We start from the raw sequence: 230,686 nt of genomic DNA on the forward strand, positions 1-230,686 counted from the left end.
AGCAGGAACTATTACCGCAGGCGCTACAACACTAACGCCAACTTATACCCCAACTGCTGCCGATGCAGGAAATTCTGTTACTTTGACAATGACGGTAACCAGCAACAATGCCTGCGCGCCACAAACTCAAACGGCAACATACACAGTAATTGTAAATCCGTTACCAACTGCAACTGCCGGAGGATCACAAACTATTTGTTCGAATGCAACGGCAACCGTAAGTGGTGCTTCCGCAACAAACGGAACAATCCTATGGACTGAAAACGGAGCAGGAACTATTACCGCAGGCGTTACAACACTAACGCCAACTTATACCCCAACTGCTGCCGATGCAGGAAATTCTGTTACTTTGACAATGACGGTAACCAGTAATAATGCCTGCGCGCCACAAATTCAAACGGCAACATATACAGTAATTGTAAACCCGTTACCAACTGTATCAATTGCAGTAAATCCGGGAAATAACATTTGCGCAGGCACCTCAGTTACTTTTACAGCTACTCCAGTTAATGGTGGAGCTACTCCTTCTTATCAATGGAAGGTAAATGGTATAAACGTTGGAACCAATATTCCAACATTTACTTCCACATCTCTTATGAATACCGATAAAGTAACTGTTGTGTTAACTTCAAGTACTGCTTGCACTTCTCCAGTTACCAGTAATTTAATTACAATGACTGTAAATGATGTTGTTGTACCATCTGTTAGCATATCAGCTTCCGCTACAACAATTTGCCCAAGCAACTCAGTAACTTTTTCTGCTTTGGCAACAAATGGAGGTACGACTCCTTCTTATCAATGGATGATTAATGGTATTAATACTGGCACAAATAGTCCTAGTTTTTCTACTTCATTACTTGCTGATGATGATATAGTAACTGTTAGACTAACATCAAATGCCATTTGCGTATCGCCAATAACTGATATAAGCAACAGTATTCCAATTACAGTTAATCCCGCTACACCAGCAACTCCTGGAGTAATCTCAGGAACATCAACGGTGTGTCCTGGCATTTCAGGATTAACGTATAGCGTTGTTGCAGTGACCAACGCAACAAGTTATACTTGGTCAATTCCAACTGGATGGTCAATAACTGCAGGTGCAGGAACAAATTCTATTACTGTGACATCTGGAAGCGCAGGACAGAATGGAAACATAAGTGTTACCGCTGGAAATAGTTGCGGTACAAGTGCTTCTGCCTCCTTTCCAGTTACTGTAAGTCCAGCAACGCCAGCAACGCCAGGAGCAATAACGGGAACTGCTACACAATGTCCCGCATTAACAGGACAAATATATAGTATAACAGCAGTTCCTAATACTTCAACTTATACTTGGACAGTTCCAACAGGATGGTCAATTACAGCAGGTGCAGGGACAAATTCAATAACAGTAACATCTGGTAATACAGGTCAAAACGGAAACATTAGCGTCACTGCAACAAATAGTTGCGGAACAAGTTCAGCAAGAACTTTAGCTGTAACTGTAAGTCCGGCAACACCAGCAACACCAGGAGTAATAACTGGAACTGGAACACAATGTCCGGCCTTAACAGGGCAAACTTATAGTATTGCTGCTGTTGCAAATGCTACAACGTATAACTGGACAGTACCAACTGGATGGTCTATAACTGCAGGTACAGGAACTAATTCTATTACTGTAACATCAGGAAGTACAGGCCAAAATGGAACTATTAGTGTTACTGCAACAAATAGCTGTGGAACGAGTTCAGTTAGTTCTCTTGGAGTAACCGTAAGTCCGGCAACACCAGTAACACCAGGATTAATTGCTGGAACACCGACTGTATGTCCGGCAATTATTGGATTAACATATAGTATAACAGCAGTTCCTAATGCTACAAGTTATACTTGGACAGTTCCAACTGGATGGTCAATTACTGCAGGCACAGGAACAAATTCAATCACTGTAACATCCGGTAATACGGGCCAGAATGGAACTATCAGCGTTACTGCAACAAATAGCTGTGGAACAAGTTCAGCAAGAACTTTGGCTGTAACCGTAAGTCCAGCAACACCGGCAACACCAGGAGCAATATCAGGAACTGTTACACAATGTCCGGCATTAACAGGACAAACATATAGTATTGCTGCTGTTGCAAATGCTTCATCGTATACTTGGACAGTACCAACCGGATGGACAATAACCGGAGGTGCAGCAACAAATACTATTACTGTAACATCTGGTACTGCGGGTCAAAATGGAACTATTAGTGTCACAGCAACAAATAGCTGCGGAACGAGTACAGCTAATACTCTTGGAGTAACCGTAAGTCCGGCAACACCAGTAACACCAGGATTAATTGCTGGAACACCTACTGTATGTCCGGCAATTATTGGATTAACGTATAGTATAACAGCCGTTCCTAATGCGACGACTTATACTTGGACAGTTCCAACTGGATGGTCAATAACTGCAGGTGCTGGAACAAATTCTATTACTGTAACATCCGGTAGTACAGGCCAAAATGGAACTATTAGTGTTACTGCAACAAATAGCTGCGGAACGAGTTTAGCAAGAACTCTGGCTGTAACCGTAAGTCCAGCAGCACCAGCAATGCCCGGAGCAATAAGTGGTTCTATAGAACAATGTATAAGCAGAACAGGGCTTGTTTATAGTATATCCGCTGTTGCAAATGCTTCATCGTATACATGGACTTTACCGTCAGGTTGGAATATTACATCAGGTACAAATACAAATACAATTACTGTTTCAACATCAGGAACTGCAGTTGCTGGAAATATTACTGTAACTGCTAATAATTCATGCGGAACAAGTGGTGCTCAAACTTTTGCAGTTTCTGTAAATACCGCAATCCCGGCTACACCAGGACTTATTAATGGAGTAACCGTAATTTGTCCAACTAAAACACTAACATACTCAATAGCGGCTGTTTCAAATACCAGCAATTATATTTGGACTGTACCAACAAATTGGTCTATAACAAGCGGCCAAGGAACGACTTCAATAATAGTACAAGTACCAAATAATGCATCAAGCGGTTTTGTCTCAGTAATTGCTACCAATGTTTGTGGAAATAGCCCTCCAAGTACATTGCAAGTCGATGTCAATAGTAATGGAGGAGTATCTGCAGGAGCTGATAGAACTGTTTGTTCAGGAACACCTTCAATAACTTTAGAGGGTGTAATTAGTGGTGTAATTAATAATCAAAATGAATGGGATTGGGTAGTTACTACCGGTACTATTAATTCGCCTAATTCATTGTCAAGTATTTATACTCTTCCTCCAGGTTTCACTTCTGGAAACATTACAATAAGAATTGTTAGTAATCAAACAACTGTTGATTGCCCGGTAGTATCAGATGAAATGATTATCACAGTTCTTCCTGCTCCTACAGCAAACATTAGTGTAACTGGAGCAAATCCAATTTGTAATGGATCTACCTCTACTATAACATTCACTGCAACTCCTAATACAACTCTAACTTATACCGTTTCGGGTGTTGCCGGTTCATCAACAATAAATATTGGAGCAAGTGGAACAGCTACATTGACAACAGCGGCATTGACTTCAAACACAATCTATACATTAACAAGTGTTTCCTATTCTTCAACTACAACATGTATCCAAACTGTTTCAGGAACTGCAACTGTCACTGTAAATACAGCTCCAACCGTAAATGCTGGTGGGACTAATGTGGTTTGTCAATCACCTTCTCCTTCATCCATTACATTATCCGGAGCAACCCTTGGCGGAGGAGCCACAACTGGAGCATGGTCTATAACCTCAGGTGGCGGATTATTAAGTAGTACAGCACAAACCGCAACTCCCACAACCGTTACCTATACTCCTGCTGCAAATTTCAGCGGAACAGTTATCTTAACTCTTACCACAAATGCACCAACAGCATGTTCTCCAGTAAGCGCAACAAGAACTATTACCGTGAATGCAACTCCAACGGTAAATGCTGGAGGAGCTGATATTGTTTGTCAATCAGCTACACCATCAGCCATTACATTAACTGGAGCAACTATTGGTGGCGGAGCTACAACCGGGGCATGGTCTATTACTTCAGGAGGTGGATCATTAAGTAGTACCCTCCAAACCGCAACTCCTGCAACAGTTACCTATACACCTGCCGCGAATTTCAGTGGGATTGTAACATTGACCCTTACCACAAATGCACCAACTGCATGTTCTCCAGTAAGTACAACTAGAACTATAACTATAAATGCTGCGCCAACGGTAAATGCTGGAGGCTCTGATATTGTTTGTCAATCTTCAACACCATCTGCAATTACATTAACTGGTGCAACTGTTGGCGGAGGTGCCACAACTGGAGCATGGTCTATTACTTCTGGTGGAGGAACTTTAAGCAGTACCCTTCAAACTGCGACTCCTGCAACAGTTACCTATACTCCTGCAGCAAATTTTAGCGGAACCGTTACCTTGACTCTTACCACAAATGCACTTACTGCATGTTCTGCTATAAGTACAACTAGAACTATAACTGTCAATGCTACGCCAACTGTGAACGCTGGAGGTCCTAATACTGTTTGCCAATCGGGAACACCATCAGCAATTACACTAATTGGTGCAACCGTTGGTGGTGGAGCTACAACCGGAGCATGGTCTATCACTTCGGGAGGTGGATTATTAAGTAGTACAGCCCAAACTGCGACTCCTGCGACTGTTACTTACACTCCTGCTGCAAATTTCAGCGGTACAGTCACGTTGACTCTTACTACAAATGCTCCAACTGGGTGTTCTGTAATAAGTGCAACCAGAATCATCACTATAAATACCGCTCCGACGGTAAATGCTGGAAGTCCTGATATTGTTTGTCAATCTCCAACACCGTCTGCGATTACATTATCGGGTGCAAGTATTGGTGGCGGAGCTACAACCGGAGCATGGTCTATTACTTCAGGAGGTGGGTCATTGAGCGATACAGCCCAAACTACTACTCCTGCGACTGTTACTTATACTCCCGCGGCAAATTTCAGTGGAACTGTCACTCTTACTCTTACTACAAATGCTTTAAGTGGCTGTTCAGCCATAAATGCTGTAAAAACCATTACTGTAAATGCTGCTCCAACTGTAAATGCTGGAGGAACTGTAACTGTTTGTCAATCAACAATACCGTCTGCAATTACACTTTCTGGTGCAAGTATCGGTGGTGGAGCTACAACCGGAGCATGGTCAATCACTTCCGGAGGAGGGACTTTAAGCAGTACAGCTCAAACGGCAAATCCTGTGGCAATTACTTATACTCCTGCTGCTAATTTCAGTGGAACTGTTACACTGACTCTTACCACAAATGCATTAAACTCCTGTACAACCGTAAGTGCTACTAGAACGATTACTGTGAATGAAGCTTCAACCGTAAATGCTGGAATAAATCAAACTATCTGCTCAAATACTACAGCTACAATGGCGGGTTCATTTGGAGGTGGTGCTTCTTCTGCTACTTGGAGTACAAGCGGAACTGGTACATTTAATAACAATACACCAACTGCAATTTATAGCCCAAGTGCAACTGATATTAATTCAGGCACAGTTACTTTAACGTATTCTACTAATGACCCGGCTGGTCCATGTACAGCAATAACCGCAAATATCATTTTAACTATTAAAAAAGTAGTTGCAATTACAAATCAACCTTCGAATACAAGTATATGTGCCAGTTTTCCTGCAAGTCTAAGTGTAGTTGCCATTGGTGATGGCTTAACGTATCAATGGTATAAAGGCGCTGCTCCTACTGGTACAGCAATAGTTAATTCAGCTAATATCTCGGGTGCGCAATCTGCTAATCTTAATTTCAACCAAGCAAGTTTGAGTGATGATGGTAGTTATTATGTAGTAATTAGCGGAGCATCACCTTGTGCTGCAGTTACTTCTGCACAAAGAACATTGAATGTAGATCAAGCGATTATAGTATCTTCTCAACCAGTTTCACAATCACTATGCAATGGTTCTAATGTTACATTTACCGTAGTTGCTGATGCAAACGGAGATCCTTTATCGTATCAATGGAGAAAAAATGGTTCAAATATTATTGGACAAACAGCTTCAACTTTAACAATCAATTCTATTGCATCAGGAGATGCTGCAAACTACGATGTAGTAATTTCAGGGCCAGTTGGTTATACATGCTCCTCTGTACAATCAGCAATAGCAACATTAATGGTAACACAAATTCCGACAGTATCAATTAGTTATACAGGAAATCCATTTTGTAAAAATAATACCGTTGCTCAACCTGTAACAAGAACAGGAACAAATGCCTTCACTGGGGGCACTTACTCCTACTCAGTTGTTTCTGGGGGACCAACATTAAGTTTAGATACCTCAACTGGAGCAATAACTCCTAGTACAAGTAGCGCAGGTACTTATACTATAACATACACAACCCCCGTTACTGGAATTTGTGCGCCTGTAACGGCGACTACAACAGTTACGATTACTCCAATTCCAACAGCATCTATCAGCTATACAGGAACTCCTTTTTGCAATTCGATAAATAGCGCACAAGCAGTAAATTTAACGGGAACAAATGCCTATACCGGAGGAACCTATTCTGCTCCAAGTGGACTAACAATTAATGCGACTACAGGAGCAATAACACCTAGTACTAGTACTCCAGGCACTTATACTGTAACCTATCGAATTCCAGCTTCTGGAGGTTGCGCTATCATAGCAGTTACAACATCGGTTACTATTAATCCGCTTCCTGTTGCTACTTTCAATTATGGTTCTGCAACTTTTTGCAAGAGTGCTACGAATCCATTGTTAACTTATACTGGAGGTGGAGTTGCAGGAGTATTTAGCGCGACACCTGCAGGATTGTCTATTAATTCCTCAACAGGAGCAATCAATTTGGCGGCAAGTACCGCAGGGACATATACAGTTACCAATACCATTGCAGCATCTGGTGGTTGTGTAGCGGTAACACATTCTCAAGTAATAACAATTCATCCGGTAACGATTGGTGGTTCAATAACGGGTTATTTTAGTGCTACTCCCACAATAATAAGTAATTTAATTACTGCCTGCCACTTAGGTAGTGGTACACTTACTTTAAGTGGTTTTGTTGGGAATATAGTACGATGGGAATACACTACTAATGGAGGCGTAACATGGGTGCCTATTGCAAACATAAGCGCTACAAATAATTTTACGAATATCAGCCAAACAACATTGTACAGAGCAGTACTTGATAGTGGAGCTTGTGGCCTGGCATATTCAGCTATAGCATATGTAAATGTCATTCCGCCAAATATCAAACCAGATCCTGTATCGGCATCACCTTCAACTTTATGCTTGGGAAGTTCTTCTTTATTTACATCCCAAAGTAGTTATGGTACAGGCCAATTTTTGCAAGGCGGAGATTTTCAAACAGGGCAATTGAATACGCAAGATCCTAGAGGCTGGTTAGTAGATGATTCTCCTGGAGGTTATACTGCATCTGCCAATAATACAAGTTCTAACCATTGGGCAGGTACAAATCCACATCCTTTTCCAGGCGGAATAATTTATGATTCTGGTGATCCAAAATTCGCAATTGCGAATGGTCCGTTAACAACAACCTTACAAACACCTATTTTTAATTCATTAGGCTTAACAACCTTTTCATTTGGATTTGACCAAGCCTATAAATTATTGGCTGGAGACCGCATACTCATTGAACTATCACTGAACGGTGGTGCAAGTTACACTGTTACATTACAAGATATTACCGGACCGGCTCAATCAGCCCTCTTTAATACCTTTGCGAATGACAATACTTCTTTTGATTTACAAAATTATATAGGTCAAACACAATTGAGAGTAAAATTCACTTTTATAGGGGCCAATACAAATAGTGCTTGGGCTTTAGATAATTTTAAATTTCCGGATGCACCTCCAAATCAAACAATTGAATGGACTGATGAAGACGGAAATATAATTTCAACAATTAATACGGCGAATATAACACCTGTTTCACCGGGAGTTCAAGTTTATGGTGTCACAACTTTAATTAATGGATGTAGAAGTACTGGAATAGACGGAACTGAATTTGTAACCGTTAATGTAAACTTTGCTTATGCTGGGAAAGATCTTGCAATTCCAGCTACAGATTGTGGAAATAATACGGTCACTCTTAATGCTTATGACAATAGACTTACCGCTGCACAAAATATAGCAAAAGGAGCTTGGGACAATAATTATGTAACCGATACTGCTATAGGTACTGGTGCCACTGGAAAATGGACCATTAAATCCAGTACAGCAATAAGCCCTTGTAATATAGCAACCTTTTTTCCAAATGATACCGATCCTAATGCTACGTTTACCGGTGATGCTGGAACTTATGTATTAACTTGGACAGCGGCTGGGTGTTCAGATGATGTTACTGTTATTTTAACTGATTGTTCTACAATCAATTTCGATGGTACAAATGACAATATAACCTTCAAAGATAATTATGATTTTACCGCTCCATTTAGTATCGAAGTTTGGGTAAAACCCAATTCAGTAACTGGAACACAAACCATCTTTTCTAAACGCGATTCTAATAATCTGGCTACAGGTTATGATTTGAAATTGATAGGAGACAAAATTTCATTTAATTGGAATGGAACAGGAACAGTTGCCTCTAATTATGGCATTAGTACAAGCAGATGGTATCATATTGCAGTTACTTTGAGTGGTACAACGTATCGATTATATATTGATGGTGTTGAAGTGAAAAATGCATCAGGATCATTACCAACAACTAATGACTTTGATTGTATTTTAGGAGCGATGAATAAATCTGGAAGTCAACCTATAAGCTATTTTAATGGATGGATGGATGAACTCCGAATTTGGAATAAAGCATTAACTCCAGAACAATTGCATCAAATTATGAATCAGGAAATTTCAAGCAACGGAACTGCCGTTACTGGAGTAATCGTTCCTGTAGATGTAAACGGATTGTCATGGACAAACGATTTATTGGGCTATTACCAAATGAGTTCCATCAGTTGTGGTTATCTCAATCCAACAAAAGGAACTGCCATAGGTAAGTTAAGAAATATTACTAGCATACAAGAACAAACTGCTCCAATACCATATACTTCAAGAGTTAATGGTCAAGATTGGGGTACGGATACTACTTGGACACATTTTAATGTTTGGGATGCACCAAATAGCTTAGGAGTTGATAATAGTACCCCAATTGATTGGAATATTGTACAAATATCACATAACATTAATTCTGGAAATAAAGACATTACAGTATTAGGTTTACTTTCAACTGCCGGAAAATTAACAATGGCTGATCCTGTTGTAACTAATCCAATTGAAAATAATGACGGTCAAGGCTTATGGATTACCCTATATTTATTATTGAATGGAAATGTTGATCTCGTAGGCCAATCACAACTGGTACAAAAGAGATATACAGCAACCCAATACGATGACAGTATATTAGATGAAGTCAGTTCTGGATATATTGAACGAGACCAACAAGGCCAACGAAACAGTTACAATTATAATTATTGGTCATCACCGGTAAGTATTCAAGGAGGTTTAAATAATTCGTCATATACAATTGCAAATATTTTAAAAGATGGAACGAATTCTTTAATTCCGAATAGTATCAATTTTGATGACGGTGCATTTTTTGCAGATGTAGTTTCAAGTCCTATAAAAATTAGTAACCGCTGGTTATGGTCTTACAATTCACAAACACTAAATTCGAATACCGATTTAAATGATTATCATCAATGGAAATATGTTGGCAGTACCGGTCTGATAAAAGCTGGAGAAGCGTATACTATGAAAGGAACCGGTGGTATTGCTCCAATCACAGCACTACAAAACTATGTATTTGTAGGAAAACCTAATTCAGGGACTATTACATTATCTTTACCTTATGACCAAACGTACTTAGTAGGAAATCCTTACCCATCAGCGCTTGATGCCGACGAATTCATAAGAGACAACTTAGCTGCTAGAAATGCACTAGGCAAAAATGTTTTTAATGGCGCACTTTATTTTTGGGATCATTTTGGCCTTTCAAACAATCACTATTTAGCTGAATATGAAGGTGGTTATGCTACCTATACCTTAATGGGAGGAGTTGCCGGTATTGCTGACAGTTCTTTGACTGGAACTGGAGCTGGTACAAAAGTACCGGAACGATACATCCCCGTAGCACAAGGATTTTTTGTTGATGCCTATTTAGACTCTGACCTATCAGGAACGATGATTCCAACAACAGTTGATGGTGGCAATTTGATTTTTAAAAATAGTCAACGAGTATTTGTCAAAGAAAGTGCAGGAAACTCGCTCTTTATGAAAACGATTGGAACAACAAAATCAAGTGCAAAAGATTCAGATGCAGAAACCGAAACGAGATCAAAAATCAGACTCGGTTTTGACTCTTCAATTGGTGCGCACCGACAACTATTACTTGGAGCCGATAGTAACACAACCGCAATGTTCGACATCGGTTATGATGCTCCAATGTTTGATTTGAGTGTAAATGATATGTTTTGGGAAATTAATAATATTGAATATGTGATTCAAGCCGTTACTGATTTTAATGAAAATCAAGTAATCCCTTTAGGACTTACTATAGGAACCGAAGGCAAAATCAAAATAAAAATTGATGCTCTTGAAAACATATCTGGTACAACTCAAATTTACATCCATGATAACATAACGGGTATTTATCATGACATTCGTACTAGTGATTTTACCATTTCATTAGCCGTTGGCGACTACAGAAACCGTTTCTCACTTCGATTTACAAACAAAACACTTGATGTTGATGAGAATAATTTAAATGACGGACTTATAGTTTTATATTCCAATAATTATAAAGTCTTAATTATTCAAAATAAAGCTCTTGATTCAAACGTGAACGAGGTGCGTCTCTTCAATATATTAGGACAAGCTGTAGCAAATTGGGATGTGAAAAATGAAAATCAAACCAAAATTCAAATTCCAATCAAAAATTTAAGTTCAGGTATATACATCGTAAAACTGAAAACTTCAAAAGGAGATTACAGTAAAAAAATCATAATCAAATAAAATGTATGTTTCCAGTACTAGAATACTATTCAATTAAGTAAATATTAATCTGAATTTTAATAAATTGATTAAAATTATTATTTATATTTGAATTATAATTTTGGATTTAGATCCAAATAAAAAATGAAAACCATTTAAATTTATACAAATGAAAAAGATAATAGCATGTATAGCAATCGCATTTCTAACTGTGAATCTTAGTGCGCAAGAAAGTAAAACCGCTACAAAAGAAAAAGCAAAAAAAGAATCTTGTTGTGCTAAAAAAGATTCTAAATCAAAAGCGATGAGTGCTGATGAAATAGAAAAATGCCAAGCAAAATGTAAGGCTGAAGGAAAAAAGTGTGATGCATCAGCAAAAGCAAGTGGCAAAAAATGCTAGTCTAAACAATATAAATTTTAATTTCCTATAAAAAACGCCTCTAAATTTAAAGGCGTTTTTTCTATTTTTAGAAACAACTACGTGCTTTTATTTGGCTCTTACACTCCATTCAAAATCCATTTCAGACACTTGAACTCCTTTTTCATCTGTTCCAACAGACTTCATCCAGAAGGTTTGTCCTTCTCCGATTGCAATTGTTTTTTCAATTGCTTCTTCAATTAAATGACCATCGGTACAGGTAAAAGTGATTCTACCAGTTGCCTTTTTGGTAAAATTTCCTTTATTGTTTGCAACAAGCATTGATATTTTTCTGCCGCTTTTTTGGATTTGAAACATCACCAAAGCTCCTGTAGAAAGCTCAGCAGCCATTGCTTGCACTGCAAAATACATGGAATTAAACGGATTTTGATTAATCCAACGATGTTTTACTGATACCACACATTTGTTTTCATCAATCTCTTTTACACGTACACCACAGATAAATGCCGACGGTAATTTAAATAAGAGAAATTTATTAAGTTTTGACGCTGTAAGTTTCATATGTAGCTACTATTTGTTTTTTCATCGGAATATGGTATCGCCATTCTTCTTTCATTTTTTCTGTCCCGAAGCTTCGGGATTGAATCATGGCGAGTTCATTATCACTAGGTTTTTTGCTAAAATACAAAAAAATACTATGCGTACATATTAAATTAATTTGTTAATTTTATGTTAATATTTTGTACTATGCGAAACAAGATACTGTCTTTTAGACATATATTTGCATAAGAAATTACTATATACTTTTAATCATGGAAACAACAACCGAAAAAAACACCGCAACATTTACTCATTTGAGTGCATTGACTCAATATTTTATTCCTTTTGGAAATTATATTTTTCCAATAATACTTTGGACTTCAAAAAAGGAAAGTTCAGAATTTGTGGATCACCACGGAAAACAAGTACTTAATTTTCAGTTAAGTTTATTATTGTATTCTTTAGTGTTGATACTAATTGCAGTTCCAACATTTTTAATTACACTGTTTAAAAATGTTCCTTTCGAAGCTGTAGTAAATGATCACGATTTTGTTTTTAGAAATTTTAACTTTGAAGGAAACATCGGAATGTTAACAGTAGGTTTAGTTGCTGTTTTAATTTTTGGACTTTTAAAAGTGGCTGAGTTCTTTTTAATCATTTATGCTTCCATCAAAACATCAAATGGTGAAAAATACAAATATCCAATAACGATTCCGTTTATTAAGTAGGAGAAATAAAATGGATTAAAAGCGAACAAACGTAATAAATAAAGCGAACCAAACAGCAAGAAACAATTGCTTCGTTCCTCGCAAAAACAAATCAATCATCAATCAAAAAATGAACCGTTTAATCAACACAAAATCAAAAAAAAGAAATTATGAACATTGAAAACACAAAAGCCCAGATGCGTAAAGGTGTTCTCGAGTTTTGCATCTTATCCGTATTAAAAGAAAAAGATGCATACACATCGGAAATATTGGACACATTAAAAAACGCAAAATTATTAGTTGTAGAGGGAACTATTTACCCGCTGCTAACCCGATTGAAAAATGATGGATTACTCAACTATCGTTGGGAAGAATCCACATCAGGACCACCAAGAAAATATTATGGTCTAACAGAAATAGGACAAACATTTTTAAAAGAACTTAGTGGCACATGGACTGAATTATCCGATGCCGTAAACCTTATAACCAACCAAAAACAATAGTCATGAACAAAACTGTAAATATAAATCTAGGCGGAATGTTCTTTCATATAGATGAAGATGCATACCAAAAATTAACTCGATATTTTGATGCCATAAAACGTTCTTTATCTAATTCATCTGGACATGATGAAATCATAAAAGATATCGAAATGCGTGTTTCAGAATTATTGAATGAGAAACAAATAAGCGACAAACATGTTGTGGGTTTAAAAGATGTAGATGAGGTTATTGCCGTAATGGGACAACCGGAAGATTACATTATTGAAGACGAGTTGAAAGGTTCTCAAACTTTTAGTGACAGTTCAAACAGAAGAACAAAAAAATTATACCGTGATAAAGAAAAAGGTATGATTGGCGGTGTTGCAGCTGGATTGGGTCATTATTTTGGAATTGATGCAGTATGGATCAGAATCGTTTTAATCCTATTAGTTTTTGCTGGATTTGGAACTGGAATTTTGGCTTATATTATTCTTTGGATTGTAACTCCTGAAGCCGTAACCACATCAGAAAAACTGGAAATGACTGGAGAACCGGTAAATATTTCGAATATCGAAAAAAAAGTACGTGAAGAGTTTGAAAGCGTTTCTGGTAAAATAAAAAATGTAGATTACGACAAATATGGCAATCAAATAAAAACGGGTGCCGGGAAAATAGGAAGCTCTTTTGGTGATTTTATCATGACAGTTTTCAAGATTTTCGCAAAGTTTTTGGGTGTAATTTTAATCATCACAGGAATTGCAACATTAGTTTCATTACTAATTGCTGTTTTCACTTTAGGTTCTTCAGATTTTATTGATGTGCCATGGCAGAGTTTCATTGAAGCAGGAAATTTCACGGATTACCCAATATGGTCTTTTGGATTGTTAATGTTCTTTGCAGTTGGAATTCCGTTCTTTTTCTTGACACTTTTAGGTTTCAAATTATTGTCACCAAGCATGAAATCAATTGGAAATATTGCTAAATACACATTATTGGCACTTTGGATTATTGCCATAGCGATATTAATTTCAATAGGAATAAAACAAGCGTCAGAAGTGGCTTACGAAGGGAAAACAGTTCAGAAAGAAACGATTAATGTATTGCCAAATGACACTTTGTTTGTAAAATTCAGATACAATGAGTATTACACTAAAGACATTGATGACAGAGAAAGCTTCAAGTTTGTTCAGGATTCAGCTAACACTCAATTGATTTATTCCAATAATGTAAGTTTAGAAATTTTACGTACAGACGAGAAATTACCTTTCATTCAAATTGAAAAAATAGCAAGAGGTAAATCATTTCAAGATGCAAAACAAAGAGCTGAAAAAATAAAATACGCTATCAAAATTGAAGGAAATCAGTTGATTCTAGATAATTATTTATTGACAGAAGTAGCTAATAAATTCCGTGACCAGGAAGTGGAAATATTTTTATACGTACCAGAAGGAATTCTATTGAAACCAGATACTTCAGTACAAAATTTCGACAGATCTGACGATTCATTCTTCAACTTACACTACAGTTCAGACAATTACATTTACAAAGTAGAAAATTCTCAAATAAAATGTTTAAATTGTCCTGCTGATGAAAATGAATATAATGATATTGATGTAAATGAAAATGGTGATAATGTAGAAGTAAACATTACTGGAAAAGTAACAGAAAATGACAGTATTACAACTACTACTGTAAAAGTAAACGGAGAAACGGTTACAGTAAATGAAGCTGGAACCAAAAAAGGCTTATCAGTAAGCAAAAACGGTGTAATCATTAAAAATTAAAGCTATGTTAAAAATCATCACATTAATTACAAAATTTATTCTGGTTGCCTTAACTGCATTACTATTCGCATCGTGTAACCATTCCATTAATTTAAATTCAATTGAAGGAAGCGGAAATGTCACCACCGAAAGAAGAAATGTGGAAGGTGATTTCAAAAGCATAGAAGTCAGTAATGCCATCGATCTTGTCATTGAACAATCAGACGTTACTGAAATAGTAGTTGAGGCTGATGATAATTTGCAGAAGCACATCTTTACCAAAGTTGAAAATGGCACACTCGTTATTTATTGCGATAAAAATTCTTTCATCAATACGAAATCTAAAAAAGTAACTGTAAAAATGCCTGTTATAGAACAATTAGAAGCCAATAGCAGTGCCTCAATCACAAGCACAAACACTATAAAAGGAGAAAATATAACACTAAACACATCTAGTGCCGGAACTATTGACCTGAATATAGAAGCAGATGATATTACTTGTGATTCAAGCAGTGGAAGCAGCATCACCATTAATGGAATGGGATTAAAAATGAAAGCAAATGCATCAAGTGGAAGCGGAATTGACGCCAAAAACTTATTAGCAAATGAAGTTAATGCTGAAGCTTCCAGTGGAGCTACCATCAACATTCATCCAATTGTCAGTTTAGACGCCGAAGCCTCAAGCGGAGGAAGTATAAGCTATAATAAAGTTCCGAAATCAATTCGAAAAGAAACCAATTCCGGAGGAAGTGTTCATCAAGAACAATAAAATCATTTTACTAAAAATCAAAAAATCATCCATCACAAGTGGATGATTTTTTTATATTTGTGTAGACTCTAATCCAAATGACTATGAAAAAACATACTGCTATACTCCTGTTCCTTTTATCGACTACATTGTTATTTGCACAGAAAAAAGAAAAAATAAAAGGCTCGAAAACAGTAACTGTGGAACAAAGAAAAGTTGGGAATTTTGAGTCGCTTACTGTTGAAGACAATCTCGAAGTATACTTGGAAAGAGGCGAGCGAACAGAACTAAAAATTGAAGCCGACGAAAACTTACACGATATTATTTCTTTGGATTTAAGTGATAATCTATTGCGCATTTATACCACAAAACAAGCCACCAATTATAAGAAACTGATTGTTAGAGTAACCTACACCAATGATTTGAATATGGTTACGTCAAAAAATGAAACGACTGTAAATGCAATTCAGGAAATTTTAGTGAATGACCTCACACTTAAAGCACACGATGCATCCAAACTATTTTTGAATGTGAATGCCAAAAACTTCGTATTACAATCTGATGATAAATCAAAAACAGAACTCAATTTAAAATCAGAAAATACTACGATCGAATTAAGTAAAAACGCCTCTCTAAAAGCCTTAGTCACCACTACTGATTTAAAAGTGGATATGTATCAAAAATCAGATGCTACTATCGAAGGAGACGCAGCGAATGCCATCATTCGGTTGGATAATAACTCGAGCTTGACAGGAAATAAATTAACTGTAAAAAATGTTGACGTAACGACAGAAAGCTATTCCAATTGTAGTGTTAATGCGGTAACAACCGTTATTATAGACGCTGCAAATAAATCAGAAATCCAACTTGTTGGTGCTCCAAAAATCGAAATCAGAAAATTTGCTGATGAGTCTAAATTGATAAAAAAGTTGAAATAGAAATCCTCTAACCAACAAAAAATCCCACTTGCTAAGGCAAATGGGACTTTTTTTATACTGAAATTTTATTACTGGTATTATTCTTTAGAAGCCAAATATCTTTCGGCATCAAGAGCGGCCATACAACCAGTTCCAGCTGCAGTTATCGCTTGACGATACACATGATCCGCAGCATCACCCGCTACAAAAACGCCTTCGACATTTGTTTTTGAAGTTCCAGGAGTATTGATAATATATCCCGTTTCGTCTAATGTGATATAATCTTTGAAAATATCAGTATTTGGTTTGTGACCAATAGCTACGAAGAAACCAGTTGCAGGAATATCAAAAACTTCATTTGTTGTTTTATTCAAAGCCTTCACCCCAGTAACAACTTGCTCATCTCCTAATACTTCAACAGTATCGTGATTCATTAATATGGTAATGTTCTCGGTTTTGCGAACGCGTTCTTCCATGATTTTAGAAGCTCTGAATTTTTCGCTACGCACTAACATGGTTACTTTTTTACAAAGTTTTGATAAATAGTGTGCTTCTTCACAAGCTGAATCTCCTGCTCCTACAATTACTACTTCTTGATTTCTATAGAAAAAACCGTCACAAACAGCACAAGCCGAAACTCCGCCACCCATTTTTAAATAGTGTTGTTCTGATGGCATCCCTAAATATTTAGCTGATGCTCCAGTAGAAATAATTACTGTTTCGCAATGCAATTCTATGGTATCATTGATCCAAACTTTATGAACATCTCCTGAGAAATCAACTTTAGTTGCCCAACCATCACGTACATCAGTACCAAAACGTTGTGCTTGTGCTTGCAATCCTACCATCATTTCGGGACCTGTAATTCCTTCAGGATTACCAGGCCAATTTTCTACTTCATTAGTAGTTGTCAGTTGACCACCAGGTTGCATTCCTTGGTATAAAACAGGGTTCATATTTGCTCTGGCGGCATATATTGCTGCAGTATAACCTGCTGGACCAGAACCTATAATAAGACATTTAATTTTTTCGATTGTATCAGACATAGTAAGGTATATTATAATTTTTTAACAGCACAAAAATAAGTCATAATTACTGTATTATAGAACCTGAATAATCAGTTTTTGTTATTATACAATAAAAAAATCCCTCCTGTAGAGACAGAAAGGATTTTTAGTCGGGGTGGCAGGATTCGAACCTGCGGCCTCCTGCTCCCAAAGCAGGCGCGATAACCGAGCTACGCTACACCCCGAAAGCGGGTGCAAATATAGTACTATTTTTGGCTTATGCAAAACTATTTCAGAAATAAGGACTAAATTTATTTGGTTCGAAAATTAGTCTAAAAATCTAAAATAAATTTGTATTTCCACAGCATCATTCATCCACAACTGCCCCAGCCCAGATGGTAGTTAAAAGCTTCTACGAGCTGCTCTTGATTTTTTCTTGGCAGAAAAGAGCGACCAAAGGAAGCTCCTTTTATGACTTTAGAAAAAACCGGGAGAAGCTCAAGTCCCGAACTATCGGGATTGAAGCGCACAGCTGGAATAGCTCCTGTAAAATGAAATCTGTTTTGAAAATGGGAATTGTCAAATAGCGACTAATCAAGCTTTAACAAATGTTAACAAAATAGATTTTTAGAAACCATAAATAATTGTATTTTTACGGTTCAAAATTTAGAAAAATAAATGGGCAAAATCATCGCGATTGCTAATCAAAAAGGAGGAGTTGGAAAGACGACAACGTCAGTTAATCTTGCTGCTTCACTGGGTGTTTTAGAAAAAAAAGTGTTACTTATTGATGCTGATCCACAGGCAAATGCCTCTTCAGGATTAGGAATTGATGTTGAATCTGTTGAGATAGGTACGTATCAAATTCTGGAACATAGTCATACGCCAAAAGAGGCCATCATACAATGTTCTGCTCCAAATGTGGACGTAATCCCATCACATATTGACCTTGTTGCTATTGAAATCGAATTAGTCGATAAAGAAAACAGGGAATATATGCTTAAAAAAGCATTGGAAAGCATAAAGGACGAGTACGATTATATCATCATTGATTGCGCGCCATCTCTTGGATTGCTTACGTTGAATGCTTTGACTGCTGCTGATTCTGTGATTATTCCTATTCAATGTGAGTATTTTGCACTGGAAGGTTTAGGAAAATTATTGAATACGATAAAAAGCATCCAAAAAATTCACAATCCGGATTTAGACATCGAAGGGTTATTATTGACCATGTTTGACTCGAGATTGCGTTTATCAAACCAAGTGGTTGAAGAGGTTCAAAAACATTTCAACGACATGGTTTTTGATACCATTATTCAAAGAAATGTAAAACTGAGCGAAGCGCCAAGCTTTGGAGAAAGTATAATAAACTACGATGCAACAAGCAAAGGAGCTACCAATTACTTACATCTTGCTCAAGAAGTTATAAAGAAAAACAGTAAATAGTTTTATGGCAAAAGCAATAAAAAAACAAGCCTTAGGAAGAGGATTATCTGCGTTATTGAAAGATCCGGAAAACGATATAAAATCCGTTGACGATAAAAATGCCGATAAAGTTGTAGGAAATATTATTGAGCTTGAAATTGAAGCAATTGAAATAAATCCGTTTCAGCCCAGAAGTAATTTCAATGAGGAATCATTGAGAGAATTAGCGACTTCTATTAAAGAATTAGGTGTTATTCAACCTATTACCGTACGTAAATTAGACTTCAATAAATATCAGTTGATTTCGGGTGAGCGTCGTCTTCGTGCGTCGACTCTTGTGGGATTAAAAACAGTTCCTGCTTACATTCGTATTGCAAATGACAACGAATCATTGGTTATGGCATTGGTGGAAAACATCCAGCGTCATGATTTAGATCCAATTGAGATTGCACTTTCGTACCAACGTTTGATTGACGAAATTCAATTGACTCAGGAACAAATGAGTGAGCGTGTAGGAAAAAAACGTTCTACTATCGCTAATTATTTGAGACTTTTAAAACTGGATCCGATTATCCAAACCGGAATTCGTGATGGTTTTATCAGTATGGGTCATGGTCGTGCAATAATCAATATTGAAGACCAAGACATTCAAGCCGATATTTATCAAAAAATCGTGAGCCAAAATTTATCGGTTCGTGATACGGAAACTTTGGTAAAAAACTATCAGGAAAGTTTAAAACCAAAACCTGCCGGTAAACCAAAAGCAGCCTCATTTGAAATTGCAGACGCCCATAAAAGCGCTTTTACAAATTATTTTGGAACCAAAGTCGATGTGAAAGTAGCCGGAAACGGCAAAGGAAAAATCACTATTCCATTTCATTCTGAAGAGGACTTCAACAGAATCATTAAACTAATAAACGAGTAGTGCATAAAATCATTTTCATAGGTCTATTCCTTTTTATTACAGGAAACACTACTGTTTTTGCCCAAACGAAAACAGAAGCGGTGCTTGTCGCAAAAGATACTTTGAAATCAAATGACATTGATCCGTTGACTCCTGCAAAAGCAGCTTTCTTTTCAGCAATTTTACCGGGTTTAGGTCAGGTTTACAATAAAAAATACTGGAAAATACCACTCGTTTACGGAGCACTGGGAACCAGCGTTTACTTCTATATTGACAACAACAGGAAATACCATCAATACAGAGATGCTTACAAAAGTAGATTAGAAGGATACACTACCGATGATTTGGCTTTCTTAGATAACAATCGATTGATTGCCGGACAAAAATTTTATCAACGAAATCGAGATTTATCAGCTTTGGTAACTTTGGCATTCTATGCATTAAACATCATAGATGCTAATGTCGATGCCGCTTTAATACAATTCAATGTGGATGAAAACTTATCAGTAAGACCAGTTCTTTATCCAAATGATGTAACATTAAAGACTAATGTAGGACTAACATTTAATTATAATTTTTAGATCGAAAACAGATTGCTCGATTCATCTTTAAATTTTAATTTATAAATATAAAAAACAAATGAAAATTGCGCTTTTAGGATACGGAAAAATGGGTCAGGTAATTGAAAGAATTGCACTGGAAAGAGGACATGAAATCGTTTTGAAAAAAGATGAAAACAATACTTTTGATGGTCTTTCAAATGCTGATGTGGCTATTGATTTCAGTGTTCCAACAGCAGCAGTCAGTAATATCTCCAGTTGCTTCCATGCTAATGTCCCTGTAATTTCAGGAACAACAGGCTGGTTAGAACATTATGATGAAATGGCGGCACTTTGCACAGCAAAAAACGGTGGTTTTATCTCCAGTTCTAACTTTAGTTTAGGTGTAAATATTTTCTTTGAACTCAATGAATATTTGGCAAAAATCATGTCAAAGTTTGACAGTTACTCGGTTGACATGGAAGAAATTCATCATACCCAGAAACTAGATGCGCCAAGTGGCACAGCTATTTCATTAGCCAAAGGAGTAATTGAAAACAGTTCGTACACCAACTGGACATTGGAAAAACCAGAAACCAATCAAATTCATATCGAAGCAAAAAGAATAGGAACTGTTCCGGGAACACACACGGTGACTTACAATTCTGTTGTTGATGCTATCGAAATAAAACACACAGCACACAATCGTGAAGGTTTTGCTCTAGGTGCTGTAATTGCTGCCGAATGGATTGTAGGGAAACAAGGAATTTTCACAATGAAGGATGTTTTAAATTTAAAATAAATGTTATCCAGTTTATGATTACTCTTTTGAAAATCATAAGCTCTAAACCTTAAACAAAAAATTATGTCAGTATATCAATGGTTTATATTTTTTCTACTTGTACAAATAGTTCATTTTTTGGGAACCTGGAAATTATATGAAAGTGCAGGAAGGAAACGTTGGGAAGCAGCTATTCCAGTATATAATGCTATTGTCTTGATGAAAATAATAGGACGACCTACCTGGTGGACTATTTTACTTTTCATTCCAATTATCAATTTGATTATGTTTCCTGTAATCTGGGTAGAAACATTGAGAAGTTTTGGAAAGCGATCTGGATTAGATACTTTTTTAGGAATTGTAACTCTTGGTTTTTATATCTATTATGTCAATTATACTCAAAAATTAAATTACATAGCTGACAGAAGTTTAAGTCCCGAAAACAAAGCTGCTGATACCGTTAGCTCATTGCTTTTTGCAGTTATAGTAGCTACTTTGGTCCACACCTATTTAATTCAACCGTACACGATTCCTACCTCTTCATTGGAAAAATCCTTATTGGTAGGTGACTTTTTATTTGTGAGTAAAATGAATTATGGAGCAAGAATCCCAATGACAACTGTAGCGTTGCCAATGGTTCACGATTCGATACCTTTACTTCAAAAAAAATCATACTTAACTTGGCCACAATTACCTTATTTAAGATTGCCGGGAATTCAAAACATAAACAGAACGGACATCGTTGTATTTAACTGGCCGGTTGATACCGTTCATTACTTTTTTGAACCAAAAGGAATCCCTGGTGTAATTAAACCGGTCGATAAAGAATCAAATTATGTCAAACGTTGTGTTGGCGTTCCTGGGGATAATCTATATATTAAAAATGGCATCGTTTATATTGATGGAAAAGAATTGAAATTGTCTGAAAGAGCCAAACCTCAATTTTCATATACTGCTAAGATTCGTGCTTCAGAAAAAATCGATTATCAATCTTTATTTTCAGAATTAAACGATTATAATAGGGATTCGGGAGGCTTTACGGATAAAGAAAGCTTGTACTTTCCTGCACTTACAGATGAGATGGCTTTAAAATTAAAAAATATTTCAGGAGTTTATGATGTACAGAAAATCGTTGATTCAATAAATACTCGTTTCACTTATGAATTTACATACAGTAATAAAATTGAAGATGAAGGTTTTCTAAATATGATTTCCAGACTTAAAGAATCGAAACAGTTTTATATAAGGGAAATGGCTGGAAATAAAATTCTTATTGCAAATCTGACTAAAGATATTGTTGAAATACTAAAAAAACAAAAATCTGTTACTAATATTAAGGAGACCTATGATATTTTCCCTCACAGTGGTGATAATCAAAAGAATTGGACAAGAGACAATTTTGGTCCAATTTATATTCCCGAAGAGGGAAAAACAGTTGCGTTAAACTTGAAATCACTTCCTTTTTACGAAAGAATTATTAAAACATATGAAAAAGACGACAATGGTAATGCTAATAATCTTACAGTAACTGGAAACGAAATAAGACTAAACGGAAAAGTAGTTAAAGATTACACTTTCAAACAAGATTACTATTGGATGATGGGTGACAACCGTCACAACTCCGAAGACAGCCGCTATTGGGGATTTGTTCCAGCTGACCATATTGTAGGGAAACCTATATTTATCTGGATGAGCATCAAAGGAATCAATGATGGAATTAAAAACTGGAGTATTCGTTGGGACAGGGTTTTTACAACTGTTAGCGGTGAAGGTCAACCTCAATCTTATTTTAAATATTTCCTAATTGCTTTAGCCGCATTTTTTATTGGAGATTATTTTTGGAAGAAAAGAAAAGAGGCGAAAAATTAGTCAAAAGTTTCAAGGTCAAAAGTCATAAAGTTGCTATTTAATCCAGCTTTATGACTTTCGACTTTATGACTTTAAAAACTTTAGACAATATGAACATTCTCATCCATCCTACCTATTTTCCATCGATTAGCCATTTTGCAGCGATGGTACAATCGGAAAATATTACCTTTGAAGTAGAAGATAATTTTCAGAAACAAACCAATCGCAACCGCGCTTATATTTATAGTCCAAACGGAATTCAGCTATTGAATATCCCTGTAAAACATTCGAAAGAAAGCCATCAAAAAACAAAAGACATCAAAATTGAAACGGATTTTGACTGGCAAAAACAACATTTCAAATCATTAGAAGCTGGATACCGAAGTTCTCCTTTTTTTGAATTTTTCGAAGATGATATCAGACCCATTTTCGAGAAAAAACACACCTTTTTATTGGATCTAAATTTTGAGGTTTTTGACATTCTATCAAAATGTTTCCGTCTGAAACTGGATTACACGACCACAACCGAATACTTTCACGAAGTGAATACAAATACAATTACAGATTTCAGGGGTTTAGTAAACGGAAAAAAAGACCTTTCTGTATTCGAAAGTTACACGCAGGTTTTTGATGATAAACATGGTTTTATCAACAATCTTAGCGTTCTGGATTTGCTGTTTAATGAAGGGAAATATGCCATGGATTATTTAAAAAAACAAGAACTGATTCTAAAATAAAATTCCAAATTAGATTTTATTCCAAAGACAATCTTGCCATAATAGGAAAATGATCTGAGTTAATAAATTTTGGAAAATTCTCAAATTTCTTTACTTTCATTTTTTCGTCAGCAAAAATATAATCAATTCTGGCGGGATAATACCTGAATTTATAGGTCTCTCCAAAACCTTTTCCTACTTCTTCAAAGCTATCTTTCAATTTCCCTTTAATGCTTCGGTACACATAAGAAAAAGCGCTATTATTCATATCTCCGCAAATGATAATTGGATACGTACATTTCATTTTATGCTCCTTAAAAATCTCCGCTTGCTGTTGTTGTTGCTTGAATGCTTTACTGATTCTAATAAATAACATTTGTGATTTCTGCTGATTAATCGCATCTATATTTTCATCAATTTCATTGACATCGGGAGAAATTTTGATGGACTGTATGTGCATATTGTAAACCCTGATGATGTCTTTTCCTTTTTTTACATCCGCAAAAACTACGTTGTTACTGGAATTTGGAAAAACAATATTTCCTTGGTCAATAATCGGGAATTTAGAAAAAATCGCCTGGCCGGTTTTAATTTGGTTTCCATCAGTGAAAATATATCGGTGCGGATACACTTTCAAATCTATGTTAGCAGAAGATGAGTATTCCTGGAGACACAATATATCTGGGTTTTTATCATTAATAAAGGTCAGAATATCCGAAGGAACATCGTCTCTGTCAATCCATTTAAAAACATTAAACAGACGAACATTATAACTCATTACGGTAAAATCTTTTTCTTCTATTGGAAACTCAGGAGAAGAGAATTTATAAAATTTATTTATAAAAGTAATCCCTATCAATAAAACCAAACCCGAAACTATCAATTGCTTTTTGAATTGCAAGGCCCAATACACAAAAAACAAGCCATTCAAGATAAAAAAAAGCGGCATAAAAAGTGTCAAAACGGACAGAAGAGGGAAAGATTTTGGCGCCAAAAAGGGCAAAACATAGGCTATAAAAGTCACAATAGTAAGGACTATATTCAAAAAAAACATTCCTTTATTAAACCATGAAAGATTTTTCATTTTCTATATTTTTTATTAAGACAATAGCTAAAATCTCTTTGATACTTATTTCCCAACTTTGAATAAGAATTCTTTTTCTTCTTTTGTCAAGCTATCATAACCTGACTGACTGATTTTATCTAAAATTTCATCTATCTGCTGCTGCGATTTATCTTTAGTAACTATTTTTGAAACGCTTTTTTCCAAAGGCTTACTGTAATTTTTATGCACTTTCTTGAATGGTGTTGATGTATTTTTTTTGAACAAATTTGCAAAAAAATCTATAATACGAGTAACAACAGTACTTAAATCGGTTCCATTTTGAAGCAATTTAATAAAAATAAAACCAAAAAAAGCTCCAGAAAGATGAGAAATATGTCCACCCATATTTTCTGAACGCAATTGCATTAAATCAACAATAACAATTACGGCGGTTATATGCCACAACTTGACATTCCCAATGATCAATAAACGAAGATCCATCAAAGGATGATACGTAGTTGTAGCAACCAAAATAGCCATAATAGCGGCAGAGGCACCTACAATTGGAGCATTAATATTTAAGACATAGAATACCAGAATATAACTAATTCCAGCAAAAATGGCACTCAACACATACAAACCCAGCAATTGCTTAGACGTAAAATACGTCATAAATAGTCTGCCTGCAAAGTTCAAAACAATCATATTAAAAATAATATGCATGATTCCACTGTGAAAAAAAGCATACGAAAGCAACGACCAAGGTTTCCAAAGCAAATGTGCCGGATTAGAAGATAAACTCACATAATGAATATAATCAATATTGATACCCAACAAAGATAAAAGTGCAAAAAGCAACCACGGAAGAACAAACAAAGCGGCATTCCAAAAAATTAGCCTGGTGACTATTCCCCCTATCTTGTATTGTAATTTCAGGTCGTCAATGATATTCATAATTTAATTGGGATTTAAGATCTGATGTTTAGGTCGTACTACTTAAAAGTATTGCGTTTTTAATTCCAACGGTTTTTATTGAACTGATTTTTTTTCCAATACCACATAATAATAAAACCGAACAAAGCACCACCAACGTGTGCAAAATGGGCAATTCCACCACCACCAAAAATTGATTTTCCAGAAATACCTAAATACAAGTCAACCAAAACTAAACCTGGTACAAAATATTTTGCTTTTATGGGCACAGGAATAAACATCAAAGCCAATTCAGCGTTAGGAAACATAAAAGCAAACGCCACTATCGTTCCGTAAATAGCCCCAGAAGCTCCAACTGCAGTACCAATATAAGCACCTGTGAAATTTTGAAAATCAGAAACAGATATAAATTGTTGCCATCTAGTATCTATTTTGCCTTCATTTAAAAGTTGTAAAATCTCTTGTTTAGGAAATCCATTAGCAATCAAAGTATTTAGACTATCTTGGAAGTAGTAATAATTAACTCCAGTATGCAACAACGCAGCGCCTAAGCCACAGGAAATATAGAAAAATAAGAATTTCTTGCTTCCCCACATTTGCTCTAAAGCAGACCCAAAAGAATACAACGCGAACATATTGAAAAAAATATGCATAAAGCCACCGTGCATAAACATGTGTGTCAATGGTTGCCACAATTGAAAATCAGGGTTTTCCGGAAAATATAAGGCTAATATTCTATACGCTGGATTTGTGGGATTAAAATCCCCTAAAGCAAGTGTACCTACAAAAAACAATATATTTATAATAATTAATTGTTTTACTGTCTCAGTTACGTTTCTCATAATGCAAATTTTTTATCTAAATCTTCCACACGCATCGTGATGAAAGTGGGTTTATGAAATGGGGAAACATTGGGGTCTTTACACGCAAAAAGTCCGTTGACCAAATTTTCCTGCTCTTTTTCTGTAAGGTGCGTTCCTGTTTTTACCGCTAAACTTTTGGCCATTGATTTGGCAATAGTATCATTCTGACTGAAACTGCTTTCAGGAATTCCATCCTGCAAATCACTCAATAATTGTTCTAAAACCAATGAAACTTCGCTTTCCGTTACATTTACCGGTATTCCCGAAATAACAATATGATCAGTGTTATTTTCTTCGAAAACAAATCCGGTATTCATCAACGAAAGTTGTAACTCAGCGATAAGATTCATTTCGCTTGACGAAAAAAACAAGTTCAAAGGAAATAATAACTGCTGGCTTGATGCCTGGTTCACTGTCATATTTACTAAAAACTGCTCATACAAAACACGTTGATGCGCACGTTGCTGATCGACAATTACCATTCCTGATTTAATTGACGAAACAATGTATTTTTTATGAATTTGATAGGTTTTATGAACAGAATGCTCTACTTCTTCATCATTAAATAAAGAGGAAGTCACTTCTTCATTTTCGAAAGTCATCTGCCCTATTTCATCCGTATCTTGTTTTAAACCTACGTATAAACTTTCCCAATTAGCCGTTGGTTCCGGTTTTCTGTAACTGGAAAATTGCTTGCTGGGTTTTTCTTCAGAGAAAGGATTAAAGTTGCCATCAACCTGAATCGTCGGCGTAGCACCTTCTAAATCTTTATAATGATACGGCGTATCTAAATTAGAATCCCGGTCAAAATCTAAAACTGGGGCTACATTAAATTGTCCCAAACTATGTTTTATGGAAGCTCTTAAAATAGCATATAAAGCATGTTCGTCATCAAACTTAATCTCCGTTTTAGTAGGATGAATATTGATATCAATAGTATTTGGCGGCACCGATAAATATAGAAAATAACTGGGTTGTGCACCATCTTTCAAGATTCCGTCATAGGCGGCCATAACCGCATGATGCAAATAACCGCTTTTTATAAAACGATCATTGACAAAGAAAAACTGTTCTCCACGATTTTTTTTGGCAAACTCAGGTTTGCTCACAAATCCTTGTATCGTCACAATTTCTGTTTCTTCCTGAACCGGAACTAATTTTTCATTGGTTTTACCTGAAAAAACATTGACAATTCGTTGTCGCAAAGTAGATGGCGGCAAATTAAACATTTCGCTGCCATTGTGATAAAAGGTAAAATGTATTTTTGGATGAGCCAAAGCAACACGTTGAAATTCATCAATAATATGGCGGTATTCCACCGTATCTGATTTCAGGAAATTACGTCGCGCCGGAATATTAAAAAATAAATTTTTGACAGCAAATGAAGTTCCTTTTGGTAAAACAGCAACATCTTGTGACACAAACTTACTGCCTTCAATGACAATGTGCGTTCCAAGTTCTTCTTGATCTTGCCTGGTTTTCATTTCCATATGGGCAATCGCCGCAATAGATGCTAGTGCTTCCCCACGAAATCCTTTAGTGTGCAAAGAAAATAAATCTTCTGCCTGACGGATTTTTGAAGTCGCGTGACGTTCAAAACACAAACGTGCATCGGTAACGCTCATTCCCAAACCATTATCAATCACTTGTACTAATGCCTTCCCTGCATCTTTAAGAATTAATTTTATATCTGTTGCTCTGGCATCAACTGCGTTTTCAAGCAACTCTTTGACAACTGAAGCTGGTCTTTGAACGACTTCTCCAGCAGCAATTTGATTGGCAACATGATCAGGAAGTAATTGAATTATACTCGACATTAAAAAAATGTTGTTTAAAGTTTAGCCCTTCGACTGCGCTCAGGGTGACAATAGTTTATTATAAAAACAAGAAATACAAATTTAATGAATTTCTATTGGGAATGGTAGCTTATTTAATCATAAAAAAAACAAAAAACCTATACTATTTATGAGACAGTATAGGTTTAATAATTTGTATTTTTTATTATTTATTCCTTCAACTCTAAAGGTGTCCCTTCTTCTAATTGAATAGCTCCGGCAGACAATAAATGTTGGTTATCGATTTGATGTGACAACGAAGCCTGTTGACGAATATAGGCCATTTTGATAGCCGCAATAGCAGCTTCAGTACCTTTGTTACCGTGAATCCCTCCACTTCTATCAATAGATTGCTGCATGGTATTATCAGTCAAAACACAAAAAATAACCGGAATATCCGTTTGAACATTCAGGTCTTTAATTCCTTGAGTTACTCCTTCACACACAAAATCAAAATGCTTGGTTTGCCCTTGAATTACACATCCAATAGCAATGACAGCATCAACATTTTGTGTTTGCAACATTTTCTTTGAACCATATATAAGTTCAAAGCTTCCAGGAACATTCCAGCGAATAATATGCTGAGCAGGAACTTGGTTTTCTAAAAGGGCTTCAATAGCACCTCTATAAAGTCCTTCAGTTATAGCATCATTCCATTCTGAAACAACAATCCCAAAGCGAAAATCTTTCGCGTTTGGGATTGAATTTTTATCGTACTCGGATAAGTTTTTATTTACGGTAGCCATTTGATTTTAGAATTTTGATTTTAAAATTTTGATTTCAGATATTAAAGATAGCATTTTGAAATCAAAATTCTACAATCTTAAATCACCAATCTTATATCATTTTTTACTATTGTGCTAATCCTATCAAAACGTCAACTGAAGCAGCCTCTGGAGTTCCTTCAAAATTGTCTTTAATGTCTGTAAAATATTTCAAAGCATCTGCTTTATTTCCTAATGCCAAAGCTGTTTTCCCAGCTTTCAATAAGAAACGTGGTGTAGTGAAATCATTTTTATTTGATCCAGCAGCTTTTATGTAATTTTCTAAAGCTTCTTTCGGTTGGTTCTTTTGAGAATAAGCATCTCCAATTGCTCCTTTTGCCAATGCTCCTAAAACAATATCATCTGATTTAAATTTACTTAAATAATCAATCGCCTCAGTATATTTTCCTGTGTTCAAATACGCAATTCCAGCATAATAATTAGCTAAATTTCCTGCATCAGTTCCAGAATATTCATCAGCAATTTTCAAGAATCCAAATTTACCTTCAGAACCATTCAAAGACAATTTATATAATGAGTCACTTGCTACTCCATCAGTTGCTTTTTGGAAATTTTGTTGTGCTAAAAACATTTCATTCGCTGCTTCCTCTTGTTGTGGTGCAGCAACGAATCTTTGGTATCCTAAATAACCAATTGTAAAAATAGCGGCAGCGGCAACTAAACCAATAATAACTTTTTGGTTTTTAGCTACCCAATCCTCAGTTTTTGAAGCTGTTTCGTCTAATGTTGAAAAAACACCAGCTGTTGTGCTGTCTTTTTCATCAATTTGTACTGCTTCAACCGCGTCATTTACTTCTTTTTCTTTTGGTGCTTTATATCCTCTTTTACTGTAAGTAGCCATTTATTTTTAATTTAGTGAATCGCAAAAATAAAATTTTTATTCAAACCGACATAAAAAATATGCTTTTATATTCAAAAAAAATATTATAGGAGGTTCTTTCTTTCCAAAGGAAAAATAATTTTCATAGAAAAAATCTAAAAGCCATTTTTATCGATATTTTTCAATAATTTGCACACACTTTGAAAAACCCGTTTAAAAACATCAAAGTTCTCAATACCAGCAAGCCTTACAGATGTATTTAAAAAAGATTTCATTATTCAATTATAAGAATTTTTCGGAAGCAAATTTCGATTTTGACAGCAAAATAAATTGTTTTGTAGGCAAGAATGGTATTGGAAAGACAAATGTGATTGATGCAATCTATCATTTATCGTACGGAAGAAGCTATTTCAATCCATTAGCGGTTCAGAATATTAAACACGGTGAAGAGTTCTTTGTGATTGATGCTGAATTTGAAAAAAACGAAAGAAATGAACAAATTCTTTGCAGCCTAAAAAAAGGGCAAAAAAAGATATTGAAACGCAACGGAAAAGCCTACGACAAATTCTCAGATCACATTGGTTTTATTCCTTTGGTCATCATTTCTCCTGCCGACAGGGATTTAATTGTGGAAGGCAGCGAAACCAGAAGAAAATTCATGGACAGCGTGATTTCGCAACTGGATTCCCATTATTTACAACAACTCATTCAATATCAAAAAGTAATGAGTCAGCGCAATGCATTGTTGAAATATTTTGCATTGAACCATGTTTTTGACAACGATACGCTATCTATATATAATGAGCAACTTAATGGTTTTGGAGATTATATTTTCAAAAAAAGAAAAGAATTTATAAGTGAGTTCATTCCTATTTTCAACACACATCATCAAGCCATAACCGGCTCACAAGAAACGGTTCAACTGGTATATGAAAGTCATTTATTCGAAAAAGACTTATTGACTTTGTTACAGGAAAATATCAACAAAGACAGAGCTTTACATTATACAAGTGTAGGAATTCACAAAGACGATTTAGCATTTGAAATAGACCAACATCCAATTAAGAAATTTGGGTCTCAAGGACAGCAAAAATCATTTCTAATCGCTTTAAAACTGGCTCAATTTGAGTTTCTAAAAAAGCAAAGCGGTGTGAAACCCATTTTACTTTTTGATGATATCTTTGATAAATTGGACGAAAGTCGCGTTTCCAAAATCATAGAAATGGTCAACAGTGATACTTTTGGTCAACTTTTTATTTCAGATACACATCCGGAACGTACTGAAGCCATTGTAAAATCGACACATCAGACGTATAAAATTTTCAACTTATAACTTTTATTTAGTAATTTATACGGTTCGAAAATTGAAAAATTACCTATTTTAGCGTATTCAATTTTAAACTCGATTACAATGAAATTTAATTCAATATTCTTGGCAATCATATGCTTTGTTGTTTTATCCTGCAACGGACAAAATTCCAAAGAAATCAAAACTATTGATTCAAAAGCGTTTGCCGAAAAGATAGCTGCAACTCAAAATCCACAAATTCTGGATGTAAGAACTCCTGAAGAATTCACATCTGACCATATTGACAATGCTAAAAATATAAATTGGCTTGGAACTACTTTTGTTTCCAATGTAGAAAAACTGGACAAATCACAACCCGTTTTTGTGTATTGCAAAAGTGGCGGAAGAAGTCAGAAAGCGGCTGAAAAACTAAATGAATTAGGTTTTAAAACTATTTATCAACTAGACGGAGGAATGTTAAAATGGGACACTGCCGGTCTTTCAAAACCAAGTGCTACAATTATAGGTCTATCCGTTCCGGAATACAACAAACTATTAAATTCAGATAAAAAGGTACTGATTAATTTTTATGCTGAATGGTGCGCTCCCTGCAAAAAAATGACTCCTTATGTTCTGCAAATGCAAAAAGATTTAGCAGACAAAGTGACTATCATTCGATTGGATGCCGATAAAAATAAAACCTTAATTTCTGAAATGAAAATCAGTGAACTTCCTACTTTATTATTGTATGACAAGGCAGCAGTAAAATGGAAACATTCTGGTTTTATAAGTGAGGCCGATTTAAAAAAACAACTACAATAGCTACAAGATGCTTTCAAAAGGTACACTACAATTTCTGGATGATTTAAAAGCCAACAATAATAGAGATTGGTTTTTGGAAAATAAAAAACGCTACGAAGCGGTCAAGAAAGACTACCAACAATTAGTTGGGAATTTTCTAGATGCCATGAAACCGCTCGATCCATCGCTGGAAATGTTGGAAGTAAAAAATTGCACTTTTAGAATCAATCGTGACATTCGGTTTTCTAAGGACAAAACTCCTTATAAATCGCACTTAGGCGTTTGGCTTTCTTCGGGAGCAAAAGGCATGAATCGCTCAGGTTATTACCTTCATTTAGAAAAAGGAGCCAGTTTTATTGCCGGTGGATTGTATTGCCCCGAAGCGGTAGATTTGAAAAAGATGCGTAAGGAAATTGCTTATTTCCATGATGATTTAGAAGCTATTCTTAACGAAAAAAATTTCAAAAGAGAATTTAAAGATTTTGATAGAAATGAAAAGGATACGCTGAAAAATCCACCACGAGGATACGAAAAAGAACATCCTGCTATTGAATTTTTAAAATTGAAAAGTTTCGAATGTTCTCAAAGAATTGATATCTCCGAAGTAACAAAAAAAGATTTTGTTGCTACAATGAGTAAAAAATTGATTGCGCTTAAACCATTGAACGATTTTATAAATCGAGCTTTAACTTCTGAGTAATTATAATTTTCACTGATGAAAAAAAAGAAAATACTTTTTCTGGGAGAATCCTACAGAGCCGATGCCATCACTTGGATGAACGGTCTGAAGGAATTTGGTAATTTTGAAATCATTACTTGGGAATTAAAAACACCTAGCAATTGTATTCATAACCGAATTTTAAGGATTTTCGAATTCGAATTGGCTATTTTTAAAATCAAGAAAATAATAAAAACCCAACAACCGGATATGGTAATTGCGGAAAGAACCACCAGTTATGGCTTTCTTGCTGCATTATCCGGCGTAAAACCTGTTGCAATTGCACAACAAGGCAAAACCGATTTATGGCCTGAAAAATCGATTTCATTACCCTTAAAAAGACTCATTCAGAATTACGCTTTCAAAAAAGCAGATTTAATTCATGCTTGGGGACCCGTGATGACTATTTCTATGCTGGAAGCCAATGTAGATATGAATAAAGTTTTGGTTTTACCAAAAGGAATTGATCTGACTAAATTTGGGAATCAAAACAACGCCAATCCAGAAAAAATTTGTGCCATAGTCACTCGTTCTTTATTACCGGAATACCGTCATGATATTATTTTAAAATCGTTTGCAATTTTAAACCAAAAGGGAATAGATTTCGTACTTACCATTATAGGAGATGGATCACAACTTTCGAAATTAAAAGATTTAGCAAAAGATTTAGGTATCGAAAACAAAGTCAACTTTACAGGAAGAATTCCAAATACTGAATTACCAAAATTACTGCAACAATCTAATATTTATATTAGTATGCCAATAACAGAAGGCGTTTCGGCTTCATTATTTGAGGCTATGGCTACGAATTGTTATCCAGTAGTAACCGATATTGCAGGAAACCAGAGTTGGATTAAACACCGCGAAAACGGACAATTAGTTACAGTTGATGATTACAAAATGCTATCAGAAGAATTAATCTGGGCATTTGAAAACAATGAACACCGAAACGAAGCCGTTTTAAAAAATAGAGTATTTTTAGAAAAAAATGCAGATTACAACATAAATATGAAAATCATTGCCAATAAATACCACGAATTAATTAACACAAATAGCTCCAATTAACTATGTGTGGAATTAATGGAATCTTGCATTTACAATCACAAAAAAAAATTGACGAACGCGTTCTTGTAAAAATGCGCGATTCGCTGGAACATCGAGGTCCTGACGACGAAGGATTGTTTATAGAAAACAATATTGGTTTTGGACACAGAAGACTTGCAATTCTAGATGTTTCACTAACTGGGCACCAACCTTTCCTATCAGAAGATGGAAGATATGTGCTCGTTTACAATGGCGAAATCTACAATTTCAAAGAATTTTATCCAGAGTTAAAAAGCAATGGATTTGACATCAGAACTACTTCGGATACAGAGGTTTTGATGAAATTATTTCAATTGCATGGTTTAAAAATGCTCAACCGCCTCAACGGTATGTTTGCATTTGCTATTTGGGATAAATTAGAAAAAAAGCTAACTCTTGTTCGCGATAGAATGGGCGTTAAACCGTTATATTATTCTTTTTACAACGAGACTTTCTATTTCGCATCCGAGCAAAAAGCACTTTTCACGGCTGGAATTCCAATCAAAATGGCTCAGGACGGACTAGAAGAATATATTTTTAACCGATTTGTTGCCGGTGAAAACACGCTATATCAAAACGTAAAAAAAGTATTGCCCGGACATATTATGACCATTTATGAAGGTGGAAGAAACACTACCTACAAGTGGTGGAATTTAAAAAAAGAAATTCAAAACCAACCTGAAATAAAGAATCCGGTAGAATGGTTTCGAGAAACGTTTGATGATTCTATAAAAATGCGAATGGTAAGCGACGTTCCTGTGGGAGTCATGCTAAGTGGCGGACTGGACTCCTCTTCTATTTTAGCTTCACTGCACCATCAAAAATACAAAGACATACAAACTTTTAATATTGGTTTTAAAGAGAAAGAACACAACGAAGCACATCTAGCTAAAATGATGGCAGAGAAGTTTGATTATGGGTTTCAAACCATGCAATTAGAGGATAAAAATCTTTACGATCAGTTAATCAGTTCTACTTATTTTCAGGACGAACCGATTATGCATTTAAGCGAACCACACCTTTTAGCGGTTTCACAAATGGCTAAGCCTTCCGTAAAAGTGTTACTTTCTGGCGAAGGCGCCGATGAGTTGATGGGTGGTTATGTGCGCTACAAAGCCTTACAATATCCATCTTTATTGAATTCCATTGCTTCCATTGGGAATCTGGATGTTTTTACAAAACAACCACGGTACGAAAAGTTAACGCGTTACGCTCAAATCAATAAAAAATCTGATTTAGTAATCTATAATGGCTCCAATATTTTTCCCAATGATATTGCGGAGACTTTTGGAATTAATTCATCCCCAAACAACGAATACAGAAAAAAAATTTATAAAGAAGCAAAGTCATTATATCCTGGTAATTTGCGCCGTCAAGCACTTTATTTTGACCAACATACTTATTTATGTTCACTTCTGGACAGAAACGATCGTTGTACAATGGGCTCTTCCATTGAATGTAGGGAACCCTTTTTGGACCCGAGATTAATTATTGGATTAGGATCATTAGAAGACAAATGGCTTTTTACAGGAAAAAAATGGAAATTCATTCTAAAAAAAGCAATGGAAGAGCGTTTACCTGATGAAATTCTAAAATTCAGAAAAGTAGGTTTAAGCGCGCCTTGGGGAGACTACATAACAAAAAGTCCCGCTTTTAAAGACGAATTAGAATCTTTTACAAAAAGTGATTTATTTCAAATACCTTATTTTGAACATATAAATGTTAAAAAACTTGTTCAGAATTTACAAAAAGGGGAAGCTACGATGACTCCGTACATTATGCCATTGTTTATGATGCATATCTGGATGAAAACGTATCCAACTAAATTTTAATCCTTACTTTTGGTGCAGAATAAAACAATTCAAAAAGCACTTTCTTTTATGGAAATAGTACCTAATTTCTCTTTAAAAAAACACAATACTTTTGGCATTGAAGCCAAAGCAAAACAGTTCGTTGCCGCTCATTCTGTACAAGATTTAAAAACTATTTTACAAGAAAATAAAACGCAGCAAAAATTTATTTTAGGTGGCGGAAGCAATATGCTTTTGACAAAAGACATTGATGCACTTGTCATTCACATCGATTTAAAAGGCAAGAAAATCATTGAAGAAAATGATGATTTTGTCTGGGTTGAAAGCCTGGCTGGTGAAAGCTGGCATGAATTTGTGCTTTGGACCATCGACCAAAATTTTGGTGGCTTGGAAAACATGTCACTGATTCCTGGAAACGTTGGAACTACGCCAGTCCAAAACATTGGAGCGTATGGTACGGAAATTAAAGACACTTTTGTTTCCTGTGAAGCGATGACGATAGAAAAACAGGAAATGAAAACGTTCACAAAGGATGAATGTCATTTTGGATACCGAGAAAGCGTTTTCAAAAACGAAGTTAAAAATCAATATATCATTACATCGGTTGTTTTTAAATTGACAAAAATCAATCATAAAATCAACACTTCTTACGGAGATATTTCGTCTGAATTAGAAAAAAACAATATCACAAATCCTACTTTGAAGGACGTCAGTAATGCTGTAATTGCCATTCGACAAAGCAAATTACCCGACCCAAAAGAATTGGGAAATAGCGGTAGTTTTTTTAAAAATCCAATTTTATTGAAATCAGATTTCGAAAAAATTCATCAGCAATTTCCTGATATGAAATATTTCGATATTTCTGAAACCGAAGTAAAAGTTCCCGCAGGCTGGTTGATTGAGCAAGCCGGCTTCAAAGGAAAACGTTTTGGTGATGCCGGAATCCATAAAAACCAAGCTTTGGTTTTAGTGAATTATGGTAATGCTACCGGACAAGAAATTTTGAATGTTTCAAAAAATATTCAGGAGACTATTTTTAAAACGTTTGGCATTAACATTGAAGCCGAAGTGAATGTGATTTAGATTTTAACTGGCAGTGTTCAGTAGCAGTTTTCAGTTTAAAAAAAAAATCGAAATTACATATTAATTTCAGATTGTCAACAACAAAATAGTATTTCAAAACTCCTAAATCCTAATTTTTAAATTAAAGATGTACACTCCAGAAATCTACAAAAACGAGAATCAAGAAGAAATCAAAAAGTTTCTTCAAGAGAATAGCTTTGGTCTTTTAATCAATCAAACGAATGGGAAATTATGCGCCACACATATTCCTTTGGAACTGGACACTAATAAAGAAGGCAAGGATATTTTATACGGGCACATTTCTAAAGAAAACCCACAATGGAATGGTTTCATAGACAATGACCAAATTTTAGCAGTATTTTCAGGACCTCACAGTTATATATCTTCCTCTTGGTACGATCATGAAAATGTACCAACATGGAATTACATTGCCGTTCATGTGTATGGAAAAATCAAAATTATCGAAGGAGAAGCCGTCATTCAATCCTTAAAAAAGCTAGTCGATAAGTACGAACAAAATTCTGAAAATCCGGTTCGCGTAGAAGATTTATCTAAGAAAACCATGATGCAAACTCGTGGCATTGTAGCATTTGAAATTGAAATCACTGAGATCCAAGCTACGAAAAAACTATCTCAAAACAGGGACGAAAAAAATTATCAAAACATCATTTCTGAGTTAGAAAAAACCAATACAAATCAGTCCGTCGCTATTGCGAATGAGATGAAGAAATGCCCAATATAAATTCTTTTGAAATTCACAGATTGTATTTAACAATTCCCAATTCTATTCATACCTTTGCACTCGATTTAAAAACTCATTAAACTCAGATGCTTATACTAATTCTTTACTTTTTTATTTTTATTGTTGTTGTTCAAATTTCGTACTATCTAGGTGTTTTTGGAAAGTTTGCTTTCGCCAAAGCGCAGAAAATAACCCCAAAAAGAATTCCGATTTCGGTGATTGTCTGCGCCAAAAATGAAGAAGAAAATGTAGCTAATTTTATTCCTCTGCTTGCGGAACAAAACTATCCTGATTTCGAAATTGTTCTGATTGACGATGCTTCAAGTGACGCTACTTTGGATATATTTGAAGATTTTGAAAAGCAATATCCTAATGTTCGCTTGGTAAAAGTCGAGAACAACGAAGCCTTTTGGGGAAACAAAAAATACGCACTGACTTTAGGAATAAAAGCTGCAAAAAAAGAGTATTTATTATTCACAGATGCTGATTGTTACCCAACTTCAAGAGAATGGATAACAGCAATGAGTTCTCAATTTACCATGCAAAAAACTATTGTTTTAGGCTATGGTAAGTATGAAAAAATTCCTAATTCATTGCTGAATAAAATAATTCGTTTTGAAACTTTATTGACAGCAATTCAATATTTTTCATGGACAAAAATTGGACATCCTTATATGGGCGTCGGTAGAAATTTAGCCTATAAAAAAGAAGAATTTTTTAATGTAAATGGATTCATCGAGCACATGCAGATTCGTTCTGGTGATGATGATTTATTTATAAACCAAGCCGCAAAAGCAAAAAACACAACTATTTCCTATACACCGGAAAGCTTTACACTTTCTAAACCAAAAACAACCTACAAAGACTGGTTGACCCAAAAAAGAAGGCATATTGCTACGGCAAATTATTACAAACCGCTTGACAAATTACAGTTAGGAGCATTCTATTGTTCACAATTACTATTTATTTTACTGCCTATTCTATTATTAGCTTTTCAATTTCAATGGATATTAGTTTTAAGCTTAATCGCGTTACGTTATCTTGTGGCATGGATTGTGGTAGGATTTTCGGCGGGTAAACTTAAAGAAAATGATATTAAATTCTGGTTTCCTATTGTTGAAATAGTACTTATCTTAACACAAATCAATATCTTTATAACAAATATATTCTCAAAACCAGTACATTGGAAATAAACAAACAAATAGAAAAAGCAAAACAAGGCGATCAGGTTGCCTTTACTTTTCTATTGGATTATTATTGGAATGAAGTGTATGGTTTTATGCTCAAACGCACCGAAAATGAAACTAATGCCGAGGATATTACCATTGAAACATTCTCTAAAGCGTTTGATAAAATAGCCACATACAACTCGGAATTCCAGTTTAATACTTGGCTTATCGCTATTGCAAAAAATGTTCACATCGATTTATTACGAAAAAAAAAATCAAGTCTTTTTGTTGAAATTACTGATGAACAAGATCAGCAAGCCTACAATATTGCTGACACTACTCCATCAGCAGAAGATGAATTGATTACCGAACAGAACCTATCCAGATTACTGCAATTCATCAAAGAATTGAAACCACATTATCAAGAAGTGATTCAGTTGCGCTATTTTCAGGAAATGAGTTACCAGGAAATTGCCAATAAAATTGATGAACCTTTGAGTAATGTGAAGATTAAATTGCTTCGCGCCAAAAAACTTCTGGCAGAAATCATTCAAAATAAAAGGTAGTTTTTATTTTAAACAACATAACAAATCCCTTAGTAGTCAATCATTATATGCTTTAGGCACACCAGCATCAGGAAATCCATTTCAAATACAAATTGGATTTAAATATGCTTTTTAAATCCTACTTAAAATAATTTAATACAAGAGCAAGGCGCATTCATTGATTTGGATGCGCTTTTTTTATGAATTAACCAAACTTTAAGGATTATCCAGATAAATTAATCAACGTTCACGTTAAATAAATAAACATAAAACTAAATAAATCAAAAATAATTATTAAATTCATATACTAAAATTCTTATTTTACACGTTATAAAAATAAAAACACCTCTGCTTATGATTTAATTACTACTTAACCACTAAATCCATAAATTATGTCAAAACTAAGCATTTACGAGACCGGTTGGATTAACCTTGTTTTCCAAGACCGAAACAAAGAATATGGAGCGTATCAATTGCGTCAGGAAAGTACTAAAACATCATTAACGGCACTTTTTATGGGTGTATTATTTTTATCGGGGGCTTTAAGTATTCCCGTAATCATTTCCTATTTGAATCCCAATAAAGGAATCACGATAGGTATTCCTGAATTTACGAATACTGTCGTTCAACTTACTGACATGATTCCGAATCAGCTTGAAGAAAAAAAGACTCTTCCTGAGATAAAAACTAAAGCTGTTGAAGTCCCAGTTAAAAGCGAAAAACTTGTTAATCCTGTAATTGTTCAGGCTTCACAAGCAAATCAGGACATTGCAAAAAACACCGACAATACTAGCGTAACAAATACAAGCACTGAAGGAACTGGAACTATTGGTATAAACCCAACTTCTTCTTCGGGAACTGGAAGCGTAACGCCCGTTGATTTGGGAAATACTATTGTAAACAGCGTTGCTCTGGATAAACTTCCTGAGTTCCCAGGCGGAATTAATAAGTTCTATACTTATGTGGGTAATAATTTTGAAAAACAAGAAATAGACGGTAGCGGTTCGATTCGGGTATATGTTTCTTTTGTAATTGAAAGAGACGGAAGCATGACTGACATTCAGGTAAAAAGAGATCCTGGTTATGGCTTGGGGAAAGAAGCCGTTCGTGTGTTGAAATCCTTAAAAACAAAATGGTCTCCTGGAATGATTGATGGAAAAGCAGTACGAACTGCCTATAACCTTCCCATTACGGTACAGATGAATTAAATATAAAAGAAAAGCTTCAAATAATTTTGAAGCTTTTCTTTTAAATATCTTTATATTTTTTGCATTTTCCTAAAACAACAAAAAGTCCTAATCTGGACCTGATTACTTCACAAAACCTTTATTTAATTTAGTAGTCTAGTGAATTACATTTACAGTGATATCCCATTCATTTTTTTGTATGAATATAATGGAAAGCAGGACGACTATTCACTAAAAACAAGAAAATAGTGTGCTCCTAAAACATCCGTTTCTCTTTCTTCAAATAAACAAATAAACGAATCCACAAATAAACAACATTCCTTATCTTTGCCTTTTGAAAATTGATATATGGAAACTGTTTTAGAAAATACTTTACCTGTGGGGAAACCAAAATGGTTGAAGGTAAAACTCCCAATAGGCCAAAAATATACAGAGCTTCGCGGCTTAGTTGATAAATATAGTTTGAACACGATTTGTACTTCGGGAAGCTGCCCAAATATGGGTGAATGCTGGGGCGAAGGAACGGCTACATTTATGATTTTAGGAAATGTATGTACGCGTTCTTGTGGTTTTTGTGGTGTAAAAACCGGAAGACCAGAAACGGTGGACTGGGATGAACCTGAAAAAGTGGCGCGTTCTATAAAAATCATGAACATCAAACATGCCGTAATCACCAGCGTTGACAGAGATGACTTGAAAGATGGAGGCTCCATTATTTGGATTGAAACCGTAAAAGCTATCCGAAGAATGAACCCAAACACAACACTGGAAACTCTGATTCCTGATTTTCAAGGTATCGAAAGAAATATTGATAGAATCGTGGAAGCGAATCCTGAAGTGGTTTCTCATAATGTGGAAACGGTTCGCAGATTGACACGTGAAGTGCGCATTCAGGCCAAATACGACCGAAGTCTGGAAGTGTTACGCTACTTGAAAGAAAAAGGAATCAACAGAACAAAGTCTGGAATCATGTTGGGTCTTGGCGAACAAGAAGAGGAAGTCTATCAAACGATGCGAGATTTGCGTGAAGCCAATGTTGATATTGTAACGATAGGCCAATACTTGCAACCGAGTAAAAAACACTTACCGGTAAAGGAATTTATAACACCGGAACAATTTGCAAAATACGAGCAATTTGGTTTGGAATTAGGTTTCCGCCATGTAGAAAGCGGACCGTTAGTTCGTTCATCTTACAAAGCACAAAAACATATTTTATAAATAGTTTATTCGTTTATTTGTTTAATCGGTTAACCAAATAAACGAATAAACGAATAAACGAATCCATTTGAAAACAAGAATTGCCATAAATGGTTTTGGAAGAATCGGCAGGAATTTATTCCGATTACTTTTAAACCATCCTTCCATAGAAGTTGTTGCCATAAATGATATTGCCGATAAAAAGACAATGGCGCATTTAGTAAAATATGACAGTATTCACGGTGTTTTACCATTTGCGGTCAGCGATGATGAAAAAGGGATTCTGGTCGATGGGAATCATTTTTTGTTTTTCCACAAAAAAAGCATTTCAAACCTGGATTGGAAAAGTTTAGATATTGATTACGTAGTTGAATCTACCGGTAAATACAAAACTTTTGAAGAATTGAATTCCCATATTATTGCTGGCGCCAAAAAAGTGATTCTTTCTGCACCTTCGGAAGTAGACACTATAAAAACAGTAGTGCTCGGTGTAAATGATTTTATTCTTGACGGCACTGAAACTATCATTTCGAATGCTAGTTGCACCACGAATAATGCAGCACCGATGATTAAAGTGATCAATGAGCTTTGCGGTATAGAACAAGCGTACATCACTACCATTCATTCCTACACGACAGACCAGAGTTTGCACGATCAACCTCATAAAGATTTACGTCGCGCTCGCGGGGCAAGTCAGTCCATCGTACCCACAACAACTGGAGCAGCAAAAGCATTGACAAAAATTTTTCCTGAGTTTGAAGGTAAAATTGGTGGTTGCGGTATACGAGTGCCCGTTCCCGATGGTTCTTTGACTGATATTACTTTCAATGTAAAACGAGCGGTGACTATAAATGAGATTAACAACGCGTTCAAAATTGCCGCACAAACAAATTTAAAAGGGATATTGGATTACACTGAAGACCCGATTGTTTCAGTTGATGTGATTGGCAATAAAAATTCATGTATATTTGATGCACAACTTACTTCCGTTATTGATAAAATGGTAAAAGTCGTTGGATGGTATGATAATGAAATAGGCTATTCGTCCAGGATTATTGATTTAATTCTTTTAACAAAAAAATAAAATAACCCCAAGAAAAAATTCAGTTGTAAATGAAGTGTTTTTTTGCTTTTATTGTTTTTTTTTACTCTTCATTGTATTCTCAACCCAATGAGGAAACAGACAGCACAGCGTATTACAGCAATTTAAGCAATTCCAATATTCAGACTAATAATTATAAAGAGGTGTTATTGTATACCCAAAAAGCAATAGATTACGCTAAAAAAAACAAAAATATTAAAGACCAAGCGCAGCAAACTTTTAATCTTGGAAAAATTTATTTTGATTTAAAAAAATACGATGATACAATAGAGACGTTACTTAAAAGTGCTGCATTATTTTCGGATTTTGAGCCCAGTTTAGAGCGTTCTGTAACCTACTATCATATTGGTTTGTGCTACATGCAAAAGCAAAATTATGACAGAGCTTCAATATATTTTGAGAGAGCAAAATCTATCAATGATAAATTACGAATTCCTGATGCTGCAGAATTATTTAACCTTCAAAAAGGACTCATTTACAAATCAAAGAATAAAATAGATTTAGCATTATCTTCTTTTAAAGTTATAATTGCAAAGCCTGACAACGCCGCTTTGACAAACACTAAAGCAGAGGCTAGTTATCAAATAGGAAAAATTGAAGCCAGCAGAAATAGAAATAACTTAGCTTTAAACTACCTAAATAAAGCATTAGAATTAAACAGTAAATCTGAAAATTTAGAACAGAAATCAAATATTTTGCTTGCCTTGAGTGATGTTTATGAAAAAACGTTAGATAAAAATAACGCCTATTTCTATTTAAAACAGCATCTCAATTTAAAAGAAAATATTACAATTTTGAACAATGAAAGACTTGGCATAGATGATTACCAAAAGTTCAAAGAAACTGAAAAATTAAAAGAAATTGCACAAGCCAATTATGAAAATAAGGAGCAGGAAAAGGCTAATAAATTTTCTAAACTAATCAGTATTTTCGCCATTGCCTTAATTTCAATTTTATCTTTATTAAGTCTATCCTTGTACAAAAATAACATCATTAGAAATCAGTCTAATTTATTGTTGCAAGAAAAAAATAAAGAATTAGAAATTGCTAAAGACAAAGCAGAAAAAGCATCCAAAGCGAGATCTGAATTTCTATCAACTGTAAGCCATGAGCTTCGAACTCCATTGAATGCCATCAACGGTATCACTCACTTATTATTGGAAGAAAACCCAAAGAAAAATCAATTGGACTACTTATCTTCCTTAAAATTTTCAGGAGATTATTTGACAAAATTCATCAATGAAATTTTAGAAATTAATAAAATTGATTCTCACAAATCAGAAATTGAATACACAAGTTTTAATCTGAAAAAATTATTGGAAGACATCAAACATTCTTTAAAAGAATTGGCCGTGGTGAACAACAACGATTTTAAACTTGAAGTTGATGCTGCTATTCCCGATTATTTAATTGGTGATCCCACAAAATTATCACAGATAATAATGAACTTGATCAACAATGCCCTAAAGTTTACAAAAAATGGAAACGTTACCGTTATCACCCATCTTGAAACATTAGAGGATAAAAAAGCTACTTTGTATTTTGAAATAACCGATACAGGAATAGGAATACCAGAAGACAAATTAGTAAGCGTTTTTGATAGTTTTTCTCAAGGCTCGATAGAAGTGAATCGCAAATATGGCGGAACCGGTTTAGGATTGACTATCGTAAAAAAATTAATCAAAATACTTGGCGGACATATCAAACTTAAAAGTGTGGTAGGCGAAGGTTCTACATTTTCATTTAATTTAGAATTCCAAATAAGTCCGCAACAGGAATCTCAAATTGAGAAAAAACCAATGATAAAATACGATGCCGCTAAATTAATAAATAAGAAAATCCTATTGGTTGAGGATAATAAAATCAACCAAATGATTACCAAGAAAATGCTGGATAATAAAGGAATTAACTGCGAAATAATTGACAACGGTGAGGAAGCAATCGATTTATTAAAAACTAATACATTCGATTTAGTTCTTATGGATGTTCACTTACCTGGCATAAACGGAACGATTGCAACAGAAACAATACGAACATTTGACAAGGTTACTCCTATCATTGCTCTTACTGCAATCTCATTACACGAAAACCGCGAAATGCTTTTATCGTTCGGAATGAATGAAGTAATCACTAAACCATTTGTGCCAGAGGAATTTTACAGTGTAATCGCTGAATACATTTAGATTTCTAATAGTTTAAAATCAATTCTTTAATAAGACTTCTTACTTTTGGCTCTGCATTTTTTGTTGCTTCCAATACTTCGTCATGTGAAATCGTTCCAATACTTTCTTCATTTCCCATGTCAGTAATTACTGAAATACCAAATGTTTCCAAATCCATATGTCGCGCCACAATCACTTCGGGAACAGTTGACATTCCTACACAATCTGCACCAAGAATTTTTACCATTTTATATTCAGCCAAGGTTTCAAAAGTTGGTCCTTGTAAACCCAGATAAATTCCTTCATGAACTTCGATGTTCAATACTTTACCCAGTTCAGTAGCTTTGGCAATCATTTTTCTCGAATAGGGTTCGCTCATATTTACAAAACGAGGACCAAAACGTTCGTCATTTTTTCCACGCAAAGGATGTTCAGGTGTCATATTGATATGATCTGTAATCATGACAATAGAACCCACTTTGTAACTTGGATTTACACCACCCGAAGCATTTGAAACTATTAATTTCTCAACTCCTAAAAATTTCATCACTCGCACCGGAAAAGTAACTTCAGTCATAGAATATCCTTCATAGAAATGAAATCGTCCTTGCATAGCAACAACTTTTTTATCTCCTATTGTTCCAAAAACCAATGCCCCTTTATGACCTTGCACTGTCGAAACAGGAAAGTTTAGAATTTCATGGTACGGCAACGTGTACTCTACTTTCATTTCATCTGTAAAACTCCCCAAACCTGAACCTAAAATCACACCATATTCTGGTGTAAAATTGATTTTTCCTTTAATCTGACTTACCGTTTCTTGTACTTGTTCCCACATAATCTATAATTGTTTTATCAAAATTTTCACTTCCCGAAACGAAAGAACTTTGTATTGGTAAATAAAAAAGTTGTTCGCTTGGCAAACTTCCTTTTAATCGTACATAATCTTTTTCGGTAGTGATAATAATATTGTTTTGAGCTAAATTTTTAATTTCCAAAATGTCTTTATCGGTAAAATTATGATGGTCCGGAAAAGACAAACAGACATCATTGGTATCTTGCAAATAGGCAAAAAACGGTTCCGGTTTTGCAATTCCTGCCACCAGTAATTTAGCCGCCGATTGAATTTCATTTACATTTATCTTCCTATTCTCTGAATAAATAAAATCTTCGTATGCAATAAAAGTAAAGTACAATTCCTGATCTTCAGAAACTTTTAATCTGTTCTTAATATCATACTGTTGTTCGAGCGAAAGATTAAAAGGACATTTGGTTACAATAATCACGTTCGCTCTTTTTGCTCCGCTTCGGCTTTCGCGCAAATTTCCAGTTGGCAACATAAAATCATCCGAATACAAATCACCGTAAGAAGTGAGTAAAATATAAAAACCCGCTTTTACTTTTCGATGTTGAAAAGCGTCATCGAGTAAAATCACTTCTGGTTTTTCTTGTTGCGAAAGCAATTGTTCTATTCCATTTTTCCTGTCGGCATCAACCGCAACTTGTATTGAAGGAAATTTTTGAAAAAACTGAAAAGGTTCATCGCCAATAATTTTTGCATTTGAACTGGCTTCCGCCAAAATAAAACCTTTAGATTGTCTTTTATATCCTCTACTTAATGTGGCAACCTTATATTTATCAGAAAGCAACCGAATCAAATATTCAATTTGAGGTGTTTTTCCGGTTCCGCCAACACTAAGATTTCCGACAGCAATAATGGGTAAATCAAAAGAATAGGATTTTAAAATCCCTTTATCGAAAAGAAAATTCCGAATACTCGTTATCAGACCATACAAAATGGCAAACGGAAACAGTAATTTTCGCAGTAAATTCATTATACGAAAGTAGAATATTTTATTTTAAAGTTGATTTGTTTATTCGTTAATTTGTTTATTCGAAATTCCAGAATTAAACAATCAAGAATCTGATGTTATGAAATCGAAGATTATTGCATCCATTCGCCTTTTAGGCTCGGGTCACAAATACTAAAAAACTAAACGATGAGTAAAATCAAAGAAATAATTTCCGTACTCGAAGAAATGGCACCACTCGCCTATGCTGAAGATTTTGACAATGTGGGATTATTGGTTGGAGACCAAGAATCTGAAGCAACTGGAATTTTGGTTTGCCATGATGCTTTAGAAAATATAATTGAAGAAGCGATTGCAAAAAACTGTAATATGGTGGTTTGTTTTCATCCCATTTTATTTTCTGGTTTAAAAAAAATAACGGGAAAAAACTACGTAGAACGAGCCGTAATTAAAGCCATAAAAAATGACATTGCCATTTATGCCGTTCACACCGCTTTGGACAATCATCAAGAAGGCGTGAATAAAATATTCAGTGACGCATTAGGATTGATAAATACTAAAATCTTGATTCCAAAGGAAAATTTCATTCGAAAATTAGTGACGTATACAATTCCTGAAAATGCAGAAGAGGTGCGAAATGCATTATTTGATGCCGGAGCCGGAACGATTGGAAATTATGAAAATTGCAGTTTTAATTCGAAAGGAGTTGGAACCTACATGGGAAACGAACATAGCAATCCACAAGTTGGCGAGCGATTTGAGTTTGTGCAAGGCGACGAAATTAAAATTGAAGTCACTTTCGAAAAACATTTGGAAAACAAAATCCTAAAAGCATTATTCAAAAGTCACGCGTATGAAGAAGTGGCGTATGAAGTTTATGAGTTGCAAAACAAGCATCAAAATATTGGTTTGGGAATGATTGGTGAATTAAAAAATCCCATGAGTGAAAAAGAATTTCTCTATTTTACGAAAGAAAAAATGGAATGCGGTGGCATTCGACATTCTAACTTTACGGGGAAGGAAATTAAAAAAGTCGCAGTTCTTGGCGGAGCAGGAAGTTTTGCAATAAAAAATGCGATTCAGGCTGGAGCAGATGCGTATTTGACTGCTGATTTAAAATATCATCAATTTTATGAAGCCGAAAATCAACTACTATTAGCTGATATTGGACATTTTGAAAGCGAACGCTATACAAAAAATTATATTGTTGAGTATCTTCGGAAAAAAATCCTTAATTTTGCAGTTATTTTATCAGAAGAAAATTCAAATCCAGTTAAGTACTTATAGAATATGGCGAATACGAAAGAATTAAGTGTTGAGGACAAGTTAAGAGCAATTTACGATTTACAACTTATTGACTCTAGAATTGACGAAATCAGAAACGTAAGAGGAGAACTTCCTTTAGAAGTGGAAGATTTAGAAGATGAAGTGGCTGGTTTAAGCACGCGTTCAGAAAAATTGAAAAGTGAACTTGAAGTTATCGAAGATCTTATCAAGGCAAAAAAGAATGCAATTGATGAGCACAAAGAGGCTATCAAAAAATACACGAAACAACAAGAAACAGTTCGTAACAATAGAGAATTTAATTCGTTGACTAAAGAGGTTGAATTTCAAGAATTAGAAATTCAATTGTCTGAAAAACAAATTAAAGAAATGAAAGCTTCTATCGAACACAAGAAAGAAGTAATTTCAAATTCAAAAGAAAGATTAGAAGCAAAATCTAATCACTTGAAGCATAAAAAATCAGAATTAGACGCTATCATGGCAGAAACTGCTAAAGAAGAAGCATTCTTATCTGAAAAATCAGCTGAATATCAAGGATTAATCGAAGAAAGATTATTAGCTGCTTACACTAGAATCAGAACTAGCGTTCGTAATGGTTTAGCAGTAGTTTCTATTGAAAGAGGTGCATCTGCAGGATCGTTCTTTACTATTCCTCCACAGACACAAGTAGAAATTGCTTCTAGAAAAAAAATCATTACTGATGAACATTCAGGAAGAATATTAGTAGACAGCGTATTAGCTGACGAAGAAAAAGAGAAAATGGAACAGTTGTTTTCTAAATTCTAATTACATTTAAGTCCCGATACACATCGGGACTTTTTTTTATGAAAAAAATATTATTTTTTATATTCACTAAATCTATTGGGATATACATTAACCTTTTGAGTTTTGTATTTCCAAAAAAAGCTTCGCAACTTGCGTATGCCTTTTTTAGTGAACCTCGAGAAGGCAAGTTATCAAAAACCAGTCTTCCGGAAATTCTACAAGAAGCACAATCTGAAACGTTTCAAAATGAAGAACATTCCTTTCACACTTATACCTGGAAAGGGAATGACACCGTAATACTTTTAGTTCACGGCTGGGAAAGCAATGCTTCTCGATGGGGAAACTTGCTTCCGTATCTAAAAAAATCAGGAAGTACCATTATTGCAATTGACGGTCCTGCTCATGGATTATCCAGCGGAAAAGAATTCAGCATTCCTAAATATGCGGAATTTATTCATATTGCTGTCGAAAAATTCAAACCTCAATATCTTATCGGTCATTCTATTGGCGGAAAAACCTGTTTGTATTACCAATCTGTTTATCAAAATGACTCCCTGAAAAAAATGGTGATTCTAGGATCTCCCAGTGATTTCAATATCATATTAAACAATTACATTACGTTATTGAGTTTAAATGCTAAAATTTCAAAATCCTTAGAAGATCATTATCTAAATAATTTCAAACTCAGTCTGGAACAATTTTCAGGTAAATTATTTGCTTCTAAAATAAGTATAAAAGGACTAATTGCTCATGATATTGACGACACGGTAGTTTTATTCGAAGAAGGAAAAAAAATTGCCGGAGCATGGGAAAATGCTGTTTTTATTGAAACCAAAGGTTTAGGACACAGTATGCATGACGCCGAATTGTATCAAAAAGTATCTGATTTTTTATTTGAATCGGATAACTAAATAAAACATCTGCGAAATTTTTTACAGATTTCCTGTTTTTTCAAATAAACAAATAACTGCATAAACGATTAAACAATTTAGTACTACTTTTGCAGTATGGAAGAAAATTTAAAACGCCTCAATAAATTCATAGGAGAAACTGGGTATTGTTCCCGTCGCGAAGCTGATAAAATCATTGAAGAAGGTCGTGTGACCATCAATGGAGTCGTTCCCGAATTAGGCACAAAAGTTTCCCCAAATGACGAAGTGCGTATTGACGGTAAACTAATCCGTGAGAAAAATGAGAAACCCGTTTATCTTGCTTTCTATAAACCTGTAGGAATCGAGTGTACCACAAACCTTGATGTTCGTAATAATATTGTGGATTACATCAATTATCCCAAACGTATTTTTCCTATCGGAAGATTGGACAAAGCCAGTGAAGGCTTGATTTTCATGACCAATGACGGTGATATCGTCAATAAAATATTACGCGCGAGAAACAATCACGAAAAAGAATATACGGTGACTGTAAACAAACCTATCACCGATCGTTTTATCGAAAGAATGGGAAATGGAGTTCCTATTTTGGACACCGTTACCAGAAAATGTAAAGTAGAACAAATTAGTAAATTCACTTTCAAAATTATCTTAACACAAGGTTTAAACCGTCAAATTCGTAGAATGACAGAATATTTAGGATATGATGTTACAGCTCTAAAACGCATCCGAATTATCAATATTTCACTTGATGTTCCTGTGGGACGTTACCGTGATTTGACCGATGCTGAAATCAAAGAATTAAACGAATTGATTGAACCTTCAAGCAAAACAGAAGAAGCCAGTTTACCTAAAACAGAAGCGCCAAAAAGAAGGACTGAATTCATAAAGAGAGATGATCCCAGATTTAAAAAAAGAGGCGATTATTAGAAAATATAAAAATCCCATCCGCCGCAGCTGATGGGATTTTTTTTTATTTATTAGTTTCTAAAAACTCAAAATAGAGCGATCTCGACAAAATCGTTTCATTTTGAACACGCGCTACTTGCCCTTCTTTATAATCATATTTATCTTCCACATTTTCCGGATGGAGTTTAAAATAATCATAATAGGCTTTATGATTAAAATTCAAACTTCTCAGAAAACGTTGTTCAACTCCTTTGTTTACCGAAATATTATAATTGGTAATCAGATTTCCCCAATTCACAAAACTGCATAGTAGGATTGTCCCGTAGAAATACCAAATCATTTGATTGAAAAGAAAAGCATTTGTTTTTTGCTTGGTGATTTTTATAAAAGAAATAACCAATCCAATTATAGCTAGAATCAAGAAAGTATAAACACCCAATCTTTTATAAGTCAATCCAAAAAACGAAACGTATTCTGAGTTTTTGATGATGGCACATATTATTAAAATTCCGTTTAAAAGAATCCAAATCTTAGCTAATTTTTTAAGATTTTTTGCTTTTTCATCAAAATTAAATCCTCCTTTAAAATAGAATAAAATAACACCAACTGCCATTATAATTGAAAGAATAACGGCAGTAACTCTTTCATGTGTATCAGAACTTAAGTTAGATTTTTTGACCACTTCAAAAAACTGTTCGTAATTATAAGTTGCAATGAAAACCAAAAGCAACGCATTTAAAAGAAACAACGTGATCTCTCCACTTCTTCTTTCAAAATCAATATCCAGAAATGAAAATGAATTTTGATTTTGTGTTTTGGCTTCTTCCTTAAAATCATTGTCCAGTAAATCATTCTTTTCATAACAAACCTCAGGAATCCAATAATTCCAGAAAGTGAACGAAATAAAAAATCCTAAAGTGGTAAGTACAAATGCTTGCCACGCATCAAGATCTAAATAATAACCGGTAAACAAAGACGAAAAATGATCGCTTCCAAAAGAATATACGATTAAAAACAACCCAAGAAATAGGATTGGAATAACAAAATAAGCAATCAGTTTTTTAGCAAAACCGTTATTGACTTTTCGCTTGGGAAGATATTGACTGAACATCAATATGCGACCTAACGAAGCGATTCCGTTGATAATCACCAAAGGAAAAGCCTGTAACAATTTAAGTTTGGGTTCCTGGGTTTTGAATTGTAAAAAGATAATCGACAAAGCCATAGCTAAAAACGATGGAAAATCAGCATACCAGGCAAACGCAAAACAAGACAGAACCGATGTAACCACTAAAACCAAATGCAACCTACTGGTAAATTTCTCTTGGAAGAAATAGCATATTAAGGCGGTTTGCATCATCCCGAAAATGGCCCAATTAAGACCCAAATCTTCGTTGTAAAAAAGCAGTGTAAAAACCAAACTGCTGGCTAAAATAAAGTGTAGTTTTTTCATAATAAAAAATTTAAAAGTACTTTGCATTTCAAAGTATTAAGTTAAAAAAAGGGTTATTTCGATTTGATTAATTTTTCTAGACTATTTAAGTGGGAAACAAAAGCTGCTCTACCCATATTGGTAACACGATACGAAGTTTTTGGTTTTTTACCAACAAACTCCTTTTTTACTTCTATATATCCTGATTTTTCCAATGAGGAAGAATGACTTGCTAAATTACCATCGGTAATGTTCAATAAAGATTTCATTTCAGTAAAATCAATCCAATCGTTAACCATCAAAACAGACATAATGCCTAATCTGACTCGACTTTCGAAATCTTTATTTAATTTATCAATGATTCCCATTTCTATTTGTATTTTTTGAATACAATTATTCCGTAAAGGATATGCAAAATTCCAAATCCAATTGCCCAAAAAACAAGTCCGAACCCAAGATAAAAAAGGGAAATACAACCTAAAATAATCTCACATGCACCTAAATATCTAATGTCCGAAAAAGTATATTTACCAGCATTAATAAGTGCTAAACCATAAAACAATAAAGTGACAGGAGCAATAAGAGCAAATAACTGGTGGTACAAAAGTGCCATACAAAACACGCCTCCAACCAATAAAGGAATCGCTAGATTCAGTAACATTTTTTTAGTAGTGTTAGTCCAAACCGGTAAATCAAACTTTTTACTTTTTCTCAAAGTAAAAAAAATACCCGATCCTAATGCTAAGACCAAAATTGCCAAAGCAATAAATGCCAGTTCGATTATTAAATCATAACTGTAGCTTTTTTGCTTACCATCAAAATATTCAATGCCATTATACTTAAACAGCTGATAGGCATAAATTGACCCAGCCAATGCAAATAACCCGGCAAATACTCCTGAAAGGCCACTTAACGAAATAAATCTTGAAGAGCGCTCCATCATGGAACGAATATGTGATAAATCTTCTTGAAGCTTTTGACTCATAAATAAAGTACTTTGAATTACAAAGTTATTTATTATTTTTGGATTTCAAAATAGAAATCGATTTAATTTTAATAAATTCTATAAAATGAATGTTTATCCAATGGAAATACCCTTTATTTAAAGGAAAAAGTAATTGTAAAGATTTCGTTTTCTCAAAATCTATTTTGAGCCTACAGAATCCCAACCTCTTTTAAAAGAACCAATAGTAGAATCCCAATCGTAGATTGACTCTATGATAAAAAGCGTAGCAAATCCTAAGAAAAATATTTTTACGTCTCTGTTTGAAATTTTCATTTTTATAATATTTAATTATTTGTCTAAATATATAAAAACTATTTCATGAAATGTCAAAAAAGTAAGATTATGAATGTTAATTATAAAATCAAAACCATCTTTTTCTTTTGAATAAAAACACACCAAAAGCAGATAACAAAACGGATACAGAAATCACAATCCATATTCCATAGCGGTTATCTTCTAAATCATTAGGGACATTCATTCCATACAAACTGGCAATCAATGTTGGAATCATCAGAATTATCGAGATTGAAGTCATCTGCTTCATAATCGTATTCATATTATTAGAAATTACAGAAGCATACGCATCCATTGTTCCGGTCAAGATGTCGCTGTAAATATTAGTGGTTTCTTGCGCCTGACGCAATTCAATTTCAACATCTTCCAACAAATCCATGTCAAAATGTTCCTTTTGAGATTTTATATTCTTGATGCGATGCAACAAAATATCATTACCTTTCAATGAAGTCATGAAGAATACCAAACATTTTTCTATTTGTAGTAAAGCCTGCAATTCTTCATTCTTAATTGACTTTTCTAAATTGTCCTCGGCTAATTTTATTTTTTGGTTGACTTGCTTTAAGTATTTCAAAAACCAAACACTGGAAGAAAGCAATAACTTCAACACTAAATCGAAGTTGTCTTTAATGTTGATATTCTTGCGTTTCGTATAAGTAACGAAATCCGTAAGCATTTCCGTTTTATGAAAACTGATAGTCATACAAACTTCTCCTTTAAAAACAACTCCGACAGGAATTGTATGAAAAGGTAATTTTACATCATTACTTTTCACAGGAATTCGCATGATTATCAAAGTCCAACCATTTTCAATTTCTATCCTTGGTCTTTCGTCAATATCTTCAATATCGTTATAAAATGCTTCGGGAATTTGTAAGTCTTCGAGTAAATATTTTTTTTCTGCTTCGGTAGGACATTCAATATTTATCCAGCAGTTAGGAGTCCATTCTGTAGTGGCAATTAATCCGTTATTGTTTTTGTAAAAAGTTCTCATTTCAAAATTCTATAGGTTTATGTACAGCATCTTGAAAATAGTTCAAGAGCTATATTAGTTCAACATTTCCGAATAATAATCGTCCATTTTAAAGGTCTTTTTTTTAAGTGGTGCAAAAGTATTCTTTAAATTCCGTTTTAACATCAATTATCAGAATTTTATACATTTTAAAATAAAAAAAGCCTTAAACGTATGTTTAAGGCTATCAATTAAAAACTATTTTTTTATTTATTTCTTTTCATTTCCCTTGCCAAAAGCGTGTTTTTCAACAACATTGCAATGGTCATAGGCCCTACTCCACCTGGAACTGGAGTGATAAAAGATGATTTTTTACTTACATTTTCAAAATCAACATCACCCGTGATTACATATCCTTTTGGGTGTGAGGCATCTTCTACTCTGGTAATACCAACGTCAATTACTACCACTCCCTCTTTTACCATATCAGCTTTCAAATAATTCGGAACACCAAGAGCGGTGATAATAATATCAGCATTTTTGGTGTATTCTTCAATATTTTTGGTTCTACTATGCGTAAGTGTTACCGTTGAATCACCAGGATATCCTTTGCGACTCATCAAGATACTCATGGGACGACCCACAATATGACTTCGTCCAATAACTACGGTATGTTTGCCAGCAGTTTCTACTTTGTAACGCTCTAACAATTCCATTATTCCATAAGGAGTTGCGGGCAAAAAGGTTTCCATTTCCAAAGCCATTTTTCCGAAATTGGCAGGATGAAAACCATCCACATCTTTATCAGGATCAATAGCCATCAGGATTTTCTGCTCGTCAATGTGTTTGGGCAACGGCAATTGAACGATATAACCATCTAAATCACTATCTTCATTTAGTTCTTTTATTTTTGAAAGCAACTCTGTTTCAGTAATCGTTTCTGGCAATGCCACTAAAGTAGATTCAAAACCAATTTGCTGACAAGACCGCACTTTACTGCCAACATAAGTTAAGCTGGCTCCATTAGTACCAACAATAACGGCTGCTAAATGAGGTACTTTATCCCCATTGTCTTTCATTTTTTGTACTTCTGCAGCGATTTCACTCTTAATATCTTCCGCTGTTTTTTTTCCGTCTAGTAGTTGCATTTTAATTTAATTTATAGTTTTAAAGTAGAAAGTCTTAAAGTCATTACAACCTTAAGACTTTCTACTTTTGACTCATTTTATCTCATTCCTGGCATTCCGCCTTTCATTCCGCCCATCATCTTCATGAGGTTTTTTCCTCCTGGGCCTTGCATCATTTTCATCATCTTGCTCATCTGTTCGAACTGCTTCATCAATTGATTTACCTGCTCAATTTTGGTTCCTGAACCTTTAGCAATTCGAGCTTTTCTTTTTACATCAATCAAAGCCGGCTTGCTTCTTTCTATTGGAGTCATCGAATGAATGATAGCTTCAATATGTTTGAAAGCATCGTCTTCAATCTCAACATCTTTCATGGCTTTAGAAGCACCTGGTATCATTCCAACCAAGTCTTTCATATTACCCATTTTCTTTACTTGCTGAATTTGAGAAAGGAAATCATCAAAACCGAATTCGTTTTTGGCAATTTTCTTTTGGATTTTTCTTGCTTCTTCTTCGTCAAATTGCTCTTGGGCTCTTTCTACCAAAGACACAACATCTCCCATCCCCAATATTCTTTCGGCCATACGAATTGGATAGAACACATCAATTGCATCCATCTTTTCCCCAGTACCTACAAACTTGATTGGTTTATTAACAACCGATTTAATCGAAATTGCTGCTCCACCACGCGTATCACCATCTAATTTGGTTAAAATAACACCATCAAAATTTAATCTTTCATTGAAGGCTTTTGCCGTATTTACAGCATCTTGACCTGTCATTGCATCAACAACAAACAAAGTTTCATTAGGTTGAATCGCTTTATGAACGCGTTCAATTTCGTTCATCATTTCCTCATCGACTGCTAAACGACCCGCAGTATCAACAATCACTACATTGAATCCATTTGCTTTAGCATGCTTGATTGCATTTTGAGCAATTTCTACTGGATTTTTATTTTCTGGTTCTGAATAAACCTCTACTCCTATTGAATCTCCAACAACATATAATTGTTGAATCGCCGCAGGACGGTAAATATCACACGCAACCAATAATGGTTTTTTATTCTTTTTTGTTAAAAGATAATTTGCCAATTTTCCTGAGAAAGTAGTTTTCCCAGAACCTTGCAAACCTGACATCAAAATAATCGATGGATTCCCTGAAAGATTGATTCCGGCAACATCACCACCCATTAATTCTGTCAATTCATCTTTTACTAACTTCACCAATAATTGTCCTGGTTGAAGGGTAGTCAATACATCCTGACCTATTGCTTTTTCTTTTACTTTAGTGGTAAAATCTTTGGCAATTTTAAAATTGACATCGGCGTCAAGCAAGGCACGACGAACTTCTTTTAGCGTTTCGGCTACATTTACTTCGGTGATTTTTCCATGACCTTTAAGTATATGAAAGGCTTTATCTAGTTTATCGCTTAAATTATCGAACATAGTATTGATTTATTTTGAGATGCAAATTTAAGCATTTGATTTTGAAGTTGTATTCATAATATTATAAAAAAAACAGCCTTTTTTGAGACTGTTTCTAAAGTTTTACTAAATCGTTAAACGATACAAATTTATTTTTTTTCGAAAGTCAAATAATTGATTCCATCAACATTGCCAGATTTACTTTTTAACCGAACCTTAGTTTCCGTAATTTCAGTAACATCCCAATGCTGCGTTAACTCAATTAATTTATCCGGACTTGAAAACGAAATGGCAAAATCCAAATCATTATCTGGATTATCATCAATACTATTCGATTTTACAATGGACCAATTTCCAGTGAAAATATTTTCACCATTGCTGGAAGTCAAAATTTCATTCGTTCCAAAAGTGAAATTATATCCTAAATATTCATTGGTCATATTACTATTTTTATCAAGAAAATAGCTCACTTTCCAATTTCCTTGACTTAGTATACTGTTTACCTGTGCCAGATTATTTTTTTCAATAGATACTACTTCGGGATCATCAGCACAACATGTTCCGGCTACATTCAGCAAAAACAGACCAAACAAAAGCGGGTAAAAAAATATCTTTTTCATGATCAAAATATTTATTTGATACTAAATGTACCAAAAAAATATTATGTTCACAACGAATGCCTTAAAAAAATATTACATTCTCTCTGGAACGTTAATTCCTAACAATCTAAATGAAGCTGCAATAGTATCTGCTACTTTTTTAGATAATTGAACTCTGAAAATTTTCTTCTCTAAATCCTCTTCTCCAAGAATAGGAACAGCTTGATAGAACGAATTGTATTCACGAACTAAATCATAAGTGAAATTTGCAAGCAAAGCAGGACTGTGATGCTGCGCTGCATTTTGAATAACTTCAGGGAACAATTCTAACTGTTTTACTAGTTCTTTTTCTTTTTCATGAAGCACAGTCATTTTTGATTTATTCGAAAAGTCAAAATTTGCTTTACGAATAATCGATTGAATTCTGGCGTACGTATATTGAATAAACGGCCCAGTATTTCCAGCAAAATCTACCGATTCTTCCGGATTAAAAAGGATTCGTTTTTTAGGATCCACTTTTAAAATATAATACTTCAAAGCGCCTAAACCAATCGTGTTGTATAATTTTGCTTTTTCTTCTGGAGAATAGGAGTCTAATTTCCCTAAATCTTCTGCAATTTTTTGTGCTGTATCTGCCATTTCCTGCATCAAATCATCGGCATCAACAACAGTTCCTTCACGACTTTTCATTTTCCCCGAAGGCAAATCTACCATTCCGTAAGACAAATGGAATAAATTTTTAGACCAGTCAAAACCTAATTTTTTCAAGATAAGAAACAACACTTTAAAGTGATAATCCTGCTCATTTCCTACCGTATAGACCATTCCGCCTACATCCGGATAATCCTTCACACGCTGAATTGCAGTTCCAATATCTTGCGTCATGTAAACCGCAGTTCCATCTGAACGCAAAACAATTTTACGGTCTAAACCTTCGTCCGTTAAATCAATCCAAACAGAACCGTCAGGATCTTTTTCGAAAACACCTCTGTCCAAACCAATCTGAACCACATCTTTCCCTAATAAATAGGTGTTACTTTCGTAATAATAACAATCGAAATTTACTCCTAAATTTTTATAAGTAGTAGCAAAACCATCGTAAACCCATTGATTCATTGTTTTCCAAAGTGTGATTACAGCATCATCTCCAGCTTCCCATTTCAACAACATTTCCTGTGCTTCCAGAATGATTGGCGCTTGTTTCTTAGCTTCTTCCTCTGTTTTGCCTGCGCTTATTAATTGCGCTATTTCTTCTTTGTATGCTTTATCAAAAGCTACGTAATAATTTCCAACTAATTTATCTCCTTTTAAACCTGTACTTTCCGGCGTTTGTCCGTTTCCAAATTTTTGCCAAGCCAACATCGATTTGCAAATATGGATTCCTCTATCATTAATGATTTGAGTTTTATACACTTTCTTACCCGAAGCTTTGATAATTTCCGCTACTGAATATCCCAAAAGATTATTACGTACGTGACCTAAATGCAAGGGTTTATTAGTGTTTGGCGAAGAATATTCCACCATTACCGCTTTATCTTCTGGATTTGGAGTAACGAAACCAAATTTAACATCATCTTTTATTTCTCCGAAGAAATCCAAATAGTAGTCATCTGAAATAACAATATTCAAAAACCCGGAAACTACATTAAAACGACTTACCTCAGCTACATTTTCGACTAAATAGTTTCCTATTTTATTTCCCAATTCTACTGGATTGCTTTTAACAACTTTTAACAATGGAAAAATAACCATTGTAATATCCCCTTCAAATTCCTTGCGTGTAGTTTGAAATTCAACTTTATCAATCGTAACGTCGAACAAGACTTTTACAGCTTTTTCAATAGAGGGCGTAAGAATTTGTGGTAATGTCATTTCGTGTATTGGTTTTAAGGCTGCAAAGATAGTCATATTGCAGTAATTTGAAAATTGGAAAACAAGATAATTTGCACCTAAAAATGAAGTGTTTAACCTTGTTTAAGGTATAAATCCATATTTTTTTCAAAAATCGATGTAACAAAATCTATGTTCAGAAGTCTATTAAGTAAATTTTAATATTTCGTATTTGTTAAAAAATGTTAAATATTATTAAAAAAGGTATTATGTTTAACATAGTATTATATAAAATAATATATTTGCATCATCAATCAATTAAATCAAACTCAATCATGAAACTTAAATTACTTTTAATCTGCTTTTTCGGAACGTTGTTTTCGATGCAGGCTCAAACTTCGGTCAAACCGACAATTCTGGAAAAATCTGGAATTATCTCTGGAAAAATCACTGACAAAAAGACTAACGAACCATTACCGTATGTAAATATTGTGGTAAAGGAAAATGATAAAGTCGTTACTGGCGGCATCACATCTGACAAGGGAACTTTTCAAATAAAAAATTTAGCTTTAAAAGATTACACAGTTGAAATCCAATTTATAGGTTACAAAACAATCTCAAAATCGGCAAAATTATCAGAAGACAATAGCATCAATTTTAATACAATTGCACTAGAAGAAGATGCCGTTCAATTAAAAGGTGTAGAAATAGTAGCGGAACGTTCTACTATTGAACAAAAAATTGACAGAAAAGTAATCAATGTTGGAAAAGACTTGACTACCGCTGGTGCAACTGCATCCGAAATCATGAACAATATTCCTTCTGTAAATGTAGATCAGGACGGAAAATTATCCTTACGCGGCAACGAAAACGTACGTGTTTTAGTAGATGGGCGTCCGAGCAATATTGAAGCTTCACAATTATTGAAACAAATTCCATCCACTTCTATTAAAAAAATTGAATTAATCACTAATCCAAGTGCCAAATACAATCCTGAAGGAATGTCAGGAATTATCAATATCGTTTTACATAAAAATGCAAATGACGGATTTAATGCCAGCGTTAATACGGGTCTAACTTTTGCACAAACACCAAAGATTAGCAACTCGATTAACATGAATTATAGAACCGGTAAAGTGAACTTTTTCTCCACTTATGGGAATAATTTTGGTAAAAGATTCAATGAAGGACAAATCTCAAGACTTGACGACAAATCTAATCAAATGTTTGATATTGTGAATGATAACAAATCTCATTTATTCAAAATTGGAATGGATTATTACATCAATGACAAAAACACTATTTCTGCCTATACTAATCAAAACATATTTGTTGGAGATGGTATTGTGGATGTGAACATTGTAAATCCTGATGCCTCACAAAATTTGCTACTGAATTCTAAATACTTTTCAGATAATACGGACGGTACATATAATTTAGTTTACAAACATTTAACCAAAAAAGAGGGAGAAACGCTGGATTTAGAGATAAACCACAGTATCTATTCTGAAAATCAAAATGCTGACTTCAGAACTACTTTTAACAATCCAAGTATTCCTACTAGCTCTTACACCGATAATCTTGACGAAAAAAGAAGAAATTCTACCATCAATTTAGATTATGTAAATCCGCTAAATGACAAGACTAAACTAGAATTAGGTGCCGAAAGCAGAATTGTAAGAACCGAAAACAATTACATCACCAACAACAGTTCTTTATCCAATTCTGATTACACCTATGATTTAGACATTTATTCGGCTTATGCTACTTTTGGACAGAAATTCAAAAAAATAGGATACCAATTGGGTGCCCGTTTTGAAAGTTACAAGGTAAGTGCAATGTTAAACGGCGCTACTGCTTACAAGGACGATTACTTCACTGTATATCCTTCGGCTTCGATGACTTATTCTCCAACCGACAAAAATCAGTTTCAAATCAGTTTCAGCCGCCGTGTAGACAGACCTAGCTTAGATCAAACTAAACCCATCAGAGAATTCAGCACACCAAGAGTAACCTCAATAGGAAATCCTGAATTAGATCCACAATTTACCAATTCGATTGAATTAAATTATACTAAAACAATTACTAAAGGATCATTCACCACAGGTCTTTTTGTACGAAGCATCAATAACGAAATCAACAGAATTCTCTATCCAGATCCACAAAATCAGGACCAACAAATTATGAGTTTTGATAACTTCGACAACAATACAGCCTATGGTTTTGAAGTTTCTTTAAACTACAAAATCAATAGTTGGTGGGACATCCAACCGGCAATAGATTTTTCTAGTATCAACCAAAAAGGATTGGTTTCAGTATTTAATTCAACAAGCAATTCATTTGATTTGGTTTCCAAAGAAGTTACTGCATCAGCTTTCAATGCCCGTTTCAACAGTAATTTCAAAGCAACTAAAAGCCTTCGTTTTCTTTTATTCGGATTCTACAGATCTGGGGTTGACGGTGTACAATTTAACGGTAAAGAAATGTATAAAATTGATGCTGGTGGAGGTTATTCATTCCTAAAAGACAAAGCCACGTTAAGTTTTCGTTTCAATGATGTTTTCGACACTATGAAAGCTGGTTTTGATGGACAAAACCCTTATCCGCAAGTAGGTCAATTTACTTGGGAAAGCCAATCGGTTTATGTTGGTTTCAACTACATCTTTGGTGCAGGAAAAAACAAAAGTTTACAACGCAAACAAAGAGACAACAACACCAAACAAGACGGTGGAGGATTGTTTTAAACGAGAAACATAATGCTTATAAAATTAGTTTTAATATTTTGTTGTAGCAAGAAAAACCCGGAGTATGCCAACTCCGGGTTTTTCGATTTAAAGAATTACTCTTTTACAATTATTACAAATTAGCTTTCAACGCTTTTACTTCATTACCATTTGCTATTTCACTTGAGTCCGTTATAGCAGAGGAATGATAAAAAACAGCTTTCGTTTTTTCTTTTAATACTCCAATATTCGTGGAACGCAAACCCCCACCCGGCATGATGGTAATCCTATCATTTGCCTTTTCTTTTAATGTTGCCAATACATCAATTCCTTCAGTCACATTTGTTTCTACTCCAGAAGTCAAAATGGTTTTAAAACCACATTCAATTAGAGATTCTAGAGCTTGAAATTTATTTTTAATTCCATCAAAAGCACGATGAAACGTACACGGAAGTGGATTTGCCAACGCTACTAATTCCGCATTTTGTTCTTTATTAAGACTACCGTCTTCTTTTAAAATTCCAAAAACAAAACCATCAACTTTTAGTTTTTTAAACTGCTGAATTTCAGTTTTCATTTGTTCAAATTCAAAATCAGAATAAACAAAATTTCCACCACGAGGCCGAATCATTACATTCAAATCGATAGACAGAATATCACGGACAGCTTTAGTTATTTCAAAATCTGGCGTCGTTCCTCCTTCTTTCATATTGGCACACAATTCTACTCTATCGGCACCATTTTCTTGAGCTATCCTAGCCGATTCAAGATTAAAACACGCTATCTCCAGTCTCCCTTTTTTCATTTATTTCAAAAAATAATCGGCATCAATTAATCGGTTTCCCGTTGCATCATTAACGGCGTAGTTAAAACCTCCTTGAATGCAATAGGAACCATATTCCCCTTTTTTATTCAAGGCGATGAAACCAACTTGAATGTCTTTTAGTTCTTTATTTCTATTCTTTGTTAATTTTACAATTCTGGCAACCGCTTCTTCACAAGCTTTTTGTGGCGATTTCCCCTGACGCATCAATTCGACAACCAAGTGGCAACCCGAAATACGTATCACTTCTTCTCCGTGACCAGTGGCAGTGGCAGCGCCAATTTCATTATCAACATACAAACCAGCTCCTATAATTGGTGAATCTCCTAAACGTCCATGCATCTTAAAAGCCATTCCACTTGTAGTACACGCACCGGAAAGATTTCCTTCAGCATCCAAAGCAATCATCCCGATAGTATCGTGATTTTCTATATTGGCAATCGGTTTATATTGACTAGTTTTCAACCATTCTTTCCATTCTTTTTCAGAATCTTCGACCAATAAATTTTCTTTTACAAAACCTTGGGATAATGCAAACTGTAGCGCTCCATCACCCACTAACATTACGTGCGGCGTCTTTTCCATCACCGCTCGAGCCACAGCAATAGGATGTTTTATAAATTCTAAACACCCGACTGATCCAATATTTGCATTTTCATCCATAATACATGCATCAAGTGTAACACGACCATCTCTATCCGGTCTTCCGCCATATCCTACACTTCGTTCTTTTGGATCACCTTCGGGAACTTTAACTCCTGCTTCTACAGCATCTAAAGCTCTTCCATTATTTTTTAAAACTTCCCAAGCGGCTGCATTGGCTTGTATTCCAAAATTCCATGTAGAAAGTACAATGGGTTTACTCCCCTTTTTTGATGAAAAATCATTTTCTTCTTCTGGTTTCCCTTTAAATGAATTTAATGCCACAGCTGCAGAAGCAATCGCCGCTGTTCGTATAAAATTTCTACGGTTGTTCATATCTTCGATTTTATATTAGTTCTTTCTACTTTAATTTGGTTCCTCAAATCTAAAACATCGTATTCAAATAAAAAAGTCTGCACAATGGATTGTGCAGACTTTGAATATTTTTATCAGAACAGTACTATTGAAATACTATTTAGTCACCGTTATTTACCATTTAATAATAGCGCTTCCCCATGTAAAACCACTTCCAAATGCTGCCAAAACAACAGTATCACCTGATTTTATTTTTCCTTTTTCCCAAGCTTCGGTTAAAGCAATTGGAATAGAAGCTGCAGTGGTATTTCCGTATTTTTGAATATTATTATACACTTGGTCGTCTGTCAAATTGAATTTCTTTTGGATAAACTGTGAAATTCTCAAATTTGCCTGATGCGGAATTAACATATCAATATCCGAAACCTCTAAATTATTCGCTTGCAATCCCTCATTAATAACTTCACTGAAACGAACTACTGCATTTTTAAATACAAATTGCCCATTCATATATGGAAAATAACTTTCGTCATCCGGATTATTGTCTGCCAAAATATCAGTCACCCAACGCCCTCCCATTCCTGGAGCTTTTACAATTAATTCTTCGGCATGTTGCCCTTCAGAATGTAAATGCGTAGATAAAATTCCCTTTGTCAAATCTTCTTCTCTGCTCAAAACAGCTGCTCCAGCCCCGTCTCCAAAAATTACTGAAACACCACGTCCACGAGTTGTCATATCCAATCCTGTAGAATGAACCTCAGACCCAATAACCAATATGTTTTTATACATTCCGGTCTTGATATATTGATCTGCAACAGATAAAGCATAAATAAATCCAGAACATTGATTTCTTACGTCTAATGCGCCAACGGTTCTTAATCCCAAATCACGTTGTACTAAAACTCCTGGCCCAGGGAAATAAAAATCAGGACTTAATGTTGCAAAAACTACAAAATCAATATCGGCCGTAGCAACACCTGAACGCTCAATCGCAATTTTAGCCGCTTTCACGCCCATAGAAGTTGTTGTATCTTCTCCTTTTATAATGTGTCTACGTTCTTGAATTCCTGTTCGCTCCTGAATCCATTCGTCATTGGTGTCAATGATTTTCGATAAATCATCATTAGTCACCACGTTTTCGGGAACATAATAACCTAATCCTGCTATTTTTGAATGATACATACTATTGTTATTTTATTAAAATAAAGTTGCAAATTTAAACATACTAAAAAATATGAGCCCACAAATTACTACTTTTTTGTCAATTTACAAGTTTTACAATGTTAACAGCTGTTTCAAGCTATTCATTAGAAATAAAACTAATCATAAAGTACCTTTTTCAACATTATAAGGAAGCAGAAAAGAATTTTTGTGAAAATTTTGGCCAGCCAGAAACGTTAAAAAGTAATTTTTGTTTTCAATTGTAACAACATTCAATTAATTTAGACCAACAATAAAACATATTTAAACTAACCCAAAATATTTCTATCCATGAAATTAAAAGTCACACTATTTGTGTTTCTATGTATCGGTTTCAATGCCTTTGCCCAAGAAAATTTAAACTATCAAAAACCTTCCAAATCAATCGCTGATTTAGCTGATTATGAAAGAGCGCCTTCGGTATCAATGGACACCAAAAAAGAATACATGCTGCTTACGTATAGAAACACGTATAAATCACTTGACGATTTAAACCAAGATGAATTGCGTTTAGGAGGATTGAGAATTAATCCAGTCACTAATATTTCGAGTACCGTTACTTATATCAACAACCTTAAATTACGTAAAATAAAAGAAAAAGAAGAAGTACAGGTTGCAGGTTTGCCAACAAATCCTCGTATCAGTAATATCTCTTGGTCGCCAAATGATAAAAAAATCTTGTTCTCACACACTACAGCTACTGGAGTTGAGCTTTGGTTTATCGACGTAGTTTCAGCGAAAGCTACCAAATTAACAGCCGCTACTGTAAACGCTAATCTTGGAAATCCATTCAGTTGGATGAATGACAACGAAACTATTTTGGTAAAAATGTTACCAAAAAACAGAGCAGCACTTTTGGATGCCAAAAAAGATTTGCCAACCGGTCCGATAATTTCGAATGCTGATGGTGCTAAATCTCAAAACAGAACGTATCCGGACATGTTGAAAAACAAAAACGATGAAATCAATTTTGAGAATATCATCACGTCTGAATTGTATAAAATAAACCTGAACGGAACGGCAACTTTATTCAAAAATGCAGATATGTATGCCGGAGAAAGCTTCTCTCCTGATGGAAATTACATCATGCTGACTACCATTCAAAAGCCATTTTCATACATCGTTCCATTGAACCGTTTTCCTTCAAAATCAGTAGTCTATGACAAAGCTGGAAACGAAGTAAAAGTTGTGAATGAAGTGCCACTGACTGAAATTATTCCTAAAGGTTTCATGGCTGTTCGCAAAGGAAAAAGAAACATGAGCTGGAGAGCAGACAAACCTGCAACATTAGTTTTTGCTGAAGCTTTAGACGCTGGAGACCCAGCAAATAAAGTAGAATTCAGAGACGAAGTTTTTCTTTGGAACGCTCCATTTGATGCAGCAGCAACTTCATTGGTGAAAACTCCGCAACGCTACAGCCGAATGATTTGGGGGAACGACAACGTTGCGATTGTTTCAGATGAATGGTATGATACACGTAATACTAAAACGTATTTAATCAATCCATCGAATCCAAGTCAGGCGCCAAAAGTAATTTCCGACAGAAATTCTCAGGATGTATATTCCGATCCAGGAAATTTTGAAACAAGAAAAAACCAATACAACAGATATGTTTTGGCTATCGAAAATGACAATGCGTATCTTATTGGGGATGGATTTACTAAAAACGGACAATTTCCTTTTATCAGTGAATTTAATTTGAAAACTTTACAGCCAAATCGTCTGTACACATCGACTTACACCGATAAAAAAGAAGATTTATTAGAGATTGAAGACTTCAAAAAAGGAACTGTTTTAGTACAAATCCAGTCTAAAAATGAGTACCCAAATTATTACCTTAGAAACATCAAACAAAAAAACAAGCTGACGCCAATTACCGCATTCAAAAATCCTTTTGAAAGTATCAAAAACGTGAGTAAAGAAGTGATTAAATACAAACGTAAAGATGGTGTTGAATTATCTGGAACGTTGTATTTACCGGTTGGTTACGACAAGGCTAAAAAAGAAAAAATGCCATTGTTGATTTGGGCGTATCCAGCAGAATACAAAGACAAAAATTCAGCGGGACAAAGTACACAAAACCCTAATGAATTCACATTTCCTAGTTATGGTTCTTTCGTATATTGGGTAACCAAAGGATATGTCGTTCTTGATGATGCTGCTTTTCCTATTATTGGTGAAGGAACAACGGAGCCAAATGATAATTTCATGACGCAATTAGTTGACAATGCAGAAGCCGCGATTAATGCGGTAGATGCTTTAGGATACATCAACAGAAAAAAAGTAGCCGTTGGCGGTCACTCTTATGGTGCTTTTATGACGGCAAATTTATTGACACATTCTAATCTTTTTGCTTGCGGAATTGCCCGAAGTGGTGCGTATAACAGAACGTTGACTCCTTTTGGTTTCCAAACGGAACAACGCAACTACTGGGAAACTCCTGAAGTATACAACACAATGTCGCCATTCATGAATGCTGATAAAATGAAAACACCAATGCTTTTGGTACACGGTGAAGCCGATAATAATCCAGGAACATTTACTTTGCAAACCGAACGATATTTTCAAGCTCTGAAAGGCTTAGGTGCTCCGGCAAGAATGGTGATTCTTCCAAAAGAAGCACACAGTTATGTAGCCAAAGAGAATATTTTGCATTTGCTTTGGGAACAAGATCAGTTCTTAGAAAACTATTTGAAAAATTAGCTCCGAAAGTAGTGATAAGTGATCCGAAAGCAGAACTTAGCACAAAACCCCGAAATCAATATGATTTCGGGGTTTTGTTTTTTTACGAGAATACTGTTATAAAAGTTATAAACAGATTCGAATTCAGATAGTTATAAGAAGTGGAAATGACTGAATACTGAGCACTGATTATTGAACACTTGTTCTCAGGATAACATCAAGTACACTTCCTGATTGAATTCTAATTCCGAATCATGTTCGAAGAAAATCGCTCGTCTCTCAAAAGCTGCTTTGACTAAATAATGACTTCCTTTGAAATAACATTGTTTCACAACTACTTTCATGATTGCGTTGTCCACTACTTTCAATTGATGCGGATATAATAAAAGTGCTGTATCTTCGTCATTCTCAAGGTCTATTAATTGAGATAATTTCAACTCATTTACTTCTCCAAAAAGAGAAGCTATGTATTTATTAGCGGGGTTTTCATACAAGGCTTTTGAGTCGCCTTTTGCCACTACTTTTCCGTTTTGAACCACAATCGTTTCATCAGAGAAAGACAAAGCATCGGTACTGTCATGCGTGGCAATAATACAGGTTACACCTTTGTCTTTTAAGTAACGAAATAAATTGCGGCGCAAAGAATTCTTCCGGAAAGAATCAATTTGACTGAACGGTTCATCCAGCAAGATAATTTGGGGTTCCAAAGCCAAAACTCTAGCCAAAGCCACTCGTTGTTGCTGTCCGCCACTTAGGAATTTCGCTTTTACTTTTGCGAAAGCGGTCATTTCGACCATATCCAATAACTCTTGAACACGGGCTTTCTTCTCCTCAGGATACATATTCGACAGGAACTTACCCACATTTTCTTCGACAGTTATGTAGGGCATCAAATCGAAATCCTGCGCTAAATATTTAATGTAATCTTCCCCTGGAACAAGATTGTATTTAGAACCCAAAATAGGTTTTTCATTATAGGTTATTGCTCCGCTATCCAAATCATATAATCCGTATATGAGTTTTAACAACGTACTTTTACCGCAACCGCTTTCGCCAATAATAGCGGTGTTTTGACCTTTGGCAATAGTAAAACTTACATTTTCAATAACGGGTTTGTCAATGTAAGTGAAGGAAATATCTTTTATCTCGAGCATCATCTGTATTTAAGAGTGCAAATTTACAATGTTTAATTCAAATTTAGGCACAAAAAAAGGCTGCTTCTTGACGAAACAGCCTTTGTTTATATAGTATTTTTTGCTTAGTTTTTCACTTCAGCTTCGGCATCTTTAATCATTTTCTCATTTGCTGTAATAGCAAATTCAACACGACGGTTTTGGCTTCTACCCTCAACTGTTTCATTTGAAGCAATTGGATCAGCAATTCCTAAACCAGTAACTTGAAATCTACTAGAAGACACCCCTTTACTAGCTAAATAATTTCTAACTGAGGCTGCTCTTTCTCCTGAAAGTTTTAAGTTATAATCCGCTGGACCAGTACTGTCTGTATATCCGTAAATTGTGATATTAGTATCTGGATATTCTCCAAAAACAGGAACCAATTTATCTAAGTTTGCTTTTGCAGTAGCAGTCAAAGAAGATTTATTAGTATCGAAACGCACAGCATTTTCATTCAAAACTAATTTAATTCCTTCTCCTACACGAACTACTTCTGCTCCAGGAAGTGCAGCATCGATTTCTCTTGCTTGTTTGTCCATTTTATTACCAATAACTCCACCGGCAACTCCACCTACAACTCCACCTAATACAGCTCCTAGTGCGCCGTTACCACCTTTACCAAGATTATTCCCAAGAACACCTCCAAGAACAGCTCCTGCAACAGCACCTATTCCTGCTCCTCTTTGTGTTTTATTCGTGTTTTTTACTGCTTCACAGCTGGTAAACATTGAACCTATAATCATTATTGTTGCCATTGCAACTATTGAAATCTTTTTCATATCTAAATTTTTTATTAATTAACTTTTTGAAATTGGTACACTACATTCGTCATTTTCCCTCCAACATCGATTTTATCAATCAATTGAAAAGAAGATTCTGTTTGATTAGCTACATATAAAATATAACCATCTCTCACTTTTCTTGCTTTTTCACCTGCATCAAGAATTTTTAGGATAAACTGACCATCATTATTAACAAACCAAGTAATTGGTGAGCTAAATGATACACAATTTGCTTTTGTCAAAGCCATATTTCCTTTATTGTTATTGGAAACAAATTTCCATGTACTTCCTACAAAACATTCTGAATCCGCAAGTTGAAAACTATTCACTTTAATATATTGTGAACCTGGATATGTTACAGAGCTGATTACCCAATTTCCTTTCATTGCAACTTGAGCCTTTCTATCTGTATTCGTACTTGTCACTGATGTTGACTTACATGCGAACATCAAAACAGCTAACGTGCATACTAAAATTATTTTTCTCATTTTTTTAAAATTTAATGAATTAATACTTACACAAAGATACGATGCAAGAAAAAGAAAATTGTTTCAAAATTAAAGTATTTTGTATCATAATTAACGCTTACGACAATTTGTCACTTCAATTGTAATTGGTATTCTATTTGAAAGAATCATATCCATTAAAATAAACTTAAAATTCAAAATATGACAACAGGTAAAATTAATGTTTCGGTAGAGAACATCTTTCCCTTAATCAAGAAATTCCTATACAGTGATCACGAAATTTTCTTGCGTGAATTAATTTCTAATGGAACGGATGCAACACTTAAATTAAAACATTTAACAAGCATTGGCGAAGCCAAAGTAGAATACGGAAACCCAATTATCGAAGTAAAAATTGATAAGGAAGGTAAAAAATTACACATCATTGACCAAGGTCTTGGAATGACTGCCGATGAAGTGGAGAAATACATCAACCAAGTGGCATTTTCTGGAGCTGAGGAGTTTTTGGACAAATACAAAGATTCAGCTAAAGATTCAGGAATTATTGGCCATTTTGGTCTTGGATTTTATTCTGCTTTTATGGTTGCCGAAAAAGTGGAAATCATCACTAAATCTTTCAAAGATGAACCAGCTGCACACTGGACTTGCGACGGAAGCCCGGAATTCACATTAGAACCAGCTGACAAAACTTCTCGTGGAACAGAAATCATTTTGCATATCGCCGAAGATTCTTTGGAATTCTTGGAAGAATACAAAATCAAGGAACTGTTGAATAAATACAATAAGTTCATGCCTATTCCAATTAAATTTGGAACCAAAACAGAAAAAATAGAGCAAAAAAAGGGTGAAGAAGTTGCTGAAGAAGATAAAGACAAAACTTTCACGGAAGTTGAAGTAGACAACATCATCAACAACCCAAATCCGGCTTGGACGAAACAACCAACTGAATTATCAGCGGAGGATTACAAGAATTTCTACCATGAATTGTATCCAATGCAGTTTGAAGAACCGTTATTCCACATTCATTTAAATGTAGATTATCCGTTTAACTTGACTGGTATTTTGTATTTCCCGAAATTAGGTTCTGATTTACAAATTCAGAAAGACAAAATCCAATTGTACCAAAATCAAGTGTACGTAACGGATAATGTGGAAGGAATTGTTCCTGAATTTTTAATGATGCTGAAAGGTGTTGTTGATTCTCCGGACATTCCGTTGAACGTTTCTCGTTCTGGATTGCAAGCGGATGCTGCAGTAAAGAAAATATCCAATTACATCACGCGTAAAGTAGCCGATAAATTAAAATCGTTATTCACTGAAAACCGTGAAGATTTTGAACAAAAATGGAACGACATCAAAATCGTTTTGGAGTACGGAATGCTTTCTGAAGATAAATTCTACGAAAAAGCAGGTGCGTTTGTTTTGTATCCAACAGTTGACGGTAAATTTTTCACATTAGAAGAATTAAAAGAAAATCTTGCTGCGAACCAAACCGATAAAGACGGAAAATTAGTGGTTTTATATGCTGGAAATAAAGAAGCACAACACTCTTATATCGAAATTGCAAAAGATAAAGGATATGAAGTATTATTGCTTGATTCTCCAATTATCTCACATTTAATTCAAAAAATTGAAGGCGATAATAGTAACATGACTTTTGTACGTGTCGATTCAGATCATATTGATAATTTAATCAAGAAAGAGGAAACTACCATTTCTAAATTATCAGAAGAAGAACAAACGAACTTAAAAACCGTTCTGGAAGCTATTGTTCCTAAACAAACGTATTCTGTACAACTGGAAGCTTTAGACAGTAACGCTTCACCATTTATCATCACGCAACCGGAATTTATGCGTAGAATGAAAGAAATGAGTCAATCTGGCGGCGGTGGAATGTTCGGAATGGGAAATATGCCGGAAATGTACAATTTAGTGGTAAACACTAATTCTGAATTGGCGACAAGCATTCTAAACAACAAAGATAAATCAGCTCAGGAAAGTTTGGTAAAACAAGCGCTTGACTTAGCTAAATTATCACAAAACCTATTAAAAGGAGAGGCATTAACGGCTTTCGTGAAAAGAAGTTTTGAGATGATTAAATAGATTATTAGACTTTTAGATCGTTCGATTATTAGACTAAACCTGCAAGCGTAAACTTGCAGGTTTTTTTGTTTAGGAGCAGAACGATGGTTTTCCACAATGTTTATCAAAATACTCAGACCAGCTCACTCGTTAAATAATCGGTTGTAACTATTTGTAATGAATTATCTATATATTTGAATTGAAATAAAGTCTGATGGTGTCAGGCCTATCTACCCAATTTAAGGGTGATATGCCTGATGGCGTCAGTACTATATACTAGTTAGCAGTTATTTTATAACAACAACTTTAAAATGTTTGATTTAGAATTATATATTTATGGAATATTACCAATGATTATTGGTTTGCTAATCCTATTGAAATCAATTCAAATTTCATTTGATAAGAAAACTATTTTCAATTGGATAATGTTATCGATTATAGTTTTGTCTTCCGTATTGGCAGAATATATTCTTGGAGTAATTACATTTACAAATGCTTGGCCAACATATACACCGCACATTTTATTGAGTTTGAATTTAATATTATTATCTGCTCAAATTTTAATAAAAAAGAAGACTCAAAGCGTTATCAAATAGAAAATTAATTCCCCCGCTATCGCGAGCGTCTCACTCGTGCCCATAAACAAAATCAGATTTTTTGTAATTTCATTTAGAAGGATCATCGATCCGATAGCGCAGTTTTGCAAACTGTGCCCACAACGGGAAGCAACTAAACTAAATAATCGAAAGGAATGAATTTACTTTTGTCCCAATAGGATTTATTATAACAGAGAACAATACAAATTACCTGCTATAAAATAAAGCCGTTTTTTCTAAACAAGAAAAAACGGCTTTTTGCAAACTTCAATATATTAAAAAAGGCCTAATCGTATGCTGGGAGCGCGCACGCCTATTTGTGTATTTACCGAAGTATTGCTTGGTCTTCTTTGATAATTTCTTTGATCATATTCATAATAATAAAATCCCGCGTGTCCATAAAAGGAATCGCTGTGGTGGCAATGGATATCGCAATGAGAATGATGCATTGTATAAACATCTTGCTTGCTGGCAATATAAGCCCGATACGCTTTTCTATTCTTTTTTTTCAAATCCTTTTCATACTCTTTTTGCTCTTTCCAAAAGGCTTTCTCTTCGGCTTTCGTTTTAGCCTTAAATGTTAATTCATAGTTGGCATCTTCACTGCCCCTTTGTTGATAATAAGTAATTTGATCTGAATTGACATTTATGTTTGTTTCACTTTTTACATTGCCTTCTTGTGCTTGTACAGTTACTATTGTTCCCGAAAAAAGCAGGATCATTAAATATTTAATTGCTTTCATAATTTTAATTTTTTGTTACAGTTATTATTGTTAGCATTTCTAACTTTAATAGTAAGACAATTATAGAGCACTTTACCCTACCTAAAAGCTGTATTATTTTAAAATATATTGATACAATGTAAATTGCCAATTAATCAATCCGCATTACTCTTGCTTTTTTTTAATAAAAAAAACCATGAACCGATATGTTGCGTGATTTTAAAAATATACATCTAAAAAAATTATTCAGACTATTATAGATGAACCGGAAAGCAGGAGAGAATGGATATTGGATTATTTTAAAAAAGCTTGTCAACATTTAAAACAAGAACAACAATACAAAGTTTGGCAAAACGGCTATCATAGGAAACATATTTACAGCAATAAATCTATAAAACAAAAAATGGATTAGATATACAACAATCCTGTAAATGAAAAAATTGTAACGATGCCGGAAGATTATTATTTCAGTTCTGCAAGAAATTATTTTACATTAGAAAATGAATTAGAAGTAGTATTAGATTTATTTTAGTTGCCAATTGAAATAGGCACAGTTTGCAAAACTGCGCTAACGAATCTCTATAAAGAAGAGTGATCGGATTCCAAACCATAAACAGTATTCCAAGTAAAAAAAACCTGCAAACGTCAACTTACAGGTTTTCTATTTTATTTCATTTCCATTGTCATAGATAGTTTAATCTACTATTTTGTATGCCTTAAGATATTCTACTGCCTCAATTTCAGCAGTTGTAATTTCTAAATTATCCGAATAATGATTCGTTTCGTAATGATCTAAAACTCCTTTTAGATCCAAAGCTTCAATTTGCAACTTAGCTTTTTGTCTAAATCGAGACAATTCCTTTTCAACAATTACTAATTTTTCCTTTGATATTTTTAGTTTTCCTTTTTTGTATTGTGACAAGTTATAAATTTCAAGTAAATCCATTTCTTCAACTTGCTGGATTAAAATTTTCAAATTGAAAGGGTTTTCAACTAATGGTAAAATAATCCGGATTGATCTAATAATTCTTTTCACAACGGTAGGATCTTCCTTGCCCCATTGAAAAATCTGATCGTAGCAAAAGTCAATGAATTCTTCAAAATTAAATTCATTTACCTGTATTTTTTTGGAACCCAAAGTCCTCGAATCCGTAGAAGGAAATTCTCTTATGGCTAATTCTTTTGCTATTTCCCCAATCTGATCAATACAATTCAAACAAGTCGTTGGATCATTCACCGCTGGAGAAATGGCTTTTATGGCAATATCAACCAGTTTTCTGACACCAAAATTCACATCTTGCGTATGGCTTCTGAACAACTTAACTTTAAAAGTAGTGCTGACAATTGCCCCTAATTCTTTCTTCAAACGAAGTATCTGATTCATTTGGAGTTCCTCGCTAAAAACTAAAACCATGAGCGTTGTGGTATCTTTCATAATAAATTCCCCTACAATTGGTTTTTGATAGGCATTTTCAAAAAAAACACCCATATCAGAACTATTGATATATTCTGTTATTTTTTCCAATCTTTTATAATTCACGCTGTCCAAATAGCCTGTTTCAAAAGAACTTACAATTTTCACTTGAAATTTATCAGGATTTATTTTGGAACGTTTGTAAAGTAGATTCTTTCCCACACTCCAATTTTCCTGATACAACACATTGATTTCTTCAACCATTTCCGATTTGATTCCATTTGTAATACTGGAAACATTCATGTTGATACTTAAATAGCTAATCATATTAGGATAAGACCATACCAGACAATAAAAAGCAAGAAGAGAACCTGTAGTCAGTGTTAAGAGAAAAGAAGTTTGGTAAAAAACGGATGCTAATTGAGGTAATACACACAACGAAATTGTGCCCACAAACAATCCGATAAATTGTTGCATTCTAAGATTATTTGATAAAAAATGTCTCAAAATTCGGGGTGAAAACTGAGAGGAAGCCAGCTGCATTACAACAAAAACAACAGAAAAAGTAGTTAATGAAATTCCAATAAGAATGGAGATTAGAATAGTAGAAACAGGAATCAACCGATTGTAAATTTCTAATTCATTGATTTTGAATTTCATTCCAAAATCAACATAATAATCAATCGTCAATAAAAAAGAACCAATAATAAACGCATAAAGACCACTGGTAAATGTGCCCATATATTTTACCTGATGTTCCAATATATTTTTGATCCGTAGTTTTAATTTTTGTTTCATAATTTAAATTTCAATAAGTAAATTTAGCCTAAATAAATCTTTATCCGAAAGATTTTGATCGCTTTGTATGTCAAACAGAAAAGTAGCCGACATAGCATCCATCGCATAAACACATCCGAACTTATAAAAAGAAGATGTATTGACAGCTTTCGCATAATGAAGTTTTCATTAAATTTTAAAACATAAAAAACCTGCAAGCGTAAACTTACAGGTCTTTGTGTTTAGAATTAAAGAAATAAATTACAACGCTATTGATTCAAGATATTTCCTTCTTCTTTTTTCTCTTTATTTAATAAATTAGGATCTTCTTTTGCTAATTTGTTTTTGGTTGGAATTTTGTAATTCACACTGAACCCAAAACGACGTGTATCGTTTTTATTTGCCAATAACAAAGGTGTACCGACAGAGCTGAAAACAAATCGGTTCGAATTAAGAACATCATCCGCACTTATGGAAACGGACAATTGGTCTTTGAAAAACTTTTTAGAAAATGTCAAATCAAGCGTATTATTAAAAGGCTTCTCAGCAATGAAATAAAAATAATTCCCCTTAGACATGATGTAATTAAAGTTAGCTACAAACTTGATTTCTTTTGGCAACACAATTTGAGACATCAAATTAAACATCCAGAAACCATTGGTCTTAATTTCGGGAATTTGATGAAACTGATATGCCGTATACATGTATAAAAAATTCATTTTATCCGGATTAATATTCATTTTCATGGTCTCTTTAAGTCCTTTTGTAAACAACATATACGGAATAGGCAATCCCACATTAAAATTGTGAATTTTGATTTGAGGTACATTGATATTGGTATTTACCACGACATCATCGGTAAGTAATACCCTGTTGATTACCTGATTTTGAGCAGAACTAACATTATATCCGATAAAAGCATAATCAAAAGCACTCAATTTCGCTTCGTAATTATCAAAAATAGTAGGTTGCAAATTCGGGTTTCCCGAGTAATCAATATTTGGATTCTGATAGTTGGTGTTGTTTGGATTTAAGGCAGATGTGCTTGGCAAACTTATTTTCTTGTTATAATTGACATTAAAGTAAACCGAATTACTGAAATTATATTGAGCACTGGCATTTGGAAAAAAACGGAATTGTTTAAACGGAATTAAATCAGCGGTATTTGTTTTTCCAGTAATATTATAATCCTCGGCTCTACCGCCCACAATAAAATTAAACTTATCAAATTTAGATTGTAGCTCACCGTAAGCTGCTGCCGTTTTTCGCTGATAATCCAAGTTCACAATTTCCATGTTTTGGGTTTCAAAAAGAAGCGCTTCATACAAACCACCGAAGCTTATTTTCCCTTCATCAGAAAATGCAATAGGTTGCGAATAATCAACTTTAGCATTGTACAAACGCTGTGTCGAAGCATTATCTAATATAGCAACATTATTCGTTCTGGAATTCAGTGTAAAATCGTTTTGATTGCTGTTATAATTGAACTTAAAGTCTAATTTTTTAGATTTATCTTCAAACTTTTTTTGAAAAGTAACCACAAAATCCTGACGTAAAGCATCCGTAAAGGAATCATCATTAGTACTAAAACCGGGACCATTTCCTAATGTATTGCTATTATTATTGCTGTAGTTTACATCGTAATTAAATAACAATCGGTCGTTGCCAATATCAAACGTCAGTGCAGATTTCACAAAATTAGTACGCCCGATACGATCCGCTTCAGTAGTTGAAAGTATCGAAGTCGTATTGTTTTCGTTTTTTGTCAGCGAAGTCCACACTGCAGATTCTCTGTAATTTTGTCCAACATTCAATTGCCATCCAAAATATTTATTCTTAGCACTCAACAATAAACTATTATTGATTCTCCATCGTAAATGGTCGTAACTCGTAAAATTAGTACTGTTAGTATACGTAGCGCTTAAATAATTTTTAGCTTTTTTATTCGTAATAATGTTCATAATCGCACCACCGGAAGTAGCAGGGAACTCAGCTCCTGGTTGTGTAATAATTTCAATTTTTTCAATAGCATTGGCAGGCATTCCTTCCAGAAAAGAATTCAATTCATTTGAGGTAATATTAAGCGGTCTTCCATCCATAAAAACATCCAACTGTTTGCCTTGATACATCATCCCGGCCACATCTGAAGCGATAAGTCCCGGCAGTTTTTTTATTCCTTCTAATACGGATCCGGAATTCAAACTGGGCTGACCGGAAAAATCAAATATGGTTCTATCCGCTTTTTGCTCAACTGCTTTTTTAGCTTTTACAATTGCAACTTCATTCAATTCTACTGCTTTTTTGGGTTCTTCCTGAGCCGAAAGTGTGAATATTGCTCCTAAAAAAAACATACTCAATAAATGATTCTTTTTCATCGTTTCTATTTGTGTTACTCCTTTAGTAGTACTAAGGTTCTAAACGTTACTAAAAAACGAGCTGATTATATAAAATTATTATATTTCACAAGACTAAAAGATCAATTTCAGCATAGAATAACGAACTTTGCAATTCGTTTTAAACTACAATTCTAAAACTAAATCCAAAATGATTTTACAAATAGAAACTCCGGCATTACTTTTTGGCGCAACTTCGTTGATTTTATTGGCATATACGAATCGATTTTTGACCCTTGCCACCATCGTAAGAGGATTAAAAAAAACCTACAAGGAAAAGCAAAACGATATGATTTTATTGGAAATCAAAAACTTGAACTTACGCTTGACACTGATTCGCAATATGCAAATGGCTGGCGTAATGAGTCTGTTTTTATCCGTTTTCGCCATGCTACTATTATTTTTGGAACAGCAAACCGCAGGAATTTATCTTTTTGGGCTGAGTTTATTAGGATTATTGATTTCACTAGGATTGTCATTTTGGGAAATCAGTATTTCCGTAAATGCGTTGCGATTGCATTTGAGCGATTTAGTCGACAAAGAAGCGAAATAAAATTAACTTTGAACATAACTATTCTTTAGATTTATCGATAATTCCCTCATTGCGAAGCATAATCAAACCAGAATAACTGTCTCAAATATTTACTCCTAATTTATACCTCATAACTAGGAACTAAACCCTATCTTTGCCCGCTTTTTAAAAATGAAAAAATGATAAAGAATAGTGTATTAAAAGGAGTTTTCTTGGTAGGTCTTGGCGCAACAAGTTATGGAATGTTGGCTACTTTTGTAAAAATAGCCTACGGCGAAGGGTTCACCACACCTGAAGTTACCATTGCACAATTTGTATATGGAATCACGGGAATGCTGCTGATTAATCTGTTTCAAAAAGCTAAAAAAGGAAATGACGTTGTAAAAGCAACTAAGAAAAACATCACTCAATTAATGCTTGCCGGAACTTCTCTGGGAATGACGAGTATTTTTTATTACTTGGCAGTAAAATACATTCCTGTTTCTATTGCTATCGTTTTATTGATGCAAACCGTTTGGATGGGCGTTTTATTCGAAATGATTTTAGAAAAGAAAATACCTTCCACTCAAAAAATAGTTTCCGTAGCCATTGTGTTAATCGGAACCGCACTTGCCACAAATCTTATTCAAAGCAAAGTAGAATTAGACTGGCGCGGTATCGTTTTAGGGCTTTTATCTGCTGCTTCCTTTACCACAACTATGTTTACCGCTAATCGTGTGGCAACACATGTTTCTTCGGCGCAACGAAGTTTGTATATGTTACTTGGTGGAGCAATAATCGTATTTGGATTTGCAATTGCGACACAAACAACCCCTTTTAATTTTGAGATTTTCATGAAATGGGGAATCATACTGGCTCTTTTTGGAACTATAATTCCACCTTTATTGTTCAATGCCGGTTTTCCACTTACAGGAATTGGGTTAGGAAGTATTGTATCTGCGCTGGAACTTCCCGTATCCGTACTGATGGCTTACTTTCTTTTGAATGAAAACGTGAATCTAATCCAATGGATTGGAATTATTTTAATCATCCTGGCAATTGTGATTATGAATGTCAACTTCAAGAAAAGGACTTAATTTCTATTTAAAAACATTTGTACTCATTTCATTAAAATTTTTATAAATTCGTGATAAATAACTTTATTATGAATTTACCTTGGCATTTATATGTGATGGCTTTTGTTTACTTTATTGCAGGATTAAACCATTTCAGAAACCCGAGACTGTATCTAAAAATCATTCCTCCTTATTTTCCGAATCCAAAATTATTAAACCACATCAGCGGTTTAGCAGAAATATTTCTGGGAATTGCGCTCTGTATTCCGCTACTTTCAAACTATGCTGCTTGGGGAGTTATTGCTTTATTGATGGCTATTTTCCCAACGCATCTCTATATGTATTTCGATGAAAAAGCAAGAATGGGTTTGCCAAAATGGGTTTTGCTTTTGCGAATGCCATTACAATTAGTTCTCATTTTCTGGGCCTACCAATACACATAAACCATTGAAATCACTGTTTCAATCTACATCCGACCCCATATTCCTTGACTTGCCAGACGCTGAAATCATCTATTATCCTCAGTTCTTTGACAAAGAGCAAGCCGATATTATTTTTGCAGAATTGGTAAAAGAAATTCCTTGGCAACAAGATGATATTCGGGTGTACGGAAAAACTCATCCGCAACCTCGCCTGACCGCTTTATTTGGAAACGAAGGAAAACCCTATTCGTATTCAAATATAACCATGCAACCACATCCTTGGAATTTACTTTTGCAAAAGCTAAAAATAGAAATTGAAAATGTTACAGATGTAAATTTCACAACCGTTTTACTCAATCAGTATCGTGACGGAAAAGACAGTAACGGCTGGCACGCAGATAACGAGAACGAATTAGGAATAAATCCTGTAATTGCTTCAGTGAGTTTTGGTGCGGAGCGTACGTTTCAACTGAAACATAATTTAGACAAAGACCTAAAAAAAAGTATCGTTCTGCAACACGGAAGTTTATTAATAATGAAAGGAACAACGCAGCACTATTGGAAACATCAAATTCCAAAAACTGCAAAACCCATTGGTGCCAGAATAAATGGTACCTTTCGGGTAATCAAATAATTATTTTCAATAAAAATTATTAAATTTGAAATAAATACTCCAATTATGAATGATATTATTGCTTATTTTTCTACCATTCCATCATCACACCGAAGCTTAATTCTTGTGGGTGGAATCACTTTTTTTTGGTTAATAGAAAATGCTTTTCCACTTTTTAACTTCACGTATAAAAAATGGCATCATGCGGGTATTAATATCTTTATGACGTTTACCACAATAGTAGTCAACTTTTGTTTGGCGTTTATTTTATTAAAATCAGCCGATTGGACAATTGCCAATAATTTTGGAATTTTACAATGGCTGCCAGAAATGCCTTTGTGGCTTTACGCATTAATTGGATTACTTTTATTGGATTTAATTGGTGCTTATCTAGTACATTTAGTGGAACATAAAACTAAATTTTTATGGCGTTTTCATTTGATACATCACACCGATACTTGGATTGACACCACAACTGCAAACAGGCATCATCCTGGAGAAAGTGTAATCCGTTTTACGTTTACAGCAATGGGTGTTTTAATTATTGGAAGTCCCATGTGGATGGTTTTCCTGTACCAAACGTTATCCGTTGTGGCAACGCAATTCAATCATGCTAATATTTCGCTTCCAAAAAGAGTAGATACTATTTTGAGTTATTTTATCGTTTCTCCAGATATGCATAAAGTACACCATCACTATATTTTGCCGTATACGGATAGTAATTATGGAAATATATTTTCAATTTGGGACAGGCTTTTTGGAACCTTCATGACGCTTCCAAAAGAAGAAATCATTTATGGAATCGACACGCATCCGAAACCTGAAGAGCACAATGAATTAAAAAATTTATTAAAAATACCCTTTCAAAAACAATCTTTGAAGGAAAACAGTTAAAAAGTGTAAAAAAAATGGCCTTTTGAGAAAAAGTAATTATTTTTTTTCTTAATATTGGATGTAATTAAAAATGCAATTTATTAATCATTAACAACTTATTTGAATTAATTTTCACGTGATGAAAAAGAGTAACCGTAAAGAATTGAACTGGGAGCAAACAGAAAAACTTGTTACATTGGCTTTAGAAGAAAAAAATCCTTTTGAAATCATCAAAAAAGAATTTGGTTTAGCCGAAAAAGAGGTTCTTGAAATCATGAAAAAGAAAATGCCCGCAGAAAAATTTGAAATGTGGAAAAAGAAAGCGACTGCAAACAAACCAAAACCAAAACCAGTTAAGATTGATGATTTTGATGAAGATTTGGATGGAAAATATTATATAAAAAACAAATTAGACTAGAAATAAAACTCCTGATGTTCGGGAGTTTTTGTTTTTATGCCTACTAACTTTTGCAAACTCAACAATGGTTTCAGTAACATCAAAAGACAATATTTTTATTTTTGAAATAAAAGGTTGGCACAAAATCTGGGCACTAGAAAGCAAAATTACAATCCCGAAAGAAAAAATTCTTGAAGCCTATCAAAACAAAAAAGAGTTTACTTTTTGGAAAGGTCTTAGGATGCCAGGTACTGAAATTCCTGGTTTTATAACCGCAGGAACATTTTATAAAAAAGGCAGGAATTTTTGGGATGTAATGAATAAAAAGAAAGCCATAATAGTCGCACTAGACAATCATTATTACAAAAAACTCATCATTGAAGTTGAAAATCCAGAAGTAGTAATGAATCAATTAAACACTAAATAAAATCTATTTTATTCCAAAATCTGTTTTAAACAACAAAAAATTTAAAAATAGTTTCTAGTCCCTATAAATTGTAACAATTCTACAATTTGAAAGACTAACATTAAAATAAAACAACACAAAATGAAAAGAATATTTTTTACACTCGCATTTGCATCGGTTCTTTTGAGCTGTAAAACTGCCAGTACTTCAACTAATGACTCGAAATCTGTTACCGATATAGTAAAAGTTGCTATTAATTTGAATGAAGTAAAAGAGGACAAAGTAATTGTCACGATTACTGCCCCGAAAATCAGCACGGATGAAGTAACATACAGCATTCCTAAAATTGTTCCCGGAACCTACTCTGTAGATGATTATGGAAAATACATCGAAGATTTTAAAGCATTTGACAGTAAAGGAAGTGTATTAGCAGTAACTAAAACAGATGATAACACTTGGAATATTAAAAATGCAAAAACGTTAGTAAAAATAACTTATTTGGTAAACGACACATTTGACACCGAAAAAGGCGGTGGTTTTGGTCAAAATGATATTTTTTCTCCAGCAGGAACAAACATTGATGCAGGAAAAAACTTTATGCTTAACATGCACGGTTTTGCAGGTTATTTTCAAGACAAAAAAGACCTTCCGTACACTGTAAGTATTTTGCATCCAGAAACGCTTTGGGGAGCAACCTCAATGACTGATCAAGATGCAAGCGCCACTAACGATGTGTTTACGACATCTCGTTATGCTGAATTAGTTGAAAATCCTATCATGTATGCTAAACCGGACTATACTACTTTTACGGTTGATGGTATGGAAATACTGATTGGCGTATATTCCCCTACTGGAAAAGTGACTGCAGAAAGCATCACTCCGGAGATGAAAACGATGATGACCGCTCAAAAAACATTTTTAGGAAAAATCAATGCTACAAAAAAATATAGCGTTTTATTGTATTTATCAAGTATGACACCTACTGATGCCAAAGGATTTGGAGCATTAGAACACCCTACCGCTACAACTGTTGTCTTACCGGAAATGATGCCAAAAGAAGAATTAGTTAAATCAATGAAAGATGTGGTTTCACATGAATTCTTTCATATTGTAACACCGCTTACGGTTCATTCTAAAGAGATTCATTATTTTGATTACAACACGCCTAAAATGTCAGAACATTTATGGATGTATGAAGGTGTGACGGAATATTTCGCCAATCTTTTTCAGATCAATCAAGGGTTAATTACTGAAGAAGAGTTTTATACGCGTATGTCAGAAAAAATTGAGCATGCAAATGCCATGAATGACACGATGCCTTTTACAACAATGAGTGCTAATGTATTGACAGAACCATACAAAGCACAATACTTGAACGTATATGAAAAAGGAGCACTTATTGGAATGTGTTTGGATATTATAATAAGAGAAAAAAGCAATGGCGAAAGAGGAATTCTTGATTTGATGCAAAAATTATCCAATGAATATGGTGCATCAAAACCATTTAATGACAATGAACTTTTTGCCAAAATAACTTCATTTACCTATCCTGAAGTGGGAACTTTTTTAAGCACGTACGTATCTGGTCCAACTCCAATTCCTTACGAAACTTATTTGGCTAAAGTTGGCGTTACTAAATCCATAGAGAAAGTACCCGGAAATGTGTTCATTAAAGGGCAATCACCATACATCACCGTGAATCAGCAAACTAAAGAAATCATTGTGATTCCAAACATGGAATTGAATGTTTTTTTTACAAATTTAGGGCTTAAAGGAGGAGATATTTTGGTATCGATTAATGAAAAACCATATTCATTGGATAACATTTATGACATGATTACCGAAAGTGACAACTGGAAAGAAAACGATGCTATTACCGTAAAAATAAAACGTGACGGTAAGGAACAAATAATCAAAGGAAAGGTGAAATTCCCTTATGAAGACAAAGAAGGTCTTAAGGTTACTGATCCATCTAAAACTGCTTTGAAAGAAGCTTGGTTGAAATCATAAATTCAAAAATAATTCCAAAAATCCCAATTTAGAAATAGATTGGGATTTTTTTTGTGAAATTTGAATGCGTTAGCAAAATCATTCCAACAATTTTCTTTATTTTGCGCAAAAATATAAACACCAATGAAATCGTTACGATTCAAATCCGATCCCGAAGTTTCGGGACGGGACAAATCATAAAAATGACGGTACCAAGTTCTAAAAAAACAAATTTTAACTTCACATGAAAAAATCAATTATTGCATTCGTTACGCTTATCCTATTGGCATCTTGTAACAAGAATGAGTCAAAAACTAATTTACACATTACCGGAAATATCAAAGGATTAAAAAAAGGAACTTTGTATATCCAAAGAGTTGTTGACACTACACTAGTAGCCATTGACACTATCAACATCGATGGAAGCTCTTCATTTGAAAGTAATTTGGACCTAAAGTCTCCTGAAATGCTTTATTTATTCTTAGACAGAGGCGTGAGCAATTCTTTAGACAATAATTTACCATTCTTTGCTGAGCCAGGAAACATAACTATTGAAACGAGTTTAGACCGTTATTTATCTGATGCCAAAATTAAAGGATCAAAAAATCAGGAAATATTTGAAGAATATAAAAAAATCAACACCCGTTTCACAGATGAAAATCTTTCTTTGATTGAGCAAAAATTTAATGCTATCAAAAGTCAAAACACACAAAAAATAGATAGTTTAAGTGCAAGACAGGATTCTAACATCAAAAGAAAATATTTGTTTGCTACTAATTTTGCATTAAACAACAGAAAATTTGAGGTTGCGCCTTATATCGCATTATCTGAAATCTATGATATTAATATCAAATATTTAGATACGATTCAAAAATCAATGTCTCCTAAAGTCGCACAATCGCTTTACGGCAAAAAATTAACGGAATACATTACCAGCATCAAGAACCAAAAATAAACAGTTCTAAAAGCTACATGCTGTTCCATAATTAGAATAAAAAAAATCATCTTGTTGTACAGCAAGATGATTTTTTTGTTTTATGAAGAAATATAATAACGATTAAGCCTAACTGAACGAAACCTCATCGTTACCTGATATAAAAGCTATTTAAGCATTATTAAAAGCCATTCCACCAACAATCATTCCTACAAACATTAAAAGATACAGAGAGAAAATAACCAGAGTCATAATCCCAATAAATTTGTAATGTGATTTCAGATATCTTAAAGAAGTAGTCAAAGTTTCAGAATCGTTGTTATTAAACGCTGCTTTGGCATTAGATGCAAATTTATTCAAGTAATATACCGGAAAGAAATAAAGTGCCGCAATAAGCAAATAAACGACTGCCATCACTATTCCAAAAGAGGAACCCATCATTCCCATTGCTGGATTCATTTTCCCCATAGTAGAAAATAATGTACCCGCAAATAAAGCTGCAAAAACGATAAAACCAATTCCTATGTAACCAAGAATTGATAAAAAATAAGCCCATTTTGCCGCTTCTTTCAAAAAGTCTTTTGCAGACTCATTTAATTTCATTTCAAAATTTTCAATAACTGAATGCTCTTCCATAATTTAATGTTTAGGTTAGATACCAAATTTAACAAAAAAATTATTACGTTCCATTAAAACGGAATTCAATTCGCATTTTTACCAAAAACAAAAAACCACTTAACAAAAGTTAAGTGGTTTTATTAAAGAGCCGGCGGAGGGACTCGAACCCACGACCTGCTGATTACAAATCAGCTGCTCTAGCCAACTGAGCTACGCTGGCGACTCATTACGGGTGCAAATATAAGTCTGAATTTCTATTTTCCAAAACAAATTCAAACTTTTTTCGCTTTTTTTTTGACTACAATTCGTTGATTTTAGCAATCAATTGATTTGCAGTTTGTTCCAATTCAACATTGATTTGTTTGAAGTGTGCTTTTTTATTTTCTACTTTTTTTGCATTCACTTTAGTGATTAAAGCGTCAAAAGCAGCGATAGCTTCATCAATTAAATCATTAGTTTCAGTTGTTGGTTTTCCTGTTGTAGAAATTTCGAACAAGTAAACTGCTTCAATAATATCTCCTAAAACGTAGTTGATGTCTTTTTTTAAATTCTTAACGTTTGCCATTTTTATTTTTTTAAAATTTGAATTTTAATTTGCGTCTGCAAAAGTACACATAATCTTTCTATTACCGACTATGAAATGTAAATTTCTAAAATTGAAGCTTTTCCATTGAGAATGAATGCATTCAAAGCGGCAGGAATCAAAACAGTATCTCCTTTTTTATATTGCAATTTTGAATTATTGTATTCCAGTTCAAATGTTCCCTCTGTACACATATATACAGTAAATGTTTTTCCTGATTTAGAAACCGAAATTTCTCCGTCTAACGGAATAAAATTAGTCGTAAAATAAGGACAGTCAACAATTTGGTTTGAATCGTTTATGTTCTTTGTGTACTCTTTTTTAGTTTCTACTTTGTTATAATTAATGGCGTCCAAAGCCAAATCAACATGCAATTCTCTTGTGTTACCATTAGCATCTACCCTGTCAAAATCATAGAGACGATACGTAATATCCGAAGTTTGTTGAATCTCAGCAACTACCAATCCGGCACCAATTGCGTGAACCGTTCCAGTTTCTAAAAAGAAAACATCACCTGATTTTACTTTTACATCATCAAGAATAGAAAGTAAGGTTTTGTTTTCTAGATTTTCTAAATACTCACTGGCATTCGATTTTTCTTTGAAACCTACAATAATTCTGGCATCATCATCTGCTTGCATGATGTACCACATTTCGGTTTTACCAAAAGAATTATGGCGTTTTTTAGCCAACTCATCATTAGGATGTACTTGTATGGACAAGTCTTCACGAGCATCTAAATACTTGAAAAGCAACGGAAATTGTTTTCCAAATCTGGCATGAACTTCCGTTCCTAATATTTCATCCGGAGAATCATTGATAATTTCAGTCAATGATTTCCCTTTCCATTCTCCGTTAGCAACAACACTTATATCTCCTTCAACTGTAGACAACTCCCAACTTTCCCCTGTAATTGTTGACGTAATTGGTTTGTTAAGTAATGTTTTAAGTTTTTCACCTCCCCAAATTCTTTCTTTTAAAATGGGTTCAAATTGTAATGGATAAAATTTCATTTAAATGTGCGATTTTGATTTACAAATGTATAAAATCAATATTTTTTTACAAAAGTACGCTATTGTTTAATCCTTAGGGAAGATTTATGACCGTAAAATAACTACTGAATACAAATTAAGATAAAACAAATGCATAATATAAAATCCTATCATACTAATTTCTTTATGGCTTGTAGTGCTTTTGGAATGTGTTTGGTTGCTAGTACACTATCAAATATCATTTGAATGACTCCATTTTTATCAGTTACATACGTAACTCGTCCTGGGAGTAGTCCAAACAATCCTGAAGGAACTCCAAAAAGGGTTTTGATTTTTTTATCATTGTCTGACAAAAGAATAAAAGGTAGTTTATACTGTTCACTGAACTGTTGATGTGAACTGACGCTATCACTACTAATTCCTATTACATCAGCGCCCAAGTCTTTGAAATCCTCGTATTGATCTCTAAAACTGCATGCCTCAGCAGTGCATCCCGGAGTATTATCTTTTGGATAAAAATAAATAACGAGAGGTTTTTTCCCAACAATGTTTTGACTGTCAAAATCATTGCCGTTTGCATCTTTTGCTTTGAAATTAGGGATAATATCACCTACTTTTAGTCCCATTTATTGACCTTTATAGGTTACAAAATTTCGTGGTGTTTCATAAAGAACAACTTCCAATTCAAATTCTGGCTTGATTCTTTTTCTGATTTTATTCCAAATTACTACAACAATATTTTCGGCTGTTGGATTCAAATCCTGAAATTCAGGCACGTCAATATTTAGGTTTTTGTGGTCAAATTGATCCTCAACATCCTCTTTAATAATATCACTCAAGAATTTCACATCCATCACATAACCTGTTTCCGGATCAATTTCGCCGGTTACACTCACTATCAATTCATAGTTATGGCCGTGAAAATTAGGATTATTGCACTTGCCGAAAATAGCATCGTTTTGCTCGAAAGTCCAATCTTTCCTGTATAATCTGTGTGCCGCATTAAAATGGGCTTTTCGTGAAATGGTAACTTTCATAATTTCAGATTTTAGTCCCGAAGCTTCGGGATCAGATTTCTCAAAGTGACGAAATCTAAAGTCTTTTAATGTTACTATATTTTTGAACTATTTTTTACAATTCTATATTTTGTGTTCCTCAAGAAAATGATAAAACTCGTCGAAAATAATCTTGAACCAAACGGTATATAACTCTGGATGCACTTCCATATCTTCTTTAACAGCGTCAATTTTCATCCACTTCCAGTCTTCTACTTCTTCCAAGTTGATTTTCGGCGCATCATTATAATAACCAATCATGACATGATCCAGCTCGTGCTCAGTCAAACCATTATCAAAAGGAGCCTTGTATATAAAATGAAAAAGTTCTTTGAGCTCTGTTTTGAAACCCATTTCTTCAAATAACCTGCGGCTTCCTGCTTGAATATTTGTTTCGCCCTCGCGCTGATGACTACAACAGGTATTGGTCCAAAGCAAAGGAGAATGGTATTTTTGATGTGCCCGCTGCTGCAACATGATTTCATTTTTACTGTTTAAAACAAAAACTGAAAAAGCACGGTGCAAAACCGCTTTTTCATGTGCTTCGAGCTTAGGCATCAATCCTATTTGCTCATCATTTTGGTTAACTAATATTACATTTTCTTCTAGCATATAAATCTATTACTGGTCAAAAATACAAAAAAGATAATTAGGGACGGGGGCTTTAACGTTCTGTTTCGATTTGTTGAAGCGGAATTATTTTAAGGCTGTCCAAATAAAATTGACGCTCTCCTTTTAAAGATTCTTTTGTATTTTTATGACAAATTATAAATAACATAATGCAAACTATAACCATCCGAAAAGCTCATCCAAACGATTTAGAAAAACTCCTTGAATTCGAACAGGGAATTATTACTGCCGAACGTCCATTTGACCCTACTTTAAAAGCAGAAAAAACACATTATTATGATATTGAAAAAATGATTTCAGCACCACATATAGAAGTATTAGTTGCTGAAATTGATTCGGAGCTTATAGGTTCCGGATATGCGCGAATAGAGACTGCAAAGCCTTATTTGAATCACCTGAACTACGCCTATTTAGGTTTCATGTACACTGATGCTAATCACAGAGGAAAAGGAGTAAACGCTAAAATTATCCAAGCGCTCAAAAACTGGTGCAACCTTCAGGACGTATTCGAAATCAGGTTGGATGTATACAATGACAATGCTTCCGCGATTAAGGCGTATGAGAAAGCAGGCTTCAAAAAACACCTTATCAATATGCGAATGATTTCATAATAATAAGGTTTTGTTAATTCTAAATCCAGAACTGTCTTTTACCCGTAAATAACGATAGTTAAATAACTATTAATTTGCAATGTAGACGACATTTTTTGATTCAAAAGCGCTTTACATTTGTACTATAAAAAGAAAATTATGAGAACAACAAGCCGTTTTTTAAGCATATTATTTTTGCTCCCTTTATTTATGTTCACTGCCTGTGGACAAACGACAAACAAAAAAGACAGCACAAAAAAATCTATAGCAATGGGCAATTTTATCAACAAACCCGGAAATCCGTATTATTCCAATACAGACACGACAAAACTTAATGTTAGTGATGCCGAATGGAAAAAGGTTTTACCGGAAGACGTCTATGAAGTAACCCGTAATGCTGACACGGAGAGACCTTTTACAGGGAAGTATTGGGACACGGATGAAAAAGGAACTTATTATTGTGCCGCCTGTGGCAATAAATTATTTCGTTCTGGCGCAAAATTTTCAAGCAATTGTGGCTGGCCAAGCTTTTTTGAACAAGACAACAAGAACAGTGTTATTTACAAAACCGACAATTCTCTTGGAATGGAAAGAATTGAAGCCCTTTGCGGAAGATGCAACGGTCATTTAGGACATCTTTTTGACGATGGACCTGCTCCAACGGGAAAAAGATACTGTATGAATTCTATCGCACTTGACTTTATTCCTGATACTAAATAAAAATAAATCTAATCTACATATGAAAAATATATTTTTAATAGTGCTATTGACTTCATTTGGCATGTTTGGACAAAACAGCGCAATTGATAAAACCAAAAAACAATCCAATTTTGAAACTATTACATTGGCCGGCGGTTGTTACTGGTGCGTTGAAGCCGTTTATGAAAATCTAATTGGAGTAAAATCGGCGGTATCAGGATACGCAGGCGGGAAAATCGCAAATCCTACTTATGAGGATGTTTCTACCGGAAGATCCGGTTATGCCGAAGTAGTTCAGATTACCTACGATAAAAAAGTAACAAATCTGGATGAGATTTTCAAAGTTTTCTTTACAGTTCATGACCCAACCACATTAAACCGACAAGGTGCTGATGTAGGAACACAGTATCGTTCGGCGATTTTTTATAAAAATGAAGCACAGAAAAAGGCGGCGCAAACGATCATCGCTGCAATGAAAAAAGCTGGAATTTATGACAGTCCGATAGTTACAACATTGGAACCGTTGACTAAATTTTACAAAGCCGAAGACTACCATCAGAATTATTATGCCAACAATAAAAGCCAACCGTATTGTCAAATGGTAATTCAACCCAAAATGGAAAAATTTGAAAAGCTTTTTAAAAGCCGATTAAAGAAGAAAAAATAAATTATCAAACTATCGCCTTGTTACTGCAAACAAGGCGATTTTTTTTTACATCTTACTTAAAGCAAGATACTTTGCACACTATTTTAAAATTACTGCAAGGCAAAATATTTTTGCTATATTTGTTTTGACTGACCGTATTTACCTCTAAAATAGCTTGAATTTCATTTGAAATAATTGCTGTTATGGAACCAAATTTTACACCACAACCAATGAAAAAAATTATTCTTTTTACAGGATTATTCACTTTTTCCCTTTTTACTTCTGCGCAAAATGCAGCACTAAAATCTAAGATTGCTCAAAAGGCAGCTTCTTTAGAATCCAAAGTTATTACGTGGCGTAGAGACTTTCACCAAAACCCGGAATTAGGAAACAGAGAATTCAAAACTGCCGAAAAAATAGCAGCACACCTGCGTTCTCTTGGAATTGAGGTACAAACCGGAGTAGGAAAAACTGGAGTTGTTGGCATTCTAAGAGGAGGAAAACCAGGTCCGGTTGTTGCCCTAAGAGCTGATATTGATGCATTACCTGTAAAAGAACGAGTAGACATTCCTTTTGCTTCCAAAGCAGAAGGCGAATACAATGGCAACATAGTTCCTATCATGCACGCTTGTGGGCACGATACGCATATTGCAATTTTAATGGGAACTGCCGAAATTCTAGCATCTGTAAAAGACGACTTAAAAGGAACCGTTAAATTCATTTTTCAGCCTGCCGAAGAAGGACCGCCTGAAGGTGAAGAAGGAGGAGCAGAATTGATGATAAAAGAAGGCGTTCTTACTAATCCCAAAGTAGATGTTATTTTCGGATTACATATTAATGCCCAGACAGAAGTTGGCACAATAAAGTACCGTCCAAAAGGTACAATGGCAGCATCCGATTGGTTTAAAATAAAAATAATGGGTAAACAAACGCATGGTGCTTATCCGTGGCTTGGTATTGACCCAATTGTTACCGCTTCTCAGATTATAATGGGATTACAAACCATTGTTAGCCGAAATGTAAACATAACAGAATCAGCTGCAGTTGTAAGCGTTGGACAAATAAATGCAGGGGTACGAAGTAATGTGATTCCGGAGGAACTTACAATGAATGGCACCATTCGTTCTCTGGACAGCAAAGTACAGCAAATGGTTCATTCCAGAATAAAACAAATTGCAACGGCAATAGCCGAAAGTGCAGGAGCCACTGCCGATGTGAGTATAACCAACAAAACGGCTATTACCTACAACGACCCATCATTGACCGAAAAAATGGTCCCTACATTAGAAGCCCTTGCTGGCAAAGAGAATGTTCTACTGACTCCTGCGGTTACAGGTGCCGAAGATTTTTCATTTTATCAGGAAAAAATACCGGGTCTTTATTTCTTTTTGGGAGGTGCTCCTAAAGGCAAGCCAACATCAGAAACTGCTCCACATCATACTCCTGATTTTTATATTGATGAAAGCGGTTTTATGTTAGGAATGAAAGCAATGTCTGACTTGACTATAGATTATATGGAAATGAATACTAAAAAAAATAAGTAATTATATCAGTAAATGCATTAACGAAGTAATGCCAATTGATAATCAATAACAAAACAAGAAAAATAGAAAAAACGCCTCACTACAATGAGGCGTTTTTTTAATGGAATTACTTGAATTACCGTGCTGAAATTCATATATTTATATTGATTTTCAACAACTTAAAAACAACACCATGTATAACGGACATCATTTCGGTGGAATGCATTTTTTCTGGTGGATTTTTTGGATCATCATCCTCATTTGGGTATTTGTATCTCCTTATAACTTTCTTGGTCAGCGAACAAAAAAGGAAACTTCATTGGATATTCTGAAAAAAAGATTTGCCAAAGGAGAAATTACAAAAGAAGAGTTTGAAGAAAAAAAGAAATTTCTTGAAGATAATTAAAACAAAAAACAAACTTCTTTATGCCTTTTTAAACACATCCATTGTTGCAAGTATCATCCCTTTTTATTCTAAAATAATATTTTATAAAAAATGAAAGCACTTAAAACATATTTTAGTAAACGAAAAAGTGCCATAAACCTTATTTTAGAAAAATATCCAAAATCCTATATTCCGGAGACCTTCCACAGCCTTCGAGTAGAAATCAAGAAAATGAATGCTTTATTTGATTTATTAAACTATTGCTCTAAAAAATTTAAACGCAAAAAAAACTACTCCTCTTTTAAACTTATTTTTAAACAGGCGGGAAGAATCAGAGAACTTCAAATAGAACAATCCTTACTTGCTGAACAGCCTAATTCTCATTTGCTGCAAGCATACTACAGTCATTTAAAAAAACTCGAAACTAAAGAACTGAAACGTTTCTTCGCAATTGCGAATAAGAGCTTCATAGTTAAATTTAGAAAAAAGTACCGCAAAATAATTCCCTTACTTACTCAAGCAAGTAAAAAAAAGGTTAACCGCTATATGGATAAAAAGAGAAGGGAAATTAAAAAATTAATATGCAAAACCAAGTTTAAAAAAACGCAAATGCACACTTTTCGCAAACGATTAAAAAGATACCAATACAATGAAAAAATCCTAAGCTGCGAATCACAAAACCAATCGTTGCAAAACAAAAATATTTTATCGGATTTACTTGGAGAATGGCATGATTACGAAGTGGTCATCAATCATTTAAAAAAAGGCATTAAGTCAAATGAGACAATTTCAAGCGAAACGAAACAACTTCAAGTAACTAAAGCACTATTAACTTCAAAAAGAGAATTGTTATTCGATAAAATAAATGCAACTTTACCCTATCAGACTCTTTTATAAATAATTGAGATCAATAAAAAATAAAAACCATACTTAATAACTGTAGGAATCGTGCGTTCCTCCTAAACTATTTTGAACATTATGAAACTAACCATTACGTTATTTTTCTTATTTATTCTAGTCGGATGCGGCAGTAATTCCACATATAAATCCGAAACAAAAAGCAAGGATTGGGCGATGCTCAACTTTGTAAAAGTAGACAGCCTTAACCCCATTTTAGAACCGCAATTAAATCAAGTTTTTCAATCTCCAATAAGTAACAAAGAAGTGCACTGGGAAGAACGAAATGTTCTTAATCCATCAGCGATTGTCAAAGACGGAAAAGTATATCTTATCTACAGAGCACAAGACAAAGACATGACGTCAAGATTAGGGCTGGCTATCAGCGAAGACGGATTGCACTTTAAAAAACAACCTGCACCTATATTCTATCCGGACAACGATACGATGAAACAGTATGAATGGAAAGGTGGTGTTGAGGATCCAAGAATCATAGAAAGTGAGAATGGAACTTATATCATGACTTATACCTCCTATGATGGTAAAACAGCAAGACTTTGTTTAGCCAGCTCAAAAGATTTAAAAACGTGGACAAAACACGGTCTAGTTTTAAAGGAAGAAAAACACAAAGATTTGTGGTCAAAATCTGGAGCTATCGTTTGTAAATTAGCCGGCGATAAAATCATAGCTACAAAAATCAAAGGCAAATACTGGATGTATTTTGGGGACACTGATTTGTATCTGGCAACTTCTGAAGATCTTATCCATTGGAAAGTAGCCGAAAATGAAGAAAGCAAAAAAATGATTACCGTTTTACATCCTCGAATGGGATATTTTGATAGTCGTTTAGTTGAACCCGGGCCTTTTGCTTTAGTCCAAAAAGAAGGTATTCTACTGATTTACAACGGAAGTAATGCGGCTAATTATAATGATTCGAGCTTACCTAAATTTACGTACGCAGCAAGTCAAGCGCTATTTGACAAAGAAAAGCCCTATAAATTAATAGACCGAATGGAAGATTATTTTATTCATCCGGACAAACCTTATGAAAAAACCGGTGAGGTAAATGAAGTTTGCTTTGTAGAAGGATTGGTTTATTTTAAAAAACAATGGTTTCTGTATTATGGAACTGCCGATTCAAAAATTGCTGTAGCGGTTAAAAAATAAAAACAAAACAAGCATTTGATATTCCAAAACCAATTAGAAACCTACCGACTCAAAATAAATTCTTATGAAACAAAACAGATTCAAATTTCATTTCTTTCTAAATCTAATTCTTGCTTTAGTTTTTTTAAATACTGCAACTGCTCAAGAAAAAAAAGTAGCACCAACATCCGCAGAACTATATAAGGAAATCGAACAAATGGACGAGATTATGTTCGAAGCGTTCAACAAAAAAGATTTCGAAAAATTCAAATCTTTATTTACTGAAGATTTAGAATGGTTTCAAGACAATGGCGGATTGCTTTCGCATGAAACCGTTTTTAAAAATTTTTCGAATATGTTTAAAAATGAAAATAAACTGACCCGAAAACTAGTCAAAGGAACGCTAGAAGTCCATCCTATCAAAGACTATGGAGCAATTGAAATTGGCGTACACGAATTCAGACATATGGAAAACGGAAAAGAAGAAATTGGAACGTTTAAATTTCTTATGATTTGGAAGAAAAAAGACAATCAATGGAAAATATCCAGAGTAATCAGTTACGATCATTAAGTCCAAATTATAAGCTTTGCTTTCTTTGTAATAAAAACCGACGCGATTCCTGTTGCATCAGGAACAAAATAAAAAAATAACACTTCGCTTTAATACCTGTAGAAAATCCGTTTTTAAAAATTTAAAAACGGATTTTTTTGTTTTTTTTAATACATAATCACTTAATTTTCAGTTGTTTAAATAAAAATAAAAACCCCAATTCAATATTTTATCTGTTTTATTTTTTAAATTAGTGGTTCCCCAAAAGCCATTTATCGCGCTTCGATAGTTCAAATGAATTGCTAAGCAAGAGTTTGCACCATCCTGAAAAATTGACATTACTTTTTTAGTCGAACTGCATAGAAAATAAATTAAAAAAACATTAGTTAAAGTGTCGCCAAATTCCTTATTTCTAATTAAAAATGGTGTGTTAGCAGAAGTCTATATGCATCCAGAATGAAGCTGAAATATTTTTTTTAATGGACAACAAAATAGTGTCCAACTTAGTCTAATCAATAAAAAATGAAATAAAATGAAAGCAATTAAAATGATTTCGATGTCTTTGCTCATTGGATTATTCCTAATAATGAGTTCAAATGTGTATGCACAAGACCCAATGAAAGCAGGTCCAAAAGTGTATAAAAAAATCCTCCTTGAGAATGATAAAGTGAGGGTTATGTCTGCAGAATTTGCCCCAGGCGCAACAATGCCGTGGCATAGCCATCCGCATCACACCGTGTATGCTTTGACTGGTGGTAAAATTAAAATAACAGAAAAAGGTAAACCTGCAACTAATGCAGATATCAAAGCGGGAGACGTATTATATTTCCCTCCCGTAACCCACATGGCAAAAAACACAGGAACTACCACATTCAAGATTGTGGTGACAGAAATAAAACCTGCCAAGAAAAAATAATGCAATCTTATTAAAAACACTAAAAAGCAGCCCTAATAAGGCTGCTTTTTTTTTAAAATAAAATTATATCACTTAAAAAATTAATTTCCTATAGACTCTTTTATCATCAATGCACATTTCTCACCATCAATAGCGGCAGATATAATTCCGCCGGCATAACCTGCGCCTTCTCCACAAGGATACAACCCTTTTATTTGAACATGCTCATAAGTCAATGGATCTCTGGGAATACGCACTGGCGAAGACGTTCTTGATTCTGGTGCATGAAGTATGGCTTCATTTGTTAAATATCCACGCATCGATTTTCCAAATTCAGTGAATCCTTCTCTCAATATTTGCGTTAAAAATCTAGGGAAAACCAGTCCCATTTCTACTGAAGTTGTTCCTGGAACATAAGACGTTTTAGGAATATCCGATGAAACTCTGTTTTGTGTAAAATCAATCATACGCTGTGCAGGAACTTTTTGGCTTTCTCCTGCCAAGTGCCAAGCACGTTGCTCGATGCTTTTTTGGAATTCCATTCCAGCCAAAGCACCAAATTTAGCAAAAGGCTTAAAATCTTCCAGTTGCAATTCGATTACAATTCCGGAATTGGCGGTAGCCTGATCCCTTTTGGATGGCGACCAACCATTTGTCACCACTTCACCAGGACTTGTAGCACAAGGTGCAATCACGCCACCGGGACACATACAAAAAGAATACATTCCCCTTCCTCCCACTTGTTTCACAATAGAATATGGAGCTGGAGGTAAAAATTCTCCACGATAATCACAACTGTATTGAATACTGTCAATCAAAGATTGAGGATGCTCTGCCCTTACGCCCAAGGCAAAAGGTTTCGCTTCGATAAAAATCTTTTTTCTATCCAATAATTCAAAAATATCACGAGCCGAATGTCCTGTGGCCAAAATAAGTTTATTAGCAAGAATCGTGTCCCCTTTTTGAGTAACGATACCCTGCACTTCATTGTTTTTTATTAAAATATCAGTCAGTCTGGTTTCAAACAAAACTTGTCCTCCACACTCTATGATTTTTTCTCGAATGTCCTGAATGATTTGAGGTAATTTATTGGTCCCAATATGTGGATGCGCTTCAATCAGAATATCTTCTGAAGCTCCAAAAGCGACAAACAATTCCAAAACGCGTGTTACATCACCTCTTTTTTTAGAACGCGTGTATAATTTCCCGTCTGAATAGGTTCCTGCACCGCCTTCGCCAAAACAATAATTAGAATCTTCATTTACAAAATGATCCACATTGATGGCTTTCAAATCTCTTCTTCTGCCTCTTACGTCTTTACCACGCTCAATAACTATAGGCTTCAAACCCAATTCTATCAATTGCAAGGCAGCAAAAAGTCCCGCAGGTCCTGCGCCAACAACGATTACTTCTTGAGCTGTAGCCACATTACCATAATCCGGAAGTTGTATTTTTTGCGCCTGAAAAGGCTCTCCTTTTAAATAGATTAAAACCTTAAGATTGATTTTTATAGCTTTTTGACGGGCATCAATAGATCTTTTTAGGATAGAAACGTGCTGAATTTCATTTACGGAAATCTTAATTTGTTTCGATAAATGATTTTTCAACAACAAATCATTTGCTGCAATTTCTGGAGATACTTGTAATAAGAGTTCTTGAGGCATTTTTTTAGATTATCGATTTTTAGATTATTTGACTTTTAAAAATGTCTAAAATAATCCAGGTACAAAAGTAGTATTTTGTATTGACTTCTTGTTATTGAAAGGAAAATGCATTTTTCAAATTTTCAAATTGCCTAATTTTCGAATTAGACTTTGTAACTTTGCAATTCAAAAATAGTAAAACGATAACTCCTCAACCGATTAAACAATTAAGAATAAAATTAATATTTGATTTTCGAGGAACACTGATTACTGAACACTGATTACTGAACTTTTGTACCTCATAAAAAATGTCTAGACAAATAAAACTGATATGGGATTTTCGTGGTCCGGCAGCTGCAAAGACAGCAGAACATCACGAAATTCATTTAAAAGAATACATCACAATTGAAAAATTACCATTGAATATAACTGGTTTTGAAATTCAAGATGAAATGCAAGCCATTGCTTTTATGGTAGTAACGGATGAAAACATGATTCAGGTTCGAGATGCTTTGAAACCGCATCGTGGGGAGCTTTTTTAGTTTGCAGTAATCAGTATTCAGATTGCAGAACACTGACCACTGACCACTTTTCTTAATTAGCAACCTCGCTGATGAATTTAATTCGCATCAAGCGCAATTCATCAATATCATAATCCCCATCAAATTCTTTGAGTGCGTTTTCTATATTATCGGATTCAGATTCCATAAAATAGTCATGAATTTCCTCTTGTTGATCATCATCAAGCATATCATCAATCCAATATTTTATATTCAGTTTAGTTCCGGAATACACAATTTGCTCCATTTCTTTAATCAATGCATCCATATTGATGCCTTTGGCAGAAGCAATATCATCAAGAGATAATTTTCTGTCGATATTTTGAATGATATAAAGTTTATTTACGGAGTTTACTCCTGTAGATTTCACCACTAAATCTTCTGGACGAATGATATCATTATCTTGTACATATCGACTGATTAATTCTAAGAATTCCTTTCCGTATTTCTTAGCTTTTCCTTCGCCTACACCATGAATATTAACTAATTCTTCTTGAGAAACAGGATATTTCAAAGCCATATCTTCCAATGATGGATCTTGAAAAACTACAAATGGAGGAACGCCTAATTTCTTAGCCACTTTTTTACGCAAATCACGCAACATACCCATCAATAATTCATCAGCAGTTCCAGTAGATTTAGAAGCAGTTACAATGGCTTCATCTTCAGATTCGTTGTATTCATGATCTTCAGACATCATAAAAGACTCTCGGTTTTTAATAAAATCCAATCCTTTATTTGTGATTTTTACAATGCCGTAGGTTTCAATATCTTTCGATAAAAAACCTGCAACAAGAACTTGTCGCAACAAAGCCATCCAGTATTTTTCATCATGATCTGAACCACATCCAAAAAAGGACTGCGCATCTGTTCTATGTGCTTTTATGACAGCATTGACACGGCCAATCAAGGTAAAAACAACTTCTTTTGATTTGTATAAATGCTTCGTATCGCGAACTACTTCCAGTAGTTTCACAACTTGATCTATGGCTTCGACTTTTGTTTTTGGATTTCGAACATTGTCATCCATATCAGCGCCTTCACCATTAACATCATCAAATTCCTCTCCGAAATAATGAAGCAGAAATCTTCTTCTGGACATAGAAGTTTCGGCGTAAGCCACAACTTCCTGCAACAAAGCAAATCCAATTTCTTGTTCTGCCACTGGTTTACCTGACATGAATTTTTCTAACTTCTCTACATCTTTATAGGAGTAATAGGCCAGACAATGGCCTTCTCCACCGTCACGACCTGCGCGACCGGTTTCCTGATAGTAACTTTCCAGTGATTTTGGAATATCGTGATGAATCACAAAACGCACATCCGGTTTGTCAATTCCCATCCCAAAAGCGATGGTTGCCACCACCACATCTACATCTTCCATCAGGAACATATCTTGGTGTTTGGCACGGGTTTTAGCATCTAATCCCGCATGATAAGGCACGGCACTTATTCCGTTTACTTGCAAAACTTCGGCAATAGCCTCTACTTTTTTGCGGCTTAAACAGTAAATAATTCCTGATTTGCCTTTATGTTGTTTTATAAAACGAATAATATCCGATTCTATATTTTTAGTTTTAGTACGTACTTCGTAATACAGATTGGGTCTGTTAAATGATGCTTTAAAAGTGGTAGCATCAGACATGTCTAAGTTTTTCAGAATATCTTCCTGTACTTTTGGCGTAGCTGTTGCAGTAAGCCCAATAATAGGAACATCGCCCAATTGCTTGATGATGTGCTTTAAATTCCTGTATTCCGGTCTAAAATCATGTCCCCACTCCGAAATACAATGCGCTTCATCGATAGCTACAAAAGATATGGTAACATTTTTCAGAAAGCTCACATATTCTTCCTTTGTTAAAGATTCAGGTGCAACATATAATAACTTCGTCAATCCTGAAGTAATATCTTTTTTTACCTGAGTAATTTCGGTTTTAGTAAGAGAGGAATTTAAAACATGGGCAACGCCATTTTCAGAAGATAAACTTCTGATGGCATCCACTTGATTTTTCATTAAAGCAATAAGGGGCGAGACTACGATAGCAGTTCCCTCTTGAATCAAAGCAGGTAATTGATAACAAAGTGATTTTCCTCCTCCTGTGGGCATTATCACAAATGTATTCTGTTGGTTTAGGATACTTTTTATGACTTGTTCCTGCAACCCCTTAAATTGGCTGAAGCCAAAATATTTCTTTAATTCTTTGTGTATGTCAATTTCGTTTGAATTCATTCTTTATTATGTGGTATTTTGTATAAATTTGCAACACCTAAAGGTACAAATTTCTTTTACACATACAAATTTTAATTATTCTGTTTTGATATCTAAAGAAAATATATTGGCTAGCGCCAAAAAAACTATTTTATCGGAAAGCCAATCTATTGCTAAACTAACTGATTTTCTTGATGAAAACTTCATTGAAGCGACACAAAATATCTATAATTCCAAAGGAAGACTAGTGGTTACAGGGATAGGAAAAAGTGCTATTATTGCCCAAAAAATGGTAGCCACTTTTAATTCTACCGGAACGCCATCGATATTTTTACATGCCTCAGAGGCTATTCATGGTGATTTAGGAATGATACAAAATGACGATAGTATCATTTGCATTTCTAAAAGTGGCAACAGTCCTGAGATAAAGGTTTTAGTGCCACTCTTAAAACGTTTTGGAAATACATTGATTGCAATAACTGGAAATACTGCTTCTTTTCTTGCTAAAGGTTCTGATTTTGTTTTGAACACCACTGTAGATTCAGAAGCTTGTCCCAATAATTTAGCACCTACAAACAGCACAACAGCTCAATTAGTCATGGGCGATGCGCTTGCCATTTGTCTTATGGAAATGCGTGATTTCAAACCCGAAGATTTTGCTGTTTATCATCCCGGAGGCGCATTGGGCAAGAAATTGCTATTGCGTGTAAAAGACATGCTAGAACACACCTTAAAACCTATGGTATCGCCTGATGCATCTATAAAAAAGGTAATTTTCGAGATTTCTGAAAAACGTCTTGGTGTAACTGCGGTTGTCGATGAAGATAAAGTTATCGGTATTATTACCGATGGTGATATTCGAAGAATGTTAAACGACAGAGATTCTTTCGTTGATTTGACTGCCAGAGACATTATGACAAAAAACCCCAAATTAATACCATCTACCGCTATGGTTGTAGATGCATTGAACATCTTGGAAGACTTCTCCATTACACAATTAGTTGTAGTTGACAATGGAGAATACAAAGGAGTATTACATTTACACGATATTTTAAAAGAAGGAATACTATAATGGCGAAAAAAAACTTAAACGAAATGTCGTTTTTAGATCATCTTGAAGAATTAAGATGGTTATTGGTTCGAAGCACAATTGCAATATTAATTTTGGCTACCATCACTTTTTTCATCAGTGATTATATTTTTGATGTCATCATTTTTGGCCCCACAAATGCTAATTTTATAACCTATCGTTTTTTTTGCGACCTCTCAAATCAATTGGGCTTTGCCGAAAGTATTTGCGTAACCGAAATGCCTTTCATCATCCAAAACACAAACATGGAAGGACAAATCAACGTTTTGATTTGGACCTGTATAACTGCCGGATTTATTCTTGGTTTTCCATTCATCCTGTGGGAAGTATGGAAATTCATCAGTCCTGCATTATATGATACTGAGAAAAAACATGCGAGACTTTTTATCGTGTCATCCTCATTACTTTTCTTTCTGGGTGTATTGTTTGGCTACTTTGTAATTGTACCTATGTCAGTAAACTTTTTTGCCACTTTCACCATCAGTGAAGTAGTAAAAAACCAGTTTAGCATTGATTCATATATTGGCTTGGTAAAAACAAGTGTTATTGCTTGTGGATTGTTTTTTGAATTACCTATAATCATTTATTTTCTGACCAAATTAGGTTTGGTTACACCAGTTTTCTTGAGAAAATATTGGAAATATGCCGTAATCATCATTCTTATTGTCGCAGCAATTGTAACCCCTCCAGATGTGGTGAGTCAAATAATTGTGACCATTCCGATGTTGTTAATCTATGAAGCGAGTATCTTAATTTCAAAAATAGTAGTGAAAAATCAAAAAAAATTAAATGGCTGATATAATCGAAGAATTCAACGAGTACCGTTCAAAAATGAACGAAAAATTATTGGCAGACAATAATAAAATTGTAAAACGAATTTTCAATCTAGACACCAATGCGTATGCTGCGGGAGCATTAGACGTGAAAACTAAAGAGCTTCTGGGATTGGTAGCTTCGGCAGTTTTACGTTGTGATGATTGTGTAAAATACCATTTGGAAACCAGCCATAAAGAAGGTGTAACCAAAGAGGAAATGATGGAAGCGATGGGAATTGCAACGCTTGTTGGCGGAACTATCGTGGTACCTCACTTAAGGAGAGCATACGAATTCTGGGAAGCACTGGAAGAAACTGCTGTGAAATAATTGTTAAGAAGCAAAATCGTTTAATTGTTTATTCGTTTATTTGAACGATTAAACAGTTAAACAATCCAACGATTAAACTAAAAAAATGAAATTAAGAGCCGAAAATCTAATTAAAACCTACAAAGGGCGAAGTGTTGTAAAAGGCATTTCGGTAGAAGTGAATCAAGGCGAAATCGTAGGGCTTTTGGGACCTAATGGTGCCGGAAAAACTACGTCTTTTTATATGATTGTAGGATTGGTTAAACCAAATTCGGGCAATATATTCCTTGATGATTTGAATATTACTGATTATCCTATGTACAAAAGAGCACAACAGGGAATTGGTTATTTAGCGCAGGAAGCTTCTGTTTTTAGAAAATTGAGCATTGAAGATAATATATTAAGCGTACTGCAATTGACAAAACTCTCCAGGGCTGAACAAGAGGCTAAGATGGAAAGTTTAATCGAAGAATTTAGCTTAGAACACATTCGTACGAATCGTGGCGACTTACTTTCCGGTGGGGAACGCCGTCGTACCGAAATTGCACGTTGTCTTGCCACAGATCCAAAATTCATTTTATTAGATGAGCCATTTGCGGGTGTCGATCCAGTTGCCGTTGAAGACATTCAGAGAATTGTAGCGCAGTTAAAAAATAAAAATATCGGTATTCTTATTACGGACCACAACGTACAGGAAACCTTAGCTATTACGGACAAAACCTACCTTATGTTTGAAGGTGGAATCCTAAAAGCAGGAATGCCGGAAGAATTAGTCGAAGATGAAATGGTACGTCGCGTGTATCTTGGTCAAAATTTCGAATTAAGAAAGAAAAAATTGGAGTTTTAAAGAAAGTGATCAGTATTCAGTAGCAGTGATCAGTTAAAAAAAAGAACAACATGAAATTCCAAGACTTATTAGCGTATCAGAAATCATTTTCATTAGCTATGAAAATCTTTGAAATAACAAAATCATTCCCAAAAGAAGAAATGTATTCTTTAACCGACCAAATCAGACGTTCTTCTAGAAGTGTACCAGCTAATATTGCAAAAGCTTATAGAAAAGAGTTTACCCTAAACATTTTCATAGTAAACTAACTGATTCCGATGCTGAAAACTCAGAAACTCAAGTTTGAATGGAGTTTTCACTTAAATACAACTATATAAATGAAAGTATTTACAACGAATTATTAAATGAAAGCAATGAAGTTGGTAAACTAATAAATTACATGATTTTAAATCCTCAAAAGTTCAGAGTATCCGTTTAGGAGTATCAACTGATCACTGAACACTGATAACTAAAAACTACTCCACAGTGATATACCGCAACTGCTGTAAATCTCCATTGTATATATTTATGTCTACATTACCTTTAATGCCAGGAACTGATGCCTTTTCGGTGAATTGCCAAAACAACCAATCTTCGGCTATTTCTTCTCTGTAAAAGTTATAATTAGCAATCCAAAAAAGATAATCACTGAATTCTTCTTTTAAAAAATCATCATAGTAGCGTTCGCCGGTATAGATAATAGGTTTTACTCCGTAATGTGATTCTACAGCATTTAACCATCTTTTCAAACCTAACTTAAGATTTTCAATCGACTGATTTTTAGGCAGTTTTTCAATGTCTAAAACGGGTGGTAAATCTCCTTTTTGAAGGGTTACTGTTTTTATAAAAAGTTCGGCTTGCTCCATTGAATTTTCGTTGGGACGATAGTAATGATAAGCACCGCGAATCATTTTATTTTCTTTGGCGCCAAGCCAATTCTTATTAAACTGGCGGTCTTTCCTGTCTTTTCCAACCGTAGCACGGATAAACACAAAATGCAGCGGATATTTATGTTCTAAAGTATCTACATAAGTCCATCGGATTTTTCCTTGATATTCCGAAACATCCAAACCAATGCTTTTTCCTTCGTGTTTTTCTAAAACCTGATAATTGCGAACGTCAGAAATGCGCTTGGCTTCTGTTTCTTCTCTTAGAATTTTATCTGATTTAAAACTAAAATAGTACGCTAAACCATCTCTATAATGATAGCCAACAGCAACAATCAGCAAAACAAAAAAAGCAACAATAGAATAACGCAAAACCTTCCCGGAGAAAACAGTTGCTTTCTTTTTGGGTTTACGAACTACCGTAGTTTTTCTTCTGACCGTTTTTCTTTTCATCCAAAAAAACTACTTTTTCAGCATTTTATTATTTATCACTGATAACAAAACATAGAAAAGAATGACCAAAGGAATTCCTAAATATTGGAGGAAAATTAATAACAAAAGGGAGCAAATCAAAAACACAATTTGAAGCGCATTATCCTTGAAATTGAACTTCTTGATTTTTAAGGAAAACAAAGGAATTTCAGCGTTCAAGATATAAGCGCTCAATACCGTTATTAACAGTAAAACCCATTGATTTGTCAAAATTTCGATAACAAATAAAGAGTCGGTGTATTTTAAAACCAAAGGCAGACTTAAAATAAACAGCGCATTGGCAGGAGTTGGCAAACCAATAAAAGAATCAGTTTGACGGGTATCAATATTAAAATTTGCCAATCGATAACAAGATCCTAAGGCAATCAAAAACCCTAAATAAGGAAAAATTTGCAAATGATCAACCGCCGCAGTTGACGAATTGTCGATCATCATTTGAGACATCACTAAACCCGGCACAACTCCACTGGTAACCATATCTGCCAAAGAATCCAACTGCAATCCAAGCGGGCTCGATACTTTGAATAATCGAGCAAAAAAACCATCAAAAAAGTCCAGGAATATACCCAAGCAAACAAAATAAAATGCCATTTCAAAATCTTGGTTAAAAGCAAAAACCAAAGCGATACAACCGCAAAAAAGATTTAGTAAAGTAATAATATTAGGGATATGCTTTTTAATAGTCATAGTTATAAAATTTAGTGAACCACAGTTGGCAAATTTAGCATAATAAGTCAAGGAGAAGTACGTTTTTTAATAGAGTTTTTTCAACCGTGATTTCTTGTTTGGATATATTTACAGAAAGGAAGAAATAAGCTCGGTAAAAAATTATATTTTTGATAAAAATTAAACAGACTTATCGTTTGTAAAAATGACCCCATTGAAAAAAAGCTTCCTATTAGCAGCGGTTTTGGTTAGTACGCTAAATTACAGTCAAGCCGTCAGAAAATACTCGAATGAGTTTATGAATATCGGCGTGGATGCGGCTGCATTAGGCATGTCTAATACTGTTGTGGCTACTACGAGTGATGTTAATTCGGGGTATTGGAATCCTGCAGGACTGATTCATCTGGAAGATCATCAGGTATCCTTAATGCATGCTAATTATTTTGCCAATATAGCCCAATACGATTACTTGGCCTACGCAAGCCCTATAGATGACCGGAGTGCTTGGGGAATTTCATTAATTCGTTTTGGTGTCGATGATATTTTAAACACTACTGAACTTATTGACAGCCAAGGAAATATTGACTACAACAGAATCAGTCTTTTCTCAACGGCCGATTATGGTTTCACTTTTTCTTATGCTCGAAAACTTCCCGTTCCCGGATTTCAATATGGCGTAAACGCAAAAGTTATCCGACGAATCATTGGCAAATTTGCCAATTCTTGGGGCTTTGGCTTTGATGTCGGATTACAATTCGAAAAAAATAACTGGCAATTTGGATTAATGCTCCGTGATATAACCACCACGTATAACGTATGGAATATTGATGAAGACGAATATCAGAAAATTGCCAATTCCATTCCCGGAGAAAACCAAGAATTACCGGAGAGTACTGAGATTACGGCTCCAAAAGCACAATTAGGAATCGCTAAAAAGTTCATCATTCGATACGATTACAGTATTTTGGCTGCTGCCAATATGAATATGCGATTTGCAAAAACGAATGATCTTATCTCGACCGATTTTGTCAGTATCGATCCGGCTTTAGGTCTTGAATTTGGCTATACTGATTTGGTATTTGTTCGTGCAGGCGTGGGTAATTTTCAGAATGTACAACAACTGGACAACTCCGAAAAAGTGGGTTTTCAGCCTAATATCGGTTTGGGGTTCAAATACAAAGGCATCCAGATTGATTATGCGTTGACTGATTTAGGCGATCAAAGTACAGCTTTGTATTCCAATATTTTTTCAGTTAAAGTAGATTTGGGAATGTTTAGAAATTAATTTAAAAACAACAATACCACAACAAATGAATATAGCTTCTTTAAAAAAAATAGTTCTTTTCATACTCTTGTTTTCAACTGCAAACTATAGTTTCGGACAAAGCATCCAATTATCAAAAAACACACAAGTCAGCGTACTTACTTGCGGAACGGGGAACGAATCCTATTCTCTTTTTGGACACACTGCAATTCGAGTACACGATACGGTCAACGGAATTGATGTGGTATACAATTATGGGGCTTTTGATTTTAACACCCCTAATTTTGTCATGAAATTCATAAAAGGGGACTTACAATATTTCGCCGTAGCGGACTCTTATCCTGATTTCATCAATCAATATCAATATGAAAAAAGGTCTGTTTATGAGCAGGAATTAAACATTCCATCCGCTTTAAAACAAAAACTATTTGACAATCTGAACACTTCCTTGGCCTCAGGCGAAAGTCATTACACATACAAGTTTATTGATAAAAACTGCACATCGATGGTTGTTGACATCATCAACAAAACATTAGATACCACCGCAATTGTAAAAAACGAAGATACCGACATCACATACAGAACGATCCTTTATCCGTATTTTGACAATCACTTTTACGAAAAATTAGGGACCAGTATCATCTTTGGTAAAAAAGTAGATGGTTTGGGAACGCAACTATTTTTGCCTTTTGAACTGCAAAAAAGCCTGAAGAAAGTTACTTTTCAGAATCATCCGCTGGTGCAGGAAAACAAGACACTACTAGAATTCGAGAATGAAGTTCCTGGCTCTTGGTGGAATAACATCTATACCTATATCCTTCTTCTTGGGTTTATGGTACTGATAAATAAGAAAAGTATTGATTTATTTTACCTCATCCTGATAGCGGTAATGGGCATGTTCTTTACGTTTGTCGGATTTTATTCGTCGCATCTGGAATTAGGATACAACTATAATATTTTACTTTTCAATCCAACTTTAGTAGGGTTGCTTTATTTTTATTGGACAAAAAACAAAAAAGGAATTTACAATCTGGCATTATTTAATATCCTGTCGTTAGGAATCTATTTCTTTGTAGTAATCAACAAAGCTCATTTTTTACTGGTATTACCATTAATAATTACCAACGGAATTATTTTGGTCAGAATGGCAATGCAGAATAAAAAACGGATTCCAATTATCATTTAATTTTTTTAAATAATAATAATAATACTATTGCCCCCTATAAAATAAAACGGTGGTAATTGTTTTAAAAGCAATGTTTAAATCCAGAAAAATACTTCTGTGTTTGATATAATACAAATCGTATTGAAGCTTTATCAAACTGTCATCAATTGTCGCTCCATAAGCATAGTTTACTTGCGCCCATCCAGTAAGACCCGGCTTTATAATATGTCTTGTTTCATAGAAAGGCATTACTTCAGCGATTTCCTTTACAAAAAAAGGACGTTCTGGACGAGGACCAATAACGGCCATATCCCCTTTTAGAATATTTATAAATTGCGGAAATTCATCAATCCTGGTTTTTCGTAAAAATTTACCAAATATAGTCACTCGAGAATCATTTGTAGTGGTAAAAACAGCCCCGTTAGATTCGGCATTACTAACCATAGTCCTGAATTTTAAAATTTCAAATACCACCCCGTCTTTACCAACACGTTCTTGGGTATAAAACAACTTTCCTCGGTTTCCTATTGCGTTTCCAAGTAGAATTAATGGGAATAACACCAAACCAATACACAATCCAAGTACCGAAGCACTAATTTCAAAAATCCGGGCTCCAATCAAATACAACTTATTGTGATTGCTTCTGCTAAAAGGGAAAAAGCGATAAAAGTCTCTTGACATATAATGCACTGGAATACGCTGTGTTTTACTTTCATATACCTGCGTATATTCTCGAATTATAGCTCCGGATTCCAGCAAATGAAGTAATTGCTGATACAACTCAGCCGTAATTCCATCTGTTTTTTGGGAAGCAATTACAATTTCGGATATAGAGTTTTGTTTTACAAAAGAAAATAACGAATCCCGCTTTATATTTTTAACGTAGGGGTATTCGACTAGTTCATCTTCGGCAGCATCGGCATTCACAAATGCAATTATTTTATAATGTGGATCGATATGCTCTAATCCGGATATTAACTCTTCTACTTGATCGTTATCACAGATTAAAACTGCATTTTGTAAAAATCGATTAGAGGCTAAAAACGAAACATAAAACATTCGCCATAAAAACAAAGCCAAAAACACAACGAGATAAAACAATACAATCTGAATTCTTTTCGATGGAAGTTCTGGAGAATAAATCGGCGTTAACAAGTACACCAAAACCGTCGTTGAAACGGTTAGAATTGAACTCTTTAGTACCTGAAATTGATTACTGGCAACCTGAAGATTATACATTTCGAAAATAGTTCCGAAAAGATTGATATAAACACCCAGAATTAGCATCCAATACAAATTATTCGTTGACAAAATAAAATAATCAAAATCAAATATATTCCCAATTAAAAATAAAGAACCAAAAACAAAAAATACATCAAAAACACGGAGAATCATCTTTCGTTCTGATATTTCAAAATGTATTTTATCGACTGAGAGCATAAGTGGTATTTACGTTTAGGACTGCAATTTAATACTTTTGCTTCGAAGTAAATTTAAGAAATGTTGATTTTTTTAACAAAATTTTAATAGGTAGCAATTTAATACAAAGGGATCCTGATAAGAGTTCTAAAAAAGTGATTAGAGTGTTTTTTCAAGTGCTAAAATGTATCCAAAACAGATACGGAACACATTTAATAAATAATAATAATAATAATAATAATAATAATAATAACTCAACTACCGCCGAACACTGATTACTGACGACTGATCACTGAATACTAAAAAGCTGAACACTGACGACTGATCACCAATCACTCTTCTTCATTCTTAACCTTCCTAGGACTCCCCAATTGCACATTCAATAAAGATAAAGAATACACAAAAGCAGGTGCCGCAGTTCGCATGGCAGCATGATTAATGGTTAACAGCCAGAATACAACAAAACACAACAAAAACATATTGAACTTATTTTCCAAATACAAAACCAAAGGGGTAAAAAATAGAATCAATAAAGCCAATATTCCTAAAGAGCCGTGCTCCGCCAGCATACGGGTAATTTCATCGTGTGACAAAGCTGCACCGGGACTGTCTATTTTCCTCACCTCGACCCCTTTCCCAACTCCAACTCCAAAAATAGGATTCTTTAAAAATATATTAATTTCATCCATTGCTATTTCCTCTCTTCCCGTCAATTGACTTTTTTTTACCCTTCCGGCGGCATCTTGATTTGCATACCGCTTATCAATAAGCCCACCAGTTTGAAACGATGTATAGGTCCAAGTAGCAAACATAGCAAATACCAACAAGACAATGATATAATTCAATTTTACCTTTCCTGCAAAATTAGATTTAAAATACAAAAAGAACAGTAATAAAACAATCATCAAAAATCCGGTAATCATACCTCCACGAGAAAATGTAATCATCCCCCTATACGTAATATTCAAGGCTATAAAAACATTGATTAAAATTTGAAATTTTGATTTCGAATCCAATATGATACGGGAGAAAAAAATAAACATCCCCAACCCTAATATTGTTGCTACCTGATTAGGTCCATAGCCACCGGAAGTTTCATAATTAGATTGTGTACTGGTGACAATATCTCGAACATTGGGTGTATAAAGAGTCAAATACACTATACAAGTTACAATTGGCAAACCCATGCTCAACAAAACACTATTAGTGTCTTCTAACGGAATTCTTCGTCTGTAGGTATATAGTGAAGCAATTCCAAGGCAAACGGGGCCAGATATATTAAAAGCAATTGCTTTACGAATATCAGTACCCAAATCCAATTCAAAAGTTGAAATGACGATGCTAGGAACCAATAAAAGTAAAAAAGTCCAATACGGCGCGGCACCTTTAGAAAATCCACTATAATACATTCCTATAAAAACGAAAATCATCACTCCGTATTTGGAAATTTCATACAAAGGATTACCATCGGTCATCCGCAAAAAAACTTCACTTCCTACAATGTATGCGGCTGCAACAAGTGCTTCATTATTTCTATTTTGACTTTTAATGACATAATAAATACCAAAAATAAAAATAGAATACCCATATATTTTAGAAACAAAGGGAATAGCATAAACCATTGCCCCAAGAACGACATGGAAAAGAATTAAAAACAAATAGGATTGATCCTCTTTTTTCATTTACAACTATTATTTAACCAATTTAAATACTGTACAACGACAGCTTTTTTTGAATAATGATCCTGTACCTTTTTATAAAGCAAATTGCCAAACTCCTGTTGCAGAACTTCGCTCTTTATTAATTCAACCAACGCTACATAAAACAAATGCTCTTCTTGAGCGGCAACTAGAAAACCGTTTTTACCATTGGCCACCAAAGAAGACACTTCCCCTACATCAGTCACCACAACAGGTTTTTTTAACCATCCATATTCTAATAGCGCTACCGGTAAACCCTCAGATTTCGACGTTAAAACGCCAATGGCAGATTGTTGTAAAATATTTTCAACATCTTGTTTCGTGCCGTAAAGAAACACATTTTTTTCTAAAGCAAAAGCAACTATTAAATCCTTAATTTTTTGGGAATAGGCATCATGAAAATCTTTTCCAACCAAATGAAAAGTCCATTCTGGATGAGATACTTTTAGTTTACATGCTACTTTCAATAATAAAAAGTGATCTTTCTGTATTCTCAAATTAGCCAAGCACACAATACGTTTTCCATCAATTCCCTTTAATAAAGTAAGGGCTGCGCTATTATTCCCTTCAGAAGGAAAATTAGGTAAATAAACGGTATTCTTGAAATTCATTTTTTGCTCAGCCCAAACTTTCAATTTTTGGTTTACGACTATAATTCCACTAAAAAAAGGCAAAGCCATTTTTAAAGCACGGATGGGTCTTTTGGATAAAAACTCACTGTCCCCGTAATGGTCATGCCAAATTAATTGTATGGAAGGATGCAGTAATTTTAATAAAAAAGCTAAAAAAAAAGAGGTGCTATGGGCATGAACAACAGTTACCTTATGTTGCTTTACATAGTTCCTTAACTTGTACAGTGCTTTTAAATCAACTGCTTTTTTTCTATTCAAAAACAAATACGATACTCCATCATCAACCTGACTTAAAAGAGCCCCTTCTTTACGGCTTACCACCAATCCGGAAAATTCAATTGTTTGGGCAAGCGCATTAGCATAGCTCACCGCCATACGCTCGGCCCCACCAGCCTCAAGAGAATCTATAATCTGAATAATCCTTATTTTATGATTGTCATGTTGCATCTTTCTTCTTGATTCTTTCTTCTTGATTCTTATTTCCTTAATCTAACTATTGCAGTTTACCGCTCCCAATTCTAACCCTTCAAACCCCTAAACAATTAACTCCTGTATCGCATCTTCAAAAACATCTAGTGTAAACCTTCTGGACCATTCCGCAGCTTTATTTCGTTTAGCATCATACTCGTTTTGATCATGTAAAACAACCGCTATTTGCGTACTATCTTTTTCTAAATCCTGCTGTAATAAAATCCCTCTATTCCCATAGTCCAACATATAGGGCACACATGAAATGGCAGTAGCTATAGGAACACAACCCCAAAACATACCTTCCGCGATTACTTTGGGCCAACCTTCACTGTCAGAGGGCAAAACCACAAAATGACTGTCCAGATAGGCTTTCTTAACAATATCCTGTGTCTGGTTTCCTTGTAATGAAACAATCTTTTCTAACGTATGAGTTGCAATATAATCCTCCAGTATTTCTCGTTCTGGACCTTCACCGTAGACACTTAGCCGTACTGAATATCCTTTAAGATGCAAATTTTCCATTAATTGTATCGCATATAACGGATGCTTTCCTTTCACTAAAGCACCCACAAAAATAAAATCAACTATTCCAATCAATTTTTTTTGAACAATAGGTACTATCTCGTTTAATGCATAAGAAGCCGTAAAAAAAGGTTTAATATTTGAGGTCATTCCTTCCCACTCCCCATAAACCAAAACCTGTATGTTTCGGGTTAAAAAAGTATTCTTCAAAATCCATTGCTGTAATTTATAAGTTAAAGGTTGCTTCGATTTTGGGTCCCAATTACCGGCGTATTTAGCGGTCTTTGGTGTATTGGGAAACAATATTTGAATAAAACAACCCAACAACCCTATATTACCAGGGCAACGCAAATGGATGTGATCAGCATTTTTCATTGCTTTAAAAAGAATCCAAACTAAGTTAGGAAGCTTCAATAAAGTGATAAAAATAGATTTAATAGACAAAACATCGAAACTTGGAACAGGCAAAAATTGTATGTTTTGATGACTGTAAGAAATGTCTATTAGTGTTTTATTCCCTGAGAACAAGGGCGCAACAATTATTAGTTCATTGACATTTTTACCCCAAATATTCATTTCTTTGACATACGGAGCATAAGCATAATACTGATTGCTTTCTTTAATATGTGGAACATGGGTAAATAGTACAAACTTCATCTTTCAACTACTATGTTTCAAATCTTCTTTTAAATTTGACTCGCCATTTAATATTGAATCAACCACATATTTTGCTTGCGCTCCAGGAGTACAATAGGTATCGAAATAAAATTTACCCCTTGCTGCTATAACTTCATGATAATCAGAATCATCTACTACTTTATCCAAAACAGGTTTAAATTGGGTTGTTTTTTCTATAAAATGGACTTCAGCACCATGCATGAAATTATGAGGCAGTTCAATTTTAAAAGGAAATGATAATACAAATAAACCTTGATTTAAATATTCAGCTAATCTCCAACTCACCGCACCACAAACGGCAGGATTATTTAAAGCAATTTTAGAGGTAGCGCTTAACTTTGAAAACATTTTCGGGGAATATCTCTCCTCATTAAGCTCATTATCAAATCCATAATTATTCCCATCAGAGCGGGGTATAAACCCTCCTTTAAATACTATTCTAGTATCTGTTTTACAGAATCGAATAAACTCAGCCCTAATATGGTTGGTTTCAGGTTCTTTTTTCCAAATATTAGAGGAAAAGAAAATAAAATTATCTTTTTTAAAACTTCTTTTATACTGTCCATATAAAGGTCTTCTTAATAGAATATATATTTGTTGTATTACATCTTTTAATTTCAAATAACGCAACAAATTTATCCCAAATACACGGCAATAAAGGGGCACAATATTAACGGGATAATGTGGATAAAGCGGTTTAACTTTGGGCTGTTTATACGAATCATGATCAAGAAGTTTATTAGTTACAAAATAAACACTGGCTATTTCATATAATTCTTGCTGTACTCCAGTAGGATCATCATTATCAATCACTGCAATTGCATCATCAACCTTAAAAATAAGAATTGGTTTATTGTTGAACTGAGTAAAATTACTGTCCATTTTAAATTTAACCTTAAATGCTTGATTCAATCCCAATAAATAGTAGGAAGAATAAAAATTAGGGATATTCAATAATTGAATTGTTTTCATAATATAATCTAGTCTATACCTATTTCGAACCGTATATTAAATACATTCCATTTAGTAAATATTTATTTAGGCTTGTTAAACCATAAACTCCACCAACCTACCGTTCTTCCTAAAGCTTCAGTCAAGGCCTCTTTTTTATTGTTAGTAGTAAGAACATTAGTGTATCGTATTCCCGTTAAAAGCAGAGTAATAGCATGCCATTTAAAACAGTCATTGAGTTCAGGACTGGGGTTTTTCGTACGCCACACATACCACCCATTACGCACTACCATTCTACCGTATTTATATTGATTAGGTCTTCCTGAGGCATCGTGATAATGATTTAATTTCGCTGAAGTATTCAAATATAACTTTCCCATTTTTGCTACTCTCAAAGTAAAATCAGCGTCTTCATACAATCCATATCCTTCAAAATAGGTCGAAAAATGTAAACTCTTAAATACTTCTTTTCTAAAAGAGGAGACGCCGCCCATTAGCATCTCTACTTCATAGGTTTTACCACTTGGAGGTAAAAATCCCACACTGCGGCCATGAGAGTACTGCGACGAATAACCCGGTGGACAATCACTATCCAATCCCAATTTTTTACGCAGGACAAAACGACTTCCGTCATTTTGCTTCCACCCGTCATAATAAAATTCTTTAATGGTTGGTTGATAATCATATCCAACAAATTGAAATTTATTCTCATTGTTAATATACCCTCCAACACCCAGAGCTTGTGGATAATCCGTGTAGGTTTTTAAAATTTGCTCAAAATACTCCTTTTCTAATACCGTATCATCGTCTAAAAAACAAACAATGTCAATTCCGTCACTTACTTTTCCTACGCCATAATTGCGTTGCTTGGTAAGACCTCTATGCTCAGGTACCACTAAATGATAGTGCACTTTTTTAAAAAAATTTTGATTTAAAACAGTAGCTGTGTCGGAATTTAGGGAACCATCCACAATTATAATTTCATCTGGATAAACCGTTTGCCCAACAACAGACTGCAACAATTGCAAAATAGGTTTCGGACGCATATAGGTGCAAATAATCAGAGCAAATTTCATTTATATTTTTTCTTTAAAAAGAGTAGACAGCGTTATAAAATAGGTTTCTCTGTTCAAAAATTGAAGCCACAAATTACGGTTATTAACTTGCATTTTTTCAAAATCTTCATCACTTATTTTTTTATGAAAATCAATTAATGCCTCACAAATGTTAGCATCGGCAGCAAGAACACAATGCTCTTTCCAATTGACAATCCCATCCAAAGGTAATCTAAAATCAGTAGCTATTACAAAAGGAATCCTTCCCATAGCTAGGGTTTCATAAAAGCGAACCGAATAATTTCCAGCACCCCTAAGGCAAAATGTATAGGGATTGGTAGCTAAATTTTCAAAAAAATCTTGTGTCGTTTTTTGTTTATCCTCAGTTGTTTTTGCTCCCGCACGATATTGGTTTCTAAAAACAAAATCAGTTTCAATGTGATTGTTTTTTTGCAATAAAGACAAGTACTTATAGCGTTTTATGCTGGAAGGATAAAAAGATTGGTAATCGGTAAAGAGTACTTTGACCAATCGCTTGTAATTGTGTAATAAAAAAACCAACACTTCTTTTACCCATTTAGACCCTGAATTGCTGGCATGACCTACAAATCCAATTTTAGGCAAGGCTTCTTTAGCAATGGGGTGAAATTTATTTTGAATAATGGCATAAGGATCTTCAATAAATGAAGGCAAAATAAAAGTATTAGTATCAAATTTTGAATTAAAACCGCTTAATCTGAAGGTATAAACTTCTTTCTTTAAAGTCAATCCATAATCTCCAGCGGTATAAACCCACACTTTTTTATGCAATGCAAGGGCTTTGTCTATATACTCAAAAAGCCATTTCTCCTGTTTTTTTTGAAAATATTCACTGATATCTAATGGCACAATTACAACAACAGCGTCCTCTATTTTAGTGACTAACTCATATTTACTTAACAATTGCTGGTTTTTTGTATAGCATAAGTCAAACAACAACGGAAAAACACAGCGTCGGTTTTTCGGTGTAATAAAATGTTGGTCTGTGTAAATTTTCAGCATTCGCTTTTAGAGTATTATTTCCTGAAATTTGTATACGTAATCAAGCCTCTTTTGTGGGTATTGTATAAAAATAATTCCAAATAGAGTCGGAATGCTCTGGCTATCTTAATCCATTTTTTATTTAAGGGATACACTTTATTTGCAGCTATACTTTCGTTCACTAAAACCGATTGGCTTCCTTCAATTGTTGACGCCAAACGTTGATTGGTTATCCCTATTTTAGCATTAGATTTAAGGATACGAATAGCATATTCAGTTTCACCATACCTTCCGGAAGTCCGTTCTAAATAAGTACCAAATCTATGATAAAAACTTTTTCTTGTTACAAAAGGATGATCGCTATATTGATAGTAATTCTGGAAAAAATTTTGGAATGAAAATTTTGGAATCAAGGAAATAGTAGCTGTCAAAGGAATTAATGTATTGAAAGGGGAATTTGAAGTAAACCGAATCATATCAACCTTTTCCTGTTTTAATAAATCCAAGCATTCCGGCAAAATACGGCTGATTTGAGGAGACAAAAGAAAATCTTCCTGACAATAAATAATATATTCTCCCTTACAAGCTTTGATACCCTTATTAATATTGGCAGCAAGTCCTTGATTCGTTTTAGAAACAACTAACCGGTCAATTTCGTAGTCTTGTATTGTTTTTAAATGTTCCTCTAGGCTCGCATCGTCACACACCACAATCTCAGAATCTGCTACTTTAAGGCTTTTTATAGCAGCTAAACATTTCAATAAATCCGAAGGTCTGTTGTAATGTGTGATGAGAAAACTAATTTGCTTTTTACTTATTTCCATACTTTATAATTTATTAGCCCAATAGTGACTCAGGTTCCATTTTTTTTCAAATTGGTTTAAAAACACAAGGTAATTCAAAACCGATTCTTTTTTTAGTAATTTAAAAAAGGAGACTAATTTGTAGCACAAAAGTTGTTGTTTTGTATAATGTTTCAAAAAAACATACATGATAGTAGGCGATGGTTTTGGTGGCATTTTTTCAGTATCCCACAATTGTTTCACTTTGATTCTAAACCCGCCCATAGGTGCTTTGAGGTGCAAAATACGTATTTCTGGGAAATAAATAATATCAAATCCACTGTTGCGCAATTGCATCCCAAAATCAATATCTTCTCCGTAACCAAACTCTAACGCCATATCAAAAGAGACGGTCGATAAACAACTTGCTTTTACGAAACTATTTCCGGATCCAAATATTCCCGACTGATTGGTAATACTATATCGTTGTGGTTCATTTTGTTGTAGATAAGCTGTTGTAATCACGGAAGCTCCAAATTGCTGTATTTTATTTAAGAATGTTTCCAACAACTTTTCGTCAAAACGATTATCATCATCATTCAAAAATACCCACTCACTTTCTATTTGGCTTAAAGCCAAATTACGGGCATTACACGCACCAGCTTGATGGGTAAAAGTATGTTTGACATTAAAAGGCCAAGTTTGATTCGTCAAAAAATCCAACTCAGAAACACTATCCGGAAGCGAATTTTGTTCTACGATAATTACATTTACAGGCAGATGTGTTTGTTGTGCCAAATCTTGCAGAACAGCATGCAAATACTGTTTCCTACCAATGGTGGGAATGATAACATCAATTGTTTTTTTATCAACAACAGTCAAAGTAGATTGAACAGAAATAGCATCTAAGTTGAGTACTGTTTTTTTTCTATTTTTAAAAAACAATGAATACAAGAAAGGGAATATTGGGAATCGTTTTTCGAAAATAAGCAAATTCAAAAACAACAAAACAATCCAGCGTTTTTTATAGTGCTGTTTTACAAATCGAAACAAAATAAATAAATTGGCTTTTGGGGAAATAGAGTTTGGTGCATTTTTTAACAGTAATTGAGGTTCTGAATAACACAGTAAACCCAAAATCATTCCAACCTTTGACACTGAGTTTAAAAAATAATCAAAATTAGCATCTGGTTTTAGGCTACCTCTAATCAATCGCAACGCTGAAGCGTGAATCATGCCAACCTCACTGCTCATCAACCAAGTAGGAAAGGTATTGTTTTTATTGACTTTAATAAAAGGAGATTCTTCTACAAAGCCAATTCCTGTTCCTAAAAAACTTGTAGGAGACACACGACAAGAAAGCATCATTTTATCATGATGAAAAAGAGTCGCAATACCATCGATATTCAAACTATTTTCCAACAATTGATGACACCATACAATAGGTTCCTCAGGAAATTGATGAGCCAATACCATAAGCACTTCTGCTATACTCGAGTGTAAATCGAATATAATCAATTCGTTATGAACCGAAATAACTTTGGTTACACGATTATTTTGATGATAAACAACAATCACGATTGATCAGTTATAGATTGATAAAAAAGAATGTTTTGTTGAACGATTTTTTCTATGTCAAAAATAGCTTCCACCCGTTTTCTAGAATTTCTTCCTATTGTCAGACAAAGGTTTGCATCCGCTAACAACTCCATAATTCTATTAGCATAAAGCAAATGATCTTGTGGATGAACCAGAAAACCACTTACACCATCAACCATTAATTCTTGTGCCCAACCAATATTGGTATTAACCACCGGCTTTTGTAATGCCATAGATTCTATAGTCACCATCCCTAAAGTCTCAGCAAAACTGGGAAAAACACACACTTGTGCTTGTTTTATGTATTTTTGAACTTCTTGGTAAGGTATTTTTCCAAGATAAGTTACTTTTTCAAAATCATTTGTATCAAATTTTTTTTGAAGCAGTTCCCAGGTCGAATGACTGCCTGTTTGTACATCCGAAGAATCACCACCAATCAAAACCAGTTTCGCCTCAGGAAATTTTACCCTGACTTTATTAAAAATTTCAGGCAATTCGAAAACGCCTTTTTTCCTTATTATAGTTCCAATATATAAAATTAAACCCCTTTCAAAAATTCCAGGATTTAGGTTTTCAAAACGTTCTAATGCTAATCCGTAATGAATAGTTTGTACCCGTTTATTTTGTATACTGAATAATTCCTTAGAGATATTTCCCGCATAAGCAGTAGGCGCAATAAAGGCCTTGGCTTTTTGAGTAGCTAATTTTTCGAACCAATAGTTTTTCAATTTCTGATGACGCTTTTCAATATGGCAAAAATAAGTATCACTGCCATGAAACCGAATTACCAAGGGGGCTTTCAAACGCATAAAAGCAGTAATACCCGTCCAGTCCGGTGCTTCGACAGCATCAATTTTTTCGGTAACGATTTGTGTATTGAGGTACTTTTGAAGGTATTTTCGATGCCAATACCAACCCATGAATCGGTAAGTTCTGTTTTTTATCAAATGAATGGTAATTCCATCCTCGACAAATATCTCATCTTCTTGCTGACCATACACAAATACCGAAACTTTTACTTTTTTTTGAGCCAGAGCAACCACTAAATTCCGGATACTAGTGCCTATACCGGCAGCATGAGCCACTCTTTCATGAGGATATTCAGGAGTTAAAAAGGCAATGTGCATAGTTTCTTTATTACAATTATTGATTAAATTTTACATAAACATCTCCAAATTGCGTATTTAAAAATGTATCAGTATTAACTAAAATAATCATTTCATTAAAATCTACCCATTGTGGCAAGACAAATTCTGTATTTTCCGTTATACAGTAATTGAACGAAACATTTGAACTAGACAAGTTATTTAAATAAAGTAAACAATCAATTAATGCATCTTTACGCTCAGGTACTGTATATTCCAAAGATAGTACATTTACATTCTGAGTAAGACCTTTTAGCACTTGCAATTCAAAACCCTCAACATCAATTTTGATAAAATCCGGCTTACCATAAGTCATGATTAAGTAATCTAAAGTTATCATCTCAATTTCCCGAGTTTTATTCCAGTTAATCTTTTTAAATCTTCCACTATTTTTAGTTGAATCAATCCAGTCCTTTGAGAATGAAGATAAAATATTTGCATTAGTTGAAATATACATCAGTTGAGTTTTAATTTCTTCACCAACACCATTTTGAAGTATTGTGATTTTTTTTCCGTATTTCTTTCTCAAATAACGAACACACTCTATCTGCGGTTCAATTGCAATAATTTTGACATTATCATTTATTAAAGGCTCAATTCTGTTGCCATAATTTGCACCAATATCAAAAAAGACACTACCTGGCTTAAGGAATTGACTATAAAAATCGCGTCTTTGCTCAATAAGAATCTTCTCATTTGAACTTATAAACCAAGACTTGACAAATTTTATATTATTAATACCAAATAGATTTTTAATTATATTCTTAATACTCATGCTATTTTATTATTACTTAAATTGTGGTTATATATTTTGAAATAATCAACGTCATTAGGAGATCTACCAAGTTTTCTAATTAATAAAATCGATACAAATGTTACATTTCCTTACCTAATACACATTTTACCTCAATTAAAAAAATCATTTAAAATTATACCGGTAAACTTTCGTGCCCCTATATCATTCATATGTCCGCAGGAGGAAAAATATCGATCCCCTTCCACCGCTTTTTCATAATTATGAATTTCAGGATAGAGTTCCTGTACTTTTGCAAAATAATCCAATCCCTTGGTATTGGTACACATGGGTGTCATTACTACAATCAATTTTATATTGTTAGTTCTACAAAGCTGTTTAATTTCTTCATAATATTTGTTACGCAAAGGTTTCAAATTAGTAATATCGTTTTTCATATTGGCATTTGGATTTTTACCCAAAGGGTAATACCCTAAATGATCCAAAAGCTTCGTTGGTTTATCAATAGCAACATTATAAATTTCCCTAAACCCAATCTTACTATCATATACAACATACCTGTAAAAAGGCAAAAAATACAATTGTTTGAAATCTGCCTCCTTTGAAAAATGATAACGAATGGCTTCAGAATCATGGATAAAAGGAAGAAAATGAGACGAAACACCATCATCACGCTTTTCATTTGATAAATTTAAATCAGCCTCCAATATTACATTCTTAATAGTATACTTTCGTTCCAACATTAGTTTTAATAGCAAAGAAGCTTCAAATAAATGACCTCCGCTCATCCCAAAATTAAAAGTCTTCAATCCCTTATCTTCAAACATCGGAGCAACAAAATGATTGTTAGCCCGGGAAGAACCTAAAATCACAACATCATAATTGCTCGCCTTTGAACTGTAAACATACTCAATTTTACTCCTGTTAGAAGATCGTAAATATACTTTTGTATAGGCAAAATCTAATACAACCAACACAAAAAAGGTCAGCAAAAGTATTTTGATTGTAAAAATTAAAAATCGTTTCATCTAAAATTCTAATATTATAATTATTTACGTTATTGAAAGCGCTCGCTTTTACAACTCGACTACATTGAATTTCACAACTCGACTTTTCTTGTCACGTCGAGCGCAGTCTAGACGCTTTTTATTCCACTGCGCTAGCTTTTACAACTCGACTACATTGAATTTCACAACTCGACTTTTCTTGTCACGTCGAGCGCAGTCGAGACGCTCTTTAATTCACAACCAATCTCGACTGCGCTCGATTTGACAAAAGCATTATAACACCACTTAGCTATCACATCGAAAGTTTATACTGTACTATGACAAAGTACAATCGAGCCACGTAGTCATATTATTCTTCAACATCTGGTTTATATTGATGATGCGTTGCATTTCTGCATTCCGATAAATCCTGTAATTTGTCAAAATTCCCATCAATTAATGCTTGCTTTTTAAACCTACTCCATTTTTTTAATTTCTTTTCATACTCAATAGCCTGATTAGGATCTGTAAAACCCTGATAAAAAACTAATGTAACCGGTCTTCTACTATGCGTGTAAGCTTTTGGATATTTACCTGCATTATGTTCCATAATCCTCCTATCAATATCAGAAGTTACTCCAACATAGAGCGAATCATCATTACAAAGAAGAATATATACATAATAGAATTTCATATACTTTTTTTATTATGCGAATCTCGACTGCGCTCGATTTGACAACTCGACTGGAGCTCGTCCTGAGCGAAGCCGAAGGACTCGATTTGACAACTCGACTGTTGCTCGTCCTAAGCGAAGCCGAAGGACTCGATTTCACATTGCACCCATCTTGTCACGTCGTGCGCAGTCGAGACGACTTCTATACCTAAACGAATCTCGACTGTTACTCGTCCTAAGCGAAGCCCAAGGACTCGATTTCACATCGCACCCATTCTTGTCACGTCGAGCGCAGTCGAGACGACTTCTATACCTAAACGAATCTCGACTGCAGCTCGTCCTGAACGAAGCCGAAGGACTCGATTTGACATCGCACCCATTCTTGTTATGTCGAAAGTTTGTACTAAGCGATGACGAAGTACAGTCGAGACGCTTTATTACTTCGAAAGTGTATAATAAGTAGAAACGAATTACAATCTAGATCTTCCTTACAATCAATCTCCTTACTAATATCAAAATTGAAAGTAAATAAATTCTTTATAATCAGAATAGGTTCCTAAAGCAACGATAGCTGCAATACATAATGCTAATTTAAGACTACTGTATCTTCCAGAAATGGGTTCCACCTGCGTTCGGCTATTCCACTCAACTACTACAAAAATGCCGATCAACAAAACAATTTCATAATTATAGCGCTCATTTTCTAAATATTGCGGTAAAAAACGCTGATTCGTAAAAATACGACCAATATAATCAAAAGCATCTCCTATCGATTTTGCCCTAAAAAACACCCAGGCCAAACAGGTTAATGAAAAGGTACTAATCATACTTAAAACTACTTTAAAAGAGTTCCAATTCCAATACAATGAAACCGTTTCCATATTAGACCGATTCTTTTTTAAAAGCAGCAACGGTAAAAAATACAGCGCATTAATAAATCCCCAGGCAATAAAAGTCCAATTCGCACCATGCCAAAACCCACTAACCAAAAAAATCACAAAGGTATTTCGAATTTTCATCGCCATACCACCACTACTTCCTCCCAAGGGAATGTACAAATAATCCCGAAACCAAGACGATAGCGAAATGTGCCATCGACGCCAAAACTCCGCTATATCTCTTGAAAAATAAGGGTAATTAAAATTACGTAACAAATCGATTCCAAATAATTTTGACATTCCCAAAGCCATATCCGAATAACCCGAAAAATCACCATATATCTGAAACGCAAAATAAACGGCTCCCAATAACAATGACAGCGAATTCATGGATTCGTAATTATCAAAAATAGCATTCGCATACGTAGCACAAGTATCAGCAATAACTACTTTTTTGACCAATCCCCAGATAAACTGATAGATTCCTTCTTTGGCTTTTTGATAGTCAAAGTTACGTTTCAATTTTACTTGTGGCAATAAATGCGTGGCTCTCTCTATGGGGCCGGCAACAAGCAATGGAAAATAACTGACAAACAAAGAATAGTCCACAAAGTTGTATTCAGCTTTTATACGCTTTAAATAAATATCAATAACATAGGATAATCCGTGAAAGGTATAGAACGAAATACCCACAGGTAAAACTACATTCAGCAACAAAGGACTTGTTTGTAATCCAAATCCATTCAATAACTCAGAAAAAGAATCAGCAAAAAAATTGTAATATTTAAAAACGCCAAGAAAACCAAGGTTGATACTGATGCTCAACCAAAACCAAAATTTACGTCCAGTCTCAGTTTTTGCTTTTTCGATTCGAATACCAGTGTAATAATCCAAAAAAGTAGAAAAAACCAATAGAAATAAAAAACGCCAATCCCAACAGGAATAAAAATAATAACTCGCTACAATAAGTAGGGCATTCTGGGTACTTTTAGTTTTATTAAAAACAAACCAATACAACACAAATACGATAGGTAGAAATATAGCGAAGGATAGAGAATTGAAAAACATGCTAAATTTTATTTTTATTATTTATTATTTTTTCCACTAAAATATCAGTGAATTTACTTGCCCCCATTTCATTCAAATGAAAACAATTAACAAACATAGAATCCTCTTCTATAGCATTAGAAAAATCATATAAATTTGGGATTTTAGTTTTTAATTTTTTTATGTAATCCAAATTTTTGGTATGTTTACAAAAAGGAGCACAAAAGAAGACAATTTTTATATTGTTTGCAGCACCATATTCTTTTATTTTTTCATAATAAGGACTATGTGATGCGATAGAAGCTGGTAAAGAAAAATGTTTCGTGTGTATACTTTCATTGATTCTTGGTGCCAAAGGACTATATCCTTTCTTTTCTACCACCGTTGTTTTCTTCCCAACCAAATTAGCAAAAACATCCCTGAATCCAATCTTTTGATCGCTTCCGCAATATCTTATAAAGGGAACATAGTACAGGCTAGGGTCTTTTCCTATATAATCAAGCAAATAATCTTTTGTTACTGGATTATCCTTGACAAAAGGGGTCATTTCATACGGTAAATTAATCGAGTGCCCATTAATGTCAAAGATATAATCAACTTGAATAAATACGGTGTCAGAGACAATAGCATACGACTTCAATAATTGCAAAACCGTAAAAATATCTCCTAGTTTAGCAGCTTCATACCCTAAATTAATGCATTTTTTTTTAGTTTTATTTTCTACAATAAAAGGATCAATTCCATTTTCAACTCTTGATGAACCTAAAAATATATAATTAACTTTTGTACTTTTTAGACTTCTTAAATACTGGAATTTAGTCCTTGGCTTAGCATTTTCATAAATAGTGGTATACGTAAAATCGAGTACTAACAGTAGCATTAGAGTTACAATTAAAACACCAATAATTTGAATTACAAATTTTTTCATAAAGGACTAAAAGTAATAACTCAAATTTTTATCTTTTTAAAATTGCATCAATACCATCCCATATCTTCTCTGAAGCTTGTGTTGGGGCTAGACCAGCCACAATTGCATACCATTTTTTCCCTTCTGAAACATTTGATAAATTTCCTTCCAAAATTTCATGGACTAAATTTTCCAACTCTTTTTTATCAGTACAAAACACTGCTGCTTCAGTACTGGGCATACTTCTAAAATGAACATAGTTATAATTTTGCCCGATATCGCGAATCCCTTTCTTTAATTGGGGTTGCTCGTAATTAAAATAAATACAGGGCTTATCATGCACAACAAAATCAAAAACTGTTGAGGAACATACATTGGTTACCAATTCAGAATGCGCGCAAACATTATACAAGAGCGCTAAATCTTCTTTAGTAGGCAAAATTTCGTTCCATTGTTTTCCCATAGGTTTCCAGATAGGATCTATTGCGACAATTACATCAGCATTAGCAGCAAGAACTGCATCATATCTACTGGTAGTGTCAACAGGGCATTTTCTGTAGATAATTCCCAGATTTTTACCTTTAGCATTTAAACTGCGTACTGCATGAGCCAAATCTTCTAAATAATATTGATCTAAAGGCGAAGTAGTTTCATCATCACCGGAATAACAAATGTATTTTTTATCAACATCCAAATGATGCTCGGCACAAAACGCAGCTCTTTCTTGAAGCAATCGGCTGTCGTAATGCGGCTCAAACTGAGGTGTTCCAGTTACAACAACTTGAGATTCCTTGACAAATGGGTAGTATTTTAAAACCTCCGATTTCATTAAAGCACTCCAAACAAAATAGTAATCCGTTTCAACCACTTGCATCGCCTTAGGTACATTGTCCCAAGAATAGACAAAAGCCACAGTAGGAATTCCTAAATCTTTAGCAGCCAATAAAGCACTTATGGATTGCGTAGCCCGTTGCGTAGTGCAAAACACCAAATCCGGTTGATGTTCTTCCAACTGTGCTTTACAATAGTGGTATTTTTCGGTCGAACGTTCTAAACTATTGATCCGTTTTCGGATACGGACTATCCCTTTTTCCGAGGAATTCAGTCCTATTAACAACTTTGTATAAAGCGTTATCAATGTATTTTTTAACCCAGTATAGCTAAAAGGAAATTTATAGGTAGGATACACGTCATCCATAAACTTCTTTTGAGAAACATTCAATTCAATGTGTTTCCTAATTCTAGAATAGATTGGAGTTAAGCGATTTATTCTATGGTTGTCAATTTTTACCTCATCATAACCCAACTCCTCTTTTAAAGAAAAAACGGTATTATTCCAATAGACAATCTGATGTCCTTTTTGCTCTCCTAATGCTTTGAATTGGGTAAACGCAAAATTACGCAACCCCACCCCATCGGGGAAAAAAACAAATATTTTTTTACTCATAAATTATCTTAGAAACGTATGTATAAAATGTGAAATACATTTTTTAAATAAACTTTACTCCCCTATACTTTCCTATTCTTCAACTTATCTCTTTGCACTTGTTCAATAGGCAAAATATCCTTTGATTTAAAGGATAAAGCGCTATGAACTGCGTTTAAATCTCGTGATAATTTCCGTAATCCCATAGGTTCTAATGACGCAGCATGATCGGTCCCTTTCCAGGTACGATCAATCGTGTAGTGTCTTTCAATAATGTTGGCGCCCAAGGTGTAGGCTGCTATATCTACCGCTATTCCTAAATGATGTCCGGAAAAACCAATATGTTTTACAGTGTTTCCATATTTTTGCTTTAGCAAATTAATATCTAACAAACACACATCCTCAAAAGGTACTGGATAGCCTGAAGTACAATTATACAACACCAAGTCTTTATTCCTGCCTTTTTCAACAAAATAATTGACTAGCGTATCCGCTTCGTCTTTAGTGGTCATTCCGGTCGAAATATGAATTTCTCCTTTATAATGATCACACAACCAACCCAACATTTCAAAATTATTATTACAGGCAGAAGGTATTTTTATAAATTCTGGTTCCAGTGAAGCTATTTCTTTGGCCGAAGTCGTGTCCCAAACTGAGGTGGAATAGGTAATCCCTATGGATTCACAATAATCCTTTAACTCCTGATGTTGATTCACATCAAACTCTAAGAATTCCCTGTGCGCACCATACGTATCTCCGTATGAATTACTGGCATTAGGATGCGGTGCGTTGTATTGCGCCTCTGTCAATAATTCGATATTGTTTCTTTTTTGAAATTTTACCGCATCAACATTACAAAATATCTTGGCAATCTTTATCAGTTCTTTTGCAATTGCCATATCGCCTTTATGATTACAGCCAATTTCAGCAATTACGTAAGGTTTTTTAAACTCAGTCATATCTTTTATTATACTTTAATACGATTTCACAAACTTCTCTAATAGCTCCGGCTCCGGAAGCAGTACCTAGTACAAAATCAGCGTTTAATTTCACAACAGCAGTCGCATTTACCGGAGCAAAAGACCAGCCAGAACTGCACATATTAGTCAAATCATTCACATCATCACCTACATAAGCAACCGCACCAAAACTACTGTTTTTAGTGGCCAGGAATTGCTTTAAAAAAGAATATTTATCCTTGACACCAAAAAACGCCTCTTTAATTTGGAGCTTCGCCATACGTTGTGCAACCAGTTTAGAATTTTCAGAAGTCAACGTGATCACTTCCACATTATTTTCTCTTAAAATTTCTAATCCCATACCATCACGCATATCAAACTTTTTGGCCATTTCTCCCGCTTCATTATAATAGACTCCTCCATCTGTAAAAACACCATCAACGTCCAGTACCAAGTATTGAATTCTTTGATTGGTTTTCATTGCTTTTTGTCGTTCCATCAGTAGATTTTCAACAATGTTCCAGTCAGAAAGACTGTCAATCTCCATCAACGTTTCCTCCGGCATCTCTACCAATCCAATAGTACCACTTACTCTATTTTTCGAATGTAGAAAAAGTTCTTTTTTAGTGGCATATACGGCACCATTTTCTATTAACAATCCTTCAAAATCTTGTCTTCTGGGCCTGTTGAATACATCATAATTTTGTGGGGTGCCCTCACTGTTCCAGGTAAAACGATGTGTTTTTACCACACTAAGTGCAGTATCAAATTTTTCTAAGATGATTTTATCCAATACTTTATTGATATCTACCGCCATTGTCAACGGGGAAGTCGCTTGAAGCAAACATAAAACAGCATAATCATGATTAATTTTCTCAGAAAACTCCATCATGGTACTCTCCGTAGAAGCAGTATCATTGGCGTTTTCTTCGTTACGAAGTAAAGCAAATACCTTACTGGTCCAGGAATATTCCCGTTCTACATAGCTAATGATTTCCGTATCGTTTGTAAACACATAAACAGCATCCAAATCAGAAAAAATAGCTTCAGTAAGTACCCAAGAAAACAAGGGACGTCCCAACATTTTCTTTTTATTTTTCCCCGGAATTCCTTTAGAATCTTTACGAAGTGGAATGATGCCTATTTTTTTCATTTTGTAATTTTTTATTGAAAAACCAAATATACAGATTTAGAAATTTAAAATAATCCATTGATATTAATTCGTACCATCAAAATTTAAAAAATCCTTTTAAACTAATTTTAAGGATTCCAATAAATTTTTGTGCTTTTCAATTCTTGATAATTAGTATATTCATTAATGGACAAGGAATCTCTATTTTTCAAAATTAAAGGCATAGACCAAACTAAATCAAACAGAGCCAAAACAATTGCTAGCAAGGCCTTAAAATCACCCTTTAAAACTTTCATCTTAAGTTGAATCCATAGTGAATATGCCATTTTCTTAGGAATAAGATGCAGTGGATCAAATAAAAAAAATAAAAACCAACCTGCTCGTAAAGAGCGTCTCAATCTAATCGTATAATCAGAATTATTTTTTCTTGATTTCAAGCTTACTCTATGGTGGACTAAAACGTCTGGCAAATAATGTACCTCCCAATTTTTTTTAAACAAATGGTAGGAAGCAAAATTTTCTTCTCCATAAAAAACAAACCAAGCAGGATAATTAGGAATGTTTTTCCATGTTGATATGCGCCACACATGACCACAACCTACAAATCCCTGTACTCGCTCTGGAAGTTCACTGGAAGTTAATAAAGCTGGAGTTGACAAACCCCAATATATTCGTAATGCAATCAAACCACATTTAGGATTTGATTCGAAATAGTTACAAATAGCTTCTAATGGATATTCAGTAATAAAATGAGCGTCATCATCTAATGAAATTGCATAATCCGCTTGTGTGCTATTTAACATTTCATTCCTACAATAAATGAGGCCTTTAGATACTGAATTCCTTTTTAGTATTATTGTTGGGTAATTTTCAACCACAAATTCGTAAGTACCATCTGATGAACCGTCATCATAAACAATACATTCTACTGACTTAGTATTTATAAGATGATTGATCTTTCCCAAAGTAAAAGACAAGTCTTTTTTTCTGTTTTTAGTCGTAATAAGTATAGCTACTTGCATCAGTTATTATCTAAATAAATAGTTTTTATGAGTACTAAATTAGCTAACAGAGATGTTTTCATAGTATACATTTTTCATATATATCGATTATTTCTTTTTTTAAAGCTATTCTATTGCATTTCTTTTGAATCAAATCCACATTAATTGCTTGAGCTTTGGCTCTCATTGTTGAATTCACAATAGCCCATTCAATACTACTGGCTATTTCTTGTACATCCAATGGGTTTTCAATTAGCAATCCGTTGACTCCGTGCTCAATCACTTCTTCTGACACTTTTCCGGGATTTGATTGTATAGGAAAAGACCCCATGCCCATAGCTTCCAGTAAAGCATTTGGCATACCATCAGAAATACTGTTGCCAATATGCAGCACAGATTGTCCCATGATTTCTAGTAATTCCGGATTAGAAATAAACGCACCCCTGTTTATAACCCGCACTTTTAAACTTTTGAAATATTCTTTATCTTTTAATTGATGTACAATACAAGCATCCGCACTATAAACTAATAGCTTATAATTCTGAATCAACGTTAAAGGAACTAGTGCTAAAGCTTCAACCACTTTCGAAGCCATTCCCACCCCATCATCATACCCTTTGATAATTAGTGTATGCCGCTCTTGGCTGTCTTTTATCTTAGTTCTGTCAATTGTTATTCCTCCATTTCCCGGATAAACGCCTAAAAAAACATTCTTATAACCATTTTCAAATGCAATACTATAATCTCTATGACAATCTGTAATTAAATAATCGACTCTTTCAAGAAAACTGGACACTGCTTTTTTGGGTATTCCAAGTTGAGAATAATAAAACAAATCACTACCCCAAGAAGAATAAATAAAGGGAATAGAATTGTATTTTTGCATCACTCCTAGGATAGGTAATCCAGCTAAGCGCATTTCAAAACTATGCACGATATCAGGTTGGTATTCTTGGATTATATTTTCAAAAACCGCAGTTATTTCTCTTTCATTATACTTTTGGAGTAGTGCATAGATTTTAGGAAAGGAATGCTTAACAGTATGACGCAATGGGAAATCCCATTTCAATTTCCATCCTTTAATTTGGGTTACCCAATTAATTCTTTCAACTGGAGAACCACCATCTGAGGAATCAAACCAAATAACATCATGGCCAGAATCCTTCAATTGATCGACCCATTGAAAAAAATGATGATTAGGAATGGATACCATGAGAATCTTCATATATTTTTAATTTATTAATTGGAGACCGCTTACCCAGAATTCAGGCAATACTTTTAAAAATAGAATACAAATAAAGTTTAACAAATTCAGATTTTTTATTCGTTGTTTTTAAAAAACTCAAAAATAATTGAAACCCTTTTAAATAATCCTTTTCTCTGTTATAACATGTCATCAAGTCTTTTTGTTTATTATGTAAACTTGAAACTACAATATCCTTTTTATGACTAAAATTTTTATCCTCACGTACGTATTCTAAAATATCGATCAGAACTTTTACAAAAACACTATTTTTTTTCATGTAAGTCGATGAAACCCCAATATTCATTCTGTATACTGCCGTAATATCCTCCATAAAATGAATTTTACTTCCATCTTTCAAAACCCAAAGATACGTTTGCCAATCGCCAAAAGGAAAGTTATTAATCCATTTAGGAACAGTATTTTCATTGCTTTGAATATTCCTAAATAGTGCAGTTACCGAATGGATAAAATTATCAAAAATCAAATCATCAAAATTCAGTTGCATTTTATTTAAATTATAGTTGTAATCAACCATTTTACCATCAGTAAAAAGTCTTTTTACTGCTGTATATACTATGGAATAATCAGGGTTTTTATTTAAAAAATCGACTTGTTTTTGTAACTTGTATTCATCAATCCAATAATCATCACCATCACAAATCGCAATATACTTGCCATCGCATTGTTTGATGGTTCTCATATAATTAGCAATAAGTCCTATATTCTTATCAGGACTGGGTAACAACTTAATTTTACAGCCATAATCCCTAACGTATTTTTCACAAATCAATCGAGTACTATCCGTACTACAATCTTCTCCTATCACCAGTTGGTAGGAAAAATTTGTTTTTTGCATCAAAATACTTTCAATAGTTTGTTTTATACAGTGTTCTTGATTGTAGGTGAGCATAAAAACACTGACGGTAATATCATTCATTTAAAAACTGATTAAAAAGACTTAATTATTTATTATCATCCGTCAGGATTTCTTTGGTCGCTTCTAAATAACCTTTGCCCCATTTTTGGCATGGTTCTAAATGATTGCCTTCGGCCCATTCATTCCAAGCATTGATAAACAAAAATCGTTCTGGCATTTTATCCCAAGGATAGTTGTCTTTGATATGTTTTAGCCAAACTTTGTATTTATCCGGTGAAGCATTATGCAGTATAAAAAAGTTAACTTTCCTTCTCGCTGAATTATCCCACATAGGGGTAATTGCTGGATAACAATTTAGTTTAAAACCAGAATCCATTTGCATTTTTGCAAATTCTTCATAATCATAAACTGCTTCGTACGTATTTTTTACTGAAATCTTCACTTTTCTCAACACTCTTTTTACTGTTTTTTTGAAAAAAGTATTATTGATGATATTGGGTCTTGCGCTAAAATTAGGTTGAAACTCAAATATAAAATCAAATCCTTTGCTTTTAGGTTCATGATTATATTCAGCTGTATGTGCAAATCCAATATATAAATCTGGAAAACCTGCTTTTTTTACTTCTTCACGCCATATTGCAATTGTTTTTTCAACATTTGGAAACAGTTTGGGCCTGTAAATAATAAACATTGGTTTTCCTTCTACTTTAATATAATTATCATCTTTAAAATAATCTATTAAAACCTTAATATGATTGTAATCGTCTTCCTCTGAATATTCCTGTTTCAACAATACATCCGATTCTCCTCCATTCCAAACCCTTGTCCAATTTTCATTGGCCCAACACATCATAAACGGGAAGTCTTCTTTAGGATTTTTTAATTTTCTATTTAATGGTTCCTCAAGCACTCGTTTTCCGTTAAACCAATAATGGTAATAGCAAAAACCATGTATCCCATGTGATTTTGCTAATTCTTCCTGAGCAAGTCGTGTTTCATGTAAACGCAAATCATAAAAACCTAAATCTGCCGGTAAATGAGGTTGAAAATGTCCCTCAAATCTAGGAGTGGCTTTAGTTACATTAGTCCATTCTGTAAACCCTTTACCCCACCATTGATCGTTTTCAGGTATGGGATGAAACTGAGGAAGGTATATTGCTATTGGCTTAATTACTTTTGACATGTTTTATAGAAATAAATTAATTTACCGATTAGTCGCGCTTTAATTTTTTTAAAAAAAGGATTTTTATTTTTATTTTTTATTTCGTTTTGTTTTATGCGAACCGCATTAGCCAAATCTTCTTCTTTTTTTTCTTTAAAATAATACAAAAGAATTTTAGCTGCTTCATTAAAACCATGCCGCATCAAAGCGTGATTTGCTGTCATCGAATCATCTCTTATTCGATAAAGGGCCAAGACATTAGTATTATTTTTGATCTTTTTTGAAACATAAAACAACTGCGTCCAAAAAACCCAATCCTCATGATTTGGCAGCGTTTCGTTAAATAATATTTTATTGTCGACTATTAATTTTTTTTGAAACAAAACAGAATGACATGGAATAGACATTCTATATTCCCAATCTAAAATAATTTTTTTTCTGAAATTTGTCTCAGAAACAAATGGTGTTAAATACCGGTGAGGTGATACCAATTCAATATTTCCATCAACAAACGAAAAGTAATTTGAAATAGAAATTTGAGCGTGTTGCAAATCTATTAGCTGCTCTTCAAATTTAGTTGGTTTGATTAAATCATCCCCATCCAAGAATTGCACATAGTCTCCTTCTGTAAGCTTTAATCCTGCATTTCTTGCACTACTCAAACCACCATTCAACTGGAAAAAATATAAAAACCGTTCATCAAAATCACACCATTTTAAAGCAATCTCTTTTGACTCATCTGTACTACCATCATCAATTATAATACATTCCCAATTTTTATGGGTTTGCTTTAAAACAGATTGTAATGTTTCCTCTAGAAAAAGGGCTTGATTATAGCAAGGTATGATTACAGATATTTTATTACTCATTTTGATTTCTTTAAAACAACTCTACTAGACCTTATTGCAACTTATTAACATTCATTGCTTTGATCAAAACAATAATGCAAATCATGTATTATTTCGCACAGCAAAAATACTTGACCAATGCTTAGAATCCTTCCAAACAGTAAATCCTTTATTTTCAATAATGGCTAGAAATTTGCTGAGATCATTATTCCGATCCAAATGCATTTCAATATTCATAGCACCCACTTTGTCCATCCAGCTTAAATCCTCAGATTCCAGAATCGCTTTCTCGGCACCCTCGATATCCATTTTTAAATAATCAATATGTGTAAGATTATGATTTGTTATGATACTTGACAGTTTGAGTGATGGCACCTCTATCAACTCATCTGTATCTTTTTTCCCTGTGTCATTTAAAATGGTATACGAATCGTAATTCGCAGTATTTCTATACGTTACTGTCGCATCTTCTATCCATACCGCTGTATTAACTACCATCACATTATCATAAAACTTAGTATTTCGTTTAGCAAGAAGATAATTTTCTCTATTCATTTCATATCCAATAATTTTTGAAGTAGGATAGATCTGTTTCATATGTGCTATCGTAAGACCAATATTACTACCTAAATCAAGAATTACAGGATTAGCTGAAATTTTTGATAGCGTGGGAGGCAAATGATACTGATCTTGTAACACATAGAGCACAACTTCTTTGTCAATAAAATTTCTACGGATTTTAATCGTATGCAACCAACCTTTGGGCTTTAAATAAATGAATCCTTTTTCATTACTATCTCTTTTGATCTTTGACAATTTAAATTTATCAATGCCAGAAAATAAGGGATGTGGCGCTACTAAATTTTTTATCGTACGATATTCTTTTTTTAGGACTTGGAGTAATTTAATAAACATTGTTTGTGTTTTAATTTATACATATAATACCAGACATTTTCAATCATAACCTTACAGAGAAAACTAGTATCCAAATTATTTAGCCCTTTTAAATAGCAAGTTTTCTATTGTATCCTCACTAACAAAGTTTATTTTCATCACTTACTAACCATGGTTCTACAAGAAAACTTACACCTACAATAAGGCAAAAAAAGTAAAATTATTCGCTGTAATCTTTGATATGGTTGTCAAAACTTCTTTGGTTTATTACTAATAAATTGAATTAAAAATAAAAACCTTTTTAAATTGTAATACAACTCAATTCCAAAATTTTTGATGGAACTGTAAAAAGTACCCAAAAGCGCCTTTAGGGCATCGCTAAAGGACACATCATTATGCCACAACTGATAGTTCCCTACAACATCACTTTTAAATCTAAAAAAAAGTTGCTGTGGACTTCTTTTGATTTCATAACTAAATATAGCCGGCACAAAATCAATCGAAAACCCTTCTTTTAAAACTCTAGTGGTCCATTCTTTATCTTCAAAGGTAGCCACATCCTCCCTGAAAGGATGTTTTTTCCAGACATCTTTGCTAAAAGCAGATCCTGAAAAAATCAACCCTGATTTATTAGGATCAACTGTAGCAGGTATTTTATTAATAAAATTTTTATAATCGTTTGAATTATGTAAACATCGTAATCCGGCTAAATTAGGATTATTTTCAAATTTCGCTTGTATTAGCTTAAAAAAGTCATGGCTCACAGGATACGAATGCGCACTAAAAATAACTACTATAGGAAATCGAGCTTCTCTTGCACTTACATTAGCACTTCCGCCAAAACTAAAATTCTTTATAGTCACAAAACGGGCTCCAAATTGTGCTGTAACTTCCTTGCTGGAATCAGTTGAAAGATTATCAACAACAATAATCTCCGAAATGTCTTTTGCATACCTGTCCGTCAAATTTTTTAACAAAAAAGTGAGGGCAGCGGATTGATTTTTATTTCTAATAACAACTGAAATCATTGAAAATTTATTTTTTTATCATTAACCTTTGTAATATCCTATAGGGCTTGACAATTATTTTTGCAATTTTATATTCTATTGATTTTTTTATCTTGTGTTCACTTGTATGATGCCTTTTTATAAGAAAAAACAAGTACTCCATCGTTGTCCCAAACTGTGCAATATAAATTTCATTATGCTTTTTAAATACATACTCCATATTTGACTCCACATGATGAGCTAATGTATCGATAAGCATCGATTTCTTTGATTTTCTGTAATAGAATAAAAATGCTTCCACAAATTTATATTCCCGCCCTTTTTTAGTAATTGCTATCCAAAATTCCCAATCTTCAAAACCATGTTTCATATTCTCATCATATCCGCCTACTTCTTCCCAATATTTTTTATGATATAATGAGCTCGCCATCATATTATTTTCATATAATAATGCGTGATAGGTAGTACCGATGGGTTTTTGCTGATGAATTATATTTGAGCGATTGTCGATAAAAAAATTGCTATAACAGGAAACAATAGCAAGTGAAGGATTTTGCTGTAATTCGGGAACTAAAAGTGTTAAATAATCCTCATGCAATATATCATCTGCGTCCAAGGGTAAAATATAGTCTCCTTTACTACTCGCAATGCCGGCATTACGGGCTGAGGATAATCCTCCATTTTCTTTTTTAAGATATTTGAAGCGATTGTCTCTGGCACACCATTGCTCAGCAATACGTTCTGTATCATCCGGACTTCCATCATTGACAATAATACATTCCCAATTCGTATAGGTCTGCTCCAATACCGATTGCAGCGACTCTTTCAAAAAATGCGCTTGCTTGTAGCAGGGAACAATTATAGATACTTGTACGCTCATCATTAAAACTGGTTTAAGAATCTTAATTTTACTAACAATCTAATAATTCGGGATTTTCTAAAAGTAGTGACAATATCTCTATAAAGGATAACATCATCTAAATCTTGTAAATAAGCAGCATATTCTTCTTGAAGTACTTGTTGTTTCTCGTCTAGCTTTACACCTCTGTTGGCAGGATTTGAACTCATACCGCCAATATAAAAAGTAGACAAAGTCGTGTTTATTTTTTTATAGGCTAAATTATATTTACAAATACTGTCTAAAAAAAACTTCCAATCTGAAAGTATCTTAAAATCTTCTTTATAAAAATTTGTTTTTTCAAAAGCCTCTTTTGCTATAAAAGTAGCTGGATGTGGCAAGGTATCTTTTACGAAATAAGAAAAAGAGAGTACCTCGGGATATTCTTTGATGAAAACTTTATGTCCTTCTACCACTTGTAAATTAAAATAAATAATAGCCGCATTTTTAATTTCTTGATGATTTTGCTCTAATACTCTATCAGAAAAAAAATGATCACCACTGTTCAAAAAAAGTAAATACTCCCCTGTGGCTTTTGCAATTCCCTTATTCATGGCATGATAGACGCCTTTATCGAGTTCGCTCACCCAATACGCAAATTGATCCGATTTACTTTCTATATACGCCACACTTCCATCTGAGGAACCGCCATCAATAATGATATGCTCAAACGCTTGCCACGTCTGACTGGAAACGCTCTCAATCGTTTTTTGCAATCCTTCCAGATTGTTATAATTGACTGTGATGATGGAAATTTTAGGTTTCAAATGTTAGTTTTTAGTTCTTTCGGTACAAAAATGGAAAAAGGATTTGTCTTTGTCTAATTATTGGAAAATATTTGATACTTAAAATCGAAAAAAATAATTCAGGAATACCTCTAACTAAATATCCCCAATAAAGAATATGATTCCACAAGGAATTACCATCGCGAAATTTAAAAAACCATAACCATTTTAATAAGGTATCTTTATTTTTTAGGGCAATATCATTTTGATAACTCCATTCCAATAGTTCTTTGTATAACTTGACATTGTAGACCTTATACAATGTATCATCGGTAAAAACATTAACATCATGAACCCCCCTTTTTGCTACAGGCTTATCTATTACGCTAGGTAACAAACAACATTTTAAAGCCATTTTAAAAATAATATCCGAATCTTCAGCTACCATTAATGACTCATTAAAAAAACCAGTGCAGTCAAAAACAGTTTTTTTTATCGTAATCCCATTTAAATGCAAATATCCGTATTTACTTGAAACAATACCATCAAAAAGTTCATTAGGCAGTAATTTCTTTACAACTGTATTTAATTTTAATTTGTCTTGTTCCAAAGGTGTTACTTGTCTGTAAAAATGAAATCCTACCGCATTATAAACACCATCGCAGTTTTTATCTCCGTGAAAGATCGTAATGTCGTTTCTAAATCGATGTTCCAAGTAATAATCATCGGCATCTAAAAAAGAAATGTAATCTCCAGTCGCTTTTTGAATCCCTAAGTTTCTCGTAGCAGAACGTCCTTTGTTGATAATATTTTCGTGATGGTAAATTTTAATTTTAGCATTAACAAGCTGCAAGGATTTAACAATCTGCAAGGTCTTATCTGTACTGCCATCGTCAACAACAATAACTTCACTTACTTCAGGTTGCTGCAATGCAGAAACAATTGCAGTTTCTATAAATTGCTCCACATTATACGCTGGAATAATAACTGATATAGAAAAAAGCATTTTTGTCTTCATTTATTGTTTACAAAACAAAATTGGAATAATTTAAGTCTCAATCTAACAACAAGGAATAATATTACAATTATAGCAGTAATTTAAACCCTAATTTTTTTAATAATGAAATAGTGTAATTCTCTCAATTTTTATTAAACCTTTGTTGCTTATACACTATATTTTTTTTACAATTAGAGTTCGTTTTTTTAAAATACTTTTTATAATTTTTTTTATAATTTGTGGTGTTAACCGTAAAACTCTTGACCTGAAACTTTTTGTTTGAAATACATCTAACAATACATATTCTTCAATTTTCACAGGACCCACTTTTCGATGATTTTTTTTGAATTCTTTTAATACTAATTTAAACAAGCTAGTAGGTACCCAGCTGAGATTAAGACTATTCATTTTTATAAATGTGGTAGAATTAAGATGATAGCAATAAAAAGCACCATGATTATTAGTATATATTTTTTTCAAATAACGTCCTCCTAAAGGTACATTATAGACATCATATCCATGTTCTTGACAAATACAATCGTCAAATGACTCTTTATCAATGATTTTATTAAGTCTAATACTTTTTATTTTTTCTTGTTCCTTGTAGGCTTTGTATGCTCTCATTTCAGTAAAAGCATAATCTGGATTGTTTAGAAAATCTATTTTTTGCTCATTTAAATAATCTTCATCCACAAACAAATCGTTAATTTTATTAACATATCCATCTACAACATCAAAAGAAGAAATATAGCCATTCATACAAATTCCATTGCATTGCTCCGTACAATCAAAATCTTTAAACTTATACTCCTGGTCTTCAAGATTTGACAAAATCATATTATCAGAATCAAAATGCCAAAAAGAATCAATATTATTCTTTTTAATAAAATTATGAATGTAAAACCACCTTTTAAAAACAAATTTTGTCCAAAACTCTTTCTTATGCTTTATTCCAGCAATGTGTTTAAATACTGTTTCAAATTTTAAAATTTCAGCACTGTTATCGTAATCTTTAAAATAGTAATGTTCTACATTAGTAATTTTTGCAATATTTTTATTTTCCTGATCTCCAAGTAAAATAATTCTACATTCTGGATTTGTTAGTTTAACTTGTTTTAAAGTATATATTAGATATGGCGAATTCCCATAATGGCAAAACAGGATACATTTTTTATCTTTTATTTTCATTCAATTTAATATAATTGTGCGTTTTTTTTATAAACTTAAGAAGTAAATATTTTTGTTATAAATGTTTAAAATCTTTTTTGTAAATATCTCACTAAAGGAAAGTATTTAACACTTAAATATGTAAACAAAAGCTTTGGAACTCTCCTATTTAATTGCACCCAGTAAAAAAAATATTTGTATTTTCTCTCTTGTTTTCTATATTGTAAAATCCATATTCTTTCCAGAAACCTTTCAATCGTTGCCATTGAAACATTATTTTTAGAACACCATGCATACATAGACTCGTATAGTTTTATATCGCTTACTTCATATAAATCTCTATTACTAAATGCATTATTGGTGTGAATACCTCTTTTAGCTACTGATTGGGTGATATTTCCGGTCACTAGCGTACATTTAAGTGCTAAACGCCAAAACAAATCAGAATCTTCAGATACAATTAGTTTTGTATTAAATAAACCAATTTTTTCAAAAACCTCTTTTTTCAAGGTAAGACCATTAATATGAAAATAGCCATAAGTTCCATTAAGTAATGCATCAAATAATCTTTTGGGTTCGATATTTTGTGTCAGTGTAAATTGGCGCTCCATTTCATTTTTGTATTCAATAGCAACCGGATTATAAAAATGAAAACCTACAGCATTGTACACCCCATCACAATCCGGCAGAGTAGCAAAGAATTTAAAATCATTGTTAAAGCGATTTTCTAGGTAATAATCATCCGCATCTAGGAAAGCAATATAATCTCCAGTCGCTTTTTGAAGACCTAGATTCCGACTGGCAGAACGGCCTTTGTTTGCACTATTAGGATGCTGATACAAGTGCATACGAGTTTGTTCCTGCTGCAAGTATTCCAATAGCGCTAGCGAACCATCAGTGCTGCCATCATCTACTACTATAATCTCAGTCACTTCGGGCTGTGCAATTACGGATGCTATCGTTTTTTCAAGGAAGCGCTCGCAATTGTACACCGGAATAATAACCGAAAGGGTAAAATGATTCTCCATAACAATCTTAAAATTTATCTAATAAGCCTAACCTAATTAACCAATTAATTTTTCGAGATTTTCTTAGATTCCTAATGATTCTTTGCTGCATAAAATATTCTTTCAAATCAATCAGGAGCACTGGAAACTCTGTTTCTAAAACCTGAGTTCTCTCGGCCTCCATAATGGATTGATTTTCTGGTATTGAACTGATTCCGTCTTTGTAAAATATCGAAAAAACAGCATCTACCTTTCGGTAGGTTACATTATGTTTTAGTATCGCCTGAAGCAATAATTTCCAATCAGCCACTATTTTTAAACTCTCGTCATAATACCCTACTCGCTCAAATACAGATTGATGAATAAACGTACATTGATGGCAGGGCAAATTGTTATGTAAATACGAAAAAGAAAGTACAGCAGGATTCTCTAATACATACGAATTCTCTTTATGAATAACATTTATATTAAAGTATATAACATCCTGTTTGAAAAGATGTTTTTGAACTTCTTGCAAAGACAAAGTATTTATAAAATGATCACCGCTATTCAAGAAAAACAAATATTCACCAGTAGCCATAGCAATGCCTTTGTTCATGGCGTTGTAAATGCCCTTATCAGGTTCACTAATCCAATACGTAATGTTATTAGTTTGACTTTCTAAATAAGCTGCACTTCCATCTGTAGAACCTCCATCAATAACAATGTACTCAAACTCTTGCCATGTTTGGCTCGTGACACTTTCGACGGTTTTTTGCAAACCAAGAAAATTATTGTAGTTGATGGTTATAATGGAAAGTTTTTTGTTCATTTTAAATAAAGACTAATTGTTATTTGTCAGCATCTTTAACTTAATAGCAAAGTTTTTAATATTTTCAGAATAGTCTAAATCATATTTCAATTTATTCATTGAATTACTGATTACCTCATCAATTTTATGTGCCAAATCACTAGCGTCATTAGGATTAAAAAAATAGCCTTTATCGCCAAGTTGTTCTTTATGTACACTAATATTAGAGACAATTAAAGTTTGATTTAGCGCTTTAGCATCTTCAACTACGGTACTCCATCCTTCAAACAAAGAGGGCTGAATGACTGCTTGCGCATTTTTCATCAACACAAGTTGATCTATCCTATCTATAAAACCTAAAAACAGTATTTCATTTTCTAATTGATAATCTATGACTTTACGTTTCAAATTAGTAGTATAGTCAGGATTCCTGTAATCATACTCTTTACCTGTAAAAACAATTTTTACAGCAACCCCTTTATCCTTTAAAATCTTAACCGCTTTTATTATGGAAATATGATTTTTATGTTGCCAAAACTGATTCGGCGAGAAAAAGTAATCTCCTGTAATCCCGTATCTTTCTTTAACGCTTTTTATGTCTTCCTCAATTAAAGCAGGATGTATGACTGCAAACTGCAGTACTTTTTTTTCGTTTTTTGAATCGGGGTAAAAGGTTTTAAAATCATCTAAAGCGGATTGACTACTAAAAACAATTTTATGATTTAACTCAATCATCTTAAGGTACCTCTCATGACGCATTTTTACATCTTCTGCTGAAAAAAAATCAGGAAGGAATTTTTCTTGTAAATCAGGAACCCAAAACACTAAATCACTTACATGTTTCAAATGAGTGGGCACATCAAAAAGTGGAAATAACCAATTTAACTGAATTTTTTTGGAAATAAATTTATTTTTGAAAATTTTAAAAGAAACCTTATTAATAAATCCTTCCACTTTATTAAAGCGAATAATTTCGCTTACAAATTTCATTTTTGGGTATCCGGTAACTTTTTTTAATTCCTCAAAACCTTGTTTATCACTTGTCAAAATATGCAATTGAAATTGCTCTTTTTTGGGTAGGTAGTTTAGCGAACGAATCAAATTTTGGATATAGTAAGCACCACCAATCCAATCTTCATTGTAACTGTAAATAATTCCTATTCGTTTTCCTTGAGCCATTTTGCATATTTCTTTAGTCCCAAATGTAAATTAAATTGAGGTTGAAACCCCTTTCCTTTAAGGATTTCCATATCAGCAAGCCAATTATTTGGGTCGCCTACTTTGATTTCCTCATTAAATACTACTTCCTTATTGGGAGAAAACACTTTAATAAATAATTGTGCCGCCTCGGCAATTGTCGTTTCAATATTACTAGCAACATTATAAATGGAACCTTGAAAAGGTGAATGCTGAATTACTAAATCAATAATTTGCAGTAAATCATCAATGTAAATAAAATCCCTAGTTTCATTGCCTGTTCCAAAAAGTGAAATTACATCACTTTGAAGCGATTTCTGGTATAAATCCCAAAACAATTGCTTTTTCAACCTTGGCCCGTAAGCCGAAAAGACTCGTAAACTGCAGGTATTCAATCCAAAAAACTTGTGATATTCCGCAAGCAACAACTCGCTTTGCAATTTATGAAAACCATACGGTGACAAAGGTTTGCAACTACTATTCTCTGTAATGGGCAAAAATTGGGGGTTACCATAGACGGCAGCGCTCGAAAAATTGATAAACTTACATAGCGGATTATAATCTCGGATTGAAACTAATATTTTTTGAACATTAACTACATTGAGTTCAAAATCTTTAGAAGGATTCTCAAATGAGAAACCCACATGAGCAGAACCAGAAGCATTTATACAAACCTCAAATTGATGCTCTTTGAATAATATGGAATAATCAGAATTCTGACGATTAATTTTATAAAAGTTGTCGACCGATGATTCATTGACATCAGCTTGCCATACTTCAAGTCCTTTAGATTGAAAATAATCTACACAATGACTTCCTATAAATCCTCTTGAACCTATGATTAAGATTTTCATTTTTTGATACATAAATAAGAATACATTCTACCAGATATTTTTTTCTCATCGTAAACACTTTCCTTACTTAAACCTATCTTTTTAAAATACATTTCTTGCAAAAAAGATATTTTTGATAAGACTCCTATTTTTTTATTTAGATTTAAAAGTGCTTTGCTTTTCGCAAATTCAAACATATTAGAAATCTCTTCTTTTGAGGAAGGATAATAGTTTATTATATTATCAAAATACTTTATTTCCTCTTCAATTTTCAAACCCGCTTTTATCATAGCTGTTTTATATTCACTTGGAGTAAATGCATTTTCTCCTCCGTAAAACTTTTGAAGCGGATGGTTATTTAAAAACCATTCTTTGTCACGTTCATCAAAAATGATATGATCACGAATCGTTATGAATAAACCGTTTTTCTTTGTTACTCGACTTGCCTCAGCAACAAACTTTTCTAAATCATAGGCATGATGCATGCATTGACGCACATAAACAATATCAAAACTCTCATAAGGTAGTTGAAGTTCTTCTGCAAAAGCTTCAAAAACTTCTAAATTAGTTAAATTATAATGTGTTTTTAATTTTCTTATTGCACCTGCCCCAACAGTATCGCTTGAATCAGGTTCTATAGTCAGAACATTATAACCTTTGAGAGCTAGAGCTACTGCACTTATTCCGTTTCCACTACCAATATCTAATAAAGTTCTTGCATCAGGTTGATATTTTTTTAACAATTGAAGTGTTTCAATAAACTCCTCACTTTGCATAAAATTTTCCACATTTAAAGATAAATCTGAATCAAAATAGGCTTTATCAACCAATTCTTTATATTCAGGTTGCGTCCTAATAAATTCTATGGTTTCTTCCCAAGTCATTTCGTTTTTTTTATAAACTTAATACAAGCTATACTTCTACAATGAGCTGCTCCATCATCTAACTTACCTTTTCCTGTATGTGGATTATAAGATTTGACTTCTGATAACTCATTTCTTTCTGCAAATCTCCAACCTGCTGTTTCGTATTTAAAATAGTCTGATTTAATAGTTCCTTTTGCTTCAAACAAATCAAATACTTTTTGCAACATTTCATCATCAAACTGTTGGAAGAAACCGTGATTTTCAAATTTACCGTAAGGAAAAGTAATCAACAACTGCCCTCCATTTTTTAAAACTCTCAATAATTCTTCTACAACTTTTAAATACTCATAACTCTTGTTTGCTACAACATCCAAAGTTGATTTTAAATCGTAGCCATAAATTGAATTATCCATATCAATATGTTCAATGGTAGATTGGCAAACAATTTCCTCGAAAAAAGTATCTTTGAATGGTAATTCTCTCAAATCACCATAAACATAAGATATTCTTTTATAATTGTAACTCTTGTCTTCGGGATAAAAAGTGTAAATATACTTGTCTTTATTTTCGATTAATTCATTACTCAATAAATAATCAAAATTAAATGTTGAACCAGCGTCAAGAAAAACCGTTTTGCCTTTTTTCAGGTTGGCAAAAATCCAAGGGTATTCAACAATTCTTTCATCTAAACGATAACCGTAGTTATCTGGCATCGTTTTCTTAGAAAATCTATCTAAAAAAGCATCATCAGAAATACTTTTATGAATTGATTTTTGTTTATGGTTAGCATAACCTTCTGACCATGGAATCTGACCGTTTTTAAAGAAATTTACTTCATTATTATTTTGACCCTCTTTTAATTTCTGAGCATCTTGATTTAAGCAATAATTATACGCCTTTTTAATAATTTTTTTTAACATAAAGGGTTTATGAAATATTTTTTATGAAAACTGCAGGATTCCCTGCAACCATTGTAAAGGGTTCTACATTCTTAAGTACAACGCTTCCGGCTCCAATTATTGCTCCTTTTCCAATTCTAACTCCTTTTAAAATGCACACATTATAACTAATCCAAACATTATCTTCTATAATAATTGGTGCAGATTCCACATTAACATTTCCCGTTGGATGACCTTTAATCAACATTTTAATATAAGATTCCTTCCTTTCTAGATAGTTTTCTTCGTGAGAATTCGTATCAATAATATTGCAATTATGTGATATTAATACATCGTTCCCAATTGTAATTTCATTTGCACTCCAAATTTGAGTTCCAAATCCAATATAACAATTATTCCCTATGTTAATATTTCCATAATGAGCAAAGAGCAATAAAGTTCCTCTTACATGAGTATTTATCCCGATTTTAATCTTTGTCTTATCTTGCTGCAAATTAACAACTTCGGCTTGTTCATAAAATTTGGATTTTTCTCCAATACTAACTTGTCCCAAACATTTACTGCTTTTTAATTCAATATTACCAATATTCAAATAAGGATTATTCGAACCCATTTTTGAATTAAGAAGTTTGGCTACTATTTTCTGTAAAAATTTCATAATTTAATTTTACAATAATTTTGCTAATTATTTATCCATCCTTAAACTCCAATTACAATCTACAAAAACACAACCATAATCATTACCGGTATAAATATGCAAATCAGAACCTGTTTCAACAATCTCAAAAGATAGACAATCATCTAAACAATCGATCATAACTATATTAGGGACATGCAATGCAAAAGTTAAATTAAATTTATTTGGCACTAAAAATTTTACTGGTAATTGTACTTCTAAATTACAAATACCACTAGTAATTATTATAGTATCTATTTTAATTTCTGATGTAAATATCACTCTCTCATTTCTATCGACCACTCTAAAACCCAGGTGGGCATTAAGATGTTTTTCAGCAACTTTTACTTTAAGTTTTACAGTGATTGTTTCATCAAAACCAAACTCAGTTCGATTAACATTCATTTCATCAACTAAAGATAAACTCACAAATCCAGATTCTTTTACATTATCATTATTATAATTCCCTTTATACCCATCATATTGATTGGATTGCAAATAATAATCAATACCATCATCCGTTTTACCTTCAAAAACAATCATCCCGTTTTCCATCATAATGGTTTTAGTACACAACTGTTTTACCGCCGCCATATTATGACTCACAAACAAAATTGTCCTACCGCCCGTTCTGGAAATATCCTGCATTTTCCCGATGGCTTTTTTCTGAAATTCAGCATCACCTACCGCCAAAACCTCATCTATTATCAAAATTTCAGGCTCTAGAAATGCCGCAACTGCAAAAGCCAAACGCACATACATTCCACTGCTATAGCGTTTTACAGGGGTATCAATATAACGCTCACAACCTGAGAAATCAATAATTTCATCGAGTTTTGCCGTGATTTCTTTTTTAGTCATTCCCAAGATAGCGCCATTCAGGTAAATATTTTCCCTGCCGGTCATTTCACCGTTAAATCCGGTTCCTACTTCAAGTAATGAAGCCACACGACCACCAAACTTAATACTACCGGTTGTAGGAGCTGTAACGCGGGATAAAATCTTTAATAAAGTAGATTTCCCTGCTCCATTTTTTCCAATAATCCCAATTACCTCGCCACGTTCTACCTCAAAATTGATATCCTGTAGCGCCCATACATAATCACTTGTCCCTTTTATAGTGCGGTCATTAGTATCTCCAATTTTTAAATACGGATCTTCTTTCCCGCGAAGCTGGTGCCACCAGCGGTTCAAGTCATGCGTTAACGTTCCAGTACCCACTTGACCTAAGCGGTATTGCTTAGAGATGTTCTCGGCCTTTAATATAATGTCTTTCATTTTTTTTAGTGAGAAGTGAATCGTGAATCGTGAAAGTGAATCGTGAAAGTGAGTGGTAAATCGTGAATGGTAAATCGTGAATGGTGAATCTTGAGTGGTGAAAGGAAATAATTAATAATCACTTTTCACTTCTAACTGTTCACCATTAACTTCTCACCTTTCACTACTAACTTCTACCTGTTCACTATTCACTTCTCACCTTTCACTTCCTATTTATATAATTCTTAAATCAAATCAAAAGTTTCTTAACCTCCATGAGTTGCAATTCAAAAGCATCCTCTTTTGTTATAAATTCTAATCGCATCGCAATTAAATATTAAGTTTCTAACTCTGAAAGTGACCCAATGGAAATATACAGAAACTGTATGAACTCCTTATCGCCTTTTCGCGCTGCTCCTTCGGCAATATTTGATGGAATCGATACAGCAGCCCTTCTCATTTGACTTGTTAAACCGTACTTCTCAGTGTCAGGAAACAGCTTTGTAATTTGATAGACTTTAACTACTAAATCCATACTCCTCTTCCAAACATCCAAATCTTTATGGTCCATATCCTATTTTTTTTTGTAAATAATGAATTGTAAGTAGATTGCTTGTCATAATAAACTAATCTTTTCACTTCTCACTATTCACTTCTCACTCTTCACTTCTCACTCTTCACTTCTCACTCTTCACTAAACTGTATCAATAAAACTTTTTTCGGTGTGATTGAATAATACAATTCCAATTAATAAAACAACTACTGTAACTATAAAGGTGTAAATCATTCCCCAAACCGGTAATTCTCCAATACCCAGTAACATATAACGTGTTGTTTCAATACAATAAGCCAGCGGATTATATTTAACAATCCAAACATAGTCCGGCATTTTCTCTTGGATTAAACTCATAGGATACACTACCGCAGAAACATACATCAATAGCTGCACTCCAAAACCTATTAAATACGTTAAATCCCTATATTTAGTGACCAAAGCAGAAATTATCATTCCCAAGCCTAAGCCTAACATTCCCATTAATACAATAATAAACGGAAAAAATACGGTAGCACCAGTAAAATGAATAGAAGCTCCTTTAGCATAAAAATAGATATAAAAAGCCAAAAAAATTAATAGTTGAATGACAAACTTAATCAAGTTAGAAATAACTACAGTCAATGGGGCGATAATCCGTGGAAAGTAAACTTTACCAAAAATGCCTGCATTATTACCAAACGTATTGGAAGTACCGTTAAGACAAGTCGTAAAATAATTCCAAACGGTTATACTTGCCAGATTGAATAAAAAAGGAGGTACATTCCCCGTACTGATTCCAGCAAGATTATTAAAAACAATAGTAAAAGTTAGAGAAGTAAATAAAGGTTGTATGAGATACCATAGTGGTCCTAAAACCGTTTGTTTATAAACCGTCACCACATCTCTTTTTACAAAAAGCAACAGCAAATCACGGTATTGCCAGACTTCCTTGAGATTAAGTGAGAAGAATTTATTTTTAGGTGTTATTTCAAACAGCCACGTGGTATTGGTTTGTTCGGGTTGGTTCATTGGTTTAATCTAAATCCCTAAAGTTAATTTTTGTCATTTCGAACATCTCAATTCGAGCGGAGTCGAGAGACAGAAGCTATTTTACTTTACTAACTAAACGGTATCATTACGAAGCAAATATAAATAATTTGTATTTGGTATTTCCTTAAAAATAGTGACGTATTCTATTAATTCTTAAATAATATCTACTACTAAAGTTAAATGAGATAAAATTCACGGTAAAAACGAAACTTTTGGATACGCTTCGCTGCTCTAACTAACAGTTTTAAGGCAAAGCCAATCTGGTGTAAGAGATATTTTCAGCGAATATACTATTACATTACAAATAACACCAACAATTAACAACCTATCGACAACTTTGATACACAAGAAGCTTATCCATCTATTTTTTGGTAGAATCTTCTGAGTCCTTTTACTAATTTTTTACACTTTTCAGAAATGATTTCCTCTTGAAAACCATGAAGTAACTTTTTATAGAAAGAATTTTAATTGTGATTTAAATCCAATACATTTACGTACTGGTTAAATTAAAATAAGCTTTTTAAAGGCATTATACAGTCACTTCAGACGAACTTACAGTAGTTGTAAAATACTATCGAAACCCAAAACACACAATGGAAAAATACGTACGACAATTAATTTCAATAGAATTTGAAGACAAAAAAGACATCTTTAGTGGTTTTCTTATCGATTGGACTGAAGATTGGATTTTATTAAAAAATAATCCTGTAGATTTTATAATTGATGGATTCACGATACTAAGGAACAAAAATGTAAAATCAATTATTCAAGACAAAGATCATGAATTCACAGAAAGAGTAATCAAACTTAAGGGTCTTAAAACAAGCGCAGAGGAAATAATCCCTCTTAAAGATTTGCATTCAATTATACCCTTTCTAGCGAATAAATATGAAATTTTTCAGATTACAAAAAAGTCAGATAAAGCAGTTTATCTCGGCAAACTAATAGACCTAAACGAGAAAGAACTGGTAATAAATTTTTTAGGGACCGAGGGTAAATTTGACGGCGAAATGAGTTTTAAGCAAAACAAAATAAGAGTTATAGAATTTGACACTGATTATATCAATTCTTTAAAACTAATTGTTGACGAAGAAAAGAAAAAATAATGGACTGTTATTAACCATCCTTTCGTTTTAATTTCCAAGTATTATTTTCGTATTACATAAATCAATGTATGAGCATGGCTGTAGTAGTATTTATCTACTAAACTGCATCATCGTTTATGGAGGATAAAAACACTCAAACCTGCATATTGATTCCAAAAAACCAAACACTTTTCATTATCTTTGCAGTATGTTAACATTCTTCCAATCAAAACCCATACTCAAAGATTTAATTCCAGATCACCATATTGATATACACTCTCATTTGTTACCGGGTATAGATGATGGTGCAAAAAGTTTTGGAGATACGCTAAGATTAACTCAAGCATTACTGGACATGGGGATTTCGGAGTTTATTACCACTCCGCACATTATCCAACATGTTTGGGACAACACACATGAACAAATTCTGGAAAAGAAAGCCACAACAGTTTTAGAACTGGAAAAGAATAACATTACTGTTCCTTTTAATACGGCTGCTGAATATCTTATGGACGATCAGTTTGTAAGGCTTTTTGAATCACATAATTTATTGACTCTAAAAGAGAACTATGTTCTTGTAGAAATGTCATACATAAACCCTCCAATTCAGTTATACTCTATACTATTTGACTTACAAGTGGCAGGTTACATTCCCGTATTGGCACATCCGGAACGGTACTTATTTTATCATAATAATTTTAACGAATACCTTAAACTAAAAAGAGCAGGCTGTTTATTCCAGCTGAATTTATTATCAGTAGTTGGGTATTATGGCGCTGCAATCACTAAAATTGCAGAGCAATTATTACAAAAAGGAATGTATACCTACGTAGGTTCTGATGTACACCATGATAATCATATTGCTGCCTTCAAACAAAAAATAAATCTGAAAGACAGCACTCCACTTAAAGAAGTAATAGCCAATAATCAATTTTTCAAATTGTGATAATCGTTGTTTTATAAATAAAAAGGGCCCAAAGCAATATCACTTTGGGCCCTTTCAATCTAATAATTTTTTTGTTACTTATCCAACAACTCAAAAGTTGAATTCATACTTTTAAACTCAGGTACAATTTGTTTCATTTTTAGTACAATTTGATCATTATCAAAATGATTTGCAATGCTTATAAGCTCTTCAATATGTGTACCTAAAACCTCAAACTCTTCTGAAATTTCTTCAGAAATCATAATTTTTTCATGATACGTTGGAAGTGTTTTTGAGGTATCATTCAATAATTCTTCATATAATTTCTCCCCGGGTCTCAATCCTACAATTTCAATTTTGATATCTTTTTCTGGTATAAAACCAGCTAACTTGATCATCTTTCGGGCCAGATCGATAATTTTAACTGGCTTGCCCATATCAAATATATAAATCTCTCCTCCATTACCCATGGCTCCCGCCTCTAAAACTAATTGACACGCTTCAGGTATCGTCATAAAATACCTTATGATATCTGGATGTGTAATCGTAATAGGTCCTCCATTTGCAATTTGCTTAGTAAACAACGGAACAACTGATCCGTTAGATCCTAAAACATTTCCAAAACGAGTGGTAATGAATTTAGTAGCATTCTTTTCACCGTTATTTTTATTTTTCAATTGTAAAGATTGCACATATTTTTCAGCAATTCTTTTACTGGCACCCATGACATTACTAGGATTTACTGCTTTGTCAGTAGATACCATTACAAATTTTTTGACTTTGTAAAGGCATGACAAATCGGCAATATTTTTAGTACCCGCTATATTGGTAAGAATAGCCTGAGAAGGATTTTCTTCCATCAAAGGGACATGCTTATAAGCTGCTGCGTGAAAAACTACTTGAGGCTCATATTTTTTAAAAACGCTATTCATAGCTTCTTTATTCCTTACGTCAGCGATTACAGCATGCATTTTAGAACTAGATTCTAAACCACCCATTTCAAGACACATGTGATGCAATGGCGTTTCGGCCTGATCTAAAATAATAACAACCTTAGGACTAAAACCTAATACCTGGCGCACAATTTCACTACCTATTGATCCTGCGGCACCAGTGATCAAAACAGTTTTATCTTTTAATTGTTTAGAAATCGATTTGTTATCTAATACGATAGGTTTTCTTTCCAGTAAATCTTCAATTTGAATATTTTTTACTTTTTGGCTAATCTCTTTTTGATTCTCCCAATCAGAAATTAATGGCACAGTATATACCGTATAGTTGAATTCTAAACATTGATCTACAATTACTAATTGTTCCTCTTTTGACAAACTTTTGTCAGCAATGATAACAGCTTGAGCGTTTACGGAACGCATTAATGGTGGCAATTTTTTCTTTTTAATCAAAATTGGCAAATCCAGCATACGCTTTGTTGCATTTTGATTATTCTTATCAACAAACCCAACAATTTTAAATCGGGAGGGTGTTTCAAATTTTAAAGCATTAGCTACCGATATAGCATTGGCATCTGTACCATAGATTATGGTTCTGATTAATTTATTCGTCCCTTGTTCTGAAAAATAGATCTCAAAAGTTTGTTTGATTATTACCCGGTATAAAAATAATCCACAAAAGGAAAGTACTATGTTTATGAAAAAAGCAGTATTTAAAAATGCTTTCTCTCCATACAACAACTCGTATGCAAAATTAAAAAAAAGAAACAGGACTAAAACTGCCATTTGTGAGAACAAAAGCTTAACGGCGTCAATATAAGAAGAATGCCTGATGATCCCGGAGTAGGTCCTAAACAACCAGAAAAAGAAAATATTTACGCCAAACAAGGCCACTATAAACCTAAAACTGTGCGGGTTAGTAATATAATCTAACCCCGTTCCTTTAAAAATAAGAATGGTAAAAAAGAACGACAGTACCAAAACCGAAAAATCCATCATAACAATAATCCATCTGGGAAGATAGCGCAAATTATGAATGCTGAACTTCAAGTTTTCTCTTGAAAAAAAATTTGGGTTTACTGATGATGAACCCATGTTTTTAGTAGTATTCAAAATAGATATATTTTTAACTTTACTGCTTTTACTAAAGCAAAATTAACGATTAATAAATTGAAAAAAGCAAACAATCAATTCAATTTTAAAATTGATTAATCGAAACAAGTACACTACAAAGTAACAGTCTATTTACAAACTAGTTACTTTCTATTTTACAAATAATTTTAAAACAACACTTTTTATCCTTTCACAATCTGCTTCAGTCAGATTACAGCCTGATGGCAAACAAAGTCCATTATCGAAAAGTTTTGACGCAATACCACTTCCATAGAAGGGGTAGTTACAAAAAACAGGTTGTAAATGCATCGGTTTCCATAAAGGTCGGGATTCAATATTTTCCGCTCTCAGCTCTAGTCGTAAAGTCTCCCTAGTGATTCCATTCGTTTCTATTGGATCTATTAGAATAGTATTTAACCAATAATTAGCTTCATAATTAGTGTTGGGTACTTCGAAAACGGTTACCCCTTTTATATCCCTAAATAATGCTATATAAAAATCATGTATCGCTCTTTTTAAACCGATATGATAATCCAACACTTCCATTTGGCCGCGACCGATACCTGCACATATAGTGCTCATTCTGTAATTATATCCTATTTCACTGTGCTGATAATGTGGCGCATCATCTTTGGCTTGCGTTGCCAAAAAAATAGCTCTATTTTTTAATGCCTCAGAAGTAGTTATAATGGCTCCACCGGCGGAAGTAGTTATAATTTTACTTCCATTAAAAGATAAAACGGCTATATCGCCAAAAGTACCACACTTTTGACCCTTATAACGGCTTCCCAAGGCTTCAGCACTATCTTCAAGAATGGGAATACAGTATTTATCCGCAACTGCTCTTATGGCTTCTATTTGATACGGAGTGCCGTATAATTGTACAGCAATAATTACTTTTGGGGTAACACCCTTAGACCTACTGTCTAGAATCGCCTCTTCAAGCGCAATGGGACATAAATTCCAAGTTTCAAGCTCACTATCAATAAAAACAGGAGTTGCACCTTGATATAAAATAGGATTGGCAGATGCTGAAAAAGTCATACTCTGACAAATTACGACATCTCCCGCCTTAACCCCCAAAAGTATTAATCCCAGATGAATAGCGGCAGTTCCTGAATTTAAAACTGCAACATGATGTGAACCTAAATACTTTTCTAAATTTTGTTCAAAATAATCTATGTTAGCACCAACAGGAGCAATCCAATTCGAATCAAATGCTTCTTGGATGTATTTCTGTTCGTTGCCTCCCATATGAGGAGGTGAAAGCCAAATTTTGTTTTTTCCCATCTTCTAGAAAATAAAATCTATGGAAGTTAATTCTGCTAAAGTAATAAAAAACACCTCCATAAATCTGAGTGAAATAGTATATTCTTTTTACTATCGGTTGTGCTATTTTTTAAAAAAAGTAAACCAAACAGTTTTCAAAATAATTAGTATATCTCCTCCAAAACTTCGATTGTAGTAATACGCTAGATTCAGCCGTACTTTATCCGGGAAAATAATACTGTCATTATAAGCTAAAGGCGACTCTTGCTTCTCCAACAAGAACTCTTCTTTATTATATTTTAGGGAAGCTAAACTGGTTAATTCTGGCTTCAATTCTAATATTTTACGATTTTCACCTTCTAATAAATCATAATAACCCGATAAATCTGGTCTTGGACCCACCACGCTCATATCCCCTTTTAGAATATTATATAGTTGAGGTAATTCGTCTAATTTATAATTTCGAAGTAGCTGACCTATTGGGGAAATACGAGCATTTTCTGAAGGTGATGAAATTGGAATGGTACGGAGTTTATATATTTTAAATTTCTTGCCATATTGACCAATACGCTCTTGGATAAAGATTCCATTCGTCCGCGTATCGATAACAGCCAGCAGCCAAGAAATCAATACAACCCAAAAAAATAAGAGAAGTGTGAAGAGGGAAAAAATAATATCAAAAAAACGTTTTATCATACCTACAAAGTATTTTATTCTTGATAAAAATACAAGTGAAAAACGGATTAAGAATTCCCCAGAATCATTTTACGAGTAACGAAATTTCGAACAAGTAAATAAATAAACGTCTGTAGCAATAAAAATCCACCCATAAAAAATAGGGTTAAATACCCATTGACATCCATATAAACAACCAATCTATTTATTCCTAATTGAAATACTGCATAAATAAACGCAACTAAAACATGGGAATAGCCCATTTCATTAGCCAGATATTGATACAAATGAGAACGGTGTGGCTGAAATATATTTTCTTTTCTAAGTAATCTGGTAATGATGGTAATGATAGCATCAATTCCATAAACCGAAAAGAAAAGAATGTATCCCAATTGCCCTGAGTCTTTAATCGTTTTTATCATAAAATACCCTAAAAAAAGTGCCATACTAATACTGCCAACATCACCCGCAAAGGTTTTTGCCTTTTTACGAACATTAAATATCCCAAAAGCCAAACAAGATAATCCCATAGTAATTAATAATGGTAAACTAGGTTTGTTGATGGGTAAAAAAGAAAAACTAACTATAGCTGTCAAAGCATATAAAACAGTTATTCCATTAATACCATCCATGAAGTTGAATGCGTTTACCCAACCTATGAGTAATACAAACACTACAGGAAGTAGCCACAAAGGTTCATAAAACAAATTCAGCTCATAAAAAACCAAACCAACAGCAAATACATGTGAAACAAATCGTGGTAATTGAGGTAAGGGTTTAATGTCGTCAATAAAACTAACCACTGCAACCAATACCACTGCAAGTGTTACCGGCCAAGAAACGTATCCTAACAAACAAGCTATACTTATGGCTATTGGAAAAATAATACCACCACCTCTTAAAGTAATAGAGGTATGGGATGATCTACTATTGGGTTTATCGATGATATTGTATTTATCCGCTATTTTAAAATAAAAAAGCTCAATACCTATCAATAAAATAATTAATGCAATATATATCATGTTTTAAACTCTGTTTTGGCTGTTATTGAGCCCCTTAATTTTTATTACTGAACATGATCACTGAACACTAATAAATCAACACTAATTACTGATTACCAATTACTTACAACTTATTCTTCAACAACCCCAAAAGATACTCTCCATAACCCGATTTTTTCAAAGGTTCAGCCAGTTCTTTAAGTTGTTGTTCTGTAATAAAGCCTTGCCTCCATGCAATTTCTTCGATGCAACCTACTTTCAATCCTTGACGCTCTTCAATAACTTGTACAAATTGTCCAGCCTGCATTAAACTGTTAAAAGTCCCTGTATCCAACCAAGCCGTTCCTCTGCTTAAAATACCTACTTTCAAAGCTCCTTTTTCCAAGTACACTTTGTTCACATCGGTGATTTCATATTCTCCACGAGCACTGGGCTTGATATTTTTGGCAATTTCGACTACTGAATTATCATAAAAATACAAACCTGGCACTGCATAATTTGATTTGGGTTCCAAAGGTTTTTCTTCAATCGAAAGTGCTTTAAAATTAGAATCAAACTCAACTACACCGTACCGTTCCGGGTCAGAAACGTGATACGCAAACACTACCCCACCTTCAGGATTAGTATTGGATTGCAACAACTCATCCATATTAGAACCAAAGAAAATATTATCCCCTAAGACTAAAGCTACACTGTTATTTCCTATAAATTCTTCACCAATAACAAAAGCTTGCGCCAAACCATTAGGAATAGCCTGTTCTGCATAACTGAATTGACAACCTATTGCAGCTCCATCTCCTAATAACTTCTTGAAATTAGGTAAGTCATGTGGCGTAGAAATAATTAATATTTCATTAATTCCAGCCATCATTAAAGTAGACAACGGATAATAAATCATAGGCTTGTCATAAACAGGCATCATTTGTTTGCTCATCGCTAAAGTTAATGGATGCAAACGGGTTCCTGAGCCTCCTGCTAATATAATTCCCTTCATATTTTTTTGACTTTTCGTCTTTCGACTTTAAACTTTTGACTAATTTTTCACAAAACGAAATACTGAAACCTGATTACTGAACACTGATCACTGAACACTAATGATACTGTTTTTCGTAATAAGTGGCATACTCCCCAGAAGTGATATTGTTCAACCAGGTTTGATTTTCCAAATACCAATTTACAGTTTTTTCTAACCCCTGTTCAAAAGTAACCGATGGCTTCCATCCGAGCTCTTTGTTTATCTTAGAAGCGTCAATGGCATAGCGCAAATCATGTCCTGGGCGGTCTTTCACATAAGCGATCAATTGCTCCGATGTGTCTGAAACCCTTCCTAATTTTTCATCCATTATTTTGCAAAGCAATTTAACCAAGTCAATGTTTTGCCATTCATTAAAACCGCCAATATTATACGTATCGTGGTTGACACCTTCATGAAATACTAAATCAATCGCCACGGCATGATCTTCAACAAAAAGCCAATCACGCGTGTATTTCCCATCGCCATAAACAGGTAGAGGTTTATTTTGAATAATATTATTAATAAACAAAGGAATTAATTTTTCTGGAAAATGGTAAGGCCCATAATTATTGGAACAATTCGTCAATACATAAGGCAAACCGTACGTTTCCCCATACGCTCTTACAAAATGATCCGAACTCGCTTTAGAAGCAGAGTACGGAGAATTAGGGTCATAAGCTGTAGTTTCGGTGAATAATCCTTCAGCACCTAAGCTACCATAAACCTCATCGGTACTGATATGGTAAAAACGTTTTCCTTCATAATTACCTTGCCAAATAGTTTTAGCAGCATTTAACAGGTTCATCGTTCCAATAACATTTGTTTTCACAAAAGATAACGGATCAGTGATAGAACGATCCACATGGGATTCAGCAGCAAGATGCAAAACGCCATCAAATTGATGCTCCGCAAATAATTGATCTATAAATATAGCATCAACGATATCTCCTTTTATAAAAGTATAATTAGATGCTGCCTCTATATCAACAATATTCTCCAAATTACCTGCATAAGTAAGGGCATCCAAATTGAATATTTGATACTGAGGATATTTGTTTACGAAACGTCTTACTACGTGAGATCCAATAAAACCGGCTCCACCAGTTATTAATATTTTTTTCATTTTATATAATTTTTAAACATTTTTCCAAACTATCTTTATAATTCGGCACTACAACTCCAAAAGTATCTTTTATCTTAGTTTTATCCAATAAAGAATATTGAGGGCGTTTTGCTGGTGTTGGATATGCCGAGGAAGAAATTCCGCTGATTTCACAATCAAAACCTCCTATTTCTTTTATTGCCAATGCAAATTCATACCAACTGATCTCTCCTTCATTGGAAAAATTATAAATACCTGCCTGCCAATTATCATGTATCAATATCGTCATGAGGGCTTGAGCTAAATCTGCGGCATAAGTAGGACTTCCTATCTGATCATTTACAACATTTAAGCTATCCCTTTCTTGCATCAATCGAGACATCGTTTTTACAAAATTATTTCCAAAACTGGAATACACCCAAGAAGTCCTGATAATAATTGTAGTCGGATTTTCTTGCAAGGAGGCCTTTTCACCTGCCAGCTTAGTCAAACCATAAACATTAATAGGATTCGTCAAAGCTGTTTCAGTCAATGCAGTAGCTGCAGTACCGTCAAAAACATAATCGGTAGAAACATGTATCAATTTACAGCCATTGGCCAGACTCCATTTTGCAATTACAGCAACTGCTTGGTGGTTTAAAACATCCGCTAATTCAGGCTCGGACTCTGCCCTGTCTACAGCAGTATGTGCCGCACAATTAATGATAAATTGCGGATTAATGGTGGTTAATTTAGTTTCTAAAGCTACTAAATCACACAAATCCAGTTCATCTCTATCTGTAAAAAACCATTCAAACTGAGTATAATTTTTTGACAATACAGCCAATTCAGAACCCAATTGTCCTTTAGATCCCGTAACTAAGATTTTTCCTTTATTATTCAAAACTCCAATCTATTTCATTAAAACTAGGCAAAATTAAATCTTTTTCTGAAACAACAATCTCTTTAGAATCTAATTGCCAATCTATTGCAAGAGTAGGGTCATCATAACGAATTCCTCTCTCACTTTCTTTATGGTACAGTTGATCTACTTTATACATCACAGAGGCAGTTTCACTCAAAACCGAAAAACCATGAGCAAAGCCATGAGGTACCATTAATTGTTTTTTATTATCCGCACTTAAAACCACACTGAAATGTTGCCCATAAGTAGGTGATTTTTTTCGCAAGTCTACAGCTACATCAAGGATTTCTCCCTCTAAGACGCGAACCAATTTAGCTTGCGCAAAAGGATTAATTTGCAAATGCAATCCGCGAATCACTCCACGCTTTGAAAATGATTGGTTGTCTTGAATGAACTGATATTTTATCCCATTTTCATGAAATTGAGCTCGGTTGTAGGCTTCAAAAAAGTACCCCCTTGAGTCTTCAAAAACTCTAGGAGTTATGATTACTAAATCTTGTATAACTGTTTTTTCAATAGTCATATTATAATTATTTTTTAAATGATTGAAATGTTTTTAATAAACCTTCTTCTGATTGTATTGGTAAAGGTTTACCCATTGCTATTACAATTTTTCGATTACTAACCACATAATTCTCCGTTAATTTTTGTAGGCGTTCTGAGTTGAGTGGAAAATGCAAATAATCTCCTAGTTTAGCAACCCCTTTAACCAAAGAGGAGCTTATATTCCAAATGTTACTTTTTTTATTTAAACTCGTCCCAAGCAATTGAATTAATTGATTCGTTGACAAAGGCACATCATCTGAAACCTGATAGACTCCTGAAGTTATAGCGCTATTTTCTAATAATTCTTTAATAACAAAACAAAGGTTTTCAATGCTTAAAAAAGATCGCTTATTTTTGAAATCCCCAAGTGGCCATGGCAATCCTTTAGCAACTAATTGATACAATAAATTTAAATTCCCTTTATTACCAGGACCATGAATCATACAAGGTCTTAAAATATAAACCCGTTTACCCTCTGGTATTTCTTTATTCAAAATGTACTGTTCAGCTTGCTGCTTTGCAATCCCATAATGAGTTTTGGGATCAGGTATTTCGTCTTCGCTTAATATTCCTTTAACTTCATCTGCCACCGCTTTTACCGTACTCATAAAAATAAAAATGGATGCCTCTGATACTATGAAAGCATCAAACAATTGCTTGGTCAACTCAAAATTAGCTTCGTAATAATCCTTTGGTTTGGAAACCTTTTTCAAATCGTGCGCTTTGCCAGCTAGGTGTATTACTATGTCTGCCTTAATATCAAATTGCTGATCATGTTCATAACGAACACTCATAGTTTCTATTTCATATGTAGCCGTTAAATAGTTTTGAAGATTGTTACCAACAAATCCTGTGCCTCCTGTGATTATAATTTTCATTTATTTGAATTGAGATAAAGCCTCCTTATTTATTTATTTTTTAGTAATAATCAAAAAACCATCCTAACTTATTAGAGTACGTTATGGTAGAGTTCAAAAATATTTTATATTTTTTTTTGGCTTTTATTCGCTCCTGATTCATATTCGCGCACTACCGAAACTTTTGGATAGATTTTCAAAAATAAGCTTGAGATTCTTGATATAAAAATCCCCAAAAATACTTAATTATTCATTAGACCTTTCCAATCTTCTTTTTCAGACTTTACAAAAATATCTGATAACCAACCTTCTACAGAACATTTATAATATATACTTTCTGTAACATGTGCAATTGGACTAGAAAAGAAACTTTTATCTAAAACAATATTATTTCTATCAATCACGTAAAAAACATCCGGAGAATAAAATGGATATTTTTTAACTTCCGCATTTGTAGTTATCATTTTCTTACCAGATCCAATAGCCTCAAATGTACGCATTGTCAATCCTTTTTGACCAGGATGATTGATATCTAAAATCACATTAGACATTTTGTAAAGATTTACAATTTCATCGGTGCTGAGGCTATTAAAACTTAATTTTTTATAATCAAATTCTTTAAAACTTTTATCAAATGATTTTTTATACCAATATACAGCTTTGCTATGCATATAATAAAAAGTAAAAGTTGTAAGTCCATTTTTAGAACACCAATTTGAAACTTCAGTACTAATCAAATAACGATCTGAATGTGCTGTTCCTAAAAACAAAAGATCATATTTTTCATTAGATACATTATTTTTTTTGAAGTTTTTATATTTGTCTAAATAGAATAGCGGCCTAAAGCCAATATTATATTTTTCAGCATCTTCTAAATCAAAACTAAATCTTTTGTGAAAATATTTTAGTATTGTAGTAGGATGCGCATGGTTTGTAAAAGAATCCCAAGTAAAAAATATTAATTCACAATTAGGTTGCTGCTGCTTAAACTTTTTAAGAAATTCTACCGTGATTATCTCTCCTCTGTTAACAAATAAAAAATCAAAAGAAACACGCTCTGTCTCCTTTAAAATATCATGATAGTATTCATCAATTTTTTTTTGATAAAGGCTTCTTTTTAATCTAATTATTCCTTTGGTAAAATTATTATTAGAAGGTCTTTCATCATAATAAGTTACAATTGCACCATTTTCCTCCATTTTTTGCTTTATCTCTTTTTCAAGATTAAAAGTTTGAACGGAGAAAAACAATATTTTTTTACCTGAAATTTTATCTTTTAAGTTCATTATTTATACAATCCTTTTGCTTTCATTTCATCAATAGATTTTTGATAGTTATCCTTTTCTACCTCTTGCGTATTTACCCAGTTTGTAAACTCTTTTAATCCTGCCTCAAAAGAATACTTAGGTTCAAAACCTAATTTAGATTTAATTTTAGTTAAGTCAGCATAATTATGGCGAATATCTCCCAATCGGTAATTGCCACTGATCGTAAGTGGAACATCAACTCCATAATTTTTGATTAGATTAGTCGCAACGCTAATAACGTCTGTGGCAACTCCTGTACCTACATTAAAAACTTCTCCATCTGCGGTATCCTTTTCTATTCCTAAAATTGTTGCATCTACTACATCATTTATAAACACAAAATCACGTGTTTCTTTTCCGTCTTCAAAGATATTAATACCATTTCCATTTTTAATTTGAGTAGAAAAAATAGATAAAATTCCTGTATAAGGATTTTTTAAAGATTGTCCTGGTCCAAAAACATTTTGGTAACGGAATGCTACTGGTGCAATTCCCAAGGTTGGGCAAACAGTCATAATCATCTGCTCTTGATTCTGCTTGGTAATTCCATAAACCGAAGAGGGATGAATTTTAGATTCCTCGTCTGTCCCTACTAATTTTAAAATTTCTGAACCTGAAAATTTAACCTCAAAATCACCACCATCCATAAACTCTGATGTACGGTGTTGTGGGTAAACACTTTCACCTCTTTCATTAATATACTTTCCCTCGCCATAAATGGATCGGGATGAAGCAATAACTACTTTCTTTACTTGGTGTTTCGTATTGGCCAGTAAGTCTAACATTATAGCGGTACCGTTAACATTTACGTCAACGTATTTTTGTATTTCGTACATGGACTGACCAGTTCCAGTTTCGGCTGCATAGTGCACAATGATATCTTGTCCTTCAATAGCTTTAATCCAGTCTTGTTTTGATGTTACAGTACCTTTTATAAACTTTACTTTATCTGCAATACTTTTATACAATGGAGAATGTTGTTCCGGATTATCTCCATGAATTTGTGGCGAAAGATTATCTAAAACCGTTATTTTATGTCCTTTGTTTATTAATTTAACGGCAAGATTACTTCCTATAAACCCTGCTCCTCCTGTTATTAATATATTTTTCATGTCCACGATATTTATATTTTTTTCCATTTTTGGGTTTCAAAATTATACTTTTTTATAGGTTTTGCTGGAGTTCCCACTGCAATTACATAATCAGGCAAATTTTTTGAAACTACTGAATTTGCTCCAACAATAGTTCCTTTACCTATTGTAACTCCTGGCAAAACAGAAACAAATTCACCCAGCCATACATTGTCTTTGATAACAACTGGCTTAGAAAACAATGCTCTTTCTGCTGGTATTGAATCTGGATTACTATCATTTGTGTTTCCCAAATAACTGCCGTGTGAACAATCAGAAATATAAATTTTACTTGCCATAAGCACGTTGTTTCCTATAACAACACTTTCCATTGCTGTAATATGAACATAGTCATTCATTTGCACATTTTCTCCAATAAATAAAACTTTACGTTTATCTTTTGGATACGCTTCAATTCTACATCCAAAACCGGTTGTAAAACCTCGTCCAATTTTGATATAGTTTTTATTTCTAATATCAAAAGGTAATCTAATCAATCTGGCTTGTCTAAAAAACAATTTAGTATAAACTACTGATATTAGCAATTTTGAAAAACCAAAAATTCCATACTTTCCCATTATCCTAAATCTTTATAAAATTCTTTTGTATCATCATATGTTTTCTGCCAACTAAAAGATTTAGCTTTTTCAAATCCCATCTCTATAGATTCTCTAACAAAAGTTTCGCTTGAAGAAATTTCTTTTATTTTTTCAGCAATCAATACCGCACTTGCATCCTTTAATGCTAAATAAGAATTCCCTATAACTTCAGGTATTGATGATGTGTTTACAGCAATTACCGGGCATCCTGCTTTTTGAGCTTCTACTACCGGTATTCCAAAACCTTCATATAATGATGGATACAACAAGACTTTTGCATTATTATAAAAAAAATTCAAATTTGCCGTTGTAACACCGGTAATACATTTAAAACCTATATTTCCCAATTTCAGCTTTAAATAAGATTCTTCTTCAATATCTAAAACTCCTCCTCCAATCATAACAAGTGGAATTCTAGCTATTGAACAAGCTTCAACAGCAACATTAAAATTCTTATGCGGCGATTTTCTATCTCCTACATAAATCGCATAGCTTCCCTCTTCAAACGGAGATATAAAATCAAGTTTAGAATTTAAATCAAGAGGCTTAAAAGACTCATCTACACCATTATATATTACACGGATTTTGCTTTTATCAAAATTTGGAAGAAATTTCAGCAAATCATTTTTAGTACTATTCGAAATACAAATAACTCCTTTTGAGCCATTTATTGCATTGTATTTTTGCCAGGAATGTACTTTTTGTTTAATACCTTTTCTAAAATACTCGTAAGTAAAATCATGAACCGTAGTTACGTTTGTAGCATTTTTAGATTTATCAAGTCGATAATGAGAAGAATGAAATAAGTGTTTTTCATTCATTTGGCTCTCAATATCTAAATACCTTTTTAATGCTAAAAAGCGTGAATTACATTCTTTGATTATAGTGGTGTCAATATCTAATTCTTTTCGAAAAAGATTATCCGAAGCATTGTCAAATTCAATAATAGAAGATTCAAAATCACTATCTAAAAGCAATCTTTGAAGATGCTGCTGCCAAACTACAGATGCCCCTCCTGATTTTTGAAGCGAAAAAATAATATTATCAAGCAGTACTTTCATTCTTTGTTAGTTTACTAATTCTTCAAACAATGAAATCCATTGTTTCATTATTACTTCTTCTGAAAACCTTGATGAATTTACCTTTGCTTTTTTTCCAAATTCTTTTCGCATCGAATCATTTTCAATTAACATCGATGTTTTCTTAATGAATCCAGAGCTGTCTTCCATCTTTATTAAGAAACCATCTTCACCATCAGTTATAATTTCATTGGGCCCACATTTACAATCTAACGAAACAATAGGTAATCCAAAATTTTGAGCTTCCAATAAAACCATCGGCAGACCTTCAAATCTGGATGTCATTAAATATAAAGAGCTATTTATATAATAATCATTTATTGCATTAGTTGATGAAACAAGATTGATTACATTCTCTAAATTCATCATTCTTATTTTATTCTTTAATTCTTTAGAATCACCGGTCCCTACAATTGTCAAACTCCAATCTAGGTGAATTTTAGATATTTCACTCCATAATTCGATTAATAGTTCCAGATTTTTTTGAAATGATAAACGACCTATTGCAAGAATTTTTTTATTTTCTAATGAGGAAACAATCTTATTATCACTATTTGTGACTGAATTGTATATAACTGAAATATTTTTATTATCCTTCCAACTTTGTTTATCTTTTTTCGTTAAAACAACGAAACGATCATATTTGGGAACTAACTTATCGTTAAAATTTGTCATATAAACATCGAGTAATCTCGTAATGCCTTTACGATTCGCTAATAGTCGAAACTCTCTGCTAAAATGAATTTCAAGAACTTTTTTAGATCCGTCTTTTATCTTATAAAGAAAATTTACATCGTTAGTAAACATTGAAATAACGATATCTGCTTTTAAATTGAATAGTATTTCTTTTAATTTATTTTTATGTTTTAAATATTTTCCAAATGACTTACAAATTCTCTTAATTGGATTAGAAATAACCGTTTCAGAATAATTGATGTCTAAATCTATACATTTAACACTTGGATTTATATCATAAAAATGAGGTCTTCCTCTTTGGCCCGTTGTTATGATGTAAATCTCATAATTTGGTAAACTAGATAAATAATTAACCTTATTAGAAAGTACACGTTCCATTCCTCCGGAATTACAAGTACTATGTATACAATATATAATTTTCACTTTACTACTTTTATATCAACTACTAGTTAATAATTATTTTATTGATTTTTTTATAAAATATTAATCATTTGATAAGGAACAATTTCATTAATTCCTTTAATTAAAAAATATTCAAAAAACAGAAGTCCTATGAAAATAGAAATACTTGCGACTCCCAAATTAAACCATGATTTTTTATAATTTTTACATATTTCTACCATCATTAAGACATACAAAAAATCAAAACTGTCAACAAATCGATATAATATTACTAAATGGATAGCCATCATTTTTATGACTATAAGAAATAATGCACAGTTTCCGTAAAATTTTTGTAAAAACTCATCCTGAAAAATTTTCTCTTTAAAAAAAACTACAATTAAAGGAGGTAAAATCTGCAATAAAAAACCTAGTCCTGTCCCTAGTTCCTGTGAAGCTGAAAACTCATCCATATCTGCATAAACAGCATATTTTGAAGCTTCTACAAGAGGAAAAGTTAATAATTTACCGGCAATAATTGGAGAAAAAAACCAAAAGAAGATAAATATACAAATGCTTAAAATTCGAGGTATTTTAATTCGTATAAGTAATAAAATTAAAACACTAAAAATACAAGAGAAATGAAATAACGTCCCTAAAGAAATTAAGAGTAAAAACTTAAATGTTGCTTTTTTATCATTTTCAAGCAGAATAGAAGTCGCATATAACGAAATTGACACCGCAATAACCTGCCTAACAGCATTATAAGAATCCGAATATAGCATCAGGAAAGAAAAAAAAACACCTAATACTAATACCTCTTTATTAAAGCTTTTATATACAAAAGCAATAAAAATAAAAGATGATATTGCTAGTACCCAATTTAAGCCGCCATCAAAAATAGAAACCATATAGTTTATTAACCAAAAAAAAGGCTCTGTTTCTATTTCTTTACCATCAATAATATTATTATATATATTCTCGTAGCTAAAATAATCAGTTCCTATTCCATATCTAACCGAAGCAGGAATAATAAGAACAAGCATAGAACACATTGTAAAAAAATTTCCAATGGATTTATTTTCCATTATTACACCCAAATAGGCAAATAATACAGAAAACAACAATAATGCGTTATATAATATTATTGAACTAAACATACGTAATTATTAAATAATATTATAAGAAAGCATTTCAGATTCTTTTCTGATTTTTTTAAATAAATAAATATCAATTTATAGTTTGCTTAAATTATTTTAAATATTTCAATATCAAAAAACAGATTTTTTTTACGAAACCTTTAAGCTTTGAAGAAGATTCCGGTATATCCTGTATTTTAAACAATTTTGCATTTGACGAAATTCTTTTATCATTAATCAAATTATAAAAATCAAGGAATTTCCCTTTTAAAGATTTATTATAAACTAATGCATTTAAGCATAAAACAAATGTTATTTCAAATAAACTTTTACTTAACCTTTTAGATTGTTCAACATTAAGTAAATTGTAATTAATCAAAAGTTCTTTTACCTTTTCATCCATCAAGAAATATTTTTGTGCAAAATCTTTTTTGTAAGATGTCATTGTACTGCCATCTCTTATCATGTAGTGATAAAAGACTTTTGTTTCAAAATAAAAAGATGGATTTGATGCTAAAAATATTAAATTGAAAAGTTTGTCTTCATATAAAAAAACTCGTTCGCTTTCAAATCTAAGTTTCAATCTTTCAATTGATTCTCTTTTGAATATTTTATCGCACGGTGAATTTGGCGAAAAAAACTGTATAGTTGGATTTAGTGCTTCGTTAATAAGAAATTTTTGTGTAATAACGTCAGAAGGAGGCATTTTTGGTATTCCCTTGGTGCCATCTGGAAAATCAAAAACTAAATTACAGCATATTACATCATACTTTTCATAATCGCTTTTTTCATACAGAGCCTGATACATATCAGTTTCTATCCAATCATCACAATCCACAAAAGCAATATATTCACCCTTAGCTAAATCTATTCCTTTATTTCTTGTTAGGCCTTGCCCGATGTTTTTAACATTTCTAAGAATTGTTAAACGAGAGTCTATTTTTGCAAAATTCTGCAAAATTTCAAACGAACTGTCTGCTGAACAATCATCAATACAAATTATCTCAATATCTCGAAGTGTTTGATTAAGAACACTATCTAAACATCTCTTTAAATAATTCTCCGCATTAAAAACTGGTATAATAACCGACATTTTCATTAATTCTCTTTTGGTCATTTAACAACTTGTCTTTTAAAGGCTTCAAGATATTTTTTCCCCCATTTCAAATCAGGCTCCATATAGTTACCTTCAGCCCATTCATTCCAGGATTTGATAAAAATTATTTTATTTTCATCATCTTTATCACGAACTAATTCTAATGCTTCTTTCACATGTTTTTCAAACAATTCCGGAGTAGATTCTGTCATCACCAATCCTTCACGCCCACTTCTTGGAGTATGATCCCAACCTGGAATAATACTAGGAAATACATTTGGCAGTACATCTTCTTCTTTAACTAAAAAAAATTTAGACATTATTTTATATGGAATAGCATAAGCTGCGGCATTTCCAATAAAAATTCTTTTTATTCGGCTAATCGCTTTTTCAATAAATGACCTATGGTTAATAATATAATTATTAAGTCGTGTTGTATTCACTGCATCTACACCTGTAACTATAACATCATTTAAGCTATTTCTAAGATCATTGTGATGCCCTACAAAATATATACCCGGTAAACCATTTTCAACCGCAAGCTTTTTCCATGTTTCCATAAAAACCTTGATTTCTTCTATCGCTAGAGGTTTATAAATCATAAATAAGGGTTGCTCATTTACGGTAATATACCTTTTATCTTTAAATGCCGGAAGAACTGCATAAAAATGATCTGTATAGTCTTCAACTCCGGGATATAGCTGTTCTATTAATATATTTCTATTCTTCAATCCATGATCAAAACCTTTCCATGTTTCGTTTGCCCAGGCTAAACAAAAAGGAAAATCAGGATCCCCAGAAGAGAGTACTTCATTAAATGGCCTTTCTATTAATCTTTTTCCGTTACCAAACCAATAATGCCAATAACAGAAACCTTCTACACCATATTCCTTTGCCATATCAGCCTGAGCTTTTCGAGTCTCTGGCACTCGCAAATCATAATATCCCAGATCTGCAGGTATTCTCGGTTGGTAATGACCCTTAAAAAATGATTTTGCTTTTCCAACATTTGTCCATTCCGTAAACCCCTTCCCCCACCATTGATCATTTTCAGGTATTGGATGATATTGAGGTAAATAAAACGCTATTACCCTTGCTTTTTTTTCTTCCATCAACTAATTTCTCTTATTATTCTGGCAGGATTACCTCCTACTATACTATTTTTAGGTATTGATTTCGTTACTACTGCATTTGCACCAACTATGCTGTTTTCTCCAATTGTTACGCCAGACAAAACAACAACACCCTCCCCTAACCAAACATTATCTTCAATTATTACCGGCCCTTTGCTGAATAATTTTCTCTGTGATGGTGGAAAAAGGATATCTTCTTTCGTAGCTTGTCCATGTGAATGATCTGTTATAAAAACCTTACTTGCTAATAGCACATTGTTTCCTAAAACAACACGACTTATAGCTCCAATATGACAATCTTTCTGAATTGAAACATTATTTCCTATTATAATTTCCGGAGAAAATTTTTCTCCCAGAAATTCATCAATTGCATCTAATCTTAATCTCTGATCACAATCAAAATTAACCCCAATGGTGATATATTGTGAACCCCTTAAATATATCGGATACCTAACACTTACATTAACTGCTTTTCTGAAATTTTTTTTAATCCATAAAGAATATAATAAATTAAATTTATCCATAAATTTTAAAGAGCTCGAAAGAGAGAAAAAAAAGGAAACACAATTTATAAATATGTTTAATATTTTTTGTTTCATTAAAAAACTGATTACTTAATTAGTTACTTTTAATTTTATTATAAGAAGTTAAAATTCCATTTCGAAATCCTTTATACGAGGATCTTTCCAGCGATTGAATTCTACAAATTTCAGAAATTTGCTGAAGTTCAGTATCTGACTTAGTAATTATTTGAATTATTCCGTTACAAAAATCTTTACTGTCTTTATATTTTGCCAAATATCCGGTATTGTCATTTATAATATCGCAAGCTGTTCCTATATTAAATGCAACTGCAGGTGTACCACACATAAGAGCTTGATTAAGCATCATTGGTCCGGCATCTTGTATACTAGGACTGAGAAAAACATCAGCCAAGGCATAATGTTCAGCTAATTGATCAAATGTAAGATGGCCTGTGTATTTTACTTCAAATTTATCTAAGCCTTCAACTTTATCTCCACTTCCGGCAACTAACAAAACTATATTTTTAATTAAATCCGGCCTTAATTCCGAAAGCAATTTCAAAGAGTCTAATAAATATTGAAACCCTTTGCGTGGGTCGTTAACACCTAATGCTCCAAAAAATAAAACTATCTTATTAGAATAATTAAACTTTTGTTTTAATAATAATTTATCTCTTTGCTTAAATACATCTTCATCGACAATAGGATAAATTTTTTCCATATTTTTGAACAATCCTGATTTTTTTGCATGATTTATTTGCCATGAATTACCTAAAAAAACACAATTTAAATTACTTAATATTTCTTTTTTAAATAAAAAATTCTTTCTTGTAGTATCATTTTCATTATTTGAAGAGATCCCCGGGCATTTACCACATGAATTTTTCAATCTATCACAGTCCCAGAAATAACTACATCCTCCTGTCATTGGAAACATATCAGCAGCAATTAACAATAAAGGCTTTTTAGTTTTTTTATATATTTCCTGTAACGTTTTTGAAGTTAACAATCCTTGCCAAAAAAAAATTAAAATAAAATCATATTCCTTGTCTATTTTACTTACGATCCTTTTAGGATTTACCGGAGGCTTTTCTTCATTAATTCCAAAAAAATAATAAGGGAGCGTTTTTTTTTCTACGGACTTTATTATTTTCTTTTTAAAACTTTTAAATTTACTTTCTAAAATATTAAAATAACTATGAATTAATTTTTCATAATTACTATAGGCAGAATATATATTAAAAAACTCTTTTTTTACTGGATATTTTGACAAAATATCAACGCAATAATAATCTTCAAGAGACTTAGTAACGTCCCAAATCATTTGTGAAGAATTATCATTAGATAAAAAACTGGTTATAATTAGAATATTTGGTTTTTTATTTATTCCAGATTCCATATGCTTTTTTATTAAATAAGGTACTCAATTGAAGTGGTCCGATCCATGAAATTAATGCCGCCAAAATGATTTGCGACAAAACAACTCCATTTAAACCCCATCTCATACAAAAAAAAATAGTTAACGGAATATTTAATATTCCAACTGTTACTGAAGCAATTATTTGTAATCTAATTTTTCCAAATCCGTATATTAAAGTAGAATGTAATGAATTCCACATATTAAAAATTTGCCAGATACCCATGTATATGGTTAACTGAAGCGGTACAGTTACGCTTTTTCCAAACCATATTTTATAAGCAAATGGTGAACAAAAAACGAGTACAATAGTTCCAAAAAAGAACAGAGTAAATACTTTGTATAATTTTTTTGTTTCCAATCGCATCCATGTCAAATCATTTAGCACTCTGGCTTCTATAAATGCGCTCCAAAAAGGAGCTAAAATGATACTAAAAAACATTCCTATAATTGAAACATATTTAAATGCCAGATTATAAATTGTAACATCCAGAGGACTTAATGATTTTGTTATTATGATATTATTTGTTTCATAATATATGATTGAAATAATCTGTAAAATAAAAAAATTCAATCCTAAGCTTAACAAACCTTTAGCATACTTAAACCTAACATATTTTAATTTTGGCGAATATTTATTTAGCGAAGTTGAAAATAAATAGAGAGAAAAAACAAACAGAACTGAGGTATTTACAAGCCCTATCAATAAGCTAAGATTTATAATTGAACCTGTGCTTAATTTAGATAATACAAATATTCCGACTAAAATTAAGAATTGACTAATTACGTTTATCAGAGATGTTATTACCGGCCTTTGAAGGGCTGATAAAATAGTATTGATCAATCCAAAAATAAACTGAAATGCAAAGGTTGAAAGAACAATTAGTAAGATATAAAAAAAATTCTCATTATTGATTCCCTTAACATTTAAGAATTTAGGCCAATCAACAAATCTGGAAAGTATAACTGATAAAAGCCAAATGCCAAAAATGATTAATATTAAAATTGAATAAGTTGTACTTACATAAATTCTCGCTAGTTTTATTTTACCATGAGTGACAGCTTCAACAAATTTATTTTTAAGTCCATTTCCAAATCCAATATCAAAAAAACTTAACCATCCAATGATAGAAGATATAGTGATCCATACTCCATATTGATAAGGTGAGATATAATTTATAGTTATTGGTACAATTAAAAGGCTAAGAAAAATACTTATTCCTTTTAATATTATAGAACCTATAACATTAGCCTGAATATTTTTTGATCGGTCTTCATTTTTAAAATAACGTAATAAAGATTCAATTTTTAAACTCACTTTATTTAAAATTATTCTTTATGCATTGTACAATAGCATCCAAATTATTTTGCTCTAATTCAAAATAAAGTGGTAAACGAACTAAGCAATCTGTAAAATGATCTGAATTTAAAAGTTCTCTTTTATCATGTTTATCTTTATAGAATTCACTAGAATGCAAAGACAGGTAATGAAACACTGCATGAAAACCTTCTTCTTTAAGACTTTGTATTAACTTTTCACGTACGCTTCCATCAAAACATTTCAAATAAAACATATGCCCATTGTTTGTAGCAAACTCCGGCACAATTGGCAATTTAAAAGCATCTATTTCCAATTTACTAATCTCTGAAAAATAGTAAGACCAGAGCATGACTCTTTTTTGTTGTATAGAGTCTAAATTTTCAATTTGAGCCCAAAGAAAAGCCGCTATAATTTCAGAAGGCAAAAATGATGATCCAGTATCTACCCATCCATATTTGTTTACTTCTCCTCTAAAAAATTCAGCTCTATTTGTTCCTTTCTCCCAAATTATTTCTGCTCTATGTATAAATCTTTCATCATTAATAGTTAACATTCCTCCTTCACCAGATATAATGTTTTTTGTTTCATGAAAGGAGAAAGCTGCCAGATTCCCAATAGATCCCAATGCACGTTTAACACCATCTTTTCCAATATAAAAACTATCTATTGCTTGTGCGGCATCTTCAATAACCAGTAGGTTATATTTACTGGCAAGTTCCATAATCTTGTCCATATCACAAGAAGCACCTGCATAATGAACAGGCACGATTGCTCTTGTTTTATCAGTTATCAATGCTTCAATTTTATCAGCATCAATATTTGGATTATCGCTATAGGAATCTGCGAAGACAATTTTTGCCCCCTGACGAATAAATGCAATCGCAGTAGAAACAAATGTAAAACTTGGCACAATTACTTCATCTCCTTCTTTAATCTCAGCTAAAATAGCAGCCATCTCTAGTGCATCTGTACAAGATGTTGTCAATAAACATTTTTTAAAACCATATTTAGATTCAAAAAAAGATTGACATTTTTGAGTATACTTACCATTTCCGGAAATTTTTCCAGAATTTACAGCATCATAAATATAGTGTGTTTCTTTACCTGTTAGATAAGGCTTATTAAATGGTATCATTCTCTTAATACTGTATAAATTAAATAATAATTTTATCTTATAAATTTCATTGGATTACCAACATATAACCCCGATTTCTCAATACTTTTTATTACAACTGTCCCTCCGCCAATTTGTGTTTTTGCGATAATTTTTATATTATCAATAATTGTAGAATTAATTCCTAAAACACATTGTTCTTCAACATCTATAAAACCTGCTAAAGCGACTCTTGGAGAAAGAAAACAATGGTTTTGTATTCTTGTATCATGTGCTACTGTACATCCTATATTAATTATTATATTATTTTCTATGACAACATTTGCATCAATACTGCATCTGGGATAAATGACACAACCAACACCAATTTTTGAGCTTTTATCTAACCAGGAAGATGAATGTATAATTTTTCCAAATGGAATTTTTCCATCAAATCTTTCATACATTTTTTTTCTGATTTCCAAATGTTTATATCCTATGCCAATAATTAATTCATCAAAACTCTTAAGCAAAAATTCTTTTTCAATACAATCAGAATTACCGGCTATTAAAAATCCATTTACTGTTTTACTAGTTGAAAAGTCATCAAAAAAGATTACTTTATCATAATGATTGTCAGAAATGGCATAATAAGCTATTTGCTGGCCTAAGTCTCCACTTCCAATTATCGCAAGTGATTTCATTAAATATACTTTAAAATCTCATTAAGACTGCTGATTTTATAACTTGATTTTTTATAAAAATCATCACGATCTATTAATAAACTCTTGATACCTAATTGGCTTGCCGGCTCAATATCTAATTTCATCGAATCTCCAATATACAAGATCTCACTGGCATCATAACCAATTGTATCTAAAGCCTTCTGATAAAATCCAATTTTAGGCTTCGCAATTCCTAATTCTTCAGAAACAAGAATATCTTTAAAAACAGGGCCGAAAAATTGATTTAATTTATCTTTTAAGGTGCCATTAAAATTTGAAATTACTCCGATTGGTATTTCAATTTCCGTCAAAACTTTGGAGTCTTCAAATTTTTCCCAAGGCAAATAAGTACAGCTTTCAAAAATGGCTGACAATAATTCCTCTGTTGGAATAATACCTAATAAACGGAGAAGTTCGGCATTAAAATAATTATAAAATTCAACATCTGTTCTATCTGGGAAATGAATAATTTCTGACAATAATTTATGTTTATATTTTATTTCATCAAGCGAAATTATATAACCAAAGGTATTTAAAGCCTCATTAATTTTCTGAAATAAAATTGGTTTCCCTAAAATAGTTCCAGAAACATCAAAGAAAATATATTTAATCATTATCTATTTAATATAAAACGTGTTGTGAAAATTTATTATTAAGATTGTTTTCATCCTCAGCTTCAGGATAAACAACATCCAGCAAAATGCGAGTCGCAATTCCTTTAATTGGTTTTGCTTCATCTGGTTTTATATCAAATAAATATTCCTGAACAGCATATTTAACATCTTGAAAACCTAAGTTATGTCGTATTGAATTTGTACCTGAAATTCTGCAATTCACTTCAAATGGAATTATTTCTCCAGTTATTGTAACTATAGACTGCAAATTGAAACTTCCCTTTAAGCCTCCTAAGTCTATCATTTTTTGAATTATTATCCTCAAATCATTGTCATAATCGAATATAACTTTAGATTTAGAAGTAGTACCATTAGATAATTCCCTTTCCATAGTAAAAATAGAATGAAGAAAATTTTCTTTTGTTACATATACTGCAGTAGTAATTTCTTTCCCTTTTACCAAAGGTTGAATCATATACCCTTCTGGTAATTCTGAGGGATTTAAAGGATTAATCAAAATTCCTCTTGATCCTCTTCCTTCCCTTGGTTTTGCAATAATTTCCTTTTCAGAAAAATCATAGTCTTTTGGTAACCAAGACTTTGCAAATGGTATGTTATGTTTGCTATGATGTAAAAAGGTTTCGTACTTGTCTAAGTATATTTTTGCAATTTGATAGTCACTGACTGCAACATTAGTTTTTAAAGCGCATTTGCTCAAAGCTAAATAATAAACTTCATAATCCGTCGAAGGTATAATTAAATCGATTTTTTCTTCTTCAACAATATTTTGAATAACTTTAATATAATTATCCTCATAAGAATAAGGAACTTGAAAAGTTTTATCACATAGGAAATTTCCCGAGGTAAAAATTGCAACATCAACTCCTACAATTATTACTTCCGGAAAACAATCTCTAATATTTCTTAGAATACCTTGTCCAACATTTCCACCAATCCCGGTAACTAATATTTTTTTTTCCATTCAATATATTTTTTTAATCTATCTTCTATTTCTTCTTGAGATTCCCAATTTAAAAGATTTCTAGTATAATTATTATTGTAACAAAAAGATTTAGAATTATCTTCATTAACAAATTTAATCTTTCCTTTTGTATAGTTTAATATAATGTGTGCAATTTCTAAATTTGAATACTGTTTCTTAGAAACACCCAAAAGTATTTTGCCGTATAAGTTTTCTTTATTTTGTATAATTAAATCAATATATTGAACAACATCATCAACATGAACATAGTTTTGAAGTCTATCCCCTTTTCCCCATACTTCAATTATCCCGCTATTTAAAGCTTGATTTACATAATTAGGAATTAAAGTATTCTCTTTCATTCCTATTCCGTACATTGAAGATAATCGAAGGATTACTGTTTTTTTGTTAATTGAAACTATTTTTTCACCCCATAATTTAGACAGTGAATAATTTGACTGAGGATTAATATTTGAAGTTTCTGTTATAGAGTCAAAATTGAAATCATATACAGATGTTGTAGATATGTAAATTATAAAAGCATTTTTGAATTTATAAATTATTCTTTCTGTCAATGAAACATTTACATTAAATAAATTCTCATTTGAAAGAGTAGTAGTTCCAGATTCAACAGCCGCATGACAAATAATAACTAAATCAAAATCTTGCTCAAATTTATCTAAATCGTTAGAGTTAAAGACTTGAATTTCACCTATGGTTTCCCCTTGGGTTCCTAATCCAAATACTTCATGCTTATCTAAGCTTTCTATTAGATTTATACCTAAAAAACCTTTAATACCAGTAATTAGAATTTTCAACTGTAAGTTATTAAAATATAAAAAATAATTAAGAGCAGTAATATCAAAAAAATATATTATTACAGTTGTTTTAATATCTTTCTTCCAACCATAAAAGACACAATCAAAAAACCCGCTAAAAACCCGCCTAGTATAATACCTTTTGCCTTACCAAACTTTTCTTTCTTCAAAGGCAAAATAGGTTGATCAATAACTTGAATTAATGGCGTTTCTTTACGCAAAGTAACTTTGGCTAGTTCAGTTTGTTTAACTAACTCGGTTAGTATCGCAGTATTGGCCTGAACATCCACCTGTCTGCGTGCAGAAGGAGCACGGCGCACATTCATGGCAGGATTCAATCCAAAAGTATTATCATTAGCAACAGCAACACCGGTAATGGCACCATTGAGTGCCCCACGAATAGAATCGGTTTGACGTTCCAAGATATCCATATTCTCACGTGCTTTTTTACTCTTTGTCATGACATAAAAATCGGATACTTCTTTTACCAAAGATTCAGTAAAATATTTAGAGAACAATTCATTAGTTGAAGACACATCAATTGTAATGATTGCTATTTTTTTATCTTTTTGTCCCACTACCAATCCGCTTTGAGACAAATTTTGATACATAACCCCTAAAATACTGTCATGCACTCGGGTAAAATACTTTCTCTTAGTATCGGGTAAAAACTGAATAGCCTTAAATTTTGGTGTATCGTTCCATTGGTCTCTCCATCCATTATTCTGAATAAACATCTCCGCCAAGGATATAGACTTTCCGTCAACAATGACGGGACTCAACAAAGTCTGTTCTACCATTGCACGCGACTTGAACAACTCCGTCAAATTAGAGCCGGTAAAAATGCTACCGCCGCCACCGCCAAGATCTAAGCCAAGCGAACTGGCCAATCCGAGGGCACTCCCCAAACCACCGCCACCTTTTTCGTCTTCCAAAGCAAAAGACAAACTGGCCGTGTACACTGGTTTTTTACTAAAAGAATAGGCAAGACCCAATCCAGCGCCTATAATACCCGCCAAAACAATAACCTTCCATTGCGAAAGCAAATATGAAAACCATTCCTTTCCTTTTTCAATAAGTTCTTTTAACGATATTTCGTCTTTAGCATGTTTTTCGTTCATATATTTTTGTTATTCGATGGTCGATTTCCTTTGGGCATTTTTCGATGTTCGTTATCACTTTTCGATGGGCGATAGATAGAGTACACTGGACAAAAACTCCTTCTTATTGAACATTCACTGAACACTGATTACTGCTTATTATCTCAATATCGCTATAATCACCCCTGCCAAACTCGCTAAAACTCCAGCAATACTAACAAATTCACCCGTGCTCATCTTCTTTGTTTCTGGTTTTTCAGGCACTATAATTTGCGAACCTGGCTTCACTTTAGGATAGGACCTAATAAACAGGAATGAATGTGCTACAGCCGCTTTTCCGTTAGGATAAATAATATAGGATTTTCTCTTCCATCCCTTGTTATCAACACCACCTACCGCACCCAAGTAATAGCCGAATCCTTTTCCTCTTGTATAGGGAATTTCAGAGGTTAACAATACATTTCCTGTAACTTTTACTCCCTCATTAAAAGCCGCTACTTCAATTTCATCTCCAGGAAATAAAGTGACATTGGTATTACTTTTTGTATTTTTAAGAATGGACTTCCAATCGACTGGTATGGTAGCAAATTTTAAATCCTCTTTTAATTTTTTGCTCAATTTTTTTTGAACACTATCTTGCTTACCCAAGTTCAGATTTACATTTTCCAAATCTTCAATTTGCTTGGCTTGTATTGGACGCTTAATTTTGACTCCCTCTATATTCGCCAAAGAAGTCAAACCTCCAGCTCGCTGAACTATATCATACACTTTATCTTTCTTGTTTACTAAAACATATTTACCCGCATAATTTACAGCTCCACTAATGGTAACCGATTCCGGTTTTTCATACACAGCCATTTTACGGATATTCACAACATCAAAAGGTTGCAATTCAAAATTTTTCAACTGCTCATTATTATTTGCCGTAATTTCAATATTAAACAATAGTGCTTTACTTGGATTAGCATCATCAATTTCTTCTGACATAATCATTCGAGCTACCTCAACTCTTTTGGAAGCGGAACCAGTCAAACCACCAGCTTGTACCAATAAATCATTTAGTGTCAAATTCTCATAATAATCATAAACACCTGGATTTTTTATTTCACCGTCAATTGTTATTTTATATTCCTCTACAAAATCTAAAATAGAATATACCGTTACTATGTCTTCCTTTTTTAAAGGAACATCTGCAGCAAGGTCACCCGCTAAGGCTTTAGTCAAATTCACATTAACTATTTCTGTTGTCAAATCGGATTGTAATCGAATGATTCTTGCTCTATTGCTGTAAGCATCTTCTTTCAATCCATCAGCCTTAGTAATCAAATCAGAAATACGCATACCCTCATAAAAGGAATAGGTATCAGGTCTAAAAACGGCTCCCTCAATTTTAATACGGTTTTCAAATCGATTTAAAATTTTAGACACTCTAAAAACATCCCCAGAAAGTGGTTTATAAGTACTAAATTCTAAACCATTAATGTCTATTACTTTAAATTCTTTATCAGTTTTTTGCAATACATTTACTGAGGCAGTATAAGCAAATTCATTAAAACCAGAGGCAAAGGATAATAAATCAGAAAATGTTTCCCCCTTTTTCATCTCAAAAATACCAGGACGTTTTACCTGTCCTTCAACAGTAACGCGTTGATTGTATGCTGGAATTCTAATAACATCATTATCCTTTAAACCCACATTATCAGATTGGTTTCCATTTACAAGGAAACGATAAATATCAATGTTTTTGTATACTTTATTATCCCTTAACAATTCTATATTTCTATAACTCCCATTTTTACCAGGACCACCGCCTAAAAACAACGCATTGTAAACAGTTGCCAAAGAAGATATAGAATAATTACCCGGTTGCCTGCTGCCTATTATAGTCACTCTAATTGTCCTAATGCGGCTCAAACTTACACCAACTTGAGATTGTCCTGAAGCAACTGTACTGTACACTTTAGCTATGGCTCCTTTTATTTTCTGTGTAGCGGCTTCTATAGTCATTCCGGATACTGGAATTTGACCAACATATTGAATATTTACTTTACCTTCCATGGTGACAGGTACACTGGCATTAAACTCCTGTATGCCATATACACTGATCTGTAATTCATCTCCAGGACCTAAAACATAGTTCACTGGTGTGGCTAATTTTAAATTGGGCTCAAAATTTAATGTAGGATTATCAAAAAGTTCGGACCCAAAAATTAAGGCGTTAATAGTATCTTTTACTTTAGTATTGACTATTTTTTCCTGTTTTCTGGTGAGCTCATTTGTTTCAATTTTGCCATTTAAACCTTCTTTTTTATCAAGACTTGACAAGCTTGCATCTCCCTGTAAACGTAATTTCAACTTAGCAAATTCGCTTGCAGTCATTCCTTTTGCCAAAGCCATAGGTTCTGCTTGCTCAAGTGTCATATTATTTGTTAAGAGCTGTGCTTTTATTTTTGCAATATCACTATCCGACAAATAATCTACTTTCAAGGTACTCAAGTCTGTACTTTTAAGTAAATCTTGTGCCATCAATGTTGAGGATTGAAAAAGAGCTACAAGAAATACAATAACAGTAATTATTTTTTTCATATCTAATCTAAAGTTTACGATTTATCATACATTATATTTAAAATAACACAACAGCAAACGTTATCAATGAAGACTCCGCACGGCTACGCAATAGTAAGCCACATAAAAAGGCATACTCTATTTTAATTTTTACAAAGCTAGAGTAAAATTATAGGAAAATCTATAGTTTCAGTAGGAAATATAAATCAAAAAAGTCATTTGATTGATTTATACTAAAGTACAGGACGACAGTCTTACTATTCTTTTGCGAAAGTAAGAACAATAGTTTTTAAATGGCAAAAATCAGTAAATTCCATAAGGAATAATGACATTAAATAGAAAAAAGTTTACAAAATAAAAATATCAAGTAAACTTTTTTCTGTTTAATTCAAAAACTTGTTATGCTATAACTTCAATATTTTTTTATACCAAGGTTCTTCTTCTACTTTTACACCGTAACCATATCCATATCCATATCCCTTTGTTGAATCGGTATCATTAAGCAGCAAACACATGTTAGGCAATTTTTGCTCTTTATACAATGTATTTGGAATAGTAAGCATACGCTTTTCTAAAAAATTAGCACGAGCTACATAAATAAAACAATCCGCATGTTTCGCAATTAATAAGGTATCGGTAACCAAACTCACAGGAGCAGTATCCACAATAATATAATCATACTGACTTTTTAAAATATCAAAAAGAGTATCTACTTTCTTATTCATTAATAATTCTGCAGGATTCGGTGGGATTACACCTGCAGGTAAAACATAAAAATCTTCAAATCCGTCGTATTTTACAATTAAATCATCCAGTACTAAATCTTTAGAAGACAAATAGTTCGTAACACCGCGATCTGGCAAATTGAGATACTCATCCAATCTGGGATTCCTGATATCCATTCCTATCAACAATACCTTTTTACCCGACAAGGCAAACGTAGCTGCAAGATTAGCTGACACAAAGGTTTTCCCTTCTTTAGGAAAAGTAGAGGTTAAAAAAATAGTTTTAGCCAATCCTTCAGGAACCTTACTAACCATAAACTCAAGATTCGTCCTAATAATTCGCAAAGCTTCTGCTGAACTCGTTCTGCTCTCTGACCTCATTATCTGTGATGGATTATCAGAGGTAGGCACATCCCCTATAAAAGGAATTAATGTTTTTCCATCCAGATCCAAACGACTTTTTATTTTGGTATCCAATAAATCTTTAGTATATATTATGCCAAACGGAACAAGTATTCCTAACAATAAGCCTGCTAAATAAATAATATTTTTTTTAGGGGAAACAGGTGCTCTACCGGCCTTTGCCACATCGATTACTCTGGCATTAGGTTCAGTGGCCGACAAAGAAATAGCAGTCTCTTCTCTTTTTTGCAATAAATACAAATACAGTTCTTCTTTGACCTTTTGCTGCCTGGCAATGACTCTAAACTGACGCTCCTGAATAGGAATTTTTCCAATTTTAGCATTTAAAATACCCTCATTACTTTGCAAATCTCTTTTTTGAATGCTTAAAGTAGATTTCAGTCTTTGTAAACTGGCGCCTACTGTAGATTTCAGCGACGCTATTTGCTGATCCAGTTTAACTACCGATGGATTAGCAGTAGTAGCTGATTTCAAAATCCGGTTTCTATCTAAAACCAATTGATTATAGGAACTGATTAAGCCCGAAGCATCACCATCAGTGGAAATCACGTTACTGGGCAACAAGTCTGAATTAGTACTTCTTTTCATGTAGTCTAGCATAGAAGCCACTACATTCAGCTGAATTTCAGTTTCAACTCCTTTTTTATCATACTCACTGGAACCCTCTATAAAAAGCCTGGCTTCTGTCTCTATATCGGTCAGATTATTCGATTTTTTAAAACTTTCTACATCTTGCTCAACCCCATCTAATTCTTGGGTGATTAACGTCAATCGATCGGCAATAAATTTTGAAGTGTTTTCTGAAATAAAATTTTTATCAGCTGCAGCAGCTTCATTGTAAATCTGTATTAAATTATCCAAGAAGACCTCTGCTTTTTTTACTACGGGATCAGTAATAGAAACGGCAACCACACTGCTTGTTTTACTGATTGGTTCCACTTTTAATCTATTTCTAAAACTCTCAACAACATCTCCAAGAGGACTTATAAGGATCCTAATCGATTCATAATCTCTTATAATAACTGAACTATCATATTTACTTTTACTAATAATTAAATCCCCATATTTGGTTAGGACTAAATCACCATATCGAAATACTGTTTTATTACTTAATAATACCTTAGATTTTTCATTCTTTGTTTGATTTTCCAATTTAAAAGTATTGGATGTTACTTCAATAAATTTAAAATCCATTTTATTTTCATAAAATTGATTTGTCTTGTCTACAAAATAAACTTCAATTGGGGCTTCTCCATAGATTTCTCTATCTACCACCTTTCCACTAATAAAAAAGGCAATGTTAAGATTCAGCTTTTTAATGGTAGTTTCTACTAATTTTCTAGATTTTAAAATTTCAATCTCATTATCTACATTACTTTTAAGACCACCACCCATTCCCAAATCAGCAAAAGCAGACAATTCAGAAAGCATTCCTCCTTTTTTCTCATCTTTTACCAATATAGTGGTTGAAGCCTGATATTGCGGTATCGTGTAGCGTAAATACAAAAAAGCCAATACCAAACTGACACAGATACCAACTACAAACCATTTCCAGAATATGGAGTATTTATTTAAAAATTCTTTAAGTTGAAAATCATTTTCAAAATCTTCTTCAAAGTGGTTATTTTCCATGAAATATATTTATTTTGTAGTAGTAATTAGTAAGGTAATTAAAGTAATTAATAATGATGAAATAGAAATAATCACTCCTGTATTTGGACCTATGGCAGCTCCATTTACCTTATTTTTATTAGGCTCCACATAAATCACGTCGTTTTGTGCTAAATAATAAAAAGGAGAGTTAATAAAATCCGATTTAGTAATATCAACCCTGTTGTACGATTTTACGCCATCTATTTCTCTTATGACCAAAATATTATTTCTTTTACCATAAATCGTCAAGTCCTTGGCCATTGTTAAAGCCTCTATCAAAGTAATTCTTTCAGAATTCACATTGTAAGTTCCTGGCAAGGTAACTTCTCCTTGTACTGAAACCTTAAAATTCATGACACGAAGATTAATAATAGGGTTTTTTATGTACACAGATATTTTGTCTTTAAACATCTTAAGCACCTCGGAACGAGTTAATCCGCTTACTTTCAATTTGCCTAAAATTGGAAACTCTATACTACCACTGGCATCTACCAAATACAATTGCATCGTTTGCTGTCCGGTTGCTGCATCTAATTTAGTAGAATTAGGTGTTACTATTGACATTAAGTTAAATGGCATAGCAATCTCTGGGTCTTCTGCAGAAACAATAATCATCAATAAATCATCTGGTTGAATTTTAATTTCATAAGAATTCGACTTCTCCTGAGAGGTTGAACCATCTATATCCTGATAATAAACGACATCGGTTCTGGAGGCGCAAGAGAAAAATAATAAGATAAAAAACAATGGAATTGTTTTTTGTAGTAAAGACAAATATTTCATAAGGTACTATTTATTGTTTTTTTTAAGGTCAGATGTAACTACTTGTCCTGTTAGCAACAGTCCAAATCACATAAAATTATTTGTAATTACTACAAATGCATTCTTAAACTCATTTCACATGACTTTAATTTTTAAAAGGTGCAAATATAAGGATTATCTTTCGGATTAGGGTTTAAACAAAAAAGCTAATTTAAATTACTTAAAACCTAGTAGTGCACTATTTATTTTGTTCAGTAAAATAGTTTTTGAATTTGAATAGAAATACATTATCACCCTATTCTAATTAACTTCTAAATTACTAATTACTATTTACTGACAATACTAATCCCTGAAAACTAAAACTAATACGCGTTCTTCTCTCCTTGAAATACATTAAAAACAGTTCGAAAAATAATTTTCAAATCCAATATCAAGCTCCAGTTTTCAATATACCAGATATCATAATCGACCCTATCCTTCATATCCAGCAGTTCCTTTGTTTCGCCTCGAAAACCATTGACTTGTGCCCACCCAGTAATTCCGGGTTTAGCATAATGACGCACCAGGTAGTTGTTTATCAGTTCAGAATATTGTTCAGTATGCATTAACATATGCGGACGTGGGCCAACCACAGACATATTTCCCCAAAAGACATTTAGAAACTGAGGCAGTTCATCCATATTAGTCCTGCGCAGAAACGCTCCTATTTTAGTTACTCGTTTATCCCCTAAAGTAGCCTGCACTTTGTCCGCTGAAGCATTCACCTGCATAGTTCTAAATTTCAAACATCCAAATGCTATATTATCCCGTCCGGAACGTTCTTGTCTAAAAAAAACAGGACCTGAAGAATCTAGTTTGATTAAAATAATCAAAATGGGAAAAAGCCAAGGAAAAATTAATACAATGACAAGGAAGGAAAAACAAATATCAAACGCTTTCTTTAACAGAAGATTAGAAGTAATCTCTAACGGCTCCTTCCTGAGCATCAAAACTGGAGTATTTTCGTAAAAGCTGATTTCAACCCTACGAGATTTCGTATATAGCTGAAAATCAGGTATAAACTTAATTCGCACCATATAGCGTTCACAGAGTTCCGTCAGATAATTAATCGTTTTAATGCTGTCAATATGGAGTGCAATATACATTTCATCCACATTTTCAGTGCTGATATAATCTTGAATAGCATCAAATCCTCCTAATAGTGGGGAGGGTATAAAAGCAAAAGGATCTACTTTATCATCAAAAAAACCCAATACACGATACCCATAAGTAAGATCTTTGGATAAAATTTTACGCATATGTTCTCCGGTATCATTAGCTCCTATTATAATAACATTTTTAAAATTGTATCCTTGAGCCCGAATGTATTTTAAGAGTTTCATAAATACAACTCGGGATACAAATAGGAAAACAAAAAATATCAAATAAAAACTTAGTAAACGCAAGCGAGAAATATCAGAAAATTTCAAAATAACGATAAGCATAACTATTAAAGCGGCATGAATCAGGATCATTCGAACGGCACGCATCAATATAGATTCAATTCTTTCAATACGCACTATTCGATAAGAATCCCTGTAAAGCAACAAGACAACCCAAAAAACATTGGACAATAAAGAAATGGTTCGTACTTCTTTCAAATCCAACCGATCCAAATTATCATATAGAGTTAATAACGAAAAAATAATCGCTAGATTTAACAATACGATGTCCCACACAAGAAAACAAAGTTTAAAATAACGAGAAAAACGGTAAGCAGCTAGTTTCTGTAAAAGTGACATATATGGATTAACGAATTTAATTTGTTTGTTTATTGTTAAATAAATATTTACTATCTAATTAACTCTCCTGAAATCATTTATTTATTTTAAAAGTCAAAAGTTTAATCGGTTAATTTTTTAACTAATATTTATTAAGAATTCATCGTAAAAAACTTGCCAGTTATTTGCAACTTGGGCACGCCATAACTGAATTTTTATCCTTTTATTCTGACGATCATATGTTGGTACAAATCCACTTTTATAAGTTCCGATTGAATTGCAAATTGGCTTATTATTAAATGAAAAATTCTTCCCATCCAGCGAATAGCCCATAAACAAAGCCCCATTAGCTCCATACTGACCATTATCAGTTGTAGTAACAAGCATTAACCATACATTCCCTATTTTTTGAACATCAGTATGCCAAGGCTCTTGTTTGATACCCCATGGCCTTCCCTCAATATTAATTAAATCATAACCCTTATTTCTGTCTATTGTAAAACCAAGTTCATTCTCACTAACTGCCCTACGTATACAGTATTGAGTATAATAACTACCTGATAAGGCTTCGCTTACACAAACGCCATAACAATAATATTTTTTTTCATTTTTCACAATTGATGGTGCTATAACATCAATACCACTGGACCAGCTCGCCACCAACTCTTTAGGGGTCCAATTGACCCCATCAGAACTCTTTTTAACCATAAGAGCTCTACTATTTAATCCGTTTATACTTATTCCGTTATCTCTCCAATAACAATATAAAGAACCATCGTTGAACATCAAATTCACATCCGAACTATAGGCCAACCCTATTGGAGAGTAGTTTATTGGATTGACAATATTAATCGGTTCATTCCATGTAATTCCATCATTAGAGCAAAATATATGAGGATTTTCATATTGTGGATCACTGTTAGGATAGGGTGTGATTGCACACCAATAATGATAACCATTCCAGGCAGTTTCAAAATATAAAACAGATGGATGTGTCCATCCTGAATTAGTTAATGAAATTTTATTGCGGGTGTTGCCATTCACAACTACATCCCCAACAGCAATAGATGGAAAACCTAGAGGTTGATTTGATGGTATAAAATAAATACTTTTTAAATCGAGTAATTTAATAGAGTCTATTACAGGCCCAAGATCTACAGGCTTATTTCCTATTGATTCATTAGATTTTGGGATAACTAAACCAGGTTTCGAATAATCTGTCTTTACATTTTCGGTTTCACAATTAACTAATGTAAACACCGTAAATAATAGTAAACTTGATGACAGGAGTTTATAAATATTTTTTTTTGAAATAGTAAAGTTTGGCATTGTTAAATAAAGGATTTAATTTTTTGAAGAATAATTGATTTAACAAATAATGGACCATAATATAAATAACGTTTCCACATACGCTTAGGTTCATTACAAAGACGAATAAACCATTCTAATCTAAGGTTAATCCACATTTGGTTAGGTCGTTTTACCGTTCCAGCATAAAAATCAAAAACGGCACCTATGGAACAAATGATTTTGGCATCGAGTTCTGCTTTATGCTGAAAAACCCATTTCTCTTGTTTGGGTGCGGTCATACCTACAAATAAAACATCGGGTTTAAAAACCTTCACTGCCGCTATCATTTCTTTACTATCTTCATCCGAAAACTCCGATTTATAGTGAGGGGAAAAAGTGTCCACTTTGATATTGGGGAATTCTAAAGAAAGACGTGTGGTGATTTTATCCAAAACTGTTACAGATGAACCCAAATAGAAACAACTACCTTCTTTTTTATTCAAATCATCCAAAAGATAATGATGGATATCTGCTCCTGCAATTTTTTTAACTTGTTGATTTTTCAATAGTAGTATCGCAGCGACTATACCAACACCATCAGGTAATAAAATATCCGATTCCTGTAACGCTTTTTTAAATATTAAGTCTTTTTTGGCTATACAATAAGAATATTGATTGATGGTATTAATAATGGTTTTTTTCTCCGTAATACAATCAGAAATAGCCCCACTATAAATGGAATAACCCAGTAATGAAACTGTAGAATTGAGTTTAGTCATTATTATTTTTTAAAACTGTATTATAAATAGTATCAAAATACCTCAATTGCAATTCAGGAGAATAGGCAGTTTGATAGTTGTCAAAAGCATTTTTCCCCATTTGTTTTTTCTCGGAAAGAGAAAGCCTATCGAATTTGAGAATAGTTCCTTTTAAATCATTCACATTTCCAGATTCAAATAAAAACCCGTTTGATTCATTTAAAATCATTGATGTCATTGCTCCCAAATTAGAGGCTATAACTGGAGTCCCTGTTGAAAATGCTTCCAATATAGTCATCGGCATTCCTTCATAACAAACAGAAGGAGAAATTAAAGCCTGTGTTTTTTGCAGCTCATCAGTAACTTCTAAATTGCTTAAATTACCCAAATAAGTGATGTTTGAAAATTGATTAGTTGCGTTTATAACCTGTTCCTTAAATGGCCCATCTCCACCAATCTTTAAAACAAAAGGCGATTCCTTAAAAGCTGCCAATAAAGTTGCAATGCCCTTCTCCTCGGATAACCTGCCAATGAACAGAAAATGTTTTTCTCGCTCATTTTCCGAAAGTATTATGGGTACACGTGTAAAGTTTGGTTTGACGGCAAATCGGTTACTTAAAATCCCGAAATTGGATTGTTGGAAAATCATGACAGAAAACGGGGTTAAACAGATGTAAGAATCTATTTTTTTCCAAGTACCTATTTGTTTATGAAACCAAACCACAAAAGCTAGCCAGAACGTTTGCATTGCTGAAGAACGATAGACTTTTAGACGCACCGCTGACCAAGGAAACCGTTGCTGCAAACTGTCTGTAAACAATTGCCCTTTGTGTAAAAGAATGGCAGAGGGACATAATAAGCGGTAATTATGAACCGTATGTACTATTGGAATTCCCAATCCATGAATCATTCTAAAAAGTAAAGGTCCCGTAGCAAAATGCCAATTGTGTACATGAACCACATCAGGTTGAAATTCTTTAATTTTTTGCTGTATTTTTTTAGCAACACTTCTATTCCAAATCGCACTTAAAAACTGCAAAGCTCCTTTATAACCACCTTGGTTTTGAAAATATAAAACTTCCACTGTATACTGCTGCTTTAATAATTCCAATTGCTGTTCTACTACAGCGTCTTCACCTCCATGCAGTTGGTAAAGGGTATGAATCAAAAGAATTTTCAATTTTTGAAAAATAAATTAATAATTTTATATTTTATCCTGGCCTTAATTGAAAATGGCCTTGTAAATTGTTCAATCATTTTTGGATTTAAATCAAATTTTCTAGAAAACAAAAAGGAAGTCTTTTCTGTACAATCTAAAGTGGTAGTATACCTATTGAATCTTTCTTTAGTATTACTTGCATCAGGAGAATTAAAACCAATGTTCTCAATCTTTGAGATTAAGGGGTGGACTGATACTAAATTATATTTAAATTGATGATAACACCAGCGAATTGCCCACGAATTAATTTTTCCTTGCATTTGGCGGTCTAACATTTGTGACATATCTGAGCCCATTTTATTAAAATTACACCGTAAAGATTTATTATTTTTAAATACAGCATAATCTTTAACCTCCCAATCAATTTTAGACCAACGGTCTTTCCATGTCGCCCAACCCCAGCTGGAAGAACGTAAAGTGAAATAAACATCCGATTCAGATACATCACCATGAATAGGAATACTATATCCCGCAATCGAAAATACCTTATCATTATTTTTGTAAAAAAGCAGCGCTTGGTTCATATAGCTTAAAAAATTAGAACTGCTAACCAAATCATCTTCCAAAACAATAACCGTTTCGTGAATTTTTAAAATTTCACTAACTCCTTCTATAATGGAATTAGCCAAGCCTTTATTCAACTGAGATTCATAAATCGTAACAGTTTCAAAACCAGTAATTGATTTTATGTAATTTCTTACATTGTTAACAGCTTCTACATCTTGCTCCCCTCTAGCCGCATCCGAAAAAATAAACAGATTAGATCTATCTGCAAGATAATTTTTTTGAAGTGTCTCCACCGTTTGTATTAAAGTATCTAGACGTTTGTATGTGAAGAGAACTATTGGAGATAGTTTCATATATTTATTTTAGTTAACAATCAATATTGCTAATTTATCCATTAGATTTTAATTTTCACAAAGAAGGCTTATCCCTTACATGAAATCGTAAAATAATTTAAATAAGCGACGAAAAACCCGTTATGCCTTTTGTAAAAAACAAAAAACTAAGATGGATGACAACCACTAAATGCTGAATATAAATTTTTCATCCAGGCTTTCAAACTTGACGATTTCGAACGCCAGCATGGATCTTAGGTATGACCTTCACAAAACCCAATAAAAATTGGGGCAATATGAATCTTAATGCCCAATCCTCTATTTTTAGCAAGAACTCTTTTGTCAAAATTTCTAATATATTTAAATTCATTTTAATATACAATAAATTAAATTAACAGTAAAATTATTTAAAACAAAAAACATATTATTATAAAACTATGATTATAATTTACTATTTCTTTGATACGGTTTACTCCTGATTCAAAAGAAAAAAAGGATTGATATAAGTTTTGTATACCATTATCACTATATTTTCCTTGATAAAAATGAGCCATGAGTTTATCCAATGAAATTAAGAACGATTTCTCATCATAATATTCAAAAAGATATTCTGCTTCTTTAAATTCATCATAGCCCCTAGCAGAAACCTCATGAGTTAGTATTGGCAAGCCTTGCTTTAAACCATCCATTATTCGAAGTTTTAGCCCCCCTCCTAAAAAAACAGGACATATATAAACATCTGCAGTATCAATAATTTCTTGAATGTTATCAGGGTCAGGTATTAGAGTTATTTTCGGTTGTTTCAAACATTTCTTTATTATTTCATTTGAAGGATTACGCCCTGTAATTGTCAAAACACTATGAGGAATTTTTTTAAGCAATAATGGATACATATTTTCTAAAAAATTCAATAAAGAAATTTCAGTTTGTTTAGAAGACAAATTACCACTAATTACAAAATGAATTCGCTTTGTCAAATCTTTTTTAATAATTCTCTCTTTAATTTTTGAAATATAGGATTTAGATTCAAAACAGCCTATATATGCTATATTTATATTGATATGATTAGCATAATGTTCTTTTAATAAAACAGCGTCTTGTTTAGTTATGGTCAAATTTAAATTACTTTCTAACAATGCGTCTCTTTCAGCTTTTTCCATATAGTATATAAAGGGTATTCTCCACAAAATATTAGGTTTTGACCCTTTATAATATTCCATTTCGAAATTGTGATGTATTGTAATTACTTTTTTGTTCATCTGTTTAACTTTTTCAATTAAACGAAATGAACAACGACTATTATCAAAAACTACTATATCTGGATTAAATTCTTTGACTTGTTCAATAACCTCATTTGAATAGCGATGTATATCTCCTGTATAAATAGCTAAAGCCTTTTTAATCTTACTCCTTTTATCCTTAACCCCTTTTAAAATACATTTTTTATCAATATGATCAGTAATTGAAACATCTCTATCTGGAAACATCAACATGCAAGAATCAGCAAGCTTACAAAAGGCATTAATATATGCCCTAGAAGCAAAACTACCACCACTATTTGCATCAAGATAATGGAGAGTGATAATTAAAATTTTCATATTTGTTTCGTATGTTATGCTTAAAAAATTAAAAAGAAGAAAACCATCATAGCATTAATAAAACAATCATCTTTCTTTACTGAAAAATTACACATCAACAATCTGTATTTTCATGCTTTTAATTAAATACCTACTGATTTTTTTTACTACTTTTAGTTGTTTGTTTGTTTGTAACTTCATAATAACAATATAGATAAATAAATATTACAAAGAAAAATAAGCCCGGATTTCTCCAAAAATGGAAAATAGTCGGCACAAATAAAATATGAAAACTAATAAACTTTAAATAAAGTGGAAAATAGCTGTTCTTTATTATCTTAACGACCATAATATAAATTACTATTAACGGAATTATTCCGTAAGTTGCCCACATACCTATCATACCTATATCACTTGCATAAATTCCTATTGTGAAATTTGACCACATCAAATTTCCTAAAGCTGAATTACCACCACTTGGAAATCCATTTCCAAAAATATAACAAAACCAATTAGGCGAATACTCAAATGAATAATACCACAGCGATTTCCACCTATTATACTCTAGATTACTCAATTCATTTTGTGAATCATATAGCAAAGCTTCCAAAATAGGAAGTGTATAGATTAGTAAACCCAAAACAAATAGTGAAATAATAAAAACTAAACCCAGTTTATATTTGGAGTTGAACTTTAAAATAGAGTAGCCAAAAACAGGAAGAGCAACCAATAGCATACTCCGGTTTTGATATAAAATAAGGAATAATAAAAGCAAAGAAACCTCTAGAAAGGTTTTTAATGAAAATTTTTTAATATATTCTGCTATCTTAAAATATAAATAAAGAACAATGTAATAAATTCCGTGAACATAATAATTTCTATCAATATCGAAACTATCTTGTGCGTCTCTTTGTTCAATCTTATTTTCATCTAAGAACACTAAATTTTGGTCAAAATGGTAAAAAATCCAAACAAGTATTGTACCAATCGAAATCCATTTTAATGCTTTAATAATATCTTTTTCTGTTGGCTGAGCATACAATATTGCTGGTAATATAATAAACGAAAATACATATCTTTGAGCAATAAATGTAGTTAAAAATTCTTGTCCCCAAGTAAAGTAGGCAGATAACATCGAAATAAAAACTCCCAAAAATATCCAATATGAATATTTTTTATACTGAAATGAGTATAAGGTTTTAATTTTCTTATTGTATCTAAAAAAATGAAAACTACATAAAGCCCAAACAATTGTTAGAATCAAGATTGCATCAAAATTCAAAAAGTTAATAATGTATGAAATCTGCCAAAATTCAACTGATAACAATAAGCAAATGAATATATATATATATTTTCTCAAGTGAGAATGTTTTTACGTTGTTTTAAATTTTTTTAATAACAATAATTCTATTTATGAAAATTAATTAGTCCTTTTTCAATGACAATTTAAAACCATCCATAAAACCACGAATTCCTTCCTTCCACAAGGAAAATTTCCATTTAAAAATATGTTTGAAGAAATGTTCAGATATATTAAACATAATGACATAATATCCATAAAAAAAAGGATAATTCTTAAGTGAAAAATAAATAAGATTGCGACACATATAGTAAATCTTAAATTTACTCAATTTCCCTGTTGAAGTACTCTCGTTATGATGAACTAATGACTCTGGAATATACCAAAGTGATTCTTTTTGTTTAATTGCTCTATAAACAAAATCAGTGTCATCCCAATAAACAAAATATTTCTCATCCATTAAACCCACCTTAATAAACACTTCTTTTTTAATAAGCATAAAACAAGTTGGGGCATAACTTATAGACCTCCTTTTGTCATACTGCCCATAATCAGTTTCTAAACTACCCGTGTGCATAACACACCCGCGATGTTTAATGAAACGTCCACCGGCCGTCCAAATCTTATTTGTCCCATAAAAATAGATTTTGGGTACGACCATATTTGTTTTTTGAGTAATCATCCCATCTAACAAAGCTTCAATTGTGTTTGGTTCCAAAGTCACATCGTTATTGGATAAAAGAATCATATCACAATCGTCATCCATTGCTTTAACAATACCAATGTTATTCCCTTTTGCAACTCCATAATTCTCCTCATTGGCAATAACAACAGTTTTGAAAGAACAGGTTGCTGCTAGTATTTTGCTCAAAGCCAACGAATTATCTGGCGATTTATTATCTATGACATAAAGGATGAAGTTCTGGAAACTTTGTTCGTTAAGTGAAGCAAAAAATTCATTCAGTACTGTCTCACTATTATATAAAACGGTAACAATTCCTATTTTTGGATTCATTTATAAAGTCCTTTTTTCTTCATTTCTTGAATGGAGTGTTCATATTTATCCTCTGTAATAGTTTGCAAGTTTACCCATTGGGTAAAAGCAGAAATGCCCTTTTCGAAAGTCCATATAGGTTCAAACCCCAATTGTTGACGAATTTTGGTAATATCAGCAAAATTATGACGAATATCTCCTAAACGATAATTTCCGGAAATAATAAGATTAATATCTATACCATAATTTTTACAAAGTAATTGTGCCACAGCAAGCACATTTGTAGCTTCGCCGGTTCCAACGTTATAAACCTGACCATTAGCCTCATCGTTTTCAAGACCAAGAATAGTGGCATTAACTACATCGTCTATATACACAAAATCTCGGGTTTCTTTACCATCTTCAAATATATTGATGTCATTCCCATTTTTGATTCGAGTTGAAAAGATTGAGAGAATTCCAGTATAAGGATTTGTAAGTGATTGTCCAGGACCATAAACATTTTGATAACGATACCCTACGGCTGCTATGCCAATCGATTTGCAAACTGTAAGTACCATCTGCTCCTGATTTTGTTTAGTAATACCATAAACCGAAGTTGGATGTATTTTGCTATCTTCTGTGGTAGGAAGCAATTCCAATTTTTCACAACAAATCGGGCATTTACAATCAAAATCACCTTTTGACATTTCACTGTCAAGCCTTTCGACTGGAAAAACTGTACCGTGATCAGGGCATTGATATTTCCCTTCACCATAAATAGCACGTGAAGAAGCTATTATAACTTTTTTTATAGAATGTTCTGTATTGGCAAGAATATCAAGGAAAATGGCTGTACCTCCAATGTTGACATCTACATATTTTTGCACTTGATACATCGATTGCCCAGTTCCAGTTTCTGCTGCCAAATGTATAACCACATCTTGATCTTTCAACGCTTTTTGCCAATCCTCATTTGAAGTAACAGTTCCCTCAATAAAATTCACTTTTCCTTTGATGGATTGAAAAAGTGGAGAGCTGAATTCTGGATTCTCTCCATGTATTTGTGGTGAAAGGTTGTCGAGTACCGTTATTTTATATCCTTTTTTGATAAGTTGTAATGCCATATTAGATCCTATAAATCCAGCACCTCCAGTAATTAAAATATTCCTCATTTTTTTATAAAATTCCATTTAAATCTGTTTTAAGCCATGCTTTTTCTTCGAATGAATACCTTTTGATAATTTTAGCAGGTGTGCCAACTATAACAGAATAATCAGGATATGAACCACTAACCACACTATTAGCTCCTATTGTACAATGTTTTCCAATAGTTGTACCTGGTAAAATTACTACATTATTATAAATTTTACAGTTTTCTCCGATAATCACTTCTCTTGTTTGTATTGCCTGTTTTTCAATTGGAATGTGAATGTCATCGTAAGGATGATGTATGTCTGTAATAGTAACATTTGCTGCAATTGCTGTGTTTTTTCCAATTTCTATTCTTGTTGCACAGGTTAAATGCAAATTTTGTTGAACCGAAACTTGATCATAAAAAATAATAATAGGATTAAAACATACCCCACCATATCTTTTAACACCCTCAATCCTACAATTTTTATAGATATAAACGTGATTGTGTAAAATGATATTCTCAGGTGTTAAATATAAAGGAGATACAATAAGATTACCTTTTCCACATTCTCTTAAAAACCTACAATACCACAATTTTGATTTCAAAAATATCCACTTTTTTTTAAGAACTTGATTTTTTTGAAATAAATCTTTATTTTGTCGAAAAAAATTAGACATTTTACTCATCAGAATTTAATTTAATGAATTCTTTGATATTTAAAAATAAAACTGAATTAGCTTTTATCCATTCAAAACTTTTATCCCACCATTTTATTTTGAGTAAAAATAAAATCTCATTTTCTTCAAATCGGTTTCTTATGAATTTAGCAGGAACCCCTCCAACAATAGTATATGGTTTTACATTTGAGCTTACTACTGAGTTGGCTGCAATTATAGCACCGTCTCCTATTGTAACTCCATCTGTAATCACGACATTGGCACAAATCCAAACATCATTTCCAATTGTTACTTGTCTATTTGGATTGTGATAATCTTTATCAAAAAAGTTCCTTAAACAATATGATGGATTTGAAAATAAAGCAGGGTGTGAACTAACAAAAGTACTTGTTGGATGCTTTCCAGGTGCAACTCTAACATTTGGTCCGATAGAGCAAAATTTGCCTATGTTTGCTTCTAAAACAATTGAGTTATCAGAAACATATGAAAAATCCCCTAAGACAACATTGTTCAAAACAACCCTTTTACTAGTCCAATTATATTTCCCAAAGGTAACATTATTTAGTATGGACATATAACCAATTCTAAGGTAACTGTCTTTATATTTCCTTTGGTATTTGAACTTAGTCCTTAACCATAGAACGTATTCAAAAAGAGGGTTTTCTAAATATGATTTATCAGATAGAATTTTCATTAGAACTTTTTCTTAATATTTGTTAATAAACTATTCAAATTATCATTTTTTAATATGATAGGTATGTAAAATAAAAATAAAAGACTACAAAATCCTATTTTAGTAGAATCGTTTAAAGCGGATAAGCCAAATGAATAAAAAGATATACTGCTGCCAATTATCAATAAACTAACGATGATAAGCGTATAATCATTTTTTGTAAAGAGGCTAAAATAACTGAAAGATAATTTTCGTAGGTATTCACCAATTAGAAAAACAGATCCAAGTGAGAGTGCAATCCCCCAAGCCAAAATAATACCATATCCTCCTATCAAAGAACCAAGAAAATAACCCAAACCTAAATTTATGATTGCCATAACTAAATGTACCGAAACTAAAATTGTCAATCTACCCTCGGCTAAACAACTAAAATAAGATGGTCCGCACATAATATTGAAAATAGTGGCAATTGTCAATATATATATAGAAAAGGTAAAGTCGGTGTTCAGACTTCCAATCCAAAGAATTGAAATTAAAGGAGCAAGAAGTATTACCAAAGTAGATAAAGGCAAAGTAATAAAAAGCAACAAGCGATTCATCTTAACATAAAACTCTTGCAAGTGGGTAGGTGTTTGAGTTTTAATTTTTTCAGCAATAACAGGTATTACTACTTGATTTGCATTAACTAACAAGGCACGGAATTGGCTTATCAAACGACTTGCCATTTCATAATGTCCCAAAAAAGCCAAACCGCCAAATCGGCTCAACAACATCTTAGTGGTAGGTTCATAAAGAAGTTGTAAAAGAGATACTACTTGAAATTTTGAACCATAACTAAAAAGTTCTTTGAATGATCCTTTACTCCACCTCCAATATGAAAAACGACAATAAGGGTTAATCTTAAACATCAATATCAATGCGAAAGTCAATACGAAAACTGCCTGAATAAGTTGTGCAATTGCCATACCAAGTAGACCATAAATAGGAGTCAAAATTACCATAAAGACAAACATCAGTATTCCAGAAAAAATATAAATAAAATTTTTAAGGTAATTTTTCTGATGTCCCTCTAAAACCGAAGTAAATACCCCCGAAATCTGATTAATACAAAGACTCCCTAAAGAATAAGGAAGTATATCCAATGCCAAAGAGAGATATTGTTTATCTATTACAAAATGTAGTAAATATTGAGCCGCAAAAAGAACCAAAATACTAATTATCCCAAAGAAAAGTGAAATTGAAAGAATAGCTGTAAAAATCAGTTTACCAATTTTTAATTCTTCTTTACAAGCTAGATGGTCTGCAACAAATTTAACTAAACCTGAAGTGATTCCTAAATTAGCGAGACTAGCAATAGAAGAAAAAGAAAGTATTAAAGACCATACTCCCAATTGTTTTACACCTAATTCATTTAATAAATATTTATAGAGAAAGAAATACAAAATTCCAGTAAATGCAACTTGAATAACAGCCGATAATGCATTAATTGTTAATTTTTTCTTTGTAGAACTCATATTTTTTATAAATTATTTAAATAATATAGAGAATTGGATTGCTTTATAAATAGAATTTTGTCATGCTTATCTAGTTATCATTATCTTAATTATTTAAAATTTATTGATATTTAGAAAGCTGTGATTTACTTTAATAGTTGAAATATAATATAATTTTATTCATCATATTTAATTTCATATAGTATACAATCATCATCAGAATCCCTAAAAATATTTTCAGCTTTTATTGTTAAAGGATTTCCAGCTAAAAGAATATTATCAGGACAATTTGTATAATCTTTATTCAAAATTGAACCCGCACCAAAAGTACAATTATCAGGAGTTTTCGTCCCAGGCAAAACGACGCATTTAGCTGTAATCCAATTGTTTTCCCCAATATATATGGGAGAAAAACCTTTGCTAACAAAATTATTATTTTTATCTTTCAATCTATGAAAAGAGGTATCCATAAAGATTATATCCCAAGCTAATAAAACATTTTTTTTGAAATGTATATAATGAAAAGCGGTTAGTTTTAAACTAGCAGTGGCACTAAAGTTATTACCAAATTGAATTTTACCCTTTTCTCCTATTGATATTGCTGAAGCATTGCCAATAGAACAATTCCCATCAAAAATAACTTTCCCTCCATGATTTTCCCAAACAATTCCTGTATTCGGATATAAAGAGACTCTAAAACCACCCATTCTAATCATTCCGGGTTTAATAATTTCAGAATTTATTTCTATAATCCCCTTGCATTTCAATAGTTTTGGTCTAAATAAAAATATCGGAAGTTTTATTGCTTGACTAAAAGGCAAATAATGAAAATTAAAATAAATGGTATAAAGCCAACTTACTTTAATCAAAACAAATATTTTTTTAAGCATATTTTTGCTTTTATTAATGAACACCATCTTGTCTCTTTAGCCACAGCAATTATTAAAATAATGGGTGCTAGCATAAATATATACTTCAGAACCGATATTTTTAATTAGCATCCCTTGTAAAATTACTTTCAGATTTTTTATTTTTTTTAATAAAACTGATATTTGATTCATTATTATATATTAAAAAACTTAAGGAGTGTAATTGTATTTTCATCTTGATTTTTGAAATTGAAATTACTATTATCATCAAAGATATTCACCATTGTTTATGTATTATACTGCATATGGGCAATATATTTAAAAACAATTAACCGATTAACCAAATAAAAGATAACCGACAGCCGATTTATCTAATTCTCTTCAAAATTTCCAAATCACTCGCTACCATCTCTTTAACCAAAGCAGCTAAATCATATTGCGGTTTCCAACCCAATTGTGTTTTAGATTTGGTAGGGTCACCAATTAACAAATCTACTTCTGTTGGACGGTAATACTCCGGATCTACACGTACAACCACGGCACCTATTTCCAACTGATACAAAGGATTGCTGCAAGCAGCTACTGTGGCGATTTCACATTCTTGCTCCCCTTCAAAAGTTAATGTAACGCCTACCTCAGCAAAAGCCATGATCACGAAATCTCTAATATAAGTGGTAACACCTGTTGCGATGACATAGTCTTCAGGGATATCTTGTTGTAAAATTCTCCACATGGCTTCTACATAATCCTTAGCATGTCCCCAGTCTCTTTGAGAATTCAAGTTACCTAAGTATAAACAATCTTGCTTTCCTTTAGCAATAGCAGCTACTGCCATTGTAATTTTTCGGGTAACAAATGTTTCACCGCGTCTTGGAGATTCGTGATTAAACAAAATACCATTACAAGCAAACATATTATAGGCCTCACGGTAGTTTTTAGTAATCCAAAAACCATAAATCTTAGCCGCTCCATAAGGTGAACGTGGGTAGAAAGGTGAGTTTTCGTCATAAAAACCTGCTGCATTTTTATTCTCTGCCAATCCTCCATACAATTCAGAAGTAGAAGCCTGATACACTCTCGTTTTATTTCCTAAACCTAAAATTCTAACAGCCTCAAGAATTCTCAAGGTTCCTAATCCATCTACATTGGCAACATATTCAGGTGAATCAAAAGAAACCTTCACATGTGACATTGCACCTAAATTATAGATTTCATCTGGCTGTACTTCCTGGATGATTCTTATGATATTTGTGGAGTCAGTCAAATCTCCATAATGCAATTTAAAATTAACATGTGCTTCATGCTGGTCTTGATAGATATGATCGATACGTTGCGTATTAAAAGAAGAAGCGCGGCGTTTAACACCGTGAACCATATATCCTTTTTCTAATAATAATTCTGCCAAATAAGATCCGTCTTGACCTGTAATTCCTGTAACTAATGCTGTTTTTTGTGTAGTGCTCATATTTTTTCGTTATTCGATTTCGTTGTTCGTTGTTCGTTGTTCGTTGTTCGTCCGAAAAACGAGAATCATTTTTCGCTTTTTGTTCAACTCTAGACGAATATCAGTGAACGGTCAACCACGGACAACTTTACATTTTCACTTCTTTAATCTCATTTATATGCTCTAAAAACCAATCGTATGTTTTTTGGATTCCATCCTCAAGGTTTATCTTATGTTTCCATCCTAATTCGTGCATTTTGGATATATCCATTAATTTTCTAGGTGTACCATCTGGTTTGGTTGCATCCCAAATAATTTCACCTTGATGTCCCGTGATTTTTTGAATTGTTTCTGCCAAATGTTTTATAGTCAAATCTTCACCAGTTCCTACATTGTATAAATAGTCTGGCAATTTATTTTCTAAAGCAAATACTACAGATTGAGCCATATCGTCTACAAACAGAAATTCTCTCATAGGAGTTCCGCTTCCCCATAAAGTAACAGGAGCATGATTATTTTCCTTTGCTTCATGAAATTTTCGCATCATCGCCGGTAAAACATGTGACGTATTCAAATCAAAATTATCATGTGTACCATATAAATTAGTTGGCATAAGACTAACATAGTCCTTTCCAAATTGTTTTCGGATAGCTTCACAGGCTTTCACACCGGTAATTTTTGCAATAGCGTACCATTCATTAGTGGGTTCCAAAGTATCGGTAAGCAGGTACTCTTCTTTCAGGGGTTGAGGCGCTAGTTTAGGATAAATACAAGAACTCCCAAGAAAAATAAACTTCTCTACACCGGATTGCAGTGCAGAATCGATTAAATTATTTTGGATTTGCATGTTCTCCATAATAAATTGATAAGGATAATTATTATTAGCTAATATTCCTCCTACTCGTGCAGCAGCATCAATAATAACCTCCGGATTTTCGGCTGTTATGAAATCGGCAACAGCTTGCTGGTTTCTCAAATCTAATTCGCTACTTGAAGCTCCTAATAAATTAGTATATCCATTAGCAGACAAGGTCCTCCAGATAGCACTACCTACCATACCATTGTGCCCTGCTATATAAATTTTAGTATCTTTATTCATATCCTTTTCTAATTTAACAAATCTGGATTTTCTCTTTCCAACTGATTATATATATTCTTGACATCTTGAGAACTATCTTTTTGCAAAATTAAATTAGCCGTTTCCGTGTAAACAAAAATAGTATTTTTCAATCCTACAAAAGCGGTATAATTATCAGTCCCAATAACCATGTTTCCATTTTTATCAACAGAATGCCCCGTAGAAACCAGATAGTCATAAACGGACTCAAAAGAACCTAAATCAGACCAAATAAATGTAGAGGGTACTACTTTTATTTTTTTACTTCTTTCCATAACTGCATAATCAATACTTATAGAAGGAATCTCGAGAGACAATTGTAAATCTAAAGTGCCATTACTATTACTATCCCATGCAATTTTAGACTTTTCATATACATCTGGCTGAAAGGATTGTAGTTCATCTAAAAACACACCCGCTTTAAAACAAAACATACCACTGTTCCACAGAAAATTCCCTTTGGCAATAAAATCCTTTGCAGTTACTTGGTTTGGTTTTTCTCGAAAAGAAATCACATCATCTCCTTTTCTTTCAATATAACCATATCCTATTTCTGGCTTAGTGGGTACAATTCCGAAAGTTACAATATAGCCTTTGGAAGCTTTTTCTACCGCTTCATTAATTGCTGCTTCATAATTTTCCATTGCATCAATAATGTGATCCGAAGGTGTAACAATTAAAATATCGTCCGGATGCGAGGCAAAAGCGGCAAAAGCTATGGCGGCAGCTGTATTTCTTGGAGTTGATTCAATGATATCTAAATAGGGAGTATTTGATTTCTCCATCACTTTTCTACTTAGGTGACAATTATCAATATTGCCTACAACCATAATTTTATTCGCAACATTACGATTACGCTCCACAGTCATCTCAAATAATGATTTACCATCAAACAAATCTAAATATTGTTTAGGTTGGCTTTTGCGGGACAAAGGCCATAATCTGCTGCCAACTCCGCCAGTAAGAATGACATGTGTAATTGAAGGCTTATTTTCCATGCTGAACTTTTAAATCTTTGCTTTAGTATTGCTATTTTAATTCTATTATTTTCCCTACTGATATTCTATAACCGCCCATCAACAGCGTCACCCAAAACTCCTTTTACATCATACAACAAACTAATAGTGTTTTGTAATATGGACAAGTCTAAATCTAAAAATTGATGGTGGGCAACCCCCAAGATTACGGCATCAAATTTTCGATTTGGGATTAAATTTGTCGTAACCAAGTTATATTCTTTTTTTACTTCTAATGGATTAGCAAGAGGATCATACGTGGTTACTGTAATTCCATAATCCGTTAAAGCAGCTATTACATCCACAATTTTTGTGTTACGAACATCTGGACAGTTTTCTTTGAAAGTAATTCCTAGCATTAAAACTGTAGCTCCATTAACCGAAATTCCTTTTTTAATCATCAACTTCACTACTTGAGAAGCTACATATTCGCCCATACTGTCATTCAATCGCCTTCCGGCTAAAATAATTTCGGGGTGATAACCAAATTCTTGTGCTCGTTGAGCCAGGTAATAAGGATCTACCCCTATACAATGACCTCCAACTAAACCCGGTTTAAAAGGCAGAAAATTCCATTTGGTTCTCGCTGCTTCTAAAACGGCTTGCGTATCTATATTCATCAAATTGAAAATTTTAGCCAACTCGTTTACAAAAGCTATATTGATGTCTCGCTGAGAGTTTTCGATTACTTTGGCAGCTTCGGCAACCTTGATAGATGGTGCCAAGTGTGTACCCGCAGTAATAACAGACTTATATAATTCATTTACTTTTTGGCCAATCTCTAAAGTGGAACCTGAAGTGATTTTTAAAATTTTCTCAACTGTATGCTCTTTATCTCCCGGATTAATTCTTTCAGGAGAATAACCTGCGAAAAAATCTACATTAAATTTCAATCCAGAAATACGCTCTAAAACAGGTACACATTCTTCCTCGGTTACCCCAGGATAAACGGTAGATTCATAAATAACGATATCTCCTTTTTTTAAAACTGTACCAACAGTTTCGCTGGATTTATATAATGGAGTTAAATCTGGGCGATTATTCTTATCAACCGGAGTAGGTACCGTTACAATATAATAATTACAATCTGCAATATCATTAACATCAGTAGTGCAGTATAAACCAATAGCATCACTTGACTGCTCCAATAACACTTTTTGCAATGTAACGTCATCTACTTCAAATGTAGTATCAGTACCTGATTTTAATGAACTAACCCTAGATTGATTGATGTCAAATCCAACAACAGCATGTTTGGTTGCAAACAATCTTGCCAATGGCAAACCTACATAACCCAAACCAATTACAGCTATTTTTGTATTAGAATTCATTTTTTAAACAATTATTAAGTAACTATCGTTAACTTTATTACACTGCTTCGCACTTCACGCTCACAGAAATGAGCTGAAAACAGAATAATTTAAGAGGGCAAATATAGGTACAATATGCCGATTTTTCATCTATTATTTACCTCTCGAAATACTACTATGCTTTCACAAAAACCAAGCACAAACATAAATAACTAAAAATCAACAATAAACACTTTAAAAACCAATTAAACTACCTCAAAAAAATCACCTAAATAGATGATAAAACACACACAAAAGAGATCTTAAACTAACCCTTATAAAATCGAAACTAATACTGACATTTATAAGACTAAAAGTGCAATAAATTATTTAAATATAAAAATTATTGCTAATTCCAAATCCATGTTTATTTTAAAAAAGCGAAAGCCTAACTCAATTAAGTTAGGCTTTCGCTTTTTTAAAAATCATAGGCAATTATAGAAGGCACCTAATATCAACTACTCAAAAAATGTGAGAATGGTTATTATTTATGCTTCATTTTTAAGACACAACCCAACGATTCCAAAACCAATACGTAATGGGTATTAGTAACCTCTTGAACAATTGCTTTTTGATTTGAAAATGGTCCGGAATCTAATTGTATAGAATCTCCAATTTGAAAAGAAAGTACCGAAACATCATTACCCTCAGAGGGATCCAGCCATTTCTTTATAGTACTGATCTCTTCATCACGAACTATAGCTGGTTTTCCTAACCAAAACAAATAACGCACCACTCCAACAGATTGAAATACCACGTTTCTTTCAGAATCTGGCAGTTGAACAAAAACATAGGAATTAAAAAGCGGGACTTCTACTTTTTTCTTTCTATCTGACCATTGCCTAACTTGTGTAATCAAAGGACAATAGCACTCTATTCCTTTATTTCTTAATTGTTCTGCAACTTTTTTCTCCCATTTAGGCTTTGTATAAACTACATACCAATTCATCTTATATTTTGTATTACACTAATAGTTTTAGTGTCATTGAACGAAATAAACTTCTGGATGAGACAACAAGTCTCAACTTTATCCATAATAACTCTGTCTCTTTGTTATTTTTGCTTCTTTACAATCTCCTTTTTTTAGGAACCTATAGCCTGATATACAAAACCAATTGCTCTTAATTCTGATGCATTCAACAAGTTTCTACCATCAAAAACAAAAGCAGGTTTTTGCATGGAATCGTATATCTTTTGCCAATCATAATTAATAAATTCATCCCATTCAGTAAGTACTGCTATAGCATGAGCATTATGGCATGCATCATAAGGATTATCAAAAGAACTAACACTATTTACATTTAACTCAGCACTTCTGGTTTCTAGATAATTTAAATCGTTAATTATCTTTTTATTAGATACCTTGGGGTCGTAAACAGCAATTCTTGCATGTTCATTTATTAAATCATCTGCAACATAAATAGCAGCAGATTCTCTAGTGTCATTCGTGTCTTTTTTGAAAGCCCAACCAAGAAAGGTTATTTTTTTATCAGAAACCGTATTGTAAAGTGTTTGAATTATATTGTTCGAAAAACGCCTTTTCTGATGATCATTCATTATAATTACCTGCTCCCAATAATCAGCAACTTCATGTAGTCCATACGATTTGGCAATGTAAACCAAATTTAATATGTCTTTTTGAAAACAAGAACCTCCAAATCCAACCGAAGCTTTCAGGAATTTTGATCCAATTCTGCTATCCATTCCTATAGCTTTCGCCACTTCATTTACATCCGCCCCTGTTTTTTCACAAAGCTCAGACATTGCATTAATCGATGAAATTCTTTGTGCCAAAAATGCATTCGCTGTCAGTTTTGACAACTCTGATGACCATAAATTAGTAGTTAATATTTTCTCAGACGCCACCCAATTCGAATACACACCAACAAGTGCCTGTATCGCTTTTTGTCCTTCTTCCGAAGGATCTCCTCCAATTAGAATTCTATCCGGATTCAATAAATCCTGAACAGCAGTACCTTCGGCCAAAAACTCTGGGTTAGAAAGAATTTGAAACTGAACGCCATTCCCGGTATTATCTAAAATACTTTTTATCGCTTCAGCTGTTCTAACAGGAAGTGTAGATTTTTCTACTACAATTTTGTTATCTTTAGCTACTCTGGCAATTTGTCTCGCACACAATTCAATATATTTCAAATCAGCTGCCATCCCTTTCCCTTTTCCATAGGTTTTTGTAGGCGTATTTACTGATATAAAAATAATCTGGGCTTCATCGATTGCTTTGTCCACTTCAGTGGAAAAAAATAGATTTCTGCCTCTTGCTTCACTAACAATTACATCTAATCCAGGCTCATAAATGGGAATATTATCCGTATTTTCATCGTTCCAAGCAGCTATCCGTTCGTCGTTTAAGTCTACTACAGTAACTTGTATTTGTGGGCATTTTTGAGCTATAACTGCCATAGTTGGACCACCTACATATCCAGCTCCAATGCAACAAATTTTTGTGATTTTCATTTATTCAAATTTTAATTTGCAAATATATCTTAATTTTTTGTGTTCTTTTTCTTAAAAAAACAAGATACTTTCTACCTAAGATTATTCCAATACCATTCTACAGCCGCTTTCAATCCTTCTGGCATCGAAAATTTTGGATCATATCCTAACAACAACTTAGCCTTGTCAATACTTGCCAAAGAATGCGGAATATCACCTGCTCTATTAGGTCCATATTCTATCTCGACAGCAGCAATTCTTTCATCGTAAACACTTAAGAATTCCTTTAAATAATCAACTAAATTATTCAACGTATTCCTGTCACCATAGGCAGTATTGTAAACTGTATTTATAGCTTCAGGATTTTTTGCTAACATCGCTAACTCATTCATCTGAATCACATTATCGATATAAGTAAAATCACGGGAATAGTTTCCATCTCCATTTATTTTTGGACTTTCTAATTGCATCAATTGCATTACAAATTTAGGAATGACCGCTGCATATGCTCCGTTTGGATCTTGCTTTCGACCAAAAACATTAAAATAACGCAAACCGATTGTCTCTAAACCATAGGTTCTGCTAAAAATTTCAGCATATAACTCATTTACATATTTTGTTATCGCATAAGGAGAAAGTGGCTTTCCAATTATCGCTTCAACTTTAGGCAAAGCTTCCGAGTCACCATAGGTAGAAGAACTTGCTGCGTAAATAAATCGTTTAACTTTTGCATCCCGTGATGCCACTAGCATGTTCAAAAAACCGGAGACATTTACATCATTTGTAGTAACTGGATCATTAATAGATCTAGGCACAGAACCCAAAGCTGCCTGATGTAGAACATAATCTACTCCTTGTACTGCATTTTGGCATTCAATAGCATTACGAATATCACCTTCTATCAAACGAAAATTAGGATGATTAATGAAGTCTTTTAAATTATGCCTATATCCGGTTGCAAAATTATCAAAACAAACTACGTCATACTCTTTGGATAAAAAATACTCACACAGGTTAGAGCCTATAAACCCTGCTCCACCCGTTATTAAAATGGAATTTTTTGTTTCTATTTTCATCTGTGTTTATTTTTAAACAATCAATTACTTCGTTTGCTTTTTCAAAATCTTCTGTGCTATTCTTTGATAAATACTTTTGGGCTTACCTTCCTCATAATATCCATTTGCGTAGGTCCCATAGCCATACCCGTATCCATAACCATACCCGTATCCAGTACCATACTTTGCTTTATTCTCCAAACCATTTAAAACAATACTGGCATTGTTAAGTTCTCCACGTTTCACTCTGTTGTTCAACAACGTAATCATGTCTTTTTTAGTGAAATTCTGTCTCACTATATACAAAGTAACATCGCAATATTGCGCTAACTCCAAAGCATCCGATACTAAGCCTACTGGTGGTGTATCCAAAATAATATAATCGTATTTTTTTTTTAACTCTCCTATCAATTCTCCCATCCCTTCGCTCATTATCATTTCTGCAGGATTTGGCGGAATTGGCCCTGATAAAATAACGTCTAGAAAAGGTATGTGTGTATGATTGATAATTTCGTCAATCGTTTTTTGTTTAATCAAATAATTGACTACCCCAACTTCATTCGACAAATTAAATTCAGTAAACAGTTTTGGCTTTCTCAAATCCAGACCAATAACCACTGTTTTTTTCTCGCTAAGTGCAAATACCGTAGCAATATTTATAGAACAAAATGTTTTTCCCTCACCACTCACTGAAGATGTGATCATTAGTGTCTTTGCTCCATCTAAATTTTGTTGCTTATAAAGAAACTGAAGAGAAGAACGGATGGCTCTAAAGGATTCTGATAAAGCTGATTTTGGCTTGTCATACACCGCTAAATTAGTATTCTCTTTATTGACACCTACAACTCCTATTAAAGGGATTTTAGTCATCTTACTGATATCCTCAGCATTCTGAATTGAATTATTGATAAAGAAAACAGCAAATACAAAAACCAACGGAAAAAGTATCCCCAGAAATAAAGCCAATACATAATTAACTGATGTTTTTGGCCCTATAAGTCCTCCGCCAACATCCTTAGCGGGATCTATAAAATGAACATCTGATAAATTTGCCGCCTTAACAATGTCTGCTTCGCTTCTTTTTTGAAGAAAAGTGCTGTAAATATTATCACTCAAATCATATTTTCTTTTAATCTTTATGAGCTCTTGCTGATCATCCGGAAGTCCCTTTATAGTACTTTCAGCCTCATTTATTTTACTGCTCACCATAGCTAAATCATATTGAAGAGATGCTTTGGCAGTAGCTATATTCTCTAACAAAACATTTTTAATAGCCTCCATTTGATTGTCAAAATCCTTAAATATTTTATCACTCTTTACAGCATAAGCCATTTCTGATCTTTGAGTAGATAATGCTATTAACTTTGAAATATTTACTACAATATTTGGATCTTCTATTCCTGCAACTGAAGGTGCAGGAAGTTTTGCGTAGTTTACACTGCTTTTTAAGTATGCTTTTAATGAATTATAATAAGCCATTTTACGATTAATCTCGTCTTTTTTGACATCAAATTCCAAAATCTTTTCTGAAAATTTACCCCCACCTTCTTCTATATCATAAATGTTTTTACCTTTTCTAAAGGATTTTAACTCATTCCCTGTTTCCTTAAGTTGGGATTCCATAGTGACTAATGTACTATCTATAAAGGCAATCGTATTGGTCGCAAACTGGTTTTTACTATCTAGCTGTCTTTTGATAAGCATTTTAACAGTTGCATTCAAATACTCAACCATTCTCGCTTTATTAGTTCCCTGCATACCTAAGGTAATTATAGAACCGCCTTTATCATCTGACCTTACGTTTATTCCTTTATATCCTGATACCGTTCCATTAAAATCACTAAACTGCACAAAGTATTCGTTTCCTTTATAGAAACCTGGATTTTCATTTATTTGCAACTTCCAATTTAAAAAGGGCAAAGAAACTTTTTCGCCTACCTTATATCTTTTTATAAAATCTCCTGCTGCTACTGCTGTATTACTATATGAATTATCCGAATAGGTAATTATAGAAATATTTTGGCTCTCAAAAGGAATTCTAATTTCATACGTATCTTCACTTATAAACTTAATCCCTATTAAGGTTCCAGCTAATTGCCCTTTTGACTTATCAATATTGACATAAAAAGGAACTGCACCATAAGCGTCTACCAAATTATACTCTCCCTGAACTAAGTAATTAATGTAATATTGTAATTTATCTACAACCAATTCATTGTGAGATCTTGACTGTAAAGTCGTTGATATGGTCTGAACCTGATCTGAAGTCCCGCCCCAATTAAAGACCAAACTGGTATTTGATGTAAAAAGCGGATTGCTTTCTTCTTTTACGGAAATAAGTGTTTCCATACCGTAAATTTTTTCTTTACGAATATTTACCTGATAAGCAATCGTGAAAGTGAGTAGTAAACTTATTAAAAACCATTTCCAATAACTTCCGATTTTTATTAAGAAACCCTTGAAGTCAAAGCTTACTTGGTTTTCAAAAATCGAAAAATCTTTTATATCTAACATTTTTTGAGCGCTGTTTTAATTTTTTAATAGTAAAAAAGTGGTTGTAGCTAAAGACAACAATGTAATGATAGTCCCCAAAGATTCTATCCCTGTTTTTCCGGTCCCCCAAGTTTTTTGCTTCAATGGTTTTACATAAATATAATCATTTGGCTGTAAATAAAAATAAGGTGATTGCATCACATTTATATCCGTAAGATCTAAATCGTGCATTTGAACTCCAGTGGGTGTTTTTCGCATAATTGTAACTGCCTTTCTATCACCCGTAATAGTAATATCTCCAGAATTAGCAATAGCTTCCATGATATTTACCTGTTCTTGAAACATTATTTTTGTGCCTGGACCTCCAATTTCTCCATTTATTGTATATCGTAAACCTGCTAATTTAACCGTTACAAAAATATTAGCTTCCTTATTAAAATACTCTGCTAATAATTGCTTCTCAACTCTAACCCTAATTTCATCCAGCGTGTAACCAATGACATTTAGTTCTCCCAAAACAGGAATTCTTATATTACCATGATCATCCACTGTAAAACCGTCAAAATACAGTCCTGACTCTGATTTACCTCCAGCACCTCCATCATTTGAAGGACTAAAAATAGCAACTAATTTAGGATCTATTGCTTTTATGGTAATACTCAAAACATCATTAGTTTGCAATCGGTATGGTTTTGACTCAACAGCCGCAATCATAGTTTCACCATCTGAATTATTCTTTTTCTGAAGGTAAATTAAATCTTGAGTTGAAATACAAGAAGAAAACAACACACTAATAAACAACAACAAATAGAGTACGGACTTGCTCATTTTCAATATTTTTAACGACAAATATAGCTTTTCATTTACTATTTAAAAAGCATCGCTATTCATTAAATGGATTAATTATTTTTAAAAGACTTTTCAAAAGGTACTCTTTGCAAAATACTTCTTCCCAAGGTAACTTCATCAGCATATTCGAGCTCATCTCCCACAGAAATCCCTCTTGCAATTGTTGACATGATTATTTCACAATCAGCGATTTGTTTATAGATATAAAAATTGGTGGTATCGCCCTCCATTGTGGAGCTTAACGCAAAAATTATTTCGTTGACACTACCTGATTTCACCTTCTCGACCAATGTAGTAATGTTCAACTGACTGGGACCAACACCGTCAATAGGGGAAATCTTACCTCCCAAAACATGATAAATACCCCTAAACTGACCTGTATTTTCAATTGCCATAACATCACGAATATCCTCGACAATACAAATGATTTGGTGATTCCTACCCTGATTAGCACAAATTTCACACAGTATACTATCCGAAATATTATGACAGCTATTGCAATATTTAATATCCTCCCGCATAGCAACTAGTGCTTGAGATAAAAAACCTGTTTGCTCTTTTGGCTGTTTTAGCAAATGCAATACCAATCGCAGCGCCGTTCGCTTACCAATTCCTGGCAACTGAGACATTTCGTTAACTGCTTTTTCTATAAGTTTTGAAGAAAATTCCATAACAGCAAAAGTAGTTAATTTGTCCCGAACGTTCGGGATAGATAATTTGAAAATTTGAAGATTATTTGTGTAATTTGGTCCAAACAATATTTATACAAAATGACTCCGAGCACCATTCTAATACTTATAATCGTTTATTTTGGAATTTTATTTTACATCTCTCATGCTGTAAGCAAAAAAGACAGCGGCAATGATGCTTTTTTTAAAGCCAATAAAAACTCCAAATGGTACTTGGTCGCTTTTGGAATGATTGGAACGGCACTTTCCGGAGTGACTTTTATTTCAGTTCCGGGAGAAGTTGGCTCTCCAAATGGGGAACAATTCAAGTATTTTCAATTTGTACTAGGCAATGCTATTGGTTTCGTCATTATTGCAAAAGTACTGCTACCACTATATTATCGGATGAATCTAACTTCGATTTATGGTTATATCGAACATCGGCTAGGAATTTATTCCTATAAAACCGCCGCAACTATTTTCTTGATTAGCCGAACCATTGGATCTGCATTCAGATTGTATCTTGTTGTGATTGTTTTGCAACGTTTTGTTTTTGATTTTTACGGAGTTCCATTTGCAGTAACGGTTTTAATTTCGCTAGCTTTGATATTTGCTTATACCTATCGAGGCGGATTGAAAACCATTATTATTACTGACACTTTGCAAACTTTTTTCTTGGTCACTTCGGTTTTCTTGACAATTTTCTTTATTTGCAGAAGTTTAAACCTGAATGTTTTTGAAGCTTTTGAAGAAGTAAAAAATAGTAATTATTCAAAAGTATTTTTCTTTGAAGATTTCATATCGAGTAAGTTTCATTTTGTAAAACAAATTCTGGGAGGAATTTTTGTTACTATTGCCATGGTAGGTTTGGATCAGGATTTAATGCAGAAAAACCTGAGTTGTAAGAACATTGGCGAAGCTCAAAAAAACATGTTTACGTTCACTGGAATATTTGTACTTATCAATATTTTTTTCCTCAGTGTGGGAGCTTTACTTTATATCTATGCCACTAAAAACGGAATTGAAATTCCAACTGATTTAGTTACCGGAAAACCCAGAACCGATTTGCTATTTCCAGAAATTGCCTTTAACCATTTAACACTAATTCCATCCGTTATTTTCTTGTTGGGATTAACGGCCGCAACTTTTGCCACAACGGATTCCGCGTTAACAGCGCTAACAACTTCGTTTTGTGTGGATTTTTTAGGAATGGATAAAGTAGAAAATCTAGGGAAACCAAATGTAGTACGAACCAGACATTTTGTTCATATTGCCTTTTCATTCCTAATGTTTCTGGTGATTATTTTCTTTAATGCTATTAATGACAGTTCTGTTGTAGGAATGATTTTTAGGGTTGCATCCTATACGTATGGCCCACTTTTGGGATTGTATTGTTTTGGATTATTTGTAAAATCAAAAACAGTCAAAGACAAATTTGTTCCGATTATATGCTTATTATCTCCGGCAGTAACTTACTTTATCAGTGAAAATTCTAAAGCATTATTTTTCGGATATGTTTTCGATAACGAATTGATTATCGTAAACGGGCTAATCACTTTTCTTGGATTGTTAATGATTAGCAAGAAAGCAACTTCAGGAACACGATTCTAGTTTTAGCCCAGATAGAAGTGAAAATCCTTTTATAAAGCTGGAAGCCTTTTGAAGGCTTACAGCTTTATAAAAGATTGTAACGAATAGCTGGAATAGCTCCAAAAAAACTAATATTGATTTGTTGCCAACATAACCAGCGTACACCCTATCTCGACTTTGATGTCATTTAATTTCAACAATTGATAGAACTCAGGATTTTCAGTTCCTGGATTAAAAATAACACGTTTTGGTTGTGCCTCAACGATATAATTATAGTAATCACGCTGACGCAAAGGATTTAGGTAAAGCGTAACCGTATCGATATTTTTTAGTGGAATAGCTTTAGTCTGGATTTTTATTCCGGCTACTTCACCCGCGTTTTGACCGATAGCAAGAACTGAATGTCCTTTATCAACCAGTTTTTCAATCGCTATGAAAGAATATCTAGCAGGTTTTGTTGAAGCTCCAAGAACTAGCGTTTTTTTATTTTTTATCATTTTCTGTAATTATATTTTGCAAAAGTAATGAAAAAAGACCCATGAGTTTAGCAATTATTAGGTTTAGTTATAAAAGTAAGAAAAAACATTACGCTAACATTAAAAAGTAAAAAAAGAGTACTTTTACACTATTAAAAAACAAAATATGGATCTATTTATTTATCTGTTTGTCGCACTTTTTTCGGTATTAAATCCTATTGGCACCGTTCCTATCTTTGTAGGACTTACCCAAAATGACACTAAAAAGGAGCGTTCCAGAATTTCTTTATGGACGGCGATAAATGTATTTATCATCCTTATCGTCTCGTTTTTTATTGGACAATATGTATTACTTTTTTTTGGAATCAGTATTGACGCACTAAGAATTGCCGGAGGAATTATTATTGTGAGTTCTGGATTTTCCTTGCTTTCAGGAAAGTTTAATAAAAAGAGAGGTATCAATAAAAAAGCAGAAACTGATGCACAAAAAAGGAATGATATTGCCTTGACTCCGCTTGCAATCCCTATGCTTGCAGGTCCTGGTTCTATTTCTTTACTTATCGCATTTTATCAGGAACACAATACAAGTATGGAGATCATCATTTCTTCAATTGCTATTCTTGCCATTGCAGTTGCTATTTTTATCATTCTAAAAAGCGCCCATTATTTAGCAAAAATACTGGGAGCATCCGGAATTGTTGCGATATCAAGAATTGTAGGTTTCATTGTAATTGCGATAGGAATACAATATATCGTGAGTGCAATTATCAATATTATAAAAGGGAATCTCTCCTAAATTAAAACAAGAAAAAAACCGGATAAGATTCAGAATCTTATCCGGTTTTTTTTTAATTTCTAGGCAAGAAAATTTCTGCCATCATACATCTGGCGCTTCCTCCGCCACAAGCTTCAATTGTATCTAAACTTGAACTCAAAATTTCGGCATGTTTTTCTAATTGTTCCATTTGTTTTGGAGTCAAACTTTGATGTGCAGCTGCACTCATGACCAAATATCTTTTATCATTTGCTCCACGAACTTCAAGCATATTACCCGCAAAATTATTCATTTGGGCCTCAGTAATCAAAATGATTTCTTTTCCGTTTTCTTTTAGATTATCCAAAACCATTTTGCGTTCTTTTTTATCATCGATACAATCTGCACAAATGACTGCAAAAGTTTCTCCCAAGCACATCATCACATTGGTATGGTAAATCAGTTTTCGTTCTGAATCAACAGTTTGAAAAGCTTCAAAAATTACTGGTGCATAATCAAAATCTTCACAGAATTCGATAAATAATTCTTCATCAGCTCTGGGAGATAATGCGCAGTACGCTTTTGCGTTGGCTCTATCCAAAAGCAAACTTCCTGTTCCTTCCAAGAAAAAACCATCTTCTTCAGCCGATGTATAATCTACAATATTGTTAATTACAAAGCCTTTATCTTCCAAGATATCCAGAATATCTTCGCGACGTTCCTGCCTTCTATTTTCTGCAAACATTGGATATAAAGCCACATCTCCATTCTCATGAAAAGAAATCCAGTTGTTCGGAAAAATACTGTCCGGCGTATCTGAATTCAATGTATCATCAACAACAGTAACATCAACACCTGCTGCTGTAAGTTTTTCGACAAAAGCATCAAATTCTTGTTGCGCTTTAGCATTTACTGTTGCAGGCAAAAGTCCGTCTAATACTTTTTGGTAATAATTATTAACTGCCGTTTGTTCGTTCATTCTAAACGCAACTGGGCGAATCATCAATATAGAATTTGTTGTTTGTTTCATATTATTTTTAGTTTAATGTTTAACAGTTTAAAGTTTAATGTTGGGTAACGTTAAACTTTAAACCCTAAACAAATATTTAATCTCTAATTAAAGGTAAGGTAGAACACCGTAATAATCCTTCTTGTTTTGCAATTTCTGCGTATGGAATCTCTTCGACTACAAAACCGTTTCCACGCAACCAATTGTTAAGTCTCGTGAAGTTTCTTTCAGAAACGACAACATTTATATCGATAGAAAAAACATTGGAATTCATATTGTACATTTCTTCTCTGGTAATATGAAATAGATTTTCTTTTCCAAAAAGATTTACCAGAAATAAATAATCTGCTTCTTCACGGAATCCATTTTTGTAGATAATCCCTTTATCGTTCCCTACCGGCTGAAAACAACAATCTAAATGCAATGCATTGTCGCGGGCTTCAATTTTAGATTTTACCAAATCAAATTCTTTAACAATTTTATTTGGGAACAAATCCTTAATATATTGCACTCCTTGCACATTCGTTCGTGCAGTAACATAATCTTTGTAATCACTGCCTTTATAGGTTCCAATAAAAATATAATCGTTCCACAACATCACATCACCACCTTCTATGTGAACTTCCTCTGGAGGTCGCACCACTTTTTTAGGATCAACTTGGTCAATTATATATTGAATAGCATCTAATTCTCGCTCTCTATCCGGCAAAATATTTGATTTCACAAAAACATCATCAATTACAAAACCAATATCTCTTGTAAATATCTGATTGTAATTTTCAATCATTTCCGGACGATAAACGGTCACATTATATTTTTTCAGCACAGTATTGAATGCTTCCATTTCGTTTACCATGTCTTTCTCCTGCGGATAAGTGCCTGCTAAAATATGTTCTAATGATTTTGGATCATAGGCATCTTCAACCTTTGGCGTAGGTCCATTATTGACTGCTGAACCCAGAACTACAGCTCTAAGTCTCGAAGTTTCATTCTTTATATTTAACTCTAACATGTATTTTAGCTTTTGGCAAATATAAAAAAAGCTTCACTAATTAGTGAAGCTTTTTAAACTGATTTTATCTTTTATCTGTTGGTACAAAATCCCTCAAAGGGTGACCAGTATAAACTTGCCTTGGCCTTCCGATAGGCTCCTTATTTTCACGCATTTCTTTCCATTGTGCGATCCAACCCGGTAAACGTCCTATTGCAAACATTACAGTAAACATATCGGTAGGAATTCCTAAAGCTCTATAAATAATTCCAGAATAGAAATCTACATTAGGATATAAATTTCTTGATTTGAAATACTCATCTTCTAAAGCTGATTCTTCTAGTTTCTTAGCGATTGCAAGAATTGGATCTTCAACTCCTAAAGTTGATAAAACTTCGTTAGCCGCTTTTTTTATAATTTTCGCTCTTGGATCAAAATTTTTGTAGACTCTATGACCAAAACCCATCAATCTAAAAGGGTCATTCTTGTCTTTGGCTTTAGCCATATATTTATCAGCATCTCCACCATTTCTATGGATTTCTTCTAACATTTCAAGAACTGCTTGATTTGCTCCTCCGTGTAATGGACCCCAAAGTGCAGAAACTCCAGCAGAAATCGATGCAAATAATCCTGCATGAGAAGAACCTACCATTCTCACTGTAGATGTAGAACAGTTTTGTTCATGATCTCCGTGAAGAATAAATAATTTATCTAATGCATCAATTACTACAGGATTTGCAGTGTAAGGTTCTGTAGGCAATTCAAACATTAAACGCATGAAGTTCTCTACATATCCTTTAGTGTTGTCGTAATAATTCAAAGGATAACCCATGCTTTTTCTATACGTCCAAGTTGCTATAACAAGGAATTTACCCATAGTTTTACACACAGCCTCATACATTTCTTTTTCGTTCTCAACATTTACCGACTTTGGGTTGAATGCTGTTAATGCACTTGTCAACGCAGCTAAAACACCCATTGGATGAGCTGTTTTAGGAAAACCATCAATGATGTTTTTCATTTCTTCATTGACCAAAGTGTATTTTCTAATATCAGTTTCAAATTGTGCTAACTGATCAACAGTAGGCAACTCCCCGAAAATTAAAAGGTATGATACTTCTAGAAAATCTGCTTTTTCAGCTAAATCCTCAATTGAATATCCTCTGTATCGAAGGATTCCAAGCTCTCCATCTAAAAAAGTAATATCACTTTTACAAGAACCTGAATTTTTATAACCTGGATCAAGTGTAATTACACCTGATAAATCACGTAATTTGTTAATATCAATGGCAACTTCATTTTCACTTCCTACAATGATCGGCAGTTCAAATTTTTTACCATCAATTTCTAATGTTGCTATTTTTGACATAATATAATTGAAAATAAACTTTTAAAATAATAATTTATCAAATCTAGGGAATTAAACACTAATTAAAAAGAGAATAACACAATGAAATTGTTAAATATTATAAAAAAAAGCCACTCACAAAACGTGAATGGCTCTAAATAAAAATATCGTAAGAAATTATTTGATTTTGAAAGCATTTTTACCAGGAAAATAAGCTGTATTTCCTAATTCTTCCTCAATTCTTAATAATTGATTGTATTTTGCCATACGATCAGAACGAGATGCTGAACCTGTTTTTATTTGACCACAGTTCAAAGCTACTGCTAAATCTGCAATTGTATTATCTTCTGTCTCTCCTGAACGGTGTGACATTACTGAAGTGTAACCTGCATTTTTAGCCATATTGACAGCTGCAATAGTTTCAGTCAAAGTTCCAATTTGGTTTACTTTAATAAGAATTGAATTAGCGATTCCTTTTTCGATACCAGTAGACAAACGTGTTACATTAGTAACAAATAAATCATCACCTACTAATTGTACTTTATCTCCAATTTTCTCTGTAAGTAATTTCCATCCATCCCAGTCATTTTCATCCATTCCATCTTCAATAGAAATGATAGGATATTTAGCTACTAATTCAGCTAAATATTCTACTTGTTCAGCAGAAGATCTAACTTTACCTGTTTCACCTTCAAATTTAGAATAATCGTATTTTCCATTTACATAAAACTCAGCAGAAGCACAATCCAAAGCAATCATGATTTCATCTCCAAAAGTATAACCAGCAGTTTCAACAGCTTTTTTGATAGTATCTAAAGCGTCTTCAGTTCCTCCAGCTAGATTTGGTGCAAAACCACCTTCATCACCTACTGCTGTAGAAAGTCCTCTATCATGTAACACTTTTTTCAAGCTATGAAAAATTTCAGTTCCCATTTGCATTGCATGTGAAAAAGAAGTTGCTTTCACAGGGAAAATCATGAATTCTTGAAACGCGATAGGCGCATCAGAATGTGATCCTCCATTGATGATATTCATCATTGGAACCGGCAATGTATTTGCAGAAACACCACCTACGTATCTGTATAAAGGCAATCCTAATTCATTAGCAGCAGCCTTTGCTACAGCTAGTGAAACACCTAAAATTGCATTTGCTCCTAAGTTTGATTTATTTGGAGTGCCATCTAAATCAATCATCATTTGATCAATTAGATTTTGTTCGAAAACTGAAACACCAACAAGTTCTTCAGAAATAATGGTATTCACATTTTTCACAGCATTCAAAACTCCTTTTCCAAGAAATGCTTTTCCTCCATCACGTAACTCAACTGCTTCATGCTCTCCTGTTGAAGCTCCAGATGGTACTGCTGCTCTTCCTAAAACACCATTGTCTGTAATTACATCTACTTCTATTGTAGGATTTCCTCTTGAATCGAAAATTTGTCTTGCGTGAATTTTGATAATAATACTCATATACTAAAATTTTAAATTTTAAAATACAAATATATTCTATCTTTTTGAATGATTTTATGAAAATAATGAATGTTATTAACGAAAACGTTATAATTTTTTGGCAAACAAAACATTTAAGCTATTTTAAGAATTTATTTTTACATTATCTGTTATTTTTTTCAATTCCATTAAAATCTAATTCAGGAAATGTGTGCTACATTAACTAAACCTTAATGTCACTTACTTAAGCCTAAAACCAATTGATTTCAACAAACAAATCAACACAAATAACCTCATTATCAATTATATACATTAAATTTATACAGCTTTTTTAAAACCAAAAAATCCACGTACTATTACAGCATTCCAGATTAGCAATTTTTATAATTCAATTTCTAAATTAAAAAATAAATATGTGATGGAAGCTTTAAAAAACCTTAACAATTTAATGAATTCTAGTGAAATTGTAGCATTATTGAATAAAACGGCTTCTTCATTGGAAAATTCAACAGATTTAGACCCATTAATAGACTATATAGGAGATGCAAAATATGTCCTTTTAGGTGAAGCGTCACATGGCACACATGAATATTATACATGGAGAGCTAAAATAATACAACGACTCATTCAGGAGAAAGGATTTTCATTTGTAGGAGTCGAAGGAGATTGGCCGGATTGCTATCGTTTAAATCGGTATGCAAAAGGATATTTAGATTCCGGGAAAGATATCTTTAGCGTTATGAATGAGTTTAAAAGATGGCCTACTTGGATGTGGGCAAATTGGGAAACAGCAGCATTCATAGATTGGCTCAAGGTATATAACGAAAGTTTTTCTGCTGATAAAAGAATAGGATTTTACGGATTGGATGTATACAGTTTTAGGGAATCTATGAATTCGATTATTCAATATTTAGAAAAAAATGATCCAAAAGCACTTGCAGTTGCAAAAACAGCCATGAAATGTTTTGAACCCTACAATAAAGACGATGGGCAATCTTATGCCAGAGCCTCTTCCTATGTTCCAAAATTATGCGAGAAAGAAATCCTACACATGCTTACGGAAATTATTAAAAATGTACCCAATTACAACCACGATGCAGAAAATGTTTTAAGCACAGAACAAAATGCATTTATTGCCAGAAATGCCGAAAAATATTATCGCGCCATGATAAAAAGAGGTTCTGCCTCTTGGAACATTAGAGATGAACACATGGTCGCCACCATACAACGACTTATGGAATTTCATGGAAAAGATGCTAAAATTATTGTTTGGGAACACAACACCCACATTGGCGATGCCCGTGCTACAGAAATGGCTTCCGAAGGAATGGTAAATGTAGGACAGCTAATGAGAGTACAACATTTGAATGATGGAGTTGTCGCGGTAGGATTTGGCTCCTATAAAGGAAGTGTCGTTGCCGGCAGAGAATGGGGTGATTCGATGCGAAAAATAAAAGTTCCCGAAGCAGTTATGGGCAGTTGGGAACATGCTTTTCATCTTGCTGGCAATGGCAAAAACAAATTATTATTAATGAATAAAGTAAAGGATGAAAAGTGTCTTTCAACTTATATAGGACATCGTGCAATAGGAGTTGTCTACAATCCAGAACACGAAAGATTCGGAAATTATGTTCCCACAATATTACCAAAAAGATACGATGCTTTTATTTTTCTAGACGAAACAAGTGCATTACATCCCATACACATACAGCCAGACGGAAACCAAATTCCGGAAACATATCCTTTTGGAATGTAATTGTAATTAAAAAAAGGGTTTGACTTAATTAAAAGTCAAACCCTTTTCAATATCTAATTTAGGAAGTTATCCTAATTTATCCTTTATGTTCTCTATAAATTGATCAAACAAATAAGAAGAATCATGTGGTCCTGGACTTGCTTCCGGATGGTATTGAACTGAGAAACAATTTTTATTTTTAATTCGCATACCTGCTACCGTTCCATCATTTAGATGAAGATGAGTAATCTCTAAATCAGGATGATTATCCAGTTCTGCTTTATTAACAGCAAAACCATGATTTTGAGAAGTTATTTCTCCTTTTCCGGTAATGATGTTTTTTACAGGATGGTTGATTCCCCTGTGACCATTAAACATTTTATAAGTCGAAATTCCGTTTGCTAAACCAATAACTTGATGTCCCAAACAGATACCGAATAAAGGTTTGTCATTTTCAAGGATTTCTTTTGCAACTTGAATAGCTCCAAAAAGTGGTTCTGGATCACCAGGTCCATTAGATAAAAAGTATCCATCTGGATTAAATGCTGCTAAATCTTGATACGAAGAATCAAAAGGAAATACTTTGATGTAGCAATCTCTTTTGGCAAGATTACGAAGAATATTTGTTTTAATCCCTAAATCAAGTGCCGCAATTTTATAAGTTGCATTTGCATCTCCAAAAAAGTAAGGTTCCGTGGTAGAAACTTTAGAAGCTAATTCTAAACCTTTCATATCTGGCACTTTTGCCAATGCAATTTTTAGTTCTTCTATTGAAGTTTCATCAGTACAAATGACTGCATTCATAGCGCCATTGTCACGGATATAACTTACTAGCGCACGTGTGTCTACGTCAGAGATACAGATTAGGTTTTGCTTGATAAAATAGTCTTCTAAACTCCCTGAAGCATCTTCACGAGAATAATTGAAGCTAAAGTTTTTACAAACCAATCCCGCTATTTTAATACTTTCTGATTCAACTTCTGAATCATTTACCCCATAATTTCCAATATGGGCATTGGTGGCTACCATTAATTGACCAAAATAAGATGGGTCAGTGAATATTTCTTGGTAACCTGTCATTCCAGTGTTAAAACAAACTTCTCCAAAAGTGGTTCCGCTTATCCCAATAGATTTTCCATGGAATATGGTTCCGTCACTTAATAGAAGAATTGCTTTTTGTCGTGTTGTATATTTCATTCTTTGATTTCTATTATTTTTTTAATAGTCTCATGGAACTCGCAAAGCTCGTTTCATCTGTAGTTAAATATTGTGCAAATTTAATCCTTTAAAGCAATGGATGCAAGTTTTTGAAATTTATTGTAAAATAAAAACATTCTAATCTAGCCCTGATGGGAACTGCACCCTTTTGCTTTTCTTTAAAAGTAAAAGATACAGTGGACAGCAGGAAGATGCGCAATTAAATCCCAAGGTTTTTGCTCCAAAAAAAACAAAAAAAAAGGATAAACTAGTACTAGCTTATCCTTGATTTTTATTGAATGATTATTTTCATAATTACTCAGCAGTGTCTGTAGTTGTTTCAGTTTCAGCAGCTGGAGCTTCAGTAGCTTCATCTTTCTTAGCTTTTCCACCACGACGGCTTTTTGCTTTTTTAACTTCTTTTTTACCACCATTGTAAAGTTCATTGAAATCTACTAATTCGATCATTGCCATATCAGCATTATCTCCTAAACGATTTCCAACTTTAATGATACGAGTGTATCCACCTGGACGGTCTCCTACTTTAGCAGCTACGTCTCTGAACAAGTCAGTTACGGCATATTTGCTACGTAAGTAAGCAAAAACGATACGACGATTGTGAGTCGTATCAGCTTTAGATTTTGTTATAAGCGGCTCAACGAATTGTTTAAGTGCTTTTGCTTTAGCGACAGTAGTGTTAATACGTTTGTGCTCGATAAGAGAACAAGCCATATTAGCTAACATAGATTTTCTATGTGCAGTCTGTCTGCTTAAGTGATTGAATTTTTTTCCGTGTCTCATTGCTATGTAAATTTAAACCTTGCGGCTTAGATTATTCTTTATCTAGTTTGTATTTTGCTAAATCCATACCGAAGTTCAAATTTTTAACTGCAACAAGTTCATCAAGCTCAGTTAAAGATTTTTTACCGAAATTACGGAATTTCATTAGGTCATTTTTATTGAACGATACTAAATCACCAAGTGTATCAACTTCAGCCGCTTTCAAACAATTTAGTGCTCTTACAGAAAGATCCATATCAACAAGCTTAGTTTTAAGCAATTGTCTCATATGTAATGATTCTTCGTCATATGATTCTGTTTGTGCAATTTCGTCAGCCTCGAGTGTAATTCTTTCGTCAGAGAACAACATGAAATGGTGAATTAAAACTTTTGCAGCTTCAGTAAGGGCATCTTTTGGATTGATTGAACCATCAGTTTTTATTTCAAAAACTAATTTTTCGTAATCTGTTTTTTGCTCTACACGGAAGTTTTCAATGGCATATTTTACATTTTTTACCGGAGTAAAAATTGAATCTGTAAAAATAGTTCCAATTGCAGCATTCTGTTTTTTGTTCTCTTCAGCAGGAACATATCCTCTACCTTTTTCGATCGTTAAATCAAAATTAAGTTTGATTTTACTGTCTAAATTACAGATAACTAGTTCTGGATTCAAAACTTGAAAACCTGAAATAAATTTTTGAAAATCACCAGCTGTTAATTGGTCTTTACCTGAAACAGAAATAGTAACTGATTCATTATCGATATCTTCAATTTGACGTTTGAAACGTACTTGTTTAAGATTAAGGATAATTTCGGTAACGTCTTCAACAACTCCTGAAATAGTAGAAAACTCATGATCTACACCTTCAATGCGAACAGATGTTATTGCATAACCTTCTAATGCTGAAAGCAAAACTCTTCTAAGTGCATTACCAACGGTCAATCCGTAACCTGGTTCTAAAGGTCTAAATTCAAATTTACCTTCAAAATCGGTTGAATCGATCATGATAACTTTATCGGGCTTCTGAAAATTAAATATTGCCATAAATTTCGACTAAGTCAATTATTATTTGTTGTACAACTCTACGATTAATTGTTCTTTAATGTTTTCTGGGATTTGAAGTCTCGCAGGTACAGAAACGAAAGTACCTTCTTTGATATCATTATTCCAAGTAATCCATTCATAAACATGACTTGAATTAGATAAAGAACGTTCGATAGCTTCTAATGATTTAGACTTTTCACGAACAGCAACTTTATCACCAGGCTTAAGGTGGTAAGAAGGAATATTAACCACTTCACCATTTACAGTAACGTGTCTGTGAGAAACGATTTGACGAGCACCTCTTCTAGAAGGAGCAATACCCATTCTAAAAACAACGTTATCTAATCTTGCTTCACACAATTGTAATAAAACTTCACCAGTAACTCCTTTAGTAGCTGATGCTTTTTCGAATAAATTTCTGAATTGTTTTTCTAATATTCCGTAAGAATATTTAGCTTTTTGCTTTTCCATTAACTGGACAGCATATTCAGATTTTTTTCCTCTTTTTTTAGCCATCCCGTGTTGTCCGGGTGGGTAATTTCTTTTTTCGAAAGCTTTATCGTCTCCGAAAATTGCCTCGCCAAATTTACGAGCAATTCTTGTACTTGGACCAGTATATCTTGCCATTTTAAATTGTTTAAGGTAGAGATTATGAATTCAGGTCTTATCCTTCGATAATCTATATTCTACCTAGGTTATACTATAAATATTTTGAGTACTAAACTCTACGTCTTTTAGGAGGACGACATCCATTGTGAGGCATTGGAGTAACATCGATAATCTCTGTAACTTCAATTCCACCGTTATGCAAAGAACGAATAGCAGACTCACGTCCGTTTCCTGGTCCTTTTACATAAACTTTTACTTTTTTAAGTCCAGCTTCAAGAGCTACTTTACTACAATCTTCTGCTGCCATTTGGGCTGCGTATGGAGTGTTCTTTTTAGAACCTCTAAAACCCATTTTACCAGCTGAAGACCAAGAAATAACTTCACCTTTTTTGTTTGTCAAAGAAATGATGATATTGTTAAAAGTAGCAGAAATATGAGCTTCTCCCGTTGATTCAACGATAACTTTACGTTTTTTTGCAGTTGCTTTAGCCATATTACTTATTATTTAGTTGCTTTTTTCTTGTTGGCAACAGTTTTTCTCTTACCTTTTCTTGTTCTAGAGTTGTTTTTAGTTCTTTGTCCTCTTAATGGAAGACCAGTTCTATGACGGATACCTCTATAACATCCAATATCCATTAAACGTTTGATGTTTAAAGAAACTTCAGAACGTAATTCTCCTTCAATTTTAAAAGTTGATACCGCCTCACGAATTGCTCCGATCTCGTCATCATTCCAATCTTGAACTTTTTTATCTTGGCTAACTTGAGCTTTTTCTAAAATCTCAACAGCTCTACTTTTTCCTAATCCGAAGATATAGGTAAGTGCTATAACACCTCTCTTATTTTTTGGGATATCTACCCCTGCTATTCTTGCCATAACTATCCTTGTCTTTGTTTAAATCTAGGATTCTTTTTGTTTATTACGTACAATCTCCCTTTTCTTCGCACAATTTTGCACTCGGGACTTCTCTTTTTTACTGAAGCTCTAACTTTCATTTTGAATATCCTTTAATATCTATAAGTAATTCTTGCCTTTGACAAATCGTAAGGGCTCATTTCTAGTTTCACTTTATCACCAGGTAATAATTTGATGTAATGCATACGCATTTTTCCAGATATATGTGCGATTACAATATGTCCATTTTCTAACTCTACACGGAACATTGCATTTGACAATGCCTCAATGATTGATCCGTCTTGTTCTATTGCTGATTGTTTTGCCATAAGTTAAGCTACTGCTTTTCTATTTTTACCACTTTTCATCAAACCATCATAATGTTTATTCAACAAGTATGAATTAATTTGCTGCATTGTGTCTATGGCAACTCCAACCATAATTATTAATGAAGTACCTCCAAAAAACATTGCCCAAGATTGTTGAACATCCATAAGACTCACAACAATTGCTGGGAACACAGCTATCAAAGCAAGAAATAAAGATCCTGGAAAAGTTATCAAGGACATCACTTTGTCAAGATAATCAGAAGTTTCAACTCCTGGTCTGATACCTGGAATAAAACCACCACTTCTCTTTAAATCATCAGACATTTTGTTAGTAGGAACTGTGATTGCAGTATAAAAGAAAGTAAATACAATTATTAAAGTTGCAAATACAAAGTTATACCAAAATCCAAACATATTACTAAAAGCGCCAACGATTGATTGTGATGCATCTGATTTAGACAAACCTGCTAAGGCTGCTGGAATAAACATAATTGCTTGCGCAAAAATTATTGGCATAACCCCAGAAGCATTAAGCTTCAAAGGAATCCATTGTCTGTTTCCACCCAACATGTCTTGTTCAAAATCACCTGATGTTGTACGACGTGCATATTGAACAGGAATCTTCCTGATCGCCATAACCAATAACACACAACAAATGATAACTAATAACCAAATGATAATTTCAATAACTAACAACATTGGTCCACCATTATTATTGGTAACTCTTGTTGTAAACTCTTGAATAAAAGCCTGAGGTAATCTAGCCAAAATTCCAACCATGATTAACAAAGAAATACCATTTCCAATTCCTTTATCAGTAATTTTTTCTCCTAACCACATGGCAAAAATTGTCCCTGTAACTAAAATAACTACTGAAGAAAACAAGAATTCAAATGAATTGAATCCCAATAAAAATGCATTACTAGGTAATGTTCTATATAAATTATAGATATAAGTTGGACCTTGAACTAAAGTAATTCCTATTGTCAACCAACGAGTAATTTGATTAATCTTTTTTCTACCGCTTTCTCCGTCACTTTGAAGTTTTTGCAAATAAGGAATCGCAATTCCCATTAACTGAACAACAATTGAAGCAGAAATATAAGGCATAATCCCCAAAGCAAAAACAGAAGCTTGAGAGAATGCACCTCCAGTAAACATGTCAAGAATTGAACCAATTCCTTCTTTAGTTTGCCCAGCTAAATTACCTAACTGTGTAGCATCAATACCTGGCAGGGTTACTTGAGCCCCAAAACGATAAACTAAAAGCAAACCCAATGTTATTAGGATTCTATTTTTCAGTTCTTCGATTTTCCAAACATTACTTATTGATTCAATAAATTTCTTCATATTAATTGAAAAATTACATTGTTACAGCTTCTCCACCAGCAGCTTCAATAGCAGCTTTTGCAGTAGCAGTAAATTTGTGAGCGGTTACTTTTAATTTTGCTGTCAATTCACCTCTACCTAAAATCTTAACGATTTCATTTTTAGTAGCTAAACGATTAGCAACATAAACTGTCATATCAACAGTATCTTTAATAACACCATTGTCAACCAAAAGTTGAAGTGTATCAAGATTTACACCTTCGTAATCTTTACGATTGATGTTTGTAAAACCAAACTTAGGCACACGTCTTTGAAGTGGCATTTGCCCACCTTCAAAACCAATCTTTTTAGAATAACCAGAACGAGATTTTGCTCCTTTGTGACCTCTTGCAGAAGTACCACCTTTTCCAGAACCTTCTCCTCTACCTAATCTTTTATTTTGATTGTGTGTAGAACCTTCAGCAGGTTGTAAGTTACTTAAATTCATAACAGTATTTGTTATTTAGTTTCTTCAACAGAAACTAAGTGTTTAACTTTATTTATCATCCCAAGGATTGTAGGGTTTGAATCATGCTCTACAACTTGTCCCATTTTACGTAGACCTAAAGCTTCTAATCCTCTTTTTTGAGTAAGAGGACAGTTGATTTTGCTTCTAACTTGTTTTACTAATAATTTAGCCATAATTTCCTTGAATTAACCTTTAAAAACTTTTTCTAAAGAAACACCTCTTTGTTTTGCAACAGTATAAGCGCTTCTCATTTGTAATAAAGCATCAAAAGTTGCTTTTACTACATTGTGAGGATTTGAAGATCCTTGAGATTTAGATAATACATCATGAATTCCTACTGATTCAAGAACTGAACGAACAGCTCCACCAGCAATAACTCCTGTACCATGAGAGGCAGGAATTAAAAATACACGTGCACCACCAAATTTACCTTTTTGTTCGTGAGGAACTGATTGACCATTCAAAGGAATTTTTACTAAATTTTTCTTAGCATCTTCTACTGCTTTCGCAATTGCTTCAGAAACGTCTTTAGATTTTCCTAATCCGTGTCCAACCACTCCATTTTCATCACCTACAACTACAATAGCAGAAAAACCAAAAGCTCTACCTCCCTTTGTAACCTTAGTAACACGATTTACACTTACCAAACGATCTTTTAATTCAAGACCACTTGGTTTTACTAACTCTACATTCTTGTATTTACTATTAGACATACTATATTAGAATTTAAGTCCAGCCGCTCTTGCGCCTTCCGCTAATGATTTAATACGACCGTGATATAAATAACCTCCTCTATCGAAAGTCACTACGTCTATCCCAGCTTTTAAAGCTTTTTCAGCAACTAGTTTTCCAACCGCTGTAGCAACTTCAATGTTCGTACCGTTACCTATTTCTTTTTCTCTTGAAGAAGCTGCCAATAAAGTAACTCCGTTTACGTCATCAATAAGTTGAGCGTAAATTTCTTTGTTACTTCTAAATACAGATAGTCTTGGATTAGTAGCAGTACCACTAATTGTTTTTCTAATTCTGAATCTAATTCGTTGTCTTCTTTCAGGTTTTGTTAATGACATAATCTTATTTTTTAAGCTGATTTACCTGCTTTTCTTCTTAATACTTCACCTACAAATTTAACACCTTTTCCTTTGTACGGCTCAGGCTTACGGAAACCTCTGATTTTCGCAGCTACTTGACCTAAAAGTTGTTTGTCAAATGATGTTAATTTAACAATTGGATTTTTACCTTTTTCAGATATTGTTTCTAAAGTTACTTCTGGAGCAATTTCTAAAACAATATTATGAGAATATCCAAGAGCTAAATCTAACTTTTGTCCTTGATTTGAAGCTCTGTAACCAACTCCTACCAACTCTAAAGATTTAGTAAAACCTTCGTTTACACCAATAATCATGTTATTGATTAAAGATCTATATAAACCGTGTTTTGCTCTTTGGTCTTTGTGATCAGACGATCTATCAACTTGAACTTGACCGTCTTCAACCGTTACAGTAACGTCCGAAAACTCCTGTGTAAGTTGACCATTTTTTCCTTTTACTGTAATAATACCATTTGCAACTTCAACAGTTACACCAGCAGGGATTACAACCGGATTTTTACCTATTCTTGACATCTTCTACTATTTTAATGATTAGTAAACGTAACAAATTACTTCACCACCAACATTTAACTGTTTGGCTTGTTTTCCTGTCATCAAACCTTTTGATGTAGAAACAATAGCAATTCCTAATCCGTTAAGGATTCTAGGAATTGATGAAGAACCTGAATACTTACGTAAACCTGGTTTACTAATTCTTTGGATATCTTTAATTACAGACTCTTTAGTATCTTTATCATACTTCAAAGCGATTTTGATTGAACCCTGAACAGCGTTGTCCTCAAATTTGTAACTCAAGATGTAACCTTGATCAAATAAGATCTTAGTTATTTCTTTTTTTAGATTAGATGCAGGAATTTCAACAACTTTGTGGTTTGCAGCCACAGCGTTACGAACTCTTGTCAAATAATCTGCAATAGGATCTGTATACATGTGTATTAATTTGCGGTTATGGTTTTCATAGGATACTCATCCTATGAACCTTTAACCAATTTATAAATGTGTTTGTATTGACGTAACTAAGTTACAGTCTACCAAGATGCTTTTTTAACACCTGGGATTAATCCGTTATTTGCCATTTCACGAAATGTTACACGTGAAATACCAAATTGACGCATATATCCTCTTGGTCTACCTGTCAATTTGCAACGATTGTGCAAACGAACTGGAGAAGCATTTTTCGGTAATTTTTGCAAACCTACGAAATCTCCAGCTTCTAACAAAGCTTTTCTTTTCTCAGCATACTTTGCTACAGTTTTTTCTCTCTTAACCTCACGGGCTTTCATTGATTCTTTAGCCATATCTTAATTCTTTTTAAAAGGTAAACCTAATTCAGCCAATAGTGATTTTGCTTCTTTATCAGTTTTTGCAGAAGTAACAAAAGATATATCCATTCCTGATATTTTGTTTACTTTGTCAATATCAATTTCTGGGAAAATGATTTGCTCCAAAACACCAAGGTTGTAATTACCTCTTCCGTCAAAACCAGTAGCTTTAATTCCGCTAAAATCTCTAACACGTGGTAAAGCAGAAGTAATAAGTCTATCTAAAAACTCATACATTCTTTCTCCACGCAAAGTAACTTTTGCTCCAATAGGCATCCCTTTTCTCAATTTGAATGACGCAACGTCTTTCTTTGAGATTGTAGATACTGCTTTCTGTCCAGTGATCTTTGTTAACTCATCAACTGCATAGTCAATTAGTTTTTTATCAGATACAGCTGCACCAACTCCTTTACTTAAAACGATTTTTTCCAATTTTGGAACTTGCATTACGTTTACGTATCCGAATTCCTCTTTAAGAGCAGCAATTACTCTGCTCTTATATTCTTCTTTTAGTCTAGGTATATACGCCATTACTATAGTACTTGATTAGATTTTTTTGAAAATCTTACTTTCTTATCTCCTTCTACTCTAATACCAACTCTAGTTGTTTCCTTAGTTTTAGGATCAATTAAAGATATATTAGATATTTGTATAGAAGCTTCTTTCTTTACGATACCACCTTGAGGGCTTTTCGCGCTTGGTTTCGTATGTTTTGAAACCATGTTTACACCTTCAACTATCGCTTTGTTTTTCTCACGGTAAACACGTAAAACTTTACCTTCAGCACCTTTATGGTCTCCAGCAATTACTCTTACGATGTCACCTGATTTTATTTTTAGCTTTATCATCTTAAAAACGAATTAAAGCACTTCTGGTGCTAATGATACAATTTTCATGAATTGTTTTTCACGAAGTTCTCTTGCTACCGGACCAAAAACACGAGTTCCTCTCATTTCACCAGCAGCATTTAATAACACACATGCGTTGTCATCAAATCTAATGTATGAACCATCGGCTCTTCTTACTTCTTTTTTGGTACGTACAACAACTGCAGTTGAAACAGCTCCTTTTTTAACGCTTCCGTTAGGAGCAGTATCTTTGATAGAAACTACAATCTTGTCACCAACAGAGGCATACCTTCTTTTGGTACCTCCTAAAACACGGATAGTTAAAACTTCCTTTGCTCCAGTGTTATCTGCTACTTTTAGTCTTGATTCTTGTTGTACCATAATTATTTAGCTCTTTCTAGGATTTCAACTAACCTCCAACATTTTGTTTTACTCATAGGACGCGTTTCGCTAATCCTTACAGTATCTCCAATGTTACAGTCGTTCTTTTCGTCGTGTGCGTGATACTTTTTAGTTTTCAACACGAACTTACCGTATAATG

At 33.4% G+C, this 230,686-nt stretch carries 217 protein-coding genes, 2 tRNA genes and 2 pseudogenes (1 of these 221 cut by a window edge); 65 read left to right on the top strand and 156 right to left on the bottom strand.

Features of this window, described 5'->3' with window-relative positions:
* Positions 1–88 precede the first annotated feature (88 nt).
* Together QLS31_RS04415 and QLS31_RS04420 are read left to right on the top strand one after the other, a co-directional pair.
* Positions 89–11,041, top strand: coding sequence for a LamG-like jellyroll fold domain-containing protein (locus tag QLS31_RS04415; RefSeq protein WP_282742885.1), 10,953 nt, complete (start codon positions 89–91; stop codon positions 11,039–11,041).
* Positions 11,042–11,189: 148 nt separating this feature from the next.
* Positions 11,190–11,420, top strand: coding sequence for a hypothetical protein (locus QLS31_RS04420; protein ID WP_099713264.1), 231 nt, complete (start codon positions 11,190–11,192; stop codon positions 11,418–11,420).
* Positions 11,421–11,507: 87 nt separating this feature from the next.
* Here QLS31_RS04420 and QLS31_RS04425 read toward each other — a convergent pair whose 3' ends face one another.
* Positions 11,508–11,960 carry a DUF4442 domain-containing protein gene (locus QLS31_RS04425; RefSeq protein WP_282742886.1) on the bottom strand — a complete coding sequence of 151 codons (453 nt, stop codon included), beginning with the start codon at positions 11,958–11,960 and terminating at the stop codon, positions 11,508–11,510.
* Positions 11,961–12,211: 251 nt separating this feature from the next.
* On the opposite strand from QLS31_RS04425, the gene QLS31_RS04430 reads away from it, so the two are divergent.
* The 5 genes from QLS31_RS04430 (at position 12,212) to QLS31_RS04450 (ending at position 16,577) form a co-directional block, all read left to right on the top strand.
* On the top strand, positions 12,212–12,667 hold the full coding sequence (locus tag QLS31_RS04430; protein WP_099713266.1) for a DUF4870 domain-containing protein: 456 nt from the start codon (positions 12,212–12,214) through the stop codon (positions 12,665–12,667).
* Between the two features lie 149 nt (positions 12,668–12,816).
* Complete coding sequence (locus QLS31_RS04435) at positions 12,817–13,149, top strand: PadR family transcriptional regulator (RefSeq protein ID WP_099713267.1); 333 nt, start codon at positions 12,817–12,819, stop codon at positions 13,147–13,149.
* Positions 13,150–13,151: 2 nt separating this feature from the next.
* The gene (locus QLS31_RS04440; protein ID WP_282742887.1) at positions 13,152–14,912 is read left to right on the top strand and encodes a PspC domain-containing protein; all 1,761 of its coding nucleotides are present in this window, start codon (positions 13,152–13,154) and stop codon (positions 14,910–14,912) included.
* A 4-nt stretch (positions 14,913–14,916) separates the two neighbouring features.
* Entirely contained in the window at positions 14,917–15,660 is a 744-nt protein-coding gene (locus QLS31_RS04445) for a head GIN domain-containing protein (protein WP_099713269.1), read from the top strand.
* 83 nt (positions 15,661–15,743) lie between these two features.
* Entirely contained in the window at positions 15,744–16,577 is an 834-nt protein-coding gene (locus QLS31_RS04450) for a DUF2807 domain-containing protein (RefSeq protein WP_282742888.1), read from the top strand.
* A 77-nt stretch (positions 16,578–16,654) separates the two neighbouring features.
* On the opposite strand, the gene trxB is transcribed toward QLS31_RS04450, so the two are convergent.
* Both trxB and QLS31_RS04460 read right to left on the bottom strand, forming a co-directional pair.
* A complete protein-coding gene (gene trxB / locus QLS31_RS04455) occupies positions 16,655–17,602 on the bottom strand; it encodes a thioredoxin-disulfide reductase (protein ID WP_099713271.1) in 948 nt (315 codons plus the stop codon).
* A 131-nt stretch (positions 17,603–17,733) separates the two neighbouring features.
* A tRNA-Pro gene (locus QLS31_RS04460) sits at positions 17,734–17,808 on the bottom strand.
* Between the two features lie 433 nt (positions 17,809–18,241).
* Between QLS31_RS04460 and QLS31_RS04465 the strand changes: the two genes are divergently transcribed.
* From QLS31_RS04465 to QLS31_RS04490, 6 genes are all read left to right on the top strand, one after another.
* Positions 18,242–19,009: an AAA family ATPase gene (locus QLS31_RS04465; RefSeq protein WP_114752940.1), complete on the top strand. Its 768-nt coding sequence runs from the start codon at positions 18,242–18,244 to the stop codon at positions 19,007–19,009.
* Between the two features lie 4 nt (positions 19,010–19,013).
* Positions 19,014–19,913, top strand: a complete 900-nt coding sequence (locus QLS31_RS04470) for a ParB/RepB/Spo0J family partition protein (RefSeq protein ID WP_121341117.1) — start codon at positions 19,014–19,016, stop codon at positions 19,911–19,913.
* Entirely contained in the window at positions 19,913–20,473 is a 561-nt protein-coding gene (locus QLS31_RS04475; protein ID WP_282742889.1) for a DUF5683 domain-containing protein, read from the top strand. Before QLS31_RS04470 ends, QLS31_RS04475 begins: the two co-directional genes overlap by 1 nt.
* A gap of 58 nt (positions 20,474–20,531) precedes the next feature.
* Positions 20,532–21,233: a 4-hydroxy-tetrahydrodipicolinate reductase gene (gene dapB / locus QLS31_RS04480; protein ID WP_282742890.1), complete on the top strand. Its 702-nt coding sequence runs from the start codon at positions 20,532–20,534 to the stop codon at positions 21,231–21,233.
* A 63-nt stretch (positions 21,234–21,296) separates the two neighbouring features.
* The gene (gene lepB / locus QLS31_RS04485; protein ID WP_282742891.1) at positions 21,297–23,081 is read left to right on the top strand and encodes a signal peptidase I; all 1,785 of its coding nucleotides are present in this window, start codon (positions 21,297–21,299) and stop codon (positions 23,079–23,081) included.
* A gap of 89 nt (positions 23,082–23,170) precedes the next feature.
* The gene (locus tag QLS31_RS04490; protein WP_282742892.1) at positions 23,171–23,797 is read left to right on the top strand and encodes a WbqC family protein; all 627 of its coding nucleotides are present in this window, start codon (positions 23,171–23,173) and stop codon (positions 23,795–23,797) included.
* A gap of 16 nt (positions 23,798–23,813) precedes the next feature.
* On the opposite strand, the gene QLS31_RS04495 is transcribed toward QLS31_RS04490, so the two are convergent.
* The 6 genes from QLS31_RS04495 to QLS31_RS04520 all read right to left on the bottom strand — a co-directional run bounded on the left by QLS31_RS04495 (position 23,814) and on the right by QLS31_RS04520 (position 30,078).
* The gene (locus QLS31_RS04495; protein WP_282742893.1) at positions 23,814–24,860 is read right to left on the bottom strand and encodes an endonuclease/exonuclease/phosphatase family protein; all 1,047 of its coding nucleotides are present in this window, start codon (positions 24,858–24,860) and stop codon (positions 23,814–23,816) included.
* Between the two features lie 45 nt (positions 24,861–24,905).
* Positions 24,906–25,775 (bottom strand): rhomboid family intramembrane serine protease, encoded by an 870-nt coding sequence (locus QLS31_RS04500; protein WP_282742894.1) that lies wholly within the window; start codon positions 25,773–25,775, stop codon positions 24,906–24,908.
* Positions 25,776–25,834: 59 nt separating this feature from the next.
* On the bottom strand, positions 25,835–26,596 hold the full coding sequence (locus QLS31_RS04505; RefSeq protein ID WP_099713278.1) for a rhomboid family intramembrane serine protease: 762 nt from the start codon (positions 26,594–26,596) through the stop codon (positions 25,835–25,837).
* Positions 26,593–28,434, bottom strand: a complete 1,842-nt coding sequence (gene mutL / locus QLS31_RS04510) for a DNA mismatch repair endonuclease MutL (protein ID WP_121341104.1) — start codon at positions 28,432–28,434, stop codon at positions 26,593–26,595. Before mutL ends, QLS31_RS04505 begins: the two co-directional genes overlap by 4 nt.
* A 188-nt stretch (positions 28,435–28,622) precedes the next feature.
* Positions 28,623–29,198, bottom strand: a complete 576-nt coding sequence (gene ribH, locus QLS31_RS04515) for a 6,7-dimethyl-8-ribityllumazine synthase (RefSeq protein ID WP_099713280.1) — start codon at positions 29,196–29,198, stop codon at positions 28,623–28,625.
* A 106-nt stretch (positions 29,199–29,304) separates the two neighbouring features.
* The gene (locus tag QLS31_RS04520; RefSeq protein WP_282742895.1) at positions 29,305–30,078 is read right to left on the bottom strand and encodes a tetratricopeptide repeat protein; all 774 of its coding nucleotides are present in this window, start codon (positions 30,076–30,078) and stop codon (positions 29,305–29,307) included.
* A gap of 232 nt (positions 30,079–30,310) precedes the next feature.
* On the opposite strand from QLS31_RS04520, the gene QLS31_RS04525 reads away from it, so the two are divergent.
* From QLS31_RS04525 to QLS31_RS04585, 13 genes are all read left to right on the top strand, one after another.
* Positions 30,311–31,390 carry a DNA replication/repair protein RecF gene (locus QLS31_RS04525; RefSeq protein WP_282742896.1) on the top strand — a complete coding sequence of 360 codons (1,080 nt, stop codon included), beginning with the start codon at positions 30,311–30,313 and terminating at the stop codon, positions 31,388–31,390.
* A 78-nt stretch (positions 31,391–31,468) separates the two neighbouring features.
* Positions 31,469–32,167, top strand: coding sequence for a thioredoxin domain-containing protein (locus QLS31_RS04530; protein WP_282742897.1), 699 nt, complete (start codon positions 31,469–31,471; stop codon positions 32,165–32,167).
* Positions 32,168–32,174: 7 nt separating this feature from the next.
* A complete protein-coding gene (locus QLS31_RS04535) occupies positions 32,175–32,846 on the top strand; it encodes a DUF2461 domain-containing protein (RefSeq protein ID WP_282742898.1) in 672 nt (223 codons plus the stop codon).
* Positions 32,847–32,861: 15 nt separating this feature from the next.
* The gene (locus QLS31_RS04540; protein WP_282742899.1) at positions 32,862–33,929 is read left to right on the top strand and encodes a glycosyltransferase; all 1,068 of its coding nucleotides are present in this window, start codon (positions 32,862–32,864) and stop codon (positions 33,927–33,929) included.
* A 2-nt stretch (positions 33,930–33,931) separates the two neighbouring features.
* Positions 33,932–35,779 (top strand): asparagine synthase (glutamine-hydrolyzing), encoded by a 1,848-nt coding sequence (gene asnB / locus QLS31_RS04545; RefSeq protein ID WP_282742900.1) that lies wholly within the window; start codon positions 33,932–33,934, stop codon positions 35,777–35,779.
* A 48-nt stretch (positions 35,780–35,827) separates the two neighbouring features.
* Positions 35,828–36,841: a UDP-N-acetylmuramate dehydrogenase gene (murB, locus tag QLS31_RS04550; protein ID WP_282711529.1), complete on the top strand. Its 1,014-nt coding sequence runs from the start codon at positions 35,828–35,830 to the stop codon at positions 36,839–36,841.
* A 127-nt stretch (positions 36,842–36,968) separates the two neighbouring features.
* Complete coding sequence (locus QLS31_RS04555) at positions 36,969–37,583, top strand: FMN-binding negative transcriptional regulator (protein WP_282717756.1); 615 nt, start codon at positions 36,969–36,971, stop codon at positions 37,581–37,583.
* 86 nt (positions 37,584–37,669) lie between these two features.
* Positions 37,670–38,776 carry a glycosyltransferase gene (locus QLS31_RS04560; RefSeq protein ID WP_282742901.1) on the top strand — a complete coding sequence of 369 codons (1,107 nt, stop codon included), beginning with the start codon at positions 37,670–37,672 and terminating at the stop codon, positions 38,774–38,776.
* Positions 38,767–39,318 carry a sigma-70 family RNA polymerase sigma factor gene (locus tag QLS31_RS04565; protein ID WP_099713290.1) on the top strand — a complete coding sequence of 184 codons (552 nt, stop codon included), beginning with the start codon at positions 38,767–38,769 and terminating at the stop codon, positions 39,316–39,318. The genes QLS31_RS04560 and QLS31_RS04565 overlap by 10 nt, the downstream gene beginning before the upstream one ends.
* A gap of 371 nt (positions 39,319–39,689) precedes the next feature.
* The gene (locus QLS31_RS04570) at positions 39,690–40,505 is read left to right on the top strand and encodes an energy transducer TonB (protein ID WP_282742902.1); all 816 of its coding nucleotides are present in this window, start codon (positions 39,690–39,692) and stop codon (positions 40,503–40,505) included.
* A gap of 327 nt (positions 40,506–40,832) precedes the next feature.
* Complete coding sequence (gene lipA, locus QLS31_RS04575) at positions 40,833–41,702, top strand: lipoyl synthase (RefSeq protein ID WP_091171698.1); 870 nt, start codon at positions 40,833–40,835, stop codon at positions 41,700–41,702.
* 67 nt (positions 41,703–41,769) lie between these two features.
* Complete coding sequence (gene gap / locus QLS31_RS04580) at positions 41,770–42,765, top strand: type I glyceraldehyde-3-phosphate dehydrogenase (protein WP_282742903.1); 996 nt, start codon at positions 41,770–41,772, stop codon at positions 42,763–42,765.
* Positions 42,766–42,794: 29 nt separating this feature from the next.
* The gene (locus QLS31_RS04585) at positions 42,795–44,966 is read left to right on the top strand and encodes an ATP-binding protein (protein WP_282742904.1); all 2,172 of its coding nucleotides are present in this window, start codon (positions 42,795–42,797) and stop codon (positions 44,964–44,966) included.
* A 4-nt stretch (positions 44,967–44,970) separates the two neighbouring features.
* On the opposite strand, the gene QLS31_RS04590 is transcribed toward QLS31_RS04585, so the two are convergent.
* Together QLS31_RS04590 and lpxK are read right to left on the bottom strand one after the other, a co-directional pair.
* Complete coding sequence (locus tag QLS31_RS04590; RefSeq protein WP_282742905.1) at positions 44,971–45,783, bottom strand: purine-nucleoside phosphorylase; 813 nt, start codon at positions 45,781–45,783, stop codon at positions 44,971–44,973.
* On the bottom strand, positions 45,746–46,780 hold the full coding sequence (gene lpxK / locus QLS31_RS04595; protein WP_282742906.1) for a tetraacyldisaccharide 4'-kinase: 1,035 nt from the start codon (positions 46,778–46,780) through the stop codon (positions 45,746–45,748). Before lpxK ends, QLS31_RS04590 begins: the two co-directional genes overlap by 38 nt.
* 165 nt (positions 46,781–46,945) lie before the next feature.
* On the opposite strand from lpxK, the gene QLS31_RS04600 reads away from it, so the two are divergent.
* From QLS31_RS04600 to rluF, 4 genes are all read left to right on the top strand, one after another.
* On the top strand, positions 46,946–48,043 hold the full coding sequence (locus QLS31_RS04600; RefSeq protein WP_282742907.1) for a Nif3-like dinuclear metal center hexameric protein: 1,098 nt from the start codon (positions 46,946–46,948) through the stop codon (positions 48,041–48,043).
* Between the two features lie 3 nt (positions 48,044–48,046).
* The gene (locus tag QLS31_RS04605; RefSeq protein ID WP_282711541.1) at positions 48,047–48,826 is read left to right on the top strand and encodes a C4-type zinc ribbon domain-containing protein; all 780 of its coding nucleotides are present in this window, start codon (positions 48,047–48,049) and stop codon (positions 48,824–48,826) included.
* A 38-nt stretch (positions 48,827–48,864) separates the two neighbouring features.
* Positions 48,865–49,716 carry an alpha/beta fold hydrolase gene (locus QLS31_RS04610; RefSeq protein ID WP_282742908.1) on the top strand — a complete coding sequence of 284 codons (852 nt, stop codon included), beginning with the start codon at positions 48,865–48,867 and terminating at the stop codon, positions 49,714–49,716.
* A gap of 96 nt (positions 49,717–49,812) precedes the next feature.
* A complete protein-coding gene (gene rluF / locus QLS31_RS04615; RefSeq protein ID WP_099713300.1) occupies positions 49,813–50,625 on the top strand; it encodes a 23S rRNA pseudouridine(2604) synthase RluF in 813 nt (270 codons plus the stop codon).
* A 43-nt stretch (positions 50,626–50,668) separates the two neighbouring features.
* Here the strand turns inward: rluF and QLS31_RS04620 are convergent, their stop codons facing one another.
* The 9 genes from QLS31_RS04620 to argS form a co-directional block, all read right to left on the bottom strand.
* Complete coding sequence (locus QLS31_RS04620) at positions 50,669–52,057, bottom strand: DUF4153 domain-containing protein (RefSeq protein WP_282742909.1); 1,389 nt, start codon at positions 52,055–52,057, stop codon at positions 50,669–50,671.
* A gap of 53 nt (positions 52,058–52,110) precedes the next feature.
* Entirely contained in the window at positions 52,111–52,404 is a 294-nt protein-coding gene (locus QLS31_RS04625; protein ID WP_282711544.1) for a transcriptional regulator, read from the bottom strand.
* 2 nt (positions 52,405–52,406) lie between these two features.
* On the bottom strand, positions 52,407–53,021 hold the full coding sequence (locus QLS31_RS04630; RefSeq protein ID WP_099713302.1) for a hypothetical protein: 615 nt from the start codon (positions 53,019–53,021) through the stop codon (positions 52,407–52,409).
* 159 nt (positions 53,022–53,180) lie between these two features.
* Entirely contained in the window at positions 53,181–53,315 is a 135-nt protein-coding gene (locus tag QLS31_RS04635) for a hypothetical protein (RefSeq protein WP_282711545.1), read from the bottom strand.
* 88 nt (positions 53,316–53,403) lie between these two features.
* On the bottom strand, positions 53,404–54,330 hold the full coding sequence (locus QLS31_RS04640) for a magnesium transporter CorA family protein (RefSeq protein ID WP_282711546.1): 927 nt from the start codon (positions 54,328–54,330) through the stop codon (positions 53,404–53,406).
* A gap of 224 nt (positions 54,331–54,554) precedes the next feature.
* A complete protein-coding gene (locus QLS31_RS04645) occupies positions 54,555–55,436 on the bottom strand; it encodes a bifunctional 5,10-methylenetetrahydrofolate dehydrogenase/5,10-methenyltetrahydrofolate cyclohydrolase (RefSeq protein ID WP_282742910.1) in 882 nt (293 codons plus the stop codon).
* A 77-nt stretch (positions 55,437–55,513) separates the two neighbouring features.
* Complete coding sequence (gene ffh, locus QLS31_RS04650; protein WP_099713305.1) at positions 55,514–56,863, bottom strand: signal recognition particle protein; 1,350 nt, start codon at positions 56,861–56,863, stop codon at positions 55,514–55,516.
* A 128-nt stretch (positions 56,864–56,991) separates the two neighbouring features.
* Positions 56,992–57,462 (bottom strand): hypothetical protein, encoded by a 471-nt coding sequence (locus tag QLS31_RS04655; RefSeq protein WP_282742911.1) that lies wholly within the window; start codon positions 57,460–57,462, stop codon positions 56,992–56,994.
* A gap of 72 nt (positions 57,463–57,534) precedes the next feature.
* Positions 57,535–59,313, bottom strand: a complete 1,779-nt coding sequence (gene argS, locus QLS31_RS04660; protein WP_282743054.1) for an arginine--tRNA ligase — start codon at positions 59,311–59,313, stop codon at positions 57,535–57,537.
* A 293-nt stretch (positions 59,314–59,606) separates the two neighbouring features.
* On the opposite strand from argS, the gene QLS31_RS04665 reads away from it, so the two are divergent.
* Positions 59,607–62,015, top strand: coding sequence for a TonB-dependent receptor (locus QLS31_RS04665; RefSeq protein WP_282742912.1), 2,409 nt, complete (start codon positions 59,607–59,609; stop codon positions 62,013–62,015).
* Positions 62,016–62,127: 112 nt separating this feature from the next.
* On the opposite strand, the gene QLS31_RS04670 is transcribed toward QLS31_RS04665, so the two are convergent.
* The 3 genes from QLS31_RS04670 to QLS31_RS04680 form a co-directional block, all read right to left on the bottom strand.
* The gene (locus QLS31_RS04670; protein WP_282742913.1) at positions 62,128–62,799 is read right to left on the bottom strand and encodes a copper homeostasis protein CutC; all 672 of its coding nucleotides are present in this window, start codon (positions 62,797–62,799) and stop codon (positions 62,128–62,130) included.
* Positions 62,800–63,795: a N(4)-(beta-N-acetylglucosaminyl)-L-asparaginase gene (locus QLS31_RS04675; RefSeq protein ID WP_282742914.1), complete on the bottom strand. Its 996-nt coding sequence runs from the start codon at positions 63,793–63,795 to the stop codon at positions 62,800–62,802.
* A gap of 153 nt (positions 63,796–63,948) precedes the next feature.
* On the bottom strand, positions 63,949–64,956 hold the full coding sequence (locus tag QLS31_RS04680; protein ID WP_282742915.1) for a beta-ketoacyl-ACP synthase III: 1,008 nt from the start codon (positions 64,954–64,956) through the stop codon (positions 63,949–63,951).
* Between the two features lie 309 nt (positions 64,957–65,265).
* On the opposite strand from QLS31_RS04680, the gene QLS31_RS04685 reads away from it, so the two are divergent.
* On the top strand, positions 65,266–67,677 hold the full coding sequence (locus QLS31_RS04685; RefSeq protein ID WP_282742916.1) for a prolyl oligopeptidase family serine peptidase: 2,412 nt from the start codon (positions 65,266–65,268) through the stop codon (positions 67,675–67,677).
* Positions 67,678–67,862: 185 nt separating this feature from the next.
* Here the strand turns inward: QLS31_RS04685 and QLS31_RS04690 are convergent, their stop codons facing one another.
* From QLS31_RS04690 to QLS31_RS04700, 3 genes are all read right to left on the bottom strand, one after another.
* Positions 67,863–68,810: an ABC transporter ATP-binding protein gene (locus QLS31_RS04690; protein ID WP_282742917.1), complete on the bottom strand. Its 948-nt coding sequence runs from the start codon at positions 68,808–68,810 to the stop codon at positions 67,863–67,865.
* Positions 68,811–68,914: 104 nt separating this feature from the next.
* Positions 68,915–69,610 carry an OmpA family protein gene (locus tag QLS31_RS04695; protein WP_099713312.1) on the bottom strand — a complete coding sequence of 232 codons (696 nt, stop codon included), beginning with the start codon at positions 69,608–69,610 and terminating at the stop codon, positions 68,915–68,917.
* Between the two features lie 14 nt (positions 69,611–69,624).
* On the bottom strand, positions 69,625–70,101 hold the full coding sequence (locus QLS31_RS04700; protein ID WP_282711556.1) for a lipocalin family protein: 477 nt from the start codon (positions 70,099–70,101) through the stop codon (positions 69,625–69,627).
* Between the two features lie 180 nt (positions 70,102–70,281).
* Here QLS31_RS04700 and htpG point away from each other — a divergent pair, with 180 nt between their 5' ends.
* Positions 70,282–72,183, top strand: coding sequence for a molecular chaperone HtpG (gene htpG, locus QLS31_RS04705; RefSeq protein WP_282742918.1), 1,902 nt, complete (start codon positions 70,282–70,284; stop codon positions 72,181–72,183).
* 290 nt (positions 72,184–72,473) lie between these two features.
* Positions 72,474–72,758 (top strand): hypothetical protein, encoded by a 285-nt coding sequence (locus QLS31_RS04710; RefSeq protein ID WP_282711558.1) that lies wholly within the window; start codon positions 72,474–72,476, stop codon positions 72,756–72,758.
* 275 nt (positions 72,759–73,033) lie between these two features.
* On the opposite strand, the gene QLS31_RS04715 is transcribed toward QLS31_RS04710, so the two are convergent.
* The 3 genes from QLS31_RS04715 to QLS31_RS04725 all read right to left on the bottom strand — a co-directional run bounded on the left by QLS31_RS04715 (position 73,034) and on the right by QLS31_RS04725 (position 78,046).
* Positions 73,034–73,501 (bottom strand): hypothetical protein, encoded by a 468-nt coding sequence (locus QLS31_RS04715; protein ID WP_282742919.1) that lies wholly within the window; start codon positions 73,499–73,501, stop codon positions 73,034–73,036.
* Positions 73,502–74,174: 673 nt separating this feature from the next.
* Entirely contained in the window at positions 74,175–75,692 is a 1,518-nt protein-coding gene (locus tag QLS31_RS04720; RefSeq protein WP_282742920.1) for a DUF2254 family protein, read from the bottom strand.
* A gap of 248 nt (positions 75,693–75,940) precedes the next feature.
* On the bottom strand, positions 75,941–78,046 hold the full coding sequence (locus QLS31_RS04725; RefSeq protein ID WP_282742921.1) for an outer membrane beta-barrel family protein: 2,106 nt from the start codon (positions 78,044–78,046) through the stop codon (positions 75,941–75,943).
* 169 nt (positions 78,047–78,215) lie between these two features.
* Between QLS31_RS04725 and QLS31_RS04730 the strand changes: the two genes are divergently transcribed.
* The 9 genes from QLS31_RS04730 to QLS31_RS04770 all read left to right on the top strand — a co-directional run bounded on the left by QLS31_RS04730 (position 78,216) and on the right by QLS31_RS04770 (position 85,306).
* Positions 78,216–78,617 carry a DUF2721 domain-containing protein gene (locus QLS31_RS04730; RefSeq protein ID WP_282742922.1) on the top strand — a complete coding sequence of 134 codons (402 nt, stop codon included), beginning with the start codon at positions 78,216–78,218 and terminating at the stop codon, positions 78,615–78,617.
* A gap of 158 nt (positions 78,618–78,775) precedes the next feature.
* A complete protein-coding gene (locus tag QLS31_RS04735) occupies positions 78,776–79,672 on the top strand; it encodes a DMT family transporter (RefSeq protein ID WP_282742923.1) in 897 nt (298 codons plus the stop codon).
* 68 nt (positions 79,673–79,740) lie between these two features.
* Positions 79,741–80,094 carry a DoxX family protein gene (locus QLS31_RS04740; protein ID WP_099713317.1) on the top strand — a complete coding sequence of 118 codons (354 nt, stop codon included), beginning with the start codon at positions 79,741–79,743 and terminating at the stop codon, positions 80,092–80,094.
* 4 nt (positions 80,095–80,098) lie between these two features.
* Complete coding sequence (locus QLS31_RS04745) at positions 80,099–80,707, top strand: alpha-ketoglutarate-dependent dioxygenase AlkB (protein ID WP_282742924.1); 609 nt, start codon at positions 80,099–80,101, stop codon at positions 80,705–80,707.
* Positions 80,708–80,752: 45 nt separating this feature from the next.
* Entirely contained in the window at positions 80,753–81,580 is an 828-nt protein-coding gene (locus QLS31_RS04750) for a sterol desaturase family protein (RefSeq protein ID WP_282742925.1), read from the top strand.
* 118 nt (positions 81,581–81,698) lie between these two features.
* Positions 81,699–81,977 carry a DUF2805 domain-containing protein gene (locus QLS31_RS04755; RefSeq protein ID WP_035670363.1) on the top strand — a complete coding sequence of 93 codons (279 nt, stop codon included), beginning with the start codon at positions 81,699–81,701 and terminating at the stop codon, positions 81,975–81,977.
* Between the two features lie 64 nt (positions 81,978–82,041).
* Complete coding sequence (locus QLS31_RS04760; protein WP_282742926.1) at positions 82,042–82,383, top strand: hypothetical protein; 342 nt, start codon at positions 82,042–82,044, stop codon at positions 82,381–82,383.
* Positions 82,384–82,503: 120 nt separating this feature from the next.
* The gene (locus QLS31_RS04765) at positions 82,504–84,372 is read left to right on the top strand and encodes a peptidase M61 (protein WP_282742927.1); all 1,869 of its coding nucleotides are present in this window, start codon (positions 82,504–82,506) and stop codon (positions 84,370–84,372) included.
* 223 nt (positions 84,373–84,595) lie between these two features.
* On the top strand, positions 84,596–85,306 hold the full coding sequence (locus QLS31_RS04770) for a DUF4369 domain-containing protein (protein ID WP_099713322.1): 711 nt from the start codon (positions 84,596–84,598) through the stop codon (positions 85,304–85,306).
* A gap of 150 nt (positions 85,307–85,456) precedes the next feature.
* On the opposite strand, the gene QLS31_RS04775 is transcribed toward QLS31_RS04770, so the two are convergent.
* From QLS31_RS04775 to idi, 7 genes are all read right to left on the bottom strand, one after another.
* Positions 85,457–85,921: a hypothetical protein gene (locus QLS31_RS04775; protein WP_282742928.1), complete on the bottom strand. Its 465-nt coding sequence runs from the start codon at positions 85,919–85,921 to the stop codon at positions 85,457–85,459.
* 128 nt (positions 85,922–86,049) lie between these two features.
* Positions 86,050–86,123, bottom strand: a tRNA-Thr gene (locus QLS31_RS04780).
* A 78-nt stretch (positions 86,124–86,201) separates the two neighbouring features.
* Positions 86,202–86,468 carry a hypothetical protein gene (locus QLS31_RS04785; RefSeq protein ID WP_099713324.1) on the bottom strand — a complete coding sequence of 89 codons (267 nt, stop codon included), beginning with the start codon at positions 86,466–86,468 and terminating at the stop codon, positions 86,202–86,204.
* Positions 86,469–86,536: 68 nt separating this feature from the next.
* Positions 86,537–87,499, bottom strand: a complete 963-nt coding sequence (locus tag QLS31_RS04790) for a type I phosphomannose isomerase catalytic subunit (RefSeq protein ID WP_282742929.1) — start codon at positions 87,497–87,499, stop codon at positions 86,537–86,539.
* Between the two features lie 149 nt (positions 87,500–87,648).
* Positions 87,649–88,104: a peroxiredoxin gene (locus QLS31_RS04795; protein ID WP_282742930.1), complete on the bottom strand. Its 456-nt coding sequence runs from the start codon at positions 88,102–88,104 to the stop codon at positions 87,649–87,651.
* Positions 88,105–88,515: a 6-carboxytetrahydropterin synthase gene (locus QLS31_RS04800; RefSeq protein WP_099713327.1), complete on the bottom strand. Its 411-nt coding sequence runs from the start codon at positions 88,513–88,515 to the stop codon at positions 88,105–88,107.
* A gap of 102 nt (positions 88,516–88,617) precedes the next feature.
* Positions 88,618–89,145 (bottom strand): isopentenyl-diphosphate Delta-isomerase, encoded by a 528-nt coding sequence (gene idi / locus QLS31_RS04805; protein WP_099713328.1) that lies wholly within the window; start codon positions 89,143–89,145, stop codon positions 88,618–88,620.
* A 167-nt stretch (positions 89,146–89,312) separates the two neighbouring features.
* Here idi and QLS31_RS04810 point away from each other — a divergent pair, with 167 nt between their 5' ends.
* The 9 genes from QLS31_RS04810 (at position 89,313) to QLS31_RS04850 (ending at position 96,515) form a co-directional block, all read left to right on the top strand.
* The gene (locus tag QLS31_RS04810) at positions 89,313–89,774 is read left to right on the top strand and encodes a GNAT family N-acetyltransferase (protein WP_282742931.1); all 462 of its coding nucleotides are present in this window, start codon (positions 89,313–89,315) and stop codon (positions 89,772–89,774) included.
* 138 nt (positions 89,775–89,912) lie between these two features.
* Positions 89,913–90,473, top strand: coding sequence for a peptide-methionine (R)-S-oxide reductase MsrB (gene msrB, locus QLS31_RS04815; protein WP_282742932.1), 561 nt, complete (start codon positions 89,913–89,915; stop codon positions 90,471–90,473).
* Between the two features lie 19 nt (positions 90,474–90,492).
* A complete protein-coding gene (msrA, locus tag QLS31_RS04820) occupies positions 90,493–91,119 on the top strand; it encodes a peptide-methionine (S)-S-oxide reductase MsrA (protein ID WP_282717849.1) in 627 nt (208 codons plus the stop codon).
* Between the two features lie 182 nt (positions 91,120–91,301).
* Complete coding sequence (locus tag QLS31_RS04825; protein WP_282742933.1) at positions 91,302–92,642, top strand: amidohydrolase; 1,341 nt, start codon at positions 91,302–91,304, stop codon at positions 92,640–92,642.
* Between the two features lie 172 nt (positions 92,643–92,814).
* On the top strand, positions 92,815–93,027 hold the full coding sequence (locus QLS31_RS04830; RefSeq protein ID WP_099713332.1) for an SHOCT domain-containing protein: 213 nt from the start codon (positions 92,815–92,817) through the stop codon (positions 93,025–93,027).
* Positions 93,028–93,117: 90 nt separating this feature from the next.
* On the top strand, positions 93,118–93,903 hold the full coding sequence (locus tag QLS31_RS04835; protein ID WP_282742934.1) for a CHAD domain-containing protein: 786 nt from the start codon (positions 93,118–93,120) through the stop codon (positions 93,901–93,903).
* 81 nt (positions 93,904–93,984) lie between these two features.
* On the top strand, positions 93,985–95,070 hold the full coding sequence (locus QLS31_RS04840; protein WP_282742935.1) for a glycoside hydrolase family 130 protein: 1,086 nt from the start codon (positions 93,985–93,987) through the stop codon (positions 95,068–95,070).
* Between the two features lie 64 nt (positions 95,071–95,134).
* Positions 95,135–95,620 (top strand): nuclear transport factor 2 family protein, encoded by a 486-nt coding sequence (locus tag QLS31_RS04845; protein ID WP_282742936.1) that lies wholly within the window; start codon positions 95,135–95,137, stop codon positions 95,618–95,620.
* A 511-nt stretch (positions 95,621–96,131) separates the two neighbouring features.
* Complete coding sequence (locus QLS31_RS04850; protein ID WP_099713336.1) at positions 96,132–96,515, top strand: cupin domain-containing protein; 384 nt, start codon at positions 96,132–96,134, stop codon at positions 96,513–96,515.
* Positions 96,516–96,595: 80 nt separating this feature from the next.
* Here QLS31_RS04850 and QLS31_RS04855 read toward each other — a convergent pair whose 3' ends face one another.
* Positions 96,596–98,158, bottom strand: coding sequence for an FAD-dependent protein (locus tag QLS31_RS04855; RefSeq protein WP_282742937.1), 1,563 nt, complete (start codon positions 98,156–98,158; stop codon positions 96,596–96,598).
* Between the two features lie 287 nt (positions 98,159–98,445).
* On the opposite strand from QLS31_RS04855, the gene QLS31_RS04860 reads away from it, so the two are divergent.
* Entirely contained in the window at positions 98,446–98,679 is a 234-nt protein-coding gene (locus QLS31_RS04860; RefSeq protein ID WP_282742938.1) for a hypothetical protein, read from the top strand.
* A gap of 52 nt (positions 98,680–98,731) precedes the next feature.
* On the opposite strand, the gene recQ is transcribed toward QLS31_RS04860, so the two are convergent.
* Positions 98,732–100,927 (bottom strand): DNA helicase RecQ, encoded by a 2,196-nt coding sequence (recQ, locus tag QLS31_RS04865; RefSeq protein WP_282742939.1) that lies wholly within the window; start codon positions 100,925–100,927, stop codon positions 98,732–98,734.
* An 85-nt stretch (positions 100,928–101,012) separates the two neighbouring features.
* Between recQ and QLS31_RS04870 the strand changes: the two genes are divergently transcribed.
* The 5 genes and pseudogenes from QLS31_RS04870 (at position 101,013) to QLS31_RS04890 (ending at position 104,383) form a co-directional block, all read left to right on the top strand.
* Positions 101,013–101,978 carry a KpsF/GutQ family sugar-phosphate isomerase gene (locus tag QLS31_RS04870; RefSeq protein WP_282742940.1) on the top strand — a complete coding sequence of 322 codons (966 nt, stop codon included), beginning with the start codon at positions 101,013–101,015 and terminating at the stop codon, positions 101,976–101,978.
* Positions 101,978–102,793 (top strand): twin-arginine translocase subunit TatC, encoded by an 816-nt coding sequence (gene tatC / locus QLS31_RS04875; RefSeq protein WP_099713340.1) that lies wholly within the window; start codon positions 101,978–101,980, stop codon positions 102,791–102,793. The genes QLS31_RS04870 and tatC overlap by 1 nt, the downstream gene beginning before the upstream one ends.
* Positions 102,786–103,139 (top strand): carboxymuconolactone decarboxylase family protein, encoded by a 354-nt coding sequence (locus QLS31_RS04880; RefSeq protein WP_099713341.1) that lies wholly within the window; start codon positions 102,786–102,788, stop codon positions 103,137–103,139. Before tatC ends, QLS31_RS04880 begins: the two co-directional genes overlap by 8 nt.
* An 85-nt stretch (positions 103,140–103,224) precedes the next feature.
* Entirely contained in the window at positions 103,225–103,965 is a 741-nt protein-coding gene (gene lptB / locus QLS31_RS04885; protein ID WP_282742941.1) for an LPS export ABC transporter ATP-binding protein, read from the top strand.
* A gap of 50 nt (positions 103,966–104,015) precedes the next feature.
* Positions 104,016–104,383, top strand: a pseudogene (locus QLS31_RS04890) (four helix bundle protein).
* Positions 104,384–104,420: 37 nt separating this feature from the next.
* On the opposite strand, the gene QLS31_RS04895 reads toward QLS31_RS04890, so the two are convergent.
* Positions 104,421–105,284: a glycoside hydrolase family 25 protein gene (locus QLS31_RS04895; protein WP_282742942.1), complete on the bottom strand. Its 864-nt coding sequence runs from the start codon at positions 105,282–105,284 to the stop codon at positions 104,421–104,423.
* Positions 105,285–105,293: 9 nt separating this feature from the next.
* On the bottom strand, positions 105,294–106,010 hold the full coding sequence (locus QLS31_RS04900) for a CDP-alcohol phosphatidyltransferase family protein (protein ID WP_282742943.1): 717 nt from the start codon (positions 106,008–106,010) through the stop codon (positions 105,294–105,296).
* Positions 106,011–106,287: 277 nt separating this feature from the next.
* Between QLS31_RS04900 and QLS31_RS04905 the strand changes: the two genes are divergently transcribed.
* Together QLS31_RS04905 and QLS31_RS04910 are read left to right on the top strand one after the other, a co-directional pair.
* Positions 106,288–107,274 (top strand): PorV/PorQ family protein, encoded by a 987-nt coding sequence (locus tag QLS31_RS04905; RefSeq protein WP_099716165.1) that lies wholly within the window; start codon positions 106,288–106,290, stop codon positions 107,272–107,274.
* A gap of 25 nt (positions 107,275–107,299) precedes the next feature.
* Entirely contained in the window at positions 107,300–108,439 is a 1,140-nt protein-coding gene (locus tag QLS31_RS04910) for a DUF4105 domain-containing protein (protein ID WP_282742944.1), read from the top strand.
* Positions 108,440–108,463: 24 nt separating this feature from the next.
* Here the strand turns inward: QLS31_RS04910 and QLS31_RS04915 are convergent, their stop codons facing one another.
* The 39 genes and pseudogenes from QLS31_RS04915 to QLS31_RS05105 all read right to left on the bottom strand — a co-directional run bounded on the left by QLS31_RS04915 (position 108,464) and on the right by QLS31_RS05105 (position 149,065).
* Positions 108,464–109,858 carry an exopolysaccharide biosynthesis polyprenyl glycosylphosphotransferase gene (locus QLS31_RS04915; protein WP_282742945.1) on the bottom strand — a complete coding sequence of 465 codons (1,395 nt, stop codon included), beginning with the start codon at positions 109,856–109,858 and terminating at the stop codon, positions 108,464–108,466.
* A gap of 311 nt (positions 109,859–110,169) precedes the next feature.
* Complete coding sequence (locus QLS31_RS04920; protein WP_282742946.1) at positions 110,170–111,519, bottom strand: O-antigen ligase family protein; 1,350 nt, start codon at positions 111,517–111,519, stop codon at positions 110,170–110,172.
* Positions 111,516–112,616, bottom strand: a complete 1,101-nt coding sequence (locus tag QLS31_RS04925; protein ID WP_282742947.1) for a glycosyltransferase — start codon at positions 112,614–112,616, stop codon at positions 111,516–111,518. Before QLS31_RS04925 ends, QLS31_RS04920 begins: the two co-directional genes overlap by 4 nt.
* An 87-nt stretch (positions 112,617–112,703) precedes the next feature.
* On the bottom strand, positions 112,704–113,819 hold the full coding sequence (locus QLS31_RS04930; protein ID WP_282742948.1) for a glycosyltransferase: 1,116 nt from the start codon (positions 113,817–113,819) through the stop codon (positions 112,704–112,706).
* Positions 113,820–113,822: 3 nt separating this feature from the next.
* Complete coding sequence (locus QLS31_RS04935; RefSeq protein ID WP_282742949.1) at positions 113,823–114,812, bottom strand: hypothetical protein; 990 nt, start codon at positions 114,810–114,812, stop codon at positions 113,823–113,825.
* A 62-nt stretch (positions 114,813–114,874) separates the two neighbouring features.
* Positions 114,875–115,867 (bottom strand): glycosyltransferase, encoded by a 993-nt coding sequence (locus QLS31_RS04940; RefSeq protein WP_282742950.1) that lies wholly within the window; start codon positions 115,865–115,867, stop codon positions 114,875–114,877.
* Entirely contained in the window at positions 115,868–116,887 is a 1,020-nt protein-coding gene (locus tag QLS31_RS04945) for a hypothetical protein (protein WP_282742951.1), read from the bottom strand. It abuts the gene before it with no gap.
* Positions 116,888–116,901: 14 nt separating this feature from the next.
* Positions 116,902–117,690, bottom strand: coding sequence for a glycosyltransferase family 2 protein (locus QLS31_RS04950; protein ID WP_282742952.1), 789 nt, complete (start codon positions 117,688–117,690; stop codon positions 116,902–116,904).
* 3 nt (positions 117,691–117,693) lie between these two features.
* On the bottom strand, positions 117,694–119,226 hold the full coding sequence (locus QLS31_RS04955) for a glycosyltransferase family A protein (protein WP_282742953.1): 1,533 nt from the start codon (positions 119,224–119,226) through the stop codon (positions 117,694–117,696).
* Complete coding sequence (locus QLS31_RS04960) at positions 119,223–120,374, bottom strand: glycosyltransferase family 4 protein (protein WP_282742954.1); 1,152 nt, start codon at positions 120,372–120,374, stop codon at positions 119,223–119,225. The genes QLS31_RS04955 and QLS31_RS04960 overlap by 4 nt, the downstream gene beginning before the upstream one ends.
* A gap of 16 nt (positions 120,375–120,390) precedes the next feature.
* Positions 120,391–121,167 (bottom strand): FkbM family methyltransferase, encoded by a 777-nt coding sequence (locus QLS31_RS04965; protein ID WP_282742955.1) that lies wholly within the window; start codon positions 121,165–121,167, stop codon positions 120,391–120,393.
* A gap of 131 nt (positions 121,168–121,298) precedes the next feature.
* Positions 121,299–122,174, bottom strand: coding sequence for a hypothetical protein (locus QLS31_RS04970; RefSeq protein ID WP_282742956.1), 876 nt, complete (start codon positions 122,172–122,174; stop codon positions 121,299–121,301).
* 328 nt (positions 122,175–122,502) lie between these two features.
* Entirely contained in the window at positions 122,503–122,826 is a 324-nt protein-coding gene (locus QLS31_RS04975; protein WP_282742957.1) for a GIY-YIG nuclease family protein, read from the bottom strand.
* A 491-nt stretch (positions 122,827–123,317) separates the two neighbouring features.
* Entirely contained in the window at positions 123,318–124,751 is a 1,434-nt protein-coding gene (locus tag QLS31_RS04980) for an MBOAT family O-acyltransferase (protein ID WP_282742958.1), read from the bottom strand.
* A gap of 1 nt (position 124,752) precedes the next feature.
* Complete coding sequence (locus tag QLS31_RS04985) at positions 124,753–125,658, bottom strand: hypothetical protein (RefSeq protein ID WP_282717914.1); 906 nt, start codon at positions 125,656–125,658, stop codon at positions 124,753–124,755.
* A gap of 28 nt (positions 125,659–125,686) precedes the next feature.
* Positions 125,687–127,084: a CDP-glycerol glycerophosphotransferase family protein gene (locus QLS31_RS04990; protein WP_282742959.1), complete on the bottom strand. Its 1,398-nt coding sequence runs from the start codon at positions 127,082–127,084 to the stop codon at positions 125,687–125,689.
* Between the two features lie 62 nt (positions 127,085–127,146).
* A complete protein-coding gene (locus QLS31_RS04995; protein ID WP_282742960.1) occupies positions 127,147–128,022 on the bottom strand; it encodes an N-acetylneuraminate synthase family protein in 876 nt (291 codons plus the stop codon).
* The gene (locus tag QLS31_RS05000) at positions 128,015–129,175 is read right to left on the bottom strand and encodes an acylneuraminate cytidylyltransferase (RefSeq protein WP_282742961.1); all 1,161 of its coding nucleotides are present in this window, start codon (positions 129,173–129,175) and stop codon (positions 128,015–128,017) included. Before QLS31_RS05000 ends, QLS31_RS04995 begins: the two co-directional genes overlap by 8 nt.
* A gap of 107 nt (positions 129,176–129,282) precedes the next feature.
* A complete protein-coding gene (locus QLS31_RS05005; protein ID WP_282742962.1) occupies positions 129,283–130,176 on the bottom strand; it encodes a glycosyltransferase in 894 nt (297 codons plus the stop codon).
* A gap of 58 nt (positions 130,177–130,234) precedes the next feature.
* On the bottom strand, positions 130,235–131,380 hold the full coding sequence (locus QLS31_RS05010; protein ID WP_282742963.1) for a glycosyltransferase family 4 protein: 1,146 nt from the start codon (positions 131,378–131,380) through the stop codon (positions 130,235–130,237).
* Positions 131,381–131,420: 40 nt separating this feature from the next.
* Positions 131,421–132,338: a glycosyltransferase gene (locus QLS31_RS05015; protein WP_282742964.1), complete on the bottom strand. Its 918-nt coding sequence runs from the start codon at positions 132,336–132,338 to the stop codon at positions 131,421–131,423.
* 25 nt (positions 132,339–132,363) lie between these two features.
* Positions 132,364–133,461, bottom strand: coding sequence for a glycoside hydrolase family 99-like domain-containing protein (locus QLS31_RS05020; RefSeq protein ID WP_282742965.1), 1,098 nt, complete (start codon positions 133,459–133,461; stop codon positions 132,364–132,366).
* Positions 133,449–134,309, bottom strand: coding sequence for a glycosyltransferase (locus QLS31_RS05025; RefSeq protein WP_282742966.1), 861 nt, complete (start codon positions 134,307–134,309; stop codon positions 133,449–133,451). The genes QLS31_RS05020 and QLS31_RS05025 overlap by 13 nt, the downstream gene beginning before the upstream one ends.
* 81 nt (positions 134,310–134,390) lie before the next feature.
* Complete coding sequence (locus tag QLS31_RS05030; protein WP_282742967.1) at positions 134,391–135,104, bottom strand: FkbM family methyltransferase; 714 nt, start codon at positions 135,102–135,104, stop codon at positions 134,391–134,393.
* Positions 135,105–135,430: 326 nt separating this feature from the next.
* Entirely contained in the window at positions 135,431–136,210 is a 780-nt protein-coding gene (locus QLS31_RS05035) for a glycosyltransferase (RefSeq protein WP_282742968.1), read from the bottom strand.
* Between the two features lie 7 nt (positions 136,211–136,217).
* Positions 136,218–137,072 carry a glycosyltransferase family A protein gene (locus tag QLS31_RS05040; RefSeq protein WP_282742969.1) on the bottom strand — a complete coding sequence of 285 codons (855 nt, stop codon included), beginning with the start codon at positions 137,070–137,072 and terminating at the stop codon, positions 136,218–136,220.
* Positions 137,072–137,854, bottom strand: coding sequence for a glycosyltransferase family 2 protein (locus QLS31_RS05045; RefSeq protein ID WP_282742970.1), 783 nt, complete (start codon positions 137,852–137,854; stop codon positions 137,072–137,074). Before QLS31_RS05045 ends, QLS31_RS05040 begins: the two co-directional genes overlap by 1 nt.
* 10 nt (positions 137,855–137,864) lie before the next feature.
* Positions 137,865–138,818: a glycosyltransferase family 2 protein gene (locus QLS31_RS05050; RefSeq protein ID WP_282742971.1), complete on the bottom strand. Its 954-nt coding sequence runs from the start codon at positions 138,816–138,818 to the stop codon at positions 137,865–137,867.
* Between the two features lie 165 nt (positions 138,819–138,983).
* Positions 138,984–139,997 carry a hypothetical protein gene (locus QLS31_RS05055; RefSeq protein ID WP_282742972.1) on the bottom strand — a complete coding sequence of 338 codons (1,014 nt, stop codon included), beginning with the start codon at positions 139,995–139,997 and terminating at the stop codon, positions 138,984–138,986.
* Between the two features lie 65 nt (positions 139,998–140,062).
* A complete protein-coding gene (locus QLS31_RS05060) occupies positions 140,063–141,004 on the bottom strand; it encodes a glycosyltransferase (RefSeq protein WP_282742973.1) in 942 nt (313 codons plus the stop codon).
* A gap of 7 nt (positions 141,005–141,011) precedes the next feature.
* A complete protein-coding gene (locus tag QLS31_RS05065) occupies positions 141,012–141,794 on the bottom strand; it encodes a glycosyltransferase family 2 protein (protein WP_282742974.1) in 783 nt (260 codons plus the stop codon).
* A gap of 12 nt (positions 141,795–141,806) precedes the next feature.
* Positions 141,807–142,952 (bottom strand): glycosyltransferase family 1 protein, encoded by a 1,146-nt coding sequence (locus tag QLS31_RS05070; protein ID WP_282742975.1) that lies wholly within the window; start codon positions 142,950–142,952, stop codon positions 141,807–141,809.
* On the bottom strand, positions 142,931–143,824 hold the full coding sequence (locus tag QLS31_RS05075; RefSeq protein WP_282742976.1) for an SDR family oxidoreductase: 894 nt from the start codon (positions 143,822–143,824) through the stop codon (positions 142,931–142,933). Before QLS31_RS05075 ends, QLS31_RS05070 begins: the two co-directional genes overlap by 22 nt.
* Positions 143,821–144,687, bottom strand: a complete 867-nt coding sequence (locus tag QLS31_RS05080; protein ID WP_282742977.1) for a class I SAM-dependent methyltransferase — start codon at positions 144,685–144,687, stop codon at positions 143,821–143,823. The genes QLS31_RS05075 and QLS31_RS05080 overlap by 4 nt, the downstream gene beginning before the upstream one ends.
* Positions 144,684–145,589: a methyltransferase domain-containing protein gene (locus QLS31_RS05085; RefSeq protein ID WP_282742978.1), complete on the bottom strand. Its 906-nt coding sequence runs from the start codon at positions 145,587–145,589 to the stop codon at positions 144,684–144,686. The genes QLS31_RS05080 and QLS31_RS05085 overlap by 4 nt, the downstream gene beginning before the upstream one ends.
* A gap of 7 nt (positions 145,590–145,596) precedes the next feature.
* A complete protein-coding gene (locus QLS31_RS05090; RefSeq protein ID WP_282742979.1) occupies positions 145,597–146,226 on the bottom strand; it encodes an acyltransferase in 630 nt (209 codons plus the stop codon).
* Between the two features lie 27 nt (positions 146,227–146,253).
* Complete coding sequence (locus tag QLS31_RS05095) at positions 146,254–147,522, bottom strand: ABC transporter ATP-binding protein (protein WP_282742980.1); 1,269 nt, start codon at positions 147,520–147,522, stop codon at positions 146,254–146,256.
* A 319-nt stretch (positions 147,523–147,841) separates the two neighbouring features.
* Positions 147,842–148,072, bottom strand: a pseudogene (locus QLS31_RS05100) (four helix bundle protein); the annotation flags it as partial.
* 123 nt (positions 148,073–148,195) lie between these two features.
* Positions 148,196–149,065: an ABC transporter permease gene (locus tag QLS31_RS05105; RefSeq protein ID WP_282742981.1), complete on the bottom strand. Its 870-nt coding sequence runs from the start codon at positions 149,063–149,065 to the stop codon at positions 148,196–148,198.
* A 614-nt stretch (positions 149,066–149,679) separates the two neighbouring features.
* On the opposite strand from QLS31_RS05105, the gene QLS31_RS05110 reads away from it, so the two are divergent.
* On the top strand, positions 149,680–150,192 hold the full coding sequence (locus tag QLS31_RS05110) for a hypothetical protein (protein ID WP_282742982.1): 513 nt from the start codon (positions 149,680–149,682) through the stop codon (positions 150,190–150,192).
* A gap of 187 nt (positions 150,193–150,379) precedes the next feature.
* Complete coding sequence (locus tag QLS31_RS05115) at positions 150,380–151,117, top strand: CpsB/CapC family capsule biosynthesis tyrosine phosphatase (RefSeq protein WP_282742983.1); 738 nt, start codon at positions 150,380–150,382, stop codon at positions 151,115–151,117.
* Positions 151,118–151,191: 74 nt separating this feature from the next.
* On the opposite strand, the gene QLS31_RS05120 is transcribed toward QLS31_RS05115, so the two are convergent.
* The 52 genes from QLS31_RS05120 to recR form a co-directional block, all read right to left on the bottom strand.
* On the bottom strand, positions 151,192–153,141 hold the full coding sequence (locus QLS31_RS05120; RefSeq protein WP_282743055.1) for a nucleoside-diphosphate sugar epimerase/dehydratase: 1,950 nt from the start codon (positions 153,139–153,141) through the stop codon (positions 151,192–151,194).
* 168 nt (positions 153,142–153,309) lie between these two features.
* Positions 153,310–154,449 carry a DegT/DnrJ/EryC1/StrS family aminotransferase gene (locus QLS31_RS05125; protein ID WP_282742984.1) on the bottom strand — a complete coding sequence of 380 codons (1,140 nt, stop codon included), beginning with the start codon at positions 154,447–154,449 and terminating at the stop codon, positions 153,310–153,312.
* 102 nt (positions 154,450–154,551) lie between these two features.
* Entirely contained in the window at positions 154,552–155,124 is a 573-nt protein-coding gene (locus QLS31_RS05130) for a sugar transferase (protein WP_282742985.1), read from the bottom strand.
* Positions 155,125–155,171: 47 nt separating this feature from the next.
* Positions 155,172–156,125: a UDP-GlcNAc--UDP-phosphate GlcNAc-1-phosphate transferase gene (locus QLS31_RS05135; RefSeq protein ID WP_282742986.1), complete on the bottom strand. Its 954-nt coding sequence runs from the start codon at positions 156,123–156,125 to the stop codon at positions 155,172–155,174.
* A 103-nt stretch (positions 156,126–156,228) separates the two neighbouring features.
* Positions 156,229–157,098, bottom strand: a complete 870-nt coding sequence (gene rfbA, locus QLS31_RS05140) for a glucose-1-phosphate thymidylyltransferase RfbA (protein ID WP_282742987.1) — start codon at positions 157,096–157,098, stop codon at positions 156,229–156,231.
* Positions 157,099–157,195: 97 nt separating this feature from the next.
* A complete protein-coding gene (rfbB, locus tag QLS31_RS05145) occupies positions 157,196–158,242 on the bottom strand; it encodes a dTDP-glucose 4,6-dehydratase (RefSeq protein WP_282742988.1) in 1,047 nt (348 codons plus the stop codon).
* A 1-nt stretch (position 158,243) separates the two neighbouring features.
* A complete protein-coding gene (gene rfbD, locus QLS31_RS05150; RefSeq protein WP_282742989.1) occupies positions 158,244–159,104 on the bottom strand; it encodes a dTDP-4-dehydrorhamnose reductase in 861 nt (286 codons plus the stop codon).
* Entirely contained in the window at positions 159,097–159,648 is a 552-nt protein-coding gene (gene rfbC / locus QLS31_RS05155) for a dTDP-4-dehydrorhamnose 3,5-epimerase (RefSeq protein ID WP_282742990.1), read from the bottom strand. The genes rfbD and rfbC overlap by 8 nt, the downstream gene beginning before the upstream one ends.
* A 7-nt stretch (positions 159,649–159,655) precedes the next feature.
* A complete protein-coding gene (locus QLS31_RS05160; protein WP_282742991.1) occupies positions 159,656–160,549 on the bottom strand; it encodes an NAD-dependent epimerase/dehydratase family protein in 894 nt (297 codons plus the stop codon).
* A 221-nt stretch (positions 160,550–160,770) separates the two neighbouring features.
* Positions 160,771–161,814, bottom strand: coding sequence for a hypothetical protein (locus QLS31_RS05165; RefSeq protein WP_282742992.1), 1,044 nt, complete (start codon positions 161,812–161,814; stop codon positions 160,771–160,773).
* On the bottom strand, positions 161,814–162,947 hold the full coding sequence (locus tag QLS31_RS05170) for an NAD-dependent epimerase/dehydratase family protein (protein ID WP_282742993.1): 1,134 nt from the start codon (positions 162,945–162,947) through the stop codon (positions 161,814–161,816). Before QLS31_RS05170 ends, QLS31_RS05165 begins: the two co-directional genes overlap by 1 nt.
* An 11-nt stretch (positions 162,948–162,958) precedes the next feature.
* Positions 162,959–163,543 carry an acetyltransferase gene (locus QLS31_RS05175; protein WP_282742994.1) on the bottom strand — a complete coding sequence of 195 codons (585 nt, stop codon included), beginning with the start codon at positions 163,541–163,543 and terminating at the stop codon, positions 162,959–162,961.
* Positions 163,543–164,625, bottom strand: coding sequence for a glycosyltransferase family 1 protein (locus tag QLS31_RS05180; protein WP_282742995.1), 1,083 nt, complete (start codon positions 164,623–164,625; stop codon positions 163,543–163,545). The genes QLS31_RS05175 and QLS31_RS05180 overlap by 1 nt, the downstream gene beginning before the upstream one ends.
* 6 nt (positions 164,626–164,631) lie before the next feature.
* On the bottom strand, positions 164,632–165,717 hold the full coding sequence (locus QLS31_RS05185; protein ID WP_282742996.1) for a glycosyltransferase family 4 protein: 1,086 nt from the start codon (positions 165,715–165,717) through the stop codon (positions 164,632–164,634).
* 95 nt (positions 165,718–165,812) lie between these two features.
* On the bottom strand, positions 165,813–166,880 hold the full coding sequence (locus QLS31_RS05190) for an EpsG family protein (protein ID WP_282742997.1): 1,068 nt from the start codon (positions 166,878–166,880) through the stop codon (positions 165,813–165,815).
* A gap of 91 nt (positions 166,881–166,971) precedes the next feature.
* The gene (locus tag QLS31_RS05195) at positions 166,972–167,976 is read right to left on the bottom strand and encodes a glycosyltransferase family 2 protein (protein WP_282742998.1); all 1,005 of its coding nucleotides are present in this window, start codon (positions 167,974–167,976) and stop codon (positions 166,972–166,974) included.
* Positions 167,973–169,067, bottom strand: coding sequence for a glycoside hydrolase family 99-like domain-containing protein (locus QLS31_RS05200; protein ID WP_282742999.1), 1,095 nt, complete (start codon positions 169,065–169,067; stop codon positions 167,973–167,975). The genes QLS31_RS05195 and QLS31_RS05200 overlap by 4 nt, the downstream gene beginning before the upstream one ends.
* Positions 169,067–169,687 carry a DapH/DapD/GlmU-related protein gene (locus tag QLS31_RS05205; RefSeq protein ID WP_282743000.1) on the bottom strand — a complete coding sequence of 207 codons (621 nt, stop codon included), beginning with the start codon at positions 169,685–169,687 and terminating at the stop codon, positions 169,067–169,069. The genes QLS31_RS05200 and QLS31_RS05205 overlap by 1 nt, the downstream gene beginning before the upstream one ends.
* 19 nt (positions 169,688–169,706) lie before the next feature.
* Positions 169,707–171,011 carry a glycosyltransferase gene (locus tag QLS31_RS05210; protein WP_282743001.1) on the bottom strand — a complete coding sequence of 435 codons (1,305 nt, stop codon included), beginning with the start codon at positions 171,009–171,011 and terminating at the stop codon, positions 169,707–169,709.
* Positions 170,992–172,347, bottom strand: a complete 1,356-nt coding sequence (locus QLS31_RS05215; protein WP_282743002.1) for a lipopolysaccharide biosynthesis protein — start codon at positions 172,345–172,347, stop codon at positions 170,992–170,994. Before QLS31_RS05215 ends, QLS31_RS05210 begins: the two co-directional genes overlap by 20 nt.
* 1 nt (position 172,348) lies before the next feature.
* Complete coding sequence (gene rffA, locus QLS31_RS05220; protein WP_282743003.1) at positions 172,349–173,485, bottom strand: dTDP-4-amino-4,6-dideoxygalactose transaminase; 1,137 nt, start codon at positions 173,483–173,485, stop codon at positions 172,349–172,351.
* A gap of 32 nt (positions 173,486–173,517) precedes the next feature.
* The gene (locus QLS31_RS05225; RefSeq protein WP_282743004.1) at positions 173,518–174,147 is read right to left on the bottom strand and encodes an acetyltransferase; all 630 of its coding nucleotides are present in this window, start codon (positions 174,145–174,147) and stop codon (positions 173,518–173,520) included.
* On the bottom strand, positions 174,147–174,782 hold the full coding sequence (locus QLS31_RS05230; RefSeq protein WP_282743005.1) for an HAD family hydrolase: 636 nt from the start codon (positions 174,780–174,782) through the stop codon (positions 174,147–174,149). Before QLS31_RS05230 ends, QLS31_RS05225 begins: the two co-directional genes overlap by 1 nt.
* Positions 174,783–174,789: 7 nt before the next feature.
* Entirely contained in the window at positions 174,790–175,764 is a 975-nt protein-coding gene (locus QLS31_RS05235) for an ATP-grasp domain-containing protein (RefSeq protein WP_282743006.1), read from the bottom strand.
* The gene (locus QLS31_RS05240) at positions 175,746–176,582 is read right to left on the bottom strand and encodes an NAD(P)-dependent oxidoreductase (RefSeq protein WP_282743007.1); all 837 of its coding nucleotides are present in this window, start codon (positions 176,580–176,582) and stop codon (positions 175,746–175,748) included. The genes QLS31_RS05235 and QLS31_RS05240 overlap by 19 nt, the downstream gene beginning before the upstream one ends.
* Positions 176,583–176,641: 59 nt before the next feature.
* Positions 176,642–177,703: a Wzz/FepE/Etk N-terminal domain-containing protein gene (locus tag QLS31_RS05245; protein WP_282743008.1), complete on the bottom strand. Its 1,062-nt coding sequence runs from the start codon at positions 177,701–177,703 to the stop codon at positions 176,642–176,644.
* Between the two features lie 138 nt (positions 177,704–177,841).
* Entirely contained in the window at positions 177,842–180,268 is a 2,427-nt protein-coding gene (locus QLS31_RS05250; RefSeq protein WP_282743009.1) for an SLBB domain-containing protein, read from the bottom strand.
* Between the two features lie 383 nt (positions 180,269–180,651).
* Positions 180,652–183,027, bottom strand: a complete 2,376-nt coding sequence (locus QLS31_RS05255) for a polysaccharide biosynthesis tyrosine autokinase (protein ID WP_282743010.1) — start codon at positions 183,025–183,027, stop codon at positions 180,652–180,654.
* A gap of 9 nt (positions 183,028–183,036) precedes the next feature.
* Positions 183,037–183,831 carry a polysaccharide biosynthesis/export family protein gene (locus QLS31_RS05260; RefSeq protein ID WP_282743011.1) on the bottom strand — a complete coding sequence of 265 codons (795 nt, stop codon included), beginning with the start codon at positions 183,829–183,831 and terminating at the stop codon, positions 183,037–183,039.
* A 341-nt stretch (positions 183,832–184,172) separates the two neighbouring features.
* Positions 184,173–185,591 carry an undecaprenyl-phosphate glucose phosphotransferase gene (locus QLS31_RS05265; protein ID WP_282743012.1) on the bottom strand — a complete coding sequence of 473 codons (1,419 nt, stop codon included), beginning with the start codon at positions 185,589–185,591 and terminating at the stop codon, positions 184,173–184,175.
* A gap of 117 nt (positions 185,592–185,708) precedes the next feature.
* Complete coding sequence (locus tag QLS31_RS05270) at positions 185,709–186,899, bottom strand: hypothetical protein (protein WP_282743013.1); 1,191 nt, start codon at positions 186,897–186,899, stop codon at positions 185,709–185,711.
* A gap of 2 nt (positions 186,900–186,901) precedes the next feature.
* Positions 186,902–187,639 carry a WecB/TagA/CpsF family glycosyltransferase gene (locus QLS31_RS05275; RefSeq protein WP_282743014.1) on the bottom strand — a complete coding sequence of 246 codons (738 nt, stop codon included), beginning with the start codon at positions 187,637–187,639 and terminating at the stop codon, positions 186,902–186,904.
* Positions 187,632–188,786 (bottom strand): glycosyltransferase, encoded by a 1,155-nt coding sequence (locus QLS31_RS05280; RefSeq protein ID WP_282743015.1) that lies wholly within the window; start codon positions 188,784–188,786, stop codon positions 187,632–187,634. Before QLS31_RS05280 ends, QLS31_RS05275 begins: the two co-directional genes overlap by 8 nt.
* 8 nt (positions 188,787–188,794) lie before the next feature.
* On the bottom strand, positions 188,795–189,697 hold the full coding sequence (locus tag QLS31_RS05285) for a sugar transferase (RefSeq protein WP_282743016.1): 903 nt from the start codon (positions 189,695–189,697) through the stop codon (positions 188,795–188,797).
* Between the two features lie 386 nt (positions 189,698–190,083).
* Positions 190,084–191,274 carry a glycosyltransferase gene (locus QLS31_RS05290; RefSeq protein ID WP_282743017.1) on the bottom strand — a complete coding sequence of 397 codons (1,191 nt, stop codon included), beginning with the start codon at positions 191,272–191,274 and terminating at the stop codon, positions 190,084–190,086.
* A 130-nt stretch (positions 191,275–191,404) separates the two neighbouring features.
* Complete coding sequence (locus QLS31_RS05295) at positions 191,405–192,406, bottom strand: hypothetical protein (RefSeq protein ID WP_282743018.1); 1,002 nt, start codon at positions 192,404–192,406, stop codon at positions 191,405–191,407.
* A gap of 271 nt (positions 192,407–192,677) precedes the next feature.
* Entirely contained in the window at positions 192,678–193,568 is an 891-nt protein-coding gene (locus QLS31_RS05300; protein WP_282743019.1) for a glycosyltransferase family 2 protein, read from the bottom strand.
* Complete coding sequence (locus tag QLS31_RS05305) at positions 193,565–194,719, bottom strand: NAD-dependent epimerase/dehydratase family protein (protein ID WP_282743020.1); 1,155 nt, start codon at positions 194,717–194,719, stop codon at positions 193,565–193,567. The genes QLS31_RS05300 and QLS31_RS05305 overlap by 4 nt, the downstream gene beginning before the upstream one ends.
* The gene (locus QLS31_RS05310) at positions 194,706–195,350 is read right to left on the bottom strand and encodes an acyltransferase (protein ID WP_282743021.1); all 645 of its coding nucleotides are present in this window, start codon (positions 195,348–195,350) and stop codon (positions 194,706–194,708) included. The genes QLS31_RS05305 and QLS31_RS05310 overlap by 14 nt, the downstream gene beginning before the upstream one ends.
* Positions 195,343–196,035: a CatB-related O-acetyltransferase gene (locus QLS31_RS05315; RefSeq protein WP_282743022.1), complete on the bottom strand. Its 693-nt coding sequence runs from the start codon at positions 196,033–196,035 to the stop codon at positions 195,343–195,345. The genes QLS31_RS05310 and QLS31_RS05315 overlap by 8 nt, the downstream gene beginning before the upstream one ends.
* Positions 196,035–197,528: an oligosaccharide flippase family protein gene (locus QLS31_RS05320; protein WP_282743023.1), complete on the bottom strand. Its 1,494-nt coding sequence runs from the start codon at positions 197,526–197,528 to the stop codon at positions 196,035–196,037. The genes QLS31_RS05315 and QLS31_RS05320 overlap by 1 nt, the downstream gene beginning before the upstream one ends.
* A 155-nt stretch (positions 197,529–197,683) precedes the next feature.
* Positions 197,684–198,397, bottom strand: a complete 714-nt coding sequence (locus QLS31_RS05325; protein WP_282743024.1) for a hypothetical protein — start codon at positions 198,395–198,397, stop codon at positions 197,684–197,686.
* A gap of 346 nt (positions 198,398–198,743) precedes the next feature.
* Positions 198,744–199,841: a GDP-mannose 4,6-dehydratase gene (gmd, locus tag QLS31_RS05330; protein WP_282743025.1), complete on the bottom strand. Its 1,098-nt coding sequence runs from the start codon at positions 199,839–199,841 to the stop codon at positions 198,744–198,746.
* 127 nt (positions 199,842–199,968) lie between these two features.
* On the bottom strand, positions 199,969–200,919 hold the full coding sequence (locus QLS31_RS05335; protein ID WP_282743026.1) for a GDP-L-fucose synthase: 951 nt from the start codon (positions 200,917–200,919) through the stop codon (positions 199,969–199,971).
* A gap of 8 nt (positions 200,920–200,927) precedes the next feature.
* Positions 200,928–201,935 carry a mannose-1-phosphate guanylyltransferase gene (locus tag QLS31_RS05340; protein WP_282743027.1) on the bottom strand — a complete coding sequence of 336 codons (1,008 nt, stop codon included), beginning with the start codon at positions 201,933–201,935 and terminating at the stop codon, positions 200,928–200,930.
* A 65-nt stretch (positions 201,936–202,000) separates the two neighbouring features.
* A complete protein-coding gene (locus tag QLS31_RS05345) occupies positions 202,001–203,284 on the bottom strand; it encodes a nucleotide sugar dehydrogenase (RefSeq protein WP_282743028.1) in 1,284 nt (427 codons plus the stop codon).
* Positions 203,285–203,786: 502 nt separating this feature from the next.
* A complete protein-coding gene (locus QLS31_RS05350; RefSeq protein WP_282743029.1) occupies positions 203,787–204,251 on the bottom strand; it encodes a UpxY family transcription antiterminator in 465 nt (154 codons plus the stop codon).
* 134 nt (positions 204,252–204,385) lie between these two features.
* Positions 204,386–205,777 (bottom strand): UDP-glucose 6-dehydrogenase, encoded by a 1,392-nt coding sequence (locus QLS31_RS05355; protein ID WP_282743030.1) that lies wholly within the window; start codon positions 205,775–205,777, stop codon positions 204,386–204,388.
* Positions 205,778–205,848: 71 nt separating this feature from the next.
* Positions 205,849–206,832: an SDR family oxidoreductase gene (locus QLS31_RS05360; protein WP_282743031.1), complete on the bottom strand. Its 984-nt coding sequence runs from the start codon at positions 206,830–206,832 to the stop codon at positions 205,849–205,851.
* 24 nt (positions 206,833–206,856) lie between these two features.
* The gene (locus tag QLS31_RS05365; protein WP_282743032.1) at positions 206,857–209,325 is read right to left on the bottom strand and encodes a tyrosine-protein kinase; all 2,469 of its coding nucleotides are present in this window, start codon (positions 209,323–209,325) and stop codon (positions 206,857–206,859) included.
* A 15-nt stretch (positions 209,326–209,340) separates the two neighbouring features.
* Positions 209,341–210,132: a polysaccharide biosynthesis/export family protein gene (locus QLS31_RS05370; RefSeq protein ID WP_282743033.1), complete on the bottom strand. Its 792-nt coding sequence runs from the start codon at positions 210,130–210,132 to the stop codon at positions 209,341–209,343.
* 71 nt (positions 210,133–210,203) lie between these two features.
* Positions 210,204–210,824 (bottom strand): recombination mediator RecR, encoded by a 621-nt coding sequence (recR, locus tag QLS31_RS05375; RefSeq protein ID WP_282743034.1) that lies wholly within the window; start codon positions 210,822–210,824, stop codon positions 210,204–210,206.
* A 99-nt stretch (positions 210,825–210,923) separates the two neighbouring features.
* Between recR and QLS31_RS05380 the strand changes: the two genes are divergently transcribed.
* Positions 210,924–212,432, top strand: a complete 1,509-nt coding sequence (locus QLS31_RS05380; RefSeq protein WP_282743035.1) for a sodium:solute symporter — start codon at positions 210,924–210,926, stop codon at positions 212,430–212,432.
* A 107-nt stretch (positions 212,433–212,539) separates the two neighbouring features.
* Here the strand turns inward: QLS31_RS05380 and QLS31_RS05385 are convergent, their stop codons facing one another.
* Positions 212,540–212,905, bottom strand: a complete 366-nt coding sequence (locus QLS31_RS05385) for a CoA-binding protein (RefSeq protein ID WP_099716185.1) — start codon at positions 212,903–212,905, stop codon at positions 212,540–212,542.
* Between the two features lie 148 nt (positions 212,906–213,053).
* On the opposite strand from QLS31_RS05385, the gene QLS31_RS05390 reads away from it, so the two are divergent.
* Positions 213,054–213,683: a MarC family NAAT transporter gene (locus QLS31_RS05390; protein ID WP_099713432.1), complete on the top strand. Its 630-nt coding sequence runs from the start codon at positions 213,054–213,056 to the stop codon at positions 213,681–213,683.
* 52 nt (positions 213,684–213,735) lie between these two features.
* Here QLS31_RS05390 and QLS31_RS05395 read toward each other — a convergent pair whose 3' ends face one another.
* The 4 genes from QLS31_RS05395 to eno all read right to left on the bottom strand — a co-directional run bounded on the left by QLS31_RS05395 (position 213,736) and on the right by eno (position 218,459).
* Positions 213,736–214,671, bottom strand: coding sequence for an arginine deiminase-related protein (locus QLS31_RS05395; RefSeq protein ID WP_282743036.1), 936 nt, complete (start codon positions 214,669–214,671; stop codon positions 213,736–213,738).
* A 76-nt stretch (positions 214,672–214,747) separates the two neighbouring features.
* Positions 214,748–215,662 (bottom strand): arginine deiminase family protein, encoded by a 915-nt coding sequence (locus tag QLS31_RS05400; RefSeq protein WP_282743037.1) that lies wholly within the window; start codon positions 215,660–215,662, stop codon positions 214,748–214,750.
* Positions 215,663–215,726: 64 nt separating this feature from the next.
* Positions 215,727–217,010: a citrate synthase gene (locus QLS31_RS05405; RefSeq protein ID WP_099713435.1), complete on the bottom strand. Its 1,284-nt coding sequence runs from the start codon at positions 217,008–217,010 to the stop codon at positions 215,727–215,729.
* A 156-nt stretch (positions 217,011–217,166) separates the two neighbouring features.
* The gene (gene eno / locus QLS31_RS05410) at positions 217,167–218,459 is read right to left on the bottom strand and encodes a phosphopyruvate hydratase (RefSeq protein ID WP_099713436.1); all 1,293 of its coding nucleotides are present in this window, start codon (positions 218,457–218,459) and stop codon (positions 217,167–217,169) included.
* A 427-nt stretch (positions 218,460–218,886) separates the two neighbouring features.
* Here eno and QLS31_RS05415 point away from each other — a divergent pair, with 427 nt between their 5' ends.
* The gene (locus tag QLS31_RS05415; RefSeq protein WP_282743038.1) at positions 218,887–220,194 is read left to right on the top strand and encodes an erythromycin esterase family protein; all 1,308 of its coding nucleotides are present in this window, start codon (positions 218,887–218,889) and stop codon (positions 220,192–220,194) included.
* A 66-nt stretch (positions 220,195–220,260) separates the two neighbouring features.
* On the opposite strand, the gene carA is transcribed toward QLS31_RS05415, so the two are convergent.
* The 20 genes from carA to rpsQ form a co-directional block, all read right to left on the bottom strand.
* On the bottom strand, positions 220,261–221,370 hold the full coding sequence (carA, locus tag QLS31_RS05420; RefSeq protein ID WP_282743039.1) for a glutamine-hydrolyzing carbamoyl-phosphate synthase small subunit: 1,110 nt from the start codon (positions 221,368–221,370) through the stop codon (positions 220,261–220,263).
* A 315-nt stretch (positions 221,371–221,685) separates the two neighbouring features.
* On the bottom strand, positions 221,686–222,171 hold the full coding sequence (gene rplQ, locus QLS31_RS05425; protein ID WP_099713438.1) for a 50S ribosomal protein L17: 486 nt from the start codon (positions 222,169–222,171) through the stop codon (positions 221,686–221,688).
* A gap of 31 nt (positions 222,172–222,202) precedes the next feature.
* Positions 222,203–223,195, bottom strand: a complete 993-nt coding sequence (locus QLS31_RS05430; RefSeq protein WP_039110214.1) for a DNA-directed RNA polymerase subunit alpha — start codon at positions 223,193–223,195, stop codon at positions 222,203–222,205.
* 21 nt (positions 223,196–223,216) lie between these two features.
* Positions 223,217–223,822: a 30S ribosomal protein S4 gene (gene rpsD, locus QLS31_RS05435; RefSeq protein WP_099713439.1), complete on the bottom strand. Its 606-nt coding sequence runs from the start codon at positions 223,820–223,822 to the stop codon at positions 223,217–223,219.
* A 91-nt stretch (positions 223,823–223,913) separates the two neighbouring features.
* Complete coding sequence (gene rpsK / locus QLS31_RS05440; RefSeq protein ID WP_024981527.1) at positions 223,914–224,297, bottom strand: 30S ribosomal protein S11; 384 nt, start codon at positions 224,295–224,297, stop codon at positions 223,914–223,916.
* Between the two features lie 8 nt (positions 224,298–224,305).
* The gene (rpsM, locus tag QLS31_RS05445) at positions 224,306–224,680 is read right to left on the bottom strand and encodes a 30S ribosomal protein S13 (RefSeq protein ID WP_091203660.1); all 375 of its coding nucleotides are present in this window, start codon (positions 224,678–224,680) and stop codon (positions 224,306–224,308) included.
* Positions 224,681–224,682: 2 nt separating this feature from the next.
* Positions 224,683–224,799 carry a type B 50S ribosomal protein L36 gene (gene ykgO / locus QLS31_RS05450; protein ID WP_008992256.1) on the bottom strand — a complete coding sequence of 39 codons (117 nt, stop codon included), beginning with the start codon at positions 224,797–224,799 and terminating at the stop codon, positions 224,683–224,685.
* Positions 224,800–224,811: 12 nt separating this feature from the next.
* Positions 224,812–225,027, bottom strand: a complete 216-nt coding sequence (gene infA / locus QLS31_RS05455) for a translation initiation factor IF-1 (protein ID WP_007136545.1) — start codon at positions 225,025–225,027, stop codon at positions 224,812–224,814.
* A gap of 3 nt (positions 225,028–225,030) precedes the next feature.
* On the bottom strand, positions 225,031–226,377 hold the full coding sequence (gene secY, locus QLS31_RS05460; RefSeq protein WP_099713440.1) for a preprotein translocase subunit SecY: 1,347 nt from the start codon (positions 226,375–226,377) through the stop codon (positions 225,031–225,033).
* Positions 226,378–226,390: 13 nt separating this feature from the next.
* Positions 226,391–226,843 (bottom strand): 50S ribosomal protein L15, encoded by a 453-nt coding sequence (rplO, locus tag QLS31_RS05465; protein WP_066081007.1) that lies wholly within the window; start codon positions 226,841–226,843, stop codon positions 226,391–226,393.
* An 11-nt stretch (positions 226,844–226,854) separates the two neighbouring features.
* Positions 226,855–227,037, bottom strand: a complete 183-nt coding sequence (gene rpmD / locus QLS31_RS05470) for a 50S ribosomal protein L30 (protein WP_035668100.1) — start codon at positions 227,035–227,037, stop codon at positions 226,855–226,857.
* A 12-nt stretch (positions 227,038–227,049) separates the two neighbouring features.
* On the bottom strand, positions 227,050–227,577 hold the full coding sequence (gene rpsE, locus QLS31_RS05475; protein WP_035668102.1) for a 30S ribosomal protein S5: 528 nt from the start codon (positions 227,575–227,577) through the stop codon (positions 227,050–227,052).
* A 6-nt stretch (positions 227,578–227,583) separates the two neighbouring features.
* Positions 227,584–227,934: a 50S ribosomal protein L18 gene (rplR, locus tag QLS31_RS05480; RefSeq protein WP_039110219.1), complete on the bottom strand. Its 351-nt coding sequence runs from the start codon at positions 227,932–227,934 to the stop codon at positions 227,584–227,586.
* Between the two features lie 11 nt (positions 227,935–227,945).
* Entirely contained in the window at positions 227,946–228,488 is a 543-nt protein-coding gene (rplF, locus tag QLS31_RS05485) for a 50S ribosomal protein L6 (RefSeq protein WP_099713441.1), read from the bottom strand.
* 18 nt (positions 228,489–228,506) lie between these two features.
* Complete coding sequence (rpsH, locus tag QLS31_RS05490; RefSeq protein WP_099713442.1) at positions 228,507–228,905, bottom strand: 30S ribosomal protein S8; 399 nt, start codon at positions 228,903–228,905, stop codon at positions 228,507–228,509.
* Between the two features lie 98 nt (positions 228,906–229,003).
* The gene (rpsN, locus tag QLS31_RS05495; RefSeq protein WP_026707007.1) at positions 229,004–229,273 is read right to left on the bottom strand and encodes a 30S ribosomal protein S14; all 270 of its coding nucleotides are present in this window, start codon (positions 229,271–229,273) and stop codon (positions 229,004–229,006) included.
* A gap of 3 nt (positions 229,274–229,276) precedes the next feature.
* A complete protein-coding gene (gene rplE, locus QLS31_RS05500; protein ID WP_099713443.1) occupies positions 229,277–229,828 on the bottom strand; it encodes a 50S ribosomal protein L5 in 552 nt (183 codons plus the stop codon).
* A 2-nt stretch (positions 229,829–229,830) separates the two neighbouring features.
* Positions 229,831–230,145, bottom strand: coding sequence for a 50S ribosomal protein L24 (gene rplX / locus QLS31_RS05505; RefSeq protein ID WP_035668111.1), 315 nt, complete (start codon positions 230,143–230,145; stop codon positions 229,831–229,833).
* Positions 230,146–230,157: 12 nt separating this feature from the next.
* The gene (gene rplN / locus QLS31_RS05510; RefSeq protein WP_026717863.1) at positions 230,158–230,526 is read right to left on the bottom strand and encodes a 50S ribosomal protein L14; all 369 of its coding nucleotides are present in this window, start codon (positions 230,524–230,526) and stop codon (positions 230,158–230,160) included.
* Between the two features lie 2 nt (positions 230,527–230,528).
* Positions 230,529–230,686, bottom strand: the 3' portion of a protein-coding gene (rpsQ, locus tag QLS31_RS05515) for a 30S ribosomal protein S17 (RefSeq protein WP_039110222.1). 103 nt of this gene lie beyond the right edge of the window; the window shows 158 of its 261 coding nt (coding positions 104–261); its start codon lies beyond the right edge, outside the window; it ends in the stop codon at positions 230,529–230,531.

It is taken from the genome of Flavobacterium sp. XS2P24 (genome assembly GCF_030010285.1).
In the GTDB taxonomy this organism is placed as follows: Bacteria; Bacteroidota; Bacteroidia; order Flavobacteriales; family Flavobacteriaceae; genus Flavobacterium; species Flavobacterium algoritolerans.

Coding starts and splice junctions, on each gene's coding strand:
- QLS31_RS05060 (WP_282742973.1), bottom strand. CDS start 141,004: ATGGAGAATCATTTTACCCTTTCGGTTATTATTCCGGTGTACAATTGC.
- QLS31_RS04675 (WP_282742914.1), bottom strand. CDS start 63,795: ATGAACAACCGTAGAAATTTTATACGAACAGCGGCGATTGCTTCTGCA.
- lptB (WP_282742941.1), top strand. CDS start 103,225: ATGAAATTAAGAGCCGAAAATCTAATTAAAACCTACAAAGGGCGAAGT.
- QLS31_RS04860 (WP_282742938.1), top strand. CDS start 98,446: ATGTCTAGACAAATAAAACTGATATGGGATTTTCGTGGTCCGGCAGCT.
- rffA (WP_282743003.1), bottom strand. CDS start 173,485: ATGATACCATTTAATAAGCCTTATCTAACAGGTAAAGAAACACACTAT.
- QLS31_RS05255 (WP_282743010.1), bottom strand. CDS start 183,027: ATGGAAAATAACCACTTTGAAGAAGATTTTGAAAATGATTTTCAACTT.
- QLS31_RS04620 (WP_282742909.1), bottom strand. CDS start 52,057: ATGAAAAAACTACACTTTATTTTAGCCAGCAGTTTGGTTTTTACACTG.
- rplR (WP_039110219.1), bottom strand. CDS start 227,934: ATGTCATTAACAAAACCTGAAAGAAGACAACGAATTAGATTCAGAATT.
- QLS31_RS04540 (WP_282742899.1), top strand. CDS start 32,862: ATGAAAAAAAAGAAAATACTTTTTCTGGGAGAATCCTACAGAGCCGAT.
- QLS31_RS04440 (WP_282742887.1), top strand. CDS start 13,152: ATGAACAAAACTGTAAATATAAATCTAGGCGGAATGTTCTTTCATATA.
- QLS31_RS04950 (WP_282742952.1), bottom strand. CDS start 117,690: ATGGAAATAAGTAAAAAGCAAATTAGTTTTCTCATCACACATTACAAC.
- QLS31_RS05415 (WP_282743038.1), top strand. CDS start 218,887: ATGAATTCTAGTGAAATTGTAGCATTATTGAATAAAACGGCTTCTTCA.
- QLS31_RS05025 (WP_282742966.1), bottom strand. CDS start 134,309: ATGAGTAATAAAATATCTGTAATCATACCTTGCTATAATCAAGCCCTT.
- QLS31_RS04895 (WP_282742942.1), bottom strand. CDS start 105,284: ATGAAAAGAAAAACGGTCAGAAGAAAAACTACGGTAGTTCGTAAACCC.
- QLS31_RS05055 (WP_282742972.1), bottom strand. CDS start 139,997: ATGAAAATAAAAGATAAAAAATGTATCCTGTTTTGCCATTATGGGAAT.
- QLS31_RS04770 (WP_099713322.1), top strand. CDS start 84,596: ATGAAAAAATCAATTATTGCATTCGTTACGCTTATCCTATTGGCATCT.
- QLS31_RS04835 (WP_282742934.1), top strand. CDS start 93,118: ATGAAAGCACTTAAAACATATTTTAGTAAACGAAAAAGTGCCATAAAC.
- QLS31_RS04740 (WP_099713317.1), top strand. CDS start 79,741: ATGAATTTACCTTGGCATTTATATGTGATGGCTTTTGTTTACTTTATT.
- QLS31_RS05370 (WP_282743033.1), bottom strand. CDS start 210,132: ATGAGCAAGTCCGTACTCTATTTGTTGTTGTTTATTAGTGTGTTGTTT.
- msrA (WP_282717849.1), top strand. CDS start 90,493: ATGAAAAATATATTTTTAATAGTGCTATTGACTTCATTTGGCATGTTT.
- QLS31_RS04525 (WP_282742896.1), top strand. CDS start 30,311: ATGTATTTAAAAAAGATTTCATTATTCAATTATAAGAATTTTTCGGAA.
- rplQ (WP_099713438.1), bottom strand. CDS start 222,171: ATGAGACACGGAAAAAAATTCAATCACTTAAGCAGACAGACTGCACAT.
- QLS31_RS04690 (WP_282742917.1), bottom strand. CDS start 68,810: ATGCTCGAGATAAAAGATATTTCCTTCACTTACATTGACAAACCCGTT.
- QLS31_RS04760 (WP_282742926.1), top strand. CDS start 82,042: ATGGTTTCAGTAACATCAAAAGACAATATTTTTATTTTTGAAATAAAA.
- QLS31_RS05360 (WP_282743031.1), bottom strand. CDS start 206,832: ATGAAAATAGAAACAAAAAATTCCATTTTAATAACGGGTGGAGCAGGG.
- QLS31_RS04900 (WP_282742943.1), bottom strand. CDS start 106,010: ATGACTATTAAAAAGCATATCCCTAATATTATTACTTTACTAAATCTT.
- QLS31_RS04810 (WP_282742931.1), top strand. CDS start 89,313: ATGCAAACTATAACCATCCGAAAAGCTCATCCAAACGATTTAGAAAAA.
- QLS31_RS04755 (WP_035670363.1), top strand. CDS start 81,699: ATGAAAAAGAGTAACCGTAAAGAATTGAACTGGGAGCAAACAGAAAAA.
- QLS31_RS05260 (WP_282743011.1), bottom strand. CDS start 183,831: ATGAAATATTTGTCTTTACTACAAAAAACAATTCCATTGTTTTTTATC.
- murB (WP_282711529.1), top strand. CDS start 35,828: ATGGAAATAGTACCTAATTTCTCTTTAAAAAAACACAATACTTTTGGC.
- QLS31_RS05390 (WP_099713432.1), top strand. CDS start 213,054: ATGGATCTATTTATTTATCTGTTTGTCGCACTTTTTTCGGTATTAAAT.
- QLS31_RS05130 (WP_282742985.1), bottom strand. CDS start 155,124: ATGATAAAACGTTTTTTTGATATTATTTTTTCCCTCTTCACACTTCTC.
- asnB (WP_282742900.1), top strand. CDS start 33,932: ATGTGTGGAATTAATGGAATCTTGCATTTACAATCACAAAAAAAAATT.
- QLS31_RS04435 (WP_099713267.1), top strand. CDS start 12,817: ATGAACATTGAAAACACAAAAGCCCAGATGCGTAAAGGTGTTCTCGAG.
- QLS31_RS04470 (WP_121341117.1), top strand. CDS start 19,014: ATGGCAAAAGCAATAAAAAAACAAGCCTTAGGAAGAGGATTATCTGCG.
- infA (WP_007136545.1), bottom strand. CDS start 225,027: ATGGCAAAACAATCAGCAATAGAACAAGACGGATCAATCATTGAGGCA.
- QLS31_RS05095 (WP_282742980.1), bottom strand. CDS start 147,522: ATGAAAGACATTATATTAAAGGCCGAGAACATCTCTAAGCAATACCGC.
- QLS31_RS05305 (WP_282743020.1), bottom strand. CDS start 194,719: ATGGAATTTTATAAAAAAATGAGGAATATTTTAATTACTGGAGGTGCT.
- QLS31_RS04790 (WP_282742929.1), bottom strand. CDS start 87,499: ATGAAATTTTATCCATTACAATTTGAACCCATTTTAAAAGAAAGAATT.
- trxB (WP_099713271.1), bottom strand. CDS start 17,602: ATGTCTGATACAATCGAAAAAATTAAATGTCTTATTATAGGTTCTGGT.
- QLS31_RS04590 (WP_282742905.1), bottom strand. CDS start 45,783: ATGTGGGAACAAGTACAAGAAACGGTAAGTCAGATTAAAGGAAAAATC.
- carA (WP_282743039.1), bottom strand. CDS start 221,370: ATGAAATATACAACACGACAAAAAGCAATTCTTCTATTAAGTGACGGA.
- QLS31_RS04420 (WP_099713264.1), top strand. CDS start 11,190: ATGAAAAAGATAATAGCATGTATAGCAATCGCATTTCTAACTGTGAAT.
- rplF (WP_099713441.1), bottom strand. CDS start 228,488: ATGTCAAGAATAGGTAAAAATCCGGTTGTAATCCCTGCTGGTGTAACT.
- QLS31_RS04605 (WP_282711541.1), top strand. CDS start 48,047: ATGGCGAATACGAAAGAATTAAGTGTTGAGGACAAGTTAAGAGCAATT.
- QLS31_RS04765 (WP_282742927.1), top strand. CDS start 82,504: ATGAAAAGAATATTTTTTACACTCGCATTTGCATCGGTTCTTTTGAGC.
- QLS31_RS05320 (WP_282743023.1), bottom strand. CDS start 197,528: ATGAGTTCTACAAAGAAAAAATTAACAATTAATGCATTATCGGCTGTT.
- QLS31_RS04505 (WP_099713278.1), bottom strand. CDS start 26,596: ATGAGAAACGTAACTGAGACAGTAAAACAATTAATTATTATAAATATA.
- QLS31_RS04850 (WP_099713336.1), top strand. CDS start 96,132: ATGAAAGCAATTAAAATGATTTCGATGTCTTTGCTCATTGGATTATTC.
- QLS31_RS04500 (WP_282742894.1), bottom strand. CDS start 25,775: ATGAATATCATTGACGACCTGAAATTACAATACAAGATAGGGGGAATA.
- QLS31_RS05380 (WP_282743035.1), top strand. CDS start 210,924: ATGACTCCGAGCACCATTCTAATACTTATAATCGTTTATTTTGGAATT.
- rpsN (WP_026707007.1), bottom strand. CDS start 229,273: ATGGCTAAAGAATCAATGAAAGCCCGTGAGGTTAAGAGAGAAAAAACT.
- QLS31_RS04785 (WP_099713324.1), bottom strand. CDS start 86,468: ATGGCAAACGTTAAGAATTTAAAAAAAGACATCAACTACGTTTTAGGA.
- lepB (WP_282742891.1), top strand. CDS start 21,297: ATGTCAGTATATCAATGGTTTATATTTTTTCTACTTGTACAAATAGTT.
- lipA (WP_091171698.1), top strand. CDS start 40,833: ATGGAAACTGTTTTAGAAAATACTTTACCTGTGGGGAAACCAAAATGG.
- tatC (WP_099713340.1), top strand. CDS start 101,978: ATGGCGAAAAAAAACTTAAACGAAATGTCGTTTTTAGATCATCTTGAA.
- QLS31_RS04960 (WP_282742954.1), bottom strand. CDS start 120,374: ATGCACATTGCCTTTTTAACTCCTGAATATCCTCATGAAAGAGTGGCT.
- QLS31_RS04490 (WP_282742892.1), top strand. CDS start 23,171: ATGAACATTCTCATCCATCCTACCTATTTTCCATCGATTAGCCATTTT.
- QLS31_RS05325 (WP_282743024.1), bottom strand. CDS start 198,397: ATGCTTAAAAAAATATTTGTTTTGATTAAAGTAAGTTGGCTTTATACC.
- QLS31_RS04965 (WP_282742955.1), bottom strand. CDS start 121,167: ATGAGTATTAAGAATATAATTAAAAATCTATTTGGTATTAATAATATA.
- QLS31_RS04750 (WP_282742925.1), top strand. CDS start 80,753: ATGAATGATATTATTGCTTATTTTTCTACCATTCCATCATCACACCGA.
- QLS31_RS04970 (WP_282742956.1), bottom strand. CDS start 122,174: ATGAAACGATTTTTAATTTTTACAATCAAAATACTTTTGCTGACCTTT.
- QLS31_RS04600 (WP_282742907.1), top strand. CDS start 46,946: ATGAGTAAAATCAAAGAAATAATTTCCGTACTCGAAGAAATGGCACCA.
- QLS31_RS04535 (WP_282742898.1), top strand. CDS start 32,175: ATGCTTTCAAAAGGTACACTACAATTTCTGGATGATTTAAAAGCCAAC.
- QLS31_RS04840 (WP_282742935.1), top strand. CDS start 93,985: ATGAAACTAACCATTACGTTATTTTTCTTATTTATTCTAGTCGGATGC.
- QLS31_RS05270 (WP_282743013.1), bottom strand. CDS start 186,899: ATGCCAAACTTTACTATTTCAAAAAAAAATATTTATAAACTCCTGTCA.
- QLS31_RS04905 (WP_099716165.1), top strand. CDS start 106,288: ATGAATATCGGCGTGGATGCGGCTGCATTAGGCATGTCTAATACTGTT.
- QLS31_RS04495 (WP_282742893.1), bottom strand. CDS start 24,860: ATGAAAAATCTTTCATGGTTTAATAAAGGAATGTTTTTTTTGAATATA.
- rpsK (WP_024981527.1), bottom strand. CDS start 224,297: ATGGCTAAAGCAACTGCAAAAAAACGTAAAGTTATCGTTGAATCAACG.
- QLS31_RS04715 (WP_282742919.1), bottom strand. CDS start 73,501: ATGAAAGCAATTAAATATTTAATGATCCTGCTTTTTTCGGGAACAATA.
- QLS31_RS05235 (WP_282743006.1), bottom strand. CDS start 175,764: ATGGAAAAAAAAATATTAGTTACCGGGATTGGTGGAAATGTTGGACAA.
- QLS31_RS04685 (WP_282742916.1), top strand. CDS start 65,266: ATGAAATTAAAAGTCACACTATTTGTGTTTCTATGTATCGGTTTCAAT.
- QLS31_RS04930 (WP_282742948.1), bottom strand. CDS start 113,819: ATGAAGTTTGTACTATTTACCCATGTTCCACATATTAAAGAAAGCAAT.
- QLS31_RS04555 (WP_282717756.1), top strand. CDS start 36,969: ATGTACACTCCAGAAATCTACAAAAACGAGAATCAAGAAGAAATCAAA.
- mutL (WP_121341104.1), bottom strand. CDS start 28,434: ATGTCGAGTATAATTCAATTACTTCCTGATCATGTTGCCAATCAAATT.
- rpmD (WP_035668100.1), bottom strand. CDS start 227,037: ATGGCTAAATTATTAGTAAAACAAGTTAGAAGCAAAATCAACTGTCCT.
- QLS31_RS05075 (WP_282742976.1), bottom strand. CDS start 143,824: ATGAAAATCTTAATCATAGGTTCAAGAGGATTTATAGGAAGTCATTGT.
- gmd (WP_282743025.1), bottom strand. CDS start 199,841: ATGAGCACTACACAAAAAACAGCATTAGTTACAGGAATTACAGGTCAA.
- QLS31_RS05170 (WP_282742993.1), bottom strand. CDS start 162,947: ATGAAAAATATATTAATAACAGGAGGAGCAGGGTTTATAGGAAGTAAT.
- QLS31_RS05310 (WP_282743021.1), bottom strand. CDS start 195,350: ATGAGTAAAATGTCTAATTTTTTTCGACAAAATAAAGATTTATTTCAA.
- QLS31_RS04735 (WP_282742923.1), top strand. CDS start 78,776: ATGATAAAGAATAGTGTATTAAAAGGAGTTTTCTTGGTAGGTCTTGGC.
- htpG (WP_282742918.1), top strand. CDS start 70,282: ATGACAACAGGTAAAATTAATGTTTCGGTAGAGAACATCTTTCCCTTA.
- rplO (WP_066081007.1), bottom strand. CDS start 226,843: ATGAATTTAAGTAACTTACAACCTGCTGAAGGTTCTACACACAATCAA.
- QLS31_RS04945 (WP_282742951.1), bottom strand. CDS start 116,887: ATGCTGAAAATTTACACAGACCAACATTTTATTACACCGAAAAACCGA.
- QLS31_RS04560 (WP_282742901.1), top strand. CDS start 37,670: ATGCTTATACTAATTCTTTACTTTTTTATTTTTATTGTTGTTGTTCAA.
- QLS31_RS05200 (WP_282742999.1), bottom strand. CDS start 169,067: ATGGAAGAAAAAAAAGCAAGGGTAATAGCGTTTTATTTACCTCAATAT.
- QLS31_RS05300 (WP_282743019.1), bottom strand. CDS start 193,568: ATGAATCCAAAAATAGGAATTGTTACCGTTTTATATAATAGTGAGACA.
- QLS31_RS04665 (WP_282742912.1), top strand. CDS start 59,607: ATGAAACTTAAATTACTTTTAATCTGCTTTTTCGGAACGTTGTTTTCG.
- QLS31_RS05315 (WP_282743022.1), bottom strand. CDS start 196,035: ATGAAAATTCTATCTGATAAATCATATTTAGAAAACCCTCTTTTTGAA.
- QLS31_RS05160 (WP_282742991.1), bottom strand. CDS start 160,549: ATGAAAATTATAATCACAGGAGGCACAGGATTTGTTGGTAACAATCTT.
- QLS31_RS04585 (WP_282742904.1), top strand. CDS start 42,795: ATGAAGTGTTTTTTTGCTTTTATTGTTTTTTTTTACTCTTCATTGTAT.
- QLS31_RS05430 (WP_039110214.1), bottom strand. CDS start 223,195: ATGGCAATATTTAATTTTCAGAAGCCCGATAAAGTTATCATGATCGAT.
- QLS31_RS05225 (WP_282743004.1), bottom strand. CDS start 174,147: ATGAAATCACTTGCGATAATTGGAAGTGGAGACTTAGGCCAGCAAATA.
- QLS31_RS05335 (WP_282743026.1), bottom strand. CDS start 200,919: ATGAATAAAGATACTAAAATTTATATAGCAGGGCACAATGGTATGGTA.
- QLS31_RS04465 (WP_114752940.1), top strand. CDS start 18,242: ATGGGCAAAATCATCGCGATTGCTAATCAAAAAGGAGGAGTTGGAAAG.
- QLS31_RS05190 (WP_282742997.1), bottom strand. CDS start 166,880: ATGTTTAGTTCAATAATATTATATAACGCATTATTGTTGTTTTCTGTA.
- QLS31_RS04995 (WP_282742960.1), bottom strand. CDS start 128,022: ATGACTGAGTTTAAAAAACCTTACGTAATTGCTGAAATTGGCTGTAAT.
- QLS31_RS05340 (WP_282743027.1), bottom strand. CDS start 201,935: ATGGAAAATAAGCCTTCAATTACACATGTCATTCTTACTGGCGGAGTT.
- QLS31_RS04720 (WP_282742920.1), bottom strand. CDS start 75,692: ATGAAACAAAAATTAAAACTACGGATCAAAAATATATTGGAACATCAG.
- QLS31_RS04915 (WP_282742945.1), bottom strand. CDS start 109,858: ATGCTCTCAGTCGATAAAATACATTTTGAAATATCAGAACGAAAGATG.
- QLS31_RS05010 (WP_282742963.1), bottom strand. CDS start 131,380: ATGAAGATTCTCATGGTATCCATTCCTAATCATCATTTTTTTCAATGG.
- QLS31_RS05090 (WP_282742979.1), bottom strand. CDS start 146,226: ATGAAATTTTTACAGAAAATAGTAGCCAAACTTCTTAATTCAAAAATG.
- QLS31_RS05000 (WP_282742961.1), bottom strand. CDS start 129,175: ATGAAAAAAATAGGCATCATTCCACTTCGTAAAGATTCTAAAGGAATT.
- QLS31_RS04645 (WP_282742910.1), bottom strand. CDS start 55,436: ATGCAACTACTAGACGGAAAAAAAACAGCGGAAGATATTAAGAGTGAA.
- rpsD (WP_099713439.1), bottom strand. CDS start 223,822: ATGGCAAGATATACTGGTCCAAGTACAAGAATTGCTCGTAAATTTGGC.
- QLS31_RS05035 (WP_282742968.1), bottom strand. CDS start 136,210: ATGATTTCAGTTGTTATTAGAAATAAAAATCAATCCGCTGCCCTCACT.
- QLS31_RS04450 (WP_282742888.1), top strand. CDS start 15,744: ATGAAAAAACATACTGCTATACTCCTGTTCCTTTTATCGACTACATTG.
- QLS31_RS04920 (WP_282742946.1), bottom strand. CDS start 111,519: ATGAAAAAAGAGGATCAATCCTATTTGTTTTTAATTCTTTTCCATGTC.
- eno (WP_099713436.1), bottom strand. CDS start 218,459: ATGAGTATTATTATCAAAATTCACGCAAGACAAATTTTCGATTCAAGA.
- QLS31_RS04910 (WP_282742944.1), top strand. CDS start 107,300: ATGAATATAGCTTCTTTAAAAAAAATAGTTCTTTTCATACTCTTGTTT.
- QLS31_RS04825 (WP_282742933.1), top strand. CDS start 91,302: ATGGAACCAAATTTTACACCACAACCAATGAAAAAAATTATTCTTTTT.
- QLS31_RS04425 (WP_282742886.1), bottom strand. CDS start 11,960: ATGAAACTTACAGCGTCAAAACTTAATAAATTTCTCTTATTTAAATTA.
- ribH (WP_099713280.1), bottom strand. CDS start 29,198: ATGGCTACCGTAAATAAAAACTTATCCGAGTACGATAAAAATTCAATC.
- recQ (WP_282742939.1), bottom strand. CDS start 100,927: ATGAATTCAAACGAAATTGACATACACAAAGAATTAAAGAAATATTTT.
- QLS31_RS04445 (WP_099713269.1), top strand. CDS start 14,917: ATGTTAAAAATCATCACATTAATTACAAAATTTATTCTGGTTGCCTTA.
- QLS31_RS05115 (WP_282742983.1), top strand. CDS start 150,380: ATGTTAACATTCTTCCAATCAAAACCCATACTCAAAGATTTAATTCCA.
- QLS31_RS04980 (WP_282742958.1), bottom strand. CDS start 124,751: ATGTTTTTCAATTCTCTATCCTTCGCTATATTTCTACCTATCGTATTT.
- QLS31_RS04795 (WP_282742930.1), bottom strand. CDS start 88,104: ATGGGACTAAAAGTAGGTGATATTATCCCTAATTTCAAAGCAAAAGAT.
- QLS31_RS05365 (WP_282743032.1), bottom strand. CDS start 209,325: ATGTTAGATATAAAAGATTTTTCGATTTTTGAAAACCAAGTAAGCTTT.
- QLS31_RS04680 (WP_282742915.1), bottom strand. CDS start 64,956: ATGTATCATTCAAAAATAGCAGGATTAGGTTATTATGTTCCCGAAAAC.
- QLS31_RS05180 (WP_282742995.1), bottom strand. CDS start 164,625: ATGAAAGTACTGCTTGATAATATTATTTTTTCGCTTCAAAAATCAGGA.
- QLS31_RS05070 (WP_282742975.1), bottom strand. CDS start 142,952: ATGGCTCAAGGAAAACGAATAGGAATTATTTACAGTTACAATGAAGAT.
- rplE (WP_099713443.1), bottom strand. CDS start 229,828: ATGGCGTATATACCTAGACTAAAAGAAGAATATAAGAGCAGAGTAATT.
- QLS31_RS04625 (WP_282711544.1), bottom strand. CDS start 52,404: ATGGGAATCATTGATAAATTAAATAAAGATTTCGAAAGTCGAGTCAGA.
- QLS31_RS04710 (WP_282711558.1), top strand. CDS start 72,474: ATGTTTGATTTAGAATTATATATTTATGGAATATTACCAATGATTATT.
- QLS31_RS05265 (WP_282743012.1), bottom strand. CDS start 185,591: ATGTCACTTTTACAGAAACTAGCTGCTTACCGTTTTTCTCGTTATTTT.
- QLS31_RS04940 (WP_282742950.1), bottom strand. CDS start 115,867: ATGAAATTTGCTCTGATTATTTGCACCTATATGCGTCCGAAACCTATT.
- QLS31_RS05135 (WP_282742986.1), bottom strand. CDS start 156,125: ATGATATATATTGCATTAATTATTTTATTGATAGGTATTGAGCTTTTT.
- QLS31_RS05165 (WP_282742992.1), bottom strand. CDS start 161,814: ATGAACTTAAAAGATAAAATTTCAGGTAAAAAAATATTGTTTTTCTCC.
- QLS31_RS04640 (WP_282711546.1), bottom strand. CDS start 54,330: ATGAGAACTTTTTACAAAAACAATAACGGATTAATTGCCACTACAGAA.
- QLS31_RS04985 (WP_282717914.1), bottom strand. CDS start 125,658: ATGAAAAAATTTGTAATTCAAATTATTGGTGTTTTAATTGTAACTCTA.
- QLS31_RS05285 (WP_282743016.1), bottom strand. CDS start 189,697: ATGAAACTATCTCCAATAGTTCTCTTCACATACAAACGTCTAGATACT.
- QLS31_RS05405 (WP_099713435.1), bottom strand. CDS start 217,010: ATGTCAAAAATAGCAACATTAGAAATTGATGGTAAAAAATTTGAACTG.
- QLS31_RS05195 (WP_282742998.1), bottom strand. CDS start 167,976: ATGACCAAAAGAGAATTAATGAAAATGTCGGTTATTATACCAGTTTTT.
- QLS31_RS04925 (WP_282742947.1), bottom strand. CDS start 112,616: ATGCAACATGACAATCATAAAATAAGGATTATTCAGATTATAGATTCT.
- QLS31_RS05085 (WP_282742978.1), bottom strand. CDS start 145,589: ATGTTAAAAAAAATTATTAAAAAGGCGTATAATTATTGCTTAAATCAA.
- idi (WP_099713328.1), bottom strand. CDS start 89,145: ATGCTAGAAGAAAATGTAATATTAGTTAACCAAAATGATGAGCAAATA.
- QLS31_RS04775 (WP_282742928.1), bottom strand. CDS start 85,921: ATGGAAGAGCATTCAGTTATTGAAAATTTTGAAATGAAATTAAATGAG.
- QLS31_RS05015 (WP_282742964.1), bottom strand. CDS start 132,338: ATGAATGATATTACCGTCAGTGTTTTTATGCTCACCTACAATCAAGAA.
- ykgO (WP_008992256.1), bottom strand. CDS start 224,799: ATGAAAGTTAGAGCTTCAGTAAAAAAGAGAAGTCCCGAGTGCAAAATT.
- QLS31_RS05210 (WP_282743001.1), bottom strand. CDS start 171,011: ATGGAATCTGGAATAAATAAAAAACCAAATATTCTAATTATAACCAGT.
- ffh (WP_099713305.1), bottom strand. CDS start 56,863: ATGTTCGATAATTTAAGCGATAAACTAGATAAAGCCTTTCATATACTT.
- QLS31_RS05230 (WP_282743005.1), bottom strand. CDS start 174,782: ATGATTAAATATATTTTCTTTGATGTTTCTGGAACTATTTTAGGGAAA.
- QLS31_RS04610 (WP_282742908.1), top strand. CDS start 48,865: ATGAAAAAAATATTATTTTTTATATTCACTAAATCTATTGGGATATAC.
- QLS31_RS05345 (WP_282743028.1), bottom strand. CDS start 203,284: ATGAATTCTAATACAAAAATAGCTGTAATTGGTTTGGGTTATGTAGGT.
- QLS31_RS04800 (WP_099713327.1), bottom strand. CDS start 88,515: ATGAAAGTTACCATTTCACGAAAAGCCCATTTTAATGCGGCACACAGA.
- QLS31_RS04630 (WP_099713302.1), bottom strand. CDS start 53,021: ATGAGTCAAAAGCTTCAAGAAGATTTATCACATATTCGTTCCATGATG.
- QLS31_RS05355 (WP_282743030.1), bottom strand. CDS start 205,777: ATGAAAATCACAAAAATTTGTTGCATTGGAGCTGGATATGTAGGTGGT.
- QLS31_RS04570 (WP_282742902.1), top strand. CDS start 39,690: ATGTCAAAACTAAGCATTTACGAGACCGGTTGGATTAACCTTGTTTTC.
- secY (WP_099713440.1), bottom strand. CDS start 226,377: ATGAAGAAATTTATTGAATCAATAAGTAATGTTTGGAAAATCGAAGAA.
- lpxK (WP_282742906.1), bottom strand. CDS start 46,780: ATGAATTTACTGCGAAAATTACTGTTTCCGTTTGCCATTTTGTATGGT.
- QLS31_RS05275 (WP_282743014.1), bottom strand. CDS start 187,639: ATGACTAAACTCAATTCTACAGTTTCATTACTGGGTTATTCCATTTAT.
- QLS31_RS04830 (WP_099713332.1), top strand. CDS start 92,815: ATGTATAACGGACATCATTTCGGTGGAATGCATTTTTTCTGGTGGATT.
- QLS31_RS04700 (WP_282711556.1), bottom strand. CDS start 70,101: ATGAGAAAAATAATTTTAGTATGCACGTTAGCTGTTTTGATGTTCGCA.
- rpsH (WP_099713442.1), bottom strand. CDS start 228,905: ATGTATACAGATCCTATTGCAGATTATTTGACAAGAGTTCGTAACGCT.
- QLS31_RS04855 (WP_282742937.1), bottom strand. CDS start 98,158: ATGCCTCAAGAACTCTTATTACAAGTATCTCCAGAAATTGCAGCAAAT.
- msrB (WP_282742932.1), top strand. CDS start 89,913: ATGAGAACAACAAGCCGTTTTTTAAGCATATTATTTTTGCTCCCTTTA.
- QLS31_RS05105 (WP_282742981.1), bottom strand. CDS start 149,065: ATGAACCAACCCGAACAAACCAATACCACGTGGCTGTTTGAAATAACA.
- QLS31_RS05120 (WP_282743055.1), bottom strand. CDS start 153,141: ATGGGTTCATCATCAGTAAACCCAAATTTTTTTTCAAGAGAAAACTTG.
- QLS31_RS05245 (WP_282743008.1), bottom strand. CDS start 177,703: ATGAACGAAAAACATGCTAAAGACGAAATATCGTTAAAAGAACTTATT.
- QLS31_RS04935 (WP_282742949.1), bottom strand. CDS start 114,812: ATGAAAACAATTCAATTATTGAATATCCCTAATTTTTATTCTTCCTAC.
- rplN (WP_026717863.1), bottom strand. CDS start 230,526: ATGGTACAACAAGAATCAAGACTAAAAGTAGCAGATAACACTGGAGCA.
- rpsE (WP_035668102.1), bottom strand. CDS start 227,577: ATGTCTAATAGTAAATACAAGAATGTAGAGTTAGTAAAACCAAGTGGT.
- QLS31_RS05125 (WP_282742984.1), bottom strand. CDS start 154,449: ATGGGAAAAAACAAAATTTGGCTTTCACCTCCTCATATGGGAGGCAAC.
- QLS31_RS05185 (WP_282742996.1), bottom strand. CDS start 165,717: ATGGAACGTGTACTTTCTAATAAGGTTAATTATTTATCTAGTTTACCA.
- QLS31_RS05065 (WP_282742974.1), bottom strand. CDS start 141,794: ATGAACAAAAAACTTTCCATTATAACCATCAACTACAATAATTTTCTT.
- QLS31_RS05040 (WP_282742969.1), bottom strand. CDS start 137,072: ATGATGAGCGTACAAGTATCTATAATTGTTCCCTGCTACAAGCAAGCG.
- rfbC (WP_282742990.1), bottom strand. CDS start 159,648: ATGACTATTGAAAAAACAGTTATACAAGATTTAGTAATCATAACTCCT.
- QLS31_RS04975 (WP_282742957.1), bottom strand. CDS start 122,826: ATGAAATTCTATTATGTATATATTCTTCTTTGTAATGATGATTCGCTC.
- rplX (WP_035668111.1), bottom strand. CDS start 230,145: ATGATAAAGCTAAAAATAAAATCAGGTGACATCGTAAGAGTAATTGCT.
- QLS31_RS04415 (WP_282742885.1), top strand. CDS start 89: ATGACGGTAACCAGCAACAATGCCTGCGCGCCACAAACTCAAACGGCA.
- QLS31_RS05205 (WP_282743000.1), bottom strand. CDS start 169,687: ATGAAACAAAAAATATTAAACATATTTATAAATTGTGTTTCCTTTTTT.
- QLS31_RS05395 (WP_282743036.1), bottom strand. CDS start 214,671: ATGAAACAAACAACAAATTCTATATTGATGATTCGCCCAGTTGCGTTT.
- QLS31_RS04725 (WP_282742921.1), bottom strand. CDS start 78,046: ATGAAAAAGAATCATTTATTGAGTATGTTTTTTTTAGGAGCAATATTC.
- QLS31_RS05080 (WP_282742977.1), bottom strand. CDS start 144,687: ATGACTTGGGAAGAAACCATAGAATTTATTAGGACGCAACCTGAATAT.
- rfbA (WP_282742987.1), bottom strand. CDS start 157,098: ATGAAGGGAATTATATTAGCAGGAGGCTCAGGAACCCGTTTGCATCCA.
- QLS31_RS05250 (WP_282743009.1), bottom strand. CDS start 180,268: ATGAAAAAAATAATTACTGTTATTGTATTTCTTGTAGCTCTTTTTCAA.
- rfbB (WP_282742988.1), bottom strand. CDS start 158,242: ATGAAAAAAATATTAATAACTGGTGGAGCCGGTTTTATTGGATCTCAC.
- QLS31_RS05400 (WP_282743037.1), bottom strand. CDS start 215,662: ATGTTAGAGTTAAATATAAAGAATGAAACTTCGAGACTTAGAGCTGTA.
- QLS31_RS04520 (WP_282742895.1), bottom strand. CDS start 30,078: ATGGCTACTTACAGTAAAAGAGGATATAAAGCACCAAAAGAAAAAGAA.
- QLS31_RS04430 (WP_099713266.1), top strand. CDS start 12,212: ATGGAAACAACAACCGAAAAAAACACCGCAACATTTACTCATTTGAGT.
- QLS31_RS05005 (WP_282742962.1), bottom strand. CDS start 130,176: ATGCAAGTAGCTATACTTATTACGACTAAAAACAGAAAAAAAGACTTG.
- QLS31_RS05350 (WP_282743029.1), bottom strand. CDS start 204,251: ATGAATTGGTATGTAGTTTATACAAAGCCTAAATGGGAGAAAAAAGTT.
- rpsM (WP_091203660.1), bottom strand. CDS start 224,680: ATGGCAAGAATAGCAGGGGTAGATATCCCAAAAAATAAGAGAGGTGTT.
- dapB (WP_282742890.1), top strand. CDS start 20,532: ATGAAAATTGCGCTTTTAGGATACGGAAAAATGGGTCAGGTAATTGAA.
- QLS31_RS05110 (WP_282742982.1), top strand. CDS start 149,680: ATGGAAAAATACGTACGACAATTAATTTCAATAGAATTTGAAGACAAA.
- QLS31_RS04670 (WP_282742913.1), bottom strand. CDS start 62,799: ATGAAAAAAGGGAGACTGGAGATAGCGTGTTTTAATCTTGAATCGGCT.
- recR (WP_282743034.1), bottom strand. CDS start 210,824: ATGGAATTTTCTTCAAAACTTATAGAAAAAGCAGTTAACGAAATGTCT.
- rluF (WP_099713300.1), top strand. CDS start 49,813: ATGGAAGAAAATTTAAAACGCCTCAATAAATTCATAGGAGAAACTGGG.
- QLS31_RS04730 (WP_282742922.1), top strand. CDS start 78,216: ATGATTTTACAAATAGAAACTCCGGCATTACTTTTTGGCGCAACTTCG.
- argS (WP_282743054.1), bottom strand. CDS start 59,313: ATGACATTACCACAAATTCTTACGCCCTCTATTGAAAAAGCTGTAAAA.
- QLS31_RS04695 (WP_099713312.1), bottom strand. CDS start 69,610: ATGAAAAAGATTTCAATAGTTGCAATGGCAACAATAATGATTATAGGT.
- QLS31_RS04655 (WP_282742911.1), bottom strand. CDS start 57,462: ATGAAAAAGATATTTTTTTACCCGCTTTTGTTTGGTCTGTTTTTGCTG.
- QLS31_RS05050 (WP_282742971.1), bottom strand. CDS start 138,818: ATGCTTTTTTCTATATCAGTTATTATTCCAGCGTATAATGTGGAGCAA.
- QLS31_RS05175 (WP_282742994.1), bottom strand. CDS start 163,543: ATGGGAAAGTATGGAATTTTTGGTTTTTCAAAATTGCTAATATCAGTA.
- QLS31_RS05020 (WP_282742965.1), bottom strand. CDS start 133,461: ATGTCAAAAGTAATTAAGCCAATAGCAATATACCTTCCTCAGTTTCAT.
- QLS31_RS04635 (WP_282711545.1), bottom strand. CDS start 53,315: ATGAAAATTTCAAACAGAGACGTAAAAATATTTTTCTTAGGATTTGCT.
- QLS31_RS04880 (WP_099713341.1), top strand. CDS start 102,786: ATGGCTGATATAATCGAAGAATTCAACGAGTACCGTTCAAAAATGAAC.
- QLS31_RS04990 (WP_282742959.1), bottom strand. CDS start 127,084: ATGAGTAAAAAAATATTTGTTTTTTTCCCCGATGGGGTGGGGTTGCGT.
- QLS31_RS04530 (WP_282742897.1), top strand. CDS start 31,469: ATGAAATTTAATTCAATATTCTTGGCAATCATATGCTTTGTTGTTTTA.
- QLS31_RS04845 (WP_282742936.1), top strand. CDS start 95,135: ATGAAACAAAACAGATTCAAATTTCATTTCTTTCTAAATCTAATTCTT.
- QLS31_RS05290 (WP_282743017.1), bottom strand. CDS start 191,274: ATGAAAATTTTAATTATCACTCTCCATTATCTTGATGCAAATAGTGGT.